Below are 201,430 nucleotides of genomic sequence, written 5' to 3'. Positions count from 1 at the left end.
ACGAGAGCGGAACAGTCAGGCGGAATAGGCCCGACCGTTCACAGCGTCCTCGCTGTGTTCTTTCAAAGGAACCTCGTCCCAGCTGATGCTGGAGACGGGGTATCAACATATCTGGCGTTGACTTTTGGCACGCTGTTGAGTTCTCAAGGAACGGTCGCTTCCTTTGTACTCACCCTCTCGGGCTTTCCTCCGGGCGCTTCCCTTCGGTCTTGCGTTTCCGACTCTATCAGATCCTTTTTCGATCCGATTCCCTGTCGGCGGGATTTGCCGTCCGGCCCGGGCTTTCGCTCGTTCGGCCTTTCGACATTCACTACGTTAGCCGATTCCCCGTCCAACTCATAATCGAGTCCGTCCGGCGCCGAATTCAGGCATGCGGGCACGCCGAATTCGCCCCTGCTGAGGGGAGTAGCTAGGTAGTGGTTTGGCCGCTTCCGGCTGCAGGCGATCGCCGTACCCGGTTCAAGCGGCTCGGGCTACATTACGCACCTTGCCTGGACGCGTCAACTTCGGCGGCGCCTCGGGACATGGGCCCGATAGGGGCTGACCGTCGGGTCGTTGGCGATCCAGAAGCGCCAGGGGTGCACCGCTCCGTCGCCGGCCACACCGGTGCGGGGGCCGTTGAGTACCTGGTCGGAGGGCACGGGAGTGCCGGTCAGCATGCGGAGAGGGGTGTCTTCCGAGGTGCACGCGTCCGTGCCGTCCAGGGAGCGGTCCACGTCCAGGGCCGTGGCCAGACGGGCCGGTCCTTTGGCCAGTTCCTTGTCGTTGCGGGCCGAGAGTCGACGGGTGCGGGCCAGCTCGGCGCCCTCGATGATCTCGCCGGCGCGGAGTAGGACCGCGCTCGCCTTTCCCTCGGGACCGCACACCAGGTTCATGCAGAACCACATGCCGTAGGTGAAGTAGACGTAGACGTGCCCGGGCGGACCGAACATCACGTCGTTGCGGGCCGTGCGGCCGCGATAGGCGTGGGAGCCGGGGTCGTCGGCGCCGTCGTAGGCCTCGACCTCTGTCAGGCGGAGGGCGATCGGACCGTCCGGGGTGGTGCGTACCAGGATGCGGCCGAGGAGGTCGGGGGCGACATCGAGGACGGGCCGGTCGAAGAACTCCCTGGGCAGGGGCGTACGGTCGGGGGTCGCGATCATGCCGTCCGAGGGTACTGGAGACGGACGGTGCGGTGGGGTGGCCGACGGGCACCGGGCTTGCCAGGGTGAGGGTATGGAACCGGCCACGGCCGGATCGCGTTTTTAGGGATCAAGGATCCACCCGTAGTGGGCGAGAGGGAGAGTCATGGCGTTCAAGAAGCTGCTCGCGAGCCTGGGGGCCGGCGGGGCTTCCGTCGAGACGGTGCTGCACGAGATCAACGTCGTGCCGGGCGGTGTCGTCCAGGGTGAGGTGCGGATCCAGGGCGGGTCCGTGAACCAGCAGATCGAGGGGCTCTCGGTCGGGCTCCAGGCCAAGGTCGAGGTGGAGAGCGGCGACCAGGAGTACAAGCAGGACATCGAGTTCACGAAGTCGCGGCTGGGCGGGGCGTTCGAGCTCCAGGCGAACGCGGTGCACGCGGTGCAGTTCGGGCTGGAGATCCCGTGGGAGACGCCGATCACAATGATCGACGGGCAGGCGCTGCGCTCGATGAACATCGGTGTCTCCACGGAGCTGGAGATCGCGCGTGCCGTGGACTCGGGTGACCTGGACCCGATCAACGTGCATCCGCTGCCGGCGCAGAAGGCGATCCTGGACGCGTTCCTCCAGCTGGGCTTCCGGTTCAAGAACGCGGACATGGAGCGCGGTGTCATCCGGGGTACGCGGCAGAAGCTGCCGTTCTACCAGGAGATCGAGTTCTTCCCGCCGCAGCAGTACCGGGGGCTGAACCAGGTGGAGCTGAGCTTCGTGGCCGACGAGCACGCCATGGACGTGGTGCTCGAGATGGACAAGAAGCCGGGTCTGTTCAGCGAGGGCAGCGACACCTTCCGGTCCTTCCAGGTGGGGCTCAACGACTACCAGGGGACCGACTGGACGGCGTACATCAACCAGTGGCTCTCCGAAGTCGGCAGCAAGCGCAACTGGTTCTAGGGGAGGCCCTAGGCTCGGGTTCGACTGCAAGAACCGATCAGGAGGTACCGAGGTGACCGAGCTCAAGCGGCGGCCGCTCCCCCACGACTTCCATCCGCCCGTGCCGTCCTTCACGGTGACGAGTGAGGACGTCCAGGAGGGGGCGACGCTCAAGGACGCTCAGGTCTACGCGGCCGGCAACACCTCACCGCACCTGCGGTGGGAGGGCTTCCCGCCCGAGACCAAGAGCTTCGCCGTGACCTGCTACGACCCCGACGCTCCGACGGGCAGCGGGTTCTGGCACTGGGTGGTGTTCGACATCCCGGCGTCGGTGACCGAGCTGCCGGCGGGTGCGGGCAGCGGCAAGTTCGAGGGGCTGCCCGAGGGCGCGATCCAGGCTCGTAACGACTACGGCTCCAAGGAGTTCGGCGGGGCCGCGCCGCCGGCCGGTGACGGGCCGCACCGGTATGTGTTCACGGTGTACGCCGTGGACCAGGAGAAGCTCGGTCCGGACGCGGATGCCACGCCGGCGTTCGTGGGCTTCAACCTGCGGTTCCACACGATCGCGCGGGCCCAGCTGATCGGTGAGTACGAGGTGCCCGCCGAGGGCTGAGCGAGCCGCCGAGCAATCCCAGCGTTCACGGAACGTTTGCCCGCTCCTGGTCTTGGAATTGATCAGGAGCGGGCATTTTTGTTGCCGGGGGCCGCGGGGGTCACCCCCCGTGGGAGCAGCAGATATTGCGTTGTCCATCTCGGCGTGCCCGGCCAGAGTTGATCCCAGCCCGCCAGGGGGTGGGCCGGTGCACACGGGAGGTGGGCTGGTATGCGGGACACGCTGGTACTCAACGCGAGCTTCGAGCCGCTGTCGACGGTGACGCTGAACCGAGCCGTCGTTCTGGTGCTTCAGGACAAGGCCGTCGTCGAGCAGGCCCACCCCGAACTGCGGATGCGGGGAGCCGCGGTCGACATACCGGCGCCCCGTGTGATCAGGCTCTGCCAGTACGTGCGGGTGCCCTTCCGAAGACGAGCTCCGTGGTCGAGGCGGGGTGTGCTGGTCCGGGACCGGCACCGGTGCGCGTACTGCGGGAGGCGGGCGACGACCGTCGACCACGTGGTGCCGCGGTCGCAGGGCGGTCAGGACACGTGGCTGAACACGGTGGCCTCGTGTGCGCAGGACAATCACCGCAAGGCGAACCGGACTCCGGAGGAGGCGGGGATGCCGCTGCTGCGGCAGCCGTTCGAGCCGACTCCGGCGGACGCGATGCTGCTGGCGCTGGGGCAGGACGACTTCGACGCGCTGCCGGAGTGGCTGGCCCAGCCTGCCGCCTAGCCGTCACAGGAAGGGGGCCCGCTTCTCTGAGAAGCGGGCCCCCTTCCTGTGTGCCGGGTCAGTCGATGGACGGCTTCTCGCGGCGTTCCTGGGCGGGGACGCTGCCGCCGGACGCGCCTCCGTTGCCGGAACCGCCGCCCATGCCGCCGAAGTTGCCCATCGCGCCGGAGAGGCCCTTGAGGGCGTCGCCGATTTCGCTGGGGACGATCCAGAGCTTGTTGGCGTCGCCTTCGGCGATCTTCGGGAGCATCTGGAGGTACTGGTAGGAGAGCAGCTTCTGGTCCGGGTCGCCGGCGTGGATGGCCTCGAAGACCGTACGGACGGCCTGGGCCTCGCCCTCGGCGCGCAGGGCCGCTGCCTTGGCCTCACCTTCGGCGCGCAGGATCTGGGACTGCTTCTCACCTTCGGCGCGCAGGATCTCGGACTGCCGGACACCTTCGGCCTGGAGGATCGCGGCGCGCTTGTCGCGGTCGGCGCGCATCTGCTTCTCCATCGAGTCCTGGATGGAGGTGGGCGGCTCGATGGCCTTCAGCTCGACGCGGTTGACGCGGATGCCCCACTTGCCGGTGGCCTCGTCGAGGACGCCGCGCAGGGCCGCGTTGATCTCCTCGCGGGAGGTGAGGGTCCGCTCCAGGTCCATACCGCCGATGATGTTGCGCAGCGTGGTGACGGTGAGCTGCTCGATCGCCTGGATGTAGCTGGCGACTTCGTACGTCGCGGCCCGTGCGTCGGTCACCTGGTAGTAGATGACGGTGTCGATGTTCACGACCAGGTTGTCCTGGGTGATCACCGGCTGCGGCGGGAACGGGACGACCTGTTCGCGCAGGTCGATGCGGTTGCGGATGGTGTCGATGAACGGGACGACGATGTTGAGGCCCGCGTTGAGTGTCCGCGTGTAGCGGCCGAAGCGCTCGACGATGGCCGCGCTGGCCTGTGGGATGACTTGGATCGTCTTGATCAGGGCGATGAAGACCAACACCACCAGGATGATCAATACGATGATGACCGGTTCCATCGTCCGTTCCCCGTACCCTTCTCCGCCTCGGCACCTTCGGCAGATCCTATGGTTGTCGAAGATCTTGCTGGTCGAGTCTGACAGACCGTCGCGTACCTCGCGAGGAGTTCTCACCAGTTACGTCCTGCGAGGTCACATGACGATCGCAGTGGCTCCCTCGATGTCCACGACATCCACTTCCTGGCCTACTTCGTAAGCGCGGTCGGTGTCGAGGGCGCGGGCCGACCAGACCTCTCCGGCCAGCTTGATCCGGCCGCCGGAGGCGTCGACGCGTTCCAGGACGACGGCTTGTCTGCCCTTCAACGCGTCCACACCCGTTGCGAGTTGGGGTCGTTGTGCCCGATGCCGGTTGGCGATGGGGCGTACGACGGCGATGCCCGCGGTCGAGACGACGGCGAAGACGGCGACCTGGGCGACGGCTCCGCCGCCGAAGACGCCGGTGACCACCGCCGCGGCGATCGCGCCCACCGCGAGCATGCCGAGTTCGGGCATCGCGGTGACCACGAGCGCGATGCCGAGCGCTGTCGCGCCGATCAGCCACCACAGCCATGCGTCGATTTCCACATGGTCATGGTAGGTCCGCGGACCCTGTCGCCGACAGGGCGCCCGGCGTGTGAAATGCCCTTCTTACCCGGGGATTTGCGTCCCGTGGGGCCGGGTCAGGACAGCGGGAGGCCCTGGGCGGTCCAGCGCTCGCCCGCCTGTTCGACGACGAGGGGGAGGCCGAAGCAGAGGGAGAGGTTGCGGGAGGTGAGTTCGAGCTCCAGCGGGCCCGCGGCGAGGACCTTGCCCTGGCGGATCATGAGGACGTGGGTGAAGCCCGGGGGGATCTCCTCGACGTGGTGGGTGACCATGAGCATCGAGGGGGCGATCGGGTCGCGGGCGAGCCGGCCGAGGCGGCGCACGAGGTCCTCGCGGCCGCCGAGGTCGAGGCCGGCGGCGGGCTCGTCGAGGAGCAGCAGCTCGGGGTCGGTCATCAGGGCACGGGCGATGAGGGTGCGCTTGCGCTCGCCCTCGGAGAGCGTGCCGAACTTGCGCTCCAGGAACTCGCTCATGCCGAGGCGGTCGAGGAAGGCGCGGGCGCGCTGTTCGTCGATCTCCTCGTAGTCCTCGTGCCAGGTGGCGGTCATGCCGTACGCGGCGGTCAGCACCGTCTCCAGGACCGTCTGGCGCTTGGGGAGCTTGTCGGCCATGGCGATGCCGGCCATGCCGATGCGCGGGCGCAGTTCGAAGACGTCGGTGCCGGGCCTGCCGAGGGTCTCGCCGAGGATGGCGGCGGTGCCCGAGCTGGGGAAGAGGTAGGTGGAAGCGAGGTTGAGGAGAGTGGTCTTGCCGGCGCCGTTCGGGCCGAGGATGACCCAGCGCTCGCCCTCCTTGACCGACCAGGAGACCTGGTCCACCAGAGCCCGGCCCTCGCGGACCACGGATACGTCCTGAAGCTCCAGAACATCGCTCATGAGCGCGTTGTCTCCCCTTGCAGTGTGGCCGGTCTCGGCTGTCGCGTACGCCTGTGGCTCGGTCCGCCGCGCCGGTGGGCGCAGCCCTCCATGAAATCTACGCCACCGGTCGGCCGGGACATTCCCTCGGTCCGGTCCTTGGAGGGTCCTAGGGTGGGAGCATGCTCACGGAACCGCGCGCTGGACGTCTCGCAGCTTGGGGAAATGCCCTTTTGGCCGGGCTTGTCTCGCCGGATGACGCCGTGCTCGCCATCGTCGGCGAGGACGCGGTGCACCGGGTGGCGGAGCTGCCCGGGGAGCCGGCGCCCGTCGGGCTCACGCTGGCGCTGGGGCGGCTGCGGGCGCTCGGGGTGACCGGGCTGCGGGTCGCGCTGCCCGCGCCGGGGCATCCGCTGGGGCTGAGCGGGCCGCCGGAGTTCAACGCGCGGGCGCTGGACGCAGAGGAGGCGGTGCTCTGTTACGGGGCCGCGCTCGGGATGGTGCCGGAGGTGCACGAGGCCGGGCCCGAGGGCGATGTGCATGTCGAGGTCGTGTGGCACGTGCTGCCCGTGCGGGAGGCGCCGCCCGCGGACGTGCCGTCGCTGGGTGAGGCGGAGCGGGAACTCGCGGAGGCCCTGCGGGACGCGACCGAGGTGCTCACGCGGCTGGATGTGGCCGGGTCGGGGCCGGTGGCGGAGGCGGCGGTCGACGCGTACCGGGCGCGGGCCGAGCGGGGGCGGGAGGTGCTGGCGCCGGGGTATCCGCCGCGGGCGGTGCGGGTGCTGGAGCTGGCGCAGCGGGTGGGGACGCTGATCGCGGTGGCGACGGAGAGTGGGCACGGGGGTGCGGTGAGTGCGTCCGAGATGGGGGCGCGGCGGGAGGCGTTGCGGCCGGTGGAGCGGACGGCTCGGCGGGCGCAGGTCGCTGCGTACAACTCCGTTGTGGAGGAGCGGGAGCGGGGGGTGCGGTGAGTGTCGGTTGTGCTGGTGCTCGGCGTTGTAGCTGAGGGCGGGGCGTTGCGCAGCGGGGTGCTGCCTGCGCCCACCCGTGCCGCCCCAGGCGGCACGCATGCCCGCAGCTCAGCAGACCGACCGGCCTCCCGGGCAGGCCCGGGAGGCCGGTTTCACCTCCGGCTCGGAGACGGAGGTGGAGCGTCAGTGGTTGACGGCGTGGTTGCCGAAGGCCGGGTTCATGACGCCCACGACGTTCACGCTGTTGCCGGAGACGTTGACCGGGACGTGCACCGGGGCCTGGACGACGTTGCCCGAGCCGACGCCCGGGGAGCCCACGGCCTGGCCGTCGGCGTGCGCGCTGGTGGCGGAGGCCACGCCCGCGCCCGCGGCCAGCAGGCCACCGGCCACCATCGTCACGGCCGCTGCCTTCTTCAGGTTCTTCACTTCTGAGCCCTCCTTGCGATTGCCGCGGCAGGCGCCGCAGCACGCACTGGAGAACGGCGGAGATCCACTGAGGATGCGCCATGTGAGGGACTTTCCCACGACAGTATGAATCTCAGTCCGGAACGGAACCCTCCGTGTTGCCGTGGGGCGAGCGTCTCAGCCGGTCACGCCATGGCGAACGGCCCACAGGGCGGCCTGGGTTCGGTCGGCCAGGTCGAGTTTCATGAGGATGTTCGAGACGTGGGTCTTGACGGTCTTCTCGGAGAGGACGAGCGCGCGGGCGATCTCCCGGTTGGAGCGGCCGTCCGCTATCAGGCCGAGCACCTCGCGCTCCCGCTCGGTGAGCGAACCGGCCCTTCCCGGTCCGGAGTTGGCCTCCTCCTGGGACAGCAGGGCGCCGGCGACCTCCGGCTGGAGGAGGATGTGCCCGGCGTGGACCGAGCGGATGGCTCCGGCGAGGGCGTCGGGGTCGACGTCCTTGTAGACGTAGCCGGCGGCGCCGGCGCGCAGGGCCGGGACCACCGTGCGCTGCTCGGTGAAGCTGGTGACGACCAGCACGCGCGCGGGGTTGTCGAGTTCGCGGAGTCTGCGCAGTGCGTCGACGCCGTCCATGCCCGGCATCTTGACGTCCATGAGGATGACGTCGGGCCGCAACTCCTCGGCGCGGTCGACCCCTTCGGCGCCGTCCGCGGCCTCGCCGACGACCTCGATGTCGTCCTGCACTTCGAGGAACGTGCGCAGACCCCGGCGGACGACCTGGTGGTCGTCGACGAGCAGTACCTTGATCGCGTCAGCCACCGGGGACCTCCATCTCGATCGTGGTGCCCTTGCCGGGCGCCGATTCCACGGTCAGCGTGCCCCCGGCGCCGCTCGCCCGGTCCCGCATCGAGACCAGGCCCAGGTGGCGCCCCGCGCGGCGGACCGCCTGGGGGTCGAAGCCGCTGCCGTCGTCCGTGACCCGCAGGACGGCTCCGCTGCCGCGGCGGTCCAGGGTGACGTCGACGTGGTCGGCGCCGGAGTGGCGCAGGGCGTTGTGCAGGGCCTCCTGGGCGACGCGCAGGACGGCCTCCTCCTGGGAGGCGGGCAGGGCCTTCACGCCGCGGCCGGCGAAGGTCACACGGGCGCTGTGGGCGCGGTCGAGGACCTGTATCTGCGTCCGGAGGGTCGCGACGAGGCCGTCCTCGTCGAGGGCGGCGGGGCGCAACTCGACGACCGCGGCGCGCAGTTCGTCGGCGGCCTCGGCGGCGAGGACCGCCACCTGCTGGAGTTCGCCCTTGGCACGGGACGGGTCCCGGTCCACCAGGCGGGCCGCGGCCTGGGCCGTCAGGCGGAGGGAGAACAGCTTCTGGCTGACCGCGTCGTGCAGTTCATGGGCCAGGCGGGAGCGCTCCTCGGCGATGGTCAGTTCGCGGCTGCGTTCGTAGAGGCGGGCGTTGGTGAGGGCGATCGCCGCGTGCTGGGCGAGGATGCCGAGCAGTTCCTCGTCGTCCGCGGTGAAGCCGCAACCGCCCCCGGGCCTCGGACAGTTCTTGTTGGCGAGGAACAGCGCGCCGATGACCTCGTCGCCGTCCCGGATCGGCAGGCCCAGGAAGTCGACCAGGTCCGGGTGGGCCTTCGGCCAGCCCTCGAAGCGGGGGTCCTCGCGGACGTCTGCGAGGCGCTCGACCCTGGCCTCGTGCAGCATCGCGGCGAGGATGCCGTGCTGGCGCGGGAGGGGGCCGATGGCCTTCCACTGTTCCTCGCTGACGCCGTCGACCACGAACTGGGCGAAGCCGCCGTGGTCGTCCGGGACGCCGAGCGCGGCGTACTGCGCGTCGAGCAGCTCGCGGGCCGAGGCGACGATCGTCTTGAGGACGTCGCGCACCTCGAGATGCCTGCTCATGGCCAGCAACGCGGAGCTCACCGCGGCGAGGCCGGACCGGGGACCGTGGCTCATGTCCTCACGGTACCGGCGGGCGGTGACAGCGCGGATCGGACCGGTGGCGGCAGGCGGCCGGTCCGGTGGGCCTAGGTCGCGGGACCGAGCGGCCGGGCGGCGTGGCCTAGATCCCAGGGCGCCGGACGGGCGGCGTAGGGCGAAGGGACCCGGTGGATTGCGGCCCGCGTCCGAGGCGGCCCGGGTGGGCCCGTTCCTACGTTGAGGGCACGCGATCACGACGAGGGAGCTGATCATGCCGGTTGCGATCATCACCGGGGCCTCCAAGGGCCTGGGGCGGGCGCTCGCCGAGGCCCTGGCCGGGCGTGGCTGGGATCTGGTGCTCGACGCCCGGGGCGCCGAGGCCCTGACGGACGCGGCCGGGGCCGTCTCCGGGTACGGCACGCGCGTGACGGCCCTGCCCGGGGACGTCACGGATGCCGGGCACCGGGCGGAGCTGGTGGCCGCGGCGTGGCGGCTGGGCGGCGTCGACCTGCTGGTGCACAACGCGAGCGCGCTCGGCGCCGAGCCGCTGGTGCGGCTGGAGGAGCTGCCCCTAGAAGGGCTGCGGCGGGCGCTGGAGGTGAACCTGGTGGCGGGTCTCGGCCTGGTCCAGGAGGCGCTGCCGCTGCTGCGGGCCTCCCGGGCGGGTGCGGTCGTCGCGGTCAGCTCGGACGCGGCCGCCGAGGCGTACGAGACCTGGGGCGGCTACGGGGCCTCCAAGGCGGCTCTCGACCAGCTGATGGCGGTGCTCGCCGTGGAGGAGCCGGGCCTGCGGGTCTGGGCGGTGGATCCCGGGGACATGGCCACGGACCTGTACGCGGCGGCCGTACCGGACGACGAGGAGCCGCGGCCGGAGCCGGCCGCCGTGGTGCCGGGGTTCCTGCGGCTGCTGGACGAGCGGCCGGCGAGCGGGCGGTACGGGGCTGCGGCTCTGGTGGACGGGGCGCGATGACCCTGGCCGTGCGCGTGCCCAAGGAGTTGTCGGCCCGGGTTCCCGTCGAGCAGCGGGGGCCCGACCTGGGCCGGGACGCCGTACGGCTGCTGGTGTCGCGGGGTGCCGAGGTGGCGCATCACACGTTCACGGAGCTGCCGCGGCTGCTGCGGGCCGGGGATCTGCTGGTGGTCAACACCTCGGCCACGCTGGCGGCGGCCGTCGACGGGAGGCTCGGGCACGCGCGCGTGGTGGTGCACTTCTCCACCCGCGGGGATGACGGCCGCTGGGCGGTGGAGCTGCGGGAGCCCGACGGGCGGGGCACCACGCGCGCGCGGGCGGGAGGGCCCGCCGGTACGGAGGTGTGCCTGCCGGGGGGTGTACGGCTGGTGCTGGAGGAGCCGCTGAGCGGGCGGAGTGAGCGGCTGTGGTGGGCGCGGGTGACCGGGGCCGGGGTGCCGGGGCTGCTGCGGGAGTACGGGCGGCCCATTCGGTACGCCTACACGGAGCGGGACCAGCCGCTGTCCGTCTACCAGACGGTGTTCGCGCTGCCGTCCGCGGACGGGGCGGGCAGTGCGGAGATGCCGAGTGCGGCGCGGCCCTTCACGGAGCGGCTGGTGACGGAGCTGGTGAGCCGGGGGGTGTGGTTCGCGCCGGTCACGCTGCATACGGGGGTGGCGTCGGCGGAGGCGCACGAGCCGCCGTATCCGGAGCGTTTCGCGGTGCCGGAGGCGTCCGCGCGGCTGATCAACGCCGTGCGGGCCGGTGCGGGCCGGGTCGTCGCGGTGGGGACGACGGCCGTACGGGCCGTGGAGTCGGCGGCGGGGGCCGACGGGGTGGTGCGGCCCCGGGCGGGGTGGACCGGTCTGGTGGTGACGCCGGAGCGCGGGGTGCGGGTGGTGGACGGGCTGCTGACCGGGCTGCACGAGCCGGAGGCCTCGCATCTGCTGATGCTGGAGGCCGTCGCCGGGCGGGCGGCGATCGAGCGGGGCTACGAGGCCGCGCTCCGGGGCCGCTACCTGTGGCACGAGTTCGGGGACGTGCACCTCGTCCTACCGCAGGGGAGCGAGCCGCAGGGGAGCTAGCCGTAGGGGAGCTAGCCGTAGGGCGACAAGCCCTCACACAGAGCATCGCTTGTGCAACTGGCGGTGAGACCGGGCGCTGCCCGATGTGAGCCCGCGCATAGGACGCACGTCACGTACGAAAGGGCGTAGGAGACAAAGCCCCACCTTTTGAGCGGCGCATACAGTCCAATCTGCACCGATTTGCCCCTCCCTGATCCACTATCGGGCATCGTACGTCACACCTTTGCCACGCCATTTTGCGGCCGCTAAGAATTGCTGGCGTCGCTCAGCGCCGTGGGTTCTCCCCCGCGGCGTTCGTGTCGGAAACACACCCGTCCAACGCCGGACGCCGAGCGACTCCCGCGCTATTCGAAGAGGTCCACACCACCATGCCCAAGAACATCTTCAGCCGTGGCCACAGTCGTACCCTGACCCGTCACCACAAGATCGCCATGGCGGGTGTCGCCACCCTCGGCGCCGCCGCCATCGGCCTCTCCGCGGTGCCGAGCGACGCGTCGACCAAGACCACGACCGAGGCCGCTCAGCCGGCTGCGGTGGCGTTCAGCACCGAGCAGATCAAGGACGTCAAGGCGAGCGTCACCGACCAGATGGCCGGTGCCAGCCTGAAGGCCGAGCAGATAGCGGCGAAGAAGAAGGCCGACGCCGCGGCCGCCGCCAAGAAGAAGGCCGCCGCCGAGGCGGCGAAGAAGAAGGCCGAGGCCGCGCGCAAGGCCAAGGAGGCCGCGAGCCGCGACGCCAAGCGCGCCCAGGTCAAGAAGGCCGCCGCGAAGAGCTACCCGAACAACCTCGACGGCTGGATCCGCGAGTCGCTCGACGTCATGAAGAAGCACGGCATCCCGGGTTCCTACGACGGCATCAAGCGCAACATCATCCGTGAGTCCTCGGGCAACCCGAAGGCGATCAACAACTGGGACATCAACGCCATCAACGGCGTCCCGTCGAAGGGCCTGCTCCAGGTCATCCCGCCGACCTTCAAGGCCTACCACGTGCCCGGCACGTCCTGGGACATCTACGACCCGGTCGCCAACATCACCGCCGCCTGCAACTACGCGGCCGACAGGTACGGCTCCATGGACAACGTCTTCGGCGCGTACTGAGGCTGGCGCGGACCTCTGCTCGCTGAACCGAACGCCGAAGGGCGGCACCCGACTGAGGGGGTGCCGCCCTTCGGGCGTGGCGGAGCGGTGCCTACTTGCGCATGACCTCGGGCTCGTGGCGGCGCAGGAAGCGGGCCACGAAGAAGCCGCAGATCACGCCGAGGGCGAGCAACGCGCCCATGTCCATGGCCCAGGCGCCGACCGTGTGCTCCCACAGCGGGTCGTTGTCGCCGGCCGTCTCGGGCGGGCTGATCTTGTTGAAGTCCAGCGTGGCACCGGCGGCGGCGACCGCCCAGCGCGACGGCATCAGGAACGAGAACTGGTTGACGCCGATCGAGCCGTGCAGCGCGAACAGGCAGCCGGTGAAGACGACCTGGATGATCGCGAACATCACCAGCAGCGGCATGGTCTTCTCGGCGGTCTTCACCAGCGACGAGATGATCAGGCCGAACATCATCGACGTGAAGCCCAGCGCCATGATCGGGATGGAGAGCTCGACGAGGGTCGCGCTGCCGAGGACCAGGCCCTCCTCGGGGATCTCCCGGCTGGAGAAGCCGATGACGCCGACCAGCAGGCCCTGGAGCACGGTGATCATGCCGAGCACGAACACCTTGGACATCAGGTACGCCGACCGGGACAGGCCGGTCGCGCGCTCCCGCTCGTAGATCACCCGTTCCTTGATCAGCTCACGGACGGAGTTCGCCGCGCCCGCGAAGCAGGCGCCGACCGCGAGGATCAGCAGGACCGTGGTGGCCGTGCCGTTCGGGATGATCCGGCCGGTCTGCGGGTTGGGCGGGTTCGGCAGCAGGCCCCGGTCGGCGTCGATGAGCAGGCTCACCGCGCCGAGCACGGCCGGCAGGATCACCATCAGGGCGAGGAAGCCCTTGTCGGAGGCGATCACCGAGACGTACCGCCGGACCAGCGTGACGAACTGGGACATCCAGCCCTGCGGCTTCGGCGGCTTCATCGCCTGCATCGGCGGAACCTGTACGGACTGCGGCGCGACGGCGTCGATGTCCGCGGCGTACATCTGGTAGTGCTGCGAGCCCTTCCAGCGGCCCGCCCAGTCGTAGTCGCGGTAGTTCTCGAAGGCGGAGAAGACGTCGGCCCAGGTGTCGTAGCCGAAGAAGTTCAGCGCCTCCTCCGGCGGGCCGAAGTAGGCCACGGAGCCGCCGGGCGCCATCACGAGCAGCTTGTCGCACAGGGCCAGCTCGGCCACGGAGTGGGTGACGACGAGGACCGTGCGGCCGTCGTCGGCGAGGCCGCGCAGCAGCTGCATGACGTCGCGGTCCATGCCCGGGTCGAGGCCGGAGGTCGGCTCGTCCAGGAAGATCAGCGACGGCTTGGTCAGCAGCTCCAGGGCCACCGAGACGCGCTTGCGCTGGCCGCCGGAGAGGGACGTGACCTTCTTGTCCTTGTGGATGTCGAGCTTGAGCTCGCGCAGCACCTCGTCGATCCGGGCCTCGCGCTCGGCCGCCGTGGTGTCGGCGGGGAAGCGGAGCTTGGCCGCGTACTTGAGGGCCTTCTTGACGGTCAGCTCCTTGTGCAGGATGTCGTCCTGCGGGACCAGACCGATGCGCTGGCGCAGCTCGGCGAACTGCTTGTACAGGTTCCGGTTGTCGTAGAGGACCTCGCCCTGGTTGGCGGGGCGGTAGCCGGTGAGCGCCTTGAGCAGGGTCGACTTGCCGGAACCGGACGGGCCGATGACCGCGATCAGCGACTTCTCGGGGACGCCGAAGGAGACGTCCTTGAGGATCTGCTTGCCGCCGTCGACCGTGACGGTCAGGTGGCGGGCGGAGAAGGACACCTCACCGGTGTCGACGAACTCCTCGAGCCGGTCGCCGACGATGCGGAACGTCGAGTGGCCGACGCCGACGACATCGCTCGGGCCGAGCAGTTGCGCGCCGCCCTTGGCGATGGGCTGGCCGTTGACGTACGTGCCGTTGTGGGAGCCGAGGTCGCGGATCTCCATGCGCCCGTCGGGCGTCGAGTGGAACTCGGCGTGGTGCCGGGAGACCTGGAGGTCGGAGACGACCAGGTCGTTCTCCAGGGCACGGCCGATGCGCATCACGCGGCCGAGGGAGAACTGGTGGAACGTGGTCGGGCTGCGGTCGCCGTAGACCGGCGGTGCCCCCGCGACACCGCCGGGGCCCTGCTGCTGCGGGATGTGCGCGGCGGCCTGCTGCGGCTGCTGCCAGCCGGCCTGCGGGGCCTGCTGCGCCGCCTGCTGGTGAGGCGCCTGCTGGTGGGGCGTCTGCTGGTGGGGCGTCTGCTGGGCGGGTGCCTGCTGCGCCCAGCCGGGGTTCGCGCCCTGCGCGGCGTACGGCTGCTGCTGGGGCTGGGCCTGCGGCGTGGCGACGGAGGCGGCGGCGCCGGAGAGGTTCAGGCGCGGTCCGTCGGTCGCGTTGCCCAGGTGCACCGCCGATCCCGGGCCGAGCTCCATCTGATGGATCCGCTGCCCCTGCACGAACGTGCCGTTGGTGCTGCCGTGGTCCTCGATGACCCAACTGCGGCCGTTGAAGCTGACCGTGGCGTGACGCCAGGAGACCCTGGCGTCGTCGAAGACGACGTCCCCCTGCGGATCACGTCCGAGGGTGTATGCCCTGGACGGATCGAGCGTCCAGGTACGTCCGTTTGATTCCAGTACGAGTTCCGGCACTCCATGCCCCACTGAGTTGTCCCCCGAGTTACCCCCGACATGGGGAGTCTAGGGATGTCGAACATCGGGGGGAACTATTTCAGGAGCGGCCCCCTGACCGAAAGTCGGGCCTTGTGAAGACCGCGTTCGGACGCATCGGTTGATTCCGTTGACGGGGTTGAAAACGGGCCGGAGAGTGGTATTTCGACGAGAGGGGGGCATGCGCGGTGTTCCCTGCCGCGCAGCGGATCGGGGGGTCTGCCATGGGTGCTGGCGCAGGTGCGGAGACGGCGGGGTACGGCGCGCGCGTGCCGTGGGGGGACGTGCTGATGTCCGCCGTCGCCGCCGTGAGCTGGGCGTTGATCGGGATGGCGGGCACGGCGGCGCTGGGTCTGCGGTTGCTGGAGGCGGACTCGGCGGGCTCGTTGGGGCCGATGACCGCTGCTGTGGTGGCTCTTGCGGCGGGTGGTTCGGTCACGCCGTCCGGTGACGTGTCGGCGTTCGGCCTCACGAGCGCGGAGGCGGACACGGCCATCGAGATCACGCCACTGGGGGTGAGCCTGGTCGGGGCGGTGCTGCTGTCGTACTTCTTCCTTCGGTCCTTGCGGGCGGCGGGAGTTGTGATATCACCGGCCGAACTCCTGGCGCGCGCGGGCGCGTTGGTCGCGCTGTTCGTTGCGATGCTGGGCGGGCTGGCCTGGGCGGGGCACGACGTCATCACGATCGACGGCGGGTCGCTGGGGCTGGACGACGTGACCGGCGGGGGCGGGGGCGTCGAGATCCCGGGGCTCGGGGACATCGGGGGGCTGCTGCCGGACCGGCTCGGCGATCTGGTCGACGCGCAGGCCGCGGTCGGTTTCACGGTCGACACCGCACCCACGCTGCTCGGCGGGCTGGGCTGGTCGGCCGGGATCCTCCTCATCGCCCTGCTGGCCTCGCGCCGTACGCCGCTGCCGCGCGGCTGGGAGGCCGTGCACCGGGTCGTACGGCCGGCCGTGTCCGCGGTGGTGACCGTGCTGCTGGTGGCGGTGGCGGCGGGCTTCGCCGCGGCGGCGTACGCGGCGGTCGGCGACGACCGCCCCGAGCGCATCGCCGGCGCGGCGCTGCTCGGGGCGCCGAACGGGGTGTGGACGGGCGTCCCCATCGGCCTGTTCGTGCCGTGGGACGGCCGGGCGACGGGGGAACTGACCCGGTTCCTGCCGGACCCGCTGGACGACCTCCTCACGGTCCGCTCCGACCAGCCGGTGACGCTGGGCCGGCTGGCCGAGCTGGATGGGAGGGTGTGGCTGCTGGGGGTGGCGGCGGCGCTGATGATGCTGCTGGCGGGGATGCTGACGGCGGTGCGGACGCCGGTGGGGGGCGACGGGGCAGGGGCGGTCGTGCGGGGTGCGGTGACCGGGTGGGGGTCCGCGGCGGGGCGGGGCTCGGCGGCCCGGTGGGCTTCCGGGGCGGGGCGGGGCTCGGCGGTCGGGTACATGCAGCAGTCCCGGGGTTCCGGGAGTACTGGGGGTTCGGGGGGTTTGGGGGGTTCGGAGGGTTCGGGGGGCTCCTCAGGCGTACGGGGTTCAGGTGCGCTCGGTTTCGCGGGGCGGTGTGCGCTGCGGCTGGGGGTCGCGACCGCGCTCGCCCTGCCGTTGCTGGCCTGGCTGACGGACGTGTCCGTGACCGCGTCCCTGTCCGTGCTCGGCTTCGACGCCTTCGGCGCGGGCATCGAACTGCACGGGCACCTCGGCATGGCCCTGCTGCTGGGCGCGGTGTGGGGCGCGGGGGCCGGAGCGGTGGGGGCGTTGCTCGCGTGGGTGAGCGGGGCGGCGGGGCGGTCGGCGGCGGCGTTGGCCCGGGCGGGTGGGGCGACGGTCAGGGACGGTGGGGCTACCGGGGCTGCCGGAGCTACCAGGGCTACCAGCCCCATCAGCCCCGGTGGGGCGCTGGGCGCCAAGGGGGCAGACGGCTGGGACGGGGCTGGGCGGGCAGGGGCAGGGGCAGGGCAGGCGAGCGCGTGGCACGGCGGCGCGGGGTCCGCGGGCACGGGGCAGCCAGGGGCATGGCAGCCAGGGGCAGGGTCGGCGGGCACAGGGCACACCGGTGCAGGGTCGGCGGGCACAGGGACCGGCCCGGCGCAGGCAGGCACAGGGCAGACCCCTGACGGCCAGGCCGGCGCAGGGCAAGCACCAGCGGGGACGGCGGTACCTGGGGCCGGCCCGGCACAGGCAGGCACAGGGCAGACCCCTGCCCGCCAGGCCGGCGCAGGGCAAGCACCTGCGGACTCGGCGGGGCTTGGGTCCGGCCCCGGACAGGACGGACACGACGTCCGCCCCGGGCGGTCTCAGGCCCGGGACGGGTCCGGCGCCGCGCGGGCGGCGTACGGCGAGGAGGCCGGGCCGTACGCGCCGGGTGTGCCGTACCGGCCGCCGAACCCGGCCACCAATCCGTACCTCCGGGTGCCGGACGGGCTGCGCGAGCCGGAGGACGCACGGCCCGCCGACGAGGCCGCCCGGCGCGACCGGACCCCGCAGCCGGACGAACGCCCGGACCAGCCCCCTCAGCCGGACAAATGCCCGGACCAGCCCCCACGGCCGGACGAACGCCCTGACCGGCCCCGGCGCCCGGGAGAACCCCCGCACCCCGGTGAAGCCAGGCCCTCGGAGGAAGCGCGGCCAGGCGGTGAGTCCGCAGGGGGCGGCGACGTGTACGGCGCCCCCACCGTGGCACGACCGGTCGGGCCACCCCCGCGAGGCCCCCGCCAGCCGCCCGGTCCGAGGGGCGGGAACAGGCCGCCGGCCCGGCCGGACGACGGGCCGCCGCCCCCGCCGCCTCCTTCCCCGCCGCCGCGGAAACCACGGGGCGGGAGGTGACACCGGCGGCCCGGGGACGTCGTACCGGTACGTAAGATTCACGCCATCGACGCGACACCCAGTGTTCGCCGTCCGCCAGGCGGACCTCACGGGCGGTACGCCCTGCCTGCCGGATACGGTGGAGACACCATGAGCGCTTCGCAGACCTCGTCCTCTGACGTCCCCACCCTCCTTGTGAAGATCTTCGGCAAGGACAGGCCGGGCATCACGGCCGGCCTCTTCGACACCCTCGCCGCCTACTCCGTCGACGTCGTCGACATCGAGCAGGTCGTCACGCGTGGCCGAATGGTGCTGTGCGCGCTCGTGACCGAGCCGCCCCCCGGGCTCGAGGGAGATCTGCGGGCGACCGTCCACAGCTGGGCCGAGTCGATGAAGATGCAGGCGGAGATCATCTCCGGCCTCGGCGACAACCGGCCGCGCGGGCTGGGCCGCTCCCTGGTCACCGTGCTCGGGCACCCGCTCACCGCCGAGGCGACGGCCGCGGTCGCCGCGCGGATCACCAAGACCGGCGGCAACATCGACCGTATCTTCCGGCTCGCCAAGTACCCCGTGACCGCCGTCGAGTTCGCCGTGTCCGGCGTGGAGACCGAGCCGCTGCGCACCGCCCTGGCGCCCGACGCGGCGAAGCTCGGCATCGACGTGGCGGTCGTCGCCGCCGGCCTGTACCGGCGCGCGCAGCGCCTGGTCGTCATGGACGTCGACTCGACGCTCATCCAGGACGAGGTCATCGAACTGTTCGCCGCCCACGCCGGCTGCGAGGACGAGGTCGCCGAGGTGACGGCGGCCGCGATGCGCGGGGAGCTGGACTTCGAGCAGTCCCTGCACGCGCGCGTGGCGCTGCTGGAGGGGCTGGACGCCTCGGTGGTGGACAAGGTGCGCAGCGAGGTGCGGCTGACGCCGGGTGCCCGCACCCTGATCCGTACGCTGAAGCGGCTCGGCTACCAAGTCGGTGTCGTCTCGGGCGGGTTCACCCAGGTCACCGACGATCTGAAGGAGCGGCTCGGGCTGGACTTCGCCCAGGCCAACACGCTGGAGATCGTCGACGGCAGGCTCACCGGCAAGGTCACCGGCGAGATCGTCGACCGCGCGGGCAAGGCCCGGCTGCTGCGCCGGTTCGCCGCGGAGGCGGGTGTGCCGCTGTCGCAGACGGTGGCGATCGGTGACGGGGCGAACGACCTGGACATGCTGAACGCGGCCGGTCTGGGCGTCGCCTTCAACGCCAAGCCGGTGGTGCGCGAGGCCGCGCACACGGCGGTGAATTTTCCCTTCCTGGACACCGTCCTGTACCTGCTGGGCATCACGCGCGAAGAGGTCGAGGCGGCGGACACCGTCGACACAGTCTGAACCGTCGGGGGGCCCGGCACCGCACCGGTGCCGGGCCCCTGTCACGCGGTGACGGTCACTCGGCCGGCGCCCAGTAGTCCCGCAGCGTGGCCACGCCCGGCTCCAGGCTCTTCCACTCGCCGGTGAAGGACAGGACGGCGAAGGCGGCGGCCGGGAACCCGCGGCGGGCCATCCGCTCGCGGGCGTCGCCCTCGGCCGAGCCCGCCAGGACGTCGGCGAGGCCCTGGATGCCCGGGTTGTGGCCGATCATGAGGATGTTCTGCGCGTCGTCGGGGGTCTCGTTGAGCACGGCGATGAGTTCGCCCGGCGAGGCCTCGTAGATCCGCTCTTCGTAGACGGTTTTCGGCCGCTGTGGGAACTCCTGGACGGCGAGCTTCCAGGTCTCCCGGGTCCGGACCGCGGTGGAGCACAGGGCCAGGTCGAAGGGGATGCCGGTGTCGGCGAGCCTGCGCCCGGCCTCCGCCGCCTCCATTCGGCCCCGGTCGGCGAGCGGACGCTCGTGATCGGTCACCTGTGGCCAGTCGGCTTTCGCATGGCGGAAGAGGGCAATCCTGCGGGGTTCTGCGACGCTCATGAGATCCAGCTTCGCATGAAACACGCCACGGGGCGCAGGGAGTTGACCGGCGGATCCGGCCGTGCTCAGCGGACTATCAGCCGCTGCGCACGCTCGAAGAGGTGGGTGATCGCGGGGTCGCCCGCGGCCGCGTGGGCGTCGGACGGGTTCAGGATCAGGGCGAGCAGCGCGGTGAAGGCGAGCACGGGCAGGGCGAGGGCCCACCAGGGCAGCCGGCTGTCGGCGCCGGCCCGGGTCGCCGGGTGGGGCCGGATGTGCGTAGGAGCCGACATCGTGCCTCCGCTCTTCGGACGGTCGGTGGCACGCTTCTCGTGGCCACACCTCGAAGCTACGGAATCCGCGGCCGCCAACCCATCCGGTGATCCACCCACTTGACCCTGACCCTCACCCCCTAGGGGACAGGGGGGCCAGCCCCACCATGGCCGGGCGCGGGCCGGTCATGGCGAGGCGATGGTCGCGATGACGGCGATGACGATGAAGATCGCGAAGAAGGCGCCGAACACGAGCAGCATCTTCTTCTGACCGTGCTGGGGATTCGGGTCGAGCACTGGCATGGGGCAAGTCTCGCACCCTCCCGGACGCCGGGCGCCCCGGGGGTGGCCCCACGCCCCGCGAGGCGGGGCTCAGCGGGCCGCCTCGTCCTCCACCGTGCGGTCGCGGCCCGCCAGGAAGCCGACCGCCATCTGCGGGACCATCAGGGCGCTCATCAGCGCGATCGGCAGGCCCCAGCCCCCGCTGTGCTGGTAGAGGACGCCCACCAGGAGCGGCCCCGGGATGGAGATCAGATAGCCGGTGCTCTGCGCGAACGCCGACAGCTGGGCGACGCCCGGCCCGGTCCTGGCCCGCATGCCGACCATGGTGAGGGCGAGCGGGAAGGCGCAGTTGGCGACGCCGAGCAGCACGGCCCAGGCCCAGGCGCCGGCGGCCGGGGCGAGGTACAGCCCGGCGTAGCCGGCGAGGCCGCACACGCCCAGGGCGAGCACGATCGGGCCCTGGTGGGGCAGCCGCGTGGCCAGGCGCGGTATGACGAAGGCCAGGGGCACGCCCATGACCATGGTGACAGCCAGCAGCAGCCCGGCGGTGCCGGCGGGCACACCGGCGTCCCGGAAGATCTGCGCCATCCAGCCCATGGTGATGTAGGCGGCGGTGGCCTGGAGGCCGAAGAAGACGGCCAGGGCCCAGGCGGTACGGCTGCGGGTGATCCGCAGCTTCGGCGTCTCCGCGCGCGCGGGTTCCGTCCGCACGGAGTCCTGCGTCCCTGTCGCGGCTCGCCTGTCGGGCGCGGGCCCGTCGCCGTCCCGCTGCCTCGCCCCGGGCGCCGTCAGGCGTCCTCGTACGAACGGCAGCCACGGCAGCACCGCCGCCACGGCGAGCCCCGCCCACAGGGCCAGGCCCGACTGCCAGCTCCCGCCGAGGGCGTCGGTCAGGGGCACCGTCACGGCGGCCGCGAGCGAGGTGCCCAGGGCGAGCGCCATCGAGTACAGGCCGGTCATGGAACCGACGCGGTCGGGGAACCAGTGCTTGACGATGACCGGCATCAGGACGTTGCTGACCGCGATGCCCATCAGGGCGAGGGCGCTGGCGGCCAGGAAGCCCGCCGTGCTTCCGGTGTACGGCCGCAGCAGCAGGCCGGTGGCGATGGCGGCCATGCCGGCGCAGACCACGGCGCCCGCGCCGAAGCGGCGGGCGAGCCGCGGGGCCGTGACGCCGAAGACGGCGAAGCACAGCGGCGGCACGGAGGTGAGCAGGCCGGCCACGCTGCCGCTCATGCCGAGCCCGTCGCGGACCTCCTCCAGGAGGGCGCCGAGGCTGGTGATGGCGGGGCGGAGGTTCAGCGCGGACAGCACGATGCCGAGGACGAGCAGCCGCATCGTCCACGCGCGCGTGGACGTGCCGCCCGGTTCCCGGGCGGCGGGCGCGGCCGAGCTGCGTGCGGTCGGGGGCGTCATCGTCCGGGTTTCCTCACTAGCCATGAGGGCCATCATAGAATCATAGGATGATTGACTGTCCACTCCCCGGCTGCCCTCCGGCGCCCCGATCGTGGGAAGGTGAGCCATGCCCCTGAGCCATCCCCGTCGTTCGGCGCTGTCCGAGCAGGTCATCGCCGCACTGCGGGCCCAGATCACCTCGGGCGAGTGGCCGGTCGGCTCCCGTATCCCGACCGAGCCGGAGCTGGTCGAGCAGCTCGGTGTCGCCCGCAACACGGTCCGTGAGGCCGTCCGCGCGCTCTCGCACAACGGCCTGCTGGACATCCGCCAGGGCTCCGGCACGTACGTCGTGGCGACGAGCGAGCTGGCGGGCGTGATGCAGCGGCGGTTCGCCGAGGCCGACCCGCGGCACATCGCCGAGCTGCGCTCCACGCTCGAGTCGGCCGCCGCCCGGCTGGCCGCCGAGCGGCGCACGGAGAAGGACCTCAAGCAGCTCGACGCGCTGCTGCTGCGGCGTGAGGAGGCCTGGGAGTCAGGTGACGCGGAGGCGTTCGTGACCGCGGACGCGACCTTCCACCTGGCCGTGGTGTCCGCCTCCCACAACGACGTGATGACCGCCATGTACGCGGACCTGGGCGAGGTGCTGCGGGACTGGCTGCGCGAGGACGTCGGGGAGGAGCTGACGCCGGAGACGTACATGGACCACGGGCGGCTGCTCGACGCGATCCGCGCGGGCGACGCGGCGCAGGCGGCGGCGGAGGCCGCCCGCTATCCGTTCCTGTGCCGCCTGGGCGGGATCAGCTCCCCCGCCGGTGACTGATCCACACGTCGCCGACTTCCTTCCAGCAGCGCCCGGCCAGCCGCACGGTCTGCGCGGGCCCGGCCTCGATCGGGGAGCTGTCGGTGTCGATGTCCCACCAGCGGGCGCACTCGACGTGCAGGCTCACGCGGTCGGGCTCCGGATAGGGGTTGTGGCAGTACGCGGTCACCTTCGAGCCGGTGACGCGGATCCGGCACGCGGCGCCGAACGGCGCCGCCGACTCCTGCTCGTCGGCGGGCACGCGCGCGTGGGGCACCGCCTCGTACGCCAGGGTCATCACGAGAGCGACGGCGAGGGACAGTGAGGCCGTTCGGCGGGACAAGCGCACAAGGGGACCTCCTCGGCCGTGCTGGGGAGGGGCTCGCGTGGTGAACGCGTACTCCAGAGTGCCCAGTTGCGGCCCTCCCCCGCCCGGCCGGATGGGCCGAACGGGTGACGCCCCGCTCCCCGCGCACTGCGGGAAACGGGGCGTCGACGGCGTACGGCAGCGGTGTCGGGAGGATCAGGCGCCGATGGCGTGCAGACCGCCGTCCACGTGGATGATCTCGCCCGTGGTCTTGGGGAACCAGTCGCTCAGCAGCGCGACGATGCCGCGGCCGGCCGGCTCGGGGTCCTTCAGGTCCCACTCCAGCGGGGAGCGGCTGTCCCACACGGAGGCCAGCTCGCCGAAGCCCGGGATGGACTTGGCGGCCATGGAGCCGATCGGGCCGGCCGAGATCAGGTTGCAGCGGATGTTCTGCTTGCCCAGGTCGCGGGCGAGGTAGCGGCTGGTGGCCTCCAGGGCGGCCTTGGCCGGGCCCATCCAGTCGTACTGGGGCCAGGCGTACTGCGCGTCGAAGGTGAGGCCGACGACCGAGCCGCCGTTCTGCATCAGCGGCAGGCAGGCCGTGGTGAGCGACTTCAGGGAGTACGCCGAGACGTGCATGGCCGTGGCGACCGACTCGAACGGCGTGTTGAGGAAGTTGCCGCCGAGGGCGTCCTGCGGGGCGAAGCCGATGGAGTGCACGACGCCGTCGAGGCCGCCGAGCTCCTCGCCGACGATGTCGGCCAGGCGCCCCAGGTGCTCGTCGTTGGTCACGTCGAGCTCGATGACCTTGGTGGGCTTGGGCAGCTTCTTCGCGATGCGCTCGGTCAGCGTGGGCCGCGGGAACGCGGTGAGGATGATCTCGGCGCCCTGCTCCTGGGCCAGCTTGGCGGCGTGGAAGGCGATGGAGGACTCCATCAGCACACCGGTGATCAGGACGCGCTTGCCCTCGAGAATTCCGCTCATGGTGATCAGTGACCCATTCCCAGTCCGCCGTCAACGGGGATGACGGCTCCAGTGATGTACGAGGCGTCGTCCGAGGCGAGGAACCGCACCGCCGCGGCGATCTCCTCCGGCTGCGCGTACCGGCCGAGCGGCACCTGCTGCACGATGCCGGCGCGCTGCTCGTCGGTGAGCACCTTGGTCATGTCGGTGTCGACGAAGCCGGGTGCGACGACGTTGAAGGTGATGTTGCGCGAGCCCAGTTCCCGGGCGAGGGAGCGTGCGAAGCCGACCAGGGCGGCCTTGGAGGCGGCGTAGTTGGCCTGCCCCGGCGAGCCGTACAGGCCCACGACCGACGAGATGAGGACGACGCGGCCCTTCTTGGCGCGCAGCATGCCGCGGTTGGCGCGCTTGACGACGCGGAAGGTGCCGGTGAGGTTCGTGTCGATGACCGAGGTGAAGTCCTCCTCGGACATGCGCATCAGGAGCTGGTCCTTGGTGATGCCGGCGTTGGCGACGAGGACCTCGACGGGGCCGTGGTTCTCCTCGATCTCCTTGTAGGCCTGCTCCACCTGCTCGGCGTCGGTGATGTCGCACTTGACGGCGAGGAAGCCGGCCGGCGGCTCACCCGAGCGGTACGTGATGGCGACCTTGTCGCCGGCATCGGCGAAAGCGCGGGCGATGGCGAGGCCGATGCCCCGGTTGCCTCCGGTGACGAGAACCGAGCGGCTCAACGGATCACCCTTTCGGTAGCGGTCTGATACCCCGCCCGGGCGCCTGGACGACAGGCGGCGATGACAGGCGGCTTCCCCGAAAACCTATCGGTCCGGGCACGCCCGCGGACAATCGGGCACCGACAGTGGCGTACGGGACTCACTGTCGGGTCCCTACAGAAACGCGCGGTCATCGGTTCGGAAACTCGTGGCCCGGGCGCGGGACGAGGCGACATGATCGGAGCAGTCACAAGTACGGCAACCACGGTCACCTCGACAGAAAGAGACGGCGGTGCCTCATACCATCGACGAGGCCTTCACGGCCCTCCCCCTACGCGCCCTCGCCGACGCGGCCCTCGCACGCGCGCGTGCGCTGGGTGCCGAGCACGCGGACTTCCGGTTCGAGCGGGTGCGCAACGCCTCCTGGCGGTTCCGGGACGCCAAGCCCGCCGGGTCGTCGGACACCACCGACCTCGGGTACGCGGTGCGGGTGGTGCACGGCGGCACCTGGGGGTTCGCGTCCGGCGTGGACCTCTCCCTGGACGCCGCCGCCCGGGTCGCCGGGCAGGCGGTGGCGATGGCGAAGCTGTCCGCGCAGGTGATCAAGGCCGCCGGGTCGGACGAGCGGGTGGAACTGGCCGACGAGCCGGTGCACGCCGACAAGACCTGGATCTCGTCGTACGAGATCGATCCGTTCACCGTGCCCGACGAGGAGAAGGCCGGGCTGATCGCCGAGTGGAGCGCGCGGCTGCTGGCGGCCGACGGGGTCGACCACGTGGACGCCTCGCTGCTCACCGTCCATGAGAACAAGTTCTACGCCGACACGGCCGGGACCGTGACCACGCAGCAGCGGGTGCGGCTGCACCCGGTGTTCAACGCCGTGTCGGTGGACGAGTCCAGCGGCGAGTTCGACTCGATGCGCACGCTCGCGCCGCCGGCCGGACGCGGCTGGGAGTACCTGCGGGGCACCGGCTGGGACTGGGAGGGCGAGCTGGAGCGGATCCCGGAGCTGCTCGCCGAGAAGATGCGCGCCCCGAGCGTCGAGCCGGGCCTGTACGACCTGGTCGTCGACCCGTCCAACCTGTGGCTGACCATCCACGAGTCCATCGGGCACGCCACCGAGCTCGACCGGGCGCTGGGTTACGAGGCCGCCTACGCCGGTACCTCCTTCGCCACCTTCGACCAGCTGGGCAAGCTGCGCTACGGCTCGGAGCTGATGAACGTCACCGGCGACCGCACCGCCGAGCACGGGCTCGCCACGATCGGGTACGACGACGAGGGCGTCGAGGCGCAGTCGTGGGACCTGGTGAAGGACGGCACGCTCGTCGGCTACCAGCTGGACCGGCGGATCGCCCGGCTGACCGGCTTCGAGCGGTCCAACGGGTGCGCGTACGCCGACTCCCCCGGGCATGTGCCGGTGCAGCGCATGGCCAACGTGTCGCTGCGGCCGGACCCGGCCGGGATGTCGACCGAGGATCTGATCGGCGGCGTGGAGCGGGGCATCTACGTCGTCGGCGACCGGTCCTGGTCGATCGACATGCAGCGCTACAACTTCCAGTTCACCGGGCAGCGCTTCTACCGGATCGAGAACGGGCGGCTGGCCGGGCAGCTGCGGGACGTGGCCTACCAGGCGACGACCACCGACTTCTGGGGCTCGATGGCCGCGGTGGGCGGACCGCAGACGTACGTCCTGGGCGGCGCCTTCAACTGCGGCAAGGCCCAGCCGGGCCAGGTGGCGGCCGTGTCGCACGGCTGCCCGTCGGCCCTCTTCAAGGGCGTCAACATCCTCAACACCACGCAGGAGGCCGGTCGATGAGCCCGCGTACCACCAAGCCGCACGAGGTCGTCGAGCGTGCCCTGGAACTGTCCCGGGCGGACGGCTGTGTCGTCATCGCCGACGAGCAGTCCACCGCCAATCTGCGCTGGGCGGGCAACGCCCTGACCACGAACGGCGTGACGCGCGGGCGCACGCTCACCGTGATCGCCACGGTCGACGGCAAGGAGGGCACGGCCTCGGGGGTCGTGTCACGGTCGGCGGTGACCGCCGACGAGCTGGAGCCCCTGGTGCGTGCCGCCGAGGCCGCGGCGCGCGGCGCCGCTCCCGCCGAGGACGCGCAGCCCCTGTTCACGGGCGTGGACCGGTCGCCGGAGTTCACGGAGGCGCCCGCCGAGACGTCCTCGGCGGTGTTCGCCGACTTCGCGCCGGCGCTCGGCGAGGCCTTCGCACGCGCGCGTGCGGGCGGCCGCGAGCTGTACGGCTTCGCCAACCACGAGCTGGTGTCGTCGTACGTGGGGACGTCCACGGGGCTGCGGCTGCGTCACGACCAGCCGAACGGGACGCTGGAGATGAACGCGAAGTCGCCGGACCGGACGCGCTCCGCGTGGGCCGGGCGTTCCACCCGGGACTTCAAGGACGTCGATCCGGCGGCGCTGGACGCGGAGCTGGCCGTGCGCCTCGGGTGGGCCGAGCGGCGACTGGAGCTGCCCGCCGGCCGGTACGAGACGCTGCTGCCGCCGACGGCCGTGGCGGACCTGCTGATCTACCAGATGTGGTCGGCGTCGGGCCGGGACGCGGTGGAGGGCCGCACGGTGTTCTCCAAGCCGGGCGGGGGCACGCGGGTCGGCGAGAAGCTGACCGACCTGCCGCTGACCCTGCGCAGCGACCCGAACGAGCCGGGTCTGGAGTCGGCGCCCTTCGTGATCGCGCACTCCTCCGGGGGCGACCAGTCGGTGTTCGACAACGGTCTGCCGCTGAAGGCCACCGAGTGGATGCGCGAGGGCGAGCTGGCGCACCTGACGACCAGCCGCCACAGCGCGGGCCTGACGGGGCTGCCCGTGGCGCCGGGCATCGAGAACCTGATCCTGGACGGGGGCGAGGACCGCTCCCTGGAGGAGATGGTCGCGAGCACCGAGCGGGGGCTGCTGCTGACCTGCCTGTGGTACATCCGCGAGGTCGACCCGGCGACGCTGCTGCTGACGGGACTGACCCGGGACGGTGTGTACCTCGTCGAGAACGGCGAGGTGACCGGCGAGGTGAACAACTTCCGGTTCAACGAGTCGCCGGTGGGCGTGCTCGGCCGGGCCGCGGAGGCCGGGCGGACGGAAAAGACGCTGCCCAGGGAATGGAGCGACTGGTTCACCAGGGCTGCGATGCCGGCCCTGCGGGTGCCGGACTTCAATATGAGCTCTGTCAGCCAGGGCGTATAACCTCGTACCTGATTACCAGCCCACTCAAGGAGATACGAGAACCGTGACGGACATCGTCGACGAGCTGAAGTGGCGCGGGCTGTTCGCCCTGTCCACTGACGAGGACGCTTTGCGCAAGGCGCTCGCGGACGGTCCCGTCACGTTCTATTGCGGTTTCGACCCGACGGCACCGTCGTTGCACGTGGGGCACCTGGTGCAGGTGCTCACCGTGCGCCGGCTCCAGCAGGCCGGTCACCGGCCGCTGGCCCTGGTCGGCGGCGCCACGGGCCTGATCGGCGACCCGCGCCCGACGGCGGAGCGCACGCTGAACGACCCGGAGACGGTCGGCGGCTGGGTCGACAAGCTGCGCGCCCAGATCGAGCCGTTCCTGGACTTCGAGGGCGAGAACGCGGCCGTCATGGTCAACAACCTCGACTGGACGGCGAACCTCTCCGCGATCGAGTTCCTCCGGGACATCGGCAAGCACTTCCGCGTCAACAAGATGCTGACGAAGGACTCCGTGGCCCGGCGCCTGGAGTCCTCCGAGGGCATCAGCTACACGGAGTTCAGCTACCAGATCCTCCAGGGCATGGACTTCCTCCAGCTCTACCGGCGCTACGGCTGCACGCTCCAGCAGGGCGGCAGCGACCAGTGGGGCAACCTCACGGCGGGCCTGGACCTGATCCACCGGCTGGAGCCGGACGCCGCGGTCCACGCGCTGGCGACGCCGCTGATGACCAAGGCGGACGGCACCAAGTTCGGCAAGACCGAGGGCGGCGCCGTCTGGCTCGACCCGGAGATGACGACGCCGTACGCGTTCTACCAGTTCTGGCTGAACGTGGACGACCGGGACATCTCGAAGTACATGCGCATCCTGTCCTTCCGCTCCCGCGAGGAGCTGGAGGAGCTGGAGCGGCAGACGGAGGAGCGCCCGCAGGCCCGGGCGGCGCAGCGCGCGCTGGCCGAGGAGCTGACGACGCTGGTGCACGGCGCCGACCAGACGGCCGCCGTGATCGCCGCGTCCAAGGCACTCTTCGGGCAGGGCGAGCTGGCGGAGCTCGACGAGAGGACGCTGGCCGCGGCCCTGTCGGAGGTGCCGCACATCCAGGTCGCCGAGCTCGGTCCGGTCGTCGACCTGTTCGCCGAGGTCGGCCTGGTGGCCAGCAAGTCGGCCGCGCGCCGCACGGTCAAGGAGGGCGGCGCGTACGTGAACAACGTCAAGGTCGCCGGCGAGGACGCCGTCCCCGCCAAGGAGGACCTGCTGCACGGCCGCTGGCTGGTGCTGCGCCGGGGCAAGAAGAACCTGGCGGCGGTCGAGGTCACGAGCGGCTGAGCGTGCGGGGGAAGGGGGCGGTCTCCGGTGCCGGAGGCCGCTCCCTTCGCCGTGTACCCCGTTGACCCTGCGCTAGTTCGCCGTTATGCCCGGCGCCTGCCTCCCCGGACCGCCGTGTAGGCCCTGTCACCGATGGCGACGAGGACCACCGCGGCCAGGAGCTGGAAGACATGCCGCCACCAGTCGATGCCCGATGTGGCGTCGACACCGGCCGCCCGCGCGAGGGCGTTGCCGCCGATGGCGCCGAGCATGCCCAGAATGACGGTCAGCCACAGCGGGACGTGCTGCTTGCCCGGAATGATCGCCTTGGCGAGCAGGCCGAGCACCAGTCCCACGATGATCGCCCACAACCAGCCCATCGCTGCCTCCTCGTACGGCTCGACGTGAGCACTACAGCCAGTGTCGGCCCAGGTGCCCTACGCCGCATGCCGACGCGCGCCGTACGCGCTACGGCGCAGCGGGTTCGCCCTGGCGGGAGAGGCCCCGGTCTCGTAGCCGGCGCAGCCGCGGCGTAACGTGGAAGCTGTCCTGGTCAGGTTCCCCGGCCGGCCGGGGACGGCTACGGGGCGGGGAGAGTCCGATACGGGCGGATGGTGGAATGCGATGCGGAAGCAGCATGGCGGCGGCAACGTCCAGGTTTTCCGGATCACCGGCGCCCGGGCGGGACTCCAGGAGGACGTACGCGGGCGGCAGCGCCGGTACGTGATCTCGATGACGATCCGCACGATCTCCGTGATCCTCGCGGCCACGCTGTGGAACGTCGAACGGCACGTGGCCATCGTGGCGTTGGTGCTCGGACTGGTCCTGCCGTACATCGCGGTGGTGATCGCGAACGCCGGGCGCGAGAACGCGCCGTCTCTGCCGTCGACGTTCGTGGCGCCGCCGGTGCGCCCGATGATCGAGCCGGCGGCGACGCAGGACGGGCCGGCGGAATCCGTCGCGGAAGAAGCCGTGTCCGGGCCGGTGCCGGGTGCGCGGACCGAGCCGCACGAGCGGTAGGGACGCCCGGGGCGATCACAAACGGAAGCCATCTTCCCGCCAAGCTCAAGAAAAGCTCAGATCAATCATGTTGTTCCGGTGCCGGGGCCGGGGTTACCCGTGACATACTTCGTACGCGCTCCGCATCCCCCGTCGGAGCGACGGACCGACGCCGGGCAGCTCCCCCCGTGGCTGCTCGGCGTCGCCTTTTCTGTGTGCAGTGGTGAGACGAAGCAGTGAGTGACGAGACGCCGATCTGTTCCGCGAAGGGCTGCCGAGCCGACGCCGTGTGGGTCCTCGCCTGGAACAACCCGAAGATCCATACGCCGGAGCGGCGCAAGACGTGGCTGGCCTGTGAGGGGCATCGCGAGCATCTGTCGCAGTTCCTCGGCGTGCGGGGGTTCTTGAAGGACGTGGTTCTCCTGAAGGAGTGGGAGTCCGCTCACGGCTCGGCGTAGCCCAGGTGTATGATCCAGGTTTTGCCGAACAGCAGCCGGTAGGACGACCATGACTGAGTTGGACACCATCGCAAACCCGTCCGATCCCGCGGTGCAGCGGATCATCGATGTCACCAAGCCTTCGCGATCCAACGTAAAGACCACGTTGATCGAGGACGTCGAGCCCCTCATGCATTCCATCGCGGCCGGGGTGGATTTCATCGAGGTCTACGGCAGTGACAGCAGTCCTTTTCCATCGGATTTGCTGGATCTGTGCCGGCGGCAGAACATTCCGGTCCGCCTCATCGACTCGTCGATCGTCAATCAGTTGTTCAAGGGCGAGCGGAAGGCCAGGACGTTCGGCATCGCCCGCGTCCCCCGCCCGGCCAGGTTCAGCGATATCGCAGGCCGGAGCGGGGACGTCGTCGTTCTCGACGGGGTGAAGATCGTCGGGAACATCGGCGCGATCGTACGGACGTCGCTCGCGCTCGGAGCGTCGGGGATCATCCTGGTCGACAGTGACATCACCAGCATCGCGGACCGGCGTCTGCAGAGGGCCAGCCGGGGTTACGTCTTCTCGCTTCCCGTCGTCCTCTCCGGTCGCGAGGAGGCCCTTGACTTCATTCGGGACAGCGGTATGCGGCTGATGACGCTCAAGGCGGACGGCGATATTTCCGTGAAGGAACTGGGAGACAGTCCGGATCGGCTGGCCTTGTTGTTCGGCAGCGAAAAGGGCGGGCCTTCCGATCTGTTCGAGAAAGCATCTTCCGCCTCGGTTTCGATCCCCATGATGAGCTCGACCGAGTCTCTCAACGTGTCCGTTTCCCTCGGAATCGCGCTGCACGAGAGGATCGACAGGAATCTCGCGGCCAGCCGATGATCACCTCACACGGCGGCGATCACCACTGACACATCGAGGCGTCCTCCGGCCGACACGCCGGCCTGCTCAGCCGCCGATCGCCGACATGGGACGGTCGGGCTGGACGAACGACGGGTCGTCCAGGCCCGCGCCCGCCTTCTTGCCCCACATCGCCAGGCGCCAGATGCGGGCGATCTCCTCGTCGGGGGCGCCGGAGCGGAGCGCGGCGCGCAGGTCCGTCTCCTCCTGGGCGAACAGGCACGTGCGTATCTGGCCGTCGGCCGTGAGGCGGGTGCGGTCGCAGGCCGCGCAGAAGGGGCGGGTGACGGAGGCGATCACGCCCACCACATGCGGGCCGCCGTCGACCAGCCAGCGCTCCGCCGGGGCCGAGCCGCGCTTCTCCTCGCCCTCGGGGGTGAGGTCGAAGCGCGTACGCAGGGAGGCCAGGATGTCGCCCGCGGTGATCATGCCGTCGCGCTTCCAGCCGTGCTGGGCGTCCAGCGGCATCTGCTCGATGAAGCGCAGCTCGTAGTCGTGCTCCACGGCCCAGGCGAGGAGGTCGGGGGCCTCGTCGTCGTTGAGCCCCGGCATCAGGACGGAGTTGACCTTGACCGGGGTGAGGCCGGCGTCGCGGGCGGCGTGCAGGCCCTCGATGACGTCCTTGTGGCGGTCGCGGCGGGTGAGGGTCTTGAAGACGTCCGGGCGGAGGGTGTCGAGGGAGACGTTGACCCGGTCCAGGCCGGCCGCCTTCAGGGCCGCTGCCGTGCGCTTCAGGCCGATGCCGTTGGTGGTGAGGGACATCTGAGGGCGGGGGTCCAGGGCCGCGACGCGCTCCACTATGCCGACCAGGCCGGGGCGCAGCAGGGGCTCGCCGCCGGTGAAGCGGACCTCCTCGATCCCCAGGGACGTGACCGTGATGTCGATCAGGCGGACGATCTCGTCGTCCGTGAGCAGGTCCGGCTTGGCCAGCCACTGCAGGCCCTCCTCGGGCATGCAGTAGGCGCAGCGCAGATTGCACCGGTCGGTCAGCGAGACCCTCAGGTCGGTGGCCACTCGGCCGTAGGTGTCGATGAGCACGTGGGCCCCCTCCCTCGACGCGGATCGTGCCCGGAGCACTTCTTCTCCGACACCTGTGAGCCTACGTGACCCCACTGACAACTCGACAGGCCCGATCCCACGACGTGGAACGCGGCCGCGCCGCAGGCACCTGGAGGTTCCTACGACGCGGCCGCGGGTGGGGAGCCGTGCTCAGTGGGCGCCGGTGCCGGTCAGGGACCTGACCTCCAGCTCGGCGTACTTCTTGACGTCCGGCTCCTCCTTGGACAGGACCGTGCCGAGCCAGCCCATGAGGAAGCCGAAGGGGATGGAGATGATGCCCGGGTTCTTCAGCGGGAACCAGGCGAAGTCGACGTCGGGGAACATCGCCTTGGGGTCGCCGGAGACGACGGGCGAGAACAGCACCAGGCCGACGGCGACGATCAGGCCGCCGTAGATCGACCACAGCGCGCCCTGGGTGGTGAACCGCTTCCAGAACAGGCTGTAGAGGATCGTCGGCAGGTTGGCGGAGGCCGCGACCGCGAAGGCGAGCGCGACCAGGCCGGCCACGTTCAGGTCGCGGGCGAGGGCGCCGAGGCCGATGGAGACGATGCCGATGAAGACGGTCGCCCAGCGGGCCGCGCGGACCTCCTCGGCGCCGGAGGCCTTCCCCCTGCGGATGACGTTGGCGTAGATGTCGTGCGCGAAGGAGGACGACGAGGCGAGGGTGAGGCCGGCGACCACGGCGAGGATCGTGGCGAAGGCCACCGCCGAGATCGTGGCGAGCAGGATCGCGCCCCAGGCCGAGTCGACGCCGCCCAGGTGCAGGGCGAGCAGCGGGGCCGCCGTGTTGCCGGACGGGTTGGAGGCGATGATCTCGTCCTGGGAGATCAGCGCGGCGGCGCCGAAACCGAGGGCGATGGTCATCAGGTAGAAGGCGCCGATGATGCCGATCGCCCAGTTCACGGACTTACGGGCGGCCTTGGCGTTGGGCACGGTGTAGAAGCGGATCAGGATGTGCGGCAGGCCGGCGGTGCCGAGGACCAGGGCGATGCCGAGGGAGATGAAGTCCAGCTTGGAGGTGCCGGTCGCGCCGTACTGGAGGCCGGGCTCCAGGAAGGCGGCGCCCTTGCCGCTGTTCTCGGCGGCCGTGCCGAGCAGGTCGGAGATGTTGAAGTTGAACTTCAGCAGCACCAGGAAGGTGATCAGGAGCGTGCCGCCGATCAGCAGCACGGCCTTGACCATCTGGACCCAGGTGGTGCCCTTCATGCCGCCGATGGAGACGTAGACGATCATCAGGAGGCCGACGAGGGCGACGATGAGGATCTTGCCGGCGTCGGAGGTGATGCCGAGCAGCAGCGAGACGAGGACGCCCGCGCCGGCCATCTGGGCCAGCAGGTAGAAGATCGACACGACGATCGTGGAGGTGCCGGCGGCGGTGCGGACCGGGCGCTGGCGCATGCGGTACGCGAGCACGTCGCCCATGGTGTAGCGGCCGGAGTTCCGCAAGGGTTCGGCCACCAGCAGCAGCGCGACCAGCCAGGCGACCAGGAAGCCGATGGAGTACAGGAAGCCGTCGTAGCCGAAGATGGCGATCGCGCCCGCGATGCCGAGGAACGAGGCGGCGGACATGTAGTCGCCGGAGACGGCGAGGCCGTTCTGGAAGGCGCTGAACTGGCGGCCGCCCGCGTAGAAGTCGGCGGCGTCCTTGGTCTGGCGGCCCGCCCAGATGGTGATGCCGAGGGTGGCCAGGACGAACAGCGCGAACAGGGTGATGATCAGCGGGCGGTGCTCGCTGGCCTCGTTCGCGGCGATAAGGGTCTGCGTTGCGGGGCTCATGCGCCGCCCTCCATCCGGGACTTGATGGCCTCGGCCTTGGGGTCGAGCTTCGCGGCGGCGTGCTTCGAGTACCACCAGGCAATGAGGAACGTGGTAATGAACTGGGCGACGCCGAGGACGAAGGCGATGTTGATGTTGCCGAACAGCTTGGTGCCCATGAAGCCGCCCGCGTAGTTCGACAGCAGGACGTACAGCAGGTACCAGGCGATGAAGGCGACGGTCAGCGGAAAGGCGAAGGAGCGGTAGGAGCGGCGCAGTTCACCGAACTCCGCGCTCTCCTGCACCTCGCTGAACTCCTCGGGTGAGGGGAGTTTGTGTTGCTCTTTCGAGGGGGGCGGTGCGTCGGTGGCCACGGAGTCTCCTCGTAGTGACGGAAGCGGTAGGTACGGGGACGGAGGCGAGTGTCCTCGCGCTCCCTGTCCAACGTCACGGCGGCACGCGAGGAGCGGTTCAACCGCGTCGCGTTCTTTCCGAAGTCGTTTCGACAAAACGTTGCTGGCCAGCGAGAGCCCGGGATAGCTTCGCCCTGCACCACCTCGTCATGTACCTGCCCGAGCACCACCTGTGCCTCGGGCCGGTTTCGTTTCCGGAGGATGTGGAGACCCCATGTCTCATCTGCGTTCCAGACGCCGGCTCGCCCTCGCCGTGCCCGTCGTGCTGTCGCTGACCGCTTCGCTGGGCTTCCTGCCCGCCGCCGCCTCGGCGGCCCCGCAGGCGGAGCCGGCCACCCGGTCGGCCGACGCGCCGAAGCTGGCGTACGTCGTCAACACCAAGGTCGACCGGCACACGATCGCGTCGGTGAAGAAGGCGATCGGGAAGGCCGGCGGCTCGGTCGTGACCACGTACGAGCGGATCGGCGTGATCGTCGTCCACTCCTCGAACGCCGACTTCGCCAAGACCATCCGCACGGCCCGCGGGGTCCAGTCGGCGGGTGCGACACGGACGGCGCCGCTGACGGCCGCGGGGACGAAGGAGGAGGGGGCGGCGGAGTACCTGACCGCCGCGCAGGCGAAGCGGACCGAGGCCGCCTCGGCGCAGACGCCCGAGAGCGAGCCCCTCGAAGCGGACCAGTGGGACCTGCGCGCGATCGGCGCCGACCGGGCCGCGCAGATCAACCCGGGCAGCCGCAAGGTGACCGTCGCCGTGATCGACACCGGCGTGGACGACACCCACCCCGACATCGCCCCGAACTTCTCCGCCTCCCAGTCCGCCAACTGCGCCGGCGGCAAGCCCGACACCAGCGAGGGCGCCTGGCGGCCGTACACCCCGGAGGACTACCACGGCACGCACGTGGCCGGTGAGATCGCCGCCGCGCGCAACGGAATCGGCGTGGCGGGCGTCGCTCCTGGTGTGAAGGTGTCCAGCATCAACGTGACCGACCGGGCGAGCGGCCTCTTCTACCCGGAGAGCGTCGTCTGCGCGTTCGTGTTCGCCGCCGACCACGGTGTCGAGATCACGAACAACAGCTACTACGTCGACCCGTGGCTCTACAACTGCATGGACGACCCGGACCAGCGGGCGGTCGTCACCGCGGTCAACCGGGCGCAGCTGTACGCGCAGAAGAAGGGCACGCTCAACGTCGCCGCAGCGGGCAACTCCAACCACGACCTGGACGCGGACGCGATCGTCGACGACTCCAGCCCGAACGACACCACGCCCGTCGAGCGCACCATCGACCCGCACGAGTGCTTCGACATCCCGACCCAGCTGCCGGGTGTCGTCACGGTCAGCTCGACCGGCGTCAACAGCGTCAAGTCGTACTTCTCGACGTACGGCAAGGGCGTCGTCGACGTAGCCGCCCCGGGTGGTGACCGCCGCTACCAGATACCGGACACGCCGTCCAAGGACGGCCGCATCCTGTCCACCATGCCGAACGGCGCGTGGGCCTTCCTCCAGGGCACCTCGATGGCCTCCCCGCACGCCTCCGGTGTCGCCGCGCTGCTGAAGTCCAAGCACCCCTGGGCGTCTCCGGCCCAGCTCCAGGCGATGCTGAAGGCGCAGGCCGACCGGACCGCCTGCCCCGAGTCCTACGACCAGGACGGCGACGGCACGCAGGACGCGGTGTGCGAGGGCGGCAAGCGCGTCAACGGCTTCTACGGCCACGGCATCGTCAACGCGCTGCGCGCGGTCAAGTGACCGCGCCTTCACGACTTTCCGCACAGCCCGCTCGTACCGCGAACGAACTGGAGACAGCATGACAGCGCCGCACGCGCGCTACCGCCGCGCCGCCGCGATCCCGGCCGGGATGGCCATGGCCACGGCCCTCGCGTTCCTGCCGAACACCGCGGCCACGGCCGCCGAGGACGCCCCGGCCCCGGCCCCCGCAGCGGCCCCGGCCGACGCGACCTCCCTCAGCTACGTCGTCAACGTCAAGCCGGGACACGGCACTTCGGCGTACGTGAAGAAGGCCGTCGCCAAGGCCGGCGGCACGATCGTGACGTCGTACGACCAGATCGGCGTCATCGTCGTCCACTCCTCGAACCCGGACTTCGCCAAGAGCATCCGCACGGTGCGCGGCGTGGAGTCGGCCGGCGCCACCCGCACCGCGCCGCTGCCCGCGGCGTCGACGGGCGACCTGGGCGCGCCGAAGGTGCTGAGCGCGGCCGAGGTCGCGAAGGCTGAGGCGGCGGCCGGGCAGGACCCGCTGGAGTCCCTGCAGTGGGATCTGCCCGCCATCAAGGCGGACAAGGCGCACGAGAAGTCGCTGGGCAGCAAGGACGTCACGGTCGCCGTGATCGACACCGGCGTCGACGACACCCACCCGGACATCGCGCCCAACTTCGACCGCGGCGCGTCGGTCAACTGCGTGACGGGCAAGCCGGACACCTCCGACGGGGCCTGGCGGCCGGGCGCGTCGGAGAGCCCGCACGGCACGCACGTGGCGGGTGAGATCGCCGCCGCCAAGAACGGCGTCGGCATGACGGGTGTCGCGCCCGGCGTGAAGGTCTCCGGCATCAAGGTGTCCACCACGGCCGGCTTCTTCTACACGGAGGCCGTGGTCTGCGGCTTCGTGTGGGCGGCCGAGCACGGGGTCGACGTGACGAACAACAGCTATTACACCGACCCCTGGTACTTCAACTGCAAGAACGACCCGGACCAGAAGGCGCTCGTGGAGGCCGTCACGCGCGCCTCGCGGTACGCGGAGAAGAAGGGCGCGGTCAACGTCGCGGCGGCCGGCAACGAGAACTACGACCTCGCGTCCGACGAGATCGCCGACCCGTCGTCCCCGAACGACACCACGCCGGGCGAGCGGGTCGTCGACCCGTCCGAGTGCCTCGACATCCCGACCCAGCTGCCGGGTGTCGTCACGGTCGCCTCGACGGGCGCGAAGGGCATCAAGTCGTCCTTCTCCAACTACGGTCTGGGCGTGGCCGACATAGCCGCGCCGGGCGGCGACTCGACGGCGTACCAGAAGCCGGAGGCGCCGGCCACGAGCGGCCTCATCCTGGGCACGCTGCCGGGCGGCAAGTGGGGCTACATGGCCGGTACGTCGATGGCGTCCCCGCACGTCGCGGGCGTCGCCGCGCTCATCAAGTCGACGCACCCGTACGCCTCCCCGGCCCTGGTGAAGGCCCTGCTGTACGCGCAGGCCGACGCCACGCCGTGCACGGACCCGTACGACATCGACGCCGACGGCAAGATCGACGTGGTGTGCGAGGGCTCGAAGAACCGCAACGGCTTCTACGGCTGGGGCATCACGGACGCGCTGGACGCGGTGACCAAGTAGAACTGATGTGAAGACGATCCGGGCCGGGCGGGAACACCTGCCCGGCCCGCTTCGTGCCTGCGGCAGGATTGTTCTTCTGACTTGCCCGGCCCTGTGGAGGTGGTGAAGATCCTGGGGTGACCTTGACAGGATCTTCACCCGGAGTGGCCGAGGCGAAGGGGCGTGCCGGTGCGGGCCGGGCCGCCGCCGTCCTGGTGCTGGTGGCACTGGCCGCGCTGATCCCGCTGCTCGGCCCGTCCGTCGCGCTGGACGGGACCGGGGAGGCGGAAGCGCCCGGCGCCGGGGGCATAGCCCTGCTGCGTACGGTGCTGTTCGCGGCGCTGTGCATACCGGTCGGCGAGCTGTTCGTGAACCGGCTGGCGCGGTCCGTACCGGGCGCGGAGATCGGGCCTTCGGGCGTGCCCCCGAGTTGGTCGCCCTTCGCGGCCACCGCCGGTTTCGTCGCCGCTCTGGGGCTCGCCTCGGTCGTGGCCACGGGCAATCTCGTCCCTGACGGCCTGTCGGACATCGACGTCGGCGGGCTCTACGCCTCCCGGGACGGCAAGCTCGCCCTGCTGGAGGTCAACGCGTTCCTCGTGGCGGGGCTGTGCGCCATGTCGCGCCGGCCGGCCACGCAGGTGTGGCCGCTGGCCGCCGTGATCGTCGCCGAGGCCCTGCGCGCGCACCCCGCGCCCGAGCACGCCCCGCTGACCGGCTCCGCGCTGACGCTCGTCCACCTGACCTGCGCTGCGCTGTGGGCGGGCGGGCTGCTGCACGCCTTGCGCATCCTGCGGCTGTGGCACGGCCGGCAGGGCACGGAGGCGGGTGCGGCCCTGCTGGGCCTCTACGCGCGCGTGGCGGCCGTGCTGCTGGCCGCCATCACCGCGACGGGCGTGGGGAGTTCACTGCGCCGGATGCCGCCGGAGACGGTCCTGGAGCAGCTCACGGCGACGGCGTACGGGCGCGCCCTGCTCGCCAAGGTGCTCCTCGCGATCGCCGTGGCCGCGCTCGCCCTGTGGGCGCGGCGCCGCCTGCGCCGGGCGGCCGATCCGCTGACGGCCTGCGCGCCGGCCCGGGCGGAGGTCGTCGTCCTGGGCCTGGTGGTCGCGGTGTCCGGGCTGCTGACGGCGCTGCCGGTGCCCATCCGCTGGTGACACCGGCGGGGCTCAGACGGCCCGCATCTCGCCGTACGTCGCGGCCGGTGCCCTGCGCGCGTTGAGCGCCCCGAGCGTTCCCCCGGCCAGCAGGGCCTGCGCGGCGATGTACGTGAGCATGACCCAGAAGTCGGGGGCGGGCGGCTGCGGCCAGTCGGCGACGCCGGTCGCGATGAGCGTGTCGGAGAGCAGGAAGAGCGCGCCGCCGAGTCCGGTGAAGAGGCCGAGCCGGGTGGCGGCCCGGTACGCCATGGCCGTGAGCAGGAGGCTGTACCCGGCGACGGGCACGCGCAGGTCCGCGGGCAGATCCGGCCACAGCAGCGCGACGGTCGCGGCGAGGGCGGTGGCGTAGCCGAGGGCGAGCAGGCCCGCACGCGCGCGTGGGACCGCGTTCCGGCTGCCGTACGTCCCGAAGAGGACGAGGTAGCAGACGTGTCCCGCCGCGAAGCTGCCCATGCCGGCGAGGAAGGCCGGTTCGGCGTCGGACAACAGCAGGACATCTCCGCCCCAGCCGAACAGCAGGGCGGCGAGCAGCGGCCGGGGCGCCCGGCGCAGGGCGGCCCACAGGGCCAGGAGCGGCATCAGCAGGGGCTTGGCGACGACGTGCCCGGCGTCGAAACCGAGCGCGAGGCTGACGAGGTCGGCGGCGCCGGCGAGCCCGAAGGCGGCGAGGAGGAGGCGCGAGGGGGTCACGCCGGTGCGCTCTTCCCGACGTCTGTGCCATTCCCGACCCGCGTGCTCCCGGCGTCTGCGCCTTTGCCGACCCGCGTGCTCCCGGCGTCTGCGCCTTTGCCGACCCGCGTGCTCCCGGCGTCTGGGCCCTTCCCGACCCGCGTGCTCTGGCCGGCGTCTGGGCCCTTCCCGACCCGCGCGCTCTCGCCTGCGGCTGCGCTCTTCCCGACCCGCGCGCTCTCGCCTGCGGGCGCGCTCTTGTCCGCCTGCGTGCTCTCGCCGACGGACGTGCTCTCCCCCACCCGCGCGCTCTCGCCGACCGACGCGCCCTTCCCCACCCGCGCGCTCTCGCCGACCGGCGATGAGGCCGTGTCCTGAGTCTCGGCCGAGCCCGCAGCAGGGGCCTTAGCCGCGGCTGTCACTGTGGCCGGGTCCGTAACCGTAATCGTTGCCGTAGCTGTTGCCGTAGCTGTTGCCGTCGCCGTAGCTGCTGCCGTAGCCGGAGGCGCCGCCGTACCCGACCCGGCGGTCGGCGCCGGAGCCTGCGCCCGCGCAGGCCCCCACCCCGGCCCCCGGAACACCCGCCCCGCGCGCTCGCTCCAACTGCGCGCCGCCCTCAGGTCCTTGGCGATCGCCACGTACTCGTGTGTCGCCACCTTCAGCAGGTTGTACGTGTCGATGTTCTTGGTCAGTCCGTACCGGGGCCGCTCGGTCTCGGCGACGAACGAGCCGAACAGCCGGTCCCAGACGATGAGGATGCCGCCGAAGTTGCGGTCGAGGTAACCACCCTGGGAGGCGTGGTGGACCCGGTGGTGCGAGGGGGTGTTGAAGACGAACTCGAACCAGCGGGGCATCCTGTCGATCCGCTCCGTGTGGATCCAGAACTGGTAGACGAGGTTCGCGGAGGAGCAGAACGCGAGCGCGGCGGGGTGCACCCCGGCGGCGATGAGGGGCACGTAGAACGGCCACACGGTCAGGGACGTCCAGGGCTGGCGCAGCGCGGTGGTGAAGTTGAACTTCCGGCTGGAGTGGTGGACGACGTGGCAGGCCCACAGGATGCGGACGACGTGGTGGCCGCGGTGGGACCAGTAGTAGAAGAAGTCCTGCGCGAGCAGCATCAGCGGGACCGTCCACCACAGGACGGGAACGCGCAGGGGCGTGAGTTCGTAGAGGGCCGTGTAGACGGCGACGATCGGGATCTTCCACAGGAAGTCGAAGACGAGGCTGCCGAGCCCCATGCCGATGCTCGTCGCGGCGTCCTTCGCCTCGTAGCCCGCCGCCTCCTCGTCGGGGTGGAGGCGGTAGCTCACCATCTCGACCACGGTGAGCAGCACAAACGCGGGTATCGACCACAGCACGACATCGGGCAGGTTCGGCATGCCTGCACCGTAGGACCGCCGCCCGGCCCCCACCAGACGTTGTTACCCACAAGTATTACCGACGGTACGCGCTTGCTTCTTGGCGATCTCCACCAATACGGAGTGCCGGACATCGCTCGGACGTACGACTCGCGAACGGACAGACCGGACAACACGCCTGAGGGAGTGTCGGAAGAACGGGCCGGACGCACCTGGCGGACGGCGGTGTCAGTCCCGGCCCGTATCCTCAGGGACCATGCTGGAAGACCTGACGACCGCCGCCCTCTCTCCCACGTCGTGGCCGACCGCGTATCCCAAGGGGTACGCGGTCGTTGACGTGGAGACCACGGGCCTGGCCCGGGACGACCGCATCATCTCCGCGGCCGTGTACCGGCTGGACGCGCGCGGCGAGGTCGAGGACCACTGGTACACGATGGTCAACCCGGAGCGCGACCCGGGCCCGGTGTGGATCCACGGGCTGACGAGCGAGGCGCTGGAGGGCGCGCCCCTCTTCCAGGACATCGCCGAGGAGTTCACGGCCCGGCTGGCGGGGCGGGTGCTCGTCGCGCACAACGCCGTCTTCGACTGGCAGATGATCGCCCGGGAGTACGCGCGCGCGCAGCGCGAGGCGCCGGTGCGGCAGCGGCTGTGCACCATCGCGCTCTCCAAGGAGCTCGGGCTTCCGCTGCCCAACCACAAGCTGGAGTCCCTCGCCGCGCACTTCGGCGTGGTCCAGCGGCGGGCGCACCACGCGCTGGACGACGCGCGCGTGCTGGCGGAGGCGTTCCGGCCGAGCCTGAAGGCCGCGGCGGCGAGCGGCGTACGGCTGCCGCTCCACGAGTGCCGGCCGCTGACCGAGTGGTCGGACCGCCCCGCCTCGCCCCGCATCGGGCAGCAGGCAGGCTACGGCGGGTACCGGCCGGGCAGTTGGCGCCCCTCGCGGAAGCGGCCCGCCTGCCCCTACCCCAACCCGGGGCGCTATCAGCCGGGCGGGCGACTCAAGCAGGGCATGCGGGTCGCCTTCTCGGGTGACACATCGGTCGAGCGGGACCTGCTGGAGGACCGCGCCACCGAGGCCGGGCTGCACGTGGCGACGAGCCTGTCCCGGCTGACCAGCCTGCTCGTCACGAACGACCCGGACTCGGGCACGTCCAAGGTGGTCAAGGCCCGCCAGTTCGGCACGCCGGTCGTGGACGAGGCGGCGTTCGGGCAACTCCTCGCGGACGTGGAGCCGGCGTCGGAGGGGTGACCGGACGCCGAGGGGCGGCCGACCGTACGGACGGGTGATTGCCGGGCGACTCGCCCGGCGCCCGCTCGCCCCCACCGCGGGGACGGCTCACCCTGTGGCGCATGGCGACATGTGAGGTTTGCGGCAATCATTATGGAATGACCTTCGAGGTGCATGCGGCGGGCGCTGTACACGTGTTCGACTGCTTCGCCTGCGCGATCCACCGTATGGCCCCGATCTGCGAGCACTGCCGCGTGCAGATCCTCGGCCAGGGCGTCGAGGCCGACGGCCACTGGTACTGCGGCGCCCACTGCGCCCGCGCGGAGGGAAAGGTGGGAATTGTCGACAAGGTCTGAACCCGTACCCGCCTGAATGCACCCCACGACCGAGTTGTACGGTCGTGGGGTGTACCGCTTCCTGATGTCCCGGCAGTGGGTGATCCTCACGTTGATCGCCCTGCTTCTCATCCCCACGATGATCAGGCTGGGCATCTGGCAGATGCACCGCTACGAGGAGCGCACCGCCCGGAACCAGCTGGTCACCGACGCGCTGGCCGCCAAGCCGGTGCCGGTGGAGCAGCTGACCGCGCCCGGGCACACCGTGACCAGCGCCGAGCGGTACCGGACCGTGACCGCGAAGGGCCGGTTCGACACCGAGGACGAGGTCGTCGTCCGCCGCCGCACCAACTCCGACGACGAGGTCGGCTACCACGTCCTGACCCCGTTCGTCCTCGACGACGGCAAGGTGCTGCTGGTCAACCGGGGCTGGATCCCCTCGGACGGCCCGAGCCAGACCACGTTCCCCAAGGTCCCCGCACCGCCGCGCGGCGAGGTCACCGTCCAGGGACGGCTGATGCCGAGCGAGACGACCGCGGCGAGCGGTATCAAGGACCTCAAGGGCCTGCCGGACCGGCAGATCATGCTGATCAACAGCGAGCAGGAGGCACGCCGCCTCGACGCCCGGGTGCTCGGCGGCTACATCGCCCAGACGGCCCCTGAGCCCAAGGGCGACACGCCCGAGCTGCTGGGCGACCCCGGCAAGGAGGACGCGGCGCTGAACTACGCGTACGCGGTCCAGTGGTGGCTGTTCTCCGCCGCCGTCCCGGTCGGCTGGGTGATCCTGGCCCGCCGCGAGGCCCGGGAGCGGGCGCAGGCGGCGGCCGGGCAGAAGGACACCAGCGAGGCGGAACCGGCGGCGGTCTGACCACCGCGGCGCCAGCGGCTCGCCCGGCCCGTCGATGCGGGCCTCGACGTAGAGCGCGGATGGTCCAAGCCGTCGACGTTCATCCCGGCCTACGGCGCCTTGGAGAGCGGCAGCGAGCCCGGGGCCCTGACCGCCCGCGCGCAGACCACCGCGGCGTTGCCGAGCACGGGGGCGACCGGCGATGACGCATGGAGACGCCATCCGTCGCGCGGCACCGGTCCGGACCGCACCGGCCACGGCCGCGCCGAGCAGGAACTGTGCGAGGCGCTCCACGCAACTGGCCGGCCGGGTGCTTCCCGACCCCGACGCGTACCGCGCGGCGCGCGGCGAGTGGCCGCGGCGCGCACGCCGACGGCGGCTCGTGCCGACCGTGCTGATCACCGTCGTCTTCACGCCGGCCGTGCTGATCGGCCCATGGGTGCTCGACCAGGCCCTGCCGCCGGATGCGCCCGGGCACCGGTGCCCGGCCGCCGACGGCATGTCACTCCCGCGGCCCCTGCCCGGATTGCCGCCCCGACTTGCCGGGAACCCGCACTCCGTGCACCCCAGCATCGAGGACTACGCACTCATCGGCGACGAGCAGACCGCGGCCCTGGTCGGCACGGACGGATCCGTCGACTGGCTGTGCCTGCCCCGCTTCGACTCGGCCGCCTGCTTCGCCAAGCTGCTCGGTGACGAGGACAACGGCTACTGGCGCATCGCCCCGGTGGGGGCGGACCGGTGCACCCGGCGCGCCTACCGCCGCGACACCCTCGTCCTGGACACCGAGTGGGAGACCGGCCAGGGGGCGGTCCGCGTCACCGACCTGATGCCCCAGCGCGACCGCGCCCCCGATCTCGTACGCGTCGTCGAGGGCCTCGACGGCGAGGTGACGCTCCACAGCGTCCTCAAGCTGCGCTTCGACTACGGCTCGATCGTGCCGTGGGTGCGCCGGTCCGACGGCCACCGCGTCGCCGTCGCCGGTCCGGACTCGACATGGCTGCGCAGCGAGCCGAAGGTGCGCAGCTGGGGCGAGGACTTCGGCACGCACGCGGAGTTCACGGTCCGGAAGGGGGAGAAAGTCGCGTTCGTCCTGACCTGGCACCCCTCCCACGAGCCGCGCCCGCCGCTCGTCGACCCCTTCGAAGCCCTGCGCCACAGCGTCGAGGACTGGCGGGCCTGGGCGTCGCGCTGCCGCTACGACGGACCGTACCGGGACGCCGTCGTCCGCTCCCTGATCACCCTCAAGGCGCTCACCTACGCCCCGACCGGCGGTATCGTCGCCGCCGCCACGACCTCCCTGCCCGAGGAGCCGGGCGGGGTGCGCAACTGGGACTACCGCTACTGCTGGCTGCGCGACTCCACCCTCACGCTGGGCGCGCTGCTGGCGGCGGGCTACCAGGAGGAGGCCGAGGCCTGGCGCAACTGGCTGCTGCGCGCGGTCGCGGGCGACCCGGCGGACCTGCAGATCATGTACGGCCTGGCGGGCGAGCGGCGGCTGCCGGAGTTCGAGCTGCCGTGGCTGTCCGGCTTCGACGAGTCCACGCCCGTCCGCATCGGCAACGACGCCGTGAACCAGCTCCAGCTGGACGTCTACGGCGAGGTCATGGACTCCCTGTCGCTGGCCCGCGAGTCGGGCCTGTCCCCGCAGCCGGACGTGTGGGCGCTCCAGACGGCCCTGCTGGACTTCCTGCGCACGCACTGGCGGCAGCCGGACGAGGGACTGTGGGAGGTGCGCGGCGGCCGGCGCCAGTTCGTGCACTCCAAGGTGATGGTGTGGGTCGCTGCCGACCGTGCCGTGCGCACCCTGGAGCGCCATCCGGAGCTGGACGGCGACCTGGACGGCTGGCGCGCGTTGCGCGAGGAGGTGCACCGCGAGGTGTGCGAGAAGGGCTACGACCCGGAACGCAACACCTTCACGCAGTCCTACGGCTCGCGCGAACTGGACGCCGCGCTGCTGCTCATCCCGCGCGTGGGGTTCCTGCCGCCCGACGATCCGCGGGTGATCGGCACGATCGACGCGGTCCGCAAGGAGCTGGACCATGGCGGCTTGCTGCGCCGCTACAGCACCACCGACTCGGACGACGTCGACGTCGACGTCGACGGACTGCCCGGCAGCGAGGGCACCTTCGTGGTGTGCTCGTTCTGGCTGGCGGACGCCCTGCACATGACGGGCCGTACGAAGGAGGCCCGGGAGCTGTTCGAGCGGCTGGTGGGGCTCGCCAACGACGTCGGTCTGCTCTCCGAGGAGTTCGACCCGGTGACGGGCCGGCAGCTCGGCAACTTCCCGCAGGCGTTCAGCCACATCGGCCTGGTGAACACCGCCCTCGCCCTGTTCGGGCAGGACGGGGCAGGATAGGGACCATGGATCTTGGACTGAAGGACCGGGTGTACGTCGTCACGGGGGCCACGCGGGGCCTCGGCAACGCCTCCGCGCGTGAGCTCGTCGCGGACGGGGCGAAGGTGGTCGTCTCGGGGCGGGACGGCAAGAGCGTCGCCGACGCGGCGGCCGCGCTGGGCCCGAACGCGGTCGGGGTGGCCGTCGACAACGCCGATCCCGGGGCACCGGCCCGGCTGGTCGGGGCCGCGCGGGAGCACTTCGGCCGCCTCGACGGTGTCCTGGTCAGCGTGGGCGGGCCGCCCGCCGGGTTCGTCGCGGACAACACGGACGAGCAGTGGCAGGCGGCGTTCGAGTCGGTGTTCCTCGGTGCGGTGCGGCTGGCTCGCGCCGCGGCCGCCGAGTTGGAGGCCGGGGGTGTCATCGGGTTCGTGCTGTCCGGGTCGGTGTACGAGCCGATCCCGGGGCTGACGATCTCGAACGGGCTGCGGCCGGGGCTGGCCGGGTTCGCCAAGTCGCTCTCCGACGAGCTGGGGCCGCGGGGCGTTCGGGTGGTGGGTGTGCTGCCCGGGCGGATCGACACGGATCGCGTGCGCGAGCTGGATGCGTTGTCGGCGGATCCCGAGGCGACCAGGGCGGCTTCGGAGTCGCAGATTCCGTTGCGGCGGTACGGGGCGCCGGAGGAGTTCGGGCGCGTCGCGGCGTTCTTGTTGTCGCCGGCTGCTTCTTATCTGACGGGTGTGATGGTTCCCGTCGACGGAGGAGCACGGCACGGGTTCTGAGGGTGCCGGCTGAGGACGTTCAACTCACCCTTTCCGCATGGTGCCGGACGCCTCTCAGTCGTACCTCCGCCGGAAGCGACGCCAGGCCCGCCGACGTTCTGGCGTGGGTCAGGGCACCGGTCGTGAAGTCGTTCAACGCGGCCCCGGGATCCACCTGCGGCTCCAGTGCGAGGCGTACGTGGGCCTCGGGGGCGCTGCGGCGGCCGGTCAGGTGGGCGTGGGAGCGGTCGACGCCGTCGATGCGACCGGCCTCCTCGGTGAGGACGTTCTCCAGGGCCCGGCCGCGCACGAGCGCGCCCTCGCCGTCGCCGGTGTCGACGAGGACCTCGGCGAGGCGGCGCCGGCGCAGCACCGAGACGAGCCACCACAGGGCGAGCAGGAGGAGGACGGCGAGCACGGCGATGACGACGGGCCACCACCAGCCGTCGTCACGCCAGCGGGTGCGTTCGGCTTCGCTGAGCAGCACGTCGTGCCGGTCGTGGTGGATCCACCACGAGGGCGCCGGGGCGCCGAGGCCGACGGCCAGCACGGAGCCGCCCAGCACCAGCAGGACCAGGCCCACCAGCCCGAGGAACACGCGGTTGACGACCCTGAGCACCGTCCTCACCCCTTCCTGCCGGGCCGCCGGACGCGCACCGACAGCGAGGGCGGCCGGGACAGTCCCAGTCCGCTGACCGCGTCGGCGAGCACGGCGTCCAGTTCGGTTCGTACGTCGTCCAGGTCACGGAAGTGGGACAGGGCGCGGACGTCCGCCCGGCGCCGGCGCACCCGTACCCGCACCGACTGCACGCCGGCCACCTCCATCGCCCGGTCGCGCAGCGCGGTCGCGGCGGCGTCCCGGTCCAGTCCCGCGCGGACGTCGGCGTGCGTCCGGCGCATCGGGAGCACGTGCCGCAGGCCGGGTGTGGCGGCCAGGAACAGCAGCCAGAGCCCGAGGGCGGCGGCGACCCCGGCCCCGATGAGCACCCAGATGTCGTCCAGGGGCCGTTCGGCGAGCTGCCGGGCCAGCTCCCGGCGCCAGTGCATGCCGGGCCGGTCGGCGCGCACGGCGACGATGTCGTAGAGGAACAGCCCGGCCAGAGCCAGGAGCACCAGGGCGACGAGGGCCGCGGAGATGCGGCGCGCCGACCAGAAGCGGCCCGCGCGTCCGCCCTCGCCGTCGAGCACGGACGGCGGCCCGTCCGACGACGCCGACCGGTCGGGTGCGTTGGGGGCACCCGGCTTCTCCAGGACCGGCAGGCGCTGTGTGGTGCCCTCGGCCTCGGACGGTTCCCTGTCCTGGGGTTCGCTCATCGCGTCCTCCCCTGTACCGCGCCGGGCTCCGCGACCAGGTGCAGCCGCTCCACCTGGACGACGACCTCCGGCACCTGCATGCCCGCCAGGGCACTCACCCGCTCGGCGACCTGGCGACGCACCCGGCGGCAGCGGTCGCCGATGTCGCAGGGGTAGTCGAGTTCGACGTGGACGCGGACGTGGGCCACGTGGTGGTGGACGACGACCGAGGCGGACGGCCGGCCGGCGTCGGGCGGCAGCGTCCCGACGGCCTCGCGGGCCGCCTGGGAGGCGATCTTCGCGACGACCCGGTCGGCGATCCGGGTCGCGCCGCGCTCCCCCGGCGGGACGACCGCCAGAGGTCTGTCGAGTTCACCGGCCCCCGCGCTCACGGGCGTCACCGCCGCCGTTCGCCACGAGTGCGGAAGAAGTCGCCGAAGTCCATGTCCCCCTCCAGGAACCGGCCGACGACGAAGCCGACGGCGCCCAGCGCCGCCACCAGCAGAAAGGCACCGAATCCGCCGAAATATCCGGCGAAGGCCAGCGCCATGCCGGCGATCATGCCGACCACGGCCATGCTCATGCGCTCCTCAGCTCCTCAGCCGTTGTGTTGCCCGGTGCCCTGTATCTCACTGGATCCTGCGCTCCGGTTCCTCTTCCTCTTCGTCCGGCAGCTTCACGTCGCTCACCGCGATGTTGACCTCGACGACCTCCAGGCCGGTCATCCGCTCCACGGCGGTGATGACGTTCTCTCGTACCTCCCGGGCCACGTCGGCGATCGACACGCCGTATTCGACGACGATCTCCAGGTCGAGGGCGGCCTGCACCTCGCCGACCTCGGCCTTCACACCGCGGGTCACGCCCGACTTCTGGCCGCCGGGCACGCGGTCGCGCACTGCTCCGAACGTGCGCGACAGGCCGCTGCCCATGGCGTGCACGCCGTCCACGTCGCGTGCGGCGAGCCCGGCGATCTTCTCCACGACGCCGTCCGCGATGGTCGTCCGGCCCCGGGAGCCCGGGTCTCCCCCGCCGCGCTTGGTCAGCGGACTCCGGCGTGCCGCCGGCGTCTCGGTCTCCCCGCCCCGGTTCTCGGTCATGTCAGTCATCGCCGTACGTCCTTTTCGGTTGTCGTCCTGCGACCACCGTAAGCACGGTTACGTGGTTGCGCGCCTCTGATGCGGCAGGCTGGAGGAATGACGGCCGACCGGTGGACGCGGGCAGTGAGACATCAGCTGGGCTTCGGCAGGCTTCTGCCGCTGGGTGACGCGCGGGACGGCGCGTGGATCGCCGAGCAGGCGGCAAAGGCGCTGCTGCGGCGCGCGGCAAGGGACGCTCCGGGCGTGCGCGTCGACGCGCTGCGTATCGCGCTGGCCGATCCGGCGGAGGTCCTGGAGCCGGCCGTGCCCCCGCCGCCGAGCGCCCTGCCGCCCGGTCCGCTGCGGGTGACGGCCGAGTTCGCGGCCACGGCCTCGGAGCCGCTGCCGACGACGGCGTCCCTGCTGCGGGCGACCTTGGCGACCGCCGCGACGCAGCGGATCGGTCTGACGGTGCGGGAGGTGGATCTGCGCGTGACGGGGCTGCTGGACGAGGAGTCGGAACCCGGGCCCGCGGTACGTCTTCCCGAGCCGCCCCGGGCCGCGCCCATGGAGGAGGGCGACGAGGGCCGGGTGGCGGCGATCGCCCTCGGGGTGCCGGGCGTGCTCCATCTGACCGGCGCGATGGGCCATCCGGTGCATATCGAGGAACGCCCGGGCGGCGGCGCGCTGCCCCACCGCCACGTCCGGGTGGAACTGGCGGTGGGCGCGGACCACCGGGTCCGGGACGTGGCCCGCGCGGTCCGCACAGCGGTCAGGACGTCACTGTCGGACCACCCGACGGTGGCGGTACTGGTGAGCGCGATCGGCTGACCGCACACGCGGCCCGGGGTTCGTCAGTCGCCGACGCCCGCGAGGTCCCGCAGCCGTCGCGCCTGGGACTGGCGTTCCGCACTGCGCTGGGCCTCGTAGGTGCGGTCCTGTGCGCCGCGCAGCAGGGCCTTGGTCTCGATGACGGCGTCGCGGGGCGCGGCGAGGACGGCCGCCGTGAGGTCGCGGACCGCGTCGTCGAGCTGGCCGGCGGGCACGGCGAGGTTGGCCAGGCCGGTGCTGACGGCCTCCTCGGCCGTGACGAAGCGCCCGGTCACGCAGATCTCCAGCGCGCGGGCGTATCCGACGAGTCCGACCAGCGGATGCGTGCCCGTCAGGTCGGGCACGAGTCCGAGGCTGGTCTCGCGCATGGCGAACTGCACGTCGTCGGCGACGACGCGCAGGTCGCAGGCGAGGGCGAGCTGGAAGCCCGCCCCGATGGCATGCCCCTGGACAGCGGCGACGGAGACGATGTCGCTGCGCCGCCACCAGGTGAACGCCTCCTGGTATTCGGCGATGGTCGCGTCCAACTCGGCGTCACCGCCCCGTGCGAGGTCGATGAACGACGGTTCCCCGTCGAAGCCCTCGGGCGTGAACGCCTGCCGGTCGAGCCCGGCCGAGAAGGACTTGCCCTCGGCCCGCAGCACCACGACGCGGACGGAGCCCGGCAGTTGCCGCCCGGCCTCGGTCAGCGCCCGCCACAGAGCGGGGCTCTGCGCGTTGCGCTTGGCCGGGTTGGTCAGCGTCACCGTGGCGATCGCGTCGTCGACGGTGAGCCGTACGCCGTCCTTGTCGAGTACGGGAACGAGGTCCTTGTCGGGCGAAGCCATGGGACGCCTCCGATGTGTGCGGTCGTCTTCGGTGCCGTGCGACGGCTGTCCCGCCGTAGCACGCCACACTTAAGTGACTGCACAGTAACCACCCGGCCGATCAGCAGGCCGACCGGGTGGCCACCATCGAAGCCGTGGGGCCACCCGGGGTCAGGCCGTGGCCTTTTTGCCCCGCGTCGCCCCGCCACGCCCTCGTAGCGTGACGCCCGACTCACTGAGCATGCGGTGCACGAAGCCATACGAGCGGCCGGTCTCCTCGGCCAACGCCCGGATGCTCGCACCGGCGTCGTACTTCTTCTTCAGGTCTGCCGCGAGCTTGTCGCGCGCGGCGCCGGTCACCCGGCTGCCCTTCTTCAGAGTCTCGGCCACCCGTGCCTCCTCATGGGAAGTGCGCTCTGGTCTCCTCATGATCACCCCTCCGGGCCCTGATGGCCACCCATTCGGCAAGGTCCGTGAGACAAGGTTGTGACGACGGGAGCGCGCCCCCACATGCGGAATCCGGAATTCCGCAGAGTGGCGTCCGTACGGCCGAACGGATTGCCCCGGGAAATGCCAGGTCAGAAAGGCGGCGCGGCCGAGCCCGGAAGAATCGGGGGCTCGGCCGCGCAATCGATGTAGGACACACCTCGGTACGAGGAGATCTCACACAGATGATGGATCACCGCTAGGCCGAATGATCCATACGCCGTTGATCACGCATTCGATCAAGCGAGGGCGACGAGGTCCGCGTAGTCGGCGCCCCACAGGTCCTCGACGCCGTCCGGCAGCAGGATGATCCGCTCCGGCTGGAGCGCCTCGACGGCGCCCTCGTCGTGCGTGACGAGGACGACCGCGCCCTTGTAGGTGCGCAGCGCGCCGAGGATCTCCTCGCGGCTGGCCGGGTCAAGGTTGTTGGTCGGCTCGTCGAGGAGCAGCACGTTCGCCGAGGACACCACTAGGGTGGCGAGCGCCAGGCGGGTCTTCTCGCCGCCGGAGAGGACACCGGCGGGCTTGTCCACGTCGTCGCCGGAGAACAGGAACGAGCCGAGCACCTTGCGGACCTCGACGAGGTCCATGTCGGGCGCGGCGGAGCGCATGTTCTCCAGGACCGTGCGGTCGGGGTCGAGGGTCTCGTGCTCCTGGGCGTAGTACCCGAGCTTGAGGCCGTGGCCGGGGACGACCGCGCCCGTGTCGGGCTGCTCGACGCCGGCGAGCAGGCGCAGCAGGGTGGTCTTGCCCGCGCCGTTGAGGCCGAGGATGACCACCCGGGAGCCCTTGTCGATGGCCAGGTCGACGTCCGTGAAGATCTCCAGCGAGCCGTACGACTTCGACAGGCCCTCGGCCATCAGCGGGGTCTTGCCGCAGGGGGCGGGCTCGGGGAAGCGGAGCTTGGCGACCTTGTCGGACTGGCGTACCGCGTCCAGGCCGGCGAGCAGCTTGTCCGCGCGGCGGGCCATGTTCTGGGCGGCGACCGTCTTGGTGGCCTTGGCGCGCATCTTGTCGGCCTGCGAGTGCAGCGCGGCGGCCTTCTTCTCGGCGTTGGCGCGCTCGCGCTTGCGGCGCTTCTCGTCGGCCTCGCGCTGCTGCTGGTAGAGCTTCCAGCCCATGTTGTAGATGTCGATCTGGGCGCGGTTGGCGTCCAGGTAGAACACCTTGTTGACGACCGTCTCGACCAGGTCGACGTCGTGGGAGATCACGATGAAGCCGCCGCGGTAGGTCTTCAGGTAGTCGCGCAGCCAGATGACCGAGTCGGCGTCGAGGTGGTTGGTCGGCTCGTCGAGCAGCAGCGTGTCCGCGTCGGAGAACAGGATGCGGGCCAGCTCGATCCGGCGGCGCTGACCGCCGGAGAGGGTGTGCAGGGGCTGGCCGAGCACCCGGTCGGGCAGGTTGAGCGCGGCGGCGATGGTGGCGGCCTCGGCCTCGGCGGAGTAGCCGCCCTTGGTGAGGAACTCCGTCTCCTGGCGCTCGTACTGCTTGAGCGCCTTCTCGCGGGTGGCGCCCTTGCCGTTGGCGATGCGCTGTTCGTTGTCGCGCATCTTGCGGATCAGTACGTCCAGGCCGCGGGCGGAGAGGATGCGGTCGCGGGCGAGCACGTCGAGGTCGCCGGTGCGCGGGTCCTGCGGGAGGTAGCCGACCTCGCCGGAGCGGGTGATGGTGCCGCCGGCGGGCATGCCCTGGCCGGCGAGGCACTTGGTGAGGGTGGTCTTGCCCGCGCCGTTGCGGCCGACCAAGCCGATGCGGTCGCCCTTGGCGACCCGGAAGGTGGCGTTTTCGATGAGGACGCGGGCACCGGCGCGCAGCTCGATACCGGAGGCGGAGATCACGGACAGACTCCAGGGCGGATACGGGGGCGGGATGGGCGGCTGAGGACGTTCCCGCCGTCTAATGCGCGAGGAGAATGGCCATGGGGACAGTCTAACGGGGCCGTGCAACCACTTTTTCTGCGTTCGGGTGTTCGAGGTCCGCCGCCCGGCCGGAGGGCCGTTGTCAGTGGCCGGTGGAAAACTGAGCAGCAGGCCGGATTCCGGCTTCCGGGCAGCGAGACACGAGGAAGTGATCGCCATGGCAGGCACCTCCGGCGGGCGTCCCAGCATCTACCCGACGCTGCTGTACGCGGACGCCAAGGCGGCGATCCGGCAGCTCACGGAGGCCTTCGGCTTCACGGAGCTGTCGGTGTTCGAGGGCGAGGACGGCTCGGTGCTGCATGCCGAGCTGGTGCAGGGCAACGGCGCGGTGATGGTCGGCAGCAAGGGCCGCGGCGGTGTGTTCGACGCGGCCATGAAGGACGCGGGCACGACCGGGGTGTACGTGGTGGTGGACGACGTGGACGCGCACCACCGCCGCGCCGTCGACCACGGCGCGGAGATCCTCATGCCCCCGACGGACCAGGACTACGGCTCTCGGGACTACATGGCCCAGGACCTCGAGGGCAATGTGTGGAGTTTCGGCACGTACGCGCCCGAGATAGCGGGCTGACGCCCCCCGGGGAGCGGGCGTCGGCCCTAGCTGCCGCCCGTGTGCACCTGGAAGGCGGCCCGGCGTACGGCCTTGGCGAGGGCCGGGTCGGGGTGTGCGGCGGCGAGCGCGACCAGGACCTGCACGGTGCGCGGGTGGCCTACGGCCCGCACCTCGTCCAGGAGCATCGGGATGGTCGGCTGCACCGCGGACTCCAGGTGGCGGACGAGCAGCGGGGCCTCACCGTGGTCGGCGACGGCGGCGGCGGTGTCCACCCACAGCCAGGTCGCCTCCTCCCGGGTGAGGACCTCGTGGGCGTCCTCGGGGTCGACGCCGTCGTGCTCGGCCAGCCACAGCAGCGCGTACGGCCTGAGCGTCGGCTCCTCCAGCACGGCGCGGACGTCCGGCTCGGCGGGGGCGCCGACCACGCGCAGCGCCTCGAAGGCGAGGCCGCGCAGCAGGGCGTCCTCGCCGCGGGCGGCGCCGAGGAGTTCGGTGACGGCGCTGCCGACGGTCCGGGCGGCGAGCCAGGCGCGGTACTCGGCGCGGGCCGCGTTCGGGCGGAGCTGGGCGCAGCCGCGGAGCATGTCCTCGGCGGCCTGCTCGATGTTCCCGGCGGGGCTCTGCGCGGCGACGCAGATCTGCTCCAGCTTGACCCAGACGGCCCAGCTGCCGAGCGGGGTGAGCGTGGCCTGGCCGTCGCCGTAGGTGAGGGCGCCGACGGAGGCGAGGGCGCGCAGGGCCCAGTCGAGGAGGGGGGCGAGCGGGGCGTCGGTGGGCTCGGGTTCGGCCGCCGGCTCGGGCTGGGGGCCGTAGGGGATCTCGCAGCGGGCGGTGCGCAGCTCGGTGACGCGCTGCTCCAGGAGGTCGAGGAGCTGCTCGACGGGGACGGGGCCGGCGGACAGCTGGAGGAAGGAGAGCACCTGCGGCATGGCCGAGACGACCTCGGCGACGGCGGCGGGCTCGTGGTCCTCGGGTTCCGGACAGGCGAGCGACCAGGCGTCGAAGAGGGCGACCCAGCCGCGCAGCACGGCGCTGTCGTCGCGGTCCCAGGCGCGCAGCCGCCAGCCGGGGCGGGCGCTGTCGCCGTGCACCTCGACGAGGCCTGCGAGGCGGGCGGTGTCCCAGTCGGCTCTGACCTGAGCCGGGGTCAGGCCCAGGTCGGTAGCGGCACGTTCGGCGGTCGCGTCGGAGAGGGTGGCCTTGCCGTCGGCGGTGGCGCTGTCCCCGCCGGGGCCGAGCGCGGCGTCGGCCCAGCGGGCGACGCGGGCCGCGTCGGCGAGACCTGAGCGTGCCATTCCGGCCAGCTCGGCCGGTGCCGGTGTGCCCTCCGGGGGGCGCGGTGCGGGGCGGCGCGAGCGCCGCTGGTTCATCGCTCTGGGGGCGGCGGCCAGGGGTCGCGGGCGGACGAGTCGGAGCCTGGAGTCGCGCGGGATACGGGACGTCACGGGGGCAGTCTTCCGGTTGACGGTCCGAAAACCCAAACGGAATGTCACCGCGGGCGACGGGGATGGCCAACGCACCGGTTCCCGGGAGTGGTCGAGGGCAGGGAACAGGCCAGTGGTACGACGCTAAACGGAATCATCACGACCGGTCGGTAGGGAGCGGGACGGGACGTGGTTGCGACGGGGCGAAGGGGGCGTGAACGGGGGGTGCGTGATCACATGAGGGGGGTCAGGAAGCGGCGGAGTGCCTCTTCGTAGGCCTGCGGGTCGGCGTTCCACATCGCTCCGTGGGGGGCGTTGCGGACGGTGTGCAGGGCGACGAAGTCGGGGCGGGCGTCGGCGAGGCGGCGGGAGAGCTGCCAGGGGGCGACCGTGTCGTCCGGGCCGTGGAAGACGAGGGTGGGGACGCTGAGGCCGTCGTGCGGGGCGGTCCTCGCGACGCGGTCGCCGTACAGGCCGGTGCGGCCCTGGGCGGCGCGGACCGCGAGCGGCAGCAGGACGCCCGGGGTGTGGCGGGCCGCGGCGAGGGCGCGCAGGGTGGTCTCCCAGTGGAGCACCGGGGAGTCGAGGACGAGTCCGGAGACGCGGTCGCGCAGCCCCGAGCGCTCGGCGGCGCGCAGGGCCATGGTGGCGCCGGTGGACCAGCCGTGCAGGACGACCTGCCGGGCTCCGTAGCGCACGGCGTAGCGGATCGCCGCGTCGAGGTCGCGCCACTCGGTCTCGCCGAGGTGGTTCAGGCCGTCGGGCGGGCGGGGTGCGCCGAGGTCGCCGCGGTAGGCGAGGGCGAGCACCGGGAAGCGGCTGCGGTGCAGGAACCCCATGACGTTCATGGCGAGTTCCCGGGTGGTGCCCAGGCCGTGCACGGCGATCACCCAGGTGTCCCGGGCGCCCGGCACGAACCACGCGGGCAGCGCGCCGAGTTCGCCGGGGACGTCGACGTCGGCGTGTTCGAGGCCGAGGGCGGCCTTCGGGTCGCCGACGTACAGGTTCGGGGTGAGCCAGGCCTTGTCGCCGGGTTTCAGGGTGCCGTGCGTGACGCTCTCCAGGCGGCGTACGACGGTGTCGGCGGTGTGCGGGGCGTCGGCCAGGACCGGGCCGACGACCGCGTGGGAGCCGTTCCCGGACAGGCCGTAGCGGCCGGGGCGCAGGGCGGCCAGGTCCCGGGTGAGGCTGATCTGCCCGGCGGCGGTGCCGTGCACGGTGAGCCGGGGTTCGGTGGGCAGGGGCCTGCCGGGAGGCGCCTTGAGCGCGGCGTCGCTGGCGAACCGGCCGGCGGCCACCGCGGCGGCACCGGCCCCGATCACGGCGGTGACGGCAGCGGCCGTCGCTTTGACAGTGCGCACGGATCCAGTGTCCTGGCGGACCCGGCCACCGACCAGTGGGGGATCGCGGTGGGGTGATGTTCCCGGGTGGGGCGGCGGAGGCCGGTGATGCGGGTTCCGTGGGAGCGCGGGTTCGCCGGTCAGCCTCGCTGGCCGTAGCCGCGCAGGCGCTCCTGCACCTCCGCCAGCTGTTCCCGGGACAGCAGGCTCGGGGACAGGCCCGGCGCCGACGTGGCGGTCAGCCACAGGCGGCACATCCATTCCAGCTGGGCCGTGCGGTCGTAGGCCTGGTCGAGGGTGGCGCCGTACGTCATGGTGCCGTGGTTCTGGAGGAGGCAGCCGGAGCGGCCGGCGAGGGCGCGGAGCATGTTCTCGGCCAACTCGTCGGTGCCGTACGTGGCATACGGGGCAACCCGGACGGGCCCGCCGAGCGCGGCGGCCATGTAGTGGATCAGCGGGAGCTCGCTCACGAGCGTCGAGACGGCCGTCGCGTGCACGGCGTGGGTGTGGACGACGGCACGGGCGTCGGTCGTGCGGTAGACGGCGAGGTGCATGGGCAGTTCGCTGGTCGGGACGAGCGTGCCGAGGACCTGCCGGCCGTCGAGGTCGACTCCGGTCACGTCGCCGGGCGTCAGGCGGTCGTAGGGGACGCCCGACGGTGTGACCAGGACGGTGTCCTCGACCCGTACCGAGACATTGCCCGATGTGCCGACGACCAGCCCCTCGGAGACCGTCCGGCGGGCCGTCGCGACGAGGTCCTCCCAGGCGCGCGCCTCCTCAGGGCGGACACTCCTCCGCCGCGACTCCCCCTCATCCTGTCCGCCGCCCCGGACATCCCGTCCGCCCCGCTCGTCACCTCGCTGCTCAGCCATGCGGCGATCCTGCCAGCCGGTTTCTCAACTCGCCGCCGGGCCGGGGCACTTTACGGCCGGAAGCCGACCATCCGTAAGGGCGCAGACCACCACAAAACCCCTCGGGATCTCTCTTGGCCGGGGATCTTCGGGCATTCAACGATCTTCCAGTACGCTCTGGGGGATTTTCCGTGCACGTCGCCATTCCGGGGGGAAACATGGCCCGTGACCACACACCGACCCGCCGCCGCGGCCGATGGCTCGCGGTGTACGTGGCGGCACTCGCTCTGGGAGGGACCGCACTCGCCGAGGCGCCGGCCTCGGCGGCGAGCCGCCCGAAGGGACACGACGTCTCGTCCCACCAGAAGAACGTCGACTGGCAGAGCGCGAAGAGGAAGGGCGCCAGGTTCGTCTACGTCAAGGCGACCGAGTCCACCACCTACCGCAACCCCTACTTCGGCCAGCAGTACAACGGCTCGCGACAGGCGGGCCTCGTGCGCGGCGCGTACCACTTCGCGCTGCCGAACAGGTCGTCGGGCCAGGCGCAGGCGGCGCACTTCGTGGGCAACGGCGGCAGCTGGAGCGCGGACGGCTGGACACTGCCGCCCGCGCTCGACATCGAATACAACCCGTACGACAAGAAGCGGAAGTGCTACGGCCTGAGCAAGGCGGGGATGGTCGGCTGGATCAAGTCGTTCAGCGACGAGGTCAAGCGGCTCACCGGCCGCCGCCCGGTGATCTACACCACCACCCACTGGTGGAACATGTGCACGGGCGGCAGCCGCGCCTTCGCCGCGGACCACCCGCTGTGGATCGCCCGCTACGACGCGGCGAGCCCGGGCACGCTGCCGGCCGGCTGGTCGTCCTGGACCATCTGGCAGCACGACAACGGCAGCGGCACCCTTCCGGGCGACCAGAACGTGTTCAATGGGTCACTCGATCGGCTGAAGAGGTTCGCCAGAGGCGCCTAGTTCCGGGGGGCGCGGGGAGCCTGACAGCAGGGCGGCACGGCAACCCTCTGGCGCGGACACCCCCGCGCCCCTCCCAGTTCATCTTCCGTTCACTCGGGTTACCTACGTTCGTCCAGCCAATGACCTCGAACGATTGCCTGGGTAAATGGAAAGCTTCTCGCTGATCCTCGCGATTGTGGTGGTGACCGCACTCGCGTTCGATTTCACGAACGGTTTCCACGACACCGCGAACGCGATGGCCACGACCATTTCCACGGGCGCCATGAGACCGAAGGTCGCGGTGGCCATGTCCGCGGTCCTGAACCTGGTCGGCGCCTTCCTCTCCGTGGAAGTCGCGAACACGATCTCCAAGGGCCTCGTCGACGAGGCCGGCATCCGTCCCGAGGTCATCTTCGCCGCCCTGGTGGGCGCGATCCTCTGGAACCTGCTGACCTGGCTGGTCGGTCTGCCGTCCAGTTCCTCGCACGCCCTCATGGGCGGCCTGATCGGCGCCACGATCGCCTCGGCGGGCGTCGGCGCGGTGCACGGTGACGTGCTGGTCACCAAGGTGCTGATCCCGGCGATCGCCGCCCCGCTGGTCGCGGGCATCGCGGCGATGCTCGCCACGCGGCTGACGTACTCCCTCGGCAGGAAGGCCGACGGCAAGGCGTCCGAGAAGGGCTACCGGGCCGGCCAGATCGCCTCCGCGGGCCTGGTCTCCCTGGCGCACGGCACGAACGACGCGCAGAAGACGATGGGCGTCATCACGCTCGCCCTGGTCGCCGGCGGCGCCGTCGCGCCCGACTCCGACCCGCCCATGTGGGTCATCCTCTCCGCGGGCATCGCGATCGCGCTCGGCACGTACCTCGGCGGCTGGCGCATCATCCGCACCATGGGCAAGGGCCTGACCGACCTCCGGCCGCAGCAGGGCTTCGCCGCCCAGACCAGCGCGGCGACGGTCATCCTGGCCTCCTCCCACCTCGGCTTCTCCCTCTCCACCACCCACTCGGTGTCCGGCTCCGTCATGGGCGCGGGACTCGGCCGCAAGGGCGGTGTCGTCCGCTGGTCGACGGCGACGCGGATGTTCGTCGCCTGGGGCCTGACGCTGCCGGCGGCGGCCCTGGTGGCTGCCCTCGCCGAGTACGTGACCGGCTTCGGCGACTGGGGCACCGCCGTGGTGGCCGTCTTCCTCGTCGCCTCCAGCGCGGCGATCTGGAAGATCTCCCGGCGCGAGGTCGTCGACCACACCAACGTCTGCGACACCGACGAGGAGCCGGCCGGCGTGGTGACCACGGCGATGGCCGCGGTGACACCGCCGCCCGCCGGCACGGCGACGACGGACCCGGTGCCTCCGTTCCCGGCCCAGGCCAGTACCGAGCGGACGCCCTCCACGACCACCACGGTCTGACCCGCCCACCGGCAACAAGGAAGAGTTTTCTGAGATGAAGATCGACTGGGCGGCCCTCGGCTCCGTCTTCGGCGTCAGCCTCGTGGTCACCGTGGCCCTGGTGGGCCTGTTCACCCTCGGCATCACCGGCCTGTCCCGCCGCGAGCGGGCGGCGGCGGAGGGCGGCACCGCGGGCCTCGCGGTCACCGGCGCGTACGCGTGCTTCGCGGCGTGCGCGGCGGCTGTCGGATACGGGATCTATCTGATCGTGGCCTGACGGCCCGACCACGCCTTCATGTCGCCCGGGCGGCATGGGACTTCGGTCCTGTGCCGCCCGGGCGTCGTGCGCGCGGGGGCCGGTGTGGGGTTCTCCACACTCTCCCCGCGCTGGTCAACAGCAAGTTGACGACGGTTCGCGGCCGTGGTGGACTTCCGGGGCCAGTACGGCGGCAGGAGAGGAAGCCGGTGTGAGTCCGGCGCGGTCCCGCCACTGTCACCGGGGTAGCCATCCCCGGGAGCCAGGAACTCTCGCCGCCGGTCTCGTCGAACCAGGGCGTGGACACCCTGAGTGAGGACATATCGCCATGCGCGGCTGCCGATCGAGGTTCAGCACCCCACCGCTGTCTGCCCCGTTGGCCGGCTGAGCCCATGGGTGCCGGTCGCGTCTTCGCGTACGGCGCCGCCGCCGGCCTGATCGGTGACCTGCTGCTCGGCGATCCCCGCCGGGGGCATCCGGTCGCCGCGTTCGGGCGGGCCGCGGGTGCCGTGGAGCGGGTGCTGTGGCGGGACCACCGCGGGTGGGGCGCGCTGCACGCCGGCGTGTGCGCGGGAGGCGCCGTCGCGCTGGGGGCCCTGGCCGCGCGTGCCGTACGTGCTTCTTCCGCCGCCTCCGTCGTGCTGACCGGTGCCGCCACCTGGGCCGTCGTCGGGGGGACTTCGCTCGCCCGGGAGGCCGAGGCCATCGGGCGTGCCCTGGAGGCGGGGGACGTCGAGGCGGCCCGGGCGCGGCTGCCGCATCTGTGCGGGCGGGATCCGCAGGCCCTCGACGCCGACGGGATCGCCCGGGCCGTGGTCGAGTCCGTCGCCGAGAACACCTCCGACGCGGTCGTGGGGGCGCTGGTGTGGGGTGCCGTCGGCGGGGTGCCGGGGCTGCTCGGGTTCCGGGCCGTCAACACCCTGGACGCCATGGTCGGGCACAAGTCGGCCCGCTACCGCCGCTTCGGGTGGGCCTCCGCCCGGCTGGACGATGTCGCGGGGTGGCCGGGGGCGCGGCTGACCGCCGTCCTCGCGGCGCTGGCCGGGCCGGATCCGCGCGGGGCCGTGCGCGCCTGGCGGGCCGACGCGGCGAAGCATCCGAGCCCCAACGCCGGGCCCGTGGAGGCCTCGTTCGCGGGGGCGCTCGGGGTGCGGCTGGGCGGGACGCTGTCGTACGGCGGGCGGGTGGAGCACCGGCCCGTGCTGAACACGGAGGGGCGTGCCGTCGTCCGGCGCGACGTCGAACGGGCCGTGCGGCTTTCGCGACGGGTCACCTGGCTGGCGCTCGGGGTGTGCGCCGGTGCGCGGTTGCTGAAGAGGGGGAAGTGAGCATGAGCGGTGGGCTTCTCGTCGCAGGGACCACCTCCGACGCGGGCAAGAGCGTCGTGACGGCCGGGATCTGCCGGTGGCTGGTGCGCCAGGGCGTCAAGGTCGCGCCCTTCAAGGCGCAGAACATGTCCCTCAACTCATTCGTGACGCGGGAGGGCGCCGAGATCGGGCGGGCGCAGGCCATGCAGGCACAGGCCTGCCGGGTCGAGCCGACCGCGCTGATGAATCCCGTGCTGCTCAAGCCCGGTGGCGAGCAGAGCAGTCAGGTCGTGCTGCTGGGCAAGCCGGTCGGGGAGCTGAGTGCGCGCGGGTATCACGGCGGGCGGCAGCAGAAGTTGCTCGGGACGGTGCTGGAGTGTCTGGAGCAGTTGCGGGGCACGTATGACGCGGTGATCTGTGAGGGGGCCGGTTCTCCCGCCGAGATCAATCTGCGGCGGACCGACATCGTGAACATGGGCATCGCCCGCAACGCGGGGCTGCCCGTGCTCGTCGTCGGCGACATCGACCGGGGCGGTGTCTTCGCCTCCTTCTTCGGGACCGTGGCGCTGCTGTCGCCCGAGGACCAGGCGTGCGTCGCCGGGTTCCTCGTCAACAAGTTCCGTGGGGACGTCTCCCTGTTGGAGCCGGGGCTCGACATGCTGCACGGGCTCACGGGGCGGCGGACGTACGGCGTGCTGCCGTTCCGGCACGGGCTGGGGATCGACGAGGAGGACGGGCTGCGCGTCTCCCTGCGGGGAGCCGTGCGGGAGTCCGTCGTCGCGCCGCCCCTCGGTGAGGACGTGCTGCGCGTCGCCGTGTGTGCCGTGCCGCTGATGTCCAACTTCACGGACGTGGACGCGCTGGCCGCCGAACCGGGGGTCGTGGTGCGGTTCGTGGACCGGCCCGAGGAGCTGGCCGACGCCGACCTCGTCGTCGTGCCCGGGACCCGGGGCACAGTGCGCGCGCTGGAGTGGCTGCGGGAGCGGGGGCTCGCCGACGCCCTCGTCCGCAGGGCCGCCGAGCAGCGGCCCGTGCTCGGCGTCTGCGGCGGTTTCCAGATCCTCGGCGAGCACATCGAGGACGACGTCGAGAGCCGCCGGGGACATGTCGACGGGCTCGGCGTCCTGCCCGTGCGGGTGCGGTTCGCCCGCGAGAAGACCCTCACCCGGCCGGTGGGCGAGGCCCTCGGGGAGCACGTCGAGGGTTACGAGATCCACCACGGCGTCGCCCAAGTCGCCGGCGGGGAGCCCTTCTTGGACGGCTGCCGGGTCGGCGAGACCTGGGGGACGCACTGGCACGGCTCGCTGGAGTCGGACGGCTTCCGGCGGGCCTTCCTGCGCGAGGTGGCCGCCGCCGCGGGCCGCCGCTTCGTGCCGGCCCCGGACACCTCGTTCGCCGCGCTGCGCGAGGAGCAGCTCGACCGGCTCGGCGACCTGATCGAACAGCACGCGGACACGGACGCGCTGTGGCGGCTCATCGAGTCCGGCGCTCCGCAAGGACTGCCCTTCATTCCACCGGGAGCACCCGCATGAGCACAGTGTTGTTGTTGTCGACCGCCGACACGGACCTGCTGGCGGCCCGGGCCGCCACCGGTGCCTCGTACCGGATCGGCAATCCGACCCGCGTGGACGTCCGCGAGGAGCTGCCGGCGCTGCTGGACGGCGCCGACCTCGCCGTCGTGCGGCTGCTCGGCGGCAAGCGGGCCTGGGAGGACGGGCTCGCCGCGCTGAAGGCCTCCGGCATCCCCACCGTGCTGCTGGGCGGCGAGGCCGTGCCGGACGCGGAGCTGATGGCCGAGTCGTCCGTGCCGGCCGGTGTCGTCGCGGAGGCGCTGAAGTACCTCGTGGAGGGCGGGCCGGAGAACCTCACCGAGCTGGCCCGGTTCCTGTCCGACACCGTGCTGCTCACCGGCGAGGGCTTCGCCGCGCCGCGGAAGATGCCCGAGTACGGCGTCCACGGCGAGCGGGCGCAGAGCGAGGGCCGCCCGACCGTCGGCGTGCTCTTCTACCGGGCCCACGAACTGAGCGGCAACACCGCCTTCGTGGACACCCTGTGCGACGCGATCGAGGCCCAGGGCGCCAACGCGCTGCCCGTGTACTGCGGTTCGCTGCGCGGGGCCGACGAGGGGCTGTACGAGATCCTCGGGCGGGCGGACGCCCTGGTCGCCACCGTCCTGGCCGCCGGCGGCACGCACGCCTCGCAGGCCTCGGCGGGCGGCGACGAGGAGGCCTGGGACATCGGCGCCCTCGCCGAGATGAACGTCCCCGTGCTCCAGGGCCTGTGCCTGACGTCCTCGCGGCAGGCCTGGGAGGAGTCGGACGCCGCCCTCTCCCCCATGGACGCCGCGATGCAGGTGGCCATCCCGGAGTTCGACGGGCGGCTGATCACCGTGCCGTTCTCCTTCAAGGAGCAGGGCCCGGACGACGTGCCCGTGTACGTGGCCGACCCGGAGCGGGCCGCGCGGGTCGCCGGCATCGCCGTACGGCACGCCCGGCTGAAGCACAAGGAGAACGGCGAGAAGAAGCTCGCGCTGGTCTTCACCGCGTACCCGACCAAGCACTCGCGGGTCGGCAACGCGGTCGGGCTCGACACCCCGGCCTCGGCGGTGCGGGTGCTGGACGCGCTCCGGGACGCCGGGTACGTCGTCGAGGGCCATCCGGACGAGGGTGACGAGCTGATCCACCGGCTCATCAACGCCGGCGGGCACGACGTGGAGTGGCTGACGGAGGAGCAGCTGGCCGCCGCGCCCGCGCGGGTGCCGCTGGCGGACTACCGGGCCTGGTTCGACAAGCTCGACCCGGAGCTGCGCGACGCCATGACCGAGGCGTGGGGCGAGCCGCCGGGCAGCCTGTATGTCGACGGGGACGACATCGTGCTGGCGTCCCTGCAGTTCGGGAACGTCGTGGTGATGATCCAGCCGCCGCGTGGCTTCGGCGAGAACCCGATCGCGATCTACCACGACCCGGACATGCCGCCGTCGCACCACTACATGGCGGCGTACAGGTGGTTGGAGAACTCGTTCGGCGCCGACGCCATCGTGCACATGGGCAAGCACGGCACCATGGAGTGGCTGCCGGGCAAGGGCCTCGGGCTCAGCGGCGGTTGCGCCCCGGACGCGGTCCTCGGCGACCTGCCGCTGATCTACCCGTTCATCGTCAACGACCCGGGCGAGGGCACCCAGGCCAAGCGCCGCGGCCACGCCACCGTCGTCGACCACCTCGTGCCGCCGATGGCCCGCGCCGACACCTACGGCGACCTGGCGAAGCTGGAGCAGCTCCTCGACGAGTACGCGCTCGTCTCCGACCTGGACCCGGCGAAGGCCCCGGCCGTGCGCGCGCAGATCTGGACGCTGGTGAAGGCGGCCGAGCTCCACCACGACCTGCACGTCGACGAGCAGCCGGACGACGAGGCGTTCGACGAGTTCGTCATGCACATCGACGGCTATCTGTGCGAGATCAAGGACGTGCAGATCCGCGACGGCCTGCACATCCTGGGCGGCGGGCCGGTCGGTGAGCCGCGCGTCAACCTGGTGCTGGCCGTGCTGCGCGCCTCGCAGGTGTGGGGCGGGCAGGCCAACGCGCTGCCCGGGCTGCGGGCGTCGCTGGCGGAGCACTTCGGGCTGGTGGAGAAGGAGCTGCTGGCCGAGCCGGGGGCTCCGCTGAAGGTGCCCGTCGAGCTGACGGATCTGGTCGACGGCCCGTCCCGCAGCGCCGCCGACGCGATCGACCTGCTGGAGCAGCTGTGCCGGCGGATCGCGGAGGGCATGGAGGAACGCGGCTGGGCGGCCGCCGAGAGCGCGCCGCTGGTCCTTGAGGTGCTCGGCACCGAACTGCCCGAGGCCGTCGCCGTGCTGGAGTTCGCCTGCACCGAGGTCGTGCCCCGGCTGGCGAAGACCACCGACGAGATCGGGCACATCCTGCGCGCCCTGGACGGCGGTTACGTCCCCGCCGGTCCCTCCGGGTCGCCGACCCGCGGCCTGGTCAACGTCCTGCCGACGGGCCGCAACTTCTACTCCGTCGACCCCAAGGCGATCCCGTCCCGGCTGAGCTGGGAGGTCGGGCAGTCGCTCGCGGACTCGCTGGTGCAGCGGTATCTGCAGGACACCGGCGAGTACCCGAAGTCCGTCGGGCTGACCGTGTGGGGCACCTCCGCCATGCGCACCCAGGGCGACGACATCGCCGAGATCCTGGCACTGCTGGGCTGCCGCCCGGTGTGGGACGACGCCTCGCGGCGGGTGACCGGGTTCGAGGTGATCCCCCTGGCGGAGCTGGGCCGGCCGCGCATCGACGTGACGGTCCGCATCTCGGGCTTCTTCCGGGACGCGTTCCCGCACGTGGTGGGGCTGATCGACGACGCCGTGCGCGCGGTGGCCGAGCTGGACGAGCCGACGGAGTCCAACTACGTCCGGGCCCACGCCGACGAGGACACCGCCGAGCACGGCGACCGGCGCCGCGCGACCGCCCGTATCTTCGGCTCCAAGCCGGGGGCGTACGGGGCCGGTCTGCTGCCGCTGATCGACGCCCGCAACTGGCGCTCCGACGCGGACCTCGCCGAGGTGTACGCGGTGTGGGGCGGTTACGCCTACGGGCGGGGGCTCGACGGGCGGGCGGCGCGCGGGGACATGGAGACGGCGTTCCGGCGGATCGCGGTCGCCGCGAAGAACGTCGACACGCGCGAGCACGATTTGGTCGACGCCGACGACTACTTCCAGTACCACGGCGGCATGGTCGCCATGGTCCGCCACCTCACCGGCGCGAGCCCCGAGGCGTACGTCGGCGACTCGGCCACCCCGGATCAGGTGAAGACCCGCACGCTGGGCGAGGAGACGCACCGCGTGTTCCGCGCCCGGGTGGTCAACCCGCGGTGGATGGCGGCCATGCGGCGGCACGGCTACAAGGGTGCCTTCGAGATGGCGGCGACCGTGGACTACCTGTTCGGGTACGACGCCACGGCCGGGGTCGTGGACGACTGGATGTACGAGAAGCTCAGCGCCGAGTACGTCTTCGACCCGGAGAACCGGGACTTCATGAAGAAGTCCAACCCGTGGGCGTTGAGGGGCATCACCGAGCGGCTGCTGGAGGCCGCCGACCGCGGGCTGTGGGCGGAGCCGGACGCCGAGACGCTGGAACGGCTGCGCGCCACCTACCTGGAGCTCGAAGGCGACTTGGAGGGCGACGACAAGTGACCACCCCCTTTCCGTTCACGGCCGTCGTCGGCCAGGACGACCTGCGGCTCGCGCTGCTGCTGAACGCCGTGTCGCCGGCGGTCGGCGGTGTGCTGGTGCGTGGTGAGAAGGGCACCGCCAAGTCGACGGCGGTGCGGGCCCTCTCGGCGCTCATGCCCGCGCTGGACGTCGTCTCCGGCTGCCGGTTCTCCTGCGACCCCGGCTCCCCCGACCCGGCCTGCCCGGACGGGCCGCACGAGCCGGGGGCGTTCGAGACGCGGGCCGCGCGCATGGTCGAGCTGCCCGTCGGGGCCTCCGAGGACCGGCTCGTGGGCGCGCTGGACATCGAGCGGGCCCTGGCGGAGGGCGTGAAGGCCTTCGAGCCCGGCCTGCTCGCGGACGCGCACCGCGGGATCCTCTACGTCGACGAGGTCAACCTCCTCCACGACCACCTGGTCGATCTCCTGCTGGACGCGGCCGCGATGGGGGCGTCGTATGTGGAGCGCGAGGGTGTCTCCGTCCGGCACGCCGCCCGCTTCCTGCTCGTCGGCACGATGAACCCCGAAGAGGGCGAGCTGCGGCCGCAGTTGCTCGACCGGTTCGGGCTGACCGTGGAGGTCGCGGCCTCGCGGGAGCCGGACCAGCGGGTGGAGGTCGTGAAGCGGCGGCTGGCCTACGACGCCGATCCGGCCGGGTTCGCGTCCCGGTGGGCGGACGAGGAGGCCGCCGTACGGGCGCGGATCGTGGCGGCGCGGGAGTTGCTGCCGACCGTGCGGCTGGGCGACGGGGCGCTGCGGCAGATCGCGGCGACCTGCGCGGCCTTCGAGGTGGACGGCATGCGCGCCGACATCGTGATGGCCCGGACCGCGACCGCGCTGGCGGCCTGGGCCGGGCGTACGGACGTGCTCGCGGAGGACGTCCGGCAGGCGGCGCTGCTGGCGCTGCCGCACCGGCGGCGGCGCAACCCCTTCGACGCGCCGGGGCTGGACGAGGACAAGCTCGACGAGACGCTGGAGGAGTTCGGCGGTTCGGAGGACGACGACCCGGACCCGGGGCCGGACGGGGGCGGCGGGGGCGGCGGGCAGCCGGACCCCGGCGAGGGTCCCGAGGGCGGTGACACCGGGGCCCGGCCCGAGGCCGGGGAGGACGGGCAGCCGCAGCCGTCGGGAGGTGGCGAGCAGTCGGCCGTACGGGCTTCCGAGCCGTTCAAGGCGAAGGTGCTGAGCGTGCCCGGGATCGGCGAGGGGGCCGCCGGGCGGCGTTCGCGGGCGCGGACCGAGCACGGGCGGACCACCGGGGCGCGGCGGCCCCGGGGCGCGCTCACCAAGCTGCACCTGGCGGCGACCGTGCAGGCCGCGGCGCCGCACCAGCGGGCGCGCGGGCGGTCCGGGCCGGGCCTGGTCGTGCGCCGGGACGATCTGCGGCAGGCCACCCGGGAGGGGCGCGAGGGCAATCTCGTGCTGTTCGTCGTGGACGCCTCCGGTTCGATGGCGGCCCGGCAGCGGATGAGCGCCGTGAAGGGCGCCGTGCTGTCGCTGCTGCTGGACGCCTACCAGCGGCGGGACAAGGTGGGGCTCGTGACCTTCCGGGGCTCGGGCGCGGACGTCGCGCTGCCGCCGACCTCGTCGGTGGACGCGGCGGCGGCCCGGCTGGAGTCGCTGCCGACCGGCGGGCGGACGCCGCTCGCGGCCGGGCTGCTGCGCGCGCACGACGTGCTGCGCGTGGAGCGGCTGCGGGATCCGGCGCGGCGGCCGCTGGTGGTGGTGGTGACGGACGGGCGGGCCACCGGTGGCCCGGAGCCGGTCGCCCTGGCCGGGCGGGCGGCGCGGCTGTTCGCGGCCGACGGTGTCGCCTCCGTCGTCGTGGACTGCGAGTCCGGGCCGGTGCGGCTGGGGCTCGCCGGGCAGCTCGCGGGTGAGCTGGGCGGCACGGCCGTGACGCTGGACGAGCTGCGGGCCGACAGCATCGCCGGACTGGTGAAGGACGTACAGAGGAGGGCCGCGTAATGCCGCAGGGACAGCCGAGTGTGGTTCCCGACGACGGCCTGACCACCCGCCAGCGGCGGAACCGGCCGCTGGTCGTGGTGCACACGGGCGTGGGCAAGGGCAAGTCCACCGCCGCCTTCGGCCTCGCGCTGCGGGCCTGGAACCAGGGGTGGCCGATCGGGGTGTTCCAGTTCGTCAAGTCGGCGAAGTGGAAGGTCGGCGAGGAGCGGGCGCTGCGGGTGCTCGGGGACTCCGGCGAGGGCGGGTCCGTCGCCTGGCACAAGATGGGCGAGGGCTGGTCCTGGGTGCAGCGGGACGCCCAGATGGACAACGAGGAGAAGGCCCGGGAGGGCTGGGAGCAGGTCAAGCGGGACCTGGCGAACGAGACGTACCGGCTGTACGTGCTCGACGAGTTCGCCTACCCGATGCACTGGGGGTGGGTCGACACCGACGAGGTCGTCGACGTCCTGCGGAACCGGCCCGGCACCCAGCACGTGGTGATCACGGGGCGCAACGCTCCGGAGAAGCTCGTGGACTTCGCCGACCTCGTGACCGACATGTCCAAGGTGAAGCATCCGATGGACGTGGGCCAGAAGGGCCAGAGAGGCATCGAGTGGTGACTGCGGTACCCCGGCTGGTCATCGCCGCGCCCTCCTCGGGCAGCGGCAAGACCACCGTCGCCACGGGGCTGATGGCCGCGCTCGCCGCGCGGGGGCTCGCCGTGTCCCCGCACAAGGTCGGGCCGGACTACATCGACCCCGGGTATCACGCGCTCGCGACCGGGCGGGTGGGGCGGAACCTGGACGCGTATCTGTGCGGGCCGGAGCTGGTCGGGCCGTTGTTCCTGCACGGGGCGCGGGGGTGTGACATCGCCGTCGTCGAGGGCGTGATGGGGCTGTACGACGGGGCGGCGGGGGAAGGGGAGCTGGCCTCCACCGCTCATGTCGCGAAGTTGTTGCGGGCGCCGGTGGTGCTGGTCGTCGACGCGTCGTCGCAGTCGCGGTCGGTGGCGGCGCTGGTGCACGGGTTCGCGTCCTGGGATCCGGAGGTGCGGGTCGGGGGCGTGATCCTGAACAAGGTCGGGTCGGACCGGCACGAGGAGTTGCTGCGGGAGGCGCTGGATTCGGCCGGAGTTCCTGTTCTGGGCGTGCTGCGGCGGGTGGCTCGGGTGGAGACGCCGTCGCGGCATCTGGGGCTGGTTCCCGTTGCCGAGCGGCAGGCCGCTGCGGTGGAGGCCGTGGCGGCGATGGGGGCGCAGGTTGCCGCCGGGTGTGATCTGGAGGCGTTGGTCGCGCTGGCGCGGAGTGCGGGTGCGTTGTCGTGTGCGGCTTGGGATGTGGCTGAGGCCGTTGCCTCGCCCCCGCCGCCCCTACCCTTCCCGTCCTCCAGGGGCTCCGCCCCTTCGACCCCGCCAGGGGGCTCCGCCCCCTGGACCCCCGATCGGCCTGAACGGCCTCGTCCTCAAACGCCGGACAGGCTGGTCGTTGCCGTCGCCGGTGGTGAAGCCTTCACCTTCTCCTACGCCGAGCACGCCGAGCTGCTCGCCGCCGCCGGTGCCGAGGTGCTGCCCTTCGATCCGCTGCGGGACGAGGAACTGCCCGAAGGGACCCGCGGGCTGGTGATCGGGGGCGGGTTCCCCGAGGTGTACGCCGCCGAGCTGTCCGGCAACGAGCCGTTGCGGAAGGCCGTCGCCGAGCTGGCGCACCGTGGTGCTCCCGTGGCCGCCGAGTGTGCCGGGCTGCTGTATCTGTGCCGGGAGCTGGACGGGCTGCCGATGTGCGGGGTGCTGGACGCCGGGGCGCGGATGAGCGAGCGGCTCACGCTGGGGTATCGGGACGCCGTGGCGGTCGGGGACAGTGTGCTCGCGGCGGCGGGGACGCGGATGCGGGGGCACGAGTTCCACCGGACCGTCGTGGAGCCCGGGTCGGGGGCGGAGCCCGCCTGGGGCGTCCGCACCCCCCGGCCGCGGGTCGAAGGTTTCGTACAGCGCGGTGTGCACGCGAGTTATCTGCACACGCACTGGGCGTCCGAGCCCGGTGTCGCCCGTCGGTTCGTGGAGAGGTGCCGGACGTCATGAGCAGCAGGCTGGTCGGAGTCGGGGTCGGGCCCGGGGATCCGGAGCTGGTGACCGTCAAGGGCGTGAACGCCCTGCGGGAGGCCGATGTCGTCGTCGTGCCCGTGATGGACACGGGCGAGCGCGGGCGGGCCGAGGCGACCGTGTCGCACTACGTGCCCGAGGAGAAGGTCGTCCGGGTCGTGTTCGCGCTGAACGAGCGGAGCGACCGGGCGCGGCGCGAGTCCGCCTGGGACGCGGCGGGCGCGCGGGTCGCCGAACTGCTGCGCGAGCACGCCGCGGTGGCCTTCGCGACCATCGGCGATCCCAACGTGTACTCCACCTTCACCTATCTCGCGCAGACCATCGCCGGGCTCGTGCCGGGGACCGTCGTGGAGACCGTGCCGGGGATCACCGCGATGCAGGACCTCGCCGCGCGGTCGGGTGCCGTGCTGACCGAGGGGACCGAGCCGCTCACGCTCGTGCCCGTCACCGCGGGGGCGACCGTGCTCAAGGAGGCCCTCGCCGGGCCCGGGACCGTCGTCGCCTACAAGTTCGGCCGGCAGGCGCAGGAAGTCGCCGAGGCGCTGCGGGAGACCGGGCGGATCGGCGACGCGGTGTGGGGGTCGGCGCTGGGGCTGACGGAGGAGTCGATCCGCCCGGCCGCCGACCTCGACGGCGCTCCCCTGCCCTACCTGTCGACGCTCATCGCGCCCGCCCGGCGCGACGGCGGCCGGGGCGGAAAGCTCTGACCCGACCCGCCCGTTCATCACCGTCAAATCCCTGTACGAGAGGACCTAACCCCATGGCCGACGCCCCCGCCGGCAAAGTGACCTTCGTCGGTGCCGGCCCCGGCGCCGCCGACCTGCTGACGTTCCGCGCCGCGCGCGCCATCGCCGAGGCCGACGTCGTGATCTGGGCGGCCAGCCTGGTCCAGGCCGAGGTCCTGGAGCACGCGCGTGCGGACGCGGAGATCCTCGACTCGGCGGCCATGTCCCTGGAGGACGTCGTCGCCGTGTACGAGCGGGCCCACGGCGAGGGTCTGAAGGTCGCCCGTATCCACTCCGGTGACCCGGCCCTGTGGGGCGGTACGCAGGAGCAGCTCGACCGGTGTGCCGGGATCGGCATCGCCACCGAGGTCGTGCCCGGTGTGTCGTCCTTCTCCGCCGTGGCGGCGCTGGCGCAGCGCGAGTTGACCATCCCGGAGGTCGCGCAGTCCGTGGTGCTGACCCGGCTGGGCGGCGGCAAGACGCCCATGCCGCCCGGGGAGGAGGTGCGCGAGTTCGCCAAGCACGGCACCACCATGGCGGTGTTCCTGTCGGCCGCCCGCAGCGGGCAGCTGGTGCGGGAGCTGCTGGAGGGCGGGTATCCGACGACGACCCCGGTCGTGGTCGCGTACCAGGCGACCTGGCCGGAGGAGCTGGTCGTGAAGTGCACGATCGGCACGCTGGAGGAGACGGTCAAGGAGCACAAGCTCTGGAAGCACACCCTGTTCCTGGTCGGCCCGGCCCTCGACGCCCACGGCACGCGTTCGCACCTGTACCACCCGGGGCACTTCCACGGCTACCGCAAGGCCGACCCTCAGGCCCGCCGGGCGCTGCGCGAGCGGGGGGCGAGTACGTGATCACGGTGATCGGCACGGGGACGGGGGCGGCGCCTTCCGGTGACGTCCTCGCTGGTGCCGAGCTGGTCGTGGGCGGGCGGCGGCATCTGGACGCCGCCCGGCTGCCGGACGGCGCCGAGCGGGTCGTGCTCGGGCCGCTCGCGCCTGCCCTCGACACCATCGGGGAGTACGTCGCGAAGGACCGGCCGGTGGTGGTGCTGGCCTCCGGGGACCCTGGGTTCTTCGGGATCGTCCGGGTGCTGGCCGAGCGGTTCGGGCCGGAGCTGCTGGACGTGCGGCCGGGGGTGTCGTCCGTGGCCGCCGCCTTCGCGCGGGTCGGGCTGCCGTGGGACGACGCCGTGGTGGTGAGCGCCCATGGGCGTCGGCTGCGGACGGCCGTCAACGTGTGCCGGGCGCGGGCCAAGACGGCCGTGCTGACCGGGCCGGGTGCCGGTCCGGCCGAGCTGGGTGCGGCCCTGGCGGGCTGGGACCGGGTGCTGGTTGTCGCCTCCGGGCTCGGCTCGGCGGACGAGCGCGTGGAGCGGGTGACGCCCGCCGAGGCCGCCGCCCGGGACTGGGGCACGGCGGTGAACGTGGTGCTGTGCCTGGACGAGGCGCGGGCGCTCGGCCCCCTGCGGACGGTCGCGGGGCCCGGGGAGCGGCCCGCCGGCTGGGCCCTGGACGAGGCGGAGTTCGCGCACCGGGACTCGATGATCACCAAGTTCGAGGTGCGGGCGCTGGCCCTGGCCCGGCTGGGTCCCCGGCTGGGCGACCTGGTGTGGGACGTGGGCGCGGGGTCCGGCTCGGTGGCCGTGGAGTGCGCCCGGCTCGGGGCGGCGGTCGTCGCCGTGGAGAAGGCGCCCGACGGGGTGGAGCGCATCCGCGCCAACGCCGCCGCGCACGGCGTGGACGTGCGCGTGGTGCACGGCGCCGCGCCGGCCGCGCTGGAGGAGCTCGCCGACGACCCGGACGCCGTGTTCGTCGGGGGCGGCGGGCGGGAGCTGCCCGCGATCGTCGCCGCGTGCGCCCGGCGGGCCCGGCGCGCGGTGGTCGTCGCGATGGCCGCGCTCGACCGGGTGCCGGCCGCGCGCCAGGCGCTGACGAGCGCCGGGTTCTCCTGCGACGGGGTGCTGTTGCAGTCGTCCCGGCTCGCGCCGCTGCCGGGTGAGGTGTCCCGGCTGGCGGCGACCAATCCGGTTTTCCTGTTGTGGGGCGTCCGTGAGCCCCTGGATCGTGAGGGAGTTGCCCAGTGATCGGCCTCATTTCCGCCACCGCGGCGGGGGCGGCGGCGCGGGACCGGCTGGCCGCGGCGTGGCCGGACCGCACCCGCGTGTACGAAGGACCCGTGGGGGACGCCGTCCGGCGGGCGTTCGCGGAGTGCGAGCAGCTCGTGTGCTTCCTGGCGACCGGCGCGGTCGTACGGATCGTCGCCCCGCTGCTGGCGGACAAGGCGAGCGACCCGGGTGTGGTCTGCGTCGACGAGGGCGGGCGCTTCGCCGTGTCGCTGGCCGGCGGGCACGGAGGCGGCGCCAACGAACTGGCCCGCGAGGTCGGTGAGGTGCTGGGCGCCGAGCCCGTCGTGACCACGGCCACGGACGCCGTGGACCTGCCCGGGCTGGACACGCTCGGCCTCCCCGTGGAGGGCGATGTCGCCGGGGTGTCGCGGGCACTGCTCGACGGCGAGGCGGTGGCGTTGCGGGCCGAGGTGGCCTGGCCGCTGCCGCCGCTCCCGGTCACGGCGGAGGGGGCGTACACGATCCGGCTGACCGACCGGCTCGTCGAGGCGGCCGAGCGGGAAGTGGTGCTGCGGCCCCCGTCCCTCGTCGTCGGGGTGGGCGCCTCCTCGGGCGTGCCCGCCGAAGAGGTGCTGGGGCTGGTCGAGACGGCGTTGCGGGAGGCGGGGCTGTCGGCCCGCAGCCTCGCCGAGCTCACCACCGTCGACGCCAAGGCCGGGGAGCCCGGCATCGTCGAGGCCGCGCGGCGGCTCGGGGTGCCGCTGGTGACGTACCCCGCCAGGGAACTGTCCGGGGTCGAGGTGCCCAACCCGTCCGACGCGCCCCTCGCCGCCGTCGGCACGCCCTCCGTCGCGGAGGCCTCGGCGCTCCTGCGCGGCGGCGAACTCCTCGTGCCCAAGCGGAAGTCGGAGCGCGCCGACGGCACCCCGGCGATGGCGACCTGTGCCGTCGTACGGCGGCCCGGGCGCGGGCGCCTGGCGGTGGTCGGGCTCGGGCCCGGCGCCCGGGACCTGCTGACGCCGCGTGCCAAGGCCGAACTCCGGCGCGCTGCCGTGCTCGTGGGTCTCGACCAGTACGTCGACCAGATCCGGGACCTGCTGCGGCCCGGCACGCGGATCCTGGAGTCGGGGCTCGGGGCCGAGGAGGAGCGGGCGCGCACGGCCGTCGAGGAGGCCCGCAAGGGGCAGGCCGTCGCGCTGATCGGCAGCGGGGACGCGGGCGTGTACGCCATGGCCTCCCCCGCGCTCGCCGAGGCCTCCGACGACATCGACGTGGTCGGTGTGCCCGGGGTGACGGCGGCCCTCGCGGCGGCCGCGATCCTCGGTGCGCCGCTCGGCCACGACCACGTGTCGATCAGCCTCTCCGACCTCCACACCCCCTGGGAGGTCATCGAGCGGCGCGTGCGGGCGGCGGCCGAGGCGGACCTCGTGGTCACCTTCTACAACCCCCGTTCACGCGGCCGCGACTGGCAGCTCCCGAAGGCCCTGGCGATCCTCGCCGAGCACCGGAAGCCGCAGACACCGGTCGGTGTCGTACGGAACGCCTCACGGCCGGACGAGTCCAGCCGGCTCACGACCCTGGGCGCCCTCGACCCGGCGACGGTCGACATGATGACGGTGGTGACCGTGGGCAACACCGCGACCCGGGAGATCGCCGGGCGCATGGTGACGCCGCGCGGCTACCGCTGGCAGACAGCGCAGGAGGGCGCCGAGTGAACCGCGTCGTGCATCCCATCGAGGTGGAGTCCTACCGGCGGCTGCGCGCCCGGCTGGACACCTCGCACTTCCCGCCGCTGACCCGGGCGGTCGTGGAGCGGGTCATCCACTCCGCGGCCGACCTCGACTACGCCACCGACCTCGTCATGGCCGAGGCCGACCTGGAGAAGGCGCACGCCGCGCTGCACGCCGGGGCGCCCGTCGTCGTGGACGTGGAGATGGTCGGGGCCGGCATCACCCGGCGCGAGACCGTCTGCCGCCTGAAGGACGCCGAGTCCGGACCGGGGCTGACCCGGTCCGCGCACGCGATCCGGCTCGCCTACGAGCAGGTCGGCCCGGGTGCCCTCTGGGTGATCGGCAACGCGCCGACCGCGCTGGAGGAGCTGCTGACCCTGGACGCCGACCCCGCGCTCGTCATCGGACTGCCCGTCGGTTTCGTCGGCGCGGTCGAGTCCAAGGCCGCGCTGCGCGAGAGCGGGCTGCCGGCCGTGAGCAACGTGTCCGAGAAGGGCGGGTCGGCGGTCGCCGCGGCCGCGCTCAACGCCCTGCTGTATCACCCCACTTCCGCCGAGGAGAAACTGTGACCACCCCGCCCGCCCTGCTCATCGCCGGCCACGGCACCCGGGACGACGCCGGAGCCGAGGCGTTCCGCGACTTCGTACGGGAGCTGGGGGCCCGGCACCCCGGACTGCCCGTCGCGGGCGGCTTCATCGAGCTGTCCCCGCCGCCGCTGGGCGAGGCCGTGACCGAGCTGGTGGAGCAGGGCGTACGGAGGTTCGCCGCCGTACCGCTGATGCTGGTGTCGGCCGGGCACGCCAAGGGCGACATCCCGGCGGCGCTGGCGCGTGAGAAGGAACGGCACCCGGGCATCTCGTACACGTACGGGCGTCCGCTCGGCCCGCATCCGGCGCTGCTGAGCGTGCTGGAGCGGCGGCTGGACGAGGCGCTGGGCGCCGGCTCCGGACGTACGCCCGGGGACCGCTCCGACGTGACGGTGCTGCTGGTGGGGCGCGGGTCGACGGACCCGGACGCCAACGCCGAGGTGCACAAGGCGGCGCGGCTGCTGTGGGAGGGGCGCGGGTACGCGGGGGTCGAGACGGCGTTCGTGTCGCTGGCGGCGCCGGACGTGCCGAGCGGGCTCGACCGGTGCGTGCGGCTGGGCGCGCGCACGATCGTGGTGCTCCCCTACTTCCTGTTCACCGGCATCCTGCCGGACCGGGTGCGGCAGCAGACGGAGGGCTGGGCGGCGGCGCACCCGGAGGTCGAGGTGCGCTCGGCCGACGTCATCGGTCCGGAGCCGGAGCTGCTGGACCTGGTGTGGGAGCGGTACGAGGAGGCCCTCAAGGGCGATCTGCGGATGAACTGCGACTCGTGCGTGTACCGCATCGCGCTGCCGGGCTTCGAGGACAAGGTGGGGATGCCGCAGCAGCCGCACTTCCACCCGGACGACGACGGGCATCACCACCACGGGCACGGCCACGGCCACGGCCACCACCACGGTGCGCACTCGCATGCCCACTGAGGACGGGCCCGATCTGCGGCACCACGGGGACGCGGAGGTCCGGGACGACGGCGGCTCGCTCGTCGACCTGGCGGTGAACGTCCGCGCGGACACACCTCCGGCGTGGCTGCGGGAGCACATCGCCGGGTCGCTGGGCGGGCTCGCGGCCTACCCGGACGGGCGGGCCGCCCGCGCGGCGGTGGCGGGCCGGCACGGCCTGCCGGTGGAGCGGGTGCTGCTGACGGCGGGCGCGGCGGAGGCGTTCGTGCTGCTGGCGCGGGCGCTGAAGGTGCGGCGGCCGGTCGTGGTGCATCCGCAGTTCACGGAGCCGGAGGCGGCGCTGCGGGACGCGGGGCACACGGTCGACCGGGTGCTGCTGCGCGAGGAGGACGGCTTCCGGCTGGACCCGGCGGCCGTCCCCGAGGACGCGGACCTGGTGGTGGTCGGCAACCCGACGAACCCGACATCGGTGCTGCACCCGGCGGACGCGATCGCCTCCCTCGCCCGGCCCGGGCGGGTGCTGGTGGTGGACGAGGCGTTCATGGACGCCGTCCCGGGCGAGCGGGAGGCCCTGGCGGGCCGGGTCGACGTGCCCGGTCTCGTGGTGCTGCGCAGCCTGACCAAGACGTGGGGTCTTGCCGGGCTGCGGATCGGGTACGTGCTGGCGGCGCCGGAGACCGTCGAGGAGCTGGAGCGGGCGCAGCCGCTGTGGCCGGTGTCCACGCCGGCGCTGGCCGCGGCCGAGGCGTGCGTGGGGCCGCGGGCGCTGGCGGAGGCGGCCCACGCCTCCCACCGGATCGCGGCGGACCGGGCCCATCTCCTGGCGGGCCTGGCCCGGTTCGCCCCGGCCGGGCTGCGGGTGGCCGGGCCCGCGCAGGGCCCGTTCGTCCTGGTCCGCCTGCCGCACGCGTCCGCCGTACGGCGGCGCCTGCGCGACCTCGGCTATGCCGTGCGCCGCGGCGACACGTTCCCCGGTCTGGGCGAGGAGTGGCTGCGGCTGGCGGTGCGGGACCGGGGGACGAGTGACGGCTTCCTCCGGGCGCTGGAGCGTGCGCTGGAGCGCTGACGGCTCATCTGCGGGCGGCCCCGGCCGTGACGGTCTCGGCCGGGGCGCCGTCCTGGGGGCGGAGGAACAGCAGGACGCTCGTGACGGCGATCCACAGGCCGCCGGCCATGAAGGCGAAGAACCCGGCCCAGGGGACGAAGACCAGCACCCCGATCACGACAGCGGCCCAGGCCAGCCAGCGGGGCAGGGGGCTGACCGCGGCGCGGACGGTGGCCAGGCCGGCGCCCAGCAGCATCACGCCCAGGCCGGCGACGAAGGGGATGAAGAAGTCCTCGTTGAGGGTGTTGAGGGCCTGGAGCGCCGGGCCGGACGCCGTCGGCTCGTCGGCGAGGTCCACCAGGGCCAGGGTGAGCGCGGAGCCGGTCAGGAAGCCGAGGGCGAGCAGCAGCCCGCCGCCCAGGACCACCCGGTGCAGCCAGCCGCCGCCGGCCGGGACGTCCCGGACGACATGGGCCAGGTGCGCGGCGAAGAAGACGAAGAAGACCGCCGCCAGCACCAGCAGGTACAGGCTCACGCCGGTCCGGACCTCGTGGTCCGCGTAGAACGCCCTGACCTCGGAGCCGGTGGCGTCGTAGCCGGGTGTGTCGCCGAGGAGCAGGAAGCCGACGAGGGTCAGGACGACGGCCACCAGTCCGGCCAGGGGTGCGATGCGCATGGGGACCTCCCGCCCGGCAGAGTCCGCCCCCCTTCCGCGTTCCACGCTTCCAGAGGTCTCCGTGCCCTGCCATCCGGGGACCTGGGGCCCGGAGGTCAGCTCCGGCGGCGTGCCGGGACGACGTTCCCCGCGGTTACCCGACCACGCGCCCGTTCAGCACCACCCGGCGCGGCGACGCCAGGACGCGTACGTCGGTGCGCGGGTCCTCGTCGTAGACGACCAGGTCGGCCGGGGCGCCCTCGTCCAGGCCGGGCCGGCCGAGCCAGGTGCGGGCGCGCCAGGTGCCCGCCGCCAGGGCCTCGACGGGCGGGATGCCGGCGGTGACCAGTTCGGCGACCTCGGCCGCCGCCAGGCCGTGGGCGAGGCCGCCGCCGGCGTCGGTGCCGACGAAGACGGGGATCCCGGCGTCGTAGGCGTTGCGGACGGTGTCGTAGCGGCGTTCGTGGAGCCGCCGCATATGGGCCGACCAGCGCGGGAACCTGCTCTCGCCGCCGTCGGCGAGCCGCGGGAAGGTCGCGATGTTGACCAGGGTCGGGACGATGGCGACGCCCCGCTCGGCGAACAGCGGGATCAGGTCCTCGGTCAGGCCCGTGGCGTGTTCGATGCAGTCGATGCCCGCCTCGACGAGGTCCTGGAGGGAGTCCTCGGCGAAGCAGTGCGCGGTGACCCGGGCGCCCAGCCGGTGCGCCTCGGCGATCGCCGCTTCCACCGCCCCGCGGGGCCAGCAGGCCGACAGGTCGCCGAGGTCGCGGTCGATCCAGTCGCCGACCAGCTTCACCCAGCCGTCGCCGCGCCGGGCCTCCTGGGCGACGTAGGCGACCAGGTCCTCGGGCTCGATCTCCCAGGCGTAGTTGCGGATGTAGCGGCGGGTGCGGGCGATGTGCCGGCCGGCGCGGATGATCTTCGGCAGGTCGTCGCGGTCGTCGACCCAGCGGGTGTCGGAGGGCGAGCCCGCGTCGCGGATCAGCAGCGTGCCCGCGTCCCGGTCGGTCAGCGCCTGCTTCTCGGCGACGTCCTGCGGGACCGCGCCGTGCCGGTCGAGCCCCACGTGGCAGTGCGCGTCGACGAGGCCGGGCAGGGCCCAGCCCTCGACGGTGCGGATGTCGCGGGCGCCGGCGGGACGGTCGTAGGAGACGCGGCCGTCGACCACCCACAGTTCGTCCCGGACGTCCTCGGGCCCGACGAGCACCCGTCCCCTCACGTGCAGCACCGCGTGATCGCTCATGTCACGCACCTTAGTGAGCCGACAGGCGCGGCCTGAAGGGGCCCGGTGTCCGCGGGCTCCGCCGCGCAGGGGGGCGATGACCGCCGGTTACCCTCGATGCCGTCGAACCTGTGAGTGAAGAGAGCATTGCCGTGACGCATCCGTTTCTGGACCTGGCCCCGCTCGGCGCGGACCGCTTCGCCGCGATCGAGGACCGTGTGGCGCGGCTGCTGAGCACCGAGCAGGACGTCGTGATCATGCAGGGCGAGGCGCTGCTGCCGCTGGAGGGCGCGATCCGCGCCACGGCCGGTCCGGGCACGACGGCGCTGAACGTCATCACGGGGCCGTACGGGCAGACCTTCGGCGACTGGCTGCGGGACTGCGGTGCCACGGTGGTCGACCTGGCGGTGCCCTTCCACACGGCGGTGACGGCCGAGCAGATCCGGCAGGCCTTCGCCGAGCACCCGGAGATCGACTTCGTGTCCCTGGTGCACGCGGAGGCGGCGACCGGCAACACCAACCCGGTGGCGGAGATCGGCGAGGTGGTGCGGGCGCACGGGGCGCTGTTCTACCTGGACGCGGTGGCGTCGATCGGCGCCGAGCCGGTGCTGCCGGACGCGTGGGGCGTGGACCTGTGCGTGATCGGGGCGCAGAAGGCGATGGGCGGTCCGGCCGGGGTGTCGGCGGTGTCGGTGAGCGAGCGGGCCTGGGCCCGGATGGCGGCGAACCCGAAGGCGCCGCGCCGGTCGTATCTGTCGCTCCTCGACTGGAAGGAGCGGTGGATCGACGGCGGCCGCAGGGCGCTGCTGCACGCGCCCGCGCAGCTGGAGATGCTGGCGCTGGAGGCGTGTGTGGAGCGGATCGAGGCGGTGGGTCTCGACGCGGTGATGGCGCGGCACGCCTCCGCCGCCGCGGCCGCGCGGGCCGGGGCGGTCGCGCTCGGGGGCGGTCTTGAGCCGTTTGTGGAAGAGGCCCGGGACGCGGCGCCGGTCGCCACGACGCTGCGGGCGCCGGCCGGGGTGGTGGCGTCGGAGCTGGTGGCGCGGGCGCTGGAGGCGGATCCGGCGGTGCCGGTCGCCGCCGGCGGGGGTGCGTTGGCCAAGGAGATGATCCGGGTCAACCACTACGGGGCCGATGCGACGCCGGGGGCCGTGCGGGCCAGTCTCGCGGCGCTGGGGGTCGCGCTCTCCGAGAAGGGGCTGTCGGTGGATGTGGAGGGGGCACTGCGAGCCGCCGAGGCAGCGTGGCGGTAGCCGCCGCGGCTGGATGACGCCGGTCGGCGAAGGGAAGCACACGGCGACGCCTCTGACCCGTGCCATGCTCCCCGCATGACCACCGACACGCCTTCCGACACCGCCGCCCTCCCCGACGGCCGCCCGGTCCCCCGCCTCACCGGCGACGAGCGGGCCATGCTCGAGAGCTGGCTCGACTTCCACCGGGCCACGCTGGGGCTGAAGTGTGCCGGGCTGGACGACGCGCAGGTGCGGACCCCGTCGGCCCCGCCGTCGTCGCTGACGCTGCTCGGGCTGGTGCAGCATCTCGCCGAGGTCGAGCGGAACTGGTTCCAGCGGGTGGCCGGCGGCCTCGACGTGCCGCCCGTGTTCGACGACGAGAGCGGCTACGCGCTGGATCCCGGCCGGGGGCTCGACGAGGCGCTCGGGATCTGGCGGCGGGAGATCGCCCGGGGGCGGGAGCTGTGCGCCGGGCTGCCGCTGGAGCACGTCGGGCGGGTCGCCGGGGGGCCGGTGCCCGGGATGGAGGTCAGTCTGCGCTGGGTGCTCATTCACATGATCGAGGAGTACGCGCGGCACAACGGTCACGCCGATCTCCTGCGGGAACGTATCGACGGAGTGACCGGTGTCTGAATTCCAGGTGCTTTCCGGACTGTCCCATATGTAAGCTGGCACACAATTAGGAATTCTTTCAAGAACAGCTTCCCGTATTCTTCTGCCCGCTTTTCTCCGTCCTAAACGCGCAGATTTTGAGGACACTCGGCGGGGTAATTCGGGGGGATCTCGTGGGGGTTACACGGCTGTGACGCGTTACACACTGTGACCATTTTGCCCGGTATTACCCGGACAAGATCGGGCATTTCTCCGCCGCCCCACCTTCACCCTCGCGCCCGCGCGATAACACAGACCACGCTCATACGTAACCCCAACCGGCGATGCAATTTTGAATTTCGCTGGGTAAGTTCAATTCGCATGACTGCCGTACAAGCAGATCCGCAAATCGACCGCCCCACGGTGGCTGACGGAGCCGCACTGTGGCGGATGGCGAAGGACTCGAAGGTTCTCGACCTGAACTCGTCCTACAGCTATCTGCTGTGGTGCCGCGACTTCGCGGCCACGTCGGCCGTAGCGCGTGACGAGCACGGCGAGCCGATGGGCTTCATCACCGGGTACGTGCGGCCGGACAGCCCGCGCACCCTGCTGGTCTGGCAGGTGGCGGTGGACGAGGCCCACCGCGGGCGCGGGCTGGCAGCCGCGCTGCTCGACGGTCTGGTCGCGCGGACCGTCGCCGAGCGCGGGGTGACGACGGTGGAGACCACCATCACTCCGGGCAACACCGCCTCGGAGCGCCTGTTCACGTCCTTCGCCGAGCGTCACGGCGCCCGGCTGGAGCGCGAGGTGCTGTTCGACACGGGCCTGTTCCCCGACGGGCCGCACGACCCCGAGGTCCTGTACCGCATCGGCCCGCTGCCCCACTGAGACTTCCCCCCCGACTCCCCGCAGACTTCGCAGACTTCCCCCACGTACCGAGGAGCGATTCGTCGTGACCATCACCCAGCCCGACCTGAGTGTCTTCGAGACCCTTGAGTCCGAAGTGCGCAGCTACTGCCGCGGCTGGCCCACCGTCTTCGACCGTGCGGTGGGCAGCCGCATGTACGACGAGGACGGCCATGAGTACCTCGACTTCTTCGCCGGAGCGGGGTCACTGAACTACGGGCACAACAACCCCGTCCTGAAACGCGCGCTGATCGACTACCTGGAGCGGGACGGCGTCACGCACGGGCTCGACATGTCGACCACCGCCAAGCGCACGTTCCTGGAGACCTTCCAGAACCTGCTGCTGCGCCCGCGTGACCTGCCGTACAAGGTCATGTTCCCGGGCCCGACCGGCACCAACGCCGTGGAGTCCGCGCTGAAGCTGGCGCGCAAGGTGAAGGGGCGCGAGGCGATCGTGTCCTTCACCAACGCCTTCCACGGCATGTCGCTGGGCTCGCTGGCCGTGACCGGCAACGCCTTCAAGCGGGCCGGCGCCGGCATCCCGCTGGTGCACGGCACGCCGATGCCGTTCGACAACTACTTCGACGGCCAGGTCCCGGACTTCCTGTGGTTCGAGCGGATCCTGGAGGACCAGGGCTCCGGCCTGAACAAGCCGGCCGCCGTGATCGTCGAGACCGTGCAGGGCGAGGGCGGCATCAACGTGGCCCGGCCCGAGTGGCTGCGCGCCCTGGCCGAGCTGTGCGAGCGGCAGGACATGCTGCTGATCGTCGACGACATCCAGATGGGCTGCGGCCGTACCGGCGCGTTCTTCTCCTTCGAGGAGGCCGGCATCACGCCGGACATCGTCACCGTCTCCAAGTCGATCAGCGGCTACGGCCTGCCCATGTCGCTCTGCCTGTTCAAGCCCGAGCTCGACGTCTGGGAGCCCGGCGAGCACAACGGCACCTTCCGCGGCAACAACCCCGCCTTCGTCACGGCCGCCGCGGCCCTGGAGACGTACTGGGCGGACGGCTCCGCGATGGAGAAGCAGACCCGCAAGCGCGGCGAGCAGGTCGAGCAGGCGCTGATCTCCATCACGGAGGAGAACCTGGCCGACGTGAAGGAGTACCGGGGCCGCGGCCTGGTGTGGGGCATGGAGTTCCACGACAAGGCCCGCGCGAGCAAGATCGCCAAGCGCGCCTTCGAACTCGGGCTGCTCATCGAGACGTCCGGCCCGGAGAGCGAGGTCGTGAAGCTGCTCCCCGCCCTCACCATCACGCCCGAGGAACTGGACGAGGGGCTGACCACGCTGGCCCGCGCCGTCCGCGAGACCGCCTGACCGACCGACCGGCACCACCCATCTAGGAGGCATCGCAGCACCGTGATTGTCCGTTCGTTCAAGGAGATCGAAGGCACCGACCGGCACGTGAAGGCCGCGTCCGGCACGTGGGAGAGCAAACGCATCGTCCTCGCCAAGGAGAAGGTGGGCTTCTCCCTGCACGAGACGGTCCTGTACGCGGGTACGGAGACGTCGATGTGGTACGCGAACCACGTCGAGGCCGTCGTCTGCGTGGAGGGCGAGGCCGAGCTGACCGACCACGAGACCGGGCAGAAGTACACCATCACGCCCGGCACCATGTACCTCCTGGACGGGCACGAGAGGCACACGCTGCGGGTCAAGCAGGACTTCCGCTGCCTCTGCGTGTTCAACCCGCCCGTGACCGGACGGGAGGACCACGACGAGAACGGCGTATACCCGCTGCTCACCGAGGAGGTGTGACGTTTCCATGACGACCATCACCGACACCACCACCGGTCTCCCCGACCTCTATCCCAGTCGCGGCGCCACCGAGGTGCTGACCCCGCGTCAGGATCCGGTCGTCTGGGGCGCGCCGGACGCGCCCGGCCCGATCGATCCGGCCGACCTGCTGTCCTACGAGCGCGACGGCTTCCTCGCCATCGACCAGCTCATCACGGACGACGAGGTCGCCGTCTACCGCAACGAGCTGAACCGGCTGGTGAACGACCCGGACATCCGTGCCGACGAGCGGTCGATCGTCGAGCCGATGTCCAAGGAGATCCGCTCGGTCTTCGAGGTGCACAAGATCAGCGAGGTGTTCGCCGAGCTGGTGCGCGACGAGCGGGTCGTCGGCCGGGCCCGGCAGATCCTCGGCTCGGACGTGTACGTCCACCAGTCGCGGATCAACGTCAAGCCGGGCTTCGGGGCGAGTGGCTTCTACTGGCACTCGGACTTCGAGACGTGGCACGCCGAGGACGGTCTGCCGCGGATGCGCACGGTGTCGGTCTCGATCGCGCTGACCGAGAACTACGACACCAACGGCGGGCTCATGATCATGCCGGGGTCGCACAAGACGTTCCTCGGGTGCGCGGGGGCCACGCCGAAGGACAACTACAAGAAGTCGCTGCAGATGCAGGACGCGGGCACGCCGTCCGACGAGGCGCTGACCCAGCTGGCCTCGCAGCACGGCATCAAGTTGTTCACGGGCCGGGCCGGTTCGGCGACCTGGTTCGACTGCAACTGCATGCACGGCTCCGGCGACAACATCACGCCGTTCCCGCGCAGCAACGTGTTCATCGTGTTCAACAGCGTGGAGAACCCGGCGGTGGAACCGTTCGCGGCGCCGGTGCGGCGACCGGAGTTCATCGGGGCGCGGGACTTCACGCCGGTGCGGTGACCGTTCTCGCCGGTGAAGTGACCGTGTGACACAGCTGCCGGGTGGGGCCTCCTCGTGTGGGACGGGAGGCCCCACCCGGTTGTGTCATGCGGCCAGGACGTCCAGCAGTCGGTCCACGTCCGCCGCCGTGTTGTAGAGGTGGAACGCGGCCCGCAGATTCCCCGCCCGGTCGGACACCTGGATGCCCGCCCGGCTCAGCTCCCCCTGCCGGTGGCCGAGCCCCGGCACGGACACGATCGCCGAGCCCGGCGAGGGGACCGGCTCGTGGCCCAGCTCGGCGAGCCCGGCGCGGAAGCGGTCCGCGAGGGCGACGTCGTGGGCGTGCACGGCGTCGACGCCGATCTCCTCGATCAGCTCCAGGGAGGCGCGCAGCCCCGCGTAGGTGAAGAGGGACGGGCTGATGTCGAACCGCCGTGCAGAATGGGCGAGTTGCTCGACGGGGCCGTAACAGCTGTCCCAGGGGAGTTCACCGGCGGCCCACCCGGCGAGCAGCGGTGTGAGCCCGCCGAAGTCCTGCGGGGCGACGAAGAACGCGGCCCCGTGCGGCCCGAGCAGCCACTTGAAGCCGACGGCGGCGAGGAAGTCGTCCGCGTCGGCCTCCATCGGCAGCCAGCCGGCCGATTGGGAGGCGTCGACGTAGGTGCGGGCACCGTGCGCCCGGGCGGCCGCGCGCACCGCGGGCAGGTCGGCGAGCCGGCCGTCGGCGGACTGGGCGGTGCTGACCGCGACGAGCGCGGTGCCGGGCCGGACGGACTCGGCGAGCCGCTCCAGGGGCACGGCGCGCACCTTGAGGTCGCCGCGCACGTGGAACGGGTTCACCAGCGAGGCGAAGTCGCCCTCCACCGTGAGGACTTCGGCTCCGGCGGGCAGCGAGGCGGCGATCAGCCCGCCGTACTCGGCGACCGAGGCCCCGGTCGCGACGCGCTCGGCCGGCACGCCGGCCAGCCGGGCGAAGGAGGCGCGGACGGTCTCCACGTTCTCGTACAGGGGACCGAGGGGCGTGCCGTCGGCGCGCATCCGCACCGCCTGCTCGAGGGCGGTGACGGTACGGGCGGGCAGGAGCCCGTTGCTCGCGGTGTTGAGGTAGGTGTGCTTCGGGGCGAACTCGGCACGGACGAGGTTCTCGAAGGTCTCCATGGGACCACTCTGCGGCCCCGGGATCCCCCCGTCCATTGCCGATTTCTGCGTGATGTCGCTAAGGAGCGCTTATACGTACGCCCCGAGCTGGGCGTTTCAGCGCTGGGGCACCGCGCAGCCGTCCGGCCCGCAGGCGTCGGCGCCGTCGGCGCCGTCTGCGCTGTCGACGATCGTCAGGGACGCGCGCTCGCCGTACGCCTGGATCAGGGCCTGGGTGAAGACCTCGGCGGGCTGGGCGCCGGAGACGCCGTACTTGCGGTCGAGAACGAAGAACGGCACACCGCTCGCACCGAGCCGCGCGGCCTCGCGCTCGTCGGCGCGTACGTCGTCGGCGTAGGCGCCGGGGTCGGCGAGCACCGCACGGACGGCCTCCGCCTCCAGCCCGGCGGCCACGGCCAGCTCCACCAGGCGCTCATCATCATTGAAAACGGAGCGCTCCTCGGCGAAGTTGGCCCGGTACAGCAGGTCGAGCAGCCGCTCCTGACGGCCCTGCTCCTTGGCGAAGTGGAGCAGGCGGTGCATGTCGAAGGTGCTGCCGTGGTCACGGCCGCGGGTGCGGTAGTCGAGCCCCTCGGCGGCGGCCTGGGCGCCCAGGTTGTCCTCACCGGCCTCGGCCTGCGCGGCGCTCATCCCGTACTTCTTGGTGAGCATCGTGATCACGGGCTGGATGTCGTCCTTGGCACGGCCCGGGTCCAACTCGAAGGAGCGGTGCACCACCTCGACCTCGTCGCGGTGCGGGAAGTCCCGCAGCGCCTTCTCGAAGCGGGCTTTGCCCACGTAGCACCAGGGGCAGGCGATGTCGCTCCAGATCTCGACGCGCATGTGTCCGGCTCTCTCCAGGTCGTACGGAGACGGAGACTCCCTCCGCCGGGTGCATGAACGTTCAAGCAGCGCGGTTCATTCCCCCGGCACCGTGAAGCGCAGCCGGAGGTGATGATCGTCCGGGCGGGCCGGATGCTCCGGGTCGGGCACCCAGCCCTGCCGGGCGTAGAAGCCCCGCGCCCGCTCGTTGCCCGCGTGCACGGCGAGCACGGCCGCCCGGACACCGTCGACGCGCCACTCCTCCACGCAGGCGGTGTGCAGATCCGTACCGATGCCGGACCGCCACCGGTCCGGGTCGACGTGGAACTGGAACAGCTCCACGACGCCCGCCGGGCCCCCCTCCGGCCTGCGGAAGGAGGCGATTGCGGCCATGCGGCCGTCGCGCACCGCGCACAGCACCCGCCCGTCGGGCCGCGCGATCGCCTCCCGCCACCGGGCCCGCCAGTCGGCCCCGTCGTCCGGGAAGCCGTCCGGGTAGTAGGTGGCCCGGGCCCGCCGGTGCAGCGCGGCGACCTCCTCGGCCTCGGCGGGCAGCACGGTCCGGATCACCAGGGAGGCGACGGGGCGGTTCATTTCGATCATGCCGCGGAGGACGTGCCCGGCGGCGGCGCGGTTCCCGGTCGGCTGTGCCGGGGGTTCAGCTGCCGTCCCGCAGGTCCTTCGGCCAGTGCGGCCTGAACTCGATGTGGTCGTACGTCACCACGCAGCCTTCCCCCATCGGCGACTGGGTCATGAAGCCGACGAGGGCCGCGCCCGTCTCCTCTTCGTCGCCGAGGGTGAAGAGGCGGACGAAGGTCCAGCGTTCGCCGTCGCGGGAGGCGTGGAAGGCGAAGGCGCGGCCGGTGCGGCTCACCCGGAGCCAGACGGAACTGCCGTCGACGGTGAAGGAGTTGGCGTCGTCGGAGTGGCCCCGGGTGACGACCGTGCAGACGGTGGGCACGTCCGGGGAGTACTCCAGGCAGAGTTTCGCCCAGGCCCGCTCCCCCACGTGGACGTAGAGCACCCCGGCGTCGAAGGCCGCGCCGAACCCGACCGTGACCTTGGCGATCAGCTGGAAGTCCCCTTCGGGCGCCCCCAGCAGCCGCGGCGCGTCGGAGGCGGGGTCCAGCCCCTCATCGGTCGGCGGAACGAACCGATCCTGCCGCGCCCCGGCCCACCCGGTCAGCACCCCACCCTCATAGGACCACTGCGCCTCGGGCCCGTAAGTGCGCAGGGGGAACGGAAGTTCGGGAAGTTCGAGATCCATTCGACTCAGTCTTCCAGGTCCGACCCTCAGGGGCGCGGGGAACTGCGCGACAAGCCACAACGAACCGGCAGCCCGCAATCCACCCGCACCCCTACGGCGCTAACGCTCCAGCTGCCCGTTGAACCTACGAGGCAGCCCCAACGGGTTCTCATCCCGCAGCTCCGCCGGAAGCAGCGCCTCCGGAGCGTTCTGATAAACAACCGGCCGCAGCCACCGCTCGATCGCCGTACCACCCACCGACGTGGACGTCGACGTCGTAGCCGGGTACGGCCCCCCGTGATGCTGCGCCGGCGCGACGGCAACACCCGTCGGCCACCCGTTCACCAGCACACGCCCGGCCAGCGGCGTCAGCTCCTGCAGCAGCTCCGCGCCACGGCCCTCACCCGCCGCCTCCTCCTCGGACAGCTGCACCGTCGCCGTGAGGTTGCCCGGCAGCCGCGACAGCACGGCCTTCACCTCGGCCTCGTCCTCGTAGCGGGCCACCACGGTGACCGGCCCGAAGCACTCCTCCAGGAGCAGGTCGTGCTCGCCCTCCTGGGCCAGCCTGCTCGCCGGGACGGTGAGGAAGCCCGCGCTGACGGTGTGCTCGCCGCCCGCGCCCGGCGTGACCGGCGAGTCGACGTCGGGCAGCTGGGCGCGCTCGGCGACACCGGCGACGAAGTTGTCGCGCATGCGGTGGTCGAGCAGGACCCCGGCGTCGGTGTCGCTGACGGCGTCGGTCAGGGACTTGAGCAGCGCGTCACCGGCGGCGCCGGACGGCGCGAGGACCAGGCCCGGCTTCACGCAGAACTGGCCGACGCCCAGCGTCATCGAACCGGCGAGGCCGGTGCCGATCGCCTCGGCGCGCTCGGCGGCCGCGGCCTCGGTGACGACGACCGGGTTCAGGGAGCCCAGCTCGCCGTGGAAGGGGATCGGCACGGGGCGGGCGGCCGCCGCGTCGAACAGGGCCCGGCCGCCGCGGATGGAACCGGTGAAGCCGGCCGCCGCGACCAGCGGGTGCTTGATCAGCTCGACACCGGCCTCGAAGCCGTGGACCAGGCCGACGACACCCTCGGGGATGTCGTGTCGGGCGGCGGCCCGGCGCAGCACCTTGGCGACGTACTCGGACAGCGCCGGGTGGTCCGGGTGGGCCTTGACGACGACGGGGCAGCCGGCCGCGAGGGCGCTCGCGGTGTCGCCGCCGGCGACCGAGAAGGCGAAGGGGAAGTTCGACGCCGAGTAGACGGCGACGACGCCCAGCGGCACCTTGTAGCGGCGCAGGTCCGGGATGGGCGGGGTCGCGGTGTCGTCGGGGTGGTTGATGACGACGTCGAGGAAGGCGCCCTCGTCGACGATGTCGGCGAAGGCCCGCAGCTGGTAGCAGGTGCGGGCGAGCTCGCCGGTCAGCCGGACCGGGCCGAGCGCGGTCTCGGCGTCGGCGGTCTCGACGAGTCCGTCCTTGGCCGCCTGAAGCTCCTCGGCGGCGCTGCGCAGGAAGGCCGCGCGGACCGTGCGGTCGGCGAGTGCGCCGCGCACCTCGTGCGCGGCGCGGACGGCGGCGTCCACCTCCTGGGCTGTGGCCTCCACCGCAACCTGTTCACGCTGCTTCCCGGTTCGGGGGTCGACACTCCAGACTGGTGCTGCTGCCACCGCGGGTCCCTCCACACATGTAATGCCGCAGTACTGGGTTATCCACCAGGGGCGTTCGATATACTGAACGCTGTCTCTGATGATGAATATGCTGTGGAGACTATTTCCCGTCGAACGAAGGGGTCAAGGGCGATGTCGGCTGGCGAGACGGGCGGCGGGGCACAGGTCAAGTCCGCGGTAAGAACGGTTGAACTGCTCGAGTACTTCGCCGGGCGCCCCGGTATGCACTCCCTGGCGTCGGTCCAGGAGGCCGTCGGGTACCCCAAGTCCAGTCTCTACATGCTGCTGCGCACGCTCGTCGAGCTGGGATGGGTGGAGACGGACGCGACGGGCACGCGGTACGGCATCGGGGTGCGGGCCCTGCTGGTCGGCACGTCGTACATCGACGGCGACGAGGTCGTCGCGGCGGCCCGGCCGACGCTGGACCGGCTCTCGGACGACACCACGGAGACGATCCACCTGGCCCGCCTGGACGGCACGAACGTCGTCTACCTGGCCACCCGCCAGTCGCAGCACTACCTGCGCCCGTTCACCCGGGTCGGCCGCCGCCTGCCCGCGCACTCCACCTCCCTCGGCAAGGCGCTGCTGAGCACGTACTCCGACGAGCAGGTCCGCAAGATGCTCCCGGAGACGCTGCCCGCGCTGACCGAGAACACGATCACCGACCGCGAGAAGCTCATCGAGGAGCTGCACCAGGTCCGGGAGCAGGGCTTCGCCGTGGACCGCGAGGAGAACACCCTGGGGCTGCGCTGCTTCGGCGTGGCCATCCCGTACCGCACGCCGGCGCGGGACGCGATCAGCTGCTCGGTGCCGGTGGCGCGGCTGACGCCGGCGCACGAACAGCTGGTGAAGGACGCGCTGTTCGACGCGCGGGACCGGCTGACACTGGCCACCCGTAGGCTCTGAGGCATGAACATCGAGCTGCGCCAGGTCCACGACAGCGATCTGCCGGTCTTCTTCCGGCAGATGAACGACCCCGAAGCTCTCCACATGGCGGCCTTCACCGCCAAGGACCCCGCCGACCGGGACGCCTTCGACGCCCACTGGGCGAAGATCCGGGCCTCGTCCGCCGTGGTGCGGACCGTCCTGGCCGACGGCGACGTGGTCGGCAGCGCGGCGGTGTACGGGGAGCCGGGCGAACGCGAGGTGACGTACTGGGTCGACCGCGCCTACTGGGGGAAGGGCATCGCCACGGCGGCCCTGCGGGCGCTGCTGGCCGAGGTGCCCGAGCGCCCGCTGTACGCCCGGGCGGCTTCGGACAACGCGGGGTCACTGCGGGTGCTGGAGAAGTGCGGGTTCCGTGCCGTGGCCGCGGCCCGGGGCTACGCGCAGGCCCGGGGAGCCGAGATCGACGAGACGGTGCTGATCCTGGACGGCAGCTGATCCTGGAGAGCTGCTGATCCCGGAGGGCTGCTGATCCCGGACGGCTGCTGATCCCGGACGGCTGCTGATCCCGGACGGCTGCTGATCCCGGACGGCTGCTGATCCCGGACGGCTGCTGATCCCGGAGGGCTGAGCCGCCCTCCCCCGTCCGGCGGAGGCGGATCGTCGCCCCGCAGGAGGTGCGGTCGGGCTCCCCCGCGCGAGCCTGATCGCATGACTCAGTCGATCGCTCCCCGCCCCGCCGTCGGTCTCGGCCGCCCCCGGCGGCTCCTGCGCGCCGTCGCCGTCCTCTCCTGTGTGCCGTACCTCGCTCTCAAGGGCGCCTGGGTGGCCGGGAGCCGCGTCGGCATCCCCGAGGGGAGCGCGCTGCTCGACGACCGCCTCGGCATGGCCGTGATCAACAGCCTCTCCGTCCTGGTGGACAGCGCGGTGATCGTGCTGGCGCTGGTGCTGACCCGGCCGTGGGGGCTGCGGGTGCCCGCGTGGCTGTTGGCGTTCCCCGTGTGGGTGGCCACCGGGCTGCTCGCGCCGATCATGGCCGGGTTCCCGGCGCAGCTGGTCGTGAAGGCGTTCGGCGCGGGAGAGTCCCCGGGGCGGGAGGCCTTCCTGGACGAGTGGGTGTTCGCCGTCGTGTACTCGGGGTTCATCCTGCAAGGGCTCGCCCTCGGCGGCCTCTTCGTGCTCTACGCCCGCGACCGCTGGGGGTACCTGTGGCGCGGCCGGGTGAGGGAGCTGCCCGTCGGTGCCGTCGGTCCGGCGCACCGGGCCCTCGCCGTCGCGGCGGCCGTGCTCGCCCTGCCGCCCCTCACCCTGCACGTCCTGTGGGCCGGCGGCGGCACCGCCGGTCTCAGCGAGGGCCGGGCGGCGGACCGGGGCGGTGACTTCTACGTCCTGGAGGCTGTGTACGTGCTCTTCCTGCTCGCGGCCGTCACCGGCGGCCTCCTGCTGGCCTTCCGGCGCGGCCGGGCCCTGCCCGTGGCGGTGCCGCTCGGTCTCGCCTGGGTCGGCTCCGGTGCCGTGGCCTGCTGGGGCGGCTGGCTGTCGCTGGCCTCCCTCGGCGGCGTGGAGGACATCGCCGACCGGCCTACGCCGCTGATGAGCCTCGCCTACGCTGGGCAGATGCTCGTCGGCCTCCTCGTCGCCGCCATCGGCGTCTACTACTTCGCCGAGCGCTCGGCCAGGGCCGCACGGCGGGCCGCGTGAGGCAGGCCGCCCGGCTCCTGTTCGGGCGGCGGGCCCGCCTGCGCTGGGTGCATCTGATCCTCGGCGGCGCGCTCGCCATGCCGTACGTCCTGGTCGGCTCGGTGATCATCAGCCCGTTCACCGGCTCCACGGACGTCTTCGGCTCCCTGCCCCTCCAGCTCGGCTCGTTCGGCGTGGGCCTGCCGATCGCCGCCGTCACCTCCCTGTTCCCGCTCACCCGGCCGCTGGAGGCCGCCGCCGTGCGCTGGCTGTGCGGCGTCGACGCGGACCGGCTCGCCTTCGGACCGGCCCGGACGCGGCGCGAGAAGGGCCGTACGGCGGCCTGGTTCACGCTGCATCTCGGGGTCGGCGGGATCATCGCGGGGATGTCGCTGGCCCTGCCGCCGTTCGCCGCCGTGCTGATCCTGCTGCCCCTCCTCTCGGGGCTCCGCGACGGCCGGCTGGGGCTGCCCGAAGTATGGGAACAGACCTGGGTGTTGGCACTCGCCCCGGTCGCGGGCGCGGTGTCGCTCGCCGCCCTCGCCGGCTGCGCGGCCGGCTGCGGTGCGCTGCTGGCCCGCTGGGCGCCGGCGCTGCTCGGCCCGTCGCCCGAGGACCGGCTCGCCGCCGCCGAGGCCCACGCCGCCGACCTCGCCGTACGCAACCGGCTGGCGCGGGAGCTGCACGACTCCGTCGGCCACGCGCTGAGCGCCGTCACCCTCCAGGCGAGTGCGGCGCGCCGGGTCCTCGACTCCGACCCGGAGTTCGTCCGGGAGGCGCTGGCCGCGATCGAGGACACGACCCGGCGTACCGTCGGTGAACTCGACGCCGTCCTGGGCGTGTTGCGCGAGGGCGACGCCCCCGGCACGGCCCCGGCGCCCACCCTCGCCGCCGACCTCGACGGCCTGCTGCGTCGGACCCGGGCCGGCGGCGCCCGCGTGTCCGCCACGGTCGACGCCGACCCCGAAACCATGCCCCCGCTGCTGTCCCGCGAGGCCTACCGCATCGTGCAGGAAGGGCTGAGCAACGCCCTCAAGCACGCCGGTGAGCGGGTCGCCGTGGACGTGCGGATCGTCCGGGCGGGCGGGGATCTGGAGATCACCGTGGAGAATCCGGTGACCGGCCCCGCACCCTCCCGCCCCGGCGGCGGCCACGGGCTGCGCGGCATCGCGGACCGGGTCAGGCTGCTGGGCGGGACCGTGACGGCCGGCCCTGCCGACCGGACCTGGCGGCTGCACGTACGCCTGCCGATCAAGGGACCCGCACCCGGCGGGCCCGCATGAAAGGACGCGCATGACCCGCCCGACCCCGATCCGTGTCGTCCTCGCCGACGACGAGCGCATGGTGCGCACCGCGCTGCGCGCCATCCTCTCCGCCGAGCCGGACCTGGAGGTGGTGGGCGAGGCGGCCACCGGTGCCGAGGCCGTGTCGGTCGTCCGGGACCTGCGGCCGGACGTCGTCCTCATGGACGTCCGGATGCCGGAGGTCGACGGCATCCGCGCCACCGAGCGGATCCTCGCCACGCTGGACGAGCCGCCCCGGATCGTCGTCGTGACGACGTTCGAGAACGACTCCTACGTGTACGACGCGCTGCGCGCCGGAGCCGCCGGGTTCCTGCTGAAGCGGGCGGACGCCGACGCGCTGGTGCAGGCGGTCCGGTTGGTGGCGCGCAGCGACAGCCTGCTGTTCCCGGCGGCCGTGCGCACGCTCGCGACCGAGCACGCCCGCGCGCGCCCGGCGCCGCCCGCCTGGGTGGCGAAGCTCACGGGACGCGAGCGGGAGGTGCTGCAGCAGATGGCGCAGGGGCTGACCAACGCGGAGATCGCCCGCCGCATGGAGGTCGGTCCCGCCACGGTGAAGTCGCACGTGGCGGCGGTGCTGGCCAAGACGGGCACCCGGGACCGCACGCAGGCGGTCATCGCGGCGTACGAAGCGGGCTTTCTTAACGGCGGATGAGAAAACCGGACGTGCGGGAACGATCCGCCCGGCCTCGCTCGTCCTCCTGTTCGGGATGAACAAGACGATCAGGCGCGCATCGGTCTTCGCGCTGCTGCTGGTGTTGGCCCTGCTGGTCAGGGCGACCTGGGTGCAGTTCTACGAGGGCCAGGCGCTCGCAGACGACAAGGACAACCGGCGGAACGCCATCGAGACGTACTCGGCGCCGCTCGGGAACATCATCGTGGCCGGCCGGTCGATCACCGGCTCGGCGCCGACGAAGAACAGCGACCTCAAGTACAAGCGCACGTACACGGACGGCCCGCTGTACGCGGCGGTGACGGGTTACGCGTCGCAGGCGTACGCGCCGACCCAGCTGGAGGGCATCTACACCGACCTCCTCAACGGCACGGACAGCCGGCTGAAGTCCGTGATGGACACCATCACCAACCAGCGGGCCGAGCCGGGCAACGTGGTCACGACCATCGACCCGGGCGTGCAGAAGGCGGCGTACGACGCGCTCGGCGACAAGAAGGGCGGGGCCGTCGCCATCGACCCGAAGACCGGGAAGATCCTGGCCGTCGTGTCGACCCCGTCGTACGACCCGTCGTCGCTGACGGACGCCAACACGGCGGGGGCTGCCTGGAAGAAGCTCACCTCCGATCCGGAGAAGCCGCTGGTCAACCGCGCGCTGCGGCAGCCGCTGCCGCCCGGCTCCACGTTCAAGCTGGTGGTGGCGGCGGCCGCGCTGGAGGACGGGCTGTACTCGTCGGTGGACGAGAAGACGGTCAGCCCGGACCCGTACACGCTGCCGGGCACGACCCGCGACCTGACGAACGAGAACCCGAACGCGCCCTGCACGAACGCCACGATCCGCACGGCGCTGGAGTACTCGTGCAACAACGTCTTCGCCAAGATGGCCGTCCAGCTGGGCCAGGACAAGGTGAAGGCGATGGCCGAGAAGTTCGGCTTCAACGACGACAGGCTGGACGTGCCGGTCCGGGCCTACACCAGCGTGTACCCGTCGGACATGTACCCGTCGCAGACGGCCCTGACGGGCATCGGCCAGTTCGATGTCACCGCGACCCCGCTGCAGATGGCCATGGTGTCGGCGGCCATAGCCAACGGCGGCAAGCTGGTCTCGCCGCATATGGTTTCGCAGATCACCAACAGCGGCGGTGATGTGTTGCAGGACTACGACGACGAGGCGGGCACGAAGGAGATCCTCTCCTCCTCGACCGCCGAGCAGCTCCAGTCGGCGATGCGTACGGTCGTGGAGCAGGGCACGGGCACGAACGCCCAGGTCCCGGGCGCGACCGTGGGCGGCAAGACGGGTACGGCCCAGCACGGCGAGAACAACAGCCAGGTGCCGTACGCCTGGTTCACCTCGTACGGCAAGTCCGACTCGTCGGGCAAGGAGGTCGCCGTCGCGGTGGTCGTGGAGCAGTCGAACGCGGCCCGCTCGGAGGTCAGCGGCAACGGCCTGGCGGCGCCGGTCGCCAAGGCGATGATGGAAGCCGCGCTGAAGGACTGAACCCCAGCCGCCCCAGAGGCGTCTGTACAGATGGGCCGCCCCCTTCCCCCCGGGGGCGGCCCTTCGCCGTTACTTGGCTCCGAGGAGCTGCTCGATCGGGTCGATCGCGAAGTACACCAGGAACAGCGCCGAGGTGGCCCACAGCAGCCAGTGCACTTCCCTGGCCTTGCCGAGCACGGCCTTGATGGCGACGTAGGCCAGGAAGCCGGCACCGATGCCGTTGGTGATGGAGTAGGTGAACGGCATCACGGCGATGGTGAGGAACGCGGGGATGGCGATGTCGTAGCGGTCCCAGTCGATGTGCTTGACCTGGGTCATCATCAGGAAGCCGACGGCGACCAGGGCCGGGGCGGCCGCCTGGAGCGGGACGATGGTGAGCAGCGGGGTCAGGAACAGCGCGAGGGCAAACAGGCCGCCGGTGACGAGGTTGGAGAAGCCGGTGCGCGAGCCCTCGCCGACGCCGGCCGCCGACTCGATGTAGGAGGTGGCGGAGGAGGCCGAGGCCGCGCCGCCCGCGACGGCCGCGGCACCGTCGATCAGCAGCACCCGCCCGAGGTTCGGGACCTTGCCCTCCTCGTCGAGCAGGCCCGCCTCGGCGCTGACGCCGACGACCGTGCCCATGGTGTCGAAGAAGTCGGACAGGATCAGGGTGAAGACCAGCAGGACGACGGTGATGACCCCGACGCCGGGGGCGCTGAAGGCGCCGAACAGGTCGAAGCCGCCGAGGAGCCCGAAGTCGGGGGCGTCGACGAGCTTGTCGGGCCAGGAGGGTGTGGTCAGGCCCCAGCTCTTGATGTCCGCCATGGAGTTGATCACTATGGCCAGCGCGGTCATGGTGACGATGCTGATCAGGATGGCGCCCTTGACCTGGCGGGCGAGCAGTCCGATCGTCAGCAGCACGCCGAGGCAGAAGACCAGCATCGGCCAGCCGGTGAGGGTGCCGGTGCCGCCCAGCTGAACGGGGACGGTGGTGTTCGCGGCGTCCGGGATGCGGCTGACGAACCCGGCGTCGACGAAGCCGATGAAGGCGATGAACAGGCCGATGCCGACGCTGATCGCCTGCTTGAGCGGCTGGGGTATGGCGTGCATGACGGCCTCGCGCAGGCCGGTCACCACCAGCACGCAGATCAGCAGGCCTTCGAGGACGATCAGGCCCATCGCGTCGTCCCAGCTCATCAGCGGGGCGATCTGGAAGGCGACCACGGCGTTCAGGCCGAGCCCGGCGGCGAGCGCGAGGGGCAGGTTCCCGGCCACGCCCATGATGATCGTCATGACCGCGGCCACCAGGGCGGTGGCGGTGGTGAGCTGGACGGCGTCCAGCTGGTGCCCGAACTTGTCCTTGGCGCTGCCCAGGATGATGGGATTCAGGACAAGGATGTAGGCCATCGTGAAGAACGTGGCGAAGCCGCCGCGGATCTCACGGCCGAAGGTGGACCCCCGCTCGGAGATCTTGAAGAACCGGTCGACGCTGTTCACCGCGGGTGGTGCGGCGTCGGGCCGGTCGGCCACCTTCTGCGATTCGGACATGGCTGGTGCTCCTCGGTGCCTGGGTGATCGGTGTGCGGATGCTGGCTGGATTGTTCCTGCGTTGAACCACGTTCAGGTTTTCTTCGTGTTACGGAATCAGAGTCCGGCCCGCTATACGCCGTTCGAAGCTCCGTACGAACCATCCTGAGAACGCTGCTACGCTTCCCGATCTCGTCCGGACCTCCCCCGGATGATCACATGTCATCTACATGACACTCACCGGCACCCTCCGGCCGGGAGTGCCCGAAGCCGCTGCGAGGAGAGGTCGCCCGTGGGCACAGTCGTCGACGACGCCGCCTCCGTGGAGTTCCACGCCTTCTTCGAGCGCCACTACGCCGAACTGTCCCGCCTCGCCTACTTGCTGACGGGCGAATCGGACACCGCCGACGACCTGGCGGCGGACGCGTTACTGGCGCTGTGGCACCGCTGGGACCGGGTGCGCGCGGCCGACCACCCGGCGGCCTACGCGCGCGGTGTGGTCGCCAACCTGGCCCGCACCCGGATCCGCAGTGCCGTGCGGGAGCGGCGGCGCATCGCCCTGTTCTGGTCACAGCGCGAGGAGAACACCGAGAACCCGGACGTCGCGGGCGTGGTCGACGTCCAGGAGGCGTTGCGCAGGCTGCCGTTCCGCAAGCGGGCCTGTGTGGTGCTGCGGCACGCGTTCGACCTGTCGGAGAAGGACACCGCGCTCGCCCTCGGCGTATCGGTCGGTACGGTGAAGAGCCAGACCTCGAAGGGAATGGCCGAACTCCAGCGGTTGCTGGGCACACAGGGAGTGCCGCAGCGGATGCACGCGGCGGTGGGCGCGCCCCGTTGCTCACCCGCCGTGGAAGGCTTGCGCACGGGTGAGGGCGGAGGGAGGGACCGATGACCATGCGGCGGGACGTGCACGAGGACCTGCGCACCCGGCTGCACGAGGCGGCCGGGGGCCACGAGCCCGACCGGGAGCGCATCCTGGCCCGGGTCGAGCGCGGCATGGCCGGTCCGGCCGGTTCCGGCCACCGAGCGACGCGTCCGCCGGTGTTCGGCTGGATGCGGGTGGCCGGTGCGACGGCCGCGGTGGCGAGCGTGCTGGCGGTGGGCGGTTACGCGGTCGCGTCCGCGGTGAAGGAGGAGACCGCCCCGCAGCAGCAGGAGGTGGCGACGTCGCCGACGCCCACGCCGTCGCCGGAGGCGACGAGCCGGGCGCCCGCGCCGCCGGTGGACCCGACGCCGAGCAGCCCGCCGGAGCAGCGGGAGTCCGGCCCGCCGCCTTCGAAGACGCCGAGCCCGCCCGCCGCCGAGCGGCCGCCCGCGGCCACGGAGGACGGGCCGCTGTGGTCGGACGGCTCGGTGGACCCGCACAGCAACGACTTCTGGGCGCAGAGCAACATCACCCTCAAGACCCGCGAGCAACTGACCGACCTGACCGTGCGGTTGCGGGTCGCCCAGACCGGTGGGGTCTCCGACGCCGGTGCCTGGCGCTCCCTGCCCGAGCACGACTTCACCCTCACGGTCGCGCAGCAGGGCGGCTTCCTCGTCTACACCTGGACCCTCAAGGAGGGCCGCACGGTCCCGGCGGGCGAGTGGGTGTTCGCGGGGCAGTTCGACCACGACCGCGGCGGCCGCGACGCCGGCGCGGACCGCTACACGGTGACGGCCGCCGCCGGCGCGGAACGGCTGTCCGTGGGCGGCGGTTTCGCCGCCGTGGACGACGACGCGGACGACGACTCGTGAAAAATTCCTGAAGACGCGGCAACCCTTTCCTCACCAGTGGCGACCACCAGGCGCAAGAGTCACCCCCCATTTGAGGAATCGGTACATGACTGCACCAGCAGAACAGCGCGTCCGCCATCGCCGCCGGGTCACCAAGCGGCGGGCGCTGATCGCCGGAGTGTCGGCGTTCGGCATCACGGGAGCGGCGATCATCACGACGTCGCTGCTGTCGACGGCGGGCGCCGCGTCCTCCTGGCCCACGGACAAGGGCAAGGCGCCCGTGGCGAAGACCATCTCGGTCTCCGGTGTCCGCGACGGCGGGATGAAGATGTTCTACGGCACCGGCGCGCTCGGCGGCGGCGGCCAGGACGAGGGCCAGGACCCGCTCTTCGAGCTGGCCGACGGCGCGGTCCTCAAGAACGTCATCATCGGCACCCCGGCCGCGGACGGCGTGCACTGCAAGGGCAGCTGCACCCTGGAGAACGTCTGGTGGACGGACGTCGGCGAGGACGCGGCCAGCTTCAAGGGCAAGTCGTCGTCGGCGGTGTACAAGGTGATCGGCGGCGGCGCGCGCAACGCCGACGACAAGGTGCTCCAGTTCAACGGAGCGGGCACGCTGAACGTGTCGGGCTTCCAGGTGCAGAACGCCGGCAAGCTCGTGCGCTCCTGCGGCAACTGCAAGACGCAGTACAAGCGCACGATCGTGCTCGACGACATCGACGTCACGGCGCCGATGAACTCGATCGTCGGTGTGAACGCCAACTACGGCGACACGGCCACGCTGTCGAAGATCCGCATCCACGGCGACAGCAAGAAGAAGATCAAGACGTGTGTGCGCTTCGAGGGCAACAACACGGGCAAGGAGCCCAAGGAGCTGACCCCGGCCGGCCCGGACGGCAAGACCTGCAAGTTCAAGGCCTCGGACATCAGCTACCAGTGATGCCGCGGCACGTGTGAGCTCCGGCCGGACCGAGACCCCCCTCGGTGCGGCCGGATGCCGGATGTCCGGGCCCCCAGCCGGACGTCCCGGCGCCCCCGACCCTCCGGAGCCCCCCTCCGGACGGTCGAGCAGCCCCGGCCGAGCCCCCCTCGGCCGGTAGGCAGGACGCCCCCGCCGGTTCGCACCGGCGGGGGCGTCGTCGTAGGCAGCACACCTAGTCCATCGTCGAGCCGATGGTCGTCGAGCCGGTCGTCAGGAACGTGGTCGCGGGCAGGGAGCCGTCCGCCGTGCGCGCCCCGTACGCGCCGGTCGCGTCAGTGGACCTGAAGGGCGGGGTGGCCACGCCGCTGTCCCAGTTGTTGCCGGCCGAGACGGTCGAGGAGCCCAGCTCGGCGCGGCCGCCCTTGTCGCTCACGGCGAGGTTCCTGCCGAGGCGGGCCGTGCCGGTGGCGAAGTAGAAGCCGTGCTGCGCGTTGGCGTACGTGGTGTTGCGGTTCAGGGCGATGGCGCCCGTGTTGGAGTTCTCGGTGAAGCCGTGCAGCGTGTTGTCCCAGGCCGCGTTGTTGTTGACGACATGGGCGACGGAGGCGCCCCCGCCGCCCAGTTCGAAGCCGTTGCCGTTGCCCTCGAAGGCCGCGTCGTTCCAGCGGTTCTCGCCGTTGCCGAAGGCCCAGGAGTGCTCGATGGTGACCGGCGAGGAGAACTGCCACAGGTCGAGGCCGTCGTCGGAGTTGTTGTACAGCCGGGCGCCGGTGATCCTGTTGCCCGTGCCGGAGCCGAACTTGACGGCGATGCCGTCGGCGTTCTGGCCGTGGCCGGCCGGGTCGTAGTTGCCGTGACTGTCCAGGTTCTGCACGAGGTTGCCGGTGGTGCCGTCGCCGCGCAGGGTGAAGCCGGAGTCGCCGTTGTCCGCGGTGACGAGGTTCCTGAAGATGCCGCCGGCCGAGGAGGTGGCGACGAAGCCCTGGGCGGGTGAGTTGACGAAGGCGAGGTTCTCGACGGTCCAGTGGTCGCCGTGGACGGCGGCCAGCCAGGAGCCGGCGGGCAGCTTGGAGCCGTCGATCCGCACCTTCTCGCCGCCGTGCGCCCGCAGCGTGATGCGTGCCGAACTCGTGCCGCTCGCCGTGGACTTGAGGGTCGCGGCCGGGTAGTAGGTGCCGCCGCGGACCTGGATGGTGGTGCCGGCGGTGGCGTTCTTCACGGCCGCTTCGAGCTGGGCCGTGGTGGAGACGGTGACGGTCGCGGAGGCGGCCCGCGCGCCGCCGGTCGTCAGCCCGAGGTAGACGCCGCCCGCCCCCGCGGCACAGGCCACCGCGGCGGCGATGGAGAGCGTACGGGTCCTGCGGTGGCGTCCGGCGCTGAGCAGCACGGAGCGTTCCTTTCCTGGGGAGTCGGGGACGGAAACGGTTCGAAGGGGCCCGCTTCGGCCCGTTTCCGACCATCAGTCGCCGCCGCGCCGGGAAAGGGTTGCCGCCGGCCCCTCGATGTTCCGAAAGTTTCGGAACCAACGGCCTCACGCACACCCGTTGACGCCCTACCCCCCTCCGGTGACACTCCGAAGGCCGCCACCCAACAGAATCCCCCACACTCCGACAGGAAGTGTCATGCGCCCCCGCACGCTTCTGCTTCCCTTCGTGGCCCTGACCGGCCTCCTCCTGACCCTCCTCACCGCACCGCCCAGCACCGCAGATCCCGGAGCACCACCCGTGAAGCAGTCCAAGTACGCCGGCTATCTCTTCGCCTACTTCACGGGCGAGGGCACCGCCGACGGCGAGCAGATCCGCTACGCCCTCAGCCGCGGCAACGACCCGCTGCACTGGCGCGAGCTGAACGCCGGCAAGCCGGTCCTGACGTCGACGATCGGCGAGAAGGGCCTGCGCGACCCGTTCGTGATCCGCTCCCCCAAGGGCGACAAGTTCTACCTGATCGCCACCGACCTGCGGATGTACAAGAACTCCAGCGGCAGCTGGGACCAGGTCCAGCGGCACGGCAGCAAGTCGATCATGGTCTGGGAGTCCACCGACCTGGTCAACTGGACCGACCAGCGCCTGGTGAAGGTCTCCCCGGACAACGCGGGCAACACCTGGGCCCCGGAGGCCTACTGGGACGACGAGCTCGGCGCGTACGTCGTCTTCTGGGCGTCGAAGCTGTACGCCGACGACGACCCGGACCACAAGGGCAACACGTACAACAAGATGCTGTACGCGACGACCAAGGACTTCCGCACCTTCAGCGAGCCGAAGGTCTGGAACGACCCGGGCTACTCGGTGATCGACTCCACGGTCGTGAAGTACCAGGACGAGTACTACCGCTACACCAAGGACGAGCGGGACCCCAGCTCCTCCAGCCCCTGCTCGAAGTTCATCACCGGGGAGAAGTCCACCTCCCTGACCTCGACGAAGTACGACTTCGTGGCCGACTGCATCGGCAAGGGCGCGATGGACCGCGGTGAGGGCCCGACGGTGTTCAAGTCGAACACCGAGAAGAAGTGGTACCTGTTCATCGACGAGTACGGCGGCCGCGGCTACATCCCGTTCGAGACCACCGACCTCGCCTCCGGCAAGTGGACCCCGTCCACGAACTACCAGCTCCCGGCGAGCCCCCGGCACGGCACGGTCCTGCCGGTGACGCAGGAGGAGTACGACCGGCTGCTGGCCGCGTACCCGTCGACGCCCACCTCGGTGGTGGACGCGACGGCCAAGCACCAGAAGGGGTACTCGATCGTCACGGACAGCGCCTCCAAGGTCGTCCTGCCGATGGAGCCCGACGCCGATCTGCGCGGCCTCGCCCCGAAGCTGTGGGTCGGCGAGGGCGCCACGCTGAGCCCGAAGTCCGGCACCCGGCGCGACTTCCGCACGCCGCAGAAGTACACCGTGACGGCGGCCGACGGCACCAAGCGCACCTGGACGGTCGAGGCGGTCCGCACGCGCAGCCCCATGCTGCCGGGCCTGAACGCCGACCCCGACGTCCACTACCTGAACGGCAGATACTGGATCTACCCGACGACGGACGGCTTCCAGGGCTGGAGCGGCACCAAGTTCAAGGCGTACTCGTCGAAGGACCTGGTCCACTGGAAGGACCACGGCGTCATCCTCGACCTCGGGCCGGACGTGACCTGGGCCGACAAGTACGCCTGGGCGCCCGCGATCGCCGAGCGGAACGGCAAGTACCACTTCTACTTCTGCGCCGAGCAGCAGATCGGCGTGGCGGTGGCCGACTCCCCCGCCGGCCCCTTCAAGGACGCGCTCGGCAAGCCGCTCGTCGCCAAGGGCGGTTCCCTGAAGGGCCAGATGATCGACCCGTCGGTCTTCACGGACGACGACGGTCAGGCGTACCTGTACTGGGGCAACGGGCGCGGGTACGTCGTCCCGCTCAACGACGACATGGTGTCGTACGACGCGTCGAAGGTGCAGGACATCACCCCGGCCAACTTCCGCGAGGGCTCCTTCGTGATCAAGCGGAAGGGCACGTACTACTTCATGTGGTCGGAGGACGACACGCGCAGCGAGAACTACCACGTGGCGTACGCGACCGGACCGTCCCCGCTCGGCCCGTGGACCAAGCGCGGGACGATCCTGGAGAAGCGGCCCGAGTACGGCATCCTCGGCACCGGTCACCACTCGGTGGTGAACGCCCCCGGCACCGACGACTGGTACGCCGTCTACCACCGCTTCGCCCTCAACGGCCCCGGGAAGCCGGGCGGCGACGGCATGCACCGCGAGACGACCATCGACCGCATGGAGTTCGCGGCCGACGGCACGATTCTGCCGGTGGTACCGACGCTGGAGGGGATCAAGCCGGTACGGCGGTGACCTTCACAGGACGTCGTCGAGCCAGCTGAAGACCTCGTCCTGCATCTGGTGGGTGAAGACGTGGCCGAGCTTCGGCCACGTCTTCGTCCGTATCCGCTCCTCGGCGTGGCGCGACCGCCAGACGGCACGCAGCTTGTCGTGGGCGACCCGTACGCCCTCGGCCGGGAAGAGCGTGTCCAGCCCTCCGTTGAAGAACAGCATCGGCCTGGGCGCGGCGATGCTCGCCACATCGGGAATGTCGAGGTGCCGGGCGAGCCCCGGATGGAGCATGTAGTACGCCGACTGCCCGCGCAGCGTGTTGTTGCCGGGCACCATCATCTCCTTCAGGCCGGTCATCCAGCACACGCTCGCGGCGGCCGCGATGTCGTCGCTGAGGGCGGCGGTCTGCCAGGCGCGGTAGGCGCCCATGGAGAATCCGACGGCCGCGACCCGCCGGGCGTCCACCCGGTCGAGCCCCGCCAGGAAGGCGGCGGCCCGCTGGTCCTCCCGGGCCATGAGCCCGGCGAGCGAGGAGCCGAGGTTGTAGAAGTTGGAGGCGAGGGCCTGCTGCTGCTCGTAGGCGAGCGGGCCGCGGTCGCCCCAGCCGAGCGCGTCCAGGCACAGCACCACATAGCCCCGCCGGGCCAGTTCGTCACCGACGAACCGCCCGCTGAAGTACTTGTCCGCCCAGGCGCGGGCGGAGGCGAGGCGGGTGTCGTCGTACCAGGGCCGGACGAGTTTCTCCTTGCCGATGTCGAACCTGGCGCCGTGGTCGTGCAGGAGCAGCACGGCCGGGAAGGGCCCGCGGCCGTGCGGGGTGAGCAGGACGCCCCGTACGCGCTCGTAGCGGGTGAGGGAGACGGTGACCGACTCGCGGCTGTAGCCGTCCCCTTGGGCACGGTCGGTGAACTCCGGGGCGTAGGGGGTCCGGTCCTGCCGTTCGACGAGGAGGTGCTCCTCGACCGTGGCCCGGGCGGCACGCCGCCAGGCACGGAAGTCGCGGAGGGGGGACCGGCCCCAGGCGAGCGGGAAGGTCAGGGCGTCCTTCAGCGCCGGATGGAAGTCGGGCAGCGGGCCGTCCACGACCGCCGCCTCCGCCCCGCTCACCGCTCCCCCGGCGAACAGAGCCGTCCCGGCCCCGACCACGAACGTCCGCCGCCCCAGCGCTTCATGGGCGTCCATGCGGCCTCCCCGCCCCGGCGTGCCGCAGCACATACCGTTCGACCGCCACCGGGGACGTGACGGCGCGGTAGTCGTACACGTCGGCCGGGTCCCAGCCGACGTCGTTCCCGAGGCCGAGTCCGCTCGCCACGGCGTTCAGGCGGGCGGGCCGGCCGTTGAACCAGGAGCCGGTGTCGCGGAACCGGTCACCCCCGTAGTCCGCGACGGCGAGCGACGGTCCTCCCCCGGGATAGCGGAAGACATTGCGCTCGGAGAAGATCGCGGACTCCACGCCGACGCCCAGGGCGTAGAGCGGCGCCCGCCCCCGGTGGACGTTGTTGACGACGTGCACCTGCCCGAAGCGGACGCGCGGGGCGCGCTGCCCGATGCCGTCGAAGAGGTTGCGGGCGAAGGTCACCTTGAGGTGCCCGCGGTCCCGGTCGCCGCGCCCGTCGCCCGACCCGATCAGGATCGCCTTGTCATGGTCCTCGAACCGGCTGTCGGAGACGGTGACGAAGTCGGAGCCGTCCTCGATGTCCAGCAGCCCGTCGTGCCGCTGCACCCGCTCGCCGTGGAAGCCGAGGGGCGCCTCGCGGTCGGGGAACCGGCCGTCGGTGAAGGTGCAGTGGTCGATCCAGAGGTGCTTGCCGGTGATCACGGTCAGCGCGTCGAAGCGGGCGTTCCAGCTGCCGCGCGTGCCGTCGTCCGGGGACCAGCTGGTGAAGTGGTCGACGGGTGCCTCCAGGTGCAGGTCGCGCACGATGATGTTCCGGCCGGTGTTGACGGTCAGGAACACCCCGAGCAGCCGGGCGTCGCGGCCCACGCCGACGAGCGTGGTGTTGCTCGGCACGGTGAGCTGGATCTGCGCCTTCTCCTTGTTCGACCCGGTCTGGCGCAGCTGCCGCTGCTGCTTGCAGTAGTCGAAGCGGGTGTCGGACCAGGCGGAGCCGTCCTCTCCGAAGCAGGACATGTACTTGCCGAGGTCGTATCCGGGCGCGTAGTCCTGCTCGCCGAGCAGGGAGCCGTCGTCGCTCTCGTGGCCGTTGATGTCGCCGACGACCCGGATCACCTTGGGGGCGGTGGGCTCCCCGCCGTTGGCGAGCGCCTCCTTGAGTTCGGCGCGTGTGTCCACGGTCCAGGTCCGGCCGCCCGCCCCGCCGCTCGTGCCGGGGCCGGTCGAGGCCCAGCCGACGGGCCCGCGTTCGGCGGCGGAGGCCGGCGGGGCCGACCAGAGCAGGCACACGCCCAGGAGGAGAGCGGCGGCCCTACGCACCGGGCCGCCAGTCGCCGAGGTAGGTCTCCTTGGTGTGCCACCGGGCCTGGTCGCGGGTGAGCTGGGGCCGGTTCTCCGGCACGGAGACGGCGGCTCCCGGCCCCGAGTTCCGGTACTCGGCGAACCGCATGCTCTGCCAGGGATAGGCCTCGCGCATGTTCGTGTACGGGGCCACCGCGTCGATGCCCGGCCCGATCCGGGTCTCCCGCACGACCAGTGACGGCCAGGCCGTGGTCTCGTACGACGGCACCCAGGGCCGGGCCAGCTTGTACGCCCCGTCCTCGGCGCCGGAGGTGATACGGCAGTGGACGGCGAGGATGCCGTACGGGTTCGCCCGGGCCGTGGAGGGGGCGAAGACCATGCCCTTGGGGGTGAAGTCCACGTCCCGCGCCAGCGTGCGGAAGTGGCACTCCTCGAACACGGCCGTCGCCCGCCCGAAGACGAAGTCGACGTCGCCCTCGATATAGCAGTGCCGGAAGTACTGCCGGTCGAAGGCGTCCAGGGCGGTCGTCTCGACGAAGAGGGTGTCCTGGTGGGCCAGCAGCCGGACGTTCTCGAAGCGGGTCCGGTCGCCGTACGTGTACGCCGCCACGGCCTGCGTCCCCGTGATCTCGGGATGGTCGGCGCGCAGCCAGTCGTTGGCCAGGGTCAGGTCGCGGACGGTCAGCCCGGGGGCCGCCGAGGTGAAGGTGGCGGAGCCGGCCGTGCCGTAGGTGCCCGAACCGTCCGGCTTGGGAGTCCCGTTGGCGTTGTCGTAGACGATGACGGTGTCCCGCGGGTTCCGGGTGGCGCCCCGGAGGGTGAGCCCGGCCGCCCGGGCCGGGACCTTCACGACCTCGCGGTACGTCCCCGGGTGCACGACGACGGTCCAGCCGGGCCCGTCCACGGTGTCCACGGCCGCCTGCACGGAGTCACCGGGCCGGACGTGGAGAATGCGGCGGTCGGCCGCGGCGAAGGCGGGTGCGGCACCGGCGGCGACCAGCCCGCCGGCGAATCCGGTGAGGTTCGCCGGTGCATTCAGCAGGCCTCCTTCCACGGCTCCCAGTCGCCGAGGTAGGCGGCACGGGTGGCGGACCGGGCCTGCTCCGGGGTGAGTTGGGGCCGGTTCTCGGGGATCGTGATCCTGGCGCCCGGGCCGGTGTTGCGGTACTCGGCGAACCGCATCGACTGCCAGGGGTGGGAGTTCGACATGTTGGCGTAGGGCGCGGCCGCGTCGATGCCCGAGCCGAGCCGGGTGTCGCGGACGGTGAGCATGGGCCGGGCGGTGGTGTCGGAGCTGGGCACCCAGGGCCGGGCCAGCTTGTAGAAGCCGTCGGGGGCCTCGCTGCTGACGCGGCTCCTGGTCACCAGATAGCCGAGCGGATTGGCACCGGCGGTCGACGGCGCGAAGACGAAGCCGTACGGGGCTCCGGCCAGGTCGGTCCGGTTCAGGGTCCGGAAGTGGCAGTGCTCGAAGACGGCGGTGGCCCGCCCGAAGACGAAGTCGACGTCGCCCTCGGCGTAGCAGTGGGCGAAGTACTGGCGGGCGAAGGTGCCGAGGGCCATCGAGTCGGCGTACAGGGTGTCCTGGTGGCCGAGGAACCGGCAGTGGTGGAAGGCCGACCGGTCGCCCTGGACCTTGAGGGCGACGGCCTGGGTGCCGGTGACCCCGGGGTGGTCGGCGCGCAGCCAGTCGTTGGCGAAGGTGATCCAGCGGGCGGTGAACCCGTCGGCCTGCACGGTGGTGGTGGCGGAGCCGGTGGTGCCGTAGGTGCCGCCGCCGGGCTTGGGCGTGCCGGCGGCGTTGTCGTACACGATCACGACGTCACGGGGGTCCTCGCTCGCCCCGATCCAGGTCATCTCCGTGCGGCTCGGGTCGACGGCGACCGTCTGCCGGTACGTGCCGGGCGCGACGACCAGCGTCCAGCCACTGCCCGCGGCGGCGGTCACGGCGGCCTGGACGGAGGTGAAGTCACCGGCGCCGCCCGGATGGACGTACAGGGTGCGCTCGGTGCGGCGGGCGGCCGGGGAGCCGTAGCGGCCGAACGGGCGGGGGCGGGCGGCGGCGGTACCCGGCGCGAGGCCGAGTGCCGCGACGGCGCCGGCGCCCGCCAGGACGAATCGGCGGCGGGAGAGGGAAGGTCGGGGTTGCGAGGGCATACGGCTGCTCCTTCGCGGTGCGGCTCTTGTGGGATGGGGGATCGAGGCCGGGGCGATGTGCCCCGGCCCCGGTCCATGCGGTGTCAGCGAAGGCGCCCGACGCCCGCGCGGTGCTCGACGATCCACGGCACGGCCTTGGGCGAGTCGACCTTCGTGCGCAGCGTCGGCGTCCATCCGGCACCCCGCTGAAGGGTCTCGCCGGGGATCTCCGCGTTGTGCACGGCGATCAGATCCGTGAGCTTGCCGTTGACGTAGTTCTTCTCGGCGGTGAGCGGCGCCTCGCTCCACTTCTTCAGCGCCTTGCCGACGCTGGTGCCCGGAGGCAGCGTGAGGGCGTTGTGGCTGGCGTACAGCTGCGAGGAGATGCCGACACCGAAGATGTAGTAGTCGTCCTTCTGGTCCTCGGTGATCACGTAGTGGTTGTTGTAGACGTCGACCTGCCCGAACCGCACGCGCGGAGAGCGCTGGAGGATCCCCTCGAAGAGGTTGTGGTGCATGGTGACCTTGAGCTTGCCGGCGTCGATGGCGGCGAGCCCGTCGCCGTTGCCGATCAGCATGTTCTTGTCGTGGTTCTCGAAGCGGTTCCAGGACACCGTCACGTGGTTGGAGCCGCGCACGATGTCCGTCAGCCCGTCGTGCTGCTGGAAGACCTTGCCGAAGTAGACCGGCCGCTCGCTGTCGGGGTAGCGCCCGTCGGTGAGCGTGTTGTGGTCGATCCACACGTGATCGCTGCCGTAGACGACCACGGTGTCGTACTCGGAGTTCCAGTTGCCGGTGTGGTTGTCGTCGGTCGGGTCCCACTTGGGGAAGCAGTCGAGCGGGGCCTCGATGGTGAGGTTGCGCAGGATGACGTTCGAGACGTCCCTGATCTGGAGGCTGCCGCCGAGGATGCCGGAGTTCTTTCCGACGCCGACGATGGTGGTGTTGCTGGGGATGTGGGCCTTGATCTCCGAGTCCTGCTTCGCGGCGGACGCGACCCGCGCGTCCTCCTGCGGACCCATGGCGACCTTGTCGTTGCCGTAGACGGCCGGGTCGTAGTCCTTCAGGTACTGCTGGAGGTCGTAGCCCCCCGTGACGAAGGCGTCACAGCCTTGCGAGACGGCGTCGATCATGCCCTTGACCTTGATGATCTTGGGTGCGTTCCCGCCGTCCGCCAGCGCCCGCTTGAACTCGGCCCAGCTGGTGACCGTGTAGACGTGCTCGGCATCGGCGCGGGACCCACCGGTGGTCCCCGCGCCCTCCGACGCCCAGCCGTCCTTCGCGCCCAGCACCTCACGGCCGAGATCACGGCCCCCGGCGTGAGCGGCGGTACCGGTCAGAGACAGCACGAGAGCGGTACAGCCGACCAGAGCGGCGACCGTCCACTTCCTGTCATGATCATGCCATTTGCGTGCGTACATGGTGCGGCTCTCCTTTGTCAGGGACGGGGTGTTACGCGGCGGCGGGCTCCGGCCAGGTGATCCAGGACTCGGGGATCCGCTCGTCCAGCCGCCGCACATCGCGCGGCCCGAGCACCCGGGTGCGCAGCAGCTCGCGCGCCACCAGCCGGGCCACCTCGATGGCTCCCGGCGGATTGAAGTGCGTGTTGTCCTGCTCGGTCGCGGTCCAGTTGAAGTACTTCTTCGTCTCCTCGACCCCGAGCTCCTGCCACCGGGCGATCGTCAGCGCCTGGATGTCGAGCAGCGCGACCCCGTCCTCGGCGGCGAGGGCCCGCACGGCCGCCGGGTACTCCCCGTGCGTCGGCAGGGCCTTGCCACCCGCGTCGAACCGCCGCCGCTCCACGGACGTGGCCAGCACGGGCCGCGCTCCCCGCGCCCGGGCGCCCTCGACATACATCCGCAGATAGTCCTGATACGTCGTCCAGGGCTCGGTGTAGCGCGCGGGGTCCTCCTTCTTCTCGTCGTTGTGCCCGAACTGGTTGAGCAGGAAATCCCCGGGCTGTATCACCGAGAGAATCCCGTCCAGCCGCCCCTCATCGACGAAGCTCTTCGAACTCCGCCCGTTCACGGCGTGATTGGAAACGGGCCGGGAGCGCTGAAGAAAGAAGGGAAGCGCCATTCCCCACCCGGTCTCGGGCGCGGCATTCGCGTATTTCTGGGCGGCGGTGGAGTCACCGGCGATGTAGAGGGTGCGGTGACCTCGCGCGTGCGCGGTACCGCCGACGGAGAGAGCAAGAGGCACGGAGACGGCTGCGGTGGTGACTTGTCTTCGACTGAGAGACATGCAGAGTTCCTTTCAACAGGGGGCGGGGCACGCCCTCAGGGGCGCGGGGAACTGCGCGCCCAGCCACGGGGCGGCCCGCAGCCTGAACACCACAGACCGCCCCACGACGAAACCCAGAAAACTATCCGTTCTGCTGTTTCCACTCCTCCTGAGCCGCATTCAGCTGCTCAGCCATCGTGTCCAAGAACTCCTTCGCACTCATCTTCCCGAGCAGCACCTTCTGGAAGTTCGGCTCATTGTCGGCCTTGGAGATCGTGTTCCAGTCCGGCAGGTAGTACGGCAACTGCACAATCGTCGTCGACCCGTCCGACAGCGCCTGCGCAGCCAACTTCGTAGGCTCGGCCTTCGAAATCCACGCGTCCTGCGCCGCGTCCGTGTTCGACGGCACCTGCCCCGCCGCCTCGTTGAACTTCGAGTTCTCCGCCTTGGACGTGGCGAACTCGATGAACTTCCACGCGGCGTCCTTGTTCTTCGAGCTCTTGAACAGCCCGATCCCGTCCACCGGGTTGGAGACCTGCACCCGCTTCCCACCGGGCCCGGTCGGCTGCGGAATACCGCGGAACTTGTCGACCCCGAGCGCCTTCACATGGTCCTGGTACGACCCGAGATTGTGGTTCAGCATCCCGATCGTGCCGGAGTCCCACTGCGCGACCATCTTCGTGAAGTCGTTGTTGAGGTCGGCGGCCGGAGTGACCGTCTTGTACAGCTTCGCGTACTTCTCCAGCGCGGCCACGTTCTTCGGGTCGTTGACCGTGGTCTTCTCACCGCTGGAGTCCCAGAACGACGTGATCCCGGACTGCCCGTACATGGCGTCCAGCGCCTGGGCGATGGATCCCGCGCCGCCTCGGATGGTGTACCCGAACTCGTTCTTGCCCTTGTTCGTCAGCTTCTCCGCGGCCTCGAAGAACCGCTCCCAGGTCGTCGGCTCCTGAAGTCCCGCCTTCTGGAACAGGTCGGTGCGGTAGTACAGCACGCCGTTGTTCGCCGAGGTCGGGATCGAGTACAGCTTGTCGTCACCGCCACCGGCGGCCTTGAGCGACTCGACCATGTCCTTGTTGAGCTTGCCGTTCAGCGACGACTTGCCGAGCCGGTCGTCGAGCGGCTCCAGCGCGCCCTGCGCGGCGAACCCGGCGAGCATCGCCGCGCCCACACCGCCGACGTCCGGCAGGCCGCCGCCCTGGAGGGCGGTGTCGACCTTGGACTGGTACTCGGTGGAGGCGATCCCGACGTACTCGACCTTGATGTCCGGGTTGGCCTTCTCGAAGTCGGCGATGACCTCCTTCCAGATCTCGGTGCGGACACCGCCGTTGTTGTCCCAGAAGACGATCTTTCCCTTGCCGCTTCCCTCGGAGCCCTTGTCGCCGCCCGCTCCGCTGCCGTCGTCGCCGCAGGCGGTCGCGGTCAGCGCGAGCACGGCCCCCAGGGCGACGGCGGCCGACGTCCGGCGCCCGCCTCTGCTGCTGGTGCGATTGCTGATCTTCATTGGTCGGCTCTCTTCTTCTGGATCCAGCGAACTGTGTAGGTGTGGGGGTCAGTGGTGGGCCTGGGTTCAGTGGTGGCCGTGGGGGGCCCAGCCGTCCGTGCCCTTGAGGTAGGCGGCGACGGTGTGGGACCGCGCCTCCTGGTGGGTCAGCTGCGGACGGTCGGCGGTGACCGTCGCGCCCGGTCCGTGGTTGCGGTACTCGGCGAACCTCGCGTCCTTCCACGAGAACCCGCTCATGTCGGTCCACGGAGAGGTCTTGATCGCGGCGGGCAGTTCGGTGTCCCGGATCAGCACCTGGCCGATCGCGTCCGGTTCACCGCCCGGGTGCCAGGGCCTGCCGAGGTGGAAGGTCCCGGCGGGGGCGTCACTGACGATCCTCGACCTGGTGATCAGGAACCCGTACGGGTTGCCCTTCCAGGTCGAAGCCGCGGTGATGTAGCCGTTGTTCGTGTCCGAGCCCCGGCTCAGCGCCCGGATCACCGACCGCTCGATCACCGTCGTGGCCCGCCCGTAGACGAAGTCGACGTCGCCCTCGATGTAGGAGTCGCGGACGTAGACCCGGCTGACGGTGGTCAGCTTGGGGCTGTCGGTCATCAGGGTGTCCTGGTTGCCCAAGAAGGCGGTGTCGTCGAAGACGATCCGGTCGCCGGTCGTCTTCATCGCCAGCGCCTGCTCGCCCTTCAGCTCGTGCGCGGCCTCGTCGAAGTCGTTGCTGAAGGTGAGGTGGCGTGCGGTGACGTCGTTCGCGACGATCCGGACGGTGGCGCTCCCCGTCGAGCCCCCGTACTCGGCGGGCGTGTCGAAGACGATGACGGTGTCGGAGCGGTGCCGTCCGGTGCCGCGCAGCTCGATGTGCGGCTTGCTCGCGGGGATGACCACCTTCTCGCGGTAGGTGCCCGGCGCGACGGCGATCCGCACCGGCACGTCGTTGCCGTCGGGGACGGCGTCCACGGCCGCCTGGACGGTCGGGTAGTCGCCCGGGACGTGCAGGGTGACCGGGCCGCCGATCCGCTGCTGGGGTCCGGAGAACCGCTTCACCAGCGCGGGCACGGCGGCGGCCGGGTCGAGCCGGTAGGCGTAGAACTCGCGCGGGTCGAACGCCGTGCCCCAGGCGTCGTGCCGGCCCGTGGTGTTCTTCAGGATCGACCCGCGCTGCACCAGCTCGGCGGTGGCATCGGCCTGGTAGGGGTGCTGGACGCCGTCGTAGTAGCTGTTCTCGACGACCATCTTCGTCCTGCCGCGCGACCAGTTCCCGTACGTCCACACGGGGTCGCCGTCGGACAGCTGCGCGGACAGGTAGTTGTTGTAGAGGTGCGCGTAGGCGCAGTTGTCGGCGGACGGGTTGCGCTGCTTGGTGCCCCGGAACCAGTTGTGGTCGACGGTGATCTGCGTCTTGACGTTCGGGGTCCAGCCGATGCCGAAGGTCTTGTTGTTGTCCGTGAACTGGTTGTAGGAGACGGTGACGTACTCACTGTCCTTGCGGATGTCGAGCTGGCCGTCGCAGATCCGCGAGAACCGTATGTGGTCGATCCACACGTGGTGCGCGGTGTCGAGGCGGATGCCGTCGTAGTCGGTGTCCTTGCAGTCCCAGTTGCCCTCGATGGCCGTGTCGCGGATGGTGAGGTTGCGGATGATCACGTTGTGCGTGCCGGGGTCCAGGGTGAACCCGCCGTGCACGATCTCGGCGGTGTCGCTCACGCCGATGATGGTCTTGTCCGAGGCGACGGGGATCTCCGTGCCGAAGGGGTCCATGTCCAGGGATCCCTTGACGCGGATGACGTACGGCTCCTCGGCCGCCGCGTACTTGGCCAGCGCGGCCTGGTCGGTGACGGTGACGACCTTGCCGCCCGCCCCGCCGGTGGTGCCGCCGGCGAGGGAGGCGAAGCCGTGCGGCCGGTCGGTCCAGCGCTCGGCGGCGGGCGCGGCCTGCGGTGAGGGCGCCGCCGCCTGCGCGTCACCGATCGCCCCGAGTCCCAGCGCGGCGGCGAGGCCGAGCACGGTGGCCACGATCTTGCCGTGCCCCGGTCTCGGCAAGCGCTTGCTCCGGAAGTGCGTCATTGCGGCTCCCAACAGGCGTACGGGGGTGACTTATGCGGGCGTGACTCTGAACCGCGTGAAGGTCGCGGCACCGGCGTGCCCGGGTCCGGCGGGCGCGAGGGCGAAGAGGCCGAGCAGGGCCCCGACCCAGCGCCAGGGGGTGGCGGCGAAGACCGGGCCGGAGGGGCGGAAGCCCTCTCCGACGTCGTAGGAGAAGCGGCAGCGGGCCCCGGCGCCGATCTCGATCCGCAGCCGGGCCCGGCCCCCGGGGGCGAGCCGCGGATGGTCGGCGTCCCGCTCCCGGTCCGCGACGGCCTCCGTGAACCGGTGCACCAGGTGCACGGTCCGGTCCGTGCCCCGCTGGAGCCCGATCCAGCCGAACGCGTCCCCGAGCACCGCGAGCCCGGCCCGCGCGCCCGGCTCGTCGCTGTCGAGCCGCAGCTCCACCTCGATGGCCGACGGTGTGCCGGGCAGCCGCTGGGTGAGCACGCTCGGGAGTTTGCGCAGGTCGTGGGCGTTGGCCGAGCGGACGCAGGTCAGCCGCAGTCCGTCCCCGGAGTGCTGGGTGGCCCAGCCGTCGCCGGGGTTGGCCGTCCACTGCCACTGGCGGCCGAACCGTCCGCCGGGGAAGTCGTCGTCGGTGGCGGGCGCGGCGGGCGGCTGCGGCGGCAGGGCGGGGCGGCGGTGTTCGGCGACGGGCGCGCCGTCGTCCCCGAGCACCGGCCAGCCGTCCGGGCCCCAGCGCATCGGCTGGAGGTGTACGACCCTGCCGTAGGCGCCGCGCTGCTGGAAGTGCAGGAACCAGTCCTCGCCGGACGGGGTGCGCACCCAGCCGCCCTGGTGGGGGCCGTTGACGTCGGTGTCCTTCTGCTCCAGGACGATCCGCTCCTCGTACGGCCCGAAGAAGCCGCGCGAGCGGAAGGCGCCCTGCCAGCCGGTCTCCACTCCCCCGGCGGGGGCAAAGATCCAGAACCAGCCGTCGTGCCGGTAGAGCTTGGGGCCTTCGAGGGTGAACCAGCCGGGTATGCGGTCGCCGTCGACGATCACCTTGCCCTCGTCGAGGAGTTCGGTGCCGTCGGGGCGCATCCGGTGGCCGGTGAGGCGGTTCTTGACGCCGGAGCGGGACCTGGCCCAGGCGTGGACCAGATAGGCCTCGCCCGTCTCCTCGTCCCACAGGGGGCAGGGGTCGATCAGGCCCTTGCCCGCCTTCAGCAGGTGCGGGCGGGTCCAGGGGCCTCTGATCTGCGGGGCGTTGACCTGGAAGACGCCCTGGTCGGGGTCGCCCCAGAAGATCCAGAAGCGTTCGTCGTGGTAGCGGAGGGACGGGGCCCAGACGCCGCAGTCGTGGCGGGGCGTGGCGAACTCCTCGGCCGGTTCCAGCCGTTCGAGGGCGTGGCCGACCAGGGTCCAGTTCACCAGGTCACGGGAGTGGAGCAAGGGCAGTCCGGGGGCGCGGCCGAAACTGGATGCCGTCAGGTAGAAGTCGTCGCCGACGCGGACGACGTCCGGGTCGGACCAGTCGGCGTCGAGGATCGGGTTGCGGTAGGTCCGGGGGCTCACGGGCTCACCGCCTTCCGGACGAGGGCCGCGGCGGCGTCCCGGCCGAGGCGGCCGTCGGCGACGACGGTGACGACCCGGCGGACGACGGTCTCGCCCGGCGGGATCGGCAGCCGCTCCTCGTGCGCCAGCGAGGAGCCCACCCCGGGGTACTCCCCGGTCCGCACGAACCACGGGTCGCGCCGGGTCTGTTCGGTGGCCCCGGCGAAGACCAGCGTCCAGGTGGAGCCGGCCAGGGCGAGCCAGTCGGCGCGCCTGCCGTGCGCCTCGGCCTCGCCCTCGGTGCCGGCGGTGAAGACGTCCGGGGCCGCGGCCTCCTTGCGGGCCCGCCAGAAGAAGCCGCCGTAGGCCGCGCCCGGGCGGCCGTTGGTCGCGGGGCTGCCGATCGACAGCGGGCTCTTCGTGACGTTGGTGAGGGAGAAGGTGAGGTCCAGCGCCCAGGCCTGGTCGGTGAGTTCGGTGGCCGCGACCGTACGGCGCTCGCGCAGCAGCTCGCCGCCCGCGGCGACCCAGCGCAGCTCCTCCACGAAGCCGTCCGGGTCGCGCAGCTGGAACGTGACGTGCCGCTGGGAGCCGTGGTTGTCCAGCTCGGTCGGGCCCTGGTCGCGGACGTAGGTGCGCCCGCCCCAGAAGTTGAACCCCTCGACGTCGGGAACGGCGACACCGACGCCGAGGTGGTGTGTGTGGTCGGCGGGGCTCAGCTCGGTGACCGCCGTGCCGGCCAGGGTGGTGACGGGGTGCAGGAAGGGCCGCGGGGAGAGCCGGACCGGCAGCTCGGGCCGGGTGACGTACCGGCCGACCGGCCGTCCGGCGACACGCAGCACCGCGGTGTCGTTGCTGCTGGTCATCTGGTGCTCACCTCTTTCGACAGGTGCTCCGCGGACAGCGCCCAGGGGGCGCCCAGCTCGGAGTAGAGGGAGAGGGTGTCGGCGGCGGCCGCGACGAGCCCGTCGATGCCGGGCACCACGCGGCGGTTCTCGCCGGGGATCCGGTGCCAGGCGGTGTCCGGGAGCGGCGCCGGGTCGGGAGCCTTGCGGATGGCCTCCACGACCTTCATGAAGGCGCCGGTCTCGTCCGGCGGGACCAGCAGGTCGGCGCCGGTGGTGAGGTGGTCGACGAGGTTCTCCAGCAGGTCGGTGCGGCCGTGCTCGAACTCCTCCGGGCCGTGCCCGGCGCGCTGGAGCAGCACGCGGTCCTGCTTGTACCAGAAGGTGATGCGGCCGCTGCTGCCGTGCACCAGGACATACGGCTCGTCCGCCTGCTCGGCGCACAGGGTCGCGGCGACGGTGACCGGGTGGCCCTGCGCGGTGGTGATCCGGACGCAGGAGGTGTCGTCGGACTCGATGGCGTTGGCGCGCAGCAGCTCGGTCTCGATGGCGGCGACGTCCTCGGCGCGGGTGCTGCCGCCGAGGGCGAGGGCGGTGGCGACGGCGTGCGCGAGGGGGTTGGTCAGCGCCCCGTCGATCACGTCGACGCCGTTCATCCGCCGCTTGCCCGCCCAGGGCGCCCGGCGGAAGTAGTTCTCGTCCCGCACCCAGGCACCGGCTCCGCCGAGCCCGACCAGCTGCCCGATCGCGCCCTGGCCGACCAGTGCGCGGATGGCGGGCAGGGCGTGCGAGCCGAGCGACTGGAAGCCGATCTGGCAGACGACACCGGCCGCGGCGACCCCGTCGGCCATCCGGCGGAACTCCGCGTAGGAGGGGGCCGGGGGCTTCTCCAGCAGGAGGTGCACGCCCCGTTCGGCCGCCGTGAGCGCGAGGTCGGTGTGGGTCGGGATCGGCGTGCAGATGATCGCGACGGCGGCGCCGGTGGAGTCCAGCAGGGCGCCGAAGTCGGCGGACTGCTCGGGGGTGCCGAGGCCGTCGAGCTCCTCCGCGGTCAGCGGTGTCAGCTCGCAGACGCCGGCCAGCCGGACGAGGCCCTTCTTCTGGAGCCGGCGGATGTTCTCCACGTGCCAGCGGCCGTGGCCGCGGGCGCCGGCGAGGACGACGGGCACAGGTGTGATCATGGTGTCGATCATGCGGCCGGTCATGGGATCCTCCCCGCTCCCGCGCCACGGGCCACCGCCCGGTCCGCCGCCGCGGCGCTGTCGATCCGCCCGTGCAGGGTGGGCGTCCAGCCGACGTCGCCGGTCAGATCGCGCTCACTGCCCGAGTTGTAGGCGTTGTAGATCATGAGCAGGTCAACCGGAAAGCCGTTGAAGAGCGTGCCGCTCTGGTGCAGGGCGCTGCCGTTCCAGCTCTTGACCAGGTCGGCGACCTCCACGTGCCCGGGGGCGTGGAAGGCGTTGTTCTGGGCGTGGATCCTCGACTCGGTGGAGACGCCGAGGGAGTAGCGGTAGTCGTCCTCAGTGATCTCGTAGCGGTTGTTGTAGACGTGCACCTGGCCGAAGCGGACCCGCGGGGCGCGCTGGACGACCGACTCGAACTCGTTGTGGTGGAGCGTGACCCGGAGCTTTCCGCGGTCGCCGGTGGCGGTGTCGCCGTTGCCGATGAGCATCGCCTTGTCGTGGTCGGCGAACCGGCTCCAGGAGACGGTCACGAGGTCGGAGCCGTTGGTGATGTCCAACAGGCCGTCGTGGCGCAGGTAGGTGCGGGCGAAGTAAGCGGGCTCCTCGGCATCCGGGTGGCCCTTGTCGGACGCGGTGATGTGGTCCACCCACACATGGGTGGCGCCGGCCAGCCAGAGGTTGTCGTAGGCGGCCTTCCAGTCGCCGAGGCCGCCGGCGTTGGGCTGCCACACGGGGAAGCAGTCGTAGGCGTCGCGCAGTTCGAGGTTGCGGATGATCACGTTGTCCGCGTTGCGCACCTGGAGGCTGGCGCCCTTGAGGACCGCCTTGTCGCCGAGGCCGATGATCGTGGTGTTGGAGCCGACGGGCAGCACGATCCGCTCGGCCTGCCGGGCGGCGGAGGCCTGGCGGGCCTCCTCCTGCGGGCCGCTGGGCCTGGCGGAGCCCCAGGTGCGCGGGTCGTAGGCGGCGAGGTACTTCTTCAGGCCGTAGCCGCCGGTGGCGTAGTCGGAGCAGTCCAGGCGGTCGCCGTCGTCGTCGGTGTTGGCGTCGATGGTCCCGGCGATCCTGATGATCTTCGGGGTGTCGCTGCCGCCGTCGAGGGCGCGGACGAGCCCGGCGCGGTCGGTCACGGTGTGGACGTGCTCGGCGTCGGCGGCCGCGCCTCCGGTGGTGCCCTCTCCCGCGGAGGCCCAGCCGTCGTTCGCCGGGAGGGTGTCGCGGCCGAGGTCGCGGGCCTCGGCGTGCGCCGGAACGCAGAGCACCCCCAACAGCCCGGCCGCGACGGCCAGTTGTCCGACCCTCATCCCTTCACCGCCCCCGCGCTGAAGCCGGTGATCAGCCACTTCTGGATGAAGGCGAACACGAGCACGACCGGCACGGCCGCGATGATGCCGCCCGCCGCGAGGGCGCCCAGGTCGACGCTGTCCGCGCTCATCAGGGTGTTCAGGCCGACCGGGATGGTCTGCTTGTCCTGGTTGTTGAGGAACATCAGGGCGAACAGGAAGTGATTCCAGGAGTGCACGAAGGCGAAGGAGCCGACGGCGATCAGGCCGGGCCGCAGCAGCGGCAGCACCACGATCCGGAAGGCCGTCATGCGGTTGCAGCCGTCCACCCAGGCCGCCTCCTCCAGGGAGTACGGCACGTTCTTGATGAAGTTGCTGATCAGGATCATCGACAGCGGCAGCTGGAAGACCGTCTCGGCGAGGATGACGCTGCCGAGCGAGTTGATCATCTGGAGCTCGGCGAAGATCTCGAACAGCGGGACCAGCAGCAGCGCGCCCGGCACGAACTGGGAGCACAGCAGGGCCAGCATGAACGCCCGCTTGATCTTGAAGTCGAACCGGGCGAGGGCGTAGCCGCCGGCCAGGGCGACGAGGGTCGTCATGACCAGGGTGGCGACGCCGACGAGCACGCTGTTGGTGAAGTAGGTGCCGAAGCTGCGCTCCGTCCACACCTTCTCGAAGTGGTCGAAGGTCATCGGCCAGGGCACCAGCGAGGTCGAGCCGGCCGGGCGCAGGGCGAACAGCAGGATCCAGTAGAAGGGGATGAGGGTGAAGACCAGGTAGATCCCCAGGGGCAGGTAGATCTGCCAGCGGGGCGCCTCGTCCCAGGCCCGGTTGCGCTTCGCCGGCCGTGGCGGTTCGGGGGTGGCGCGCACGGGGGCGGGCGCCGTCTTGGTCGCTTCCTTGACGCTCACTTGCTCTCGCCTCCGAACTTGCTCAGCCGCAGGTAGACCATCGAGCAGAAGAGCAGGATCACGAACGCCACCGTGGTCAGGGCCGACGCGTAGCCGAAGTTGTGGGCGTCGACGGATGTGTTGGCGATGTACAGCGGCAGCGTGGTCGTCTCGCCCGCGGGTCCGCCGCCGGTCAGGGTGTAGAGCAGGTCGACGTTGTTGAACTCCCACACCGCCCGCAGCAGCGTGGACAGGATGATGGCGTCCTTCAGGTGCGGCAGCGTGATGTGCCAGAACTGCTTGATCCGGCTCGCCCCGTCGACCTCGGCGGCCTCGTACAGGTCCTTCGAGACGGACTGGAGGTCGGCGAGGATGAGGATCGCGAAGAACGGCACCCCGCGCCACAGGTCGGCCACGATCGCCGCCGGGAAGACGGTGGAGGTGTCCGACAGCCAGCTGGTCCCGTAGGAGCCGATGCCGATGTCCGCGAGGTAACGGGTGATGCCCGTCTGGGAGTTGTAGAGCAGCACCCAGATCGCGGAGGTCAGCACGCCGGAGACGGCCCACGGCGAGAAGACCATCGCGCGCCCCAGGCCCCGGCCCACGAAGGTCTGGTTGACGATGAGGGCCAGCGCGAGACCGAACAGCAGCTGGAGTCCGACCTCGACGAAGACCCACTTGGCGCTGAAGACCAGGGTGTCCCAGAAGATCGGGTCCTCGGTGAAGGCGTGGACGAAGTTGTCGAAGCCCGCGAATCCGTTCCGCCAGGGCTTGGTGGGGTTGTAGTTCTGCAGGCTGTAGTAGAAGACGCTGATGACCGGGTAGGCGATGAAGCCCAGCATGAGCAGGGCGGCCGGGGCGATCAGCAGGTACGGGAGTCTGCGCGGGGTGGCGGAGGCACGGCGCCGCCGGGGTGGCGCGGGCGGTTTCGCCACGGCTGCGGCTTGGGCCATGACTGTTCTCCGTTCTCAGTACGTCGTGGTACGTCGTGCGTCGGTGCGTGCGCGGGAAGCGCTTTCTTCCTGGGCAGGGTCGTGCCGGGTCGTGCTGAGGTGCGTGGGTGGTGCCTGGGTGGTGCGGGTGGTGCGTGGGTGGTGCGGTGGCGCGTGCGCCGGGCAAGTGGCCCGTGCGTGGTGCGATGGCGCTTGGGTCCTGCGGTGGCACGTGGGTCGTTCGGTGGCGTGCGAGTCGCGCCTGTTCAACTCGCGTACGGGTCGGCGACCCGGCCCGGGCGGGCGAGGAACTCGAAGTCGCAGCCGGTGTCGGCCTGCGTGATCTGCTCGTTGTAGAGCGCGCCGTAGCCGCGCTCGTACCGGGCGGGCGGCGGCGTCCACTCCGCCCTTCTGCGCTCCAACTCCTCGTCATCTACGTTGAGTTGAAGGACCCTGGCCTCGACGTCCAGGGTGATCGAGTCACCGCTGCGGACCAGGGCCAGCGGCCCGCCGACGTACGACTCGGGCGCGATGTGCAGCGCGCACGCGCCGTAGCTCGTGCCGCTCATCCGGGCGTCGGAGATCCGGACCATGTCCCGTACGCCCTGCTTCAGCAGGCGGTCGGGGATCGGCAGCATGCCGTACTCGGGCATGCCCGGCCCGCCCTTGGGTCCGGCGTTGCGCAGCACCAGCACGCTGTCGGCGGTGATGTTCAGTTCGGGGTCGTTGATCGTGCGCTGCATGGTCTTGTAGTCGTCGAAGACGACCGCGGGACCGGTGTGCTTGAGCAGGTGGGGCTCGGCGGCGATGTGCTTGATGACGGCGCCGTCGGGGCAGAGGTTGCCGCGCAGTACGGCGACCCCGCCCTCGTCGGCGACCGGGTTCTCGCGGGTGCGGATGACGTCGTCGTTGTGGACGACGGCGCCCTCGATCTGCTCTCCCAGGGTGCCGTTGACGGTGGGCCGGTCCAGGTGCAGCAGGTCGGTGATCCGCGAGAGGAAGGCGGGCAGGCCGCCGGCGAAGTAGAAGTCCTCCATGAGGTACGTCCGTCCGCCGGGCCGGACGTTGGCGAGCACCGGCACGGTGCGGGCGATGCGGTCGAAGTCGTCGAGGGTGAGGTCGACCCCGCAGCGTCCCGCCATCGCGATCAGGTGGATGACGGCGTTGGTGGAGCCGCCGAGCCCGAGCACTGTGGTGACGGCGTCCTCGAAGGCGTCGCGGGTGAGGATCCGGGACGGCTTGAGCGCGGTCCAGGCGAGCTCCACGGCACGGCGTCCGGAGGCGGCGGCCATCCGCTCGTGCCCGGAGTCGACGGCCGGGATCGAGGAGGCGCCCGGCAACGTCATGCCGAGGGCCTCCGCCGCCGCGGTCATCGTCGACGCGGTCCCCATGGTCATGCAGTGACCGGGGGAACGCGCCAATCCGCCCTGGAGTTCGCGCAGTTCGCAGTCGGTCAGGTTGCCCGCGCGGTGCTCGTCCCAGTACTTCCACATGTCGGTGCCGGAGCCGAGGGTCTCACCGCGCCAGTGGCCCGGCAGCATCGGCCCCGCGGGCACGAAGAGGGACGGTACGTCGGCCGAGGCCGCGCCCATGAGCAGCGCGGGCGTCGACTTGTCGCAGCCGCCGAGCAGCACCGCCGCGTCGATCGGGTACGACCGCAGCAGCTCCTCCGTCTCCATCGCGAGCAGGTTGCGGTAGAGCATCGGGGTCGGCTTCTGGTACGTCTCGGAGAGCGTGGCGACCGGGAACTCCAGCGGGAAGCCGCCGGCCTGCCACACGCCCCGCTTGACCGCCTCGGCGCGCTCGCGCAGATGGACGTGGCAGGGGTTGATGTCGGACCAGGTGTTCAGTACGGCGATCACCGGGCGGCCCCGGTACTCCTCCGCCTCGTAGCCGAGCTGGCGCATCCGGGCGTTGTGGGACCAGGTGCGCAGCTGGCCCTCGGCGCCGTACCACTGGTGGCTTCGGAGGTCTTCGGGACGCAGTCGGCCGGTCATATCGACCACCCCGCGGCGATCGCGGCGACCTCGGCGCGCTCGTCCTCCCGGAGGGTCCGGCTCGGCGGGCGGACCTCGCGGCGGCACAGGCCGAGGGAGGCCAGGGCCTCCTTGACGACGGTGACGTTGTTGGCGGAGCCGTTCGCGGCGCGCAGCTCCTCGAAGCGGCGGATCTGCTCCCAGACCTTCATGGCGGCCGGGTAGTCGCCGGAGCGCAGCGCCTCGATCATGTTCAGGGAGACGGCGGGGGCGACGTTGACGAGCCCCGAGGTGAAGCCGGTGGCGCCGGCGGAGAAGTAGGAGGGGGCGTACGGCTCGGCGAGCCCGGCCACCCACACGAACCGCTCAAGACCCGCGTCCCGGGCGAACGCGGCGAACCTGGCCGCGTCCGGGACGGCGTACTTCACGCCGATGACGTTCGGGCAGGCGTCGGCGAGTTCGGCGAGGCGGGCCCCGGTGAGCTGCGCGTTGCGGATGTACGGGACGACGCCCAGCTCGGGCACGGCCTCGGCGACGGCGCGGTGGTAGTCGACCCAGCCGGCCTGGGAGACGTACGGGTGGACGGGCTGGTGGACCATCACCATCTGGGCGCCGAGGTCACGGGCGTGCCGGGCGGAGGCGACGGCGGTGGGGATGTCGTGCCCGACGCCGACTAGGATCGTGGCCCGCTCACCGGCTTCGTCGACGGTCAACTCGGTGACGAGCCGGCGCTCTTCCGGGGTCAGCGCGTAGAACTCGCCGGTGTTGCCGTTCGGGGTGAGGGTGGTGATGCCGCCGTCGAGCAGGCGGCGCAGCAGGGCCCGGTAGGTGTCCTGCTCGACGGAGCCGTCCTCGGCGAACGGGGTCACCGGGATCGCCACCACGTCGGCCAGGGCCGCCCGCTGGGTCTCGAACGCCACGCTGCTCATTCCTGACCTTCCTGTTCCAGTGCTGCCTGGGGGAAAGCGCGCTGCACGAACGACGCGATGTGGGCGTGGAGGGCGCGGGCCGCGCCGTCGGCGTCGCCGTCGAGGGCGAGCCGCAGGATGTCCCGGTGCTCGCCGGCCTCCCGCTCCCAGGAGGGCGAGGCGGCCCAGGCCACGGCGGAGACCAGGGCGGCCTGGTCGCGGACCTCGTCGAGCATCCGGCCGAGCAGCGGGTTGCCGCAGGGCAGGTACAGGGCGCGGTGGAACTCCCGGTTGGCGAGCGAGCGTTCGGCGGTGTCGGTGGCGGCGTCGGCCCGGGTCAGCGCGTCACGGGCGGCCTCCAGGGAGGCCCCGCGGTGCACGGCGCGCTTCAGCGCCTCGGGCTCCAGCAGCAGCCGCACGTCGTAGACCTCGCGCGCCATGTCCGCGTCCACCATGCGCACCGTGACGCCCTTGTACTGGCTCATCACGACCAGCCCGGTCCCGGCGAGGGTCTTGAGCGCCTCGCGCACCGGGGTCTTCGACACCCCGAACTGCGCGGCGAGCTCGGTCTCGACCAGCGCCTGTCCCGGCGTCAACTGCCCGGTGAGGATGCGGTGTTTGATCCCCTCCAGCACGTACTGCGTGCGGGAGGGGATCGGCGTGGGCACAGAGGTCATGCGCGCCTCTCGGATCTCGCGGTCTCGATGGATCGCGTATCGGATCTCGCGTATCGCGTCTCATATATGACGTACGAAGTACGACGCGATGACGTTAAGAGGGCGCGTTTGTTTCGTCAATGCTTCTGACGAAGGAAGCAGCAATCGCTTTCTACGACCTGGGCTTCCACCCCGGATCCCGCCCGCTCAACCCCACCGCCCGGTCCAGCAGGGGCGCGTCCGGGGCGACGGGTACGACCGGGCCGAAGATGTCGCCGCGGCCGGGGTCGTCGACCGACGCGGCGAGGAAGTCGTGGCAGGTCTGCAGCGCGGCCGGGTCGGGGGTGTACGCCTGGCCGGTCGCGCGGGCCAGGTCCCAGCCGTGGACGACCAGCTCGTCGGTGACGACGAGGCCCGCGATCTCGCCGGGCAGGTCGACGCCGCCGGCCCGGGTCATGCCGGTCCAGGCGGCCGGGTCGCGCCAGGCCTCGGCCAGTTCGGCGAAAACCTCGGGCAGTTCCTCGCGCCAGCCGGGGGCGAGGTCCGGGAGCGCGGAGTCGGGGCTGGTGTCGGTCGTGACGCCGAGATCCTTGCGGGCGGCGTCGCGGAAGGCGACGGCCAGTCCCGCCAGGTGGCCGAGCAGGTGGCGCACCGCGTACTCGGGGCAGGGCGTCGGACCGGCCAGCTGTTCGTCGGTGACGCCGGCGGCCAGCCGCGCCACGACCTCCGTCTGCGGTCCGAGGTCGAGGGTCATGCCGGTCATGCCGGTCGTCCCGGTGGTGTCGGTCATGCGCTGCTCCTTCGAAGCGTGGTCTCGGGAGGTAGACCGACGCCGGCCCTGGAACTCATCGGCCGGCCGGCTCTCTTCTAGGGCACCTGCCCGATCCCCGCGCCGGGTCCTTAGCCCGACGATGGCCAGGCATGACGACCAAGACGACCCGGCCCCTCGTGCGCGTCCTGCGCGACCGCGACTCCGGGCTCTACCTCTCCGGCGTGGTGGTCTCCGGCTTCGGCACCTCGGCCCTGTGGCTGGCGTCCGGCGTGTGGGTCAAGGACCTCACCGGCTCGGACGGCCTGGCCGCGCTGTGCATGCTCGCCCTGTGGCTGCCCACCCTGGCCGGCCCGCTGCTGGGCACCCTCGCCGACCGGGGCCGCCGCAAGCCGCTGCTGATCGGCGTGAACGTGCTCCTGGGCGTCCTGCTGCTCACCCTCGTGAGCGTCGACTCCCCGGGCGATCTGTGGCTGCTGTATACGGTGCTGTTCGTGTACGGCGCGGCGGGCGCCGTACACGACGCGGCCGAGTCCGCTCTCGTCGCGACCGCCGTCCACCCGTCCCTGCTCGGCGACTTCAACGGCCTGCGCATGACGGCCACCGAGGGCATGAAGCTCCTGGCCCCGCTGGCGGGCGCGGGCCTGTACGCGGCGTACGGCGGCGCGGGCGTCGCCCTCCTCGACGCGGCGACGTTCGCACTGGCCGCGGGGCTCTACGCGGGGCTGCGCGTACGGGAGGAAAAACCCGGCCCGCCCCAGGGCAGCCGCCGGCAGCGAACGGCCGAGGGCGCCCGCCACCTGTGGGGACACCCCGTGCTGCGCCCCCTGGTGCTGGCGGGCGGCGCCACCATGCTGTGCGCGGGCCTGAACGGCGCGATGGTCTACGCCGTCGTCGACGACCTCGGGCACTCCCCCGCGTACGCCGGTGTGCTGTACGCCGTGCAGGGCGCCGGGTCGGTCGCGGTCGGCCTGCTCTCCGGCACCGCCCTGCGCCGGCTGGGCGTGCGGCGCTTCGCGGCCTGCGGCATCGCCCTGCTGGCCCTCGCGGTGGCCCTGCGGGCGGTGCCGTCCGACCCGCCGGCGCTGGTGTGCAGCGCGGCGATCGGCGCGGGGCTGCCGGCCGTGCTGATCGCCACGCTGACCTCGGTGCAGCGCGAGACCCCCGGCCCGCTGCTGGGCCGGGTCACCGCCACGGCCAACACCCTGGTGTACACGCCGAACGTGGCCGGACTGGCCGCCGGGGCGGCCCTGGTCGAGCTGGTGAGCCACCGGCTGGTGCTGGTGGCCCTGGGCGTGGTCCTGCTGGTGACGGCGGTCCCGCTGTTCCCTCCCTCGGCCAGGGCCGAAACCGTCCCCCACAGGTGACGTCCGCCCCGCCGTCTCAGAGCCCGGCGAGGGCGGAGCGGACCGTCTCCAGGTCGCCGTCGGACGCCAACCCGGCGTGATACAGCCGCAGTTCGGTGGCGCCCAGCCGCCGTGCCCCGGCCGCGTCGGCGGCGAGGGTGCCGGGGCTGCCGCCCATGCCGGAGACGACGGTGAAGTTGGCGGCGATGACGGCGCCCTCCCGGCCCTGCGCGGCGAACGGCGTCAGCGTGCCGGTGCCGCCCGCGCAGGGGACGACCACGCCGTCCGCGACGGACAGGATGTGCGCGGGGTCCACCCCGGGGTTGGCGCCCACGTGGTACGACACCGGGTCCGCGTGCAGCAGCACCTGGAAGTCATCGGGCGCGGCGGCCCGGACCGCGGCGACGGCCTCCTCCTGGAGCGTGCGGGCGGTTTCGTCGCGGTACGCGCGCGTGGTGGTCGCGAACGTCTCCCCGAGGAGCTTCTCGATGCCCGGCCAGCCTCCGTCCGAGGGCCCGCCCTGCCACACCGGCTCCAGCGCGGTCCGCACGGCGGCCGCCAGCTCGTCGGCGTCCAGGCCGTACCGGCCGTAGCCCTCCCGGCAGGACGGGCAGAAGCAGAGCGCCATCAGGTACTGCCCGGCGTCCCCGAGGCCGACGCCGCCGGTCTTGTCGTGGGCGTGCAGATGCTGGAGGCCGTACCAGCCGAGGGATTCCAGCTCGGTGCCGCGTGCCCCGGGACGGACGGCCGCCTCGGCCGCCAGGTCGGTCAGGTACGCGCGCGTGGCGGGCTGCGCGATGCAGGGCGCCCAGGGGTAGCGGTCGCCGTAGGCGTTGACGACGGAGGTGTCCGGGTGCTCGGCGCCGAGGCGGGAGTTGTGGGCGAGGACGACCCAGGTGTGCACCTCCACACCGGCGTCCACGAGCGCGGCGGCGGCCTCCCCGAAGGCGTCACCGGGAGCCCAGTCACCGGCCGGGTAGGGGCGCAGCTCCCGTCCGTCCCAGCGGTCGCCCGCCGGGTACAGCACGGCGGCGTGCTCGGCGGTGACGATGCGGTGGCGCGGGTGGCGGGGCGTGAGGGCGCGCGTGGAGTGGTAGGCGGCGGCGAGCGTCACCTGCTGCACGCCGAGCGCGGCGATCCGCGCGGGCGCCTCCGGGTCCCCGTTGACGTCCCAGGGGTAGACGAATGCCGACGCCTTCACTTGGCCTCCTCCAGCAGCGCGTAGCCGCGTTCGATCAGTTCGGCGAGCTGCTTGACATGATCCTCCGTGGGCTCGTGGAGCGGGGGCCGGACCTCCCCCACGTCCAGTCCGCGCAGCCGTACGCCGGCCTTGACGAGGGCGACGGCGTACCCGCGGCCCTGGGCGCGCAGTTCGACGAAGGGGCGGTAGAAGCCGTCCAGCAGCTTCTCCACCACGCTGTCGTCGCCGTTGCGGAGCGCCTGGTGGAAGGCGAGGGCGAGCTCGGGCGCGAAGCAGAACACGGCGGACGAGTAGAGGGTGACGCCGAGGGCGCGGTAGGCGAGCTGGGTCTGCTCGGCCGTCGGCAGGCCGTTGAAGTAGAGGAAGTCGCCCGGGACCTCGGTGCGGACGGCGCTGACGACGCGCTGCATGAGGTCGAGGTCGCCGAGCCCGTCCTTGAGGCCGATGATGCCGTCCGTGCGGGCCAGTTCGACGACGGTCTCCGGGGTGAAGACAGCGTTGTCGCGCTGGTAGACGACGACCGGCAGGGCGGTCGCGGCGGCGATCTCCCGGTAGTGCCGCAGCAGCCCCTCCTGCCCGGCGACGACGAGGTAGGGCGGCATGGCGAGCAGTCCGTCCGCCCCGGCCGCCTCGGCGAGGCGGGCGTAGCGCACGGCGAGCGCGGTGCCGTACCCGGCGCCCGCGACGACCGGCACCCGCCCCTCGGCCGCCTCGGCGGCGACCCGTACGCACGCCTCGAACTCCTCGGGCGTCAGCGCGTGGAACTCGCCGGTGCCGCAGCAGGCGAACACGGCGGCGGCTCCGGCCTCCACCCCGCGACGGACATGCGTGCGGTAGGTGTCGAGGTCCACGGAGCCGTCGGGTCCGTAGGCGGTGACCGGGAAGAACAGCGGCCCGCTGGGGACGTTGAGTCGAGCGGCGAGAGGGGCTGACGTCACGAGCTCTCCCGGTTCCATATTCATGATTGGCGTCTACATTTCTGAACGACTCCACGCTAAGGCGCCGCCTTGGTGCCGGTCAAGCGCGCGCACCCGCGACGCACCAGCGAATTCGCCCCTTCCGCGGCACACTTGACGGGCTCCGCCCCACCTCCTTAGCGTGTCCACGCATATGAATGCCGTGCGCTCATGTGCACGGTTGGCGATCAAGGAGACCCGAGGATGCCCGCTCCCCGCACCGTCCTGCTCACCGGCGCCGCCGGCGGCCTCGGCACCCTGATGCGGGACCTGCTCCCGGACTACGGCTACGACCTGCGCCTGCTCGACATGCGCCCGGTCGAGGGCGCGCCGGACGCGATCACCGCGGACCTTGGGGACAAGGACGCCGTGCGCGAGGCGGTCCGGGGCGTCGACGCGATCATCCACCTCGCGGGCATCTCCCTGGAAGCCCCCTTCGAGAAGATCCTCAAGGCGAACATCGAGGGCACCTACCACCTGTACGAGGCCGCCCGCGAGGAGGGCGTCGGCCGGATCGTCTTCGCCTCCTCCAACCACGCCGTCGGCTACACCCCCCGCCCCCAGGGCGACGACCCGCTGATCCCGATCGACACCCCGCGCCGCCCGGACACCTTCTACGGCCTGTCCAAGTGCTTCGGCGAGGACCTCGCGCAGCTCTACTGGGACAAGCACGGCCTGGAGACGGTCTCGGTGCGGATCGGCTCCTGCTTCCCCGAGCCGACCAGCGTGCGCATGCTCTCGGTGTGGATGAGCCCCGCCGACGGCGCCCGCCTCTTCCACGCGGCCCTGACCGCCGAGCACGTCGGCCACACCGTCGTCCACGGCTCCTCCGCCAACACCCGGCTGTGGTGGGACCTCACCACCGCCCGCGCACTCGGCTACGAGCCGCAGGACGACTCCGAGCCCTGGGCCGAGAAGCTCATCGCCGAGCAGGGCGAGCTGGACCCGGAGAACGAGGCGCACGCCTACCTGGGCGGCCACTTCGTGACGGACCCGCCGATCTGGCCGTACTGACCGGAAAGAGTCGTCGCACACGGGCGGGCGGGCACAGAACGGGCCTGCCCGCTCGGGCATTCGGGCAGCGCCCTCAGGGGCGCGGGGAACTGCGCGACCGGCCACAACGCACCCGCGGACGGCCACGACCTCCCCGCGGCAGCCCCCACACCCTCAAGACCGAACGGGCACACCCGGGCAGGATCGCGCCCGCAACGGACCTGGCCACCGCGGAACACCCGCTGTAGAACTTCCTCCATGGCCCGACCGAGGGCCCGAACGGGCAGTACGGCAGGAAGGCGGGTGACGGCCATGACCAGAACCGCGGAAGAACGCCAGCGCGAGATCGTGCTGGCCGCGCGGCGCGCCGGCTCCGTCGACGTCACCGCCCTCGCCGCCGAACTGGGCGTGGCCAAGGAGACCGTGCGGCGGGACCTCCGCGTCCTGGAGGACCACGGCCTGCTCCGCCGCACCCACGGCGGCGCCTACCCCGTGGAGAGCGCCGGCTTCGAGACGACGCTCGCCTTCCGCGCCACCAGCCACGTCCCCGAGAAGCGCCGCATCGCGGCCGCGGCCGCCGAGCTGCTCGGGGACGCCGAGACGGTCTTCGTCGACGAGGGCTACACCCCGCAGCTCATCGCCGAGGCACTCCCCCGGGACCGGCCGCTGACCGTGGTCACCGCGTCCCTGCCGGTCGCCGGCGCGCTGGCCGGAACCGACTCCATGTCCGTCCTCCTGCTCGGCGGCCGGGTCCGCTCCGGCACCCTCGCGACCGTCGACCACTGGACGACGAAGATGCTGGCCGGCTTCGTCGTCGACCTGGCGTTCATCGGCGCCAACGGCATCTCCCGCGAGCACGGCCTCACCACCCCCGACCCGGCCGTCAGCGAGGTCAAGGCCCAGGCGATCCGGGCCGCCCGCCGCACCGTGTTCGCGGGCGTGCACAGCAAGTTCGGAGCGGTCAGCTTCTGCCGGTTCGCCGAGGTCGGCACGCTGGAGACGATCGTGACGAGCACCCTGCTGCCCGCGGCCGAGGCCCACCGCTACTCACTGCTCGGGCCCCAGGTCATCCGCGTCTGACCCACCCCACCACCTCCCCCACAGGGCACCTCCACGCCCCGCCCTGCCCCTTATCTCCCCATACATCCAGGAGCGATCCATGCGAACCCAGAGCCGACGACGGCCACCGCGAGCCACGCTCGCCCTGGCCGCCGCAGGGACGCTGCTCGCCCCGCTGCTCTCCGGCTGCTGGGTCGGCGCGGGCGGGGCCGGATCCGGCGGCGACGCCATCAACGTCCTGATGGTCAACAACCCCCAGATGGTCGAGCTGCAGAAGCTGACCCGCGCCCACTTCACCAAGGAGACGGGCATCAAGGTCAACTTCACGGTCCTGCCCGAGAACGACGTCCGCGACAAGATCAGCCAGGACTTCGCCAACCAGGCCGGCCAGTACGACGTCGCCACGCTGTCCAACTACGAGATACCGATCTACGCCCGCAACGGCTGGCTGCACGAGATGAACAGCTACGTCGCCGAGGACCCGGGCTACGACGAGCAGGACATCCTGAAGCCGATGCGCCAGTCCCTCACCGCGGAGGACGGCAAGCTCTACGGCCAGCCCTTCTACGGCGAGTCGTCGTTCCTCATGTACCGCAAGGACGTGTTCGCCGCGAAGGGCCTGAAGATGCCCGCGCACCCCACCTGGCAGCAGGTGGCGGACCTCGCGGCGAAGGCCGACGGGGCCGAACCCGGCATGAAGGGCATCTGCCTGCGCGGCCTGCCCGGCTGGGGCGAGGTGATGGCACCGCTCACCACGGTCGTGAACACCTTCGGCGGCACCTGGTTCGACAAGGACTGGAAGGCGCGGCTCGACTCCCCCGAGTTCGAGAAGGCGACGAAGTTCTATGTCGACCTGGTGCGCGAGCACGGCGAGTCCGGCGCCGCCCAGTCCGGCTTCGCCGAGTGCCTGAACAACATGACCCAGGGCAAGGTCGCCATGTGGTACGACGCCACCTCCGCGGCCGGCTCCCTGGAGGCGGCGAACTCCCCTGTCAAGGGCAAGGTCGGCTACGCCCCCGCCCCCGTCGAGAAGACGGAGTCCTCCGGCTGGCTCTACACCTGGGCCTGGGGCATCCAGAAGGCCTCCCGCAACCCCGACAACGCCTGGAAGTTCGTCTCCTGGGCGTCCGGCAAGGAGTACGAGCAGCTGGTCGGCGACGAGATCGGCTGGTCCAACGTCCCGGCCGGCAAGCGCGCGTCCACCTACGCCGACCTCGCCTACCGCAAGGAGGCCGCCGCCTTCCAGGAGATGACCCGGGAGGCCATCGAGGCGGCCCGGCCGAACGACCCCGGCGTGCAGCCGCGGCCCGCGCCCGGCATCCAGTTCGTCGGCATCCCCGAGTTCACCGACCTCGGCACCAAGGTCTCCCAGGAGATCAGCGCGGCCATCGCCGGGCGCCAGTCCGTCGAGTCGGCCCTGACGAAGTCGCAGGCGCTCGCCGAGAAGATCTCCGAGGAGTACGAGGGACGATGACCGCCATGACAACGGCCCCCGTGGCCGCTCCCGAGACGCCCGCCCCGGTCCGCCGGCCCTCCGCCCGCCTGCGCGCCTGGGCCACCCGCGCCCCGCTGCTCCCCGCCCTGATCTTCATGATCGTCGTCACCCAGCTGCCCTTCGTGGCCACACTGGTGATCTCCTTCTTCGACTGGAACAGCCTCTATCCCGACGCCCGCCACTTCACGGGCCTGGACAACTACCAGGAGGTCCTCACCGACCCGGACCTGCGCCAGTCGGTGTGGACGACCGTGCTGCTGACGGTGGCGGTGGTCCTGGCCAGCCTGGTGCTGGGACTGGTCCTGGCCCTGCTGCTGGACCGGAGGTTCCGCGGCCGGGGCATCGTCCGGACGCTGCTGATCGCGCCCTTCCTGGTGGTACCGGTCGCGGCGGCCCTGCTCTGGAAGCATGTGCTCTACAACCCTGAATACGGCCTGTTCAATGGGTTGTTGCACTATGTGGGCGGCCCACAGCCCGACTGGATCTCGAACACCCCGCTGCTCGCGGTGGAGGCCTCGCTCGTCTGGCAGTGGACCCCGTTCATGATGCTGATCCTGCTCGCCGGCCTCCAGAGCCGCGACCACGAGCAGATCGAGGCGGCCCGGGTCGACGGCGCGAGCGACTGGCAGATCTTCGTCCACCTGACGCTCCCGCACCTGCGCCGCTACCTCGAACTGGGCGCCCTGCTGGGCTCGATCTACATCGTCCAGAACTTCGACGCGGTCTTCACGATCACATCGGGCGGCCTGGGCACCGCCAACCTCCCCTACACCGTCTACCAGAGCTTCTACCAGGCCCACGAGAACGGCCTCGCCTCGGCCGCGGGCGTCCTGGTCGTCATCGGCTCGATCGTCATCGCGACCTTCGCCCTGCGCGTGGTGTCGTCCCTGTTCCGCGAGGAGGTGTCCCGCGCATGAGCACGAACGCCCTGCGTGCCCGCCGTGTCCGAGGCAAGGGAGCGGGCCTGGGCCTGCTGGCCTGGCTGCTCGGCATCGCGTTCTTCCTGCCCATCGCGTGGATGGCGCTGACGTCCTTCCACTCCGAGCAGGACGCGGCGACCAACCCGCCCTCGTTCGCGGCCGCCCTGACCCTGGACGGCTACCGCGAGTTCTTCGGCGCGGGCGGCGGCGCGAGCCCCTGGCCGGCGCTGATCAACTCCACGGTCGCGTCCGTGGCCTCGACCCTGCTGGTCCTGCTGCTGGCCTTCCCGGCGGCCTACGCGCTGTCGATCAACCGCGTCCGCAAGTGGACGGACGTGCTGTTCTTCTTCCTCTCCACGAAGATGCTGCCGGCCGTGGCGGGCCTGCTGCCGATCTACCTGTTCGCCAAGAACGCCGGGATGCTCGACAACATCTGGCTGCTGGTCATCCTCTACACCTCCATGAACCTGCCGATCGCGGTGTGGATGATGCAGTCCTTCCTCGCCGAGATCCCGGTCGCGGTGATCGAGGCGGCCCGGGTGGACGGGGCCCGGCTGCCGACGGTCCTCGCACGCGTGGTCGCCCCGATCGCCCTGCCCGGCATCGCCGCGACGGCCCTCATCTGCTTCATCTTCAGCTGGAACGAACTGCTCTTCGCCCGGGTGCTGACGGGCGTGGTCGCCGAGACCGCCCCCGTCTTCCTGACCGGCTTCATCACCAGCCAGGGCCTGTTCCTGGCGAAGGTGTGCGCCGCGTCGCTCGTCATCTCCCTGCCGGTGCTCGCCGCGGGGTTCGCCGCCCAGGACAAGCTGGTCCAGGGCCTGTCGTTGGGAGCCGTCAAATGAAGGCCGCCGTCATCGAGTCCGTGGGCAGGGCCGTCGTCGCCGAGGTCCCGGACCCGACGCCAGGGCCGCGCGAGGTCGTCGTCGAGGTCGCGGCCTGCGGGCTGTGCGGCACGGACCTGCACATTCTCCAGGGCGAGTTCGCCCCGAAGCTGCCGATCGTGCCCGGGCACGAGTTCGCGGGCGAGGTGGTCGGCGTCGGCACCCAAGTCACGGAACTGTCGGTGGGCGACCGGGTCGCGGTCGACCCGTCCCTTTACTGCTACGAGTGCCGCTACTGCCGTACGGGCCACAACAACCTCTGCGAACGCTGGGCGGCGATCGGCGTGACGACGGCCGGCGGCGCGGCGAAGTACGCGGTCGCCCCCGTGGCGAACTGCGTCAAGCTCCCCGACCACGTCCGCACCGAGGACGCGGCACTCGTGGAGCCGCTGTCCTGCGCGGTTCGGGGCTACGACGTCCTGCAGTCCCGCCTCGGCGCGCACGTGCTGATCTACGGCTCCGGCACGATGGGCCTGATGATGCTGGAGCTGGCCAAGCGCACGGGCGCGGCGAGCGTGGACGTCGTCGACGTGAACCCGGCCCGCCTGGAGACGGCCCACCGCCTCGGCGTCTCGGCGTCCGCCGCCAGCCCCGACGAACTGGACCGCCCGCAGGGCTGGGACCTGGTCGTCGACGCCACGGGCAACGCGGCGGCGATCCAGGACGGCCTGGACCGGGTGGCCAAGGCGGGCACGTTCCTCCAGTTCGGCGTGGCCGACTACGCGACGCGCGTGACGATCGACCCGTACCGCATCTACAACCAGGAGATCACCATCACGGGCTCGATGGCGGTGCTGCACAGCTTCGAGCGGGCGGCCGAGCTGTTCGCGAACGGGGTCCTCGACCCGGAGGTCTTCATCAGCGACCGCATCCCGCTGGAGCGGTACCCGGAGGCGCTGGAGCAGTTCGCGGCGGGGGTCGGCCGCAAGATCGTGGTCGTGCCGTAGGGCGACGGTCCGCCGCGGACGGGGACGGGCGGGGGACGGGGACGGGCGTAATTCGGTGGGGCGCCCGCCCCCGCCCCCGTACGCTCGCGGCATGCCGAGACCCCACGGATTCACCTACGAGCAGCACACCGGCGGAACCGTCAGCATCGCCCACCACGGCCGCCCCGCCACCACCCTGAACGGCCCCCGGGCCGCACAGTTCCTCGCCGAGGTCGAGGCCTCCGACCCGCAGCTCGTCATGGCCCGCTGGACCGGCAACTACAAGCGGGGCAACGAGCGCACCGCCCGCGACCACCCCCGCAACCGCCGCTGACCCGATTGGCCGCAGAGTAAGGGAACGGCAAAACCGCCTCGCTCGTTCACCCGGCATGACAGCTATGACCCCCGGCTCGAACATCCCCCTGTCCGCCGCTCGCGTGACGGTGGACGTCGCCGCCCCGGTGCGGCTCGACGTATCGGGCCTGCTGCTCACCGCCGACGGCAAGGTGCGCTCCGACGACGACTTCATCTTCTACAACCAGCCGTCGGGCCCCGGCGTGACGTACCGCTCGGGCGGCGGCTCCGCGCCCGACGCGATCATCGTCGACACGGCCGCCCTCCCCCCGGGCATCGAGAAGATCGTCGTCACGGCCAGCCCGGACGCCGCGGGCCAGACCTTCCAGGGCATCGAGCCGACGGCGACGATCCGCAACGCCGACGACAGTTCTGTCCTGGCCACGTTCACGCCCCCGCAGCTCGGCAGCGAGACGGCCCTGGTGATCGTGGAGATCTACCAGCGCAACGGCCAGTGGAAGGCCCGCGCGGTCGGCCAGGGCTACGCCAACGGCCTGGCGGGCATCGCCACGGACTTCGGTGTGACGGTGGAGGAGCCGACCGCCGCCGCCCCGCCCCAGCCGGTGACCCCGCCGCCGGCCCCCGTGCAGCCGCCGGCCCCGCCCGTCACCGCGCCCGCGGCGCCCCCGGCCGCCCCGGCCACGCCTCCGCCGCCCGCGCCCGGCGCCGGGAAGATCAACCTCGACAAGGGCCGCGTCAGCCTCCAGAAGAACCAGACCGTCTCCCTGATCAAGGGCGGCCGGCCCCTGCTCTCCTCGGTCAAGATGGGCCTCGGCTGGGAACCCGCGTACCGCGGCAAGGACATCGACCTGGACGCCTCGGTCATCGCCTACGGGCCGCAGCGCAACCACATCGACAGCTGCTACTTCGGCAAGCTCCAGATCGTCGGCGGCGCGATCCGGCACTCCGGTGACAACCTCACGGGCGAAGGCGGAGGCGACGACGAGGTCATCACGGTCGACCTCGGCCGCCTCCCCCAGGAGGTCACCGGCCTGGTCTTCACGGTCAACTCCTTCTCCGGCCAGAAGTTCACGGAGGTCGCCAAGGCCTACTGCCGCCTCCTGGACGGCACGACCGGCGAGGAACTGGTCCGCTTCGACCTCACCAGCGCCGAGCCGCAGACAGGCGTGATGATGGCCAAGCTGATCCGCCAGTTCTCCGGCGAGTGGGACATGACGGCCATGGGCGACTTCGTGAAGTCCCGCACGGTGAGGGGGATGGTGAAGCCGGCGGCCCAGGCCCTCTGACACCCGCCACCTCGGGAATGCCCCCCGGCCCACCTGCCGGGGGCACAAGCCCAGCGCTACGATCGCCTCACCGGCAGCCACGACGCGCCCGCAGCCGCCGCACGGCGCAAGGGGCCGTGTCGGGGGGTGTCCGCCCGCAGCGGTTGGCGCGTCAACGGACAGTCAGTCGGCGTCCGACCCCATCGCGCCGTTCCGAGGACGGACACCCCCCGGCGCGGCCCCGACCCACACCCGGCGTCAGGCGAAGGCGCGCACCCCCACAAGCAGTCACAGCCGCCGCAGGCACCCCTCAACGATGCCCCTGCATGCGCCGGCGAGCCCTCAACGCCCCCGAGACCCCAGCCCCTCCGTCAGCAACCCGAGATAACGGCGGATGTGCCTGCCCTCCCCGTCCGCCAGTTCCGACGCCGTCGCCACGCCGTGGGCCAGCCGGAGCACATCGATCGGCTCGACGTCCGGCCGGAGCGTGCCCTCCCGCTGGGCCGCACGGACCAGCCGGCCCGCCGCGCTCCGCACCGAGTCGCCGCAGGCCGTGGCCACAGCCGAGTCGCCCTCGGTGACGGCCGGGCCGAGGAGCGCCTTCAGGCCGCGCATCCGGATCATGCCGACGCCGAGTTCGTACAGCCACTCTCCCAGCGCCTCGCCCGGCGCCCGTTCGGCCGCGAGCGCGTCGGCGCGTGCCGCGAGCGCCTCGATCCGGTCGAGGTAGGCCGCCTCCAGCAGCGCCCGCCGCGTCGGGAAGTGCCGGTACAGCGTGCCGGAGCCCACCCCGGCCCGCTTGGCGATGTCGTCGAGCGACGCCCCTTCCCCGTGCTCGGCGAACGCCTCCACGGCCACCGCGAGCAACCGCTCGTAGTTGCGCCGAGCATCCGCCCGCATAGGCCTGACCTGGGCCATGCAGTCACTCCTCACGAACCGGGGACCCTCTCCGCACCTTACCGAGACGGAGCCCCGCCAGGCCCGGCCGCTCACATCTTCATCGCCCCCGCGGCCAGATCCCGCAGGAAGTGCCGCGCCCCGAACAGGAACACCACGATCAACGGGATGACGCTCATCAGCGCACCGGCCATGACCAGGGCGTAGTCGGCGTTGTAGAGGACGTTCAGGTTCGCCAGGGCCACCTGGAGCGTCACCTTCTCGGGGTCGATCATCACGACCAGGGGCCAGATGTAGTCGTTCCAGATGCCGATGAACGTGAAGATGCCGAGGAAGGCCAGGGCCGGGCGGAACAGCGGCAGGGCGACCGTCCAGTAGAGGCGGAAGAAGCCGGCGCCGTCGATGCGCCCGGCGTCCAGCAACTCGTCCGGCAGCGAGTTCTGCGCGTACTGGCGCATCCAGAAGATGCCGAACGCGTTGGCCGCGCCGGGGATGATCAGCGCCTTCAGCGAGCCGGCCCAGCCGAACTCCGCGATGGTGACGAACTGCGGCACCAGCGAGAGCTGGGCCGGAATCATGTACGTGACCAGCAGCATCCCGAAGAGGAACTTCTTCGCCGGGAACTCGTACTTGGCGAAGGCGAACGCGGCCAGCGAGTCGAAGAACAGCACGAGCACGGTGCCGACCACGGCGACCACGACCGTGTTGAACAGCGAGCCGAAGAAGTCGATGGTGTCGAGCACCCGGCCCATGTTGTCCAGCAGATGCGGCCCCGGCACCAGCTTGGGCGGGTACCGGTAGATGTCCTCGGTCGTGCCGGAGGCCATCACCACCAGCCAGTAGAAGGGGAACAGCGAGATCACCACCCCGAGCAGCAGCGCCGCCCGGACACAGATCCGGGAGAGCCTGCTGCCGGAGCCGATCGCGAGCCCGGCGTTGCCGGTCGCCCTGTGGTCAGCGGCCATCGCGGGCCCCCTTGCGGCGCAGCAGACCGGCGATGCCCGGCCGGCGGTCGTCGTCGGAGCCGGACACCAGCCGCCAGTTGATGATCGTGAAGATCGCGATGATCGCGAAGAGCAGCCAGCCCATCGCGGCGCCGTAGCCGAACTGGTGCTCCTTGAAGGCCTTCTGCCACAGGTAGAGCACGATGGTCATCCCTTCCTGGCCCGGTCCGCCCGTGGTTCCGACGTCGGTCGACTGGAAGAGCACCTGGGACTCGGTGAAGATCTGCAGGCCGTTGATGGTGGAGGTGATGGCGGCGAACAGGATCACCGGGCGCAACTGCGGCACCACGACCCGGAAGAGGGTCTGCCGACTGTTCGCGCCGTCGACGCGCGCGGCCTCGAAGTGCTCGGTGGGGATGGCCTGGATGCCCGCCAGGAAGATCAGCGCGTTGTAGCCGACCCACCGCCAGATGATCATGAGGGACACGGACGACTTGATGCCCCACTCGGAGGACAGCCAGCCGACCCCGTCGAGCCCGACGGCCCGGAGGACCGAGTTGGCCAGGCCCGCCTGGGCGAAGACCGAGCCGAAGACGATGGTCATGGCGACCATGGAGGTGACGTTGGGGATGAAGTACGCCACCCGGTAGGCGCCTGCGAAGCGGACCTGCGAGTGCAGCAGGAACGCCAGCACGAGTGCCAGGAACAGCATCGGCACCGTGGACAGGAACCAGATCTCGAAGGTGTTGAGCACCGAGTGCCAGAACACCGAGTCCTGCAGCAGCCAGCCGTACTGCTTGAGCCCGACGAAGCGCATGTCCCCGATGCCGTCCCAGTCCTGGAAGGACAGGTACATGGAGAAGACGACGGGGAAGGCGCCGAACACGGCGAACAGCACGTAGAAGGGGGAGATGGCGAGGAGGGGCGGGAGGTACCGTCCGCGTCCGCCCGGAGGGGTGGATCCGGTGCTGCGGGCGAGCCGCCGTTCGCCGGCCGCCGGCGCACCGGCCGGGTCGAGAACCGTGGCCATGTCAGCTCACCCCCAGCCGTGACAGAGTGGTCTCCGCCGTGTGCACGGCGTCCCGCCAGGCCCGCTCGGGGTTCTTGCCGAGCATCTCCACATTGGTCAGCTCCTGGAAGAACGGGGTATTGGCGGTCTCCTCGTAGGGGCTGAAGTAGACGACCGGGGCCTTCTCGGCGGCCGGGCCGAAGACGTCGATGGGCTGCTGGCCGCCGAAGAAGGGGTCGGGCGTGTGCATCGCCGGGTCGGCGTAGGCGGCCGGAGTGGTGGGGAACAGGGCCATCTCCTGGTAGCTCTTGAGCTGGTTGGCCGGGCTGAGCAGCCACTTCAGGAAGGCGAAGCCGGCTTCGGGGTCCCGGCAGTAGCGGGTCAGGGTCACGTACGAGCCGCCGTAGTTGCAGGGGCCGTCCGGCAGGGTGGTCAGCCGCCAGGAACCGGAGGTCTTCGGCGCGGTGTCCTTCAGGCCGTTGATGGCCCACACCGCCGTGGTCATGGTGGCGACCCGGCCTCCGCTCATGGCCGCGTTGAAGTCGGGCGTGCCGTCGGTGATCCGGGCGCTGAGGCCCTGGCGGAGGATGTCCACGGACAGGTCCCAGGCGCGCCGGATGTGCGCCTGGTCGCCGATGAAGCGGTTGTCGGCGTCCACGAACTGCCGGGGGCTCTGGAGCAGCACCTGCTGGAAGACGTTGCCGATGTTGCTCACGAGGTAGGGCCTGCCGGGGCCCTTCGCCCGCAGCGTCCGTCCGGCGGCGATGAACTTCTCCCAGGTGGCGAGCTCTGCGGCGACGTCCTCCGGTTCGTGGGGCAGTCCGGCCTTCTCGAAGAGGTCCCGGCGGTAGTAGAGCGCGGTGGGGCCGGCGTCGAGGGGGAAGCCGATCATCCGGCCCGTCGGGGTGAAGCAGGCCTTCCACTTCCACTCGAGGTACTGGTCGCGGACGGATTCCGCGCCGAGCGTGCGCAGGTCGAGGAACTCGTTCTCGTCGGGGAAGAACGTGGCGAGGTTGTCGTTGTTGACGACCGTCAGGTCCGGCACGTAGGCGCGGGCGGCCAGGCTGGTGCGCACCTTGGAGTCGATGTCGCCGTCCGGGATCTGGGCGCCCTTCACCCGCACTCCCGGCAGGCCGGGCACGCCGCGCGCCGCGGTGGCGAGGAGCTTGTCGCTCAGGGAGCCCTTCCAGTACCAGAGGCTGAGGTGGCCGGTGCTGGCGGAGGCCGAACCCTCCTCGGCGCCGCATCCGGTCAGCGCCGGCAGGCCGGCGCCCGCGCCGCCCAGGGAGGCCCCCAGAAAACGTCTGCGGGACATCGTTCGGTGTTCCATGGGCGCGCACTCGCTTTCCGGGCAGGCCGCGGCAGGGCACAGCAATGCCGCGGGCCCGTTCTCACGGGGATGGGGGGACGCTTCCGGGAAGGGGGGAAGACAACGATGTCGGCGGGCCGCGTTGTAGACGGGCCGACGGTGTCGCGGTGGGGGTTCTGGGGGGCCGTGAACGTTCACGTGAGCGTTGCCGTCGAGTATCGGGGCGCCCGAAAACCGGTGTCAAGGGAAGTGCGCAGCCGATCTACGGGCTCGAAGGAAGCGGACTCAGGCGGACTCGCGGACCACCAACTCGGGCGTCACCCACGCGTCCGCGCCCCGCAGCGGCTCCTCACCCGCGCGCAGCCGGGCCACCTGCTCGACGGCCAGCCGACCCAGTTGCCGCTTGTCGATGTGCAGGGTGGTCAGGGCGGGCTCCACCAACTCGCCCAGGGAGAGGCCGTCGAAGCCCAGCACGGCCAGGTCGTCCGGAACGCTCCGGCCATGGCGGCGGGCGGTGCGCATCGCCCCGACCGCGATCAGGTCGTTGAAGCCGAAGACCGCGGTGACCCCGGGCCGCGCCCGCAGCAGCCGTTCCATACCGGCCTCGCCGCCCGCCACGCTGTGCTCGGGGCACACCACGATCCAGTCCTCGTCAACCGGCAGGCCGAGCCGCCGCACCTGCTCCAGGAAGGCCAGTCTGCGGGGGCCCGGGCCGTGCACGCCGTCCAGCATGCCGATCCTGCGGTGCCCCGCGCGGAACAGGTGGTTCATGCCCTGCTCGACACCGGTGGCGGCGTCGATGCCGACGGCCGCGAACCGGGTCTGCTGCGGGCCGCGCTCCAGCAGCACCAGCGGCACACCCCCGAGATGCCGGGTGAGCACGTCGTCCGGGTCCTTGAAGTAGCCCACGACCGCGTCCGCCTGGTGGGAGAGCACGTCGAGCGCCTGCCGCTCCCGGGCCTCGTCGATACGGGAGTCCCACACCACGACCTGCCAGCCGCGCTGCTCGGCCGCCTCCAGCACGCCCGCGGCCACCTCGGGGAAGAAGGGGTTGCGCAGGTCCGGGATGACCAGGCCCGCCGTCACCGCCCCCTTCTGGACGAGTCCGCGCGCGAACCGGCTCGGCCGGTAGTCCAGGAGCCGCGCCGCCTCCAGGACCCGCTCCTTGGTGGCCGGGTCGATCTCACCCTTGTCGTTGACCGCGCGGGAGACCGTCTGGCGTGACACCCCGGCCAGTCGTGCGACGTCGTGGATCGTGGCCCGGCGCCGCGTACCGTCGGGGCGCTCGGCACCCGGCTCCGCGCGCTGATTGTCCGTCCACACGCTGAGCACTGTATCCGGCACCGGACACCGCCCGGCAGGGGCGGCCGGGCGGGCCCGTCAGCCGTCGAGCTCGGTGAACAGCGTCAGCTGGACGGCGCCCGGGGCTGCGAGCCGGGAGTTCAAAGAGTTCCAGGGGGTGCGCGTCGGCTCGGCGATCACCTCGGCTCCGGCGGCGGCCAGCTTCGCCGTCACGGCGACGGAGTCGTCCACCTGGAAGGCGACCCGGACGTGCCCGGCCACCCGCCGCCCCACCTCGACCTCGTCGATGAACGCGGCGTGGTTCGGATCGGTCAGCTCCAGCGTGGCCCGCCCGGCCTCGAGGATCGTCACCCGCCCGTCCTCCGAGGCGAACGCGGCCCGCTCGGGCAGTCCGAGCACGTCCCGGTAGAAGTGCAGCGCGGCGTCGTAGTCGTCCACCGTCACGACCAGACGGAGTTCCCGGACGGCTGGTTCGTCGGACATGACGGCTCCTCCAGGGCCTCGGGTAACCGCTCACAACCCGCTGACCGGCCGGTTGATTCCCGTACGCCGCCGCCCGGACGGCTAGAACAGGGCGCTGTATGCGTTCAGCGCCGGCTGCCCGCCCAGGTGGGCGTAGAGCACGGTCGAGTCGCGGCCGATCTCGCCCCGGGACACCAGGTCGACGAGCCCGGCCATGGACTTCCCCTCGTACACGGGGTCGGTGACCATGCCCTCCGTCCGGGCCGCGAGCCGCATCGCCGCCAGGGTGGTCTCGTCGGGGATGCCGTAGACGCCCGCGTGATAGCGCTCGTCGAGTTCGACGTCGGCCTCGGTCAGCTCCCGTCCGACGCCGATGAGCCGCCCCGTGCGGTGCGCGATGCGGGCGATCTGGGCCCGGGTGGCGGCCGGTTTCGCGGAGGCGTCGATGCCGAGCACGCGCCGGGGCCGCCCGCCCGCCTCCTCCAGCGCGGCGAACCCGGCGACCATGCCGGCCTGCGTCGACCCGGTCACCGAGCAGACGACCACGGTGTCGAAGAAGACGCCCAGCTCCCGCTCCTGCTCGGCCACTTCGTACGCCCACCCGGCGAAGCCCAGGCCGCCGAGCGGGTGGTCGGAGGCACCGGCCGGGATGGCGTACGGCTTCCCGCCCGTCTCCTCGACCTCCCGCAGCGCCTGCTCCCAGCTCTCCTTGAACCCGATCCCGAACCCGGCCCTCACCAGCCGCACATCGGCCCCGGCGAGCCGGCTGATCAGGATGTTGCCGACCTTGTCGTACACGGCGTCCGGCCACTCCACCCAACTCTCCTGCACCAGCACGCACTTGAGCCCGGCCCGGGCGGCGACGGCGGCGACCTGGCGGGTGTGGTTGGACTGCACCCCGCCGATCGACACGAGCGTGTCACAGCCCTGGGCGAGCGCGTCGGCGACCAGGTACTCCAGCTTGCGCGTCTTGTTCCCGCCGTACGCGACACCGGAGTTGCAGTCCTCCCGCTTGGCCCAGAGGGAGGCACCGCCGAGGTGCGCCGTCAGGCGTTCCAGGGGGTGGACGGGCGAGGGCCCGAAGAGCAGGGGGTAACGCGCGTACGAGGAAAGGGACATGGGTCCTCCTGGGTCGGGGGCTGGGTCGGGGGTTCGCCGGACCGGGGGCTCGTCTCAGTCGGCGAGCTCTTCGAGCCCCCGCCAGATCTCCGCCGTGACGCGGACGGCCTCGGCCACGTCACCGGCCGCGCAGGCCTCGATCAGCCGCTCGTGCAGCCCGGCCGAGCGGCAGCTGCCGCCCTCGCCGAAGCGCCGTCGCTCCAGCCGGCGGATGAGCGGGGTGTAGCGGGCCACGGTCGCGGCGGCCGCGCGGTTGCCGCCGGCCCGGACGAGGACGTCGTGCAGTTCGTCGTCGGCGCGCAGGGCCGCGTCGACGTCTCCGGCTCCCACGGCCGCGGCGAACCGCCCGTTGGCGGCGCGCATCGCCGCGAGGTCCGCGGCGGCCAGCCGGGGCACGGCGACCCGGGTCACGAGTTCGTGCATGGCCCCGACCACGGCGGCGGCGTCCCGGACGTCGGCGGCCACGAGCGGGGTCACCCGGGTGTAGCTCTGCGGCTTGCTCTCCAGCAGCCCGTCGTCGACGAGCCGGGAGAACGCCTCCCGCACCGGCGCCCGCGACAGCCCGAGCCGCTCCGCGAGCTCGGCGTCCCGCACCACCGCGCCGGGTTCGATGTCCCCGGCCACGATGGCGTCCCGGATCACCGCGTACGCCCGGTCCCTGAGCAGGGTGCGGGGCACGGGCCGGATGGCTTCCATGAACTGAAATGTTAGATGTCAGTACGTCCTTCAACAAGGCCCCGGCCAGGACCGTGGCCCGCACTCCCCACGTGGTGCGGGCCACGGTCGCTCAGGCCGCCCAGGGCCAGTCGGCGTCCCGGGAGGCCTCGATCAGCGGAACCATCCGGAAAGCGGCGTCCGAGAGGCCCCCGAAGGTGTGCCGGTTCCCGGTGCCCGACGGGCCGTGGCCCGCCCGGTGTCCGGCGAGGTTCCAGGTGTAGACCGGCACGTCGGCCGGGACCTGCTCGGTCGGGTCGCCCCGGTGGTGGCGCGTGTACTGCTCGTCGGTGACGATCAGCACCCGGTCGTGCTTGCGGTAGTGCCGGCGCACCGCCTCCGTGGTGTCGGTGCCGCCCAGGTCGCCGAAGCGGTCGAGGATCTTCAGCACCGACTCGCCCTCGCGGAACCGCACGCGGTCGCTCGTCGACCCGAACTGGACGAGGTCCGCACGCTCGGCCCGGAGCGCGAGCGCCGTGCCGAAGACCGCCGCCGCGTCGGCCCAGGTGAGCTTCGAGCGGTCGGACAGCCGCGACCAGAACATCGAGCCCGAGCGGTCCACGAGCACCAGGGTCCGGCCGGGCAGCGCGGGCACGCTGGCCAGCGAGTGGCCGAGGGCCCGCTCCAGCGCGTACGCCCAGCGCAGCGACGGCGCGTGCTGGTACGCGGCGAGGTACCGGAAGGGGAACTGCCGCGAGCGCGCGACCTCCGCCGGGTCGCTGATCCGCGCGGCGACCCGCTCGGCGACCTCGTCGGACACCCCGGCCTCGTCGAAGTTCCGCAGGTTGCGCACGAGCGACATGGCGCCCATGGACGGGATCGCGGCCTCCCAGGCCGCCTTGTCCATCGGCCCCTGGAGCCAGCCCGCCAGCATCTCCCACGTCACCCCGGCCTCGGCCAGCCGCTCGGCACCGCCCTCGGAGGTCACGAGCGCCCGCCGCTCCTCGACGGGCAGCGCCATGAGCGCGCGGTGCGCGGTGAGGACGCGGTCGGAGGCGGGCGGCACGGCGGTGTCGGGGTGGTGCCGCCGGTCGAGCGCGTACCGGAACAGCTCGCCCTGCCACGGCTTGTCCGGGTCGGGGGCCGCGTGCACGAGGTTGAGGACGTCGCCGAAGCGGTAGCCCTTGGCGGCGGTGTCGTACTTGAGCAGCGCCTTGCCGTGGTAGAGCCGGCGTACGGCGTCGGCGATGCCGCGCTTGACCGGTTTGGGCACGTTGCGGCCGTAGGTGGCGGTCCAGTACGCGAGCAGCTCGCCGGGCTCGTCGGGCCGCTGGAGCACGGAGGCGACGACCTGCCGGTTGGACGGGCCGCCGGTCGCGCCCGCGTCCAGGCGGGCCTTGACGTACTCGGCGGCGCCCACGACCGAGGCAGTACGCAGGTTGCCCTCGCCGCGCAGCCAGCCGAGCAGGCCGGCCGTCCACTCCGGGTCGGTGACGGCGAGTTCGCGCACCAGCTCGGCGAAGCGGTCGTCGCGGCCGGCGCCGGACTCGTAGAGGGTCCGCTGCCCGACGAAGTTCGACACGGCGAGCAGGAACAGCTCGGAGCGCGCGTCGCGCTCGCGGCCGCGTCCACCCTCATAGGTGCGCAGCACACGTCCCGTGGATGTCACGCGCGAGACGGGACGCGCCCGCGCGGTCTTGCCGTTGAATCGCGCCATGGTGAATTCCCCCGAATTCTTTACAGGTTTCCGAGGGAAGCGCGGCACATGAGAAAGGCGGGTGCCCGAGAACAGAAGTCGGCGACGGACTTATCCGGATGCTCTGCCCATTGAGCTACAGCGACCCGAAGTCGCTGACGGGACTCGAACCCGCAACCGTCCGATCAAATGAAGTAACCGTTGCCTGCGCACCGGGCACCCACCACATGCTGCGCCTCCCGAGATCAAGTCGGCGGCGGCGTCGGATTCTTTGGAAGAGAAGTAGCCGCTGCCATCGCACCGGGAGGTGCGTGACGTTGTGATCTCACTGTAGGAGGCGCGGTACGGGACCTGCGAGCGAATTAATTACCGCTTCTGGCGCTTCCAGGGCCCGGTGATCGCCACCAGGATGCCCGGGTCCTGGATGTTGGCGTAAAGGGTCTTGCCGTCGGGTGAGAAGGTGACGCCGGCGAATTCGCTGTACTCCGGCTCCTCTTCGGTGCCGACGTTCAGGTCGTTGCGGGCGATCGGGTAGGTGCGGCCGCTGTCGGTGGCGCCGAAGAGGTGCGAGACGCCCTCGCCGTCCTCGGCCAGGATGATGCCGCCGTGCGGGGAGACGGTGATGTTGTCGGGGCCGTCGAACGCACCGTCCTTGGAGGGGTCGGGGTTCACTCCGAGCAGGACCTTCAGGGTCAGGGTGCGGCGCTTGGGGTCGTAGAACCAGACCTGGCCGTCGTGCTGTACGGGGCTCTCCTCACGGGCGTACGAGGAGACGATGTAGGCGCCGCCGTCGCCCCACCACATGCCCTCCAGCTTGCGGGCGCGGGTGACCTCGCCGTCGCCGAACTGCTTGCGCACCGGCGTCGTCCGGGCGTCGCGGTCGGGCACGTCCACCCAGTCGACGCCGTAGACGGTGCCGGTCTTCGTGGCGCGGGACAGGTCGTCGACGAACCGGCCGCCGGAGTCGTAGCACTTGGGCGCCTGGAGGACACCGGCGTCGTCGGCGAGCTCGCGGAACTTCCCCGGGCCGTAGGTGAAGCCCTTGGGCGGGACCCAGCGGTAGAAGAGGCCGTTGGGCTCGTCGTCGTCCTCGGTGAGGTAGGCGTGGCCGCGCTTGGGGTCGATGACGACGGCCTCGTGGTCGTAGCGGCCGAAGAACTTCAGGGGCTTGGGGTCGCGGTTGGCGCGCCGGTCGACGGGGTCGACCTCGAAGACGTAGCCGTGGTCCTTGGTCATGCCGTTGACGCCGGCCTTGTCGGAGTTCTCCTCGCAGGTCAGCCAGGTGCCCCACGGCGTGGCCCCGCCCGCGCAGTTGGTGGAGGTGCCGGCGATGCCCACCCACTCGGCGACACGTCCGTCGGGGCGCACCTCGACGACCGTGCAGCCGCCGGACGCGGCCGGGTCGTAGACGAGGCCCTCGGTGAGCGGCACCGGGTGCTTCCAGTTGGCGCGGGGGCCCTTCAGCTCGTGGTTGTTGACGAGCAGGGTGGTGCCGCGCGGGCCGTCGAAGGCGGCGGTGCCGTCGTGGTTGGACGGCGTGAACTCGCCCGACTCCAGCTTGGTCCTGCCACTGTAGGTGATGATCCGGTACGTGAACCCGGCGGGCAGGGCGAGGATCCCCTCGGGGTCCGGGACGAGCGGCCCGTAGCCGACACCGTGCCGGGCGTCCGCCGCGCCCTCCGCACTGTCGGTGTCGAAGGACGCGAGGGCGTTCGGCGCGGTGGCGAGGGCGCCGACACTGCCCGCCAGCGCGACACCGGCACCGGTGATCGCGGAGTTTCTGGCGAAGTCCCTGCGGGTGAGCGACATGGGTGTCTCCTGTGACGGGGGATGCCGTGGAGGGTGGCGAACCTCGTTCGGCGCAACCGTCCCGCCCACATGTGAACGCCGGTTGAACAACCCCCCAGGGTCGCGGGGAACTGCGCGACAAGCCACGACGAACCCGCGCCCGTCAGACGGGATCAACCACCCTGTTGGGACCGCGCCTTGAATGCCGCCTTCCGCGCTTCCTTCGCCACCTTCTTGTCCGGATGCAACCGCCCCATCGCCTCCAGCACATCAGCGGTAGCGGGATGATCGACCCGCCAGACAGCCTCGAAAAACCCACCGTGCTGCCGCGCAAGCCCCTCGACCAACGCCCGCAGCTCCTCGGAATTGCCCTCCGCCGCCAGCTGCGCAGCCACCGTATCGATGGTCAGCCAGTAGACCATCGCCTCCGACGGCGCAGGCACGTCAACCGCACCGTGCTCGGTGAGCCAGACACGGGCCAGGCCACCCAACTCGGCATCGTCGAGCACCTCCCGCAACGCCGGCTCGGCCGAGGCCCCCACCAGCGACAGGGCCTGCTGACACCGCAACCGCCGCAGCGGCGCCCCGGCATCGGAACCCCTTGCCGCCGCCAGCAACTCCCGCGCCGCGGCCAGCGGCTCCCGCCGCTGAAGCCACTGCTCGGTCTCGGCCTGCGCCGCGGCCGGCGGGAACGTGGCCGTGCCGTCGAGCAGCGCGTCGGCCCCCTTGTCCGCGAGGTCCCCGACGGCCGGTGCCTGGAACCCGGCCTCCAGCAGCCGGGCGCGCATCCCGTACAGCCCGAGCGGGGTGAGCCGGACCATGCCGTAGCGGGAGACGTCGGTTTCGTCGAGGGGCGCCGCGGGCTCCTCGTCGGCTTCGGCCATGAGCGCCTCGTCCACGGGCTGGTACTCCACGAGCCCCACCGGCTGAAGCATCCGGAACTGGTCGTCCAGCCGCATCATCGCGTCGGAGACCTGCTCCAGGACGTCGTTGGTGGGCTCGCCCATGTCGCTGGGCACGATCACCGAGGCGGCCAGCGCCGGCAGCGGCACCGGGGCGCCGCCGGACGTGTCCCCGCCGGCGGTCAGCAGGTAGAGGTTGCCGAGCACGCCGTCGAGGAACTCGGCCTCGGCCTCCGGGTCCCAGTCGAGGGCGGAGAGGTCGACCTCGCCGTCCTCGTCCACCAGCCCGTCCAGGTCGGGCACGCTCGCGTCGGCGAGCACCGTCTCCAGGGCCGCGAGCCACACGGCGAGCACGTCCTGCGGGGATCCGCCGGTGAGCAGTGCGAGGTCCCCGCCCGCCCTGACGGTGCCCTCCTCCTCGTCGACGACCTCGACGAGCCCGGCGTCCACGGCCACCCGCCACGCCTCGCTGGCGTCGGCGGCGGCGTCGTCCCCGCTCAGCCCGAGCACCTCGGCGGCGGCCGGCACCTGCTCGTCGACGAGCCCGCCCCCGGCGTCGACCCGGGTGTCCGGCCCGGCCCAGCGGGCGAGCCGGGCGGCCCGGGACAGCAACGGCGTGGACAGCGCGTCGCGCGCCAGCTCCGCTTCGGGGTGCAGCCGCACCGGCGGCAAGGGGGAGCTGTCTGACATCGGCTGTTTCTCCTAGCGGCGCCTCATACGACTCAGCCGCTCAGCCTAGACGGATTTCCACCCATGCCGCCCACTTCATCTCCCCGTCGGGCGACGTACATGGCCGAAACCTTGACAAGTGGCGTGACCAGGCTGGAGATTGACGCGCGTAGAGGTCGGCGGACACTTGTTCACCAGGCCTGCCCCACCGCGCCCGCCCGTCCACCGCCGTCTACGCGCGTCACACCGCCCCGCCCCACAGGTCGCGGCAGCCAGTCAGCCCCACGCACCACCCTCGTCCCGGCGCCCTGTCACGTCCCCGGAGGGAATCCCGTTGCCGAGCAAGTCGTCCGCGCGCCTCGCCGCGCTCACCGTCGCCGCCGCGTGTTCCGCGGCATCCACGATCGTCCTCACCACCCCCGCGCACGCGGAGTCGGTCCGCATCCACGACATCCAGGGCAGCACCCGGATATCCCCGTACGCCGGCAAGCAGGTCACGGACGTGGCCGGAATCGTCACCGGCATACGGACCTACGGATCGTCCCGCGGCTTCTGGATCCAGGACCCGGCCGCGGACGCCGACCCGGCGACCAGCGAGGGCGTCTTCGTCTTCACCAGCTCGACGCCGAAGGGGGTCGCGGTCGGTGACTCCGTCACGGTCAGCGGCACGGTCGCGGAGTACGTCCCCGGCGGCACCGCCTCCGGCAACCAGTCCCTGACGGAGATCACCAAGCCGACGACCACGGTCCTGTCCAGCGGCAACCAGCTCCCCGCCGCCACGGCCATCACCGCCGGGTCGGTCCCCGCCGCCTACGCCCCGGCCGGCGACACGGCCGCGAACGGCTCGATCAACGCGCTCCCCCTCCAGCCCGGGAAGTACGCCCTGGACTACTACGAGTCGCTGGAGGGCATGACCACCCGGGTCGCCGACACACGCGTCGTGGGCGCCACGGACCCGTACACCGAGCTGTGGGTGACGGTGAAGCCGTACGAGAACCGCAGCCGCAACGGCGGCACGGTCTACGGCTCCTACGACGCCCAGAACACGGGCCGCCTCCAGATCCAGTCCCTCGGCTCGACGGCGGACTTCCCGAAGGCGAACGTGGGCGACACCCTCACGGGCACCACCACCGGCCCTCTGGACTACAACCAGTTCGGCGGCTACACCCTGGTCGCGAGCGAGCTCGGCACGCTGAAGAGCGCGAACCACCAGCGCGAGACCACGCGCAAGCAGCGCTCCTCGGAACTCGCGGTCGCGACGTACAACGTCGAGAACCTGGACCCGTCCGACGCCACCTTCGCCGCCCACGCCTCCGCGATCGTGAACAACCTCCAGTCGCCGGACATCGTGTCCCTGGAGGAGATCCAGGACAACAACGGCGCGAAGAACGACGGTACGGTCGCCGCCGACCAGACCCTGACGAAGCTGATCGACGCGATCACCGCGGCCGGCGGCCCGCGCTACGACTGGCGCTCGATCGATCCGGCCAACAACACGGACGGCGGCGAGCCGGGCGGCAACATCCGCCAGGTGTTCCTGTTCAACCCGGAGCGGGTCTCCTTCGCGGACCGCGCGGGCGGCGACGCCACGACGGCCACCGGCGTGACGAAGATCCGCGGCAAGGCGCACCTGACGCTCAGCCCCGGCCGCATCGCCCCCGCCGACGAGGCCTGGAAGAACAGCCGCAAGCCGCTGGCCGGCGAGTTCGTCTTCCGCGGCCGCACGGTCTTCGTGATCGCCAACCACTTCAACTCCAAGGGCGGCGACCAGGGCCTGACCTCCCAGTACCAGCCGCCGTCCCGCACCTCCGAGACGCAGCGCCACCGGCAGGCGACGCTGGTGAACGCCTTCGTCAAGGACATCCTCGACACCCAGAAGAACGCGGACGTCATCACGCTCGGCGACATCAACGACTTCGAGTTCTCCCGGACCACCGAGCTCCTGGAGGGCCGCGGCGAACTCTGGTCGGCGATCAAGTCGCTCCCGCGCGGCGAGCGTTACTCGTACGTCTACCAGGGCAACAGCCAGGTCCTCGACCAGATCCTGATCAGCCCGTCGATCCGCCGCGACTGCGACTTCGAGTACGACAGCGTGCACGTCAACGCGGAGTTCCACGACCAGATCAGCGACCACGACCCGCAGGTCCTGCGGTTCCGCCCGTAGGACGGCCGGTCAGGGCCGGCCGAACCCGGTGTTCGGCCGGCCCACCGCTCAGGGCACGAGCCCGAGGACGTGGTCGTAGCGGCTGACGGAGCCGCTCTCCAGCAGCCCGGGCCAGTTCTGCACCCGCTCCCACTCCTTGGTCGCCGAGCCGACACCGTTCCCCGGCGCCGCCAGGGCATCGATGTGCGCCTGGGCGCTCTCCCACTCGGCGTAGTTGAGGACCCGGGTGCCGTCCGTGCTGAGGTGGAAGTGGGCCGAGATGCCGCCGGGGTGCGGCTCCGGTTCACTCGCCATGGCCTCGAACACCGCGTCGACCCAGGCGCGCTGCCGCTCCGCGTCGGGCCCCTCGACGTGCACATCGACGACCACGACACATCCCGGCACGGGCGCCGCCGCGCCCTGCCTCCCAGCACTGCGATAACGCCGGTACCGCCCGAGCCCCACCCGCTCGATCCCCGGCACGGCGGTGTCGATCTCGTCGACCCGCTCCTGCCGGTGGGTCTTCACGAACGCCTCGTAGGCCTGCTCGTTCCGCCACTGCGAGTAGTGCATCAAGGTGTCCCCGTCGTGCCCGGCATAGACGTGGTACCCCAGCAGATCGCCGGTGGGCCACGCCCGGCGCTCCCAGGCGCGTGCGATGGCCTCCACGGCCTGCCGCTGCCGTTCGGGCGTCCCCACCCGCCAGGTACTGAAGAAGGGAGCACCGATCCGAGGATCGGTGAGATCGGGGTGCTGTTCGGTCCGACGGCTCATGGAACACTCCAGTTGTGTACGCCGACTGCGTCCACACCCCACCTTTCAACCTCGACCAAGCTTGAGGTCAAGCAGGGGTCAGGTGGGTCCGCAGCCCGGCGGAGCGGGGTGCCGCTGCGCCCACCCGTGCCGCCCCAGCGGCACGACTGCCCGCAGCTGAGCGGACCCGCAGCCGCCGGACGACGCAAGGGGCCGTGTCGGGGGGTGTCCGCCCGCAGCGGTTGGCGCGTCAACGCCAGTCAGTCGGTGTGACACCCCATCGCGCCGTTCCGAGGACGGACACCCCCCGGCGCGGCCCCGACCCACACCCGGCGTCAGGCGCTACGCGCACCCCCAGCACACCCGCGCAGGCCGCCGCAGGCACCCCTCACCGATGCCCATGCGCATGCCTCCACCGCACCACCCCCACAGCCACCACGGCCCCCGCAGCCGCCCCAGCCACCAACACCGGCCCCGGATGCCGCATCCCGGCCTGCACAACAGTCCGCACCGGCCGAGGCCCCGCATGCGCCGCCCTGTCCTGCACGGCATGCCCCGCCTGCGCCGCACTGCTCCGCAACTGCACGGTCATCGCCCCGGCCTTGTCCCGCAGATCAGCGGCCCGAGCCCGCGCACGCCCCTTCACATCCGCCTTCCCGGCCAACTCCTCCACGGTGTTGCCGAGTTCACCACGAGTCCGCTCGATCTGCCGTCGCAGCTCGTCAGGGCCCTTCGCCCCACCGGTCGGCTCCGTCATCGATGCGCCCTTTCCCTGATCTCCTCCACATCGGCCCTGACACTGCCGAGAGCCTCCTCAGGCGTCGGAGGCGCAGCCCGGCGCAGCTGCCCCCGCCCCGCCGCGGCCAGCACACCCGCGATCACGAACAGCACCCCGGTCACGATCAGCGCCGCCGCCCACACGGGCAGCACCAGCGAGAGAGCCGCGACACCCGCACCGGCCAGCGCGAGCAGCCCGGCGTACGCGACAGCACCCGCCGCACCGAGCAGCCCACCGCCACGTCCCGCCCGCCGCCCCTTCTCGGCCAGCTCCTCCTTGGCGAGAGCCACTTCCTGCCGCACGAGCCGGGAGAGCTGCTCCGCGGCCTGTCCGACGAGCTCACCCACGGAGTGGTGCTCGTCGCGCACGGCCCGTTGATCCATGGTCCCGGTCACGGTGTTCCGCCTCCTCTCGCAGTTCCTCTCGAAGTAGGACCCCGAGTACCCGGCCGACCCCTCACTACCCCTGCGCCCCGGCCCTCCGCCACCCCGCCGCCCCCACCAAAAAACGAGAAGCAACGCTTACATACACCCTGTAGCAAAATTAAGTAGAGCTACACAATCAGCCTGCCGACACTACTCGCATGACCACACCGGCACCCACCCGCATCCCACCCTTCGGCCGCACCCTCTGCGCCACGATCACCCCGTTCACCGCCTCCGGCGCCCTCGACCTGGACGGCGCCCGACAGCTCGCCGCCCACCTGGTGGACAACGGCTGCGACGGCCTCGTCCTCTCCGGCACGACAGGCGAGTCCCCCACCACCACGGACGCCGAGAAGTCGGCCCTGATCGCAGCGGTCCGCGAGGCCGTCGCCGACCGCGCGTCGATCATCGCCGGCATCGGCACCCCCGACACCCGGCACACCGCCGACCTGGCCCGGGAGGCCGAAAAGGCGGGCGCGGACGGCCTGTTGGTGGTGTCGCCGTACTACAGCTGTCCGCCGCAGGACGCGATCGAGGCCCACTTCCGCGAGATCGCCGAGGCAACCGGCCTCCCGCTCATGGTCTACGACATCCCGGCCCGCACCGGCACCCGCATCGAACCGGAGACGATCCTCCGCCTCGCCGAGCACCCCGGGATCGTCGCGGTCAAGGACTGCTCCCATGACTTCCTGGCCGCCCAGAAGATCCTGGCCCGCACGGACCTGGCGTACTACGCGGGCTGCGACGAGCACAATCTCGCGCTGTACGCGGTGGGCGGCACCGGTTACGTCAGCACGGTCGCCAACGTGATCCCGAACCACCTGCGCGCCGTACTGGACGCGTTCGACGCGGGCGACACGACACAGGCAGCCCGCCTCCAGCAGCAGGCCACCCCGCTCATCGAGGCGGTGATGTCGGCGGGCCTGCCGGGCACCGTCACCACCAAGGCGCTCCTCACCGCACTGCACCTCCCCGCGGGCCCGGTCCGCGCCCCCCTGCGGCCCGCCGACCGCAAGACGGCCGACGTGCTGCTCTCGCTCTACAGGGACCTGCTCACAAGGACCTGATCAGCACGTGATCGGCGGGCAGCATCAGCGCGTGATCTTCCCGGTGCGCACGTCGAGGACGAAGGAGGACGTCTTCCACTCCTTCCCCGCGAACGAACCGGCGGCCCGTATCGCAGGCGTCTGCGATACGGGCCGCCCCGTCGACGTGCCCTCCGGCGGCTCAGTTCCAGGCGTACCCGTCACCGAACAGCAGCGTGTGCTCCAGCACGTCCTCCATCGGGTCGTCGACCTGGCCCGTGTTGATCAGCCCGATTCGGGGGCCGTTGTGCGAGTCCTTGTTGGTCTCGTCGGCGTGCGCGGCCCCCGTCGGCAGCCAGTACACCGCCAGCACCGCGACCGCCCCTACCAGACAGCGCCCCACGGCCCGCCCCCGCTCGTTCCTCATGCCCCGGTCCTCGTTTCGTCGGTTCGGCGAATGATCGGACACTGCGTCCACCCGTTCATCTGCCAAAACCACCGCGAGGTCACGCCGGGTCATCCGTACGGGATCGTCAGTTGTGGCTGTTCTGAATCATGAGCAGGTCAGACGATCAACCCGCCTCAGGGGCCGTTTCGGGGCCGTCATCGGTGCTCTCCGGGTCCCGGAAGACGCGATCCACGGCGGCCCGGGTGCGCGCCTCACTGTTCGGCATCAGGTGCGTGTACGTACGGAGAGTGAAGCTCGGGTCGTGGTGACCCAGGTACTCGCTCAGGGCCTTGATGCTCTCCCCCGCGTCCAGGAGCACGGAGGCGTAGAAGTGACGGAGGGCATGCATGCCGTTCTCGCGTCCGAGCGGTATGCCGGCCGAAGTGAGAGCCGGACGCCATACGGACCGGTTGAAGCGGAACCGGTGGAGCCATTGACGCCGGGCGTTGACGAACAGCAGCGAGGCCGTGACGGGCGGGCCGTCCGGGCTCTTCCACGGCAGGGTGACCGCTACCGGCTCGTGCTTCGTGATGTGGGCCGCCAGCGCGAAGGAGACTGTCTCGGGCAGCGGTACGTGACGTTCCTTGCCACCCTTCGGCGGGCCGAAGATCGCCTGCACTCCGCGTATGAGCTTTACCTGGCGGACTACGTGAACCGTGCCGCTGAGGAAGTCGATGTCCTCAACGGCAAGGCCGAAGATCTCGCCCTGTCGGAGCCCACAGCCAGCCCCAAGGGAAACCATCTCCTGGTAAGCGTCCGGCAGCGCCTTGTACATGGCCATGACACGGTCGAGGGACCAGGGCTTGACCTTGCGCCCGTCGAGGGAGGGTGCGCGCACCGAACGGGCCCTGCACGGGTTCTCCGCGATGATCCGGTCTTCCACGGCAGCCGTGAAGACGGCCGACACGTTGGCGAAGATCGACCGTCGGTAGGACGCCGCACGTCCCGTCTCCTCCAGCTGTCGCATCCATGCCCGAAGGTGCGAGGGCCGGAAGGACGCCATGGGCCGATCGCCGAGGTACGGAAGGGCGTGGACCCTGAGACGAATCTCCACGCTCTCACGAGTCACCGGGTCGATGGTCAGCGCCGCCATCCATTCCTTGGCGTACTGCGCGAAGGTCACCGAGCCCGCAGCCGGGTCGATGTACCGCCCCTGGGACATGTCCGCTTCGATGTTGGACAGCCAGGCTTCGGCCTTGCGCTTCTGCTTGTCCGGGAAGCTCTTCGACTTCTCCGAGCCGTCCGGCGCGATGTACCGGGCGCGGTAGCGGTGGCCGACGCCGAAACGGTCGGTCTTGACCCTGACAGTCTTGCCGTCCGGGCCGGGAAGGGCCTTGTACCAGCGATCCTGAACGTGTCCGGCCATCAGGCAGCAGCCCCTTCCATGCGGGACTTGACCCATGCCTGTACGTCCTGCGGGTCGAACCTGAGATGCCGACCGACCCTGAAGCCGCGGGGCCCTATGTGCTTCCTCCGCCACTGGTAGACGGTCTCGACGCTGGGCAGCTCGAAGAGCTGGACCAGGTCCTCAGGCGTGAGATACCGATCGGGCAGTCGAGTCGGCATGGTTACCACTCCCCTTCATCTGGCAGCGCGGCGAGCGCTTCGCGGGCGGTTTCGCGGTTGAGCTGGAGGTCGCGGGCGATGGTGGCGGCGAGGGCGGATTCGCCGGGGGTGTGGCCATGTCCGGCGTACTGCCAGTCGGCCAGGACCAGGACGGTGTCCGGCTCGCGGTCGTCCAAGCCGAGGGCGGCGTGTTCCTGGGCGGCGCGGTAGTCGGCCCGGGCCTGGCGCAGGGCGCCGAGGGTGGTGGAGTACCGGCGGGACTTGGAGGAGAAGTGGCCCCGGAAGCCGAGCATGTGAGCCCAGGCCCACAGGCGCCGTTCCGGGTAGAGCGGGTCGAGTTCCTTGCAGGCCTCGATGAGACGGCGGGTGTGGTCTGGGACCTGGTGGCGGTCGAGCTCGGCGAGTTCGCCGATGCGGCGGTCCAGGGTGCCGGTGGTCTCGGCGGCCTTGGTGGCGTACTTGGCGACGTAGGAGGCCACGGCCTGTTCGGTGATCTGGGAGCCGTCGCCGAAGGCCTTCACCGGCCGGACGTCGAGCTGCGTACCCCAGCGAAAGGAGCGGGCTGGCTGGTCGTCGGCGACCGGGACGGAGACCGAGGTGTAGGAGTGCGCGGCAGCTGCACGGATGGAATCGGCGAGGAGGTCGACCGTGGCCCAGGCGGGCGGGGCGGTCTCGGGTCCGTCGGGGCCGTCGATGCGGATGACGGCGTGGAAGTGCACGGCTCCGCGCTTCTGGAACTCGGCGACCTTGCCGTAGGAGAGCCGGGCGCACTCTTTCAGCTCCCGCTGGGTGATGCCAGCGCGGGCGGCTATCTCGCGGCGCAGGCGGTTGGTGAAGCGCTGCCAGAGCTGCCCGGCATGGTTGTTGAACAGCACAGCGCCCGCGTAGTCGTACGTCGCCGGGTCCAGGGCCGTTCCCAGGTCGGGGTCATCGGCGCCGTGGCGGATACCGCAGCGGCAGAGGCCACGGTCGGGCCGGTTGTGGACCCGGCCGAAGGAGGGGGCGGTGAGGGTGGCGAAGACGCGCGGGTGGTCGCGGACGGTGGCGGGGATGTCGCGTCGGTCGTCTCCGGCCAGGCCCGCGCGGATGAGGTGGTAGGTGTCGCCCGCGTACGTCCAGGCGCAGGAGGGACAGCGGGAGGCGCGGCGGTTGCCGCATGCGACGCGCAGACGGCCGCCCGGCTCGTTGGCGGTGGTGTAGTGGTGCAGGGTCTCGCCGGTGGTCTTGTCCTTGTGCAGGGTCCAGCCGGTGAGGTGGATGGGGTCGGCGCAGCCGCCGGTGCGGCGGATCTGCTCGTGCCAGCGGTCATAGTCGGATGCCGAAGCCACCCTCAGCAGGTCGCCGAGGGTGGTCGGGTCGAGCAGGTCAGGCACGCGCACCCTCCGGGACGCGGCGGGCCGGGACGGTGCCGGTGCCGTTGCAGGCCCGGCAGTCGACGGTGAGCGTGGGGAGGAGGCCGTGGCGGTCGCGGCTGCCGGTGGTGATGGCGACCGTGGCGAAGCCGTCGCAGTTCGGGCAGATACGGGGCGCGGGTGCGGTGCGATCGGTCATGCTGGGGATTCCTTCCGGTTGCGAGATCGGACAGGGCCGGCGCCCGGAGCGGACGAGACTTGGCGGTTGATGCCGCTCCGGGGGCCGGTCAGCGTCGCTTCGTCTCCGAAGCGAGCAGGGAGCGCAGGACGACGGCGCAGACGGCGACCGAGGCGCCGGTGATGGCGACCGCCAGGAGCATGGAGACCAGGACGGCGCCGACGACCAGGACCACAGCGGTACCGCCGCCGACCAAGGCGAGGTCCGTGCCCGGGGTGAGCTGAACCGTCGGCCGGGACGGCGCGGGGGCCGGGACCGCCGGGGCGGGCTGCGTGGTCTGGGCGGCCGGGACAACGGTGGTCGGCTCGACCACGGCGGGCGGCGTGACGTGGCCGGTCGGCGTGGGCATGGTCGGAATCTTCGGACGGAACATCAGCGGTTCTCCCTTCGGCTACTTGATGAAGGTGTCGATGGCGGGGGCCAGGACGCTGTCGGCGAGGAGGAAGCCGCCGAGCAGCAGGACGGCGATGAGCCAGGCGGGCGGGCGGATGAGCTTGACGCCGAGGTAGCCGACGACGAGCAGCGCGAGCCAGAGCGGTACTTCCATGGCGGAGGCCTCCTAGCGGACCTTGCAGCGGTGGGTGCGGGCGGCGAGCTGGGCGGCGGACTGGCTGGAGTAGTCGGAGGACCAGCCGCACCGGTCGGCGGTGCACACGGCGGCGTGCTTGGTCTGGCCGTGGCGGTCGCGGTGGGTGCCGATCTGCACCGGGCCGATCCGCATCACGGAGTGGAAGTGGTCACGAGCGGGCATGACGGTGTCTCTCCCTTCGAGTCAAGCGAGTCGGGCGGCGATGGCGTTGGCGAGCTGGGGCGGGACGCCGAGGCGAGCGCGCAAGGTGTCGGTGTCGATCGGCGAACCGGTACGGGCGCGGTGGTCGTCGGCGACCTTGCGAGCGTGGTCGACCAGCGCGGCCGGGACCGGCACAGCAGGAGCAGGCACGGCGGGGGCAGGCTCAGCCGGGGCGGGTTCGGCAGCCGGAAGCTCCGGGGTGTCGTCAACGGCCGGGACCGACTCGGGCTCCGGCTCCGGAATCGGCTCGGTGACCGGGGCTGCCGGTGCCGGCGGATCCGGCACCGGGTCACCGGAGGACCGGGGTGCATGGGCGAGAAGCGTGCCGCCGAGGAAGGCGAGGGCGGGCCACCCGGCGACGCCGAGCCGGAGCAGGGCGGGTGGGTGTTCCAGGTCCAGGAACCCGGCGGTGGCGACGTTGGCGCCCAGCGAGGCGAACAGGGCGACGATGAACCAGCACCAGGCCAGCCGGGACGGCCCGTCATTGCGGAGCCGTCGCCACGCGGCAACCAGAAGCAGGTCGACACTGACCGGGTAAGCCCATGCCTTCCAGCCCGTCTGTCCAGCAGCGGCGGCCAGGTCATGCAGGTGGGCGAAGGACAGGGCTCCGGCGATCACGGCCTGAACCAGGACGGCGTCGGGGCGGATCGAGCGGGTCATGTCGTCACCTCCTTCACGAGGGGTGGGCAAAGGACGAGGCGGGATCAGGCAGCGGCCGGGGCGGACTCGACGGCCGGGGCCGAGATCGGCTCAGGACCGCCGAGTGCGGGCCGGAAGGGAGCCAAGGCAGGAAGGTCCGGGACCAGATCGGCGTACCGGTTGCAGGTATTGACGGCCTGCCGAAGCGAAGTGTGCGGAGCTCGGATCCGGGCCCAACCGCCGGTCGAGTCACCCGTGATGGCGACGCCGGGCGTGTCGGTAGAGATCTGGATCGCGGCCAGGACGGCATCCGGTGCGATGTCGCCGAGGGCCATGTTCGCGCTGGACTCGTCGTTGACGCGGTGGGCGGTGCGGCCGGTGAGCTGGGCGCGCAGCATGGTGATGCCCTTGCCGAGTTCGGAGCCGAAGCGCTGCCCGCAGATCTCCAGGTAGATCCCGGCCGCCCGGCCGAGCTGTGCCAGCCGCGCGAGGGCGGTGATGATCCGGTCTCGGCGCTTCTCCTCCTCCCTGGTTGCGAACAAGGCGAGTTCGGCGACCTCGTCCACCAGGACCACGATCGGCACGGGCCGCAGATCTTCCGGCAGGTCCCAGATGTCGGCAGCGATCTCCGCATCCGGTACGTCCGCCGTGATTCGCTGCTCGGCGCGGATGAGCTGGTAGACCTCTTCCATGTGCTCTACAAGCGCGTCGAGGAGCTCGGCGGCGGTGTCCGGGTTGTCGGCCAGCGCAGAGAACCGACGGGCCAGCGGGAAGAGTTCCACTCCTCGCTTGCAGTCGATGCCCACCAACGCGACCCGTTGCGGGGCAAGCGCGGCCACCAGGTTGCGCTGGTAGACGGACTTGCCGGACTCTGTGGCCCCGAGCGTGAGCGCGTGTGGAACAGCCCGGTAGTCCCTGAAGTGAACGGCTCCGTCCTCGCGCAGGGCGACCGGGATCCGCATCGGCCGGGTGTCGCACTTGGCAGGCATCTGCACCCGCTTGAGCACGTCATAGCCGGTCATCCGCACTTCGATCACGCCGGAGCGCAGTTCGCGGGAGGTGACGCCGTACATCGCGAACGAATGCCGCAGCCGATCACACGACGCCGCCACGTCGAAGGCGTCCTGCCCGGGCCGGAGCTTCAGGCGCAGTACCAGGCCGGTCCGGGTCGGTCGTACCCGCAGGATGCGCGGAGCCCGAGGGCCGGGAACGGGACGGTTGGTCACCCGCGCCAGGGCCAGGCGCCAGCGGGGAGCCGGAACGGTCAGGCCGCAGGCGTCCATCACGGACGGGTATCGGAGGAGGACCCGCAGGGTCGCCAGGGTGACGCCGAAGGTCAGCCAGTACCAGGCGGGGCGCCGCCACCGCAGGAGACCCGCAGCGGCGACGACCAGCACCAGGGCGACGGACAGCCAGGTCATGGCTCAGGCCGCCTTCGCCTGCTCAGCACCGGCAGCGAGCGAGGTGACGGCGACCGCACGGAACGCGATGCCGTGGCGCTTCTGGCCGTTGAACTCGTTCTCCCACGGCCGGGCGATCAGCCCCGTCAGCGCGACCGGGGTACCCATCGCCAGCTCGTCCGAGATGCCGCTCTCCGGCACGGTGACGTTCAGGATCTCGACCTCGCCGTTGAGGGCGAACATCACGCTCACCGTCATCAGCTTCGCGCCCGTCTCGGCGTCCGTGGCGATCTCGCCGGTACGGCGGTCACGAACCTTGGGCTCCGGGGTCTGGGCGACCATCACGGTCGCAGTGGAGGTGTCGACGGGAATCTGACGCATCGTCTGTTCTCCTGATCTGAGGGAGTTTTGGAACCGGCGTTCATCGCCGGTGAGATCAGGAGACCGCGAGAGGTGGTGGACGCATCACGGTCCGTATGGACGTTTAGGGACGTCTGAGTTATCGTCAAAACGTCCCCGATACGTCCCACGAGAGGGCACGCCATGGCGAACGAGCGTCTGCGCGCGGCGATTTCAGCGAAGGGCGAGACCATCCAGTCGGTAGCCCAGCACGTTGGGGTCGACCCCAAGAGCGTGGAGCGCTGGATCACGACCAACCGCACGCCGCACCGGGGGCACCGCTGGAAGGCCGCGAGCTTCCTCGGCGTCGACGAGGTCTACCTATGGCCCACCGTCGAGAAGCAGGCAGAGTCTGCGAGCACGTCTGAGCTGATCACGTACTACCCGCACCGGGGCGCCGTACCGGCCGCACTGTGGTCATCGCTGATCGAGAAGGCGAAGGACCAGGTGGACATCCTCGTGTACGCGGGCCTGTTCCTCTTCGACAACCACCCCGATCTACCCTACGAGTTGGTGGACAAGGCCAAGGCCGGAGCCCAGGTCCGGGTCCTGCTCGGCGACCCCGACTCGGAGATGGTCCGCCAGCGCGGCGAAGAGGAAGGCATAGGTGGCGACCTGGCCGCGCGTGCCCGGATCACCCGGCGCTACCTCGAACCGGCGATGACGACGCCGGGCGTAGAGGTCCGGCTGCACGACACGATCCTGTACAACTCGATCTATCGGTTCGACGACGACGTGTTGGTGAACCCGCACGTGCTCGGAGCACCGGCCGGTCAGAACCCGGTGCTGCACTTCCGGTACATCCCCGGCGCCCGCACCTTCCGGCACTACATGCGGAGCTTCGACTACACATGGGAGCGCGGTCGGCCCGCGTAACAACGGCTCGGCGTCTTCGGGGGCCAGGGCTGGGGGCGCCGGCGGAACCGGCACCTGGTCCACGGACATCTCGGCTTACCTGCCAGACGTGCGAGGCTGGAGACATGGCCCGAGTCGACTACTTCAACGATCCGAACGCCCCGAAGGCGAACAGCATCGTCCCGTCCGTAACCGCGGTGGCGCTGAACGACGCCGGGGAAATCCTGCTGATCCACAAGACGGACAACGACCTTTGGGCCCTGCCCGGCGGCGGGGTCGACGTCGGCGAGTCAGCACCCGACGCAGCCGTACGGGAGACGAAAGAAGAGACCGGCTTCGACGTCGAGGTGACTGGCCTGGTTGGCACCTACACCAACCCGGCCCACGTCATGGCGTACGACGACGGTGAAGTGCGGCAGCAGTTCTCCATCTGCTTCCAGGCCCGCATCGTCGGCGGCGAGCTGCGCACCAGCAGCGAGAGCAAGGAAGTGGCGTTCGTCCACCCCAGTCGGCTGGACAGCCTGAACATCCATCCGTCGATGCGGATGCGGATCGATCACGGGTTGGCGAACCGGCCGGAGCCTTACGTCGGCTGATCACCCAGGCGAGCGCGCGTCCGTTCCACGGCGGCCCCGAGGTACGGACGCGCCTTGCTGATCGCGTTGTGCACTTCGCTGCCCGGCTCGTACCGCTCCAAGATCTCGTCGATACGGCGGTCGAAGTCGAAGGACTGTCCAGCCGGACCGGTCGTCATGTCGGCGTAGATCAAGGCGTCAAGGACGGGAGAGTCCTCCCGCTCGTACACGGCCAACTCTCCCGACAGCCCACGCTGTTCGGCCTCGTACACGGCACCCGAGTGGTGGGCGACCAGCCGGACGAGCCGGGACGGCGCCCCTAGCGTCTCCAGGTAGCGAGCTCCGTCGAGGGGATGGAATCCCGTCTCCCGCAGTTCCGGGGCATAGCCGATGTCGTGCAACCACGCGGCAGCGACGAGGAGATCCTGATCCTCTACGGACACAGCCGCCGAAGCCTCACGAGCACGCGCCGCCACGGCCTGAGTGTGCAGCCAGCGGTTCCCGAGCGGAGGCAAGAGCGATTCGGCCAGCTCGGCCGCACCTGGGGGCGTGTCCAGTCCAGAGGTCATAGATCGCACGGTAGCCCAACTGCGCATGTCGCTGAAGCCGGAGACCGGCCGCTGAATCTCTGTCGCGGTAAGAGTTTCCCTACTTCATCAAGTGCCCGCGCACGGCGCGGGCGCGCGCCGCCTCTGCGGCGCGGCCTGCCTCCTGTCTTCGCCCCGGCTGGCCGCGCCCGGCGGCGCGCTCGGCGACTGCGGGCAAGGAAGCGGGAGACACCCTCTGTGGCTGGGGCGGTCGGCTCCACGGCTTTAGGCAGCCACTTTGGGGCGAGCCTCTAAGATCATGGCCCCAACGTCGTGCTTTAACGGGCAGGTCCACAGACTGCCCGACTCGCCGGAAGCTTACGGGGCCATGATCACTCGCCCCAAAGCAGCTCCAGCCCAAAGCCGCTCCGCCGACCCGTCGTTGCCACTACGATCTACCAACACAAGCACGAACGAGTGGGGGAAACATGACGGGTCAGGACGCGGCCAACGAGAGGGCCGAGGGCGATTGGCCGGACGTCGAAGAAGAAGTCTCAGAAGAAACCAGCGAAGAAGAAAGCGGAAGTGTACGGCCCGACCCTGGCGCACCCACAGATCTAGAAAAGAATCTAATTCGAAAGCTCGCCAGTTACGAAATCGACTTCAAGCAGATTCAAAATTCTCGTCTCATCTTTCAGCCGAACCCGAAGTGGGATGGCAGCACTTCCGATGAAACACACCTGCCCCGCGACCGAGCCGCAGAGCTACTTGAGCAGCTGAATCACAAGCCACGCGTCTCCACACGGTGGGCCGGTATTGTACTCGAAGACCAAGGTTACATCGAGGTTCTACTACGCCCGAACACGCAATTCATGATTCGGGATCAGCTCGTGCGGTCATTCACTAGGCTCGTCGCTGACGATTTTGACACTTGCCGCAAGCATAGCGAAAGCAATCAGCGCGCCTTCCCCACCCTCGCACTCCCGCGCGTCGGAGGCAATATTGAGCAGTTTAGGCTGCACCTTGTCGACGAACGCTGCTGCATGGAGCTTTCCAGCCCATCTCCAGTCTGTCACGTTCTCGCCAATGAAGGTTTTACAGTTCGCCCGAGATACCTCGCAAGCCTGAAGATCGAGTTCGGTCGAGAGATGACCGTGCCTGAGATCGAAGACGAAGCCGAACCAATCATTAACTCTCTCATCTACGAACTTGACGTACGAAACAATATCAAGGCTCGTGTCGCTCGTTGGCCCTCTAAATCTGATCGCCGCCCCTTTCGGCGCGCTCGCCCCAACAGGGTCGTACGCTTCCCTCAAACGAAAATCGACCCAGAAGTTTCCGTTCTCTTCGGATTTGCAGGGAGTGCATCCGGCAACCCACCCTTGTCATTCCTCTCCTACTATCAAGTACTAGAAAATTTCTTCCCACTTGCGACACGTCGGAGCGCAATCCGAAAACTAGAACTGGAGCTTTCAGACCCGCGCTTCGATCGCCGCGACGACAAGTACCTGATGCGACTTCTCACGGTCGGCGAAAATGCGGCGGCAGTGTCAGAATCGATGCAACTGAGGACTCTCCTGGAAGAGTTCGTTCGGGGAGGGAGTCTTGTCGACTTCTTCACTGAAAGCGACTGGGGGAAGCACTTCACGAAGAACGGGCCAATCCACGGCATTATCGAAAGCATAAATACCGAAAATCGAACAAAGCCGCTACCGCACCAAGTTGCAGACCGGGTTTACAGAATCCGAAACCGAATTGTGCACGCCAAGGATGATCCAAAATTTGAGAGTGTTCCGGCACTGCTACCGCAAAGTGAAGAGGCGGAAGCTCTGTGGCCGGACATTGAGCTCGTTCGGTTCCTGGCATTCGAGGTCATTCTGAGCGCGCAAGCTAGAAGCAAGTAGACCAGGCAGGCGGGCAACAGAAGTCAGGGCTCATGCACGAGCGCCCTCCCGGGCCGTCCTCGGGCCGTGGAAGGGCGCTCAACGATGACCAACGTCGACAACTGCCGACAGCTCAGCAGCAGGTCAGGACGTTGATCGATAAGGCGGCCGCAGGTCACGGCCGCCCGTGATCAGTTGTGGCTGTGCAGGATCTCGTTCAACCCGCCCCACACCGCGTTGTTCGGCCGCGCCTCCACCGTTCCGGTGACCGAGTTGCGGCGGAAGAGGATGTTGGAGGCGCCGGACAGCTCGCGGGCCTTGACGATCTGGCCGTCGGGCATCGTGATGCGGGTGCCGGCGGTGACATAGAGGCCGGCCTCGACGACGCACTCGTCGCCGAGGGCGATGCCGACGCCCGCCTCGGCGCCGATCAGGCAGCGCTCGCCGATGGAGATGATGACGTTGCCGCCGCCGGACAGGGTGCCCATCGTCGAGGCGCCGCCGCCGATGTCCGAGCCGTCGCCGACCACGACACCGGCGGAGATACGGCCCTCGACCATCGACGTGCCGAGCGTGCCGGCGTTGAAGTTGACGAAGCCCTCGTGCATGACGGTGGTGCCCTCGGCGAGGTGGGCGCCGAGGCGGACCCGGTCGGCGTCGGCGATCCGGACGCCCTTGGGGGCCACGTAGTCGGTCATGCGCGGGAACTTGTCGACGGAGGTCACCTGGAGGTGCAGGCCCTCGGCGCGGGCGTTGAGCCGGACCTTCTCCAGGTCGTCGACGGCGACCGGGCCGAGCGAGGTCCAGGCGACGTTGGCGAGGAAGCCGAAGATGCCGTCCAGGCTCTGGCCGTGCGGCTTGACCAGGCGGTGGGAGAGCAGGTGCAGGCGCAGGTAGGTGTCGTGCGCGTCGATCGGCTTCTCGTCGAGCGAGGCGATGACCGTGCGGACCGCGACCACTTCGACGCCCCGGCGGGCGTCCGGGCCGATCGCCGCGGTCGCGCCGCCGCCGAGCAGCTCCGCGGCACGCTCGGCGGTCAGCCGCTCGGTGCCGGACGGGCCGGGCTCGTCGACGAGCTCGGGCGCGGGGAACCAGGTGTCGAGGACGGTGCCGTCGGCGGCGATCGTGGCGAGGCCGGCGGCCACGGCGCCGGTGGTGCGAGGAGCAGTCGTGTCGGTCATGAGGGCAACCTAACCGGCGGACGGCGGTCGATGCGAACCGGTGCGGGGGCGTCTCACGGGACGGGCGGTATCCGCCCCGCGGAGGAGCCTCTCAGCAGCACGGACACCCCGCCGCCGGCCTCACCCGCGGGCCCCGGCGAGGACCCGCCCCAGCACCTCCCGCGCGTACGCCTCGTCGTACGGCACCCCCGTCAGCAGCACCTGGAGGCAGATGCCGTCGATGATCGCCACCAGGGCCCGCGCGGTGACGGGATCCGTACGCCGGCAGAGCAGCTCGGCGACTCCCGCGGCCCACTCGGCGGCGACGGGGCGCAGGGCGGGCCGGCGCAGGGCGGCCAGGTACAGCTCGTACTCCAGCTCCACGCCCGTACGGTCGCCCGCGAGCCACTCCCCCATCCACCCGGCGAGCTCGGCCGCCAGGTCGGTCCGGGGGTCCTCCAGGCCGCCGCGCCCGGCGACGACCTTGGCGAAGCCCTCGTTGGCCTGCCGCAGCGCCGCGACCAGCAGCTCGTCGAGGGTCTCGAAGTGGTACGTCGTGGAACCGAGCGGCACGTCGGCCTCGGCGGCGGCGGTGCGGTGGCTCAGCCCCGCGATGCCCTTGGTGCCGACGACCCGGATCGCCGCGTCGATGATCCGCTGCCGCCGCTCGGGGTCGTGGCGCCGGGGCATCAGTGGGCACCTCCCAGGTTCAGCACCACGACCCCGGCGATGATCAGCGCGATCCCGGCGGCCTTGGCGACGGTCATGCCCTCGCCCAGGAAGACGATCCCGATCGTGGCGATGGCCGCGGTGCCGGCCCCGGCCCAGATGGCGTAGGCCGTGCCGACCGAGACGGTCTTCAGCGTCTGCGCGAGCAGCCCGAAGGAGACGAGGTAGCCGAGGAGCGTGAGCAGCGAGGGCCCGAGCCTGCTGAAGCCGTCGCTGTACTTCATGGCGGTGGTCGCGCCCACTTCGGCGGCTATGGCGCCGGCCAGCAGCAGATAACCCATGTGTACAAGCGTACGCAACATGTGTACGACCGTACGCAACGGGGTCGTGGATATCGGAGAGAAATCGCTCTCACCAAACGCGCCCCAGGAGTCCCGCAGGTCCACTACGGTGGCCACCGATCACACACCGGGCCCCCACAACTGCGCCGCCGTCAAGGGTGCCCCGCCGGAGGAACAGCGCATGTCAGAAGAGAAGTCCCGGCCGCCGCAGGACCGCCCCTGGGAGAGCGGCTGGGCCCCGGACACCACCCGGGCACCGGGAACGCGTCGGCTCTGGCTGGCGGGCGCCCTCGCCCTGGCCACGGTCAGCGCGTGCGTCACGGCCATCACCGTGTTGGAGAACGAGTCGGGCGAGCCGGCCCCCCAGGCGGCGGAGCCGACCACGCTCGGCAGCTCGGCCCCGGGCGGCCTGATCTCCTTCGCGACGCCCTCCAAGAGCGGCTCCCCCACCCCGGACGCGGACCGCGGCCGCCCGTCCCCCACCCCCACCACGAGCGCGCCCACCAGCGCCGCCCCCACGCCGAAGCCGCAGGAGAAGGCACCCAAGCCGCCGGCGTCCGAGAAGCCGTCGAAGCCCTCGAAGCCGCCGGCCTCCGACGGCACCTCCATACGCTCGGTCAACTACCCCGACCGCCACTGGCGCGTGCGCGACGGCTACGTCCGCCTGGACCAGATCGGCTCCGGACCCGAGCAGCGGGAGGACGCCACCTTCCGGCGCGTCGCCGGTCTCGCCGATCCCTCCTGCTACTCCTTCAGGACGGCGGACGGCCGCTACCTCCGCCACCGCAGCTTCGTCCTGGTCGCGAACACGAACGACGGCTCCTCCCTCTTCCGCAAGGACGCCACGTTCTGCCCCCACTACTGGTCCCCGTCGGGCACGCTCAGCCTGGAGTCGGTCAACTACCCGGGCCGCTTCCTGCGCCACCGCGACTTCCAGATCCGCCTGGACCCCTACGAGAACAGCCACCGGTACCACTCGGACGCGTCGTTCCAGATGGTCGCCGGGCTGGCCTGAGCATGCGTAAGGGCGGCACCCCGGAAGGTGCCGCCCCACGTCAGCCGGTGGATCAGACGTTGAACCCGAGCGCGCGAAGCTGCTCCCGGCCATCGTCCGTGATCTTGTCGGGGCCCCACGGCGGCATCCAGACCCAGTTGATGCGCAGCTCGTTCACCAGGCCGTCCGTGGCGGACTTGGCCTGGTCCTCGATGACGTCCGTCAGCGGGCAGGCCGCCGACGTCAGGGTCATGTCGACGGTCGCGATGTTCGCGTCGTCGACGTGGATGCCGTAGATCAGGCCCAGGTTGACGACGTCGATGCCCAGCTCGGGGTCGACGACGTCCATCAGGGCCTCGCGGAGTTCCTCCTCCGAAGCCGGCTTCATCTCCACGGTCTCGCTCATGCCGTCGTCTCCTTCTCGGCGTCGGCTCCGCCCAGCGCCTGGGCCGTCGCGTCCTTCCAGGCCATCCAGCTCAGCAGGGCGCACTTGACCCGGGCCGGGTACTTGGACACCCCGGCGAACGCGACCGCGTCCTCCAGGATGTCCTCCATCGCGTCGTCGGGCTCGATCTTCCCCTTGGACTGCATCAGCTCCAGGAAGGTCTCCTGGATCTTCCGCGCGTCGGAGAGGTCCTTGCCGACGAGCAGGTCGTTCAGCACGGACGCGCTCGCCTGGCTGATCGAGCAGCCCTGGCCCTCGTACGAGACGTCCTCGATCCTTGTGCCGTCGTACTTCACGCGCAGCGTGATCTCGTCACCGCACGTCGGGTTGACGTGGTGCACCTCGGCGTCGCCATCCCGCAAGCCCCGGCCGTGCGGGTGCTTGTAGTGGTCCAGGATGACTTCCTGGTACATCGAATCCAGCTTCACGGTTTCCGCACGCCTCTCAGCCGAAGAAGTTCCGTACGTGCTCCAGGCCGTCGACCAGTGCGTCGATCTCAGCCGGCGTGGAGTACAGATAGAACGACGCTCGCGTGGTCGCAGGAATTCCGTAGCGCAGGCAGACCGGCCGGGCGCAGTGGTGGCCGACCCGGACCGCGATGCCCTGCTCGTCGAGGACCTGGCCCACGTCGTGCGGGTGGATGTCGCCGAGGGTGAAGGAGATCGCCGCGCCGCGCTCCTCGGCCGTGGTCGGGCCGATGATGCGCAGGTCGGGGACCTCCAGCAGCCGCTTCACCGCGTACTCGGTGAGCGCGTGCTCGTGGGCGAGGATCTTGTCCATGCCGATCGAGTTGAGGTAGTCGATCGCCGCGCCGAGACCGACCGCCTGGGCGACCGGCGGGGTGCCCGCCTCGAACTTGTGCGGGGCGGGGGCGTACGTCGACGAGTGCATCGACACGGTCTCGATCATCTCGCCGCCGCCGAGGAACGGAGGCAGGTCCTCCAGCAGCTCCTGGCGGCCCCAGAGGACGCCGATGCCGGTCGGGCCGCACATCTTGTGGCCGGTGAAGGCCACGAAGTCGGCCTGGAGGGCCTGCACGTCCAGCGGCATGTGCGGCGCGGCCTGCGAGGCGTCGATGCAGACCAGCGCACCGACCTCCTGGGCGCGGCGCACGATCGCCTCGACCGGGTTCTGGGTGCCGAGGATGTTGGAGACCAGCACGAAGGAGACGATCTTCGTCTTCTCGGTGATGACCTCGTCCATGTTCGACAGGTCCAGGCGGCCGTCGTCGGTGAGGCCGAACCACTTCAGCTTCGCGCCCGTGCGCTGCGCGAGCAGCTGCCACGGCACGATGTTGGAGTGGTGCTCCATCTCCGTGATGACGATCTCGGTCTCGGAGTCCACGCGGTAGGGCTCGTCGGCCCAGCCCAGCATGTTCGCCACGAGGTTGAGCGACTCGGAGGCGTTCTTGGTGAAGATCACCTCGTCGCGCGAGGGCGCGTTGATGAAATCCGCGACCTTGTCGCGCGCGCCCTCGTACAGCGCCGTGGCCTCCTCGGCGAGCACATGCACACCGCGGTGGACGTTGGCGTTGTAGCGCTCGTAGTACTCACTGAGTGCGTCCAGCACCTGGCGCGGCTTCTGGCTGGTCGCCGCGTTGTCCAGGTACACGAGCTTCCGGCCGTCGTGGACCTGCCGGTCCAGGATGGGGAAGTCCTTGCGGAGCGCCTCGGTGTCGAGGAGGCCCGGCAGCTGTGTCACGCGGATACGCCACCCTTCGTGTATGCCTCGTAGCCCTCTTCCTCCAGCTTGTCGGCGAGCTCGGCACCGCCGGACTCGACGATCCGGCCGCCGGAGAAGACGTGCACGTGGTCGGGCTTGATGTAGCGGAGGATGCGCGTGTAGTGGGTGATCAGCAGCGTGCCGACCTCGCCCGTCTCGCGGACGCGGTTCACGCCCTCCGACACGACGCGCAGCGCATCGACGTCCAGGCCGGAGTCGGTCTCGTCGAGGACCGCGACCTTCGGCTTGAGCAGCTCCAGCTGGAGGATCTCGTGGCGCTTCTTCTCACCGCCGGAGAAGCCCTCGTTGACGTTGCGCTCGGCGAAGGACGGGTCGATGTTGAGGCGCTCCATGGCCTCCTTGACCTCCTTCACCCAGGTGCGCAGCTTGGGGGCCTCGCCGCGGATGGCGGTGGCGGAGGTGCGCAGGAAGTTACTCACCGACACACCCGGGACCTCGACCGGGTACTGCATGGCGAGGAACAGGCCGGCGCGGGCGCGCTCGTCGACGGACATCTCCAGGACGTCCTCGCCGTCGAGGGTGACGGTGCCGCCGGTGATCGTGTACTTCGGGTGTCCCGCGAGGGAGTAGGCGAGGGTCGACTTGCCCGAGCCGTTGGGGCCCATGATGGCGTGCGTCTCGCCCTGCTTCACGGTGAGGTCGACACCCTTGAGGATTTCCTTCGTGCCGTTCTCGACCTCGACGGTGACGTGCAGGTCTCGGATTTCAAGCGTTGCCATGGGTGCCTCAGGACTCCTGGGTGAGGGAGACGAGCACGTCGTCCCCTTCGATCTTTACGGGGTATACGGGGACGGGGCGCGTCGCGGGAAGGGCGTCGGGCTTGCCGGAGCGGAGGTCGAAGCGCGAGCCGTGCAGCCAGCACTCGATGTGGCAGTCGTCGACCTCGCCCTCCGACAGGGAGACGTTCGCGTGCGAGCAGATGTCGTGGATCGCGAACACCTCGCCCTCGGTCTGCACGATGGACACGGGCGTGCCGTCGAGTTCCACCCGCTTCGGGGTGTCCTCCTCCAGCTCGCCGAGTCCGCAGGCGCGTACGAAGGCCGTCATCAGACCGACGCCTCCAGCTCCTCGTCGATCTTCACGAGAAGGCGCTGCTCGATGTCGTCGACACCGATCTGCTGGACGAGTTCGGCGAAGAAGCCGCGGACCACCAGTCGGCGGGCCTCGTCGGCCGGGATGCCGCGGGCCATCAGGTAGAAGAGCTGCTCGTCGTCGAAGCGGCCGGTGGCGGAGGCGTGACCGGCGCCGACGATCTCGCCGGTCTCGATCTCCAGGTTCGGCACCGAGTCGACCCGCGCACCGTCCGTGAGGACGAGGTTGCGGTTCATCTCGTAGGTGTCGGTGCCCTCGGCCTTGGCCTCGATCAGCACGTCGCCGATCCACACGGCGTGCGCGTCGTCGCCTTGGAGCGCGCCCTTGTAGACGACGTTCGACTTGCAGTGCGGGGTGTTGTGGTCGACCAGGAGGCGGTGCTCCTGGTGCTGGCCCTTGTCGGTGAAGTAGAGCCCGAGCAGCTCGGCCTCACCGCCGGTGCCGGCGTAGGACACACGCGGGTGCAGCCGCACGAGGTCGCCGCCGAAGGTGACCACGACCGACTTGAACGAGGCGTCCCGGCCGACGAGGGCGTTGTGCTGGGCCACGTGCACGGCCTTGTCGTCCCAGTCCTGGACGGAGACGACCGTCAGCTTGGCGCCGTCGCCCAGGAGGTAGTCGACGTTGGCTGCGAGCACCGCGTCACCGGTGTGGTCGATGACGACGACGGCCTCGGCGAAGGCGCCCAGCTCGATCACCTGGTGGGCGTAGGCGGTCCCGCCCTCGCCGTGCACGGCGATCCGGATCGGCTCGGTGAGGACCGTCTCCTTGGGGACGGTGACCACGCCGGCCTTCTCGAACGCCGAGTACGCCTGCGCGGCGATCCGGTCCGCCGGGGTGCCCGCCTTGCCGAGCCGGGCGTCGTCACGGCCGACGGTCTCGACGGTGACGCCCTCGGGGGCCTGGATCTCCACCTTCAGTCCCTCGCCGGTGGCGACGGCGGTGCCGTCGTGCAGCCCGCGCAGGCGCTCCAGCGGGGTGAACCGCCACTCCTCCTCACGGCCGTGCGGAACGGGGAAGTCCGCGACGTCGAAGGAGGGGGGCGCGCTCATGCGCGTGGCGACGGTCGACTCTGCGGCCACCGCGATCTGGCCGGCGGTGGTGGAGCCCACCGGGATTGTCTGAGCCTCAGCCATGGCTGTCGTAGTGCTCGCTTTCTGAGTAAGACGTGTGTGCCGGACGGGGCGGGGTCAGCCGACCGCGCCTTCCATCTGCAGCTCGATCAGCCGGTTGAGCTCCAGCGCGTACTCCATGGGGAGCTCCTTGGCGATGGGCTCGACGAAGCCGCGCACGATCATCGCCATCGCCTCGAACTCGCTCAGGCCGCGGCTCATCAGGTAGAAGAGCTGGTCCTCGGAGACCTTGGAGACGGTCGCCTCGTGGCCCATGGACACGTCGTCCTCACGGACATCCACGTAGGGGTACGTGTCGGAGCGGGAGATGGTGTCGACGAGCAGCGCGTCGCACAGCACGTTCGACTTGGAGCCGTGGGCGCCCTCGCCGATCTCGACCAGACCGCGGTAGGACGTACGGCCGCCACCGCGCGCCACCGACTTGGAGACGATGTTGGACGAGGTGTTCGGCGCCATGTGGACCATCTTGGAGCCGGCGTCCTGGTGCTGGCCCTCGCCGGCGAAGGCGATGGACAGCGTCTCGCCCTTGGCGTGCTCGCCCATCAGGTAGACGGCCGGGTACTTCATCGTCACCTTGGAGCCGATGTTGCCGTCGATCCACTCCATGGTCGCGCCCTCGTAGGCGACGGCGCGCTTGGTGACCAGGTTGTAGACGTTGTTCGACCAGTTCTGGATGGTCGTGTAGCGGCAGCGGGCGTTCTTCTTGACGATGATCTCGACGACCGCGGAGTGCAGCGAGTCCGACTTGTAGATCGGGGCGGTGCAGCCCTCGACGTAGTGCACGTACGCACCCTCGTCGACGATGATCAGGGTCCGCTCGAACTGGCCCATGTTCTCCGTGTTGATACGGAAGTAGGCCTGGAGCGGGATCTCCACGTGCACGCCCGGCGGGACGTAGATGAAGGAGCCGCCCGACCACACGGCGGTGTTCAGCGCGGCGAACTTGTTGTCACCGGCGGGGATGACCGTGCCGAAGTACTCCTTGAAGAGCTCCGGGTGCTCCTTCAGCGCGGTGTCCGTGTCGAGGAAGATGACGCCCTGCTCCTCCAGGTCCTCGCGGATCTGGTGGTAGACGACCTCCGACTCGTACTGCGCGGCGACGCCGGCGACGAGGCGCTGCTTCTCCGCCTCGGGGATGCCGAGCTTGTCGTAGGTGTTCTTGATGTCCTCGGGCAGTTCCTCCCAGGAAGCGGCCTGCTTCTCGGTGGAGCGCACGAAGTACTTGATGTTGTCGAAGTCGATGCCCGACAGGTCCGAGCCCCAGTTCGGCATGGGCTTCTTCTCGAAGAGGCGCAGGCCCTTGAGGCGGAGCTTGGTCATCCACTCCGGCTCGCTCTTCTTGGAGGAGATGTCCCGGACGACGTCCTCGCCCAGGCCGCGACGCGCCGACGCACCGGCATCGTCCCGGTCGGCCCAGCCGTATTCGTACTTGCCCAGGCCCTCGAGCTCAGGGTGGGCAGTCTCCGTGGGGAGAGTCATGCGGGGTTCCTCCCGGCCGTGCTTGCGGATGCGTTGTGGGAAATCTTGGGGATGAACGTCGTGCAGACGCCGTCGCCGTGCGCGATGGTGGCGAGCCGCTGTACATGCGTACCGAGCAGCTCGGCGAAAAATTCCGTCTCCGCCTCGCACAGCTGGGGGAACTGCTCGGCGACGTGGGCGACCGGGCAGTGGTGCTGGCAGAGCTGTTCACCCTTCTGGGGGTGGGGCGCGCTGCGCGCCGTAGCAGCGTACCCGTCCGCGCTGAGCGCCTTGGCCAGCGCTTCGGTCCGCTGCTCGGGCGGGGCGGCCGCGACCGCCTCGCGGTACGCGCTCGCCTGCGCGGCGATCCGGGCGCGGGCGAAGGCGGCGATCGCCTCGCTGCCGCCCTCGCGGTCGGCGATCCAGCGCAGGGCGTCCGCCGCGAGCTTGTCGTACGACTGGTCGAAGGCGTCCCGGCCGCAGTCCGTCAGGGCGAAGACCTTGGCGGGACGGCCGCGGGTGCGCGTGCCGTAGACCCGCTGCTCGCGGGCCTCCACGACACCGTCGCCCGCGAGGGCGTCGAGGTGCCGGCGTACGGCCGCCTGGGTGAGACCCAGCCGGTCGGCGAGCTCCGCGACGGTCGAGGGGCCGTGGTCCAGGATCGACCGCGCGACCCGGTTGCGGGTGGACCGCTCCCCGGTCGCGAGCTCCTCCTGCGGGGCCCCCGTGGGGGTCTCCCGAGCCTCGCCGACGTTTTTCACAACGCCATTGTTGCGTAATTCATCAGGGGCGGGCAAGCCGCGTCCTGCCCGCCCGACGGTGCCCTGCGTCACTTAGGTATACCTAATCTGACCTGCGGAAACGATCTCTGCTCGATCAAACCGGTGGCATGCCGCAGCCGCTTCCGGGACACTCCCGAACCATGCCCACACCCCCTCCCACCGGCCCTCTTGTCACCCTGGACACCCTGCGCACGCAGCTGCGCGAGCTGGGCGTCCGGCCCGGCGAGACCCTCCTCGCGCACACCTCGCTCAGCTCTCTCGGCTGGGTCAACGGCGGCGCCGTCACCGTGGTGCGGGCCCTGCTCGACGCGCTCGGCCCGGACGGCACGGTGGTGGTCCCGACGCAGACGGGCGACCTCTCCGACCCCGCCGTGTGGGCGGATCCGCCCGTGCCCCCCGAGTGGTGGGCGGCCATCCGCGCCACGATGCCCGCGTACGACCCGCGGATCACGCCCGCGCGCAGGGTCGGCGTCGTCCCGGAGACCGTGCGCACCTGGCCCGGCGCGCTGCGCAGCGCGCATCCGCAGACCTCGTTCGCGGCGATCGGCCCGCGCGCGGCGGAGGTGACCGAGGGGCACGCGCCCGACTGCCGGCTCGGCGAGCGCAGCCCGCTCGCGAGGCTGGAGGCGATGGGCGCCCGGGTCCTGCTACTCGGCGCCGGCTACGCCTCCTGCACCAGCTTCCACCTCGCCGAGTACCGGATACCGTCCCCGCGCGTCGCCGTGGGCCGGCCGGGGCCCGAGGGCTGGGAGACGGTGACCGAGGTGTCGATCAGCTCGGACCGGTTCGACGAGCTGGGCCACGACTTCGAACGGGACCGTCCCGTCGTACGCGGCAAGGTCGGGGCGGCCGAGGCGCGGCTGTTCCCGGTGGCGGACGCGGTGGCCTACGCCGAGCGGTGGCTGGCGGTGCACCGGCCGCGCGAGGAGGAGTAGCCGCACCCGCCGACCCGGGCCCCCGCACTCGTACCTAGACTCTGGACCCATGCGAAGTGAGCCCGTGGTCCAGGTCCAGGCCCTGGTGAAGCGGTACGGCCCGAAGACCGCGGTGGACGGGCTCGACCTGGTGGCCCGGGAGGGTGTGACGGCCGTGCTCGGCCCCAACGGGGCGGGCAAGACGACCACGGTCGAGACCTGCGAGGGGTACCGGAAGCCGGACTCCGGCACGGTGCGCGTCCTGGGCCTCGACCCGGTCAGACAGTCCGCCGCGCTGCGGCCCCGCGTCGGCGTGATGCTCCAGTCCGGCGGCGTCTACTCGGGCTCCCGCGCCGACGAGATGCTGCGCCACGTGGCCCGGCTGCACGCGCACCCGCTGGACGTGGACGCGCTCATCGAGCGCCTCGGCCTCGGCTCCTGCGGCCGTACGACGTACCGGCGGCTGTCGGGCGGGCAGCAGCAGCGGCTCGCCCTCGCGATGGCCGTGGTCGGGCGCCCGGAGCTGGTCTTCCTGGACGAGCCGACCGCCGGGCTGGACCCGCAGGCCCGCCGCGCCACCTGGGATCTGGTCCGGGATCTGCGCGCCGACGGCGTCTCCGTGATCCTCACCACGCACTACATGGACGAGGCCGAGCAGCTCGCCGACGACGTGGCGATCATCGACGCGGGCCGGGTCATCGCCCAGGGCTCGCCGGAGGAGCTGTGCCGCGGCGGCGCCGAGAACACCCTCCGTTTCACCGGCCGGCCCGGCCTGGACGTGGGCTCGCTGCTGAAGGCCCTGCCCGCCGACTGCTCGGCCGCCGAGCTGACGCCGGGTTGCTACCGGGTCACCGGCAAGGTCGACCCGCAGCTCCTCGCGACGGTCACCTCCTGGTGCGCCCAGCACGGCGTGATGCCGGAGAAGATCTCGGTCGAACGGCACACCCTGGAGGACGTCTTCTTGGAGCTCACCGGCAAGGAGCTGCGCGCATGACCGCCACCGGCACCGGGATGTACACGCCGAAGCCCGGCGCGGCCCCCCTCCGCCGCATGATCGCGGCCCAGGCCCTGCTCGAGACCAAGATGCTGCTGCGCAACGGCGAGCAGCTGCTGCTGACCGTCGTCATCCCGACCTTGCTCCTGGTGCTCTTCAGCACCGTGGACATCGTCGACACGGGCTCCGGAGAGGCGGTCGACTTCCTCGCGCCAGGCATCCTCGCGCTCGCGGTGATGTCGACGGCGTTCACCGGCCAGGCGATCGCGACGGGCTTCGAGCGCCGCTACGGCGTCCTGAAGCGGCTCGCCTCCTCGCCCCTGCCGCGCTGGGGCCTGATGACGGCCAAGACGCTGTCCGTGCTGGTCACCGAGGTGCTCCAGGTGGTCCTGCTGACGGTGATCGCCTTCGCGCTGGGCTGGTCGCCGCAGGGCAACCCGTTCGCCGTGCTGCTGCTCCTGGTTCTCGGTACGGCGGCCTTCTCGGGCCTCGGCCTGCTGATGGCCGGGACGCTGAAGGCCGAGGCGACGCTCGCCGCGGCGAACCTGGTGTTCCTGCTGCTGCTCGTCGGCGGCGGGGTCGTCGTCCCGCTCGACAAGTTCCCCTCCGGCGCACAGGACGTGCTCGGCCTGCTGCCCATCTCGGCGCTGTCCGACGGGCTGCGGGACGTGCTCCAGCACGGGGCCGGGATGCCCTGGGGAGACCTGGGAATCCTCGCCGTCTGGGCGGTCGTGGGGCTGGCGGCCGCCGGACGGTTCTTCCGCTGGGAGTAAGGCGGGGGCAGGTCGATGACGGACCCTCGTGAAAGCGTGCACAAGCGGCGTCCTACGATGGGTCGCGTGCCAAAAGTGACCCGCGCCGACGCCACGGCGGCCCTGCGCAACCCCCTTGCCTTCATCGCCGAGCGCTGGACCCCGGAACCCCGGACGGTCCAGCGCGCGGCCCTCTCCGCGATCATGATGTCGGTGCTCATCGTGGTCACCGGCGGAGCCGTACGGCTGACCGGCTCGGGCCTCGGCTGCCCGACCTGGCCGAAGTGCACCGCCGACTCGCTCACCGCGACCAGCGCGATGGGCGTCCACGGCGCCATCGAGTTCGGCAACCGCATGCTGACGTACGTGCTGTGCGCCGCCGTCGGCTGGGCGATCATCGCCGCCCGCTCCCAGAAGCCGTACCGGCGCGGCCTGACCCGGCTGGGCTGGGCGCAGTTCTGGATCGTGATGAGCAACGCGGTGCTCGGGGGCATCGTGGTGCTGGTCGGGCTCAACCCGTACACGGTCGCGGCGCACTTCGTGGCGACGTCCGCGCTGATCGCGGTGGCCACGGTGATGTGGCAGCGCACCCGTGAGGGCGATGCCCCGCCGCGCCCGCTGGTCGGCAAGGCCGTGCAGCAGCTGGTGTGGTTCCTCGTCGCGGCGGCCGTGCTGCTCATCCTGGTCGGCACGGTGGTCACCGGCGCGGGCCCGCACGCGGGCGACTCCAGCGAGGTCGAGCGGATGCCGGTCGACTGGGAGACGGTGAGCAAGCTGCACGCCGTGCTGGCGTGGATCGTGGTGACGCTGACGTTCGCCCTGTGGTTCGTCCTCAAGGCGGTCGACGCGCCGCGCGACCCACTGAACCGCACCCGCGAACTGTTCCTGATCCTGCTCGCGCAGGGCGTCATCGGCTACGTCCAGTACTTCACCGACCTCCCCGAGGTCCTGGTCGGCCTGCACATGTTCGGCTCGGCCGTGATGTGGATCTGGGTCCTGCGGGTGGTGCTGTCGCTGCGCGAACGGCCGGAGTTCGTGGCCGACGTGCCCGGCCCGGCGGCCGAGGCGACCCTGAGCAAGGCCTAGAAGCCACCCTGACCAGGGTTCAGTCGAGCCCGTACACCCGGCGCGCGTTCCCCGACGCCAGCATCCCCGCCACCCGCTGCGCGTCGGCCAGGGACCACGCGCCCTCGGCGACCCAGGTGCCGAGCACCCGGCCGAGGGCCTCGCGGAACAGGCGGGCGCCCACCACGTGCAGCTCGGGCAGCCCCTGGGCCCCGCTGGAGAAGAGGATCTTGCCGAAGGGGGCCAGCTCCAGGATCTCCGCCAGGACGGTGGCGGCCCGGGCGCCGGTGCGGACCAGGGCGGCGCCGGAGTCGACGTAGACGTGCGGGAAGACGCCGGCGAGGTGCGCGGCGTGCCGGTGGTACGGGTAGCCGTGCAGCAGGACGAGGTCGGTGCCGAGCCCGGCCGTGGCCCGCACGAAGTCCGTCAGCAGCACCGGGTCCGTACGGTCGATGCGCAGGCCCGCGCCGAGCCCCGCGTGCAGCTGGAGCGGCAGCCCCGAGGCGACCGCGCTCCACAGCAGGTGCCGCAGCAGCACGGGGTCGCTCAGCTCCCCGCCGACTCCCCGCCCGGCGAGCCAGCGGCCGACGGCCCCCCGCACCTCCCCCGGCCCGGGCGGCTCGGGCGCGAGCGCGAGGCCGTGCCGTACGCCCGCGACGGAGGTGAAGGCGACGGCGTGCGCGGCGGCGGCGTGCACGGACTCGGCGAGGTTGGCGAGGAAGGACTCGACGGTGCCGGAGGTGTCGGCGACCTGCTCGGCGAGCAGTTCCAGGCGGACGATCTCGTGGGCCTCGGCCGCCCCGGCGGAGGCCAGCTCTCCGGGTCCGGTCAGGTCGCCCGGCAGGCCGGTGTCGACCAGATAGGTCGTGATGCCGCTGCCGCGCAGGAGACGGCGGCCGGACTCCAGGACGCCCAGTTCGCGGCGGCGGGCCAGGTAGCGGGCGGGCGTACAGTGCGGTTCGAGGCCGAGCAGGGGTGGGCACCAGCGTCTTACGGCGAAGCCGGTCTGGGTGTCGAAGAGGGTGGTGCCGGGGGCGGGTGGGCCCTCCGTGCGGGAGAGGTGGGCCTCGAAGGTGCCGAGGCCCAGCTCTGTGCGGAGTACTCCGTGGCAGTACTGGTCCACTAGGGACGGCGTTTCGATCATCCGGGCCTCCCGGTGTGGACCCTGTTGTTCCTAAGGGTCCTAACGGGTGAACCGGGTTGAGGTCGCGGTCCGGGGGTGGGGGGCGGGGTGTGTTCGGCGGGTGCGGATCCGTTGTGGTTGCTCGCGCAGTTCCCCGCGCCCCCAGGAAGGTCAGCTGTTCTTCGGGCCGCCTACTTGGATCCCCGCCATGCGCGACCACTCGTAGCGGCCCGTCTTGACCTTCGCCGCGAATTCGCCGTCGAAGGACTCGTGGCGGGTGATGCCCGACTTCTCCACCGCCTTCTCGGCGATCTCGTAGGAGGGCGCCACCAGGTCGCCCCAGTTGCCGTCCTCGCCGACGAGGACGATGCGGGCGCCGCGCTCGCCGAGGTAGGCGACCTGGCCCTCGGCGCCGCCGTGGGCCTTGGAGAAGGAGCTGATCTGCTTGGCCAGCCGGGCCGCCGTGCGCTCGGCCTTCGGGTCTGCCTGCTGCGTGTCTGCCATGGCCAGGATGCTACTCACGGGTAGATCGACTGGCGAGGGCAGGGCGCTGTGACGTACGTCAGCGCAGGAACGGGTCCACCGCCACCGCGACGAACAGGATCGACACGTAGGTGATCGACCAGTGGAACAGCCGCATCTCCTTGAGCTTGGCGCCCGTCACCTCCGCCTTGGCGCGGTTCTGGAGGCCGTGTGCCTCCCAGAGCCAGAAGCCGCCGGCCAGCAGGGCGACCGAGGTGTAGAACCAGCCGGTGTAGCCGAGCGGGGTCAGCAGGAGCGAGACGGCGACCATGACCCAGCTGTAGATCACGATCTGCTTGGCGACCACCTTGTTGGAGGCGACCACCGGCAGCATCGGCACGCCCACGCGCGCGTAGTCCTCCTTGACCTTCATGGAGAGCGGCCAGTAGTGCGGCGGCGTCCAGAAGAACATGACGAGGAAGAGGATGATCGGCGCCCACGACATCGAGTTCGTGACCGAGGACCAGCCGATCAGCACCGGCAGGCAGCCGGCGATGCCGCCCCACACGATGTTCTGCGAGGTACGGCGCTTGAGGATCATCGTGTAGACGACCACGTAGAAGAGGAGCGCGCCGAGGGAGAGCCAGGCGCTCAGCCAGTTCACGGTGAGGCCGAACAGCAGGGTGGAGGTGATCGCCAGGGTGATGCCGAAGGCGAGGCACTCGCGCGGGCTGACCATGCCGGTGACCAGCGGGCGCTGCGAGGTGCGGTCCATCAGCGCGTCGATGTCGCGGTCGATGTACATGTTGAGCGCGTTGGCTCCGCCCGCGGACATGTAGCCGCCGATGCAGGTCAGCAGCACGAGCTTGAGGTCGGGCACGCCCTGCTGCGCCAGGAACATCACCGGGACGGTGGTGATCAGGAGCAGCTCGATGATCCGCGGCTTGGTGAGAGCCACGAACGCCTTGACACGGGCCCCGAACGGCCGGTGGGCCGGGCTCTGGTCCGCCCCTAGCATCCCCGCTGGACGGGATTCAACGGCCGTCACGCACACCCCTACAGAGACATCCCAGCAAGCCTCACCCGTGTGAAGTCCCGGTAAAGGCTCGCGCGTACCACGCCACTTTAGACGTTGCCCAGAGGCGGACATTCGCGGGGGTCGGGTCGTGTTGGGAGGCGGCTTCCGAAGGGCGCGCGGAGGCTCGATTGAGCACCCGGATGAGCGGCTCCGTATTCACCTGTCGAAATGCGGTACGGCCCAGTCAGGAGGCGGATCGGGATCGGCCCCGGCACTCTGGAGTGACTCGAAAGAACGCACGTCCCACGGGGGTAGGCTCGACTGCGGCCGGTGGGCGCCCCGATACACCGGCATCCGACATGTGGAGAGGAGCCCTGACCCAGGGTGAGCACCAAGCCGACCACCACAGACCTCGAGTGGACCGAGTTGGACCAGCGGGCCGTCGACACCGCGCGTGTCCTGGCCGCCGATGCCGTACAGAAGGTCGGTAACGGCCATCCGGGTACGGCGATGAGCCTGGCGCCTGCCGCCTACACCCTCTTCCAGAAGGTGATGCGGCACGACCCGGCGGACGCCGACTGGGTCGGGCGGGACCGTTTCGTACTGTCCGCCGGCCACTCGTCCCTGACCCTCTACACCCAGCTGTACCTGGCCGGCTTCGGCCTGGAGCTGGACGACCTGAAGTCGTTCCGCACCTGGGGCTCGAAGACCCCCGGTCACCCCGAGTACGGGCACACGACCGGTGTGGAGACGACGACCGGCCCGCTCGGGCAGGGTGTCGCCAACGCGGTGGGCATGGCGATGGCCGCCCGTTACGAGCGCGGCCTGTTCGACCCGGAGACCCCCGAGGGCGAGTCGCCGTTCGACCACTTCATCTACTGCATCGCCGGTGACGGCTGCCTCCAGGAGGGCATCTCCGCCGAGGCGTCCTCGCTGGCCGGGCACCAGAAGCTGGGCAATCTGATCCTGCTGTGGGACGACAACCACATCTCGATCGAGGGCGACACGGAGACGGCCGTCTCCGAGGACACCGTCAAGCGGTACGAGGCCTACGGCTGGCATGTGCAGCGCGTGGAGCCGAAGGCCGACGGCGACCTGGACCCGGCCGCGATCTTCGAGGCGGTCCAGAAGGCCAAGGCCGTCACCGACCGGCCGTCGTTCATCGCGATGCGCTCGATCATCGCCTGGCCGGCGCCGAACGCGCAGAACACCGAGGCCGCGCACGGCTCGGCGCTGGGTGACGACGAGGTCGCGGCGACCAAGCGGGTGCTGGGCTTCGACCCCGAGCAGAGCTTCGAGGTCACCGACGAGGTCATCGAGCACACCCGCAAGGCGATCGAGCGGGGCCAGGCGGCCCGGGCGGTGTGGGAGAAGTCCTTCCAGCAGTGGCGGGACAACAACCCCGAGCGCGCCGCGGAGTACGACCGGATCGCCAAGGGCGAGCTGCCGGCCGGCTGGGAGGAGAAGATCCCGGTCTTCGAGGTGGGTAAGGGCGTGGCCACGCGTGCCGCCTCCGGCAAGGTGCTCCAGGCGCTCGGCGCGGTGATCCCGGAGCTGTGGGGCGGCTCGGCCGACCTGGCCGGCTCCAACAACACCACGATCGACAAGACGTCGTCGTTCCTCCCGGCGGACAACCCGCTGCCGGAGGCGAACCCGTACGGGCGCACGATCCACTTCGGTATCCGCGAGCACGCCATGGCCGCGGAGATGAACGGCATCGCGCTGCACGGCAACACGCGGATCTACGGCGGCACCTTCCTGGTGTTCTCCGACTACATGCGCAACGCGGTGCGGCTGTCGGCGCTGATGCACCTGCCGGTGACGTACGTGTGGACGCACGACTCCATCGGTCTCGGTGAGGACGGCCCGACGCACCAGCCGGTCGAGCACCTGGCCAGCCTGCGGGCGATTCCGGGGCTGAACATCGTGCGCCCGGCGGACGCCAACGAGACCGCGATCGCCTGGCGCGAGATCCTCCGGCGCTGGACGAAGGAGTTCGGCAAGGGGCAGCCGCACGGTCTGGCGCTGACCCGTCAGGGCGTGCCGACCTACGAGCCCAACGACGATGCCGCGCGCGGTGGTTACGTCCTGTTCGAGGCCGATGGCGGCGAGCCGGAGGTCATTCTGATCGCCACGGGTTCCGAGGTGCACGTCGCCGTCGAGGCGCGCGAGCAGCTCCAGGGCGCCGGCGTGCCCACGCGCGTGGTGTCGATGCCGTCGGTGGAATGGTTCGAGCAGCAGGACCAGGGGTACCGGGACAGCGTCCTGCCGCCGTCCGTCCGGGCGCGTGTCGCGGTGGAGGCCGGGGTGGGTCTCACCTGGCACAAGTACGTCGGGGACGCCGGCCGCATCGTTTCCCTGGAGCACTTCGGTGCGTCGGCCGACGGCAAGGTCCTTTTCCGCGAGTTCGGCTTCACTGCCGAGAACGTGGCCGCCGCCGCCCGGGAATCGATCGCCGCAGCCCAGCGCTGACGCTTACATACGACACGTAGGAGATGGAATTTCCATGACAGACGCACTCAAGCGCCTCTCCGAGGAAGGCGTCGCGATCTGGCTGGACGACCTGTCCCGCAAGCGGATCACGTCCGGCAACCTCGCCGAACTGCTCGACCAGCAGCACGTCGTGGGCGTCACCACCAACCCGACGATCTTCCAGAAGGCGATCTCCGAGGGCGACGGCTACGACCAGCAGCTGTCCGACCTCGCTGCCCGCAAGGTCACCGTCGAAGAGGCCATCCGCATGATCACGACGGCGGACGTCCGGGACGCCGCCGACATCCTGCGCCCGGTCTTCGACGCCACCGGCGGCCAGGACGGCCGGGTCTCGATCGAGGTCGATCCGCGCCTGGCGCACAACACCAAGTCGACGGTCGCCGAGGCCCGCCAGCTCGCCTGGCTGGTGGACCGGCCCAACACGCTGATCAAGATCCCGGCCACCAAGGCGGGCCTGCCGGCCATCACCGAGACGATCGGCAACGGCATCAGCGTCAACGTCACGCTGATCTTCTCGCTGGAGCGCTACCGCGAGGTGATGGACGCCTACCTGTCCGGCCTGGAGAAGGCGAAGGCCAGGGGCCTGGACCTGTCCAAGATCCACTCGGTGGCGTCCTTCTTCGTCTCGCGCGTCGACACCGAGATCGACAAGCGGATCGACGCGCTCGGCACCGAAGAGGCCAAGGCGCTGCGCGGCAAGGCCGCCATCGCCAACGCCCGGCTCGCCTACCAGGCGTACGAGGAGGTCTTCTCCACGGACCGCTGGAACGCGCTGGAGCGCGAGGGCGCCAACAAGCAGCGTCCGCTGTGGGCGTCCACCGGCGTGAAGGACAAGGCGTACAAGGACACCATGTACGTCGACGAGCTGGTGGCGCCGAACACGGTGAACACCATGCCCGAGGCGACCCTGTACGCCACCGAGGAGCACGGCGAGATCACCGGCAACACCATCGCCGGCACGTACGAGCAGGCGCGCGCCGACCTCGACGCGATCGAGCAGCTCGGGATCAAGTACGACGACGTGGTCCAGCTGCTGGAGGACGAGGGCGTCGAGAAGTTCGAGGCGTCCTGGACCGACCTGCTGAAGTCGACCGAGGCCGAGCTTCGGCGCCTCGCCCCCTCGGAGGGCTGAACCGGTGTCGAGCAGCAACCCGCTGCGTGACCCGGCGGACCGGCGGCTCCCGCGTATCGCGGGGCCGTCGGGCCTGGTCATCTTCGGCGTCACGGGCGATCTGTCACGGAAGAAGCTCATGCCCGCCGTGTACGACCTCGCCAACCGGGGCCTGCTGCCGCCGGGCTTCTCGCTGGTGGGCTTCGCCCGCCGCGAGTGGGCGCACGAGGACTTCGCGCAGGAGGTCCACGACGCGGTCAAGGAGCACGCCCGCACGCCCTTCCGCGAGGAGGTCTGGCAGCAGCTCATCCAGGGCATGCGCTTCGTGCAGGGCACGTTCGACGACGACGACGCGTTCGAGCGGCTGCGCTCGACCATCGAGGAGCTGGACAAGGCGCAGGGCACGGGCGGCAACTTCGCCTTCTACCTGTCCGTGCCGCCGAAGTCCTTCCCGGTGGTCATCCAGCAGCTGAAGAAGCACCAGCTGGCTGACCAGACCGGCGGTTCCTGGCGGCGCGCGGTCATCGAGAAGCCGTTCGGCCACAACCTCGCCTCGGCCGAGGAGCTCAACAAGGTCGTCCACGAGGTCTTCGCCCCGGACCAGGTCTTCCGCATCGACCACTATCTGGGCAAGGAGACCGTCCAGAACATCCTGGCGCTGCGCTTCGCCAACACGATGTTCGAGCCGATCTGGAACCGGTCCTTCGTGGACCATGTGCAGATCACCATGGCCGAGGACATCGGCATCGGCGGCCGGGCCGGCTACTACGACGGCATCGGCGCCGCCCGGGACGTCATCCAGAACCACCTGCTCCAGCTCCTGGCGCTGACCGCCATGGAGGAGCCGGCCTCGTTCGACGCGGACGCGCTGGCCGCCGAGAAGACCAAGGTGCTCGGCGCCGTGAAGCTGCCGAAGGACATGGGCCGGGACACCGTCCGCGGGCAGTACTCGGCGGGCTGGCAGGGCGGCGCGAAGGTGATCGGCTATCTCGACGAGGACGGCATCGACGCCTCGTCGAAGACCGACACGTACGCCGCGATCAAGCTGGAGATCGACAACCGCCGCTGGGCGGGTGTCCCCTTCTATCTGCGCACCGGCAAGCGCCTGGGCCGGCGCGTGACGGAGATCGCGGTCGTGTTTCAGCGGGCACCGCACTCCCCCTTCGACACGACGGCCACCGAGGAGCTCGGCTCCAACGCGATCGTCATCCGCGTCCAGCCGGACGAGGGCGTCACGGTCCGCTTCGGCTCGAAGGTGCCCGGGACGTCGATGGAGATCCGGGACGTGTCGATGGACTTCGCGTACGGCGAGTCCTTCACGGAGTCCAGCCCGGAGGCGTACGAGCGTCTCATCCTGGACGTCCTCCTCGGTGACTCGAACCTCTTCCCGCGTACCGAGGAGGTCGAGCTGTCCTGGAAGATCCTCGACCCGATCGAGGAGTACTGGGACAAGAACGGCAAGCCCGCCCAGTACCCGGCCGGTACCTGGGGGCCCGTCGAGGCGGACGAAATGCTCGAGCGACACGGACGGAGCTGGCGCCGGCCATGAAGATAGACCTCACGGACACCACGGCCAGCAAGATCAACAAGGCGCTGGTGCAGGGCCGCCGGGCGATCGGCACCCCGGCGGTCGGCATGGTGCTCACGCTGGTCATCGTGACGGACGAGGAGAACGCCTACGACGCGCTGAAGGCGGCGAGCGACGCCTCGCACGAGCACCCCTCGCGCACACTCGTGGTCATCAAGCGCGTCTCCCGCTCGCCCCGCGACCGCACGCAGTCCCGCCTGGACGCGGAGGTCCGGGTGGGCGCGGAGGCCGGCACCGGTGAGACGGTGGTGCTCCGGCTGTACGGCGAGGTCGTCGACCACGCCCAGTCGGTGGTGCTGCCGCTGCTGCTGCCGGACGCGCCGGTGGTGGTGTGGTGGCCGGTGAACGCGCCGCTCGACCCGGCGAAGGACCCCCTGGGCGCACTCGCCCAACGCCGTGTCACCGACACGTACGCCTCCGAGCAGCCGGTCCGGGACCTGGCCACCCGGTCCGGGACCTACACGCCGGGCGACACGGACCTGTCCTGGACCCGCATCACGCCCTGGCGCTCGATGCTGGCGGCGGCTCTCGACCAGGTCGCCTGCGAGGTCAGGGCCGTCGAGGTGGAGGGCGAGGAGTTCAACCCGAGCTGCGAGCTGCTGGCGATGTGGCTCGCGGACCGGCTGGACGTGCCCGTGAAGCGCTCGCTGTCCGGCGGCCCCGGTCTGACGGCCGTCCGCATGGACACCAACTGCGGCCCGATCACCCTGGACCGGGCCGACGGCTCCCTGGCCACGCTCTCCATCGACGGCCAGCCGGACCGGGCGGTGGCTCTCAAGCGCCGCGACACGGCCGAGCTGATCGCGGAGGAGCTGCGGCGGCTGGACCCGGACGACACGTACGCGTCGGCCCTGCGGTACGGGGTGGACCGGCTGAAGGCCGCGTGGTCGGTGCCCAAAAGTGACGGGCGGGCCCGACTCGCCCTCCCCGCTCCCGTTGAAACGGCTGCGAAAGCTCCCGCCGCGGAAGCGACGGCGCAGGCACCGGTGAAGCAGGAACCGCCCGCGCCGGAACCGGCACGGAAGGCGGAGGTGAAGTGAGTACGGCACCGCAGCTGGTCGTCCACCGGGACAAGGAGCTGATGGCGCAGGCCGCGGCGGCCCGGCTGATCACCAGGATCGTGGACGCGCAGGCCTCCCGGGGCTCGGCGTCCGTGGTCCTGACGGGCGGCCGCAACGGCAACGGCCTGCTGGCCGCGCTGTCCGCGGCGCCCGCCCGGGACGCCGTCGACTGGAGCCGGCTCGACCTGTGGTGGGGCGACGAGCGGTTCCTCCCCGAGGGCGACCCGGACCGCAACGTCACGCAGGCACGCGAGGCACTGCTCGACTCGGTGCCGCTCGACCCGGAGCGGGTGCACGCGATGCCCGCGTCGGACGGCCCCTACGGCACCGACGTGGACGCGGCGGCGGCCGCGTACGCGGAGGAACTGGCACGGGCGGCGGGCCCGGAGAACCACGGCCCCGTCCCCACCTTCGACGTGCTGATGCTGGGCGTCGGCCCGGACACGCATGTGGCCTCGCTGTTCCCGGAGCTGCCGGCGGTGCGGGAGACCGAGCGTACGGTCGTCGGCGTCCATGGCGCGCCCAAGCCGCCGCCGACCCGGGTGACGCTGACGCTGCCGGCGATCCGCTCCGCCCGTGAGGTGTGGCTGCTGGCCGCCGGTGAGGACAAGGCCCAGGCCGCCGCGATCGCCCTCTCGGGCGCGGGCGAGATCCAGGCCCCGGCGGCGGGGGCGTACGGCCGCAGCCGGACGCTGTGGCTGCTGGACGGGGCGGCGGCCTCACAGCTCCCCCGCTCGCTGTATCCGCCGGCCTCGGCGTGAGCGTCGCGGACGACGATCGGCCTCATCACCGGAGCGGCCGGAGCCTCTGACCCAGGGGTCTCCGGCCGCTCCGGCGTGTGCGATGCCCGGTGCGACCACGCCTCCAGGCCGACGCGGCATTGTTCGCCGCGCCGCGGCGGCTTTCCGAACAATCCCTTCGCCACTGGACTTGCGGGTGCAGGAGCGAAGGAGGACTCGGGTGAACGGAACGAACAGGCGCGGCCGTACCTCGGTCGTGGTCTCGGCGGTGTCGGCCCTCTCGCTGTTCGCGGCGGGATGCTCCGCACAGGACAACGCTTCTCCGGGCGCTTCGCCCACCGTCTCGGCCGGCTCCGGACGGCCCACGCCCAGCGCGGTCTCCCTGTCGGTCACCCCCGAGGAGCTGCGGGGCTCGGACCCTTGCCGGCTGATCGACGAGAAGGTGCTGGCGGAGTTCGGGAAGACCGAGTACGACCAGGGGAACGGTTACGGTGAGTGCGACATCCGGCTGGACGGACCGGATGACCAGTCCGTCTCGGTGTTCGTGGAGCTCCAGGCCGCAGCGAGCGACACCGCCCCGGACGATCCTCCTCCGACGCCCGTGCTGCGGGACGGCGTCACCGTCTACGAGAGCGAGGACCGCGGCGACCTGACCGGCAGCGTGAACTGCACGCGGGACGTGGTGCTGCGGGAACGTACCGCGACCGTCGCGATCGGCGTCTACGGAGACGAGTCGGGCTCCCGCGCCTGCCCGATCGCCGACGCCGCCGCCGGTGACGTCATCCGTCTGCTCAAGACCGGCGACCTCCCCTCCGCCCGCCACGCCCCCGACTCGCTGGCGAACCAGGACGCGTGCGACCTGCTCAAGAAGAGCGAGGCCGCACGCGTCCCGGACATCGACCCCGGGAAGCGGTACGACACGTTCACCGGCCAGAGCTGCTCCTGGGGCGCCGAGAGCATCGACGAACCGCACCTGTACGTTCTCTTCCTGCACCTCGACGAGGCACTGGAGGGACGCCCGCTCACGGTCGGGGGACGCACGGCGGCCGTGCAGTACAGCCCCGCCGACGAGTACGGGGACCTGCTCGGGCGCAGTCTGCCGAACTGCGCGGTCGAGGTCGAGTACGGGAAGGCCGGACCCACCGCCGAGGGCCGGACCGAGGTGGTCTCGGTGGGAGTCACCGGCGACTCGCCGAGGGACGTGCTGTGCTCCCTCGCCCAGGAGCTGGCTCCCAAGGCCCTCGCCCGCCTCCCCGGGCCCTGAGTGCCTCGGGGCGGCGCGGGGGCGGCGTCCTACTTCACCGAGCCGGCCATCACGCCCTGCACGAAGTGCCGTTGGAAGGCGAAGAACACGACCACCGGAACCACCAGTGACACGAACGCCCCCGGCGCCAGGACGTCGATGTTGCTGCCGAACTGCCGTATCTGGGACTGGAGTTCCACCGTCAGCGGCTGCGAGGAGCTGTCCGCGAACAGCAGCGCGACCAGCATGTCGTTCCACACCCACAGGAACTGGAAGATGGCCAGGGAGGCGATCGCCGGCCGCCCCACGGGCAGGACGAGCCGGGTGAAGATGCGCCATTCGCTGCCGCCGTCCATCCGCGCGGCTTCCAGCATCTCCTTCGGCATCTCGGCGAAGTAGTTCCGGAGCAGGAACACCGCGAACGGCAGGCCGTAGGCCACGTGGAAGAGGACGACACCGGGGATCGTGCCGAACAGCCCCAGCTGGCCGAAGAGTTTGGCCACCGGCAGCAGACCGATCTGCACGGGCACCACCAGCAGCGCGACCACCACGAGGAAGATCGCCTCCCGCCCGGGGAAGTCCAGCCACGCGAAGGCGTACCCGGCGAGCGCCGCGACGACCACGACCAGCACCGTCGTCGGCACCGAGATCAGCACCGTGTTCCAGAACGCCTGCGTGATGCCCGCGTTCCCCAGCAGCGCCGAGTAGTTGTCGAAGGACAGCTGCCCGGGGCTGGAGAACACCGTCCACCAGCCGCCCTTCGCCGTGTCCTCGGCGGACCGCAACGAGGACAGGAACAGCCCGGCCAGCGGAGTCATCCACACCAGGCCCACTACGACGAGGAGGGCCTGGACGACCCCGTTGCCCAGTCCGCGCCGTACCGCGTTCATCGTTGACTCCTTCGGAAACGGCGGACGTTGAACACCATGGCCGGAACCACCAGCAGCAGGAGCAGCACACCGAGCGCGCTGCCGAGGCCCTGGTTGTTGCCGCCGCCGAACGACACCAGCCACATCTGCGTCGCGAGGACGGTCGCGTCCTCCTGCACGGGCCCGGGCGCGATGATGTAGACGAGGTCGAAGACCTTCATCACGTTGATGACGAGCGTGACGAAGACGACCGTCAGGACCGGGGCCAGCAGCGGGACGGTGATGCGGCGGAAGATCTGCCACTCGTTCGCGCCGTCCATCCGCGCCGCCTCCAGCGCGTCCCGGGGCAGCGTCGACAGGCCCGCCCCGATCAGCACCATGGCGAAGCCGGTCCAGATCCACAGGTACGCCCCGATGATCGCCGGGGTGACCAGCGCCGGTCCGAGCCAGGAGACACCTTCGTACGGTGCGGCGAAGTTGGAGGACGGCAGTGTCACCTGGTACGAGCCGGCTTCGAGACCCTCGAAGCGGAAGGAGCCGTCGGAGGCGGTGGTCGCCGTGGCGACCGGCTTGCCGTCGCGCACCGCCTCGACCTTCATCTGCGGCAGTCCGCTCTCCCGCGCGTCGACCTTGCCCTGCTCCCCTCCCCCGCCGGGCGTGAAGTCCAGGTAGACGACCCCGCGCAGTTCGCCGGCGGCGGCCTGCCGTCCCGCCGCCCCGGACGCGGGCCGGGCGTCGCCGGGCAGGTCGCCGGGCTGCACCCCGACCAGGCCGAGCGTCACCGTGTCCCCGGGCGAGACGGTGGAAGTCGTGCGGTACGAGCCGTCCTTCTCCTTCGTCAGCCCCTGCCCGTCGCGCGCCCGGGCCGTCGGGTACGAGGACTCGCCCTTGAAGGCGTCGTGGACGGAGACCACCGCGGCGTTGAGGACGCCCTTGTCCGGGTCCTCGTCGTAGGCGAGCCGGAAGATGATGCCGGCGGCGAGGAAGGAGACCGCCATCGGCATGAAGAGGAGCAGTTTGAAGGCCGTGGCCCAGCGGATCTTCTCCACCAGCACGGCCAGGATCAGGCCGAGTCCGGTGAGCAGGGCAGGGGCCACGACGACCCAGATGGCCGTGTTGCGGACGGCCCTGAGGGTCGCGGGGTCGCGGAACATCTCGGTGTAGTTCTCGCCGCCGACGAAGGTCGTGCCGGAGGCGTCGAAGAAGCTGCGGCCGATGCTGAACAGCACGGGGTAGACGACGAGCGCGCCGAGCAGCAGCAGCGCGGGCAGCACGAAGAGGAGGGCGATGATCTTCCCGCGCCGCCGCAGTCGCCGGGTGCGGTCGGCGGTCGTGACGGGCGGCGGCGGGGGACTCGTCTCTTTCACGAGGGTCGCGGTCATGGCGGATCAGTCCTGGTACGCCTTGGCCGCCGCGGCCTCCAGCTTCGCCGCGGTGCCCTTCGGGTCGGACGGGTCGCGCAGGAAGTCCTGGAGCAGCTTCCACTCGCCGGCGCCCTTCGTGCCGCCGAAGGCCGCAGGGGCCTGGTCGGACATGTCGAAGCGGACCGAGTCCCCGGCCTGGACGAGGGACTTGGCGGTGGCGCGGGTGACGTCGTCGCCGTAGGAGGCGAGATCGAGCTTCTTGTTCGGGGAGAGGAAGCCGCCGGCTTCGGCCCAGACTGCCGAGGCCTCCGGGGTCGCCAGGTACTCCAGGAGGGCCTGGGCGGCCTTCTGGTTCTTGCCGTCCTTGAGGACGACGGCCGCGTCACCGCCGCTGACGACCGGCGCCTCGCCGCCGCCGACCGCGGGGAACGGGAAGAAGTTCGCGTCCTCGCCGACCTTCTTGCCGAACTGGTCCTTGGCGACACCGGCGACGAAGTCGCCCTCGTAGACCATGCCGGCCTCGGGTTCCGGCCCGAACACCTTCTCCACCGAGCCGGGGAAGTCGGTGTTCAGGGCGCCCTTCTGGCCGCCGGCGATGAGCTGCTTGTCCTTGAAGAGCTTGCCCAGCGTCTCCAGTGCCTCGACCACGCTCGCGTCCGTCCACTTCAGCTTGTGGGCGGCGAGGGCGTCGTACTTCTCGGGTCCGGCCTGGGAGAGGTAGATGTTCTCGAACCAGTCGGTGAGGGTCCAGCCGTCCTGCCCGGCGACGGAGAACGCGGCGAGACCGGAGTCGGACACGGTCTGCCCGGCCTTCAGCATCTCGTCGTACGTCTTCGGCGGCTTCACCCCGGCCTGCGCGAGGGCGTCGGGGCTGTACCAGACGGTCGACTTGTGGGCGGCCTTGAAGTACAGGCCGTAGAGGGTGCCGTCGACGCTGCCGTACTCCTTCCACACGGGGGCGTACCCCGCGTCGACGGACTGCTCGGTCTTCTTCGACAGCGGCTTGAGCCAGCCCTTCTGCGCGAACTGCTTGAGCACGCCGACCTGCGGGACCATCACGACGTCGGGGGCGTTGCCGCCCTCGATCTTGCTGCCGACGACGGTGGAGACGTTGTCGCCGGTGGACGTGAACTGCGTCTTGGCGCCGGTCTTCTCGGTGAAGGCGTCCAGGACCTTCTGGAAGTTCTTCTGCTCGGTGCCGGACCAGACTCCGGCCACGGTGACCGCCTGGCCGCTGAGCGCTTTGTCGCCGCCGCCGGCCGTGACGGGGCCGCCGCCGCACGCGGTCGCGCCGAGCGCCAGTCCGCCAAGGATGCCGGTGCAGCCGGTGAGCAGGGTGGTACGTCGTCGCATCATCGTTGATGTCCCTTCGGGGAGTTGACTTGCGGGGCGTTCAGGAACGGATCCACCAGGCGGCCGTCGAGCCGGAGAGCACTCCGGGCGGGCAGGGGCCGCTGGCGAGCAGCGGGGCGCCGGAGACCGGCGCGGGGGTGGGAGCGGTGCCGAAGTTGACGGCGCACACCAGGTCGTCGCCGCGGGTGAAGGCGAGGACGCCGGGCGGGGCGTCCAGCCAGCGCAGCGTGCCCTCGCCCAGCTGGGGCAGGGCGGCGCGCAGTTGGAGGCCGTCGCGGTACAGGTGCCAGAAGGAGCGGGTGTCGGCGAGGGCGCGGTCGGTGGCGTACTCGGCGAAGTACTCCGGCTGCGGCAGCCACGGCTTGGCGCCCTCCACGCCGGAGGTGAAGCCGAACGGCGAGGCCTGCCCCGACCAGGGCAGCGGCACCCGGCAGCCGTCGCGGATGCGGGCCCGGCTGCCGGTGCGGCGGAAGATCGGGTCGGTGAGCACGTCGTCGGGCAGGTCCACGACCTCGGGCAGCCCGAGCTCCTCGCCCTGGTAGATGTACGCGGCCCCGGGCAGCGCCAGCATCAGCAGGGCGGCAGCGCGGGCGCGGGCGGCGCCGAGGCCGCTGCCCTCGGTGGCGGGTTCGCCGTAGCGGGTGACGGTGCGGACCTGGTCGTGGTTGTTGAGGACCCAGGTGACGGTCGAGCCGGTGCCGGCGATGTCCTGCATGGCCTCGGAGATGACCTTCTGGAAGGCGTCCGGATCCCAGGGGGCGCTGAGCAGGTCGAAGAAGAAGGCCTGGTGCAGTTCGTCGGGGCGGACGTACTGCGCGTGTTCGCGGGCGGTCGGGACGGAGACCTCGCCGACGAGCAGGCGTTCGCGGCCGTCGCGCTCGGTGTACTCCTCGCACATGGAGCGCCAGCGGCGCCACACGTCGTGGACCTCGGGCTGGTTCCAGGCGAGCGGGTTGACCGAGTCGCGGGTGCGGGCATCGGCCTCCGGGTCGTCGGAGTCGGGCAGCTCCGGGTGCTTGAAGAGGCCGGCGGCGACGTCGATGCGGAAGCCGTCGATGCCTCGGTCCAGCCAGAACCGGAGGATCCGGTCGAACTCGGCGGCGATCTCGGGGTTGCGCCAGTTCCAGTCGGGTTGCTCGGGCGCGAACATGTGCAGGTACCACTGGCCGGGCCGCCCGTCGGGCTCGGTGACCCGGCTCCAGGCGGGGCCGCCGAACATGGAGTGCCAGTTGTTGGGCGGCTCGCAGCCGTCCGGGCCGCGGCCGTCGGCGAAGTGGAAGCGGGCCCGGGCCGGGCTGCCGGGTGCGGCGGCGAGGGCCTCGCGGAACCAGGGGTGCTCGCTGGAGCAGTGGTTCGGGACGATGTCGAGCAGCACCTTGATGCCGAGCCGCCGCGCTGTCCCGACCAGCAGGTCGAACTCGCCGAGGTCGCCGAAGAGCGGGTCGACGTCGCAGTAGTCGGCCACGTCGTAGCCGTGGTCGTGCTGCGGCGAGGGATAGAAGGGGCTCAGCCAGATCCCGTCGACGCCGAGCTTCTTCAGGTACGGCAGCCCGGCCCGGACCCCGGCGAGATCGCCGATGCCGTCGCCGGTGCTGTCCAGGAAGCTGCGGACGTACACCTGGTAGATGACCGCGTCCCGCCACCAGTGGTGCTTACTCAACATGCATGCATGTTAGGTATCTGTATCAGAGGGGTGTCAACGAAAAGAACGGAAGATACCGACCAGTTGGGGCCGCAAATAGGGACTTAGCCGGGCAAAGCCAAGGCAGATGAGATGGGCTCGTTACCTAACACGTAACTAGCGGCTGGAGATGGCCGCCAGTTCGCGGGCCAGCCGGCGCACCGCCGCCTCGGGCGTCTGGCGCCCGGTCATCGCGTCCTGTACGGCTGCCTGCACCACCAGGCTGACCTGGTCGTAGTGCGGGCTCTTGGGGCGCGGCTCGGCCGCGAGCACGCTCTCGCGCAGGGTCGGCAGATACGGGAAGCGGCGGATGAGCGCGGGGTCCGCGTAGAGATCGGCCCGTACGGGTGGCAGAGCGCCCCGCGTGAGGACCTGCCGCTGGACGCGCTCGCTGGTGAGGTACGCGATCAGGCGGGCGGCGGAGTCGGGGTGCCGGGCGTGCGCGCTGACGGCCAGGTTGGAGCCGCCGAGGACGCTCGTCCCCGGCCCGTCGGGTCCGGGCAGGGGTACGGCGCCGACCTTGCCGGCGACCTTCGAGCCGGGCGCGGAGGCGCCGACGTAGGCGTACGGCCAGTTCCGCAGGAAGAGCAGCCGGCCGTCCTGGAAGGCCTGCTTGGACTCCTCCTCCTTGTAGGTCAGCGCTTCCTTCGGGATCCAGCCCTCGCGCACGCCGCGCGCCAGGAAGCCGATGCCCTCACGGGCCGCCGCCGAGTCGACGGTGACGCGCTCGCCCTCGTCGCCGAGGATCGAGCCGCCCGCCGAGTAGACGGCCTCGGCCGCGTTGACGGTGAGGCCCTCGTACGGCAGGAACTGCCCGGCGTAGCCGTCGAGGCCGTACTTCGGGGCGATGGTCTTCGCGTACCGCTCCAGCTCCGCCCAGGTGCGCGGCGGCTGCACGCCCTCCTTCGCGAGGACGTCCTTGCGGTAGAGGAGCAGGCCGGCGTTGGTGACGTACGGGACGGCGTAGAGCTGTCCGTCGTAGGTCGCCGTGTCCACGACCGGCGGGAGGAAGGTCTTCAGCGGGAAGCGGTCGCGGGGCAGCGGCCGGATCCAGCCCGCCGCGGCGAACTCCGAGGTCCAGTTGACGTCGATGTTGAGCACGTCGAACCGGCTGCGGTCGCCGTCGCGCAGGTCGGTGGCCATCTGGGCCCGGGTCTCGTCGGCGGAGTCCGGCAACTCGACGAGGGTCACTTTTTCGCCGGGGTGGGTGCGGTTCCAGCCCTCCAGCAGCGGACCGAGGTAGCCGGTAAGGTCTCCGGCGGTGGCGAGGGTGAGCGGTCCGCGGCCGCCGCCGACGGGCTCCCCCGCCTGCGCCCCGGCGGCGACGTAACCGGTCAGGACCACGACGAGCACGAGAAGGCCCCTACCTGCGGCATGGATCCACCGCATAGGTTCCTCCCTGTACACCGGCGACGGGCACCCTTGCCCGGAATCAGAGGCCATGTATACCTGTTAGGTATGGGCGATACTAGGGCCTGGAGCACATTGACCAGACAGGAGGACTGCACGCGTGCGCCTGCCCCTCCTGGCTCTCCTCGCCCGCGGCCCCGCCCACGGCTACGAGCTCAAGCAGGACCTTGAGCAACTGCTGGGCTCCGCGTACCCTCAGCCGAACGTCGGCCAGATCTATGTGACCCTCGGCCGCCTCGAGAAGACGGGACTGATCGAGGGCGAGGACGTGGCGCAGTCCAGCCGGCCCAACAAGAAGGTCTACCACCTCACCGAGGCCGGGCGGGAGGCGCTGCGCGCCTGGTTCGAGGAGCCCGAGGACGAGCCGCGGGTGCGGGACGAGTTCTTCATGAAGCTGGCGCTCGCTCCGCAGACCGGGCTCGCCGACCAGATCTCCCTGATCAACCAGCAGCGGCGTCAGTACCTGAACACCATGCGGCAGCTGTCGAGGCTGGCCGCCGCCGAAGATCGCGACAACCGCATCGCCCATCTGCTGATCGAGGGCGCGATGCTGCACCTGCAGGCCGACCTCGACTGGCTGGAGCGGTGCCAGGAAGAGCTGGAGGAGCTGGAGTGAGCGACGACCGTCCCGCTCCTGTGCTGCGCGCCGAGGGGCTGGTGAAGACGCACCACGGCGAGGGCGCGCCCGCCCATGCCGTACGCGGGGTCGACCTGTGCGTACGGCACGGCGAGTTCGTGGCGATCACCGGCCCGTCCGGCGCCGGCAAGTCGACGCTGCTGCATCTGCTCGGCGGGCTCCAGCGGCCGGACGCGGGCAGTATCTGGCTCGACGGCGAGTCCACCGACACCTACAGCGAGGCCCGCTGGGCGGTGGAGCGCAGGAAGCGGATCGGGATCGTCTTCCAGTTCTTCAACCTCGTCTCCAGCCTGTCCGTCGCCGACAACGTGGAGCTGCCGGCGCTGCTCGCCGGGACCCCGCCGAAGCAGGCGCGGGCCGAGCGGGAGCGGCTGCTGGCCGAGCTGGGCCTGACGGGCAAGGAGCGCAGCATGCCGGGCGAACTGTCCGGCGGCGAGCAGCAGCGCGTCGCCCTGGCCCGGGCCCTGGTCAACCACCCTCCGCTGCTGCTGGCCGACGAGCCCGCGGGCAGCCTCGACAGCAAGGGCACCCGCGAGGTGATGCGGCTGCTGTCCCGCTTCCACCAGCGCGGCCAGACGATCCTGCTCGTCACCCATGACGCCCGGCTGGCGAGCGCCGCGGACCGGGTGATCAGCTTCTTCGACGGCCGCATCGCCGACGACGCGACCCTCGACGGCGGCACCCCGCCACGCCGGGCCGGGATCTCCGGCGTTCTGGAGCTGAAGGACTGACATGCGGGTGTACGACGCTCCCCGGAAGGGCTGACCCGTATGCGAGCCACCCTGCGCTGGGCGCACTCCGATCTGCGCACGCACCGCGGCGAGGCGCTGTTCCTCGTCCTCGCCACGGCGGGCATCGTCGCCTCCCTGCTGCTGGCCACGGCCCTGTTCGGGTACGCGACCAACCCCTGGCAGCGGGTGTTCACGCAGTCACACGGCGCCCATGTGTGGCTGCACACCGACACCGCCGCCGACACCGGGAAGCTGACCGCGCTGGACGGCGTCGACTCCGTCGCCGGCCCCTACCCCACCGCCTCCGCCACCGTCGCCTCGCGCGGCAGCCGCGCCTCCGTCGAGCTGCGCGGCACCCCGGAACGGCCCTCCGTCGGCCGCCCGCCGATCGTCTCCGGCCACTGGCTGGACCCCGCGACCCCGAACGGCGTGGTCCTGGAGAGCCGCCTCGCCCGCGCCCTGCTGGCCGAGCCCGGCGACACCCTCACCGTGCCCGGCACCGCCCGCCGGCTGACCGTCGTCGGCCTCGCCGACAGCGCCGAGCCCCGCTACCGGCCCGGTGAGCAGCCGGGCCTGGTGTGGGCACTGCCGTCGGCGGTGCCGGACCCCGGCGGCCAGGTGATCGGGCTGCGGCTGACGGACCCGGGCGACACGTCCTACGTCGTCCAGCGGGCCGTGACCGTGCTGGGCGCCGGGGCGATCGGCGAGGTGTCCACCTGGCAGCAGGCCCGGGCCGAGGCGCAGGGCGACAACCGGCTGCTCGGCCAGGTGCTGGGCCTGTTCGGGCTGGGCGCGCTGGTCGCCGCCGGGCTCGCCGTGCACGGCGCGATCGGCACCCGCATCCGCGGTCACCTGCGCGACCTCTCCGTACTGAAGGCGATCGGCTTCACCCCCGGCCAGGTGGTGCGCGTCTTCCTGCTCCAGCACCTCGCCTACGCCCTGCTGGGCGCCGTGGCCGCCGCCGGGCTCGCCGAGGCCCTCGGCAGCCGGATCCCGGGGCGGCTCGGGGACGCGGTCGGCGTGTGGCAGGGGCTGCCCGGGCACACGCTCGCACTGTTCGTGGTGCCGGTGGGCGCGGTGCTGTTCATCGGCGCGACCACCGGGCTGGCCGCCTGGCGGGCGGGCCGTGTGCCGCCGGTACCGGTGCAGAGGCCCGCGGCGGCGCTCGGCGGGCGGTTGTCCGGGTCGACGGGCCGGGCCCTTGGACCGCGGCCCGCGGCGGCTACGCCCGGTGGGCGGCTGACCGGCGGCCTGCGCCGCGTCCTCGGGCTGCGGCCCGCGGCTCCCCGGACCGGGCAGCTCTCCGACCTGGCACGCCGCGCCCTCGGGGCGCGGATCCCGCCCGCGCTGGTGCTGGGCTGGCACAAGGCGTTCACCCGCCGCCCCCGGTCCCTGGCCACGGTCGCCCGCCTCACGCTGCCGCTGCTGCTGATCGTCGTGGCGATGAGCGCCTGGACCACCATCGACCGCTTCCACAGCAGGCCCGAGCAGATCGGTCTGCCCACCACGCTCAGCGTCCGCGCCGACGCCGGCCTGAGCGAGCAGCAGACCCGCACGCTCCTGGAAGACGACCCGCAGGTCGCCGCCGCCTACCCGGGCGTCGAGACGGCCGCCCTGGTCCCGGGCCAGACGGCGACCATCGCCCTGCGCGGCCTCGGCACCCACCAGGACCCCTACCCGTACACCCTCGCCGAGGGCCGCCCCGCCCGCGGCGCCGACGAGGCCGTGGCCGGACAGGGGCTGCTCGACCTGTTGGACGTGCGCGTCGGCGACTGGGTGCGGATGACCGTCGGCGACCAGCCGCAGATCCTGCACATCGTGGGCCGCAGCATCGAGCCGGAGAACGCCGGCCGGGTCATCTCCACGTCCCTCGACACTCTCCGCGCGAACGACCCCGGCCTCCACCCGACCCTCTACGAGCTGCGCCTGGACCCCGGTGCCGACCCCCGCGAGGTCGCCGACCGGCTCGCCACGGCCGGGCGCGGGCATCTGGACGTGCACACCGTGACCAACCCCGCCGACGGGCTCTCCCCGCTGCGCGCGGTCGTCGCCGGACTGATCGCCGTCCTGGCGCTGATCGGGCTCATCGAGCTGCTGACCGCGATCGGCGGCACCGTCCGCGAGAGCGAACGGGACCTGCTCGCGCTGAAGGCCATCGGCCTGTCCCCCCGGCAGATCACGGCGATCACCGTCACGGCCACCGGCCTCACGGCCCTCGCCGCCGTCCTCGCCGCCAGCGCCCTGGGGCTGTCCCTCGCCCACTGGCTGATCGACGCCCAGGGCAGATCGAGCGGCATCGGCGCCGGGATCGCCCAGGGCCCGTCCGCCCCGCTCATGCTGCTGCTCGGGGCGGCGGCGGTGCTCTGCGCGGCGGCGCTGGCCGCCGTGCCCGCAGCCCGGTCGGCGCGGCGGCGGCTGGCGGACACGCTGAGCGCGGTCGCCTGATCTCACGGGAAGCGGACGGCGCGCTGCCGCCCGCGTTTCCCGCTCCCGCCCGCGGTCGTCACTGCCGGCCGCGCAGCTCCCGGTACGTCGCGACCAGCGCCTTGGTGGAGGCGTCCAGACCCTCGACCTCGGCGCCCTCCGTCAGCGCGGGTTCGACGCGCTTGGCGAGCACCTTGCCCAGCTCCACGCCCCACTGGTCGAAGGAGTCGATGTCCCACACCGCGCCCTGCACGAACACCTTGTGCTCGTAGAGGGCGACCAACTGGCCGAGGACGGACGGCGTCAGCTCGGGGGCGAGGATCGTGGTCGTCGGGTGGTTGCCCCGGAACGTCTTGTGCGGCACCAGCTCCTCCGGCACGCCCTCGGCCCGCACCTCGTCCGGTGTCTTGCCGAAGGCGAGCGCCTGCGTCTGGGCGAAGAAGTTGGCCATCAGCAGGTCGTGCTGCGCCTTCAGTTCGTCGCTCAACTCGGCGACCGGACGGGCGAAGCCGATGAAGTCCGCCGGGATCAGCTTCGTGCCCTGGTGGATCAACTGGTAGTAGGCGTGCTGCCCGTTGGTGCCCGGCGTGCCCCACACCACCGGCCCGGTCTGCCACTCCACCTCACGCCCGTCCCGGCCGACGTACTTGCCGTTGGACTCCATGTCGAGCTGCTGGAGATAGGCGGTGAACTTGGACAGGTAGTGGCTGTACGGCAGCACCGCGTGCGACTGGGCGTCGTGGAAGTTGCCGTACCAGATGCCCAGCAGGCCCAGCAGCAGCGGCACGTTGGACTCGGCGGGCGCGGTCCGGAAGTGCTCGTCGACGATGCGGAAGCCGTCGAGCATCTCCCGGAAGCGGTCCGGGCCGATCGCGATCATCAGGGACAGGCCGATCGCGGAGTCATAGGAGTAGCGGCCGCCGACCCAGTCCCAGAACTCGAACATGTTGGCCGTGTCGATGCCGAACTCGGCGACCTTCTCGGCGTTCGTCGACAGGGCGACGAAGTGCTTCGCGACGGCGGCCTCGTCACCGAGCGCGGCCAGCAGCCAGGAGCGCGCGGAGGTGGCGTTGGTGACCGTCTCGATGGTGGTGAACGTCTTGGAGGCGATGATGAACAGCGTCTCCGCCGGGTCCAGGTCCCGGACCGCCTCGTGCAGGTCGGCGCCGTCCACGTTCGACACGAAACGCAGGGTCAGCGAGCGGTCCGTGAAGGCGCGCAGCACCTCGTACGCCATCGCGGGCCCGAGGTCGGAGCCGCCGATGCCGACGTTGACGATGTTCCGGATCCGCTTGCCGGTGTGCCCGGTCCACTCCCCGGAGCGCACCCGGTCCGCGAAGCCGGCCATCTTGTCGAGCACCGCGTGCACCCCGGGCACCACGTTCTCGCCGTCGACCTCGATCACCGCGTCCCGCGGCGCGCGCAGCGCGGTGTGCAGCACGGCCCGGTTCTCGGTCGTGTTGATCTTCTCGCCGCGGAACATGGCGTCCCGCAGCCCGAAGACGTCCGTGGCGGCGGCCAGTTCGCGCAGCAGCCGCAGGGTGTCGTCGGTGACGAGGTGCTTGGAGTAGTCGACATACAGGTCGCCGACGCGGAGGGTGTACGCGGTGCCGCGCCCGGCGTCGGCGGCGAACAGCTCGCGCAGCTGGACCTCGCCCAGCTCCTCGCGGTGCTTGGCCAGGGCCGTCCACTCGGACATCTGGTTGAGCCGGGTACGGCCGTCTGTGTTCATCTCGGACTTCAGCCTTCTTTCCTGTCCTGCCTGTGCTGCTGCGTACCTGCCCCGCTGCCGGTCCCAACCTAGTTGATCAGCGGTTGCCGCGGCCTGTCGTCGCACCGTCCTGCGGCGCAACAACAGGTACGTCCGGTCGGCGCGCGGGTATCAGCGCGGTGACGGACAGAGCGAAGAAGGCGGCGGCGAGCAGCGCCGGGGTGTTCTCGCCCCAGGCCGTGGCGACGGCTCCGCCCAGCAGCGCGCCCAGGGGCGCGCCCGCGACGGCGAGCGTCCGGTAGGCGGAGCTCACGCGGCCCAGCAGTTCGGCGGG

General features: G+C 71.3%; 193 protein-coding genes, 1 pseudogene and 1 riboswitch (1 of these 195 running past the window's edge). Of the genes and pseudogenes, 86 read left to right on the top strand and 108 right to left on the bottom strand.

Going from position 1 to position 201,430, the window contains the following annotated elements:
- Window positions 1-500: 500 nt before the first annotated feature.
- On the bottom strand, window positions 501-1,142 hold the full coding sequence (locus IE255_RS07360) for a DNA-3-methyladenine glycosylase (RefSeq protein WP_190049285.1): 642 nt from the start codon (window positions 1,140-1,142) through the stop codon (window positions 501-503).
- 145 nt (window positions 1,143-1,287) lie between these two features.
- On the opposite strand from IE255_RS07360, the gene IE255_RS07355 reads away from it, so the two are divergent.
- The 3 genes from IE255_RS07355 (at window position 1,288) to IE255_RS07345 (ending at window position 3,379) form a co-directional block, all read left to right on the top strand.
- Entirely contained in the window at window positions 1,288-2,070 is a 783-nt protein-coding gene (locus IE255_RS07355; RefSeq protein ID WP_190049284.1) for a sporulation protein, read from the top strand.
- Window positions 2,071-2,122: 52 nt separating this feature from the next.
- Window positions 2,123-2,662, top strand: coding sequence for a YbhB/YbcL family Raf kinase inhibitor-like protein (locus IE255_RS07350; protein ID WP_190049283.1), 540 nt, complete (start codon window positions 2,123-2,125; stop codon window positions 2,660-2,662).
- Between the two features lie 210 nt (window positions 2,663-2,872).
- Window positions 2,873-3,379: an HNH endonuclease gene (locus tag IE255_RS07345; protein WP_010037688.1), complete on the top strand. Its 507-nt coding sequence runs from the start codon at window positions 2,873-2,875 to the stop codon at window positions 3,377-3,379.
- A gap of 58 nt (window positions 3,380-3,437) precedes the next feature.
- On the opposite strand, the gene IE255_RS07340 is transcribed toward IE255_RS07345, so the two are convergent.
- The 3 genes from IE255_RS07340 to IE255_RS07330 form a co-directional block, all read right to left on the bottom strand.
- Entirely contained in the window at window positions 3,438-4,394 is a 957-nt protein-coding gene (locus IE255_RS07340) for an SPFH domain-containing protein (RefSeq protein ID WP_190049282.1), read from the bottom strand.
- Between the two features lie 132 nt (window positions 4,395-4,526).
- Entirely contained in the window at window positions 4,527-4,958 is a 432-nt protein-coding gene (locus IE255_RS07335; RefSeq protein ID WP_190049281.1) for an NfeD family protein, read from the bottom strand.
- 95 nt (window positions 4,959-5,053) lie between these two features.
- A complete protein-coding gene (locus IE255_RS07330; RefSeq protein WP_190049280.1) occupies window positions 5,054-5,851 on the bottom strand; it encodes an ABC transporter ATP-binding protein in 798 nt (265 codons plus the stop codon).
- 161 nt (window positions 5,852-6,012) lie between these two features.
- Between IE255_RS07330 and IE255_RS07325 the strand changes: the two genes are divergently transcribed.
- A complete protein-coding gene (locus IE255_RS07325) occupies window positions 6,013-6,801 on the top strand; it encodes an Rv1486c family protein (protein WP_190049279.1) in 789 nt (262 codons plus the stop codon).
- 183 nt (window positions 6,802-6,984) lie between these two features.
- On the opposite strand, the gene IE255_RS07320 is transcribed toward IE255_RS07325, so the two are convergent.
- From IE255_RS07320 to IE255_RS07310, 3 genes are all read right to left on the bottom strand, one after another.
- The gene (locus tag IE255_RS07320) at window positions 6,985-7,227 is read right to left on the bottom strand and encodes a chaplin (RefSeq protein WP_190049278.1); all 243 of its coding nucleotides are present in this window, start codon (window positions 7,225-7,227) and stop codon (window positions 6,985-6,987) included.
- Window positions 7,228-7,383: 156 nt separating this feature from the next.
- Window positions 7,384-8,025: a response regulator gene (locus IE255_RS07315; protein WP_190049277.1), complete on the bottom strand. Its 642-nt coding sequence runs from the start codon at window positions 8,023-8,025 to the stop codon at window positions 7,384-7,386.
- Window positions 8,018-9,163, bottom strand: a complete 1,146-nt coding sequence (locus IE255_RS07310; RefSeq protein ID WP_190049276.1) for a GAF domain-containing sensor histidine kinase — start codon at window positions 9,161-9,163, stop codon at window positions 8,018-8,020. Before IE255_RS07310 ends, IE255_RS07315 begins: the two co-directional genes overlap by 8 nt.
- Window positions 9,164-9,398: 235 nt before the next feature.
- On the opposite strand from IE255_RS07310, the gene IE255_RS07305 reads away from it, so the two are divergent.
- The 3 genes from IE255_RS07305 (at window position 9,399) to IE255_RS07295 (ending at window position 12,258) form a co-directional block, all read left to right on the top strand.
- Window positions 9,399-10,097 carry an SDR family NAD(P)-dependent oxidoreductase gene (locus tag IE255_RS07305; RefSeq protein WP_190049275.1) on the top strand — a complete coding sequence of 233 codons (699 nt, stop codon included), beginning with the start codon at window positions 9,399-9,401 and terminating at the stop codon, window positions 10,095-10,097.
- The gene (locus IE255_RS07300; protein ID WP_190049274.1) at window positions 10,094-11,161 is read left to right on the top strand and encodes an S-adenosylmethionine:tRNA ribosyltransferase-isomerase; all 1,068 of its coding nucleotides are present in this window, start codon (window positions 10,094-10,096) and stop codon (window positions 11,159-11,161) included. Before IE255_RS07305 ends, IE255_RS07300 begins: the two co-directional genes overlap by 4 nt.
- A gap of 368 nt (window positions 11,162-11,529) precedes the next feature.
- Window positions 11,530-12,258, top strand: a complete 729-nt coding sequence (locus IE255_RS07295; protein ID WP_190049273.1) for a transglycosylase SLT domain-containing protein — start codon at window positions 11,530-11,532, stop codon at window positions 12,256-12,258.
- A gap of 91 nt (window positions 12,259-12,349) precedes the next feature.
- On the opposite strand, the gene IE255_RS07290 is transcribed toward IE255_RS07295, so the two are convergent.
- Window positions 12,350-14,917, bottom strand: a complete 2,568-nt coding sequence (locus IE255_RS07290) for an ABC transporter ATP-binding protein/permease (protein WP_190049272.1) — start codon at window positions 14,915-14,917, stop codon at window positions 12,350-12,352.
- A 242-nt stretch (window positions 14,918-15,159) separates the two neighbouring features.
- On the opposite strand from IE255_RS07290, the gene IE255_RS07285 reads away from it, so the two are divergent.
- Both IE255_RS07285 and serB read left to right on the top strand, forming a co-directional pair.
- A complete protein-coding gene (locus tag IE255_RS07285) occupies window positions 15,160-17,751 on the top strand; it encodes a streptophobe family protein (RefSeq protein ID WP_229906298.1) in 2,592 nt (863 codons plus the stop codon).
- A 129-nt stretch (window positions 17,752-17,880) separates the two neighbouring features.
- Complete coding sequence (serB, locus tag IE255_RS07280) at window positions 17,881-19,095, top strand: phosphoserine phosphatase SerB (protein ID WP_190049271.1); 1,215 nt, start codon at window positions 17,881-17,883, stop codon at window positions 19,093-19,095.
- Between the two features lie 55 nt (window positions 19,096-19,150).
- On the opposite strand, the gene IE255_RS07275 is transcribed toward serB, so the two are convergent.
- The 4 genes from IE255_RS07275 to IE255_RS07265 form a co-directional block, all read right to left on the bottom strand.
- On the bottom strand, window positions 19,151-19,669 hold the full coding sequence (locus IE255_RS07275; protein ID WP_190049270.1) for a SixA phosphatase family protein: 519 nt from the start codon (window positions 19,667-19,669) through the stop codon (window positions 19,151-19,153).
- A 65-nt stretch (window positions 19,670-19,734) separates the two neighbouring features.
- Window positions 19,735-19,941 carry a hypothetical protein gene (locus IE255_RS07270; protein WP_190049269.1) on the bottom strand — a complete coding sequence of 69 codons (207 nt, stop codon included), beginning with the start codon at window positions 19,939-19,941 and terminating at the stop codon, window positions 19,735-19,737.
- A gap of 165 nt (window positions 19,942-20,106) precedes the next feature.
- Complete coding sequence (locus tag IE255_RS39875; protein ID WP_097215821.1) at window positions 20,107-20,223, bottom strand: SGM_5486 family transporter-associated protein; 117 nt, start codon at window positions 20,221-20,223, stop codon at window positions 20,107-20,109.
- Between the two features lie 69 nt (window positions 20,224-20,292).
- Window positions 20,293-21,654 carry a CynX/NimT family MFS transporter gene (locus IE255_RS07265; protein WP_190049268.1) on the bottom strand — a complete coding sequence of 454 codons (1,362 nt, stop codon included), beginning with the start codon at window positions 21,652-21,654 and terminating at the stop codon, window positions 20,293-20,295.
- A 70-nt stretch (window positions 21,655-21,724) separates the two neighbouring features.
- Between IE255_RS07265 and IE255_RS07260 the strand changes: the two genes are divergently transcribed.
- On the top strand, window positions 21,725-22,417 hold the full coding sequence (locus IE255_RS07260) for a FadR/GntR family transcriptional regulator (protein ID WP_190049267.1): 693 nt from the start codon (window positions 21,725-21,727) through the stop codon (window positions 22,415-22,417).
- Here the strand turns inward: IE255_RS07260 and IE255_RS07255 are convergent.
- From IE255_RS07255 to fabG, 3 genes are all read right to left on the bottom strand, one after another.
- A complete protein-coding gene (locus IE255_RS07255) occupies window positions 22,395-22,745 on the bottom strand; it encodes a hypothetical protein (RefSeq protein ID WP_190049266.1) in 351 nt (116 codons plus the stop codon). The two genes, IE255_RS07260 and IE255_RS07255, sit on opposite strands and share 23 nt — an antisense overlap.
- Window positions 22,746-22,919: 174 nt before the next feature.
- Window positions 22,920-23,687: an enoyl-ACP reductase FabI gene (gene fabI, locus IE255_RS07250; protein WP_190049265.1), complete on the bottom strand. Its 768-nt coding sequence runs from the start codon at window positions 23,685-23,687 to the stop codon at window positions 22,920-22,922.
- Between the two features lie 5 nt (window positions 23,688-23,692).
- On the bottom strand, window positions 23,693-24,397 hold the full coding sequence (fabG, locus tag IE255_RS07245) for a 3-oxoacyl-[acyl-carrier-protein] reductase (RefSeq protein ID WP_190049264.1): 705 nt from the start codon (window positions 24,395-24,397) through the stop codon (window positions 23,693-23,695).
- 271 nt (window positions 24,398-24,668) lie between these two features.
- On the opposite strand from fabG, the gene IE255_RS07240 reads away from it, so the two are divergent.
- The 3 genes from IE255_RS07240 to tyrS are packed head-to-tail and all read left to right on the top strand — an operon-like array spanning window position 24,669 to window position 28,895.
- The gene (locus tag IE255_RS07240; protein WP_190049263.1) at window positions 24,669-26,192 is read left to right on the top strand and encodes a TldD/PmbA family protein; all 1,524 of its coding nucleotides are present in this window, start codon (window positions 24,669-24,671) and stop codon (window positions 26,190-26,192) included.
- Complete coding sequence (locus IE255_RS07235) at window positions 26,189-27,583, top strand: metallopeptidase TldD-related protein (protein ID WP_190049262.1); 1,395 nt, start codon at window positions 26,189-26,191, stop codon at window positions 27,581-27,583. The genes IE255_RS07240 and IE255_RS07235 overlap by 4 nt, the downstream gene beginning before the upstream one ends.
- Before the next feature lie 43 nt (window positions 27,584-27,626).
- Complete coding sequence (gene tyrS / locus IE255_RS07230; RefSeq protein WP_190049261.1) at window positions 27,627-28,895, top strand: tyrosine--tRNA ligase; 1,269 nt, start codon at window positions 27,627-27,629, stop codon at window positions 28,893-28,895.
- 83 nt (window positions 28,896-28,978) lie between these two features.
- On the opposite strand, the gene IE255_RS07225 is transcribed toward tyrS, so the two are convergent.
- Window positions 28,979-29,254, bottom strand: coding sequence for a GlsB/YeaQ/YmgE family stress response membrane protein (locus IE255_RS07225; protein WP_190049260.1), 276 nt, complete (start codon window positions 29,252-29,254; stop codon window positions 28,979-28,981).
- A gap of 244 nt (window positions 29,255-29,498) precedes the next feature.
- Between IE255_RS07225 and IE255_RS07220 the strand changes: the two genes are divergently transcribed.
- From IE255_RS07220 to nshR, 3 genes are all read left to right on the top strand, one after another.
- Window positions 29,499-29,894, top strand: coding sequence for a DUF3099 domain-containing protein (locus IE255_RS07220; protein ID WP_190049259.1), 396 nt, complete (start codon window positions 29,499-29,501; stop codon window positions 29,892-29,894).
- A gap of 215 nt (window positions 29,895-30,109) precedes the next feature.
- Complete coding sequence (locus tag IE255_RS07215; RefSeq protein ID WP_190049258.1) at window positions 30,110-30,331, top strand: hypothetical protein; 222 nt, start codon at window positions 30,110-30,112, stop codon at window positions 30,329-30,331.
- A gap of 49 nt (window positions 30,332-30,380) precedes the next feature.
- Entirely contained in the window at window positions 30,381-31,190 is an 810-nt protein-coding gene (gene nshR, locus IE255_RS07210; protein ID WP_190049257.1) for an NshR/TsnR family 23S rRNA methyltransferase, read from the top strand.
- Window positions 31,191-31,256: 66 nt separating this feature from the next.
- On the opposite strand, the gene moaA is transcribed toward nshR, so the two are convergent.
- The 3 genes from moaA to IE255_RS07195 all read right to left on the bottom strand — a co-directional run bounded on the left by moaA (window position 31,257) and on the right by IE255_RS07195 (window position 34,396).
- Window positions 31,257-32,246: a GTP 3',8-cyclase MoaA gene (gene moaA / locus IE255_RS07205; RefSeq protein WP_229906297.1), complete on the bottom strand. Its 990-nt coding sequence runs from the start codon at window positions 32,244-32,246 to the stop codon at window positions 31,257-31,259.
- A 171-nt stretch (window positions 32,247-32,417) separates the two neighbouring features.
- Complete coding sequence (locus IE255_RS07200) at window positions 32,418-34,043, bottom strand: monocarboxylic acid transporter (protein ID WP_190049255.1); 1,626 nt, start codon at window positions 34,041-34,043, stop codon at window positions 32,418-32,420.
- Complete coding sequence (locus IE255_RS07195) at window positions 34,040-34,396, bottom strand: DUF485 domain-containing protein (RefSeq protein ID WP_190049254.1); 357 nt, start codon at window positions 34,394-34,396, stop codon at window positions 34,040-34,042. The genes IE255_RS07200 and IE255_RS07195 overlap by 4 nt, the downstream gene beginning before the upstream one ends.
- A 253-nt stretch (window positions 34,397-34,649) precedes the next feature.
- Here IE255_RS07195 and IE255_RS07190 point away from each other — a divergent pair, with 253 nt between their 5' ends.
- The 3 genes from IE255_RS07190 (at window position 34,650) to IE255_RS07180 (ending at window position 38,903) form a co-directional block, all read left to right on the top strand.
- On the top strand, window positions 34,650-36,179 hold the full coding sequence (locus IE255_RS07190; protein ID WP_190049253.1) for a S8 family peptidase: 1,530 nt from the start codon (window positions 34,650-34,652) through the stop codon (window positions 36,177-36,179).
- Window positions 36,180-36,237: 58 nt separating this feature from the next.
- A complete protein-coding gene (locus IE255_RS07185; RefSeq protein ID WP_190049252.1) occupies window positions 36,238-37,770 on the top strand; it encodes a S8 family peptidase in 1,533 nt (510 codons plus the stop codon).
- Window positions 37,771-37,913: 143 nt separating this feature from the next.
- A complete protein-coding gene (locus tag IE255_RS07180) occupies window positions 37,914-38,903 on the top strand; it encodes a CopD family protein (RefSeq protein ID WP_229906296.1) in 990 nt (329 codons plus the stop codon).
- 12 nt (window positions 38,904-38,915) lie between these two features.
- On the opposite strand, the gene IE255_RS07175 is transcribed toward IE255_RS07180, so the two are convergent.
- Both IE255_RS07175 and IE255_RS07170 read right to left on the bottom strand, forming a co-directional pair.
- Complete coding sequence (locus IE255_RS07175; protein WP_190049250.1) at window positions 38,916-39,596, bottom strand: lysoplasmalogenase; 681 nt, start codon at window positions 39,594-39,596, stop codon at window positions 38,916-38,918.
- Window positions 39,597-40,081: 485 nt separating this feature from the next.
- Window positions 40,082-40,954 (bottom strand): annotated as a pseudogene (locus tag IE255_RS07170) (sterol desaturase family protein); the annotation flags it as partial.
- A gap of 235 nt (window positions 40,955-41,189) precedes the next feature.
- Between IE255_RS07170 and IE255_RS07165 the strand changes: the two are divergent.
- From IE255_RS07165 to IE255_RS07145, 5 genes are all read left to right on the top strand, one after another.
- Complete coding sequence (locus tag IE255_RS07165; protein ID WP_190049249.1) at window positions 41,190-42,182, top strand: DEDDh family exonuclease; 993 nt, start codon at window positions 41,190-41,192, stop codon at window positions 42,180-42,182.
- 101 nt (window positions 42,183-42,283) lie between these two features.
- Entirely contained in the window at window positions 42,284-42,517 is a 234-nt protein-coding gene (locus IE255_RS07160; protein WP_190049248.1) for a metallothionein, read from the top strand.
- A 49-nt stretch (window positions 42,518-42,566) separates the two neighbouring features.
- The gene (locus IE255_RS07155) at window positions 42,567-43,364 is read left to right on the top strand and encodes an SURF1 family cytochrome oxidase biogenesis protein (RefSeq protein WP_229906295.1); all 798 of its coding nucleotides are present in this window, start codon (window positions 42,567-42,569) and stop codon (window positions 43,362-43,364) included.
- Window positions 43,365-43,902: 538 nt separating this feature from the next.
- Complete coding sequence (locus IE255_RS07150) at window positions 43,903-45,702, top strand: glycoside hydrolase family 15 protein (RefSeq protein ID WP_190049369.1); 1,800 nt, start codon at window positions 43,903-43,905, stop codon at window positions 45,700-45,702.
- A 5-nt stretch (window positions 45,703-45,707) separates the two neighbouring features.
- Window positions 45,708-46,463: an SDR family oxidoreductase gene (locus IE255_RS07145; protein WP_190049246.1), complete on the top strand. Its 756-nt coding sequence runs from the start codon at window positions 45,708-45,710 to the stop codon at window positions 46,461-46,463.
- Between the two features lie 19 nt (window positions 46,464-46,482).
- On the opposite strand, the gene amaP is transcribed toward IE255_RS07145, so the two are convergent.
- The 5 genes from amaP to IE255_RS07120 are packed head-to-tail and all read right to left on the bottom strand — an operon-like array spanning window position 46,483 to window position 48,841.
- The gene (gene amaP / locus IE255_RS07140; protein WP_190049245.1) at window positions 46,483-47,070 is read right to left on the bottom strand and encodes an alkaline shock response membrane anchor protein AmaP; all 588 of its coding nucleotides are present in this window, start codon (window positions 47,068-47,070) and stop codon (window positions 46,483-46,485) included.
- Window positions 47,067-47,756 carry a DUF6286 domain-containing protein gene (locus tag IE255_RS07135; RefSeq protein ID WP_190049244.1) on the bottom strand — a complete coding sequence of 230 codons (690 nt, stop codon included), beginning with the start codon at window positions 47,754-47,756 and terminating at the stop codon, window positions 47,067-47,069. Before IE255_RS07135 ends, amaP begins: the two co-directional genes overlap by 4 nt.
- On the bottom strand, window positions 47,753-48,136 hold the full coding sequence (locus IE255_RS07130) for an Asp23/Gls24 family envelope stress response protein (RefSeq protein ID WP_190049243.1): 384 nt from the start codon (window positions 48,134-48,136) through the stop codon (window positions 47,753-47,755). The genes IE255_RS07135 and IE255_RS07130 overlap by 4 nt, the downstream gene beginning before the upstream one ends.
- Window positions 48,133-48,318, bottom strand: a complete 186-nt coding sequence (locus IE255_RS07125; RefSeq protein WP_190049242.1) for a hypothetical protein — start codon at window positions 48,316-48,318, stop codon at window positions 48,133-48,135. The genes IE255_RS07130 and IE255_RS07125 overlap by 4 nt, the downstream gene beginning before the upstream one ends.
- A 46-nt stretch (window positions 48,319-48,364) precedes the next feature.
- Window positions 48,365-48,841, bottom strand: coding sequence for an Asp23/Gls24 family envelope stress response protein (locus tag IE255_RS07120; protein WP_190049241.1), 477 nt, complete (start codon window positions 48,839-48,841; stop codon window positions 48,365-48,367).
- Between the two features lie 87 nt (window positions 48,842-48,928).
- On the opposite strand from IE255_RS07120, the gene IE255_RS07115 reads away from it, so the two are divergent.
- Window positions 48,929-49,642, top strand: a complete 714-nt coding sequence (locus IE255_RS07115) for a nucleopolyhedrovirus P10 family protein (protein WP_190049240.1) — start codon at window positions 48,929-48,931, stop codon at window positions 49,640-49,642.
- A gap of 23 nt (window positions 49,643-49,665) precedes the next feature.
- Here IE255_RS07115 and IE255_RS07110 read toward each other — a convergent pair whose 3' ends face one another.
- The 3 genes from IE255_RS07110 to IE255_RS07100 form a co-directional block, all read right to left on the bottom strand.
- The gene (locus IE255_RS07110; RefSeq protein WP_190049239.1) at window positions 49,666-50,469 is read right to left on the bottom strand and encodes an enoyl-CoA hydratase/isomerase family protein; all 804 of its coding nucleotides are present in this window, start codon (window positions 50,467-50,469) and stop codon (window positions 49,666-49,668) included.
- Between the two features lie 150 nt (window positions 50,470-50,619).
- Window positions 50,620-50,838 carry a helix-turn-helix domain-containing protein gene (locus IE255_RS07105; protein ID WP_010037790.1) on the bottom strand — a complete coding sequence of 73 codons (219 nt, stop codon included), beginning with the start codon at window positions 50,836-50,838 and terminating at the stop codon, window positions 50,620-50,622.
- Window positions 50,839-51,173: 335 nt separating this feature from the next.
- Complete coding sequence (locus tag IE255_RS07100) at window positions 51,174-52,772, bottom strand: ABC-F family ATP-binding cassette domain-containing protein (RefSeq protein ID WP_190049238.1); 1,599 nt, start codon at window positions 52,770-52,772, stop codon at window positions 51,174-51,176.
- A 238-nt stretch (window positions 52,773-53,010) separates the two neighbouring features.
- Between IE255_RS07100 and IE255_RS07095 the strand changes: the two genes are divergently transcribed.
- Complete coding sequence (locus tag IE255_RS07095; protein WP_190049237.1) at window positions 53,011-53,424, top strand: VOC family protein; 414 nt, start codon at window positions 53,011-53,013, stop codon at window positions 53,422-53,424.
- A gap of 26 nt (window positions 53,425-53,450) precedes the next feature.
- Here IE255_RS07095 and IE255_RS07090 read toward each other — a convergent pair whose 3' ends face one another.
- The 3 genes from IE255_RS07090 to IE255_RS07080 all read right to left on the bottom strand — a co-directional run bounded on the left by IE255_RS07090 (window position 53,451) and on the right by IE255_RS07080 (window position 57,042).
- A complete protein-coding gene (locus IE255_RS07090; RefSeq protein WP_190049236.1) occupies window positions 53,451-54,851 on the bottom strand; it encodes a hypothetical protein in 1,401 nt (466 codons plus the stop codon).
- Window positions 54,852-55,063: 212 nt separating this feature from the next.
- Window positions 55,064-56,191 (bottom strand): alpha/beta hydrolase, encoded by a 1,128-nt coding sequence (locus IE255_RS07085; RefSeq protein ID WP_190049235.1) that lies wholly within the window; start codon window positions 56,189-56,191, stop codon window positions 55,064-55,066.
- Between the two features lie 119 nt (window positions 56,192-56,310).
- The gene (locus IE255_RS07080; RefSeq protein WP_190049234.1) at window positions 56,311-57,042 is read right to left on the bottom strand and encodes a class II aldolase/adducin family protein; all 732 of its coding nucleotides are present in this window, start codon (window positions 57,040-57,042) and stop codon (window positions 56,311-56,313) included.
- A gap of 197 nt (window positions 57,043-57,239) precedes the next feature.
- Here IE255_RS07080 and IE255_RS07075 point away from each other — a divergent pair, with 197 nt between their 5' ends.
- The 16 genes from IE255_RS07075 (at window position 57,240) to cobC (ending at window position 77,243) form a co-directional block, all read left to right on the top strand.
- Window positions 57,240-57,992 (top strand): lysozyme, encoded by a 753-nt coding sequence (locus IE255_RS07075; protein WP_190049233.1) that lies wholly within the window; start codon window positions 57,240-57,242, stop codon window positions 57,990-57,992.
- Window positions 57,993-58,137: 145 nt separating this feature from the next.
- Window positions 58,138-59,379, top strand: a complete 1,242-nt coding sequence (locus IE255_RS07070; protein WP_190049232.1) for an inorganic phosphate transporter — start codon at window positions 58,138-58,140, stop codon at window positions 59,377-59,379.
- A gap of 34 nt (window positions 59,380-59,413) precedes the next feature.
- Window positions 59,414-59,635, top strand: a complete 222-nt coding sequence (locus IE255_RS07065) for a hypothetical protein (RefSeq protein ID WP_086564952.1) — start codon at window positions 59,414-59,416, stop codon at window positions 59,633-59,635.
- A 153-nt stretch (window positions 59,636-59,788) separates the two neighbouring features.
- Window positions 59,789-59,908, top strand: a riboswitch (cobalamin riboswitch).
- A gap of 98 nt (window positions 59,909-60,006) precedes the next feature.
- Entirely contained in the window at window positions 60,007-60,942 is a 936-nt protein-coding gene (locus IE255_RS07060; protein WP_190049231.1) for a cobalamin biosynthesis protein, read from the top strand.
- 2 nt (window positions 60,943-60,944) lie between these two features.
- Window positions 60,945-62,453 (top strand): cobyric acid synthase, encoded by a 1,509-nt coding sequence (locus tag IE255_RS07055; protein ID WP_190049230.1) that lies wholly within the window; start codon window positions 60,945-60,947, stop codon window positions 62,451-62,453.
- A complete protein-coding gene (gene cobN / locus IE255_RS07050) occupies window positions 62,450-66,106 on the top strand; it encodes a cobaltochelatase subunit CobN (RefSeq protein ID WP_190049229.1) in 3,657 nt (1,218 codons plus the stop codon). Before IE255_RS07055 ends, cobN begins: the two co-directional genes overlap by 4 nt.
- Window positions 66,103-68,091, top strand: a complete 1,989-nt coding sequence (locus IE255_RS07045; RefSeq protein WP_190049228.1) for a putative cobaltochelatase — start codon at window positions 66,103-66,105, stop codon at window positions 68,089-68,091. The genes cobN and IE255_RS07045 overlap by 4 nt, the downstream gene beginning before the upstream one ends.
- Window positions 68,091-68,690: a cob(I)yrinic acid a,c-diamide adenosyltransferase gene (gene cobO, locus IE255_RS07040; RefSeq protein WP_190049227.1), complete on the top strand. Its 600-nt coding sequence runs from the start codon at window positions 68,091-68,093 to the stop codon at window positions 68,688-68,690. The genes IE255_RS07045 and cobO overlap by 1 nt, the downstream gene beginning before the upstream one ends.
- A complete protein-coding gene (locus IE255_RS07035; RefSeq protein ID WP_190049226.1) occupies window positions 68,684-70,147 on the top strand; it encodes a cobyrinic acid a,c-diamide synthase CobB in 1,464 nt (487 codons plus the stop codon). The genes cobO and IE255_RS07035 overlap by 7 nt, the downstream gene beginning before the upstream one ends.
- On the top strand, window positions 70,144-70,875 hold the full coding sequence (gene cobI, locus IE255_RS07030; RefSeq protein WP_190049225.1) for a precorrin-2 C(20)-methyltransferase: 732 nt from the start codon (window positions 70,144-70,146) through the stop codon (window positions 70,873-70,875). Before IE255_RS07035 ends, cobI begins: the two co-directional genes overlap by 4 nt.
- A gap of 53 nt (window positions 70,876-70,928) precedes the next feature.
- The gene (gene cobM / locus IE255_RS07025) at window positions 70,929-71,747 is read left to right on the top strand and encodes a precorrin-4 C(11)-methyltransferase (RefSeq protein ID WP_190049224.1); all 819 of its coding nucleotides are present in this window, start codon (window positions 70,929-70,931) and stop codon (window positions 71,745-71,747) included.
- Window positions 71,744-72,979, top strand: coding sequence for a precorrin-6y C5,15-methyltransferase (decarboxylating) subunit CbiE (gene cbiE / locus IE255_RS07020; RefSeq protein ID WP_190049223.1), 1,236 nt, complete (start codon window positions 71,744-71,746; stop codon window positions 72,977-72,979). The genes cobM and cbiE overlap by 4 nt, the downstream gene beginning before the upstream one ends.
- Window positions 72,976-74,676: a precorrin-3B C(17)-methyltransferase gene (cobJ, locus tag IE255_RS07015; protein ID WP_190049222.1), complete on the top strand. Its 1,701-nt coding sequence runs from the start codon at window positions 72,976-72,978 to the stop codon at window positions 74,674-74,676. Before cbiE ends, cobJ begins: the two co-directional genes overlap by 4 nt.
- On the top strand, window positions 74,673-75,260 hold the full coding sequence (locus tag IE255_RS07010; protein ID WP_190049221.1) for a precorrin-8X methylmutase: 588 nt from the start codon (window positions 74,673-74,675) through the stop codon (window positions 75,258-75,260). The genes cobJ and IE255_RS07010 overlap by 4 nt, the downstream gene beginning before the upstream one ends.
- Window positions 75,257-76,198, top strand: coding sequence for a sirohydrochlorin chelatase (locus IE255_RS07005; protein ID WP_190049220.1), 942 nt, complete (start codon window positions 75,257-75,259; stop codon window positions 76,196-76,198). Before IE255_RS07010 ends, IE255_RS07005 begins: the two co-directional genes overlap by 4 nt.
- Window positions 76,188-77,243 (top strand): Rv2231c family histidinol phosphate aminotransferase CobC, encoded by a 1,056-nt coding sequence (cobC, locus tag IE255_RS07000; protein WP_190049219.1) that lies wholly within the window; start codon window positions 76,188-76,190, stop codon window positions 77,241-77,243. Before IE255_RS07005 ends, cobC begins: the two co-directional genes overlap by 11 nt.
- Window positions 77,244-77,247: 4 nt before the next feature.
- Here cobC and IE255_RS06995 read toward each other — a convergent pair whose 3' ends face one another.
- Both IE255_RS06995 and IE255_RS06990 read right to left on the bottom strand, forming a co-directional pair.
- Window positions 77,248-77,898 carry a hypothetical protein gene (locus tag IE255_RS06995; protein ID WP_190049218.1) on the bottom strand — a complete coding sequence of 217 codons (651 nt, stop codon included), beginning with the start codon at window positions 77,896-77,898 and terminating at the stop codon, window positions 77,248-77,250.
- 133 nt (window positions 77,899-78,031) lie between these two features.
- Window positions 78,032-79,123 (bottom strand): amidohydrolase family protein, encoded by a 1,092-nt coding sequence (locus IE255_RS06990; RefSeq protein ID WP_190049217.1) that lies wholly within the window; start codon window positions 79,121-79,123, stop codon window positions 78,032-78,034.
- A gap of 131 nt (window positions 79,124-79,254) precedes the next feature.
- Here IE255_RS06990 and IE255_RS06985 point away from each other — a divergent pair, with 131 nt between their 5' ends.
- From IE255_RS06985 to thpD, 6 genes are all read left to right on the top strand, one after another.
- Window positions 79,255-80,355 (top strand): pyridoxal-phosphate-dependent aminotransferase family protein, encoded by a 1,101-nt coding sequence (locus tag IE255_RS06985; RefSeq protein ID WP_190049216.1) that lies wholly within the window; start codon window positions 79,255-79,257, stop codon window positions 80,353-80,355.
- Between the two features lie 75 nt (window positions 80,356-80,430).
- Complete coding sequence (locus IE255_RS06980; RefSeq protein WP_190049215.1) at window positions 80,431-80,967, top strand: DinB family protein; 537 nt, start codon at window positions 80,431-80,433, stop codon at window positions 80,965-80,967.
- 339 nt (window positions 80,968-81,306) lie between these two features.
- Complete coding sequence (ectA, locus tag IE255_RS06975) at window positions 81,307-81,813, top strand: diaminobutyrate acetyltransferase (protein ID WP_190049214.1); 507 nt, start codon at window positions 81,307-81,309, stop codon at window positions 81,811-81,813.
- A 64-nt stretch (window positions 81,814-81,877) separates the two neighbouring features.
- A complete protein-coding gene (ectB, locus tag IE255_RS06970) occupies window positions 81,878-83,149 on the top strand; it encodes a diaminobutyrate--2-oxoglutarate transaminase (RefSeq protein WP_190049213.1) in 1,272 nt (423 codons plus the stop codon).
- 42 nt (window positions 83,150-83,191) lie between these two features.
- A complete protein-coding gene (locus IE255_RS06965; protein WP_190049212.1) occupies window positions 83,192-83,590 on the top strand; it encodes an ectoine synthase in 399 nt (132 codons plus the stop codon).
- A 16-nt stretch (window positions 83,591-83,606) separates the two neighbouring features.
- Window positions 83,607-84,506, top strand: a complete 900-nt coding sequence (thpD, locus tag IE255_RS06960; RefSeq protein WP_190049368.1) for an ectoine hydroxylase — start codon at window positions 83,607-83,609, stop codon at window positions 84,504-84,506.
- An 84-nt stretch (window positions 84,507-84,590) separates the two neighbouring features.
- Here thpD and IE255_RS06955 read toward each other — a convergent pair whose 3' ends face one another.
- From IE255_RS06955 to IE255_RS06935, 5 genes are all read right to left on the bottom strand, one after another.
- Window positions 84,591-85,643 (bottom strand): aminotransferase class V-fold PLP-dependent enzyme, encoded by a 1,053-nt coding sequence (locus IE255_RS06955; protein WP_190049211.1) that lies wholly within the window; start codon window positions 85,641-85,643, stop codon window positions 84,591-84,593.
- 96 nt (window positions 85,644-85,739) lie between these two features.
- A complete protein-coding gene (locus IE255_RS06950; RefSeq protein ID WP_190049210.1) occupies window positions 85,740-86,465 on the bottom strand; it encodes a DsbA family oxidoreductase in 726 nt (241 codons plus the stop codon).
- A 75-nt stretch (window positions 86,466-86,540) separates the two neighbouring features.
- Window positions 86,541-87,047, bottom strand: coding sequence for a GNAT family N-acetyltransferase (locus IE255_RS06945; protein ID WP_190049209.1), 507 nt, complete (start codon window positions 87,045-87,047; stop codon window positions 86,541-86,543).
- Window positions 87,048-87,102: 55 nt separating this feature from the next.
- Window positions 87,103-87,711, bottom strand: a complete 609-nt coding sequence (locus IE255_RS06940; protein WP_190049208.1) for a DUF1349 domain-containing protein — start codon at window positions 87,709-87,711, stop codon at window positions 87,103-87,105.
- A gap of 99 nt (window positions 87,712-87,810) precedes the next feature.
- Window positions 87,811-89,340 carry an aldehyde dehydrogenase (NADP(+)) gene (locus tag IE255_RS06935; RefSeq protein ID WP_190049207.1) on the bottom strand — a complete coding sequence of 510 codons (1,530 nt, stop codon included), beginning with the start codon at window positions 89,338-89,340 and terminating at the stop codon, window positions 87,811-87,813.
- Window positions 89,341-89,472: 132 nt separating this feature from the next.
- On the opposite strand from IE255_RS06935, the gene IE255_RS06930 reads away from it, so the two are divergent.
- The 6 genes from IE255_RS06930 (at window position 89,473) to IE255_RS06905 (ending at window position 95,374) form a co-directional block, all read left to right on the top strand.
- A complete protein-coding gene (locus IE255_RS06930) occupies window positions 89,473-90,246 on the top strand; it encodes an IclR family transcriptional regulator (RefSeq protein WP_031117296.1) in 774 nt (257 codons plus the stop codon).
- A 3-nt stretch (window positions 90,247-90,249) separates the two neighbouring features.
- The gene (locus IE255_RS06925) at window positions 90,250-90,723 is read left to right on the top strand and encodes a GNAT family N-acetyltransferase (RefSeq protein ID WP_190049206.1); all 474 of its coding nucleotides are present in this window, start codon (window positions 90,250-90,252) and stop codon (window positions 90,721-90,723) included.
- 213 nt (window positions 90,724-90,936) lie between these two features.
- Window positions 90,937-91,926 carry a hypothetical protein gene (locus IE255_RS06920; RefSeq protein ID WP_190049205.1) on the top strand — a complete coding sequence of 330 codons (990 nt, stop codon included), beginning with the start codon at window positions 90,937-90,939 and terminating at the stop codon, window positions 91,924-91,926.
- Window positions 91,923-93,188 (top strand): sensor histidine kinase, encoded by a 1,266-nt coding sequence (locus IE255_RS06915; protein ID WP_190049204.1) that lies wholly within the window; start codon window positions 91,923-91,925, stop codon window positions 93,186-93,188. The genes IE255_RS06920 and IE255_RS06915 overlap by 4 nt, the downstream gene beginning before the upstream one ends.
- Before the next feature lie 10 nt (window positions 93,189-93,198).
- Window positions 93,199-93,861: a response regulator transcription factor gene (locus tag IE255_RS06910; RefSeq protein ID WP_190049203.1), complete on the top strand. Its 663-nt coding sequence runs from the start codon at window positions 93,199-93,201 to the stop codon at window positions 93,859-93,861.
- Between the two features lie 55 nt (window positions 93,862-93,916).
- Window positions 93,917-95,374: a peptidoglycan D,D-transpeptidase FtsI family protein gene (locus tag IE255_RS06905; RefSeq protein ID WP_190049202.1), complete on the top strand. Its 1,458-nt coding sequence runs from the start codon at window positions 93,917-93,919 to the stop codon at window positions 95,372-95,374.
- Window positions 95,375-95,443: 69 nt separating this feature from the next.
- On the opposite strand, the gene IE255_RS06900 is transcribed toward IE255_RS06905, so the two are convergent.
- The gene (locus tag IE255_RS06900) at window positions 95,444-96,901 is read right to left on the bottom strand and encodes an NCS2 family permease (protein WP_190049201.1); all 1,458 of its coding nucleotides are present in this window, start codon (window positions 96,899-96,901) and stop codon (window positions 95,444-95,446) included.
- Between the two features lie 271 nt (window positions 96,902-97,172).
- On the opposite strand from IE255_RS06900, the gene IE255_RS06895 reads away from it, so the two are divergent.
- From IE255_RS06895 to IE255_RS06885, 3 genes are all read left to right on the top strand, one after another.
- Window positions 97,173-97,772 carry a SigE family RNA polymerase sigma factor gene (locus IE255_RS06895; protein WP_190049200.1) on the top strand — a complete coding sequence of 200 codons (600 nt, stop codon included), beginning with the start codon at window positions 97,173-97,175 and terminating at the stop codon, window positions 97,770-97,772.
- Entirely contained in the window at window positions 97,769-98,617 is an 849-nt protein-coding gene (locus IE255_RS06890; RefSeq protein WP_190049199.1) for a hypothetical protein, read from the top strand. Before IE255_RS06895 ends, IE255_RS06890 begins: the two co-directional genes overlap by 4 nt.
- Before the next feature lie 85 nt (window positions 98,618-98,702).
- Window positions 98,703-99,536, top strand: a complete 834-nt coding sequence (locus IE255_RS06885) for a pectate lyase (RefSeq protein WP_190049198.1) — start codon at window positions 98,703-98,705, stop codon at window positions 99,534-99,536.
- 214 nt (window positions 99,537-99,750) lie between these two features.
- Here the strand turns inward: IE255_RS06885 and IE255_RS06880 are convergent, their stop codons facing one another.
- The gene (locus IE255_RS06880) at window positions 99,751-100,905 is read right to left on the bottom strand and encodes a right-handed parallel beta-helix repeat-containing protein (RefSeq protein WP_190049197.1); all 1,155 of its coding nucleotides are present in this window, start codon (window positions 100,903-100,905) and stop codon (window positions 99,751-99,753) included.
- Between the two features lie 235 nt (window positions 100,906-101,140).
- Here IE255_RS06880 and IE255_RS06875 point away from each other — a divergent pair, with 235 nt between their 5' ends.
- Window positions 101,141-103,348: a glycoside hydrolase family 43 protein gene (locus IE255_RS06875; RefSeq protein ID WP_190049196.1), complete on the top strand. Its 2,208-nt coding sequence runs from the start codon at window positions 101,141-101,143 to the stop codon at window positions 103,346-103,348.
- Window positions 103,349-103,351: 3 nt separating this feature from the next.
- On the opposite strand, the gene IE255_RS06870 is transcribed toward IE255_RS06875, so the two are convergent.
- The 18 genes from IE255_RS06870 to IE255_RS06785 all read right to left on the bottom strand — a co-directional run bounded on the left by IE255_RS06870 (window position 103,352) and on the right by IE255_RS06785 (window position 124,649).
- Complete coding sequence (locus IE255_RS06870; protein ID WP_190049195.1) at window positions 103,352-104,509, bottom strand: dienelactone hydrolase family protein; 1,158 nt, start codon at window positions 104,507-104,509, stop codon at window positions 103,352-103,354.
- Entirely contained in the window at window positions 104,496-105,731 is a 1,236-nt protein-coding gene (locus IE255_RS06865; RefSeq protein ID WP_229906292.1) for a pectate lyase family protein, read from the bottom strand. The genes IE255_RS06870 and IE255_RS06865 overlap by 14 nt, the downstream gene beginning before the upstream one ends.
- A gap of 22 nt (window positions 105,732-105,753) precedes the next feature.
- Window positions 105,754-106,797 (bottom strand): pectinesterase family protein, encoded by a 1,044-nt coding sequence (locus tag IE255_RS06860; RefSeq protein WP_229906291.1) that lies wholly within the window; start codon window positions 106,795-106,797, stop codon window positions 105,754-105,756.
- Window positions 106,779-107,900: a pectinesterase family protein gene (locus IE255_RS06855; protein WP_190049193.1), complete on the bottom strand. Its 1,122-nt coding sequence runs from the start codon at window positions 107,898-107,900 to the stop codon at window positions 106,779-106,781. The genes IE255_RS06860 and IE255_RS06855 overlap by 19 nt, the downstream gene beginning before the upstream one ends.
- An 83-nt stretch (window positions 107,901-107,983) precedes the next feature.
- Window positions 107,984-109,300 (bottom strand): pectate lyase family protein, encoded by a 1,317-nt coding sequence (locus IE255_RS06850; RefSeq protein ID WP_190049192.1) that lies wholly within the window; start codon window positions 109,298-109,300, stop codon window positions 107,984-107,986.
- A 31-nt stretch (window positions 109,301-109,331) separates the two neighbouring features.
- Window positions 109,332-110,123 carry a rhamnogalacturonan acetylesterase gene (locus tag IE255_RS06845; protein ID WP_190049191.1) on the bottom strand — a complete coding sequence of 264 codons (792 nt, stop codon included), beginning with the start codon at window positions 110,121-110,123 and terminating at the stop codon, window positions 109,332-109,334.
- Window positions 110,124-110,244: 121 nt separating this feature from the next.
- Complete coding sequence (locus IE255_RS06840; protein WP_190049190.1) at window positions 110,245-111,606, bottom strand: ABC transporter substrate-binding protein; 1,362 nt, start codon at window positions 111,604-111,606, stop codon at window positions 110,245-110,247.
- A gap of 66 nt (window positions 111,607-111,672) precedes the next feature.
- A complete protein-coding gene (locus IE255_RS06835; protein WP_190049189.1) occupies window positions 111,673-113,664 on the bottom strand; it encodes a pectinesterase family protein in 1,992 nt (663 codons plus the stop codon).
- Between the two features lie 30 nt (window positions 113,665-113,694).
- Entirely contained in the window at window positions 113,695-115,203 is a 1,509-nt protein-coding gene (locus IE255_RS06830; protein WP_190049188.1) for a glycoside hydrolase family 43 protein, read from the bottom strand.
- Window positions 115,200-116,048, bottom strand: coding sequence for a DUF6807 domain-containing protein (locus tag IE255_RS06825; RefSeq protein WP_190049187.1), 849 nt, complete (start codon window positions 116,046-116,048; stop codon window positions 115,200-115,202). The genes IE255_RS06830 and IE255_RS06825 overlap by 4 nt, the downstream gene beginning before the upstream one ends.
- Window positions 116,045-117,232, bottom strand: coding sequence for a Gfo/Idh/MocA family protein (locus IE255_RS06820; protein ID WP_190049186.1), 1,188 nt, complete (start codon window positions 117,230-117,232; stop codon window positions 116,045-116,047). Before IE255_RS06820 ends, IE255_RS06825 begins: the two co-directional genes overlap by 4 nt.
- Window positions 117,229-118,515, bottom strand: coding sequence for a pectate lyase family protein (locus tag IE255_RS06815; RefSeq protein WP_190049185.1), 1,287 nt, complete (start codon window positions 118,513-118,515; stop codon window positions 117,229-117,231). The genes IE255_RS06820 and IE255_RS06815 overlap by 4 nt, the downstream gene beginning before the upstream one ends.
- Window positions 118,512-119,408 (bottom strand): carbohydrate ABC transporter permease, encoded by an 897-nt coding sequence (locus tag IE255_RS06810; RefSeq protein ID WP_190049184.1) that lies wholly within the window; start codon window positions 119,406-119,408, stop codon window positions 118,512-118,514. The genes IE255_RS06815 and IE255_RS06810 overlap by 4 nt, the downstream gene beginning before the upstream one ends.
- Window positions 119,405-120,340 carry a carbohydrate ABC transporter permease gene (locus IE255_RS06805; protein WP_190049183.1) on the bottom strand — a complete coding sequence of 312 codons (936 nt, stop codon included), beginning with the start codon at window positions 120,338-120,340 and terminating at the stop codon, window positions 119,405-119,407. The genes IE255_RS06810 and IE255_RS06805 overlap by 4 nt, the downstream gene beginning before the upstream one ends.
- Window positions 120,341-120,585: 245 nt before the next feature.
- Window positions 120,586-122,316 carry an L-arabinonate dehydratase gene (gene araD, locus IE255_RS06800; RefSeq protein ID WP_190049182.1) on the bottom strand — a complete coding sequence of 577 codons (1,731 nt, stop codon included), beginning with the start codon at window positions 122,314-122,316 and terminating at the stop codon, window positions 120,586-120,588.
- Window positions 122,313-123,224: a dihydrodipicolinate synthase family protein gene (locus tag IE255_RS06795; RefSeq protein WP_190049181.1), complete on the bottom strand. Its 912-nt coding sequence runs from the start codon at window positions 123,222-123,224 to the stop codon at window positions 122,313-122,315. The genes araD and IE255_RS06795 overlap by 4 nt, the downstream gene beginning before the upstream one ends.
- Window positions 123,221-123,880, bottom strand: a complete 660-nt coding sequence (locus IE255_RS06790; protein WP_190049180.1) for a GntR family transcriptional regulator — start codon at window positions 123,878-123,880, stop codon at window positions 123,221-123,223. Before IE255_RS06790 ends, IE255_RS06795 begins: the two co-directional genes overlap by 4 nt.
- A gap of 151 nt (window positions 123,881-124,031) precedes the next feature.
- Window positions 124,032-124,649, bottom strand: coding sequence for a TIGR03086 family metal-binding protein (locus IE255_RS06785; protein WP_372487611.1), 618 nt, complete (start codon window positions 124,647-124,649; stop codon window positions 124,032-124,034).
- A gap of 131 nt (window positions 124,650-124,780) precedes the next feature.
- Between IE255_RS06785 and IE255_RS06780 the strand changes: the two genes are divergently transcribed.
- Window positions 124,781-125,995, top strand: a complete 1,215-nt coding sequence (locus IE255_RS06780) for an MFS transporter (protein WP_190049179.1) — start codon at window positions 124,781-124,783, stop codon at window positions 125,993-125,995.
- Between the two features lie 16 nt (window positions 125,996-126,011).
- Here the strand turns inward: IE255_RS06780 and IE255_RS06775 are convergent, their stop codons facing one another.
- Together IE255_RS06775 and IE255_RS06770 are read right to left on the bottom strand one after the other, a co-directional pair.
- On the bottom strand, window positions 126,012-127,175 hold the full coding sequence (locus IE255_RS06775) for a hypothetical protein (protein WP_190049178.1): 1,164 nt from the start codon (window positions 127,173-127,175) through the stop codon (window positions 126,012-126,014).
- Window positions 127,172-128,113 carry a 5-dehydro-4-deoxyglucarate dehydratase gene (locus IE255_RS06770; protein WP_190049177.1) on the bottom strand — a complete coding sequence of 314 codons (942 nt, stop codon included), beginning with the start codon at window positions 128,111-128,113 and terminating at the stop codon, window positions 127,172-127,174. The genes IE255_RS06775 and IE255_RS06770 overlap by 4 nt, the downstream gene beginning before the upstream one ends.
- Window positions 128,114-128,335: 222 nt before the next feature.
- Here IE255_RS06770 and IE255_RS06765 point away from each other — a divergent pair, with 222 nt between their 5' ends.
- The 8 genes from IE255_RS06765 to IE255_RS06730 all read left to right on the top strand — a co-directional run bounded on the left by IE255_RS06765 (window position 128,336) and on the right by IE255_RS06730 (window position 136,009).
- A complete protein-coding gene (locus tag IE255_RS06765; protein ID WP_190049176.1) occupies window positions 128,336-129,145 on the top strand; it encodes an NAD-dependent epimerase/dehydratase family protein in 810 nt (269 codons plus the stop codon).
- A gap of 291 nt (window positions 129,146-129,436) precedes the next feature.
- On the top strand, window positions 129,437-130,204 hold the full coding sequence (locus IE255_RS06760) for a DeoR/GlpR family DNA-binding transcription regulator (RefSeq protein ID WP_190049175.1): 768 nt from the start codon (window positions 129,437-129,439) through the stop codon (window positions 130,202-130,204).
- Window positions 130,205-130,283: 79 nt separating this feature from the next.
- Window positions 130,284-131,657: an ABC transporter substrate-binding protein gene (locus IE255_RS06755; protein WP_190049174.1), complete on the top strand. Its 1,374-nt coding sequence runs from the start codon at window positions 130,284-130,286 to the stop codon at window positions 131,655-131,657.
- The gene (locus IE255_RS06750) at window positions 131,654-132,595 is read left to right on the top strand and encodes a carbohydrate ABC transporter permease (RefSeq protein WP_190049173.1); all 942 of its coding nucleotides are present in this window, start codon (window positions 131,654-131,656) and stop codon (window positions 132,593-132,595) included. The genes IE255_RS06755 and IE255_RS06750 overlap by 4 nt, the downstream gene beginning before the upstream one ends.
- Entirely contained in the window at window positions 132,592-133,443 is an 852-nt protein-coding gene (locus IE255_RS06745; RefSeq protein ID WP_190049172.1) for a carbohydrate ABC transporter permease, read from the top strand. Before IE255_RS06750 ends, IE255_RS06745 begins: the two co-directional genes overlap by 4 nt.
- A complete protein-coding gene (locus IE255_RS06740) occupies window positions 133,440-134,429 on the top strand; it encodes a zinc-dependent alcohol dehydrogenase family protein (RefSeq protein ID WP_190049171.1) in 990 nt (329 codons plus the stop codon). The genes IE255_RS06745 and IE255_RS06740 overlap by 4 nt, the downstream gene beginning before the upstream one ends.
- A gap of 91 nt (window positions 134,430-134,520) precedes the next feature.
- Window positions 134,521-134,742: a hypothetical protein gene (locus tag IE255_RS06735; protein ID WP_190049170.1), complete on the top strand. Its 222-nt coding sequence runs from the start codon at window positions 134,521-134,523 to the stop codon at window positions 134,740-134,742.
- A gap of 64 nt (window positions 134,743-134,806) precedes the next feature.
- Window positions 134,807-136,009, top strand: a complete 1,203-nt coding sequence (locus IE255_RS06730) for a TerD family protein (RefSeq protein WP_190049365.1) — start codon at window positions 134,807-134,809, stop codon at window positions 136,007-136,009.
- Window positions 136,010-136,330: 321 nt separating this feature from the next.
- Here the strand turns inward: IE255_RS06730 and IE255_RS06725 are convergent, their stop codons facing one another.
- From IE255_RS06725 to IE255_RS06675, 11 genes are all read right to left on the bottom strand, one after another.
- The gene (locus IE255_RS06725) at window positions 136,331-136,906 is read right to left on the bottom strand and encodes a TetR/AcrR family transcriptional regulator (protein WP_190049169.1); all 576 of its coding nucleotides are present in this window, start codon (window positions 136,904-136,906) and stop codon (window positions 136,331-136,333) included.
- Between the two features lie 71 nt (window positions 136,907-136,977).
- Window positions 136,978-137,850 (bottom strand): carbohydrate ABC transporter permease, encoded by an 873-nt coding sequence (locus IE255_RS06720; RefSeq protein WP_190049168.1) that lies wholly within the window; start codon window positions 137,848-137,850, stop codon window positions 136,978-136,980.
- The gene (locus tag IE255_RS06715; RefSeq protein ID WP_190049167.1) at window positions 137,840-138,859 is read right to left on the bottom strand and encodes a carbohydrate ABC transporter permease; all 1,020 of its coding nucleotides are present in this window, start codon (window positions 138,857-138,859) and stop codon (window positions 137,840-137,842) included. The genes IE255_RS06720 and IE255_RS06715 overlap by 11 nt, the downstream gene beginning before the upstream one ends.
- Window position 138,860: 1 nt before the next feature.
- Window positions 138,861-140,153, bottom strand: coding sequence for an ABC transporter substrate-binding protein (locus IE255_RS06710; RefSeq protein ID WP_190049166.1), 1,293 nt, complete (start codon window positions 140,151-140,153; stop codon window positions 138,861-138,863).
- Window positions 140,154-140,432: 279 nt separating this feature from the next.
- Window positions 140,433-141,470: a LacI family DNA-binding transcriptional regulator gene (locus IE255_RS06705; protein ID WP_190049165.1), complete on the bottom strand. Its 1,038-nt coding sequence runs from the start codon at window positions 141,468-141,470 to the stop codon at window positions 140,433-140,435.
- A gap of 57 nt (window positions 141,471-141,527) precedes the next feature.
- Entirely contained in the window at window positions 141,528-141,932 is a 405-nt protein-coding gene (locus IE255_RS06700) for a VOC family protein (protein WP_190049164.1), read from the bottom strand.
- A gap of 81 nt (window positions 141,933-142,013) precedes the next feature.
- Window positions 142,014-143,030, bottom strand: a complete 1,017-nt coding sequence (locus IE255_RS06695) for a 1-aminocyclopropane-1-carboxylate deaminase (protein ID WP_190049163.1) — start codon at window positions 143,028-143,030, stop codon at window positions 142,014-142,016.
- Window positions 143,031-143,084: 54 nt separating this feature from the next.
- A complete protein-coding gene (locus IE255_RS06690) occupies window positions 143,085-143,726 on the bottom strand; it encodes a GntR family transcriptional regulator (RefSeq protein WP_190049162.1) in 642 nt (213 codons plus the stop codon).
- A gap of 91 nt (window positions 143,727-143,817) precedes the next feature.
- On the bottom strand, window positions 143,818-145,401 hold the full coding sequence (locus tag IE255_RS06685) for a TROVE domain-containing protein (protein ID WP_190049161.1): 1,584 nt from the start codon (window positions 145,399-145,401) through the stop codon (window positions 143,818-143,820).
- A gap of 345 nt (window positions 145,402-145,746) precedes the next feature.
- Window positions 145,747-147,189, bottom strand: a complete 1,443-nt coding sequence (locus IE255_RS06680) for an alkaline phosphatase PhoX (RefSeq protein ID WP_190049160.1) — start codon at window positions 147,187-147,189, stop codon at window positions 145,747-145,749.
- A gap of 152 nt (window positions 147,190-147,341) precedes the next feature.
- Window positions 147,342-148,760 (bottom strand): hypothetical protein, encoded by a 1,419-nt coding sequence (locus IE255_RS06675; protein ID WP_190049159.1) that lies wholly within the window; start codon window positions 148,758-148,760, stop codon window positions 147,342-147,344.
- 313 nt (window positions 148,761-149,073) lie between these two features.
- Between IE255_RS06675 and IE255_RS06670 the strand changes: the two genes are divergently transcribed.
- On the top strand, window positions 149,074-150,903 hold the full coding sequence (locus tag IE255_RS06670; RefSeq protein WP_190049158.1) for a DUF8508 domain-containing protein: 1,830 nt from the start codon (window positions 149,074-149,076) through the stop codon (window positions 150,901-150,903).
- 48 nt (window positions 150,904-150,951) lie between these two features.
- Here IE255_RS06670 and IE255_RS06665 read toward each other — a convergent pair whose 3' ends face one another.
- The 3 genes from IE255_RS06665 to IE255_RS06655 all read right to left on the bottom strand — a co-directional run bounded on the left by IE255_RS06665 (window position 150,952) and on the right by IE255_RS06655 (window position 152,808).
- The gene (locus tag IE255_RS06665) at window positions 150,952-151,656 is read right to left on the bottom strand and encodes an antibiotic biosynthesis monooxygenase (protein WP_190049157.1); all 705 of its coding nucleotides are present in this window, start codon (window positions 151,654-151,656) and stop codon (window positions 150,952-150,954) included.
- A 367-nt stretch (window positions 151,657-152,023) separates the two neighbouring features.
- Window positions 152,024-152,392 (bottom strand): DUF3618 domain-containing protein, encoded by a 369-nt coding sequence (locus IE255_RS06660; protein WP_190049156.1) that lies wholly within the window; start codon window positions 152,390-152,392, stop codon window positions 152,024-152,026.
- Window positions 152,389-152,808 carry a phage holin family protein gene (locus tag IE255_RS06655; RefSeq protein ID WP_190049155.1) on the bottom strand — a complete coding sequence of 140 codons (420 nt, stop codon included), beginning with the start codon at window positions 152,806-152,808 and terminating at the stop codon, window positions 152,389-152,391. Before IE255_RS06655 ends, IE255_RS06660 begins: the two co-directional genes overlap by 4 nt.
- 188 nt (window positions 152,809-152,996) lie before the next feature.
- Here IE255_RS06655 and dapA point away from each other — a divergent pair, with 188 nt between their 5' ends.
- Complete coding sequence (gene dapA / locus IE255_RS06650) at window positions 152,997-153,905, top strand: 4-hydroxy-tetrahydrodipicolinate synthase (protein WP_190049154.1); 909 nt, start codon at window positions 152,997-152,999, stop codon at window positions 153,903-153,905.
- 160 nt (window positions 153,906-154,065) lie between these two features.
- On the opposite strand, the gene IE255_RS06645 is transcribed toward dapA, so the two are convergent.
- The 11 genes from IE255_RS06645 to IE255_RS06595 all read right to left on the bottom strand — a co-directional run bounded on the left by IE255_RS06645 (window position 154,066) and on the right by IE255_RS06595 (window position 160,677).
- Window positions 154,066-154,290, bottom strand: coding sequence for a hypothetical protein (locus IE255_RS06645; protein WP_190049153.1), 225 nt, complete (start codon window positions 154,288-154,290; stop codon window positions 154,066-154,068).
- A 145-nt stretch (window positions 154,291-154,435) separates the two neighbouring features.
- A complete protein-coding gene (locus tag IE255_RS06640) occupies window positions 154,436-155,677 on the bottom strand; it encodes a tyrosine-type recombinase/integrase (protein WP_190049152.1) in 1,242 nt (413 codons plus the stop codon).
- Window positions 155,677-155,877, bottom strand: a complete 201-nt coding sequence (locus tag IE255_RS06635) for a helix-turn-helix transcriptional regulator (protein WP_053670795.1) — start codon at window positions 155,875-155,877, stop codon at window positions 155,677-155,679. Before IE255_RS06635 ends, IE255_RS06640 begins: the two co-directional genes overlap by 1 nt.
- A 2-nt stretch (window positions 155,878-155,879) precedes the next feature.
- On the bottom strand, window positions 155,880-157,250 hold the full coding sequence (gene repSA / locus IE255_RS06630) for a replication initiator protein RepSA (protein ID WP_190049151.1): 1,371 nt from the start codon (window positions 157,248-157,250) through the stop codon (window positions 155,880-155,882).
- Window positions 157,243-157,428 (bottom strand): hypothetical protein, encoded by a 186-nt coding sequence (locus tag IE255_RS06625; RefSeq protein WP_190049150.1) that lies wholly within the window; start codon window positions 157,426-157,428, stop codon window positions 157,243-157,245. The genes repSA and IE255_RS06625 overlap by 8 nt, the downstream gene beginning before the upstream one ends.
- A gap of 88 nt (window positions 157,429-157,516) precedes the next feature.
- On the bottom strand, window positions 157,517-157,840 hold the full coding sequence (locus IE255_RS06620) for a SpdD-like protein (RefSeq protein WP_190049149.1): 324 nt from the start codon (window positions 157,838-157,840) through the stop codon (window positions 157,517-157,519).
- 18 nt (window positions 157,841-157,858) lie between these two features.
- Window positions 157,859-158,014 (bottom strand): hypothetical protein, encoded by a 156-nt coding sequence (locus tag IE255_RS06615; protein WP_104779910.1) that lies wholly within the window; start codon window positions 158,012-158,014, stop codon window positions 157,859-157,861.
- Window positions 158,015-158,026: 12 nt separating this feature from the next.
- A complete protein-coding gene (locus IE255_RS06610) occupies window positions 158,027-158,218 on the bottom strand; it encodes a mobile element transfer protein (protein ID WP_190049148.1) in 192 nt (63 codons plus the stop codon).
- Between the two features lie 21 nt (window positions 158,219-158,239).
- A complete protein-coding gene (locus IE255_RS06605; RefSeq protein WP_190049147.1) occupies window positions 158,240-158,917 on the bottom strand; it encodes a DUF2637 domain-containing protein in 678 nt (225 codons plus the stop codon).
- Between the two features lie 44 nt (window positions 158,918-158,961).
- Window positions 158,962-160,317 (bottom strand): FtsK/SpoIIIE domain-containing protein, encoded by a 1,356-nt coding sequence (locus tag IE255_RS06600; RefSeq protein ID WP_190049146.1) that lies wholly within the window; start codon window positions 160,315-160,317, stop codon window positions 158,962-158,964.
- A 3-nt stretch (window positions 160,318-160,320) separates the two neighbouring features.
- Window positions 160,321-160,677, bottom strand: a complete 357-nt coding sequence (locus IE255_RS06595) for an SCO3933 family regulatory protein (RefSeq protein ID WP_190049145.1) — start codon at window positions 160,675-160,677, stop codon at window positions 160,321-160,323.
- Window positions 160,678-160,839: 162 nt separating this feature from the next.
- On the opposite strand from IE255_RS06595, the gene IE255_RS06590 reads away from it, so the two are divergent.
- Together IE255_RS06590 and IE255_RS06585 are read left to right on the top strand one after the other, a co-directional pair.
- Complete coding sequence (locus IE255_RS06590; RefSeq protein ID WP_190049144.1) at window positions 160,840-161,571, top strand: XRE family transcriptional regulator; 732 nt, start codon at window positions 160,840-160,842, stop codon at window positions 161,569-161,571.
- A gap of 104 nt (window positions 161,572-161,675) precedes the next feature.
- The gene (locus tag IE255_RS06585) at window positions 161,676-162,146 is read left to right on the top strand and encodes an NUDIX hydrolase (RefSeq protein WP_190049143.1); all 471 of its coding nucleotides are present in this window, start codon (window positions 161,676-161,678) and stop codon (window positions 162,144-162,146) included.
- On the opposite strand, the gene IE255_RS06580 is transcribed toward IE255_RS06585, so the two are convergent.
- Window positions 162,134-162,694: an HD domain-containing protein gene (locus IE255_RS06580; RefSeq protein ID WP_190049142.1), complete on the bottom strand. Its 561-nt coding sequence runs from the start codon at window positions 162,692-162,694 to the stop codon at window positions 162,134-162,136. The genes IE255_RS06585 and IE255_RS06580 overlap by 13 nt on opposite strands.
- 446 nt (window positions 162,695-163,140) lie before the next feature.
- Between IE255_RS06580 and IE255_RS06575 the strand changes: the two genes are divergently transcribed.
- Window positions 163,141-164,556, top strand: coding sequence for a hypothetical protein (locus IE255_RS06575; RefSeq protein WP_190049141.1), 1,416 nt, complete (start codon window positions 163,141-163,143; stop codon window positions 164,554-164,556).
- Window positions 164,557-164,726: 170 nt separating this feature from the next.
- Here the strand turns inward: IE255_RS06575 and dapD are convergent, their stop codons facing one another.
- From dapD to IE255_RS06560, 3 genes are all read right to left on the bottom strand, one after another.
- Entirely contained in the window at window positions 164,727-165,716 is a 990-nt protein-coding gene (gene dapD, locus IE255_RS06570; protein ID WP_190049140.1) for a 2,3,4,5-tetrahydropyridine-2,6-dicarboxylate N-succinyltransferase, read from the bottom strand.
- Window positions 165,717-165,836: 120 nt separating this feature from the next.
- Entirely contained in the window at window positions 165,837-166,385 is a 549-nt protein-coding gene (locus IE255_RS06565) for a TetR/AcrR family transcriptional regulator (RefSeq protein WP_190049139.1), read from the bottom strand.
- Window positions 166,385-166,705, bottom strand: a complete 321-nt coding sequence (locus IE255_RS06560; protein WP_190049138.1) for a DMT family transporter — start codon at window positions 166,703-166,705, stop codon at window positions 166,385-166,387. The genes IE255_RS06565 and IE255_RS06560 overlap by 1 nt, the downstream gene beginning before the upstream one ends.
- Window positions 166,706-166,886: 181 nt before the next feature.
- Here IE255_RS06560 and IE255_RS06555 point away from each other — a divergent pair, with 181 nt between their 5' ends.
- Window positions 166,887-167,720: an AbfB domain-containing protein gene (locus IE255_RS06555; protein WP_190049137.1), complete on the top strand. Its 834-nt coding sequence runs from the start codon at window positions 166,887-166,889 to the stop codon at window positions 167,718-167,720.
- 52 nt (window positions 167,721-167,772) lie between these two features.
- On the opposite strand, the gene IE255_RS06550 is transcribed toward IE255_RS06555, so the two are convergent.
- The 8 genes from IE255_RS06550 to IE255_RS06515 are packed head-to-tail and all read right to left on the bottom strand — an operon-like array spanning window position 167,773 to window position 174,331.
- The gene (locus IE255_RS06550; protein ID WP_009187969.1) at window positions 167,773-168,105 is read right to left on the bottom strand and encodes a metal-sulfur cluster assembly factor; all 333 of its coding nucleotides are present in this window, start codon (window positions 168,103-168,105) and stop codon (window positions 167,773-167,775) included.
- Complete coding sequence (gene sufU / locus IE255_RS06545) at window positions 168,102-168,572, bottom strand: Fe-S cluster assembly sulfur transfer protein SufU (protein WP_190049136.1); 471 nt, start codon at window positions 168,570-168,572, stop codon at window positions 168,102-168,104. The genes IE255_RS06550 and sufU overlap by 4 nt, the downstream gene beginning before the upstream one ends.
- 16 nt (window positions 168,573-168,588) lie before the next feature.
- Window positions 168,589-169,845: a cysteine desulfurase gene (locus IE255_RS06540; RefSeq protein ID WP_190049135.1), complete on the bottom strand. Its 1,257-nt coding sequence runs from the start codon at window positions 169,843-169,845 to the stop codon at window positions 168,589-168,591.
- Window positions 169,842-170,606, bottom strand: a complete 765-nt coding sequence (gene sufC, locus IE255_RS06535) for a Fe-S cluster assembly ATPase SufC (protein ID WP_190049134.1) — start codon at window positions 170,604-170,606, stop codon at window positions 169,842-169,844. Before sufC ends, IE255_RS06540 begins: the two co-directional genes overlap by 4 nt.
- Window positions 170,607-170,613: 7 nt before the next feature.
- Window positions 170,614-170,934, bottom strand: coding sequence for a non-heme iron oxygenase ferredoxin subunit (locus IE255_RS06530; RefSeq protein WP_190049133.1), 321 nt, complete (start codon window positions 170,932-170,934; stop codon window positions 170,614-170,616).
- Entirely contained in the window at window positions 170,934-172,115 is a 1,182-nt protein-coding gene (gene sufD / locus IE255_RS06525) for a Fe-S cluster assembly protein SufD (RefSeq protein WP_190049132.1), read from the bottom strand. Before sufD ends, IE255_RS06530 begins: the two co-directional genes overlap by 1 nt.
- A gap of 54 nt (window positions 172,116-172,169) precedes the next feature.
- Window positions 172,170-173,591, bottom strand: coding sequence for a Fe-S cluster assembly protein SufB (gene sufB / locus IE255_RS06520; protein WP_190049131.1), 1,422 nt, complete (start codon window positions 173,589-173,591; stop codon window positions 172,170-172,172).
- Window positions 173,588-174,331, bottom strand: a complete 744-nt coding sequence (locus tag IE255_RS06515; protein WP_190049130.1) for a helix-turn-helix transcriptional regulator — start codon at window positions 174,329-174,331, stop codon at window positions 173,588-173,590. Before IE255_RS06515 ends, sufB begins: the two co-directional genes overlap by 4 nt.
- A 161-nt stretch (window positions 174,332-174,492) precedes the next feature.
- Here IE255_RS06515 and IE255_RS06510 point away from each other — a divergent pair, with 161 nt between their 5' ends.
- From IE255_RS06510 to IE255_RS06495, 4 genes are read left to right on the top strand one after another with little or no spacing between them, the layout of a single operon-like run.
- A complete protein-coding gene (locus IE255_RS06510) occupies window positions 174,493-175,287 on the top strand; it encodes an AAC(3) family N-acetyltransferase (protein WP_190049129.1) in 795 nt (264 codons plus the stop codon).
- A gap of 49 nt (window positions 175,288-175,336) precedes the next feature.
- Complete coding sequence (locus tag IE255_RS06505) at window positions 175,337-176,260, top strand: ABC transporter ATP-binding protein (protein ID WP_190049128.1); 924 nt, start codon at window positions 175,337-175,339, stop codon at window positions 176,258-176,260.
- Entirely contained in the window at window positions 176,257-177,033 is a 777-nt protein-coding gene (locus IE255_RS06500; protein ID WP_190049127.1) for an ABC transporter permease, read from the top strand. Before IE255_RS06505 ends, IE255_RS06500 begins: the two co-directional genes overlap by 4 nt.
- Window positions 177,034-177,090: 57 nt before the next feature.
- On the top strand, window positions 177,091-178,098 hold the full coding sequence (locus IE255_RS06495) for a COX15/CtaA family protein (protein ID WP_190049126.1): 1,008 nt from the start codon (window positions 177,091-177,093) through the stop codon (window positions 178,096-178,098).
- A 19-nt stretch (window positions 178,099-178,117) separates the two neighbouring features.
- On the opposite strand, the gene IE255_RS06490 is transcribed toward IE255_RS06495, so the two are convergent.
- The 3 genes from IE255_RS06490 to IE255_RS06480 all read right to left on the bottom strand — a co-directional run bounded on the left by IE255_RS06490 (window position 178,118) and on the right by IE255_RS06480 (window position 180,680).
- Entirely contained in the window at window positions 178,118-179,221 is a 1,104-nt protein-coding gene (locus IE255_RS06490) for an amidohydrolase family protein (protein ID WP_190049125.1), read from the bottom strand.
- 150 nt (window positions 179,222-179,371) lie between these two features.
- Window positions 179,372-179,704, bottom strand: coding sequence for a hypothetical protein (locus tag IE255_RS06485; protein WP_190049124.1), 333 nt, complete (start codon window positions 179,702-179,704; stop codon window positions 179,372-179,374).
- A 58-nt stretch (window positions 179,705-179,762) separates the two neighbouring features.
- On the bottom strand, window positions 179,763-180,680 hold the full coding sequence (locus IE255_RS06480) for a heme o synthase (protein ID WP_190049364.1): 918 nt from the start codon (window positions 180,678-180,680) through the stop codon (window positions 179,763-179,765).
- A gap of 384 nt (window positions 180,681-181,064) precedes the next feature.
- Between IE255_RS06480 and tkt the strand changes: the two genes are divergently transcribed.
- From tkt to IE255_RS06450, 6 genes are all read left to right on the top strand, one after another.
- On the top strand, window positions 181,065-183,152 hold the full coding sequence (gene tkt, locus IE255_RS06475) for a transketolase (protein WP_190049123.1): 2,088 nt from the start codon (window positions 181,065-181,067) through the stop codon (window positions 183,150-183,152).
- A 34-nt stretch (window positions 183,153-183,186) separates the two neighbouring features.
- Complete coding sequence (gene tal, locus IE255_RS06470) at window positions 183,187-184,305, top strand: transaldolase (RefSeq protein WP_190049122.1); 1,119 nt, start codon at window positions 183,187-183,189, stop codon at window positions 184,303-184,305.
- A gap of 4 nt (window positions 184,306-184,309) precedes the next feature.
- Window positions 184,310-185,833 (top strand): glucose-6-phosphate dehydrogenase, encoded by a 1,524-nt coding sequence (gene zwf, locus IE255_RS06465; protein ID WP_190049121.1) that lies wholly within the window; start codon window positions 184,310-184,312, stop codon window positions 185,831-185,833.
- Window positions 185,830-186,912 carry a glucose-6-phosphate dehydrogenase assembly protein OpcA gene (gene opcA / locus IE255_RS06460; protein WP_190049120.1) on the top strand — a complete coding sequence of 361 codons (1,083 nt, stop codon included), beginning with the start codon at window positions 185,830-185,832 and terminating at the stop codon, window positions 186,910-186,912. Before zwf ends, opcA begins: the two co-directional genes overlap by 4 nt.
- The gene (gene pgl / locus IE255_RS06455) at window positions 186,909-187,694 is read left to right on the top strand and encodes a 6-phosphogluconolactonase (RefSeq protein WP_190049119.1); all 786 of its coding nucleotides are present in this window, start codon (window positions 186,909-186,911) and stop codon (window positions 187,692-187,694) included. The genes opcA and pgl overlap by 4 nt, the downstream gene beginning before the upstream one ends.
- A gap of 199 nt (window positions 187,695-187,893) precedes the next feature.
- A complete protein-coding gene (locus tag IE255_RS06450) occupies window positions 187,894-188,937 on the top strand; it encodes a DUF3558 domain-containing protein (protein WP_190049118.1) in 1,044 nt (347 codons plus the stop codon).
- Between the two features lie 29 nt (window positions 188,938-188,966).
- Here the strand turns inward: IE255_RS06450 and IE255_RS06445 are convergent, their stop codons facing one another.
- From IE255_RS06445 to IE255_RS06425, 5 genes are all read right to left on the bottom strand, one after another.
- Window positions 188,967-189,806, bottom strand: a complete 840-nt coding sequence (locus IE255_RS06445; RefSeq protein WP_190049117.1) for a carbohydrate ABC transporter permease — start codon at window positions 189,804-189,806, stop codon at window positions 188,967-188,969.
- Window positions 189,803-191,167 carry an ABC transporter permease subunit gene (locus IE255_RS06440; protein ID WP_190049116.1) on the bottom strand — a complete coding sequence of 455 codons (1,365 nt, stop codon included), beginning with the start codon at window positions 191,165-191,167 and terminating at the stop codon, window positions 189,803-189,805. Before IE255_RS06440 ends, IE255_RS06445 begins: the two co-directional genes overlap by 4 nt.
- A gap of 6 nt (window positions 191,168-191,173) precedes the next feature.
- Entirely contained in the window at window positions 191,174-192,505 is a 1,332-nt protein-coding gene (locus IE255_RS06435) for an ABC transporter substrate-binding protein (RefSeq protein ID WP_190049115.1), read from the bottom strand.
- A gap of 37 nt (window positions 192,506-192,542) precedes the next feature.
- Complete coding sequence (locus IE255_RS06430) at window positions 192,543-194,165, bottom strand: glycoside hydrolase family 13 protein (RefSeq protein WP_190049114.1); 1,623 nt, start codon at window positions 194,163-194,165, stop codon at window positions 192,543-192,545.
- 135 nt (window positions 194,166-194,300) lie between these two features.
- On the bottom strand, window positions 194,301-195,572 hold the full coding sequence (locus IE255_RS06425) for an ABC transporter substrate-binding protein (RefSeq protein WP_190049113.1): 1,272 nt from the start codon (window positions 195,570-195,572) through the stop codon (window positions 194,301-194,303).
- Between the two features lie 121 nt (window positions 195,573-195,693).
- Here IE255_RS06425 and IE255_RS06420 point away from each other — a divergent pair, with 121 nt between their 5' ends.
- From IE255_RS06420 to IE255_RS06410, 3 genes are read left to right on the top strand one after another with little or no spacing between them, the layout of a single operon-like run.
- Entirely contained in the window at window positions 195,694-196,209 is a 516-nt protein-coding gene (locus IE255_RS06420; RefSeq protein ID WP_190049112.1) for a PadR family transcriptional regulator, read from the top strand.
- Window positions 196,206-196,961 (top strand): ABC transporter ATP-binding protein, encoded by a 756-nt coding sequence (locus IE255_RS06415; protein WP_190049111.1) that lies wholly within the window; start codon window positions 196,206-196,208, stop codon window positions 196,959-196,961. The genes IE255_RS06420 and IE255_RS06415 overlap by 4 nt, the downstream gene beginning before the upstream one ends.
- Window positions 196,962-197,000: 39 nt before the next feature.
- Window positions 197,001-199,406, top strand: coding sequence for an ABC transporter permease (locus IE255_RS06410; RefSeq protein ID WP_190049110.1), 2,406 nt, complete (start codon window positions 197,001-197,003; stop codon window positions 199,404-199,406).
- A gap of 58 nt (window positions 199,407-199,464) precedes the next feature.
- On the opposite strand, the gene pgi is transcribed toward IE255_RS06410, so the two are convergent.
- Together pgi and IE255_RS06400 are read right to left on the bottom strand one after the other, a co-directional pair.
- Window positions 199,465-201,117, bottom strand: coding sequence for a glucose-6-phosphate isomerase (gene pgi, locus IE255_RS06405; protein ID WP_190049109.1), 1,653 nt, complete (start codon window positions 201,115-201,117; stop codon window positions 199,465-199,467).
- Window positions 201,118-201,193: 76 nt separating this feature from the next.
- Window positions 201,194-201,430 carry the final stretch of an MFS transporter gene (locus tag IE255_RS06400; RefSeq protein ID WP_229906290.1) on the bottom strand. Its footprint extends 1,032 nt past the window's final position, so only the last 237 of its 1,269 coding nucleotides appear in the window; its start codon lies beyond the right edge, outside the window; its stop codon occupies window positions 201,194-201,196.

Origin of the sequence: Streptomyces lomondensis (assembly GCF_014651035.1) — a bacterium.
GTDB lineage: Bacteria > Actinomycetota > Actinomycetes > Streptomycetales > Streptomycetaceae > Streptomyces > Streptomyces lomondensis.
The sequence above is the reverse complement of the archived record's forward strand: the minus strand, read 5'-3'. Positions and strand labels throughout refer to the sequence as shown.

Excerpts from the sequence above, each read along its gene's own strand:
- IE255_RS06730 (WP_190049365.1), top strand. The coding sequence starts at position 134,807 with ATGACCCCCGGCTCGAACATCCCCCTGTCCGCCGCTCGCGTGACGGTG.
- IE255_RS07270 (WP_190049269.1), bottom strand. The coding sequence starts at position 19,941 with ATGTCGGCTCCTACGCACATCCGGCCCCACCCGGCGACCCGGGCCGGC.
- IE255_RS06825 (WP_190049187.1), bottom strand. The coding sequence starts at position 116,048 with ATGACCAGCAGCAACGACACCGCGGTGCTGCGTGTCGCCGGACGGCCG.
- IE255_RS07340 (WP_190049282.1), bottom strand. The coding sequence starts at position 4,394 with ATGGAACCGGTCATCATCGTATTGATCATCCTGGTGGTGTTGGTCTTC.
- IE255_RS06595 (WP_190049145.1), bottom strand. The coding sequence starts at position 160,677 with ATGCGTCAGATTCCCGTCGACACCTCCACTGCGACCGTGATGGTCGCC.
- IE255_RS06785 (WP_372487611.1), bottom strand. The coding sequence starts at position 124,649 with ATGACCGACACCACCGGGACGACCGGCATGACCGGCATGACCCTCGAC.
- ectA (WP_190049214.1), top strand. The coding sequence starts at position 81,307 with ATGACTGCCGTACAAGCAGATCCGCAAATCGACCGCCCCACGGTGGCT.
- IE255_RS07275 (WP_190049270.1), bottom strand. The coding sequence starts at position 19,669 with ATGAGCGTCGCAGAACCCCGCAGGATTGCCCTCTTCCGCCATGCGAAA.
- IE255_RS06640 (WP_190049152.1), bottom strand. The coding sequence starts at position 155,677 with ATGGCCGGACACGTTCAGGATCGCTGGTACAAGGCCCTTCCCGGCCCG.
- IE255_RS06680 (WP_190049160.1), bottom strand. The coding sequence starts at position 147,189 with ATGTCGCTCACCCGCAGGGACTTCGCCAGAAACTCCGCGATCACCGGT.
- IE255_RS06495 (WP_190049126.1), top strand. The coding sequence starts at position 177,091 with ATGGGTCGCGTGCCAAAAGTGACCCGCGCCGACGCCACGGCGGCCCTG.
- IE255_RS06435 (WP_190049115.1), bottom strand. The coding sequence starts at position 192,505 with ATGATGCGACGACGTACCACCCTGCTCACCGGCTGCACCGGCATCCTT.
- IE255_RS06740 (WP_190049171.1), top strand. The coding sequence starts at position 133,440 with ATGAAGGCCGCCGTCATCGAGTCCGTGGGCAGGGCCGTCGTCGCCGAG.
- cobI (WP_190049225.1), top strand. The coding sequence starts at position 70,144 with ATGAGCAGCAGGCTGGTCGGAGTCGGGGTCGGGCCCGGGGATCCGGAG.
- IE255_RS06795 (WP_190049181.1), bottom strand. The coding sequence starts at position 123,224 with ATGAGCAGCGTGGCGTTCGAGACCCAGCGGGCGGCCCTGGCCGACGTG.
- IE255_RS06410 (WP_190049110.1), top strand. The coding sequence starts at position 197,001 with ATGCGAGCCACCCTGCGCTGGGCGCACTCCGATCTGCGCACGCACCGC.
- IE255_RS06875 (WP_190049196.1), top strand. The coding sequence starts at position 101,141 with ATGCGCCCCCGCACGCTTCTGCTTCCCTTCGTGGCCCTGACCGGCCTC.
- IE255_RS06855 (WP_190049193.1), bottom strand. The coding sequence starts at position 107,900 with ATGCCCTCGCAACCCCGACCTTCCCTCTCCCGCCGCCGATTCGTCCTG.
- IE255_RS06590 (WP_190049144.1), top strand. The coding sequence starts at position 160,840 with ATGGCGAACGAGCGTCTGCGCGCGGCGATTTCAGCGAAGGGCGAGACC.
- IE255_RS06600 (WP_190049146.1), bottom strand. The coding sequence starts at position 160,317 with ATGACCTGGCTGTCCGTCGCCCTGGTGCTGGTCGTCGCCGCTGCGGGT.
- IE255_RS07225 (WP_190049260.1), bottom strand. The coding sequence starts at position 29,254 with ATGGGCTGGTTGTGGGCGATCATCGTGGGACTGGTGCTCGGCCTGCTC.
- sufC (WP_190049134.1), bottom strand. The coding sequence starts at position 170,606 with ATGGCAACGCTTGAAATCCGAGACCTGCACGTCACCGTCGAGGTCGAG.
- IE255_RS06990 (WP_190049217.1), bottom strand. The coding sequence starts at position 79,123 with ATGAGCGATCACGCGGTGCTGCACGTGAGGGGACGGGTGCTCGTCGGG.
- IE255_RS06940 (WP_190049208.1), bottom strand. The coding sequence starts at position 87,711 with ATGGATCTCGAACTTCCCGAACTTCCGTTCCCCCTGCGCACTTACGGG.
- IE255_RS07110 (WP_190049239.1), bottom strand. The coding sequence starts at position 50,469 with ATGGCTTCGCCCGACAAGGACCTCGTTCCCGTACTCGACAAGGACGGC.
- IE255_RS07055 (WP_190049230.1), top strand. The coding sequence starts at position 60,945 with ATGAGCGGTGGGCTTCTCGTCGCAGGGACCACCTCCGACGCGGGCAAG.
- IE255_RS07265 (WP_190049268.1), bottom strand. The coding sequence starts at position 21,654 with ATGATGGCCCTCATGGCTAGTGAGGAAACCCGGACGATGACGCCCCCG.
- IE255_RS06445 (WP_190049117.1), bottom strand. The coding sequence starts at position 189,806 with ATGAACGCGGTACGGCGCGGACTGGGCAACGGGGTCGTCCAGGCCCTC.
- IE255_RS06900 (WP_190049201.1), bottom strand. The coding sequence starts at position 96,901 with ATGTCCGAATCGCAGAAGGTGGCCGACCGGCCCGACGCCGCACCACCC.
- IE255_RS07075 (WP_190049233.1), top strand. The coding sequence starts at position 57,240 with ATGGCCCGTGACCACACACCGACCCGCCGCCGCGGCCGATGGCTCGCG.
- cobO (WP_190049227.1), top strand. The coding sequence starts at position 68,091 with ATGCCGCAGGGACAGCCGAGTGTGGTTCCCGACGACGGCCTGACCACC.
- IE255_RS06500 (WP_190049127.1), top strand. The coding sequence starts at position 176,257 with ATGACCGCCACCGGCACCGGGATGTACACGCCGAAGCCCGGCGCGGCC.
- cobM (WP_190049224.1), top strand. The coding sequence starts at position 70,929 with ATGGCCGACGCCCCCGCCGGCAAAGTGACCTTCGTCGGTGCCGGCCCC.
- IE255_RS06850 (WP_190049192.1), bottom strand. The coding sequence starts at position 109,300 with ATGTACGCACGCAAATGGCATGATCATGACAGGAAGTGGACGGTCGCC.
- IE255_RS07285 (WP_229906298.1), top strand. The coding sequence starts at position 15,160 with ATGGGTGCTGGCGCAGGTGCGGAGACGGCGGGGTACGGCGCGCGCGTG.
- IE255_RS06790 (WP_190049180.1), bottom strand. The coding sequence starts at position 123,880 with ATGACCTCTGTGCCCACGCCGATCCCCTCCCGCACGCAGTACGTGCTG.
- IE255_RS06755 (WP_190049174.1), top strand. The coding sequence starts at position 130,284 with ATGCGAACCCAGAGCCGACGACGGCCACCGCGAGCCACGCTCGCCCTG.
- IE255_RS06675 (WP_190049159.1), bottom strand. The coding sequence starts at position 148,760 with ATGTCAGACAGCTCCCCCTTGCCGCCGGTGCGGCTGCACCCCGAAGCG.
- IE255_RS06725 (WP_190049169.1), bottom strand. The coding sequence starts at position 136,906 with ATGGCCCAGGTCAGGCCTATGCGGGCGGATGCTCGGCGCAACTACGAG.
- IE255_RS06840 (WP_190049190.1), bottom strand. The coding sequence starts at position 111,606 with ATGAAGATCAGCAATCGCACCAGCAGCAGAGGCGGGCGCCGGACGTCG.
- IE255_RS06710 (WP_190049166.1), bottom strand. The coding sequence starts at position 140,153 with ATGTCCCGCAGACGTTTTCTGGGGGCCTCCCTGGGCGGCGCGGGCGCC.
- IE255_RS07355 (WP_190049284.1), top strand. The coding sequence starts at position 1,288 with ATGGCGTTCAAGAAGCTGCTCGCGAGCCTGGGGGCCGGCGGGGCTTCC.
- IE255_RS07060 (WP_190049231.1), top strand. The coding sequence starts at position 60,007 with ATGGGTGCCGGTCGCGTCTTCGCGTACGGCGCCGCCGCCGGCCTGATC.
- IE255_RS06625 (WP_190049150.1), bottom strand. The coding sequence starts at position 157,428 with ATGACCGATCGCACCGCACCCGCGCCCCGTATCTGCCCGAACTGCGAC.
- IE255_RS07185 (WP_190049252.1), top strand. The coding sequence starts at position 36,238 with ATGACAGCGCCGCACGCGCGCTACCGCCGCGCCGCCGCGATCCCGGCC.
- IE255_RS06930 (WP_031117296.1), top strand. The coding sequence starts at position 89,473 with ATGTCGGCTGGCGAGACGGGCGGCGGGGCACAGGTCAAGTCCGCGGTA.
- nshR (WP_190049257.1), top strand. The coding sequence starts at position 30,381 with ATGACTGAGTTGGACACCATCGCAAACCCGTCCGATCCCGCGGTGCAG.
- IE255_RS06580 (WP_190049142.1), bottom strand. The coding sequence starts at position 162,694 with ATGACCTCTGGACTGGACACGCCCCCAGGTGCGGCCGAGCTGGCCGAA.
- IE255_RS07080 (WP_190049234.1), bottom strand. The coding sequence starts at position 57,042 with ATGGCTGAGCAGCGAGGTGACGAGCGGGGCGGACGGGATGTCCGGGGC.
- IE255_RS07220 (WP_190049259.1), top strand. The coding sequence starts at position 29,499 with ATGCGGAAGCAGCATGGCGGCGGCAACGTCCAGGTTTTCCGGATCACC.
- IE255_RS07300 (WP_190049274.1), top strand. The coding sequence starts at position 10,094 with ATGACCCTGGCCGTGCGCGTGCCCAAGGAGTTGTCGGCCCGGGTTCCC.
- IE255_RS07065 (WP_086564952.1), top strand. The coding sequence starts at position 59,414 with ATGAAGATCGACTGGGCGGCCCTCGGCTCCGTCTTCGGCGTCAGCCTC.
- IE255_RS06885 (WP_190049198.1), top strand. The coding sequence starts at position 98,703 with ATGACTGCACCAGCAGAACAGCGCGTCCGCCATCGCCGCCGGGTCACC.
- IE255_RS06700 (WP_190049164.1), bottom strand. The coding sequence starts at position 141,932 with ATGTCCGACGAACCAGCCGTCCGGGAACTCCGTCTGGTCGTGACGGTG.
- IE255_RS07190 (WP_190049253.1), top strand. The coding sequence starts at position 34,650 with ATGTCTCATCTGCGTTCCAGACGCCGGCTCGCCCTCGCCGTGCCCGTC.
- IE255_RS06610 (WP_190049148.1), bottom strand. The coding sequence starts at position 158,218 with ATGCCCGCTCGTGACCACTTCCACTCCGTGATGCGGATCGGCCCGGTG.
- IE255_RS06760 (WP_190049175.1), top strand. The coding sequence starts at position 129,437 with ATGACCAGAACCGCGGAAGAACGCCAGCGCGAGATCGTGCTGGCCGCG.
- IE255_RS07070 (WP_190049232.1), top strand. The coding sequence starts at position 58,138 with ATGGAAAGCTTCTCGCTGATCCTCGCGATTGTGGTGGTGACCGCACTC.
- IE255_RS06920 (WP_190049205.1), top strand. The coding sequence starts at position 90,937 with ATGACTCAGTCGATCGCTCCCCGCCCCGCCGTCGGTCTCGGCCGCCCC.
- IE255_RS06890 (WP_190049199.1), top strand. The coding sequence starts at position 97,769 with ATGACCATGCGGCGGGACGTGCACGAGGACCTGCGCACCCGGCTGCAC.
- IE255_RS06645 (WP_190049153.1), bottom strand. The coding sequence starts at position 154,290 with ATGAGGAACGAGCGGGGGCGGGCCGTGGGGCGCTGTCTGGTAGGGGCG.
- IE255_RS06905 (WP_190049202.1), top strand. The coding sequence starts at position 93,917 with ATGAACAAGACGATCAGGCGCGCATCGGTCTTCGCGCTGCTGCTGGTG.
- IE255_RS06550 (WP_009187969.1), bottom strand. The coding sequence starts at position 168,105 with ATGAGCGAGACCGTGGAGATGAAGCCGGCTTCGGAGGAGGAACTCCGC.
- IE255_RS06530 (WP_190049133.1), bottom strand. The coding sequence starts at position 170,934 with ATGACGGCCTTCGTACGCGCCTGCGGACTCGGCGAGCTGGAGGAGGAC.
- fabI (WP_190049265.1), bottom strand. The coding sequence starts at position 23,687 with ATGAGCGGAATTCTCGAGGGCAAGCGCGTCCTGATCACCGGTGTGCTG.
- IE255_RS06605 (WP_190049147.1), bottom strand. The coding sequence starts at position 158,917 with ATGACCCGCTCGATCCGCCCCGACGCCGTCCTGGTTCAGGCCGTGATC.
- IE255_RS06955 (WP_190049211.1), bottom strand. The coding sequence starts at position 85,643 with ATGGAGACCTTCGAGAACCTCGTCCGTGCCGAGTTCGCCCCGAAGCAC.
- araD (WP_190049182.1), bottom strand. The coding sequence starts at position 122,316 with ATGACCGGCCGACTGCGTCCCGAAGACCTCCGAAGCCACCAGTGGTAC.
- IE255_RS06870 (WP_190049195.1), bottom strand. The coding sequence starts at position 104,509 with ATGGACGCCCATGAAGCGCTGGGGCGGCGGACGTTCGTGGTCGGGGCC.
- IE255_RS06505 (WP_190049128.1), top strand. The coding sequence starts at position 175,337 with ATGCGAAGTGAGCCCGTGGTCCAGGTCCAGGCCCTGGTGAAGCGGTAC.
- IE255_RS07260 (WP_190049267.1), top strand. The coding sequence starts at position 21,725 with ATGCCCCTGAGCCATCCCCGTCGTTCGGCGCTGTCCGAGCAGGTCATC.
- serB (WP_190049271.1), top strand. The coding sequence starts at position 17,881 with ATGAGCGCTTCGCAGACCTCGTCCTCTGACGTCCCCACCCTCCTTGTG.
- IE255_RS06780 (WP_190049179.1), top strand. The coding sequence starts at position 124,781 with ATGACGACCAAGACGACCCGGCCCCTCGTGCGCGTCCTGCGCGACCGC.
- IE255_RS06910 (WP_190049203.1), top strand. The coding sequence starts at position 93,199 with ATGACCCGCCCGACCCCGATCCGTGTCGTCCTCGCCGACGACGAGCGC.
- IE255_RS06685 (WP_190049161.1), bottom strand. The coding sequence starts at position 145,401 with ATGGCGCGATTCAACGGCAAGACCGCGCGGGCGCGTCCCGTCTCGCGC.
- IE255_RS06820 (WP_190049186.1), bottom strand. The coding sequence starts at position 117,232 with ATGACCGGCCGCATGATCGACACCATGATCACACCTGTGCCCGTCGTC.
- IE255_RS06635 (WP_053670795.1), bottom strand. The coding sequence starts at position 155,877 with ATGCCGACTCGACTGCCCGATCGGTATCTCACGCCTGAGGACCTGGTC.
- IE255_RS06765 (WP_190049176.1), top strand. The coding sequence starts at position 128,336 with ATGCCCGCTCCCCGCACCGTCCTGCTCACCGGCGCCGCCGGCGGCCTC.
- IE255_RS06575 (WP_190049141.1), top strand. The coding sequence starts at position 163,141 with ATGACGGGTCAGGACGCGGCCAACGAGAGGGCCGAGGGCGATTGGCCG.
- IE255_RS06835 (WP_190049189.1), bottom strand. The coding sequence starts at position 113,664 with ATGACGCACTTCCGGAGCAAGCGCTTGCCGAGACCGGGGCACGGCAAG.
- IE255_RS06695 (WP_190049163.1), bottom strand. The coding sequence starts at position 143,030 with ATGTCCCTTTCCTCGTACGCGCGTTACCCCCTGCTCTTCGGGCCCTCG.
- IE255_RS07345 (WP_010037688.1), top strand. The coding sequence starts at position 2,873 with ATGCGGGACACGCTGGTACTCAACGCGAGCTTCGAGCCGCTGTCGACG.
- IE255_RS39875 (WP_097215821.1), bottom strand. The coding sequence starts at position 20,223 with ATGCCAGTGCTCGACCCGAATCCCCAGCACGGTCAGAAGAAGATGCTG.
- IE255_RS06560 (WP_190049138.1), bottom strand. The coding sequence starts at position 166,705 with ATGGGTTATCTGCTGCTGGCCGGCGCCATAGCCGCCGAAGTGGGCGCG.
- sufB (WP_190049131.1), bottom strand. The coding sequence starts at position 173,591 with ATGACTCTCCCCACGGAGACTGCCCACCCTGAGCTCGAGGGCCTGGGC.
- IE255_RS06555 (WP_190049137.1), top strand. The coding sequence starts at position 166,887 with ATGTCAGAAGAGAAGTCCCGGCCGCCGCAGGACCGCCCCTGGGAGAGC.
- IE255_RS07235 (WP_190049262.1), top strand. The coding sequence starts at position 26,189 with ATGAGCCCGCGTACCACCAAGCCGCACGAGGTCGTCGAGCGTGCCCTG.
- IE255_RS06620 (WP_190049149.1), bottom strand. The coding sequence starts at position 157,840 with ATGTTCCGTCCGAAGATTCCGACCATGCCCACGCCGACCGGCCACGTC.
- IE255_RS06660 (WP_190049156.1), bottom strand. The coding sequence starts at position 152,392 with ATGACGGAGCCGACCGGTGGGGCGAAGGGCCCTGACGAGCTGCGACGG.
- pgi (WP_190049109.1), bottom strand. The coding sequence starts at position 201,117 with ATGAACACAGACGGCCGTACCCGGCTCAACCAGATGTCCGAGTGGACG.
- IE255_RS07305 (WP_190049275.1), top strand. The coding sequence starts at position 9,399 with ATGCCGGTTGCGATCATCACCGGGGCCTCCAAGGGCCTGGGGCGGGCG.
- IE255_RS06585 (WP_190049143.1), top strand. The coding sequence starts at position 161,676 with ATGGCCCGAGTCGACTACTTCAACGATCCGAACGCCCCGAAGGCGAAC.
- IE255_RS06665 (WP_190049157.1), bottom strand. The coding sequence starts at position 151,656 with ATGAGCCGTCGGACCGAACAGCACCCCGATCTCACCGATCCTCGGATC.
- cobN (WP_190049229.1), top strand. The coding sequence starts at position 62,450 with ATGAGCACAGTGTTGTTGTTGTCGACCGCCGACACGGACCTGCTGGCG.
- IE255_RS06805 (WP_190049183.1), bottom strand. The coding sequence starts at position 120,340 with ATGGCCCAAGCCGCAGCCGTGGCGAAACCGCCCGCGCCACCCCGGCGG.
- cobC (WP_190049219.1), top strand. The coding sequence starts at position 76,188 with ATGCCCACTGAGGACGGGCCCGATCTGCGGCACCACGGGGACGCGGAG.
- IE255_RS07325 (WP_190049279.1), top strand. The coding sequence starts at position 6,013 with ATGCTCACGGAACCGCGCGCTGGACGTCTCGCAGCTTGGGGAAATGCC.
- IE255_RS06425 (WP_190049113.1), bottom strand. The coding sequence starts at position 195,572 with ATGCGGTGGATCCATGCCGCAGGTAGGGGCCTTCTCGTGCTCGTCGTG.
- opcA (WP_190049120.1), top strand. The coding sequence starts at position 185,830 with ATGAAGATAGACCTCACGGACACCACGGCCAGCAAGATCAACAAGGCG.
- IE255_RS06995 (WP_190049218.1), bottom strand. The coding sequence starts at position 77,898 with ATGCGCATCGCACCCCTGGCCGGACTGGTGGCCGTCGTCCTGACCCTC.
- IE255_RS06950 (WP_190049210.1), bottom strand. The coding sequence starts at position 86,465 with ATGCGCGTCGAGATCTGGAGCGACATCGCCTGCCCCTGGTGCTACGTG.
- IE255_RS06925 (WP_190049206.1), top strand. The coding sequence starts at position 90,250 with ATGAACATCGAGCTGCGCCAGGTCCACGACAGCGATCTGCCGGTCTTC.
- IE255_RS06490 (WP_190049125.1), bottom strand. The coding sequence starts at position 179,221 with ATGATCGAAACGCCGTCCCTAGTGGACCAGTACTGCCACGGAGTACTC.
- dapA (WP_190049154.1), top strand. The coding sequence starts at position 152,997 with ATGACCACACCGGCACCCACCCGCATCCCACCCTTCGGCCGCACCCTC.
- IE255_RS07360 (WP_190049285.1), bottom strand. The coding sequence starts at position 1,142 with ATGATCGCGACCCCCGACCGTACGCCCCTGCCCAGGGAGTTCTTCGAC.
- IE255_RS06750 (WP_190049173.1), top strand. The coding sequence starts at position 131,654 with ATGACCGCCATGACAACGGCCCCCGTGGCCGCTCCCGAGACGCCCGCC.
- IE255_RS06480 (WP_190049364.1), bottom strand. The coding sequence starts at position 180,680 with ATGCTAGGGGCGGACCAGAGCCCGGCCCACCGGCCGTTCGGGGCCCGT.
- IE255_RS06720 (WP_190049168.1), bottom strand. The coding sequence starts at position 137,850 with ATGGCCGCTGACCACAGGGCGACCGGCAACGCCGGGCTCGCGATCGGC.
- dapD (WP_190049140.1), bottom strand. The coding sequence starts at position 165,716 with ATGACCGACACGACTGCTCCTCGCACCACCGGCGCCGTGGCCGCCGGC.
- IE255_RS07135 (WP_190049244.1), bottom strand. The coding sequence starts at position 47,756 with ATGAGCGAACCCCAGGACAGGGAACCGTCCGAGGCCGAGGGCACCACA.
- IE255_RS06815 (WP_190049185.1), bottom strand. The coding sequence starts at position 118,515 with ATGAGGGTCGGACAACTGGCCGTCGCGGCCGGGCTGTTGGGGGTGCTC.
- IE255_RS06745 (WP_190049172.1), top strand. The coding sequence starts at position 132,592 with ATGAGCACGAACGCCCTGCGTGCCCGCCGTGTCCGAGGCAAGGGAGCG.
- IE255_RS06510 (WP_190049129.1), top strand. The coding sequence starts at position 174,493 with ATGCCCACACCCCCTCCCACCGGCCCTCTTGTCACCCTGGACACCCTG.
- IE255_RS06715 (WP_190049167.1), bottom strand. The coding sequence starts at position 138,859 with ATGGCCACGGTTCTCGACCCGGCCGGTGCGCCGGCGGCCGGCGAACGG.
- IE255_RS07115 (WP_190049240.1), top strand. The coding sequence starts at position 48,929 with ATGACGGCCGACCGGTGGACGCGGGCAGTGAGACATCAGCTGGGCTTC.
- IE255_RS06980 (WP_190049215.1), top strand. The coding sequence starts at position 80,431 with ATGACCACCGACACGCCTTCCGACACCGCCGCCCTCCCCGACGGCCGC.
- IE255_RS07200 (WP_190049255.1), bottom strand. The coding sequence starts at position 34,043 with ATGAGCCCCGCAACGCAGACCCTTATCGCCGCGAACGAGGCCAGCGAG.
- IE255_RS06945 (WP_190049209.1), bottom strand. The coding sequence starts at position 87,047 with ATGATCGAAATGAACCGCCCCGTCGCCTCCCTGGTGATCCGGACCGTG.
- IE255_RS06690 (WP_190049162.1), bottom strand. The coding sequence starts at position 143,726 with ATGGAAGCCATCCGGCCCGTGCCCCGCACCCTGCTCAGGGACCGGGCG.
- IE255_RS07295 (WP_190049273.1), top strand. The coding sequence starts at position 11,530 with ATGCCCAAGAACATCTTCAGCCGTGGCCACAGTCGTACCCTGACCCGT.
- IE255_RS06735 (WP_190049170.1), top strand. The coding sequence starts at position 134,521 with ATGCCGAGACCCCACGGATTCACCTACGAGCAGCACACCGGCGGAACC.
- IE255_RS07125 (WP_190049242.1), bottom strand. The coding sequence starts at position 48,318 with ATGAGCATGGCCGTGGTCGGCATGATCGCCGGCATGGCGCTGGCCTTC.
- IE255_RS06845 (WP_190049191.1), bottom strand. The coding sequence starts at position 110,123 with ATGTCTCTCAGTCGAAGACAAGTCACCACCGCAGCCGTCTCCGTGCCT.
- IE255_RS07330 (WP_190049280.1), bottom strand. The coding sequence starts at position 5,851 with ATGAGCGATGTTCTGGAGCTTCAGGACGTATCCGTGGTCCGCGAGGGC.
- sufD (WP_190049132.1), bottom strand. The coding sequence starts at position 172,115 with ATGGCTGAGGCTCAGACAATCCCGGTGGGCTCCACCACCGCCGGCCAG.
- IE255_RS07095 (WP_190049237.1), top strand. The coding sequence starts at position 53,011 with ATGGCAGGCACCTCCGGCGGGCGTCCCAGCATCTACCCGACGCTGCTG.
- IE255_RS07310 (WP_190049276.1), bottom strand. The coding sequence starts at position 9,163 with ATGAGCCACGGTCCCCGGTCCGGCCTCGCCGCGGTGAGCTCCGCGTTG.
- tal (WP_190049122.1), top strand. The coding sequence starts at position 183,187 with ATGACAGACGCACTCAAGCGCCTCTCCGAGGAAGGCGTCGCGATCTGG.
- IE255_RS07165 (WP_190049249.1), top strand. The coding sequence starts at position 41,190 with ATGCTGGAAGACCTGACGACCGCCGCCCTCTCTCCCACGTCGTGGCCG.
- IE255_RS07120 (WP_190049241.1), bottom strand. The coding sequence starts at position 48,841 with ATGACTGACATGACCGAGAACCGGGGCGGGGAGACCGAGACGCCGGCG.
- IE255_RS06440 (WP_190049116.1), bottom strand. The coding sequence starts at position 191,167 with ATGACCGCGACCCTCGTGAAAGAGACGAGTCCCCCGCCGCCGCCCGTC.
- IE255_RS07145 (WP_190049246.1), top strand. The coding sequence starts at position 45,708 with ATGGATCTTGGACTGAAGGACCGGGTGTACGTCGTCACGGGGGCCACG.
- IE255_RS07160 (WP_190049248.1), top strand. The coding sequence starts at position 42,284 with ATGGCGACATGTGAGGTTTGCGGCAATCATTATGGAATGACCTTCGAG.
- IE255_RS06485 (WP_190049124.1), bottom strand. The coding sequence starts at position 179,704 with ATGGCAGACACGCAGCAGGCAGACCCGAAGGCCGAGCGCACGGCGGCC.
- IE255_RS06430 (WP_190049114.1), bottom strand. The coding sequence starts at position 194,165 with ATGTTGAGTAAGCACCACTGGTGGCGGGACGCGGTCATCTACCAGGTG.
- IE255_RS06565 (WP_190049139.1), bottom strand. The coding sequence starts at position 166,385 with ATGCCCCGGCGCCACGACCCCGAGCGGCGGCAGCGGATCATCGACGCG.
- IE255_RS06615 (WP_104779910.1), bottom strand. The coding sequence starts at position 158,014 with ATGGAAGTACCGCTCTGGCTCGCGCTGCTCGTCGTCGGCTACCTCGGC.